Below are 195,406 nucleotides of genomic sequence, written 5' to 3'. Positions count from 1 at the left end.
CGCCCACCCCCACCCCACCCCCCCCCCCCCCCCCCCCGCCCGCGCCCCCCCCCCCCCGGGGGGCCCCCCCCCCGCCGGGGGGCGGGGGGGGGGGGGGGGGGGGGGGGGGCCCCCCCCCCCCCCCCCCCCCCCCCCCCCCCCCCCCCCCCCCCCCCCGACCGGTAGCGGCCGTACTCGGCGGCGTACGTGCCCGGGTCGGGGACGAAGTCCAGGTCCGGGTTCTCCGCCACGAACGTCATGTACTCGTGCTCCGCGTGGTCCTCGAACTCCGCGTTCAGCCGGTAACTCCAGTCGGGCCTGACCAGGAACAACACCCACGACACGTGGTAGTAGAAGAACGCGATCAGCCACGGCGCCGCCTTGTGCAGCACCCAGTTCTGCCTGAGGCCGTGCCGCTGGACGAGGTCCTGCATGATCAGCAGGTGCCACTGCTCGTTGTCCTGGTCGGCGCGGGCCTCCACGATGCGCTCGAAGACCCGCCTGGCCAGGCCCGAGCGGCCCGCGTGGCGGTGCACGGCCCAGTAGCCCATCCGCTCCCACGCCTGGTAAGGCACGCGGGCGATGATCTCCAGCATGGCGAACTTGGTGAACGAGCCCTGCTTGCCGTACATGAGGTCGACGGGCTTGAACATCATCCTGGCCAGCAGGCTGTACGTCATGCGCGGGGTGTCGAGGGTGTCCCGCTGGGCCTGGAGCAACTGGTCGCGGCCGAGCTTCGGCGGGCCCGGATGGACGTCGGGCCGGTGGTCGACGGTGATGGTCATGTCCGCTCTCCTTGAGTCGTTCCTGGTGATGACTCGATGGTGGGGGAGCGGGGGGTGGCCGGTCGTCGGCCGCCGGTGGGCAATCGCCGTGCTTCCCGTGGCGTACCGACCAAGGCGGCCGTACGCCCGCAGGCGCACGGGAGATCCCCTAGGGTATGTGACACCATGTAAGGGGATTTTGTGTCATGCCAACAGGTTGGAGGCGGGTGGCGCGATGACAAACCGGGATACTCGTAGCATGTCGGAGCTTCTCGCCCGCCACCGGGCAGTGATCCCCAACTGGGTGGCACTCAACTACAACGAGCCCATCGAGATCGTCAGCGGCAAGGGCAACCGCGTCGTCGACGCCGATGGCAAGAGCTATCTGGACTTCTTCGCGGGCATCCTCACCAACATGATCGGGTACGACGTGCCCGAGGTGCGCGAGGCCGTCGAACGCCAGCTCGCCACGGGAGTCGTCCACACCAGCACGGTCTACCTGCTGCGCGGCCAGATCGAGCTGGCCGAGAAGATCGCCAGGCTCTCCGGCATCCCCGATGCCAAGGTCTTCTTCACCAACTCCGGCACCGAGGCGAACGAGACCGCGCTGCTGCTGGCCACGTGCGCGCGCAAGAGCGACCAGGTGCTCGCCATGCGGCAGAGCTACCACGGCCGCAGCTTCGGCGCGATCAGCGTCACGTCCAACCGGTCGTGGAAGAACAACTCGCTCTCCCCGCTGAACGTGCACTTCCTGCACGGCGCCGACCGGCAGCTCACCCAGTTCAAGGGTCTTTCGGACGCCGACTACATCGCGGCCTGCGTCGACGACCTGCGCCATGTGCTGGCCACGGCCGTCTCCAACGACGTGGCGGCGCTGATCGCCGAGCCGATCCAGGGCGTGGGAGGGTTCACGATGGCCCCCGACGGGCTGTTCGCCGCCTACAAGGAGGTCCTCGACGAGCAGGGCATCCTGTTCATCTCCGACGAGGTGCAGACCGGCTGGGGCCGCACCGGCAGTGCGTTCTTCGGCATCCAGAACCATGGCGTGACGCCCGACATGATGACCTTCGCCAAGGGGCTGGGCAACGGGTTCGCGGTCGGCGGCGTCGTGGCCCGTGGCGACCTCATGGACAGTCTGCCCGCCGTGGGCCTGGCCACGTTCGGCGGCAACCCGATCTCCATGGCCGCCGCCAACGCCACGCTCGACTACGTGCTCGACCACGATCTCCAGGCCAACGCCGCCAGGACCGGCAAGATCATCATCGACGGCCTGCGGGCGGCGGCCGAGCGGCTGCCGATCATGCGGGACGTACGCGGCAAGGGCCTGATGTTCGCCATCGAGCTGGAGAGCCCCGCGCAGGCCGCGCGGTTCATGGAGGAGAGCAAGAAGGCGGGCCTGCTCGCGGGCAAGGGCGGCCTGTACGGCACCGCCATCCGCATGGCCCCGCCGCTCACCCTCACGGTGGACGAGGCCACCGAGGGCTTGGGCATCATCGTGCACGCACTGGAAGTCATCAACGCAGAGGCAACGCAGTGAAGTCTGTCAAGCACTGGATCAACGGAGCTCTCGCGGACGGCGACAGCCGGACACAGGAGATCTTCGACCCGGCGACCGGCGAGGTCAGTGGGCACGTCGCGCTGGCGTCGGCCGCCGACGTCGACGCGGCCGTGGCCGCCGCCGTGGCGGCCTTCCCCGCCTGGCGCGACGCGTCGCTGACCAAGCGGGCGCAGGTGCTGTTCCGCTTCCGCGAGCTGATGTACGCCCACCGCGACGAACTGGCCGCGCTCATCTCGGCCGAGCACGGGAAGGTGCACTCCGACGCGCTCGGCGAGGTCGCCCGGGGCCTGGAGGTCGTGGAGTTCGCCTGCGGGATCCCGCACCTGCTCAAGGGCGGCTTCTCCGAGGGCGTCTCGACCCGGGTCGACTCCTACTCGCTGCGCCAGCCGCTCGGTGTGGTGGTGGGCATCACGCCGTTCAACTTCCCGGCCATGGTGCCGATGTGGATGTACCCGATCGCGATCGCCTGCGGCAACACGTTCGTGCTCAAGCCGTCGGAGAAGGACCCGTCCGCGTCGCTGCTCATGGCGCGGCTCTGGCAGGAGGCGGGGCTGCCCGACGGCGTCTTCAACGTCGTACAGGGCGACAAGGTCGCCGTCGACCGGCTGCTGGAGCACCCCGACGTGCGCGGTGTCTCCTTCGTCGGCTCGACCCCCATCGCCAGGTACGTCTACGAGACCGGCACGAGCCACGGCAAGCGGGTGCAGGCGCTCGGCGGAGCCAAGAACCACATGCTCGTGCTGCCCGACGCCGACCTCGACCTGGTCGCCGACTCGGCCGTGTCGGCGGGCTTCGGCTCGGCCGGTGAGCGGTGCATGGCGATCTCCGTCGTGCTGGCCGTCGATCCGGTGGGCGACGAGCTCGTCCAGAAGATCGTCGAGCGCGTCGACAAGCTGGTGATCGGCCCGGGTGACGACCCCAAGTCCGAGATGGGGCCGCTCGTCACCGAGGCGCACCGCGACAAGGTCGCCTCCTACCTCGACCTCGGCGTCGAGGAGGGCGCCAAGCTCGTCGTGGACGGGCGCGAGACGACCCTGCTCGGCGGCGGCAAGGCGCTGGAGTCGCCCGGCTTCTGGCTCGGCCCGACCGTGCTCGACCACGTGCCCGCGGGCTCGCGGGTGCACACCGAGGAGATCTTCGGGCCGGTCCTGACGATCGTCCGCGTCGGCTCGTACGAGGAGGGGCTGGCGCTCATCAACGGCGGCGCGTACGGCAACGGCACCGCGATCTTCACCAACGACGGCGGCGCCGCCCGGCGCTTCCAGAACGAGGTCGAGGTCGGCATGATCGGCATCAACGTGCCGATCCCGGTGCCGATGGCGTTCTACAGCTTCGGCGGGTGGAAGTCGTCGCTGTTCGGCGACACGCACGTGCACGGCACCGAGGGCGTCCACTTCTACACCAGGGGCAAGGTCGTCACCTCGCGCTGGCTCGACCCGTCGCACGGCGGCGTGAACCTGGGCTTCCCCACGAACGGGTAACCGACGTCCACCAGGCGTCCCTCTCTCCGTGTGCCCGATAAACTCCAGCACACGGATGAGAGGGGCAACGTGGATCGCCGTATACCTGCCATGGCACTGGCCGTGACGGCTCTGGTCGCCAGCATGGGCGCGGCGGGCCCGACACCGAAGAAGACGCCCAGTTCGAGCCCCACCCCCACCCCTTCGGCGAGCCCGACGCAGGGCGACGGCACGCTGCAGATCCTCACCTACCGCGGCTACGCCGAATACGGCGGCACCAGCCCGAGGGTCAACTGGGTGGGCGACTTCGAGAAGACGACCGGCTGCCGCATCGCCCGCCTCGACACCGTGCAGACCGCCGACGACATGGCCCGCGCCGTCGCCGCGCGCCCCTACGACGTGATCTCGGCGGGACCGGTGCTGGCGGCCTCGATGATCAAGGCCAAGCAGGTGCAGCCCATCGACCCGGCCAAGGTCACCGGCTACGACGACCTCACCAAGCGCTTCCGCGACATGACCAAGGTGTCGAGCAAGATTTACGGCGTGCCCTACCTCTGGGGCTACCACGAGTTCCTCTACGACTCGACCAGGGTCAAGAGCGCCGACCTCAAGAAGGTCTTCCAGTCCGACCACGTGGCGCTCAAGGACAGCCCGCTGACCATCGCCGACGCGGCGCTCACCGACAGCGGTGTGGACGACCCCTTCGAGCTGACCGAGAGCCAGCTCGACCGGGCGGTGGCGCTGCTGGGTGAGCACAAGGACCGCACTTACTGGAAGAACCCGCTCGACCTGGTCAAGGGCTTCGCCACGGGCTCGCTCGACTACGCCCAGGCGACTCCGTACTATCGCCTGCTCCTGCAGAAGGCGGGAAAGCCGATCAAGGCGGTCACCACGCGCAAGATGACCGGGTGGCTCGACTCCTGGATGCTCGGCGCCAACCTCCCCAACACCGACTGCGCCTACCGCTGGCTGAGCTGGATGGCGGCGGCGCCGGCCCAGCGTGACGCGGCCGCCTGGGTCGGGCTGGCCCCGGCCAACCCCAAGGCGTGCAAGGGGCGGGCCAAGCAGATGTGCGACGCGTACGGGGCCGACAAGCCGAAGTGGCTCGACCGGGTCGCCTTCGCCGTCCGGCCGCCGGGGGATTGCGAGGGGTCTGATGGGGAATGCACTGATTACGACCTCGCTTGGACCAAACGGTGGGGTGCACTGGTGAGCTGAGCGGAGGATGTCAGCCCATACGTGACCTGAGCCGCGGGCGCGCCCCGTCCCCCCGCTGGGCCGCGCCTGCAGAGACGCCCCGGGCCTTCCCCCCGCTCCGGGGCGTCTCGCTGTTCCCGGTCGGCTGATCGTGATTTTGACTGAATGGCCAATCAGCGAAAATTCGACTGAATGACCAGTCAGTGAGTAAGGTCGCACCATGAGAATCCTTCTGGTCGGGGCCGGCGGCGTCGGCTCCGCTGTCGTGTCCATCGCCGCGCGCCGAGATTTCTTCGAACACATCGTGGTCGCCGACTCCCAACAGGGCCGGGCGGCGCGGGCCGTCGACGGCGTGGACGATCCACGGTTCACCGCCATCGGGCTCGACGCCGCCGATCGGGCGGGGGTCGAGGCGGCGCTCCGGGAGCACCGGTGCGACGTGCTGTTCAACGCCGTCGATCCGCGGTTCACGATGCCGCTGTTCGAGGCGGCGCTGGCGGCCGGGGCCGACTACCTGGACATGGCGATGTCGCTGTCCAGGCCGCACTCCAGCCGGCCGTACGAGCAGCCCGGGGTGAAGCTGGGCGACGAGCAGTTCGCCCGCGACGGCGAGTGGCAGGCGCGGGACCGGCTGGCGCTCGTCGGGATGGGCGTGGAGCCGGGACTGGCCGACGTGTTCGCCCGCTACGCCGCCGACCACCTGTTCGACGGCATCGACGAGATCGGCGTCAGGGACGGCTCGAACCTCGTCGTGGACGGCTACGACTTCGCGCCGACGTTCTCCATCTGGACGACGATCGAGGAGTGCCTGAACCCGCCCGTCGTCTGGGAGGACGGAGGGTGGCACACGACCGAGCCGTTCAGCGAGCCCGAGGTGTTCGACTTCCCCGAGGGCATCGGGCCCGTGGAGTGTGTGAACGTCGAGCACGAGGAGGTGCTGCTCGTGCCCCGCTGGATCCCGGCCAGGCGGGTGACGTTCAAGTACGGGCTCGGTGAGGAGTTCATCGGCGTGCTCAAGACCCTGCGCAAGCTTGGGCTGGACAGCGCCGACAAGATCAGGGTGGGCGGTGCCGACGTGGCGCCCCGCGACCTGGTGGCGGCGAGCCTGCCCGACCCGGCCACCCTCGGTGACCGGATGCACGGCAAGACCTGCGCGGGCACGTGGGTGAAGGGCACCGGCAAGGACGGCGCTCCTCGCGAGGTCTACCTTTATCACGTGGTCGACAACGCCTGGTCGATGCGCGAGTACGGCTCACAGGCCGTCGTCTGGCAGACCGCCGTGCACCCCGTCGTCGCGCTGGAGCTGCTGGCGAGCGGTGTCTGGAAGGGCACGGGGGTGCTCGGGCCCGAGGCGTTCGACGCGGTCCCGTTCCTCGACCTGCTGACCGAGTACGGCTCGCCCTGGCGGATCCGCGAGGCCGCCGCCTAGGACGAGCGGCCCCGCGAGCCCGCCGCCTAGGACGAGCGGCCCCGCGAGCCCGCCGCCTTCAGCCGCGGACCCGCCGTTTTCATCCGCGGGCGTTCAGCGCGAGGGGAAGGCGACCACCGTGGCCAGGGGCGCGGGAATGAGCGCTTCGGCGCAGTCGGCGCAGGCCATCACGGGCGCGTCGTCGGGGAAGCGCCCGACGCGCACCCGCGGCCTCGGCCACCTCTTGTGGCAGACGACGCACGCGTCTCCGTCGAGCTGCGCGCAGCTCAGGCCATCAGGGTCGAACGTCAACATGTCCTGTGCCGTTCCTGTCGGACCCCAGTTCATCACGCTCCCAGCTGCGGTGGGCCAGTCGTCTACCGGATCCGTTATAACCCCGGTCGCGCTCCTGATCGTCAAGTGGAGCGTCAAGCCCGGGTGAATTCTCTACCCGCTCCACGCCCCGTACACCTACAAAAACGGGCATCCAGCCGCAAGCTGGATGCCCGGTTCGTACGCTTTTCCTACAGGCTGGCGAACGCCTTCTCCAGGATGCCGAGACCCTCCTCAAGCAGGTGCTCGGGCATGACCAGCGGCGGCAGGAAACGCAGCACATTGCCGTACGTGCCCGCGGTCAGCACCAGCAGGCCCTCCGCGTGACAGCGCCGGACGACCTCGGCGAGCGCGGCCGGGTTCGGTTCCTTCGTGCCCGGCTCGACCAGTTCGACCGCGATCATCGCGCCACGGCCGCGCACGTCGCCGATCACGTCGAAGCGCTCACGCATCGCGTGGAGGCGGGGGAGCATGATCTCGCCGATGCGGCGGGCCTTGGCGACCAGGTCCTCCTCGGCGATGGTCTCCAGCACGCCCAGCGCGGCCGCGCAGGCGACCGGGTTGCCGCCGTACGTGCCGCCGAGACCGCCGGGGTGCACCTTGTCCATGATCTCCGCGTGGCCGGTGACGGCGGCGAGCGGAAGGCCGCCCGCGATGCCCTTGGCGGTGGTGATGAGGTCGGGCACGACGCCCTCGTCCTCGCAGGCGAACAGGTGGCCGGTGCGGGCGAAGCCGGTCTGCACCTCGTCGGCGACGAACACGATGCCGTTCGCCCGGCAGAACTCGGCGATCCTCGGCAGGAAGCCCTTGGCCGGCTCGATGAACCCGCCCTCGCCGGCGATCGGCTCGATCACCACGGCGGCGACGTTCTCCGCGCCGACCTGCTTGTTGATCATGTCGATGGCCTGCGCGGCGGCCTCCTCGGCGCAGTTCTCCGGGCCCGTCGGCCAGCGGTACGGGTAGGCCAGCGGGACCCGGTACACCTCCGGCGCGAACGGGCCGAAGCCCTGCTTGTAGGGCATGTTCTTGGCCGTCAGCGTCATGGTCAGCAGCGTGCGGCCGTGATAGCCGTGGTCGAACACGACGACCGCCGGGCGGCCCGTGGCGTGGCGCGCGATCTTGACGGCGTTCTCGACGGCCTCGGCACCGGTGTTCAGCAGGACCGTGCGCTTCTCGTGGTCGCCGGGGGTCAGTTCGTTGAGCTTCTCGCAGACCTGCACGTACGACTCGTACGGGGCGACCATGAAACAGGTGTGGGTGAACTCGGCGACCTGCTTCTGGACCCGCTCGACCACCTTGGGGGCGGCGTTGCCGACACTGGTCACGGCGATGCCGGAGCCGAAGTCGATCAGCGAGTTGCCGTCGGCGTCCTCGATGACGCCACCGCCGGCGCGGGTCACGAACACCGGCAGCACGGTGCCGATGCCCGGCGGCACGGCGGCCTGCTTACGGGCCAGCAACTCCTGCGATTTCGGGCCTGGGATCGCGGTGACGAGACGACGCTCCTGCGGAATGCTCATACTTCTGACGGTACGCCGGGCACCGACCTGGCCCGATGTGTCGATATGGCACACTGGGGAGGCCCGTCTTTGCCGGAATGGACAACTCGTATGGCGCCTTCGCTGCGGACCGTGGTGCGACGGACAGGGCTGCGGCCGCTGGTCGGGACCTTGGACTCGGTCGTGCGCTGGGTGGCCGTCAGCGAGCTGGAGGATCCCACGCCCTACCTGGAGGGCGACGAGCTGCTGCTGACCACCGGTATGCGCCTGGAAGGCGACTTTTCGCAATATGTCGCCCGCCTCGTGGCGCGTGGTGTGGCCGGGCTCGCCCTCGGTGTCGGGCTCTCCCACGAAGAGATGCCGCCCGCCCTGCTGGAGGCGGCCACCGCGGCCGGGCTGCCGCTGCTGGAGGTGCCGCGCGAGACGCCGTTCATCGCGGTCGGCAAGGCGGTCAGCGAGTTGCTCGCCGCCGAACAGTACGAGGAGATCACCCGCGCCTTCGCCGCCCAGGGCCGCCTCACGCGGGCCGCGCTGCGGCCCGAGGGCCCGCAGGCGGTCATCGACCGGCTGGCCAAGGAGGTCGGCGGCTGGGCCGCGCTGCTGGACGAGAACGCCGAGGTACGGCACGCCACCCACGGCTCCAGGGCCGAGGGGGTGGCCCGCGAACTGGCCCGCCTGCGCGGCGAGAACGGTGCCTGGCGGGAGGGCGCTTCGGGCGGGCGGCAGGGCGCTCCGAAGGGGCGGGAAGGTGCTCCGAGCGGGCGGGAGGGCGCTTCGGGCGGGCGGCAGGGCGCTACGAGTGGGCGGCTGCCTGCGAGTCTGGCGCTCTCCGGGCCGGACGAGCACGTCGTCGTGCAGCCCCTGGGTGGGGGGCCGCGGCCACGAGGGTTCTTCGCCGTCGGGGCGTCACGGGCGTTCTCGCCCGTCACGCAGACGGTCATCAACGCGGCCGGGTCGCTGCTCACGCTGGCCGTCGAGCAGGGTGGCGCCCAGCGGGAGGCCGAGCGCCGGGTGCGCTCGGCCGTTCTGGGACTGCTGCTGGCCGGTGCGAAGGAGCGGGCAGGCGAGGAGCGGGCGCGTGCGGTGCTGGCGCCGCTCGGCGAGCGGCTGCCGGAGGAGCCGGTGGTGGTGCTGGCGATGGCGGGCGACGCGCTCGAAGCGACGGAACCCCACGCCTTCACCGCCCGCCTCACCGCCCCCGCCCCAGACGCCGCCGACCCAGACGCCGCCACCACCGGCCTCGCCGAAGGCGGCCAGCACGCGTTGACCGCCCGCTTCGCCGAAGCCGACTCGCCCAGCCCCGCCGACCGGCGGGGTGTCGCTGAGCGGTCGAAAGGCCCTGGGGCGGCCGTGGCGGTGCTCGTGGGGGTGGAGGAGGCCGAGAAGGTGGCGGCGCTCGTTGGGGGGACCGTTGGGATGAGCGCGCCCGGTGTGTACGGCGAGTTGCCCGGTGCGCTCGACCAGGCCCGGCGGGCATTCGAGAGCGGCCGTGACGGCCTCGTCAGGTTCGCCGACCTCGCCGGGCAGGGGCTGCTGGGTCTGCTCGACCCGGCCACCGCCCAGGCGTTCGCGTCGGCGCTGCTCGCGCCCCTCACCAAGTACGGCTCGCGGCCCGACCTGATCGAGTCGCTGCGCGCCTATCTCGGCAGCAACGGGCACTGGGACGCGGCGGCCCAGCGGCTCGGCATCCACCGCCACACGCTCCGCTATCGCATGAAGCGGGTCACCGAGCTGCTGGGTCGTGATCTGGACGATCCCGGAGTGCGCGCCGAACTCTGGATCGCGCTGGCGGCTACGGCTTCGGCTTCGGCTTGTGCACCAGATAGCAGCAGATCGTCGCCATCGTGACCGCCTCGTAGGTGCGGCCGTCACGCAGGTGACCGGCGCGCTCCAGGCTGATCGCGCCCTGGGCGGCGGCCCACAGCGCGTCGGCGATCTTGCGGGGCTGGGTCGGGATGAGGTACCCGGCCGAGATGCAGTCGGCGATCACCCGGTCGAGGATGTTGAGCGCCGCGCGGGCCAAGGTCCTGGCCCGCTCGCTGGGTTCGAACCCGGGGATCGCCCGCTCGAACATCAGGCTGTAGTAGCCGGGCTCGGCCAGGCACGCCTGCCGGTAGGCGGGGCCGAGCGCGGTGAGGTTCTCGAGCGCGTCGCGCCGGTGCGGGACCGCGTCCAGAAACCGCCGGAAACGCTCGAATCCCTCCAGGTAGAGAGCCTCCGCCAGTCCTTCCCTGTTGCCGAACATGGTGTAGATGACGGTGGTCGTGCAGCCGGCCTCCGTGGCGATTCTGCGCATGGTGAGGCTCTCTGGACCATCGCTCATCAGGAGGTTCACCGCGACGTCGAGGAGCCGCGAACGCAGTTCGTCGTGGGTGGCCCGCTCACCGAGCAAGTAGGCCCCTTGGAGCCCGAGCGGCGCCGAGGAGGTCATGGGGCCACGCCTTTCTGCTGGGGGGCCCGCCGCGCTGAGGGACCCGCACACGATGACTTAGCCAGACGAGAGAACGTTCAAACCGCTCTGCATGGTAAACATCCCGAATTAGGTCTACTTCTGTTACATCGTGGGTAGGCAAGGGAGGTTGTACTTAACGGTGAGGTCTGTCGGGAGTCTTGTGCACGCTGGTGTACGTCCCCGATCTCCGAAGTGGCATAACGTCGTGAACATGGACGTGCGTACCTTCTGGCTCGCGGGCCGCCCCGCCACCGGCGACTCCGAGCTCACCGTGACCAATCCCCACGACGGTCGCGAGGTCGGCCGCTGTTCCGTGCCGACCGACGGCCAGATCGAGGAGGCCGTCGCGGCCGCTCACGCGGTCGCCGGGCAGGCCGCCGCGCTCCCCGTGAACGTGCGCGCCGAAGCGCTGGCCCACGTCTCGCGCCGCCTCTCGGAGCGGGCCGACGAGATCGCTCACCTGATCACCGCCGAGAACGGCAAGCCGATCTTCTGGGCGCGCGGTGAGGTCTCGCGGGCGATCGCCACGTTCCGCTTCGCCGCCGAGGAGACGCGCCGCTGGTCCGGCGACGTACAGCGGCTGGACACCGAGCCCGCCGCCGCCGGCCGTCTGGCGTACGTGTCCCGCGTGCCGTACGGCCCGGTGCTCGCGATCACGCCGTTCAACTTCCCGCTGAACCTGGTGGCCCACAAGGTGGCGCCCGCCATCGCGGTGGGCGCGCCCGTCATCGTCAAGCCCGCGCCGGCCACGCCGCTCACCTCGCTCCTTCTCGGCGAGATCCTGGCCGAGACCGACCTGCCCGCCGGGATGTTCTCCGTGCTGCCGGTCGAGAACGAGCGCGCCTCCGGCCTGGTGCTCGACCCGAGGCTGCCGGTGGTGTCGTTCACCGGCTCCGCGCCGGTCGGCTACGCGATCGCCGACCAGATCCCGCGCAAGCACGTGACGCTGGAGCTCGGTGGCAACGCCGCGGCGGTGGTGCTGGCCGACGCCGACCTCGACTGGGCGGCCCAGCGGGTGGCTCTGTTCTCCAACTACCAGGCCGGTCAGAGCTGCATCGCGGTGCAGCGGGTGATCGTCGAGCGGCCCGTCTATGACGCGTTCGTCGAGCGCCTGCTCCCGGCCGTCGACGGGCTCGTGACCGGTGACCCGGCCGACGAGAAGACGCAGGTCGGGCCGCTGGTCTCGGTGCACGCCGCCGAACGCGTCGAGCAGTGGGTGCAGGAGGCGGTGGACGCGGGCGCCCGCGTGCTGACGGGCGGCACCCGCGAGGGCGCCACGATCGCGCCGACCGTGCTGGCCGACGTGCCCCACGACGCGAAGGTCCTCCTTGAGGAGGTCTTCGGTCCTGTCCTGGTCCTGCAGCCCGCCGCGTCGATCGACGAGGCGTACGCGATGGTCAACGACTCCAAGTACGGGCTGCAGGCCGGCGTGTTCACGCGGTCGCTGGACGCGGCCTTCCGGGCCAACCGGGAACTGGAGGTGGGCGGCGTGATCATCGGCGACGTCCCGTCGTACCGGGCCGACCAGATGCCGTACGGCGGCGTGAAGGACTCCGGCATCGGACGTGAGGGCCTTCACTCGGCGATGACGGACTTCACGTACGAGAAGGTCATGGTGTTGACCGGACTGTCGCTTTAGCTCTATGCCCGCTGGGCGGTGTCGAAGAGGGCCTTGGCGGCGTCACCGAAGTACGGGCCGTACATGGTGCGCTGGTCGTCGCTGTACTTGAAGCTGCTCAACGACGTGATCTCGCCGACGCCCGTGGCCGGGTCGAAGCCGGACAGCCACGGGCCGCCGCTGGAGCCCGCCGTCATGTCGCAGCCGAGGCCCTGGTCGCGGGTCTGCTTGTAGGGGTCGCCGTGCAGGCGGCCCGCGCAGTAGACCAGGTGTTCGCCGTTGTAGGGCGGGTCGGCCGGGTAGCCGAAGCCGAACGTCTGGCCGCCACGCGGGACGTTGAAGGCGATCCGCTGGGCACCCACCACGTCGGTGACGTGCTGGCTGTCCGCGGTCGTCAGGGCCACCATGCCCATGTCGTAGCTGTCGTCGGCGGCGTTCGCCCACGGGCCGGTGACGAACATGCGGCGGGCCGCGTACTGGCCGTACGGGTGCCCGCCGCCCGTGCGGTAGCCGGGCACGAACTGCCAGTTGGCCGCCCACTCGCCGGTGCCGTCCTTGACGCAGTGACCGGCCGTGACCACGAGGTCCCTGCTGGCGCTCTGGACCGTGCTCGCGGAGCAGACGAAGTCGATCCCGCTGACGGTCAGGAAGACGCGGCCGGTGGTGCGGGTCACCGCCCCGCCGGTCAGCCAGCGGGAGCCGGACGTGGTGGTCTGGGGCCTGGCCGACTGGAGACGCGGGGTGGGGATCTTGGCCTTGCCGCCGGTCAGGCCGGGGGCCGCGGTGATCCCCGTCTTGTCGGTGAGCTTGTTCAGCAGGCCGTTGCCCTTGGTGACGATGCCGAGCATGTCGATCGGCAGGGCGTCGGCCATCCGGGCCGGTGTCCAGTAGTCGAGCACGCGCCGCTGCTCAGCGGGGGTGCGGGCGGCCACGTGCTCGACCACCTCCATCCGCTTGGCCGTGTGCACGACCGGCTTGGTGATGGCATGGGCGGAGTGATGGTGCTGGACGGGCATGGCGCCGATGAGCGCGGGGCCCATCAGTCCCGCGACGAGCGGCACACCTGTCAGCAAGGGGGTGCTCAGGGTCATGACCCCCGAGTGTGCACCACAAGATGTGTCCTTGTGGCTACTTTCGGTGAATACCCTCAGAGGGCGCTGGTGCTCTGGGCGGCTTGGTAGACGGCTTTGGCCTCTGACCCGAAATAGGGGCCGAACATCAAGTTCGGGGCGAAGCTGTATGTGAAACTGTTGATGGAGTTCAGATTGCCGAGGCTGGTCGTCGCGTTGAAATTCTGGAACCACGGACCGCCACTCGAACCGCCGGTCAAACCCTGATCTTCGGACATCAGGAAATCGTGGCCGCCGATCGGGGCGCCGGTGGGCGGGACCGTGCCGGGGCTGCTCGTGGCCGGGCCGGCTCCCTTCTTGGGCGTGGGGGCGGTGAGCGGCTGGGCGGTCTCCATCTTCTGCGGTGCATTACGTACCTCCCGAAATCTCGGATCTGAGCTCGGAAGGTAGCGGCCTCAATATCCCCATTTCTCGGGACCTGCGAATGTGGATATGGCGATATTTGGGCATTGATGGACTCGAAGATCTGGCGCCATATTCGTTGCTGGATTTTGGGACGGCGGAGCCGCGTGTCCGGTCGCCTCCGGCAGCGGGGACAATGGACGGGTGCATGCAGACACCCTCCGCTCCGTCGTCGTCCTCGGCTCCACCGGCTCGATCGGCACCCAGGCGCTCGACGTCATCGGCGCCGACCCGGGCAGGTTCAGGGTCGCCGGGCTCGCGGCCGGTGGCGGGAAGGTCGAGCTGCTGGCCGAGCAGGCGGCCTCGTACGGCGCCGAGGTGGTGGCCGTGGCCGACGCCGCCGCCGTGCCCGCGCTGAAAGAGGCACTCGCGGCGCGCGGCGCGAGCCCGGTGGTGCTCGCGGGCCCCGAAGGGGTCGCGGAGGTGGCGGCGTGGCCGTGCGACACCGTGCTCAACGGCATCACCGGCGCGCTCGGCCTGACCTCCACGCTGGTCGCGCTGGAGGCGGGCAGGACGCTCGCCCTGGCCAACAAGGAGTCGCTGATCATCGGCGGGCCGCTGGTCAAGCGGCTGGCCGCGCCGGGGCAGATCCTGCCCGTCGACTCCGAGCACTCGGCCGTGCAGCAGTGCCTGTGGGCCTCCGGGCCCGACGGTCACCGTCCCGAGGCGGTCAGGCGGCTGGTCATCACCGCGAGCGGCGGGCCATTCAGGGGTCGCGAGCGCGCCGAGATGCTGGACGTCACGCCCGAGATGGCCCTGGCGCACCCCACCTGGTCGATGGGGCCCATGATCACCATCAACTCGGCCACCCTGGTCAACAAGGGGCTGGAGGTGATCGAGGCGCACCTGCTGTTCGACATCGGTTTCGACAGGATCGAGGTCGTGGTGCATCCTCAGTCGATCATCCACTCCATGGTCGAGTACATCGACGGCTCCACCATCGCCCAGGCCAGCCCGCCCGACATGCGGCTGCCCATCGCGCTCGCGCTCGGCCACCCCGGGCGGATCGCGGGCGCCGCCCACGCCATCGACTGGACGCGGGCCCACACCTGGACCTTCGAGCCGCTCGACGACAAGGCGTTCCCCTCCGTCGCGCTGGCCAGGCACGTCGGCACCGAGGGCGGCACCGCGCCGGCCGTCTACAACGCGGCCAACGAGGCGTGCCTGGAGGCGTTCATCGGCGGCGGGCTGCCGTTCCTGGGGATCGTCGACACGGTCGCCAAGGTCGTCGAGGAGCACCGGGTGACCCCCGCGGACTCGGTCGAGGAGGTGCTGGCCGCCGACGCCTGGGCACGTGCCCGCGCGACGGAGCTCGTACGGAGCATGGCCGCCGGATGAGACCTGGGACGGAGCTCACAGCCCGGCAGTCCCACGGGCTACCTACACTGGATACCGTTACCGAAACTCAAGGGTTGAAATGTCTCCTGTAGCACTCGGCATCCCCGCGGTCCGCCCCAAGCCCCTCGCCGAACGCCGGCACTCCCGCCAGATCATGGTCGGCAGTGTCCCGGTCGGCGGCGACGCGCCGGTCTCCGTGCAGTCGATGACCACCACGGTGACCGCCGACATCAACTCCACCTTGCAGCAGATCGCCGAGCTTACCGCCGCCGGGTGCCAGATCGTCCGGGTGGCCGTGCCGTCTCAGGACGACGCCGACGCGCTGCCGGCCATCGCCCGCAAGTCGCAGATCCCGGTCATCGCCGACATCCACTTCCAGCCGAAGTATGTCTTCGCGGCCATCGAGGCAGGCTGCGCGGCCGTGCGCGTCAACCCCGGCAATATCAAGAAATTTGATGACAAGGTGGGCGAGATCGCGCGGGCTGCGGCCGATCACGGCGTGCCGATCCGCATCGGCGTCAACGCCGGCTCGCTCGACCCCCGGCTGCTGCAGAAGTACGGCAAGGCGACCCCCGAGGCGCTGGCCGAGTCGGCGCTGTGGGAGTGCTCGCTGTTCGAGGAGCACGGGTTCCGCGACATCAAGATCTCGGTCAAGCACAACGACCCGGTCGTCATGATCAACGCGTACCGGCTGCTGGCCGGGAAGTGCGACTACCCGCTGCACCTGGGCGTCACCGAGGCCGGGCCGGCCTTCCAGGGCACGATCAAGTCGGCGGTCGCGTTCGGGGCACTGCTGGCGGAGGGCATCGGCGACACCATCCGCGTCTCGCTGTCGGCGCCGCCGGTCGAGGAGGTCAAGGTCGGCGCGCAGATCCTGGAGTCGCTGGGGCTGCGGGAGCGCGGGCTGGAGATCGTCTCGTGCCCGTCGTGCGGCCGGGCGCAGGTGGACGTCTACACGCTGGCGGAGCAGGTGCAGGCGGGCCTCGAAGGGCTGAAGGTGCCGCTGCGGGTGGCCGTGATGGGGTGTGTGGTGAACGGCCCCGGCGAGGCTCGCGAGGCGGACCTGGGCGTCGCGTCGGGCAACGGCAAGGGGCAGATCTTCGTGAAGGGGGAGGTCGTGAAGACGGTCCCCGAGTCACAGATCGTCGAGACGCTCATCGACGAAGCTCTGCGCATCGCCGACGAAATGGGCATAGCGCTCGACGGCGAGCCGGAGGTCGTCGTCGGCTAATTACGGACATATTTTACGGCTCAGCCCGGTCGGCCCCAGACGCCGACCGGGCTGAGCCCTGTCCAGGGGCACGCTCCTCCGGTGGAGGTGGTGCGGCACCGTGACGTGCGCATTCTTGGCCGGTGGCGGGGAAAACCCCGAAGCCTTGGCGGCCATGCGTTACGGCATGCAATTGGGCGATTACAGAATGGTAAGCATTTAGCCATACCCTGCGTCACGACTCGGTTACTTGCGGGAGCATCGGTCCTCCTACGAAGGGGAGGCCGTGTGAAGCGGGTCATAAGGGTTGTCGTCGGGTTGGCGATGCTGGTGCCGGTGCTGGGAGCCGGTGGGGCCGGGCCTGCGGGGGCCACCGGGAGCGCGGTCGGGTCGCCGCTGGAGTGGGGAGCCTGCCCGGTGGCGGCGAAGACGGAGGCGGCCGGTTCCGGGGCGGTCACCAGCAGGTCCGCGCCCGCCGTGAGCGGCGTCGAGTGCGCCACCGTACGGGTGCCGCTCGACTACCACGAGCCGCTGGGGCAGTCCATCACGCTGGCGCTCAACCGGATCAAGGCCAAGGTGCCGCGCGACGGCAACCACCTGGGCAGCCTGCTGGTGAACCCGGGCGGGCCCGGTGCCTCGGGGCGGTCGCTGGCCGAGTACGTGTCGGCGGCGCTCTCGCAGAAGGTCGCCGACCGCTACGACATCATCGGCTTCGACCCGCGCGGCGTGGGCAACAGCGAGCCCTCGATGCACTGCGTCGACGCCGCCACCTACTACGCCCCGCCCAGGCCGGACGCGGTGCCGAAGACCCAGGAAGACGAGAAGGTGCTGCTCGGCCGGGCCACCGACTACGCCAACCGGTGCGGTGACCTGTGGGCGTGGCTGCTGCCCTACCTGACCACCGAGAACACCGCCAGGGACATGGACAGCATCCGCGCGGCACTCGGCGAGCCGCAGATCAGCTTCCTCGGCTACTCCTACGGCACCTACATCGGCGCCGTCTACGCCACGCTCTTCCCCGACCGGGTCAAGCACCTCGTCATGGACAGCACGGTCGACCCGGATGGCATCTGGTACAAAGCCAACCTGGCCCAGGACAAGGCCTTCGAGCGCAGGCACCACGAGTTCCTCGCCTGGACCGCCAAGAACAACGCCGTGTACAAGCTCGGCGGCTCGGCCACGCAGACCTCGTTCGCCTGGAACGCGATGCGCTCCCGGCTGCACGACCGCCCGGCCGGCGGAGTGGTCGGCCCGAGCGAACTCGACGACACCTTCACCGTGGGCGGCTACACCGATCGGATCTGGCCCGAGCTCGCCGCCGCCTGGTCCAAGTACGTGCGGCAGGGCGACCCGAAGGGGCTGGTCGACGTCTTCAACAAGTACGGCAAGCAGGACGCCGACGACGAGAACGGCTACGCCATCTACCTGAGCGTGCAGTGCCGCGACGTCCAATGGCCCAGGTCCTGGACCAAGTGGCGGACGGACATGGCCCGGATGCACAAGCAGGCGCCATTCCTGACCTGGCCCAACGCCTGGTACAACGCGCCGTGCGCGTTCTGGAGCGTGCCCGGAGGCACCCCGGTCACGATCCGTGCGTCCCGGAAGCTGCCGTCGATCCTGATGATCCAGTCGAAGGACGACGCCGCGACGCCGTACCAGGGCGCCCTGAACATGCGCAAGCTGTTCCCGAGCGCCCGCATGGTCGTCGACGCGGGTGGCAACCACGGCGCCTCGCTGGCCGGGAACCAGTGCGTGGACCGCCACCTGGTCGCCTACCTGCTCGACGGCACGGTGCCGCGGCGCGGAGCCGAGTGTCAGAAACTGGCGCCACCCAAGCCAACGGCGCATATGGCGGCCGCTGGTCTACTTGGTCACGAAAGGCTCACCGAGCTCCTGTCCAGATGAGCTATTCGGTGGTCGTTCGCGTAGTCTGACCATGTGATGCTGCGTACATCGGCGTCGCGTGTGCTCGATGACAGCGACCGGGACGAGGCCCTCGCCTTGCTCGACCTCGACCCGGTCGCCAACGTCTTCGTCTCCTCCCGGGTGCGGACCGTCGGACTCAATCCGGCGCGCCTGGGTGGGCAGATGTGGGGGTTCGGGGCGCGCGGCGGGCTCGTCTCGCTCTGCTACGCCGGGGCAAACATGGTGCCGGTCAACGCCGGTCCCGAAGCCGTGCACGCGTTCGCCGACCGCGCTCGCAAGCAGGGCCGTCGCTGCTCGTCCATCGTGGGTCCCGCCGACGCGGTCTCACTGCTGTGGGAGCGGCTGGAGCCGTACTGGGGCCGGGCGCGCACGATCCGCTGGGCGCAGCCGGTCATGGCCACCTCGCGCAGGTCGCCCGTCCCCGCCGATCCGCTGGTCCGGCGGGTACGCCCGGACCAGTTCGAAACCCTGCTGCCGGCCTGCGTCGCGATGTTCACCGAGGAGGTGGGGGTCTCGCCCAACCTCGGCGACGGCGGCGCCCTCTACCGGACCAGGGTGGCCGAGCTGATCCGCATCGGCAGGTCGTACGCGCGCATCGACGACGGGCGCGTGGTGTTCAAGGCGGAGGTCGGCGCGGTCACCCCGCACGTCTGCCAGATCCAGGGCGTGTGGGTCGACCCCGCGCTACGCGGCCAGGGGCACGCGGTGGCCGGCATGGCGGCGGTCGTGGACGCCGCCCTGGACTGCTTCGCCCCCGTGGTCTCGCTGTACGTCAACGACTTCAACCACTCGGCGCGGGCGGTCTACCGGAAGGTGGGCTTCCACGAGGTCGACACGTTCATGTCTGTGCTGTTCTAGCGGCTTCGGTCAGACTAGGACCAGTTTGTCGAAGAGCCGGGCCAGCTCGGTGTCGGGGTTGGCGGTGAGGCCGGCGTGGACCGGGCCGGTCTGCACGATCGTGCTGCGCGGTGCCGTCAGCCAGCGGAACCTCCCGCCGAGCGACTCCCCGGTCAGCGGTCCCGCCTCGTCGCCGCAGGCCAGCTCGTACGCGCCGAGCGCCTGCCGGACACCGTCGACGTCCGCGGCCGGGTCGAGCGCGCGCAACCGGTCGGCGTCGAGGGCGACCCGTGCGCAGAGGTAGCCGCGCGGCTGGCAGTAGAGCAGCACGCCCACGTTGATCAGCTCGCCGCGCTCGACCCGTGGCACCACGCGGATCACCGCGTACTCGTAGACATCCCGGCTCATCGGTCGCCTCCCCGCCAGAACTCGCCGACGGACCCCGGCCCCGCGGATCTGCCGGTCGGCGTGTCGGGCTGTCTCAGCCACTCATGCGGTCCCTGCGCGCGGCGGAGCAGGTGGTCGACATAGGCATCGCGTACGGCCTGCGCCGAGTCGAAGCCCGGCTCGTCGTCGAGCCATTCGTCGGGCACCAGGGCGGTCACGGTTTCGAGGAGCTCGGGAGTGATCTTCGCGGACAGCTCGGCCGCCGCGCTCTCAAGGTCGATGGCGAACGGCGCCAGCACATGATCCCCCACGTCGAACGGCCGTCGCGGGTCCGCCGTCGGCCAGTTGTGGTGGAACCAGAGCGCCGCGCCATGGTCGATCAGCCACATGTCCCGGTGCCAGATGAGCAGGTTGGGGTTGCGCCAGCTGCGGTCGACGTTGTGGATCAGGCCGTCGAACCAGACCACCCGCGAGGCGAACATCCAGTCAGGTGTCCACGCCAGCGGCTCGAACCCGAGGGCGCCGGGCAGGAAGTCGATCGCCAGATTGAGGCCGGTGCTGGCCTTGAGCAGGTCCTGCACCTCCTCGTCGGGCTCCCGGATGCCGATCTGCGGGTCGAGGTCGATCAGCTTGAGCTCGGGAGTGCGGAGTCCGAGCCGTCTGGCCAGCTCACCCGAGATGATCTCCGCCACGAGGACCCTGCGGCCCTGGCCCGCGCCCCGGAACTTCACCACGTATGTCCCGAGATCATCGGCCTCGACGACGCCCGGTAGTGATCCGCCTTCGCGCAGCGGCGTCACATAGCGGGTCGCCGCGATCTCATCAAGCACGACACGAGGTTATCGCCCGTTGAGACCACTTTCGCGCTAGCCCGCCGCCCCGACCGGCGCGAACAGCGTTGCGCCGATGGGTCAGGAGCGGGCCCGGACGGCGGCCAGGATGATGCGCCGGATCAGGCCGCTGCCCAGGCGGATGAAGATCCAGTAGCGACGGAAGGCGCGGCGGGCGTCGGGGCTGGTGGCGAGCACCCTGGTCTCGGTGACCAGGCGGATGCGCCCCGGCCCCGCGTCGTCCAGCAGGAAGCTGAACGTCCCCTTCGCGTAGCCGGGCCGGTCGAAGGCGCGGAAGTCGTCCGCGTCATCGATCGCCGGGGTGTGCTCGGCGCGGCCCAGGCGCCACCACTGCCCGATCGTGCCCAGGACGATCTCCCGCATCGGGTCCTCGGACAGCGGCGTGAAGGTGGGCCTGTCCTGTTTCTGCTGGCCGGAGGGGGAGCGGGAGAACAGACGGCGGACGGCGAACAGCGGCTTGGCCAGGCGGATGTCCTGCGGGCCGAGGTGGGTGAGCGCATGCCAGACACGGTCGCGGGAGGCGTTGATCACGATCGAGTGCCGCTCCGCCGCGTCCGGGTGGGAGATGAAGTCGTCGACCAGTGTCGGCATGGGGGGCTCCTCGGTCTCCATACGGTTGCGTATGGAAGCGACTATACGCCGCCGTATGGCAGGCTGTCAGTGCGGGGCGAAGGTTCCGCGCGGGGTTAGGTCCCGTGCGGGGCAAGGGTTCGCGAGAGGCAAGGGGCGTGCGGTCGCGGTGGACGGCCGGCCCTGGGTGGGGCGCGGTCGAGCGAGGGAGGGTGTGAGGTGGTGGAGCGGTTGGGACCTGATGACTGGGCGCGGGCCGCGTTGGCGGCGCTCGCGGAGGGCGGGCTGGGCGCCGTGGCGGTGGAGCCGGTCGCGGCACGGCTCGGCGTCTCCAAGGGCAGCTTCTACTGGCACTTCGCCAACCGCCGGTCGCTGGTCGAGGCGGCGCTGGCGTGCTGGGAGGACGAGACCGAGCAGGTCATCGCCCGGCTGGAGACGCTCGACGAGCCGGTGGCGCGGATGCGGGCCCTGCTGGACCTGGCCTTCGGCGGCGAGCAGGATGCGGCGATCTCGTTCCGGCTGATCAGCGAGGCGGACGATCCGCTGGTCGGCGAGGTGGTGCGGCGGGTGAGTGACCGCCGCTTGAGGTACATGCAGGACGTCCTGCGCGAGCTCGGCCAGCCGGAGGAGGAGGCGCGCAGGCGGGTGCTGGCGGCCTACGGCACCTACCTCGGCCTGGCCGCCCTGATGCGCATCGGAGCGGTGGACGAGGTGCCGGGCGCCCTGGTCGACCTGGCGATGGCCGAACTGGGCCTGCCCGCGACCGCCCCCTCGTGACGGCCGCCGCCTCCTGGCGACGGCTCGTCGCGGAGCCGGGGTCACATCTTCGCGATGACCTCCTGCGCGAACCGTTCCATGGTGGCGACCTTGAGTTCCAGGCTGCCTTCGCCGTACCGCGCCTTCTCCTCGGCGGTGGCGAGCCACCACGGGGCGGCCATCGTCCCGGTGACGCCCTTGGCGGCGAAGTGCCGGAACGTGTCGGCGTCCGGCAGCACGGCCAGCGGCGCGATGATCTCGAACGGCCCGGTCCTGCCGTACTCGTCCAGCAGCTGCCGTAACGAGTCGAGGACGGTGTCGAGCTGCTCCTCGGTGTAGATGCGATTGCCGATCCAGCCGTCACCCAGCCGGGCCGCCCGGCGCAGCGCCGCCTCGCTGTCGCCGCCCACCAGGACCGGGATCGGCTCGGCGGGCGTGGGCGAGATGGACAGCTCGGGCAGCCCGTCGATGGTGACGTTCCGGCCGCTCCAGAGGTCCCGTAGCGCCGGGATCATCTCGTTGAGCCGCCGCCCGCGGGTGTGGAAGTCCTGGCCGGTGGCGGCGAACTCCTCCGCGCACCACCCGACGCCCACCCCGAACGTGACGCGGTCCCGCGACAGCACCGCCGCCGTGGACACCTGCTTGGCCACGGTGAACAGATCGCGGGCCGGAGCGATGTAGACGTTCGGCGCGAAGCGCAGCGTGTTGGTCACCGCGGACATCGCGCCGATCGTCACCCACACGTCCGGCCAGTGCGTCTCGGCGGTCCAGCGTGGCTTGCCCGACTTCGAGTAGGGGTACGGCGTCGCGAAGTCGGCGTAGAAGAGGTGGTCCGACAACGTGAGCGTGTCGAACCCGCACTTCTCAGCCGCCCTGGCCAGATCGACGAACTGATCGGTGTCCGCGAACGAGGCGCCAAGCCAGAATTTCACCGAATACCTGCAGTGCGGAGGCCCGGCCCTTCGGGGCAGGGAGGAAGCGTGGGGTGGGCGGGCACGTCGGTCTCCTTGTTTTGTCGGTGGTGGTTGTTAGATTCCTGTGCGTGTCCCGTTACCGGCTGCAACCAACGCCTGCCCAAGAGGCGGCGCTGGCCGTGCATTGCGGACACGCTCGGTTTGTGTGGAACCTGGCTGTGGAACAGCACGCCCACTGGAAGCCGGGGCGGAAGAGCGCGCCAGGGCTTCTTGAGCAGTGCCGCCAGTTGACCGAGGCCCGAGCCGAATGCGCGTGGTTGCGGGCGGGGTCGATCATCGTGCAGCAACAGGCGCTGAGAGACTTCGCGCAGGCTATGGCCAACTTCTTCGGTAAGACGCATCGCCGGCCGACCTGGCGCAGGCGTGGCCGCAGCGAAGGGTTTCGGATCGTCGGGGTCAAGCCGGGTGATGTGCGGCGGTTGTCCCGTAAAGTCGGCGAGGTCAAGGTCCCCAAGGTGGGGTGGGTGCGGTTGCGCTGGTCGCGTGCCGTCCCGGTTGGAGTGAAGTCGTACCGGGTCACCTGTGATCGTGCGGGGCGCTGGCATGTGGCGTTCGCCGCGGTGCCGGAGCCGATCGGCGCGCCGGGCACGGATGCGGTGGTCGGCGTGGATCGCGGGGTGACCGTCTCGGCTGCCCTGTCCACCGGCGAGTTGCTGATCGCACCCACCCTCAAGGACAGCGAGAAAGCCCGTCTGCTGCGCCTGCAACGCAGGCTGGCGCGGGCGCGGCGCGGCTCGAAGCGGCGCAGCAGGGTGAAGTCCGCGATCGCCAAGTTGACGGCGCGGGGGATCGATCGGCGCAAGGACTGGGTGGAAAAGGTCTCGACCACATTGGCTCGCCGCTTCGACGTGATCGCTGTGGAGGATCTCAACATCCGGGGGATGACCCGCTCGGCCAAGGGCACCCCCCAAACCCCGGGCAGGAATGTGCGTCAGAAGGCGGCCCTCAATCGTGGCATCCTGGCGGCCGGGTGGGGTCGGCTGGTAGAGCGACTGGAGCATAAGGCGCCCGGTCGTGTCGTGAAGATCAACCCCGCGTATACGAGTCAGCGTTGCTCGGCGTGTGGGATCGCAGATCGGCGGGCGCGTGAGAGCCAAGCCGCCTACCGCTGCCGATCCTGCGGATATGCCGGTAACGCCGATGTGAACGCGGCCCGCAACATCGCACACGCGGCAGGGCATGCCGTGTCCGCACGGGGAGGCCCGCCGCTGGGCGAGCCGGCGAACCGTGAACCTCAACGAGACCTCCTCCCCGTGGGGTAGTCGCAGTTGGAATCCCCTGCCTTTCGGCGAGGGAGGATGTCAATGGAACTCCGGGATGACCTTGGTGGCGAACAGTTCCAGGTTCCGCTTGACCGTGTCCAGGGGGAGCACGCCCTGCTGTCCCTGCATGTAGAGGCCGAACCACTCCAGGTCGGGCATCCGGTCGAGCATCCGCTGGATGCCGCGCTTGACGTCGTCGGGGGTGCCGAACAGCGCCATCTCCACGTCGTTCATCCGCTTGGCGTCGCCCTTCTCGGGGGAGATGGGCTTGTGTTTCTCGTCTTCCTTCTTCCGCAGCACTTCCAGATAGCCGAACGGGCCGAAGAAGGCGGCGAAGTCCTTGGGGATGCTCCGGCCGAAGGTGTTGATCGCCTCCTCGGTCGTCTCCGCGATGCCGACGATCTTGAGGATGCCGGTGTGCTCGCCCAGTTTGTAGTCGCGGCCCTGCCTGGCGGACTCCTCCTGGTAGAGCTTGGCCTTGGCGGCGTGGTCGTCGGGGTTCGGGGTGAACATCCACGGCAGGATGTTCTCCTGCGCGGCCCTGATGACCGAGCGGTCGGAGATCGTGAACGGCTGCCACAGCTCCGGATGCGGGTTCTGGTACGGCCTCGGGCAGACCGAGACGGCCTGCACCTTGTCGTCGTCTGAGATCTCACCGGGGGCGCCGAACGTCTTCGTCCACTCCAGGGCCGGCCAGCCCTCGATGCCGTCGAACGGGTAGGGGATCTCGTAGTCCAGTACGTCGGACTTGTAGCGGATCGTCTCCTGGGTCCAGGCCATCTTCATGATCTTCAGGACCTCGCCGAAGACGTCGAAGTTCCGCGTGTCGGAGGCCGAGCCGTCGGAACGGGCGGCCGCCGCGTGCCAGCGCTGGCCCAGCACGTTCATCCACCGGTTCTGGTAGCCCCTGGCCACGCCCAGCCGGAGCCGCCCCTTGCAGAACTGGTCGAGGAGCGCCACGTCCTCCGCCGCCCGGATGGGGTCCCAGGCGGGCAGCACCATGCCGAGCGGCGCGAGCAGGATGCGTTCGGTCCTGGCCGCGAGGTCGGTGAGGAACATCAGCGGGTTGACCGAGAACTCCATGCCTTCCGAGTGGAAGTGGTGCTCGGTCATCATCAGCGCGTCGAAGCCGATCTGGTCGGCGTGGACGGCGATCTCCCGTACCTCGTGCAGCAGCTTCTGGTACGACTCCGTGTCACGCCCGATGGGCCGCTTGGCCTTGGCGTTCTCCTCGGCCGCGTATCCGGAGCCTGGAATCTGCGGATTCAGGAAGATGGAAAACTTCACCAGGAGACCTCTTTCCGCGGGGCGCTTCTCTGTCCGGCAAGCTACTCTAGAAATCTTAGCCGAGCAATCGCTTGGTTGACGTCAAGGAGAGTCGTATGCGGCTTGGTGTCACCATGTTCACCACGGATCTGGGCATGCCGGTCGTGGACCTGGCCAAGGCTGCCGAGGAGCGCGGATTCCACTCCCTCTACGTGCCGGAGCACACCCACATCCCGATCTCGCGGCGCACGCCGCACCCGATGGGGCTGGAGGAACTGCCCGAGGAGTACAAGCGGACGCTCGACCCGCTCGTCGCGCTCTCGTTCGCCGCCGCCGCCACCGAGCGGCTGGTCGTCGGCACCGGCATTCTGCTCGCCGCCCAGCGCGACCCCATCGTGACCGCCAAGGCGATCGCCACCCTCGACCACCTCTCCGGCGGGCGCGTGGTGGTCGGCGTCGGCTTCGGCTGGAACGTGGAGGAGATCGAGAACCACGGCGTGGAGTACGGCAGGCGGCGCGTGGTCGCGCGGGCCAACGTGCTGGCCATGCGGAAGCTGTGGCGGGACGAGGTGGCCGGTTTCGAGGGGTTCGAGCCGTCGTGGTCCTGGCCCAAGCCGATCTCCGCGCCGCCCGTCTACATCGGCGGCGCGGCGGGCCCGAAGCTGTTCGCGCATGTCGCCGAGTACGCCGACGGCTGGATCCCGATCGGCGGCAAGGGCGTCAAGGCCGCGCTGCCCGCCTTACGCGAGGCCTGCGAGAAGGCGGAGCGGCCGATGGCCAAGGTCATCCCGTTCGGGACGCTGCCGACGAGGGAGAAGCTCGACTACTACGCCGAGCTGGGCATCGAGGAGTCGGTGGCCAACCTGCCCAGCGGCTCGGCCGACGAGATCCTGCCGCTGCTCGACGAGTACGCCCGGCTGATCTGAGACTGCCGTAATCTCGGAGGCCTCCCAGGCAGGGTCGAGGCGATGCGGCGAGCGCGGGTGTGGCAGGTGGTCGTGGCCGGTGCCGGGCTGGTCATGGGGGTGGCCGGGTTCGTGCTCTGGCTGCGGGGGGCGCAGAGCCCCGGGCTGGCGGGAGAGTGGACGGGGTCGGCCGGCACGGCGTCGGTCCGCGCCGGGATGGCCGGGACGGGGCCGGTCTTCCCGGTGGCGATGGAGTTGGCCGACGATGGCTCGGCCCTGCGGTGGGGTGCGGGGCTGCGGTGTTCGGGGCGGCTCAGCCCGACCAGGAGCCGGCTCGTGTTCACCCTCGACCGGGTCAAGGGCGAGGGGTGCGTACCGGGGATGCTGCGGGTGTTCCCGACGCCGGAGCTCGACCAAGTGGCTATCAAGATGACACGTCAGGGTGACACGGACATCACCTATTCAGGCACGCTCTCGCGACATTCTTGACGGGATGTGTCACGGTCAGGCGGCATTGCGGCGGCCACCGTTGACTCTCCCGCGTCCGTTGCCTTCAGTGGACTTGGAAACGGTGGGTGGCGGCGAGGGGAGGCAGCCCCGTGCCAACGGCACAGCCACTCAGAACGGGGGATCCGCGGCGGCTCGGCGCCTACGAGCTGTCCGGGCGTCTGGGTGAGGGCGGCCAGGGCGTGGTGTACCTCGGGACGAGGGTCGAGGACGTCTACGCGGTCAAGCTGCTGCACGGACCCGTGGGGGACGAGAAACTGGCGTTCCTGCGGGAGGTGGAGCTGGCCAAGCATGTGGCGCGGTTCTGCACGGCCCAGGTGGTGGACGCCGGGTTCGACGAGGGCCGGCCGTACATCGTGAGCGAGTACGTCGACGGGCCGTCGCTGCAGCGCGAGGTGGCGATCACCGGGCCGCGCCGGGGCGCGGCGCTCGAACGGCTCGCCGTGAGCACGATCACCGCGCTGGCGGCGATCCACCGCGCGGGCATCGTGCACCGCGACTTCAAGCCACAGAACGTGCTGCTCGGCCCGGACGGGCCACGCGTGATCGACTTCGGGCTGGCCAGGGCGTTGGACGCGGCGGCAACGGTGAGCGGGCGAGGAGTCGGCACGCCCGCGTACATGGCGCCGGAGCAGATCACCGCGTCGGCTCTCACGGGGGCGGCGGACGTCTTCTCGTGGGGCGCCACGATGTGCTTCGCGGCCAACGCGTCGGCGCCGTTCGGGCAGGACTCGGTGGCGCCGGTGCTGCACCGCATCCTGACCGCGCCGCCGGAGCTGGGGCGGCTGGACGGGCGGTTGCGGGAGCTGGTGATCGCGTGCCTGGACAAGGACGCCAGGAACCGGCCCGCCAGCCGGGAACTGCTGCTCGCGTTGCTCGGCGACAACGACTTCGTGCCACCGGAGGTGCTGCGCTCGCCGCCGCCGCACATCCTGCGGGCGATGCCGGCTCCGTCGGTGGCGCACGGGGCGGCGAACCGCCCGGCGTACCCGATGGCCGAGCCCGAGGCGACGGGGGCGCCGGCCGGTTACCGCCTGCGCGGCGGCTCGCCGGACGATGGCACCTCCTGGCCGCCGATCGTCCCGCGGCAGGATTCCGGGGAGCCAGGCGTGCCTCGGCAGGATTCCGGAGAGCCGGGCGTGCCTCGGCAGGATTCCAAGGAGTCGGGAGTCCTGCGGCAGGGTTCTGGGGGGCCGGGCGTGCGGCGGCAGGGCTTTGGGGAGCCGGGCGTGTGGCGGGACGGTGCCGAGGACGTCGGCTCGCCCTACGATGGCGTCGGCTCCTCTGACGGCGGTGCTCCGGGACTCTGGGATGAGCCGGGCAGGCGCACCCGTCAGGCCGTGGGCCGGGCGGCGCTCGCGGTCACCGCCGCGCTCCTGGTGAGCGGCGCCGTGCTGGTCGCTGTACTGCTGCCGACGGTCAAAGACGAGAGTCAGGTGCGTCCGCAGGCAGTCGAGCGGCCGTCCGTCGTGACGACCGGGCCGCCCTCGACCGCGACCGCGCCCGAACTCGGCCAACCGGCGACCAGGCGGGGAGAGCGGGCACTGGGCGGCCATCTGCCGGCCACGCAGTCGCCACCCGCCGGGCTCGCCGGGGTGCGGGTGCCGGCCCTGGCCGGGATGGAGCGGTCGACGGCGATCAAGGCGATCAAGCGGGCGGGGTTCGCGGTGGGGGCGGTCACCCAGGTCGACTCGCGGGAGAAGATCGGCCAGGTGGTGAGCAGCAGTCCCGCCGGTGGGGTCACGGTGGCGCGGGGGAGCACGGTCTCGCTTCAGGTGTCGGCGGGGCTGGCGGTTCCGGCGGTCGTCGGGCTGGGGAGTAAGCAGGCCGAGGCGGCGCTGGTCGGTGCCGGGCTGGTGGTCGGCGAGACCACGAGCACCTGTTCCGATCGGCCGGACGGACAGGTGCTGTCCAGCCGGCCGGGGGCGGGCACCCGGGTCTCCGGTGGTATGAAAGTGGCGCTGGTCCTCGCCCGTCACGGTGCTGCGGTGCCGGCCGTCGTCGGGGAGTCCAAGGCGGCGGCTGGGGGCGCGCTCCAGGCGGCCGGGTTCACCGTGAGCTTCAAGACGCAGGTGGTCACGGACGAGGAGCAGGTGGACGTGGTGCTGGCGCAGAGCGTGGCGGCCGGGGGCTGCGCCAAGCCGGGCACCACCGTGGTCGTGACCGTCGGCGTCGCGGGCCAGAGCGACCCCGATCCCACCGAGCCCACCCCGACGGTCACCTCGGAAACCCCTCAGCCCCCGGAGTGACGGCTGCAACGGACGCGCCCGTCGTCCGGACAGCCGTGTGGCTAGCTCTCTCTCGCGGGGGTGACGACCACGCCCTCCAGGCGGGATCTCTCGGCCGCCCAGGCGATGAGGTGGCTGTGCAGGCTCTCGCTCGGCGAGGAGAGGATCGGAGCGCGGTCGCGGGTGCGTACCGCGGTCAGGAAGGCGTCGACCAGCGCCTCGTCGCCGCCCCCGTGCCCGCCGCCGGCCGTCCCGTCGCCGGTCGGCCGGGTGTCGACGCTCTCCTGCCCGCCGGTGCGGAAGTCGGTGACGTCGAGCCGCTCGCCGTCGCCCTCGATCGAGCCGTGGGTGCCGAAGATCCGGGTCTGCCGGCGCAGGGAGGGGGTGAATGCGGTCATGGTGAAGGAGACGGTGACACCGCCCTCGAACTCCAGGTTCACCACCTGGTGGTCGACCACGTCGTTGTCGCAGGCGTACACGCACCTGCCGTACGGGCCGGTCCGGAGCGCTTCGAGGATGCCGTGCTCAGAGAGGTCGTCGGTGACCACGTTCAGCGGCCACACATCCCTGCCCGCCAGCGGCAGGTAGACGCGCTGGGCCGAGTAGGGACAGGTGTCCTCGACGGCGCAGTCGAGGCAGCGGTCGGCCGCGCCCTCGGGCCGGTGCTCCGGCCTGAAGTGCTTGAGGCCGCCGAACGACGACACCTTGGCGACCTGTCTGCCGGTGAGGTGCACGAGCCAGTCGAGGTCGTGGCAGGACTTGGCGAGCAGCATGAACGTCGACTCGTCGGACCTGCGCCAGTTGCCGCGCACGTAGGAGTGCGCCTGGTGCCACCAGCCGACCGGCTCCAGGTGCTGGATGCTGACGATCTCGCCGATCCGGCCGGAGTCGAGCAGCGCCTTCAGCGTGCGGGTGTACGGGGTGTAGCGCAGCACGTGGCAGACGGCGAAGATCGCATCGGAGCGCTCGGCGGCGGCCACGATGGTCCGGCAGTCGTCCTCGGAGACGGCCATCGGCTTCTCCAGCAGGATGTCGTAGCCCAGCTCGGCGAACCGCACCGCGGGCTCGACATGATCGGCGTCCTGCGTCGCGATGATCACGGCGTCCGCCTGCCGGGGGAGTGCCGCCAGCTCGCGCCAGTCCGCGTACTGGGCCGCGCCCGGGTGCCTGGCCCGGCGGCTCTCGACCGGATCGGCCACCGCCACCACCCGCGCCCCGCCGGACTCGACGGCATGGCGAGCGTAGGAGGTCCCCCGGGAACCCGCGCCGACGACGGCGAGCGTGATCATTCCGCCTCCACTTATGTAACTAGCTGACATATGTCGGGCCGATGCTAGGATCCGTGCAGTTAGTCGTCAATAGGGAAGTTATGCGAAAGGGTCGCGAAAGTTGACCGACCTCCGGCCGGGCGACGCTTCACTGCTGCGCAAGGTGAACACCCAGGCCACGCTCAGGGCCCTGCGGCGCGAGGGTGTGTCCACGCTGACCCGGCTCGGCCGGATCACCGGGCTGTCCAGGCAGACCGTCGAGACGGTGCTCGACGAGCTGAAGGACCGGGGCTGGGTCAGGGAGATCCCGCCTGACGAGGGTGTCATGGGACGGCCCGCCCGCCGGTTCGGGTTCCGGGCGGACGCCGGATACGTGGTGGGCGCCGAGGTGGGCGGCGAGAAGATCGTCGTGTCGGTGGCCGACCTCAACGGTGCGGTCGTCGCCTGCGAGCGGGCCGCCGTCTCCGAGGACGCCGCCGCGCCCGAGCGGCTGGAGGCCGCCCGCCGCGCCGCGCTGGCCTGCGTCGACGGCGCGGGCGTCTCGCGGGCACGGGTGCTGGCCGTGGCGGCGGGTACCCCGGGCATCGTCGATCGCTCGGGACGGGTGTCGCTGTCGCTCACGCTGCCGGGGTGGACGGGCGTGGACCTGGCGGGGCTGGCCGGGCGGTGGTTCGGCGGCCCGGCGCTGGCCGCCAACGACGCGAACCTGGCGGCGCTCGCCGAGCACTGGCGGGGCAGCGCCCAGCACGCCTCCGACGTCGTCTACATCCTGGTCGGCCACCGGCCGGGCGCCGGCATCCTCATCGGCGGGCGGCTGCACGCCGGGCGGTCGGGAGCCGCGGGCGAGATCGGCACGCTGCGCCAGGTCGGCTGGGAGGACGCCGCGCGGGAGCTGGTCAAGGAGGGCGGCGCGGCCGAGGTGTTCGCGGCGGCGCGGGCGGGTGACGCGCGGGCGTCGCGCCGGGTGGACCACTATGCCGAGAACCTGGCGATCGGCGCCTCGGCGCTGGTGCTGAGCCTCGACCCCGAGCTGCTGGTGATCGGCGGCGGCTACTCGCGGGCGGGCGACGTGCTGCTCGGTCCGCTCCGCCGCCACCTGGCCGAGCTCTGCGTGAGCGCGCCGGAGGTGGTCGGGTCCACGTTCGGAGAGGAGTCCGTCGCCTTGGGCGGGGTACGGCTGGCGCTCGACCACGTCGAACGCGAGGTGCTCGGGCTCTAGATGGCCCCTCTAGATGGTCAGCGCGGTGCGGACCAGGAGTTCGCGTACCGTCTCCTCCGGCAGGTCCATCGTCTGCACGACGCCCCACTGCAGGGCGCCGAGCACGGCCCAGCCGCGGATCCGGGCCGCGGCGTCGGGGTCCGGTCCGGCGAGCCTGGCGAAGATCTCGTCCCTGAACGGCCTGATGGCCTCGCCCGGCGAGCCCGGCAGCGCGTCGTCGGCGCCGACGATCTCCTCCATCAGCAGGCGGATGACCATGCGGTGGCGTACCACGAAGGTGGCCAGCGCCTCGACGAAGGCCTGCCGGTCGCCCGCGAAGTCGGTGTCCAGCAGGGCGCACATGTCGTCGCCGGCGGGCGCGGTGAGTTCGGCGGCGAGCCGGTCCTTGGGGTGGAAGTGGTAGGCCACGGCCGTCTTGGTCAGGCCCACGGCGGCGGCGATGTCGGCCAGCGAGGTGGCCGCGTATCCGTGGACCGCGAACAGCTCCCTGGCGGCGGCCAGGATCCGGGAGCGGGTGTCGTCGGCTGTGTTCATCATCTCATTTCCCAGTGATCTACAGCCTTCGGATATTTCCTGTCTTAACGTATCTCTGTACGACCGTACAGGACGGCCGTCGAGTTGGGGGAGCTGGCGATGACGCGCTTTCTGGGACGACTGGGCGGCTGGTGCGCGCGGCATGGGCTGATCGTGCTGGTGTTATGGGTGATCGCGGCGGCCGGACTGATGGGCGGCAGCCTGGCGCTCGGCAGTCCGGTGAGCAACGACGCGACCATCCCCGGCACCGACGCGCAGCGGGCGCACGACCTGATGCTCACGGGCTTCGGCCCCGGGTTCGCCGCGGGCGGGTCCGTGCAGCTGGTCGTCTACTCGGACAAGGGCCTGCTCATCGACAAGGCCAAGAAGGCGGCCGTGGAGCAGGCCGTGGACCGCATCCGCACGGTGCCGCACGTGGTGGCGGTCGATTCGCCGTACCGGCGGGGCGGCATCGCCGCGAACCTGAGCATCGGGCTCATCGGCATCCGCCTGCAGGGGAACGACACCACCAAGATCGCCGAGACCACGCAGGCGCTGTCCAAGGCCGCGGACCCGGCACGGGCCGCGGGGCTGGAGGTCGTGGCCGCGGACGGCTCGACCCCGGCCGACAAGGAGATCAAGACCGGGCCCAGCGAGATCATCGGTGTGGTGTGCGCGCTGCTGGTGCTGGTGTTCGCGTTCGGGACGCTGACGGCGGCGCTGGTGCCGATCTTCACCGCGCTGGTCAGCGTCGTCACTGGACTGGGCGTGATCGGCCTGCTCGGGTACGTCGTGGATGTGCCGAAGCAGGCGGGCATCATGGCCACGATGATCGGGCTGGGCGTGGGCATCGACTACGCGCTGTTCCTGCTGTCGCGGCATCGCCGGCTGCTGGAGTCCGGCGTGCCCGTCGAGGAGTCGGTCCGGCGTACCGTGGCGAGCTCGGGCGGCGCGGTCGTGTTCGCCGGCGGCACGGTGATCATCGCGCTGAGCGCGCTGATGTTCGGCGGCTTCCCGCTGCTGAGCACGCTCGGGTGGATCACCGGCGTCTCCGTCGTCTCCGCCGTGCTCACCTCCGTCACCTTGGTGCCCGCCCTGCTGGGCCTGCTCGGGCATCGCATCAACGCGCTGCGCATCCCGTTCCTCGGCAGGAAGCGCGCCGAGGGGGCTGGATGGGGCGCTTTGGGGGTGTGGGTGGCGCGGCGGCCGTGGCGGGTGCTGCTGTCGAGCGTGCTCGTGCTCGGTGCCCTCGCCGCGCCCGCCCTCGCGCTGCGGCTCGGGCCCCTCGACGCGGGGTACGAGGCGCGGGAGTCGGACTCGCGGCGCGCGTACGAGCTCATGACCACCGGGTTCGGACCCGGCAGCAACGGCCCGCTGATCGTCATCGCCACGCTCCCCGGCAAGGTGGCGAAGGCCACCGACCCCATCGTGGACCGGCTCTCGCGGGAGATCGACGCGGTGGCCGGGACCGCGCACGTGGCCCCGGCGAAGCTGAACACCTCTGGCCGATCGGTGATGATCCAGGTCATCCCCGACTACGCGCCGAGTGACAGCCGAACCGTCGGGGTGGTGCGGGACGTCCGGGCCATCTCCGTGCCCGGCGTCGAGCTGAACGTGGGCGGCAAGGTGGCCGCCATGGTGGACGCGGGCGACCGTATGGCCGAGCGGACCCCGCTGGTCATCGGCGTGGTCGTGCTGCTCAGCGCGCTGTTGCTGCTGCTGGCCTTCCGCGCGCCGGTGCTCGCGATCAAGGCGGCGCTGATGAACCTCGTCTCCCTGGGCGCCGCCTTCGGCGCGCTGGCGCTGGTCTTCTCCATCGGCCTGGGCAGCGGGCTGGTCGGCATGGACGCTCCGTCGAGCGCCTCGTACCTCCAGACGATCTTCTTCAGCGTGCCGATCGAGAGCTTTGTGCCGCTGATGCTGTTCGCGGTGCTGTTCGGCCTGTCGATGGACTACGAGGTCTTCCTGCTGACCTCCGTACGGCAGGCCTACCTCAAGCACGGCGACAACGGCCGCGCGGTCGCCGAGGGGCTCGGCGCGACGGGCCGGGTGATCACCTCGGCGGCGCTCATCATGGTGGCGGTGTTCGTCGCCTTCATCGCCTATCCGGATCCGATGGTCAAGACGTTCGGTGTGGGGCTCGCCGTGGCCGTCGCCGTGGACGCCACGGTCATCCGCGGCTTCCTCGTCCCGGCCACCATGGTGCTGCTCGGCCGCCTGAACTGGTGGTGCCCCCGCTGGCTGGACCGCCTGCTGCCCAACCTGTCGGTCGAGGGGCACGAGGAGGAGCCCGCCGCGCCTCCGGCCAGGGACCTGGTCACCACCGCCTAGCGGATCCACAGGCAGAAGGGATGCCCGTCCGGGTCGAGGTAGACCCGGACGTCATCCTGCGGCTGGTGGTCGGCGAGTGTCGCGCCCGCCGCCACCGCGTGGGCGCCCGCGATGTCGAGGTCGTCCACCTCGAGGTCGAGGTGCATCATCATCCGCTGCTCGCCGGGGCCGGCCGGCCAGACGGGCGGGACGTGGTCCGGGTCGGTGTTGAACGACAGCCCGGCGCCCCCGCCGTGCGGGGGACGGAGCGTCACCCAGCCGGGCTCGTCGTCGTCGATCTGCCAGCCGAGGAGCCGCTGGTAGAAGATCGCCAGCGCCCTGGCGTCCGTGGATTCGAGCACGGTGGCGGAGAGCGCGAAATGTGGCGTCATGGGACCATGTACTGGTCGTGGCGCAGGTACAGGTCCGTCCACTCCTCGTCGGTGAGCTTGCGGCCGGTGCTCACGATCTCGGCGAGCTCCTCGAAGTACGCCTCGCGCGGCGCGCCCGGGGTGAACAGGATGAGCATCGAGACGGGCGCGCCGGACTCGTTGCGGAACCCGTGCACGCCGCCCTCCGGCACGTGCAGGAAGTCGCCGGGGTTGCCGTCCGCCCACTGCTTGCCGTTGTAGAGCTGGACGGTGCCGGACAGGACGTAGAAGGACTCGGTGATCGTCCGGTGGAAGTGCGCTCCGGCGCCGCCGGGGCGGGTGCCCATCTCCCAGCGGTACAGGCCGAACGCGCCGTTGGTCGTGGCGCCGGTGCTCAGGTAGTGGACGTCGGTGCCGCGGGGCTCGGCGCCGGGCGCGTACATCCGGAGGTCGGGAGAGGTGTCGGCCGCCCGCAGGATGCCGCTGGCCTCGCCGGCGTCGCCGAAGTAGCGGGCGTCGGGGTAGGACATTTCATGACTCCTCGCTGTTCCTTGTGGAATGCGAGATTAGAAGATGACCACCGTTCTTGCCACCGCGCCCTGCCGCACCTGCTCGACGGCCTCGTTGATCTGCTCCAACGCCACCCGTTCGGTGATCAGGCCGTTGAGGTCGAGCCGGCCGCGCAGGAACTGGCCGGCCAGCATCGGCAGGTCCCGGTGCGGGGCGGCGTCGCCGCCCTGGGTGCCCATGAGGCGGCGTGAGGAGAACAGCAGGGCCGGGTCGAGCTCGACGGGATGACCCGCGGGCGGGCTGCCGACCATGACCGTGGTGCCGCCCGGCGCGGTCGCCGCGAACGCGCTCGCCAGCACGCCGGGGACGCCCGTGGCGTCGAAGGCGTAGTCCACGCCGCCCCTGACCAGCTCGCCGACCTGGGCGGGGAGGTCGGCGGGGACCAGGGTGTGGGTGGCGCCGAACCGTTCGGCCAGCTTGAGCTTCTGGTCGGCCACGTCGGCGGCGACGATCGTGGTCGCGCCCGCCAGCACCGCGCCCTGGATGACGTTGAGGCCGACGCCGCCGCAGCCCACCACGAGGACGCTGGAGCCGGGCGTGACCTGGGCGACGTTCAGGACGGCGCCGACGCCGGTGATGACGCCGCAGGCCAGCAGGCACATCGCGGCGAAGGGCGCGTCCTCGGAGATCTTCACGCAGGTGGCCTCGCGGACCACGGCGTACTCGGCGAACGCGCCGATGCCGATGAAGCGCCGGGTCTCCTGGCCGTCGAGGGTGATCCGGGGCTCGCCGCCCATGATCGCGGTCATCCTGGCCGGGCCGGAGCACAGGTGGAAGCGGCCGGCCCCGCAGTTGCGGCACTTGCCGCAGGGTCCGCTCATGGAGACGATCACATGGTCGCCCGGCTTGACGGCGGTCACCCCGGCGCCGACGCTCTCGACGATGCCGGCGCTCTCGTGGCCGAGGATGAACGGCAGCTTGTGCACGACCGGGCTCTTGCCGTCGATGGCCTTGAGGTCGGAGCCGCAGACGCCGGACGCCTTGATCTGTACTCGCACCTCTCCGGGGCCGGGATCGGCGATCTCCACTTCGCGGATCTCCATGGGCTGGTGGAAGCCGGTCAGTACGGCCGCGCGCATGAGCATGCGCTTCACGCTAGCCGGACGGGTGAATGTGAGCAAGCGATTGCTCGGCCCCGTTGACACCCCTGGCGGGCAAATTTACGCTGACCAAAAACCAAGCGAGCGCTAGGCCAAAGAGCCGTGCGCCTTGCCGTACAAAGGTGAGAACGATGGTGCGACGACATCAGCGGCGGAGTGCGGCGATCCTGGCGGCGGCGGCAGTGCTGTTCGTGGGGCTGTCAGCAGGGTGCGCGGCCCAGCAGAAAAGCGCGGGCGGTGGTACGGCGGGTGTGACCGACACGACCGTGAAGGTCGGCGGGGTGCTGACGAAGACCAGCGCCAGCGGCTACTCCACCAAGGATGCCGAGATCGGGGCGAAGGCCAGGTTCGAGCGGGCCAACGCCGAAGGCGGCGTCAACGGGCGGAAGATCGAGTTCGTCGGCGCGGAGGACGACAATCAGGACGCGGCCAAGGGCGACGCCGCGGCCAAGAAGCTCGTGCAGAAGGACCAGGTGTTCGCGCTGGTGCCGGTGCACGCGCCCAACTTCGGCGGCGCCGCCTTCCTGGAGCAGCAGGGCGTGCCGTGGTTCGGCTGGGCGACCGGGCCGCAGTGGTGCGGCACGAAGACCGGGTTCGGCTACAGCGGCTGCCTGGCGCCCAAGAAGGGCGCGGGCTCGCAGACCTGGTGGGGCAGCCAGATGGCCGACCTGCTCGGCGGCGCGAGCGGCAAGACCGTGTACGTGCAGACCACCGACTCCAGCGGCAGCAAGTATGGAGGCACCACGATCTCGCAGTCGTTCCAGGCGGCGGGGTTCAAGCTGGTCGGGCTCAACTCCGGCCTGCCCGCCGCGGCGCCGCCGCCCGACTGGCTGCCGTACGTCAACAAGATCATGACGTCCAACGGCGGCAAGGCGCCCGACGTCCTGGTGTCGATCATCGCCGGCACCAAGTTCAACGTGGGTCTCTACTCGGCGCTGAAACGGGCCGGGTACAAGGGCGTGCTGACCGACGCCACCAGCTATGACCCGGCCATACTCAAGGACCCGGCGATCGCGCAGGCGCTGGAGGGCGTGGTGGCCGCGCCGATGTTCGAGCCGTTCGAGTCGGCCGCGCCGGAGATCGCCGCGTTCAAGGCCGACGTCGAGAAGGTGTCGCCCGGCGCCACGCTGACCCAGCACATGGCCATCGGCTACTGGGCGGCCGACATCTTCCTCGACATGCTGAAGAAGACCGGCAAGGACCTGACCAGGGAGAAGTTCCTGGCCACCGGCAACGGCTCGTACACCTACGAGAACGCCGGCTTCGGCAGGGTCCAGTACCCCAAGGACCACAGCGAGCCCAACGGCTGTGGCGCCCTGGTCAGGCTTGAGGGCGGTGCCTTCAAGGTGGCCAAGAGCATGAAGTGCTTCGACAACGTGCCGCTCAAATGATCCTTGGCTACCTGCTCAGCGGCCTGGTCACCGGGGCGATCTTCGCCGTCATGGGGTCGGGCCTGACCCTGTCGTACGCGGCGACCGGGGTGTTCAACTTCGCCCACGGAGCCATCGGGTTCCTGACCGCGCTGCTGTTCTACCAGCTCAACCTGGCCGCGGGGGTGCCCGCCTGGCTGGCGGCGCTGCTGGCCGCCGGGGTGTTCGCGCCCGCGCTGGGCTATCTGCTGCACCTGCTCATGTTCAGGGGGCTCGCCCAGGCGGGGGAGACCGCGCAGATCGTCGGCACGATCGGCCTGACGATCGCGCTGCCCGCGCTCGGTCTGCTCGTCGTGGACCTGCTCGGGCTGCCGAGGGCCGACGGCACCACCCTGCCGCGCGGTCTCGGGCCGCACCCCGTGCTCGGGTTCGAGGTGCTCGGCGCGCGGCTGGACTCCGACCAGCTCATCACGTTCTGCTTCTCGGCGGTGGTCGCCGCCGGGCTGTGGGCGTTCATGAGGCACACGCCGTACGGGCTGCGCATGCGGGCCTCCGTCGACCGGCGGCGGCTGGCCACCCTGCGCGGCATCGACGTGGACGCCACCTCGGCCCTGGCCTGGATGCTCGGGTCGGGGCTGGCGGGGCTCGCCGGGGTGCTGGCCGTACCGGTGCTGGGGCTCGACGCCACCGCCTACACCGTGCTGCTGTTCGCCTCGGCGACGGCCGCGGTGTTCGGGCGGCTGCGGTCGATCCCCTGGACGTTCGCCGCCGGTCTGGCACTCGGCGTGGTGCAGAACCTGGTCGCCGGCTACACCGACTTCCTCGAGGAGATCACCGGGCTGCGGACGGCGGTCCCGGTCATCCTGCTGTTCGCCGGGCTGGTGCTGCTGAACAGGTCGCGGGAGCGGGTGGCCGGAAGCGCGGCCGAGGACGCGCCGCCGCCCGACCACCTGGCCGGGGTGCCCGCTTGGCGACGGCGGCTGCCGTGGGTGCTCGGACTGGTGGCGCTGCTCGTCTTCACCGTCGCCGGTCCCGAGTACTACATCGACCGCGCCGCCCAGGGGCTCGTGCTGGCGCTGATCTTCTGCTCGTTCGTGGTGGTGACCGGGATCGGCGGCATGGTGAACCTGGCGCAGGCCGCCTTCGCCTCGATGGCGGCGCTGACCTGCGGGTGGGCGTTCTCGGCCGGGTGGCCGCTGATCGTGGCGATCGTGGTGGGGGTGCTGGCGGCCGGCGCGGTGGGCATGCTGGTGGCGCTGCCCGCCCTGCGGCTCGGCGGGCGGGTGCTCACGCTCGCCACGCTGGCGCTGGCCCTGCTGGCGGACCAGGTGCTGTTCCAGGTGGACGCGTTCAGCAACGGGACGATCGGCTGGCCGCTGCCCGCGCTCGGCTTCGGGTTCGCCGACACCTCGGATCCGCGGGTGCGGGTGGTGCTGCTGCTCGTGCTGATCGGGCTGGTCGGGCTGCTGGTGCGCAACCTCGAAAGGTCGGCGTCCGGGCGGGCGATCCTGGCGGTCCGGTCGGCTCCGGCCGCGGCCACCACCTCGGGGCTGTCCGGGCCGCGGTCCAAGATCGTGCTGTTCGCGCTGGCCTCGGCCATCGCGGGGCTGGGCGGGGTGCTGTTCGCCGTGTCCAAGGGGTCGATCACCGCGACCGATCTGCCGGCGTTCTCCGGGTTCGTCTGGCTGGCCGTGGTGGTGCTGCAGGGGGTGCGGCGGATCGGCGGGGCCGTGCTGGGTGGGCTCGTGGCTGTGGCGGTGCCGGAGCTGCTGGAGACGTGGGGGGTGTCGGCGCAGGTGGGGGCGATTCTGTTCGGGGCCGGGGGGATGATCCTGGCCAAGCATCCGGACGGGGTGCTGGCCCAGCTCGCCGAATCCCGCCACCGGCGACGCCAGGCCCGGGCCGCCGACGCGGCTCCGGTGGAGGTCGCGCCCGCTCCGGTCCCTCCCGCGCCCGCCTCCTCTGGCGTGCCCGCCTTGTCAGACGTGCCCGCTTCCCCAAGCGCGTTCGGCGCGCCACTCCTGGACCTGGGGCGCTCGCGTGTGGCTAGCCCGGTCGCGGAGCCGTTGTTCCGGCTGGACGGGGTCGTGGCGGGGTACGCCGACTGCACGGTCCTGCGGGGTGTGGATCTCGAGGTGCGGCCCGGCGAGGTGGTGGCGCTGCTGGGCGCCAACGGGGCGGGCAAGTCCACCACCTGCGCCGTCGCGGCCGGCGACGTGCCGTTGGCCGCCGGACGGGTGCTGCTCGACGGCGTCGACGTCACCGCCTGGCCCGCTCACCGCCGGGCCCGGGCGGGAGTGTTGCTGGCTCCCGAGGGGCGAGGCGTGTTCCCCGGTCTCACTGTGGAGGAGAACCTGCGTACCTGGCTGGCCGAGCCCGACACCGTCTACGAGCGGATGCCCCAGCTGGCCGCCCGCCGTACCGTGCTCGCCGGCGCGCTGTCCGGCGGCGAGCAGCAACTGCTCACGCTCGCCCCCGCCCTGGCCCGGCCGCCCAAGGTGCTGATCGCCGACGAGCCGTCGCTGGGCCTGGCACCGCTCGTCGTGCGGCAGGTGTTCGAGGTGTTCGCCGAGCTGCGCGAGCGCGGGGTGGCGCTGCTGCTCGTGGAGGAGAAGGCCACCGAGGCGCTGGCGATCGCGGACCGGGTGGCGTTCATGCGCCTCGGCCGCGTCGTGTGGGCCGGCCCGCGCGCCGAGGTGGACGGCGACCGCCTGACTGCCGCCTACCTGGGGGTGACGTGATGGCTGACGCTCACCTGGAGGTGACGTGATGTCTGACGCTTACCTGGAGATGACGTGATGGCCGACGTACAGGCTGTCGATCGTACGGACGTGGTGCTGGCCGTGCAGGGGGTGTCGGTGGCGTTCGGCGGGGTCACGGCGCTGGACGCGGTGTCGTTCGAGGTGCCCGAGGGCCAGGTCTGCGGGGTGATCGGGCCGAACGGGGCGGGCAAGACGACGCTGTTCGACGTGGTGTCCGGGCTGCGCAGGCCGAGCGGTGGCCGGGTGCGCGTGGCGGGCGAGGACGTGACCGGGGTGTCGCCGGTCAGGCGGGCCCGCGCGGGCCTTCGCCGTACGTTCCAGCGCACGCAGGTCTTCGGGCGGCTCACCGTGGCCGACAACGTACTGGCGGCGCTCGACTGGCACGGCGGCGGGGGCGGCCTGATGGCCGACCTGGCCGGCCTGCCCGCGCGGCGGCGGCTGGAGCGCGAGCGGCGGGCGCGCGTGGCCGAGGTGCTGGAGCTGTGCGGGCTGGCCGACCTGCGCGACGCCTACGCCGCCGCGCTGCCCGTCGGCCAGCGCAGGCTGGTCGAGCTGGCCCGCGCCATCGCCGACCGGCCGCGCCTGCTGCTGCTCGACGAGCCCACCTCGGGCCTGGACGCGGACCAGACGGTACGGCTGCGCGCGGTCGTCCACACCCTGGACACCACGGTGCTGCTGGTCGAGCACGACATGGGCTTCGTCATGGACACCTGCGACCGGCTCGTCGTCCTGGACCTCGGCCGGGTCATCGCCACCGGCACCCCGGCGGAGATCCGCGACGATCCGGTGGTGCGAGCCGCTTACCTGGGGCCACCTTGACCCGTGCCGGTGACGAGCGCGAACGCCTGGGAGGGGTTTCACGGAATCGATCATCGCGCTGCCGAGGCAGTCGCTGCCTCCGACAGCGGATGGCAGCGTCTACGCAGTTCGTCTGTGCGGTGATCAGCCGGTCCGGGGGCGCGGTGATGCGGTGGCGCGGCGGGAGCGGGCCAGAGTCAGCCCACCCAGAACTATGGCGATCAGCCCCACCACCAGGGCCACGAAGCCTCCGACTATCCCGTAGCCGGTGCCGGGACCACCCTCGGCGGCGGCCACGACCAGTCCGCCGATGACCATACCGGCCAGCCCCGCCACCAGGGCCACGACGGCTCCCCTTCTCCCAGAGCCGGTGCCGAGACGACCGGCGGCGCGGGCCAGAGCCAGCCCGCCGATGACCACGCCGGCCAGCCCGAGCAGCGCGGCCACCAGGGACCACAGACGCCCGGTGGTCAGGCTGTAGGCACTGACAGGATCCGGCTGGGTCAAGACGTGCGCGGCCGCCGGTGTGGCAAGCCCGGCGATCGCGAGCGGGACGCTTACCGCGGCGGTAAGCAGGTGACGCACGGACATGTGGTGCTCCTTCCTTCCTACGACTGGATGTCGTCTGAGCATGTCCGCTGGACCCACCGCGGGTCGTCCCGCGTACGAGGGCAATGTGTGATGCCGCCGATACGGCAGCCTGCTGCCGTATCGGCGGCAGGAGCGGCGGAGATACCGCGGGTGCGGTAGTCGGCCGATCGTCCCCTCGCAGGAGTCGCTCGCGCGGGCGTCCGGCTAGGGTGCGCGCATGGGTTCAGGACGATCCGGTGTTCGGGCTGCTGTCATCGACTGGGCGGTCGCCGGTTGTGTGGCTGCGGCGTTGCTGGTCACCGGGTTGTCCGGGCAGCATTCCGGCACGAGCCCCGCCCTGCTCGGCTATGCGCTGCTGGCGGTCGGCGGCCTGGCGCTGGCCGCGCGCCGCCGGGCTCCGGTCGTGGTCCTGGTCGTCACCGGGTTGTGCGCGGTGGGGTACCAGGCGGCCGGTTTCGACGTGCCTGCGGTCGCGTACCTGTTCGCGGTGTACGCCGCCGTACGGGCGGGACACCGCGCCATCACGGTGGCGGCGAGCGTGGCCATGCTGGCCGCTCTCCCGCTCGCGGCCCTGGCCTCGGGCCTGCACGACACGGGGGAGGCGTTCGCACAGGCCCGAGGTGCCCTTGAACTGGCCTGGCTGATCGCGGCCGGTGCCGCGGGTGAGGCGCTGCGGCAGGCCGAGCGGCGGGCGGACGAAGCCGAGCGCAGCCGGGAGGAGACCGCGCGGCGGCGCGCGGATGAGGAGCGCCTGCGCATCGCGCGGGAACTGCACGATTCGCTCACCCACCAGATCTCGATCATCAAAGTGCAGGCCGAAGTCGCCGTCCACGTGGCCCGCAGGCGCGGCGAACAGGTGCCGGAGGCACTGCTGGCGATCCAGGAGGCCGGACGGGAGGCGACCCGGGAACTGCGGGCGACCTTGGAGGCGCTGCGCGATGACGACACGAGCCCGCCGCGCGGGCTCGACCATGTCGCGGAGCTGGTGGAACGCGCTCGGACGAACGGCCTGAACGCGACGCTGACCATCGAAGGGCAACAGCATGACGTGCCGGCCGCGGTGAGCCGGACCGTCTACCGGATCGTCCAGGAGTCACTCACCAACATCACCCGGCATGCCGCCGCCGCGACCGCGTCGGTCCGGATCGACTGCCGACCGGACGCCCTCGCGATACGCATCGATGACGACGGCAAGGCCACACCGGACGCCGCGCCGGTGCCCGGTGTCGGGCTGCTCGGAATGCGCGAACGAGTCACCGCCCTCGGCGGGCGCCTACGCGCGCAGCCGCGCCGCGAGGGAGGCTTCACCGTCGAGGCCGAACTCCCCGTGGACCGGACGTCATGATCCGGGTCCTGCTGGTCGATGATCAGCCGCTCCTGCGCAGCGGATTTCGCGCGCTCCTCGACCTCGAGGACGACATCGAGGTGGTCGCCGAGGCCGGCGACGGGATGGAGGGCCTGACGCTGGTCAAGAAACATCGGCCCGACGTCGCTCTCATCGACATCCAGATGCCGGTCCTCGACGGCATCGAGGCAACCCGGCGCATCGCCGCGGACCCGGCCCTGGCCGGGGTGCACGTCGTCATCCTGACCAACTACGGCTTCGACGAATACGTCTTCAACGCGCTGCGCGCCGGCGCGGCCGGATTCCTCGTCAAGGACATCGTGCCCGAAGACTTCCTCCATGCCGTACGCGTCGCGGCACGTGGCGACGCGCTGCTCGCCCCGTCCATCACCCGCAAGCTCATCAACACCTACGTCACCCAGCGGCCCCGCACCGGCACCGGGCCGGGACTGAAAGAACTCACCACTCGTGAACGCGAAGCCGTTGTCCTGGTCGCGCGGGGCCTGTCCAACGACGAGATCGCCGACCATATGGTGATCAGCCCACTGACCGCGAAAACCCACATCAACCGGGCCATGGCCAAGCTCCGCGCTCGCGATCGCGCTCAGCTCGTCGTCCTCGCCTACGAATCCGGCCTGGTAGCGCCGCACGACTCCTGACCTGGTCGCGGCGATCCGCAGGTCATGCCCTTTGACGGCACCGTCGCCAAGATCAAGGCCAAGCTGGCGGCGTACTACCCCTGATGTCGTTCAGGCGACCGCCGCCACGAGACCGGAGCGGCGGTCGCCGGGGCGTGTGCATGCCGGCCGCCATTGGCGTAGCACCCTCCGGCGGCGCGGTAAGCCATGCGAACGCGGACGGCCGAACGTTCGTGGTGGCGTATGCCTGCGGCGTCAGCTCGTGCCTTCCTCGGCATCGAGCTGGTGGTCCGCCCAGACGTAGCTTTCGGGAAGCAGGTCGGTGATGGAGACGGTGCGGAGTCTGTCACCTGTGCCGACGATGACCTTGATGGCTGGGAAGTAGTCGAGAAGGACCTGGCGGCAGCGGCCGCATGGGGGCACGACGCCTCGGTCGCGGTCGCCCACGGCGACGATGGTGCCCAGGTCGTAGGCGCCCTGTGCGGCGGCCGTGCCGATGAGGACCAGCTCAGCGCAGGGGCCGCCGGTGAAGTGGTAGGCGTTCACCGCCGTGATGATCCGGCCGTCCTGGTTGCGGGCCGCGGCCGCCACGGTGTGGTTGTCGCCCCGGCAGCGTGTGGCCGCGACATGCGTCGCGGCCTGGATCAGTTCATGGTCGACGTGGTTGATCTGTGTGGTCATCTTCTCTGCCTTCGTGTGGTGTCCCACGCCAGTGCACCGTTGCCTCCATATCCCAATGATCTATGGCGATGAGTGCCGTTCGGTGAAGGACATGATGCGTCGCCAGGCGTCCTCGCACGCCGCCGCCCACTCGGTGGACGTCCGGTCGAAGAAGGAGTGCGGGGCGCCCTCATAGATGTGCGTCTCGTGCTCGGTGCCCGCCCTGTCGAGCGCGGCCGTGTACGCGGCGAACTGCTCCGGTGTCGAGGCCGTGTCGGCACCGGCGCGCAGCAACAGGAGCGGGGCGCCGGGGACGGCCGGCGGCTCGCCGGCCGCGCGGAGGGCGCCGTAGAAGCCGATTCCGCCCGCCAGGCCGTTGCCCTCGGCCGCCAGCCGCCAGGAGTGGGCGCCGCCGAGGCAGAAACCCACCGTGAACACCGGGCCCGTCTGGGCCAGGTTGGTGACGGCCTCGCCGACGTCGGTGCGTACCTGGTCGGCGGTCAACTGCGACACGTGCGGCATGTAGTCGAAGTCGTCGTCCCTGTCGTCCGTGCCCGCCGTACGGCCGAAGTAGTCGATGGCGACGGCCCGGAACCCCGCCTCGGCGAACCGGACCGCCAGCTCGCGGTAGAACGGGTGCAGCCCGCGCACGTCCGGCAGGATGACCACGCCGCGCCCGTTCGGCACCGCGGGCTCGGCACGGTAGGCGAGGAAGGTGTTGCCGTCGGCGGCGGTCAGGTTGAGCGGCTCCTGGGAGGCGGCACGGCCCTTGATCGGCGGGGCGGGCGGCCTGCTGTCAGTGGAGTGGCACATGATCAGAGCATATTGACGGGACGTGCCGCGGAACCGGACCACGGGCTGCGCGTTTCTCAGAAGCCGCGCTGGAGCCGCCGTGGCTGCTCGGCTCATGGACGGCGAGCTAGTCGGCAAGCTAGTACGGCGGCGCGGCCCTGAGCGCCGTCAGCAGGTGCGCGTGCACCCTGGCGACGGGGGCCCTGGCCAGCCCGCCCGAGCGGACCGCGAGGTAGCCGGTGTTGATCGGCGCCAGCTCCGGCTCCGCGAGCGTGACCAGCCGGCCCGCCGCCAGATCGGTCCCGCACAGGTACGCGGGCAGGACGGAGACGCCCATCCCGGCCCGCACCGCGCTCAGCACGCCGCGCAGGTCGGGGATCACCACCCGCGCGGCCATCGCCGGCCGCCGCCCGAAGACCGTCCGCCAGTAGCGGCGCACGATGGGCAGTTCCTCGGCATAGGAGATCAGCGGCATCTCCGCGAGATCCGCCCGCGCGGCCAGCTCGGGACTGGCCACCAGCAGGAACTCCTCGTCGTACGCGGGCTCCGCCTGGACGCCCCGTACGCGCGGCCGGATCGTGGAAACCACCAGGTCGAGCCGCCCGGCCGCCAGGTCGGCGAGCAGGCCGTCGGACAGCCCGAACGTCGTGCGCAGCCGCAGCCCGTCGCGCACCAGCGGCGCGAGCAGCGGGATCACCTGCTCGCAGACGAACTCGGCCGGGCCGCCCAGATGGACCGCCTGCTCCGACGGCAGCTCCGCGTCCACCACCGCGTCCAGGGCGTCGAGCGAGCCGGCCACCCGGCGGGCCAGCTCGTCCGCGGCGGCCGTGGGGGCGACGCCGCGCGGCAGCCGGTCGAACAGCGGCCGGTCCAGCGCCGCCTCCAGCGTCTTGACCTGCGCGGTCACCGCGGGCTGCGACAGGCCGAGCGTTTGCGCGGCGGCCGTGATGGAGCCCGTCCGGTAGACCTCGAGGAACGTCCTGAGCAGGTCCAGCGAGAGCGACATATCAGTATTCTGATGGCTGACTGCTGGATTCGCTATTTGTTGGCTGATGGGTCGGCGGGGCATGCTCAGGACATGACCAAGCGTATTCTGATCGCACTGACCAGCCATGACGACCTCGGCGGAGTCAGGAAGACCGGCTACTACGTGCCCGAGGCGGCCCATCCCTGGGACATCTTCCGGCGGGCCGGGTTCGAGGTCGAGGTGGCGAGTGTGGGCGGCGGCCGGACGCCCGAGGACGGGTACGACCCGGCCGACCCCGTCCAGACCGCCTTCCTGACCGACCTCGAAGGGCGGGCCGTCCCGCGGCTGGCCGACCTCGACGCCACGGCGTACGACGCGGTGTTCTACGCCGGAGGGCACGGCACCATGTGGGACTTCCCCGACGACCCGGACGTGGCCCGGCTCGGGCGGGAGGTGTACGAGCGCGGCGGTGTCGTCGCGGCCGTCTGCCACGGCCCGGCGGCGCTGGTGAACCTCACGCTCTCCGACGGCTCGCACCTCGTGTCGGGCAAGCGGGTGGCGGGGTTCACCAACAGCGAGGAGAACGCGGCGGGCGTGGCGGACGTGGTGCCGTTCCTGCTGGCCGACGCGCTGCGGGCGCGCGGCGCTCGGCACGAGGGCGTGGCTGACTTCGAGCCGCACGTCGTCGTGGACGGCCGCCTCGCCACCGGCCAGAACCCGGCCAGCGCCGCCCCGCTCGCGCAACGCGTCGTCGAGCTGCTGAGCTGACGGGTTGGCGGGTGAACGGGGGTCAAACGCCGCCGGATGGCGGTTGTCCGGCGGCGGCCGGGATCTGATCATCGAGGGGTAGGGTCAAGCATCCCGTGGAAGGGGAAGCGACATGGCAACACACCCCAATCTGGATCCCGAACTCCGTGCCGGGCTCGGCCAGATGATGACGATGCCGGATGCCCAGCTGTCTCGGGAGAGCCTCCCCGGACATCGGGCCCAGATCAACGCCATGTTGGCGGCCGCGCCCACGCCGGAGACCGACGTCACGATCGAGAATCGCCACGTACCGGGGCCCGAGGGCGCACCTGACGTCCGGCTACGGATCTACCGTCCGGCCGGGGCCGAGACGGACCGGCCGGGGCTGTACTGGATCCACGGCGGCGGCATGATCATCGGTATCCCGGAGATCGACGACGCCATGATGATCGAGTACGCCGAGCAGCTCGGCGTTGTGATCGTCTCCGTGGACTACCGGCTCGCCCCCGAACACCCGCATCCCGCGCCGGTCGAGGACTGCTACGCCGGACTGCTGTGGACCGCCAAGAACGCCGGCGAGCTCGGCCTCGACCCCGCCAGGCTGGCCGTGGGCGGCGCGAGCGCGGGCGGCGGGCTGGCCGCGGCGACCGTGCTGCTCGCCCGCGACCGGGGCGGGCCCGAGGTCTCCTTCCAGCTGCTCGTCTGCCCGATGCTCGACGACCGCAACATCACCCCGTCCAGCCACGAGTTCGCCGAGGCCGTGATCTGGGACCGGGCCGCGAACCTGTTCGGCTGGACCGCCCTGCTCGGCGACCGGATCGGCGCCGACGACGTCTCGCCCTACGCCGCGCCGGCCCGGGCCACCGACCTGGCGGGGCTGCCTCCGTCGTTCATCGACGTGGGGGAGCTGGAGGTGTTCAGGGATGAATGCATCGAGTACGCGCGGCGGCTCGTGCAGGCCGGGGTGTCGACCGAGTTCCACCTTTATCCCGGGGCCTTCCACGGGTTCGACGGGCTGGTTCCCGACACCGAGCTGAGCCGCAGGGCCAGGGCGAACCGGCTGGCGGGACTCAAGCGAGCGTTCCGCGTCTGACGCGCGGGCCCGGTGCTCCGCCGCTGAGAGCGTCGCGCGTGGTCAGGCGGGTGATCCGCCATTGGCGCGCAGGCGTACCAGGGCCAGGGCCAGGTGGGCGCGGAGCCGTCCGGCGGAGTCGGCGAGTGAGAAGCCCAGGACCGACTCCGCCCGCGCGATCCGCGCGGCCATCGAGCTGTGGTGCAGGTGCAGGACGGTGGCGGCCCGACGCACCGAACCCTCGGCGCAGAGCGCCCGCACGGCCGACCGGCCCTCGCCGCCGAGCCGCTCCATCGACCGTACGTCGGCCAGCTCGGCGATCGCCGCGTCGGGCACGTCGGCGTAGAGGGCCAGCGCGCCCAGCTCGGTCCAGCGCACCACGCGGTCGTGCGGTCCGGTGAAGCGCAGCGCGGTACGCGCGCCCGCCCACGACTCGGCCACCCGCGAACCGGGCAGCTCGGGGCCGATGCCGATCCGCGATGAAATGGGCAGCTCGGGGCCGATGCCGACCCGCACGGAGCCGGGCAACCGGGGCAGCGCGGTGGCCACCAGAACCGCCTCCGTGTCGCCGATCCGGGCCGCGCGGACGTGGTGCCCCATCGTCCGTACCCCGGGCACCAGGGCGAAGCCCTCGTCCGCGGGGATCGCGATGGCCAGCGCCTGTAGCGGCGTCGCGGGGTCGAACCCCAGCAGCCGCAGCGCCCGCGCCCGCTCCGCCTCGCCGGTCTCCGCCGACAGCGCCAGCTCCACCAGCGCCGGGTCCCGGCCTTCGCGGGCCAGTGCTACGGCGCGTTCCAGCGTGACCTCGGCCGCGGCCGCGAACCGTTCGAGGACGATCTCGTCCAGCCCGTGCGGGGTTCCGTCACGCTCCATCCAGACCGCGCCGAGCCCGGACGCCAACTCCCTGACCACCTTGAGCGCAGCGTCGCCCTCCGGATGGTGGTCGGTGTCCGGGTGGTCGACGGAGCCGTCGGGGAACGTGCGGGTGCGCCGGCCGGTGGCCGCGTCGAGCAGGCCCACCGGGCACTGGGTCAGCCGCGCGGTCGCCGAGAGCAGCACCGGGACGCTCACATGGTCGCGTACCAGCGAGTCGAAGTAGGCGATGACGCGCACCGCGCTCTCCGCGTCGGTGTCCAGCGTCGACAGTCGGAGCAGCAGTCCTCGCACCGCTCCAGCGTATGTCCGAGAACAGCCACCTGGCGAGGCGACCAAGCATACGCTAGGTTGGTCTTGTGGATCTCGACTTCTCCGCGGCCGAGCAGGACTTCCGTGCCGAGGTTCGGGACTGGCTCGCCCGTCACGTACCCGATGGGCTGCCGTCGATGGACACCCCCGAAGGCTTCGAGGCGCATCGCGCGTGGGAGGCGCTGCTCGCCTCCGCGCGGCTGTCCGCCGTCTCCTGGCCCGAGGAGTACGGCGGACGGAACGCCTCGCTGATCGAGTGGCTGATCTTCGAGGAGGAGTACTGGGCCGCGGGCGCCCCCGGCCGGGTCACCCAGAACGGCGTCTTCCTGCTGGCCCCGACCCTGATGGCGTACGGCACGGAGGAGCAGCGGCGGCGCTGGCTGCCCGGGATGGCCAGGGCCGACGAGGTATGGGCGCAGGCCTGGTCGGAGCCGGAGGCGGGCAGTGACCTGGCCGCGCTGAAGTCCCGGGCGACCCGGGTGGACGGCGGCTGGCGGCTTTCCGGGCAGAAGACGTGGAGCTCCCGCGCCGCCTACGCCTCGCACGGGTTCGGCCTCTTCCGTACCTCGGACGAGGGCAGGCACCGGGGGCTGACGTACTTCATGTTCCCGCTCGACGAGGTGACGGTCCGGCCGATCGCGCAGCTCGACGGGCTGCCCGGGTTCGCCGAGCTGTTCTTCGACGGCGTCTTCGTGCCCGACTCGATGGTGCTCGGCGCCCCCGGCGAGGGCTGGCGGATCGCGATGGCCACCACCTCCTCCGAACGCGGCCTCGCCCTGCGCAGCCCCGGCCGCTTCCTGGCCACCGCCGACCGGCTCGTCCACCTGGCCCGCGACGCGAGCCCCGAACTCGCCGACCGGGCGGCCCGCTGCTGGACCGACGCCGAGGCGTACCGCCTGCACACCTTCGCCACCGCCCACCGGCTCATGTCGGGCGCCGAGATCGGCTCCGCGGCCAGCATGGGCAAGGTCTTCTGGTCCGAGCTGGACCTGCGGATGCACACCCTGGCCATGGAGCTGCTCGGCGAACGGGCGGGGGAGACGCCGTGGCTCGACGGGTTCCTGTTCGCGCTGGCGGGGCCCATCTACGCGGGCACGAACGAGATCCAGCGCAACATCATCGCCGAGCGAGTTCTGGGGCTGCCCCGATGACCTTCGCCTTCACCGACGAGCAACTGGCCCTCGCGGAGACCGTACGGGATGTGCTGCGCGCCCACTGCCCGCCCGCCGCGCTGCGCTCCGAACGCCGCCCGGCCTGGGAACAACTGGCCGGGATCGGGTTCTTCGGGCTGCTCCTGCCGCCGGACGCCGACGGGCTCGGGCTCCGCCTGGTGGACGCGGTGGCCGCGCTGGAGGAGACCGGGCGGGCCTGCCTGCCCGGTCCGGTCGTGGAGACCGCCGTGGCGGCGCCGTACCTGCTGGACGACGTCGCCAAGCTCGCCTCCGGGTCGGTCTGCGTGAGCGTGCTGCTGCCCGGCCAGGCGTACGCTCCCGACGCCGACCTGGCCGACCTGCTCGTGGTCGCGCGCGCCGACGGCCTGCACCTGGTCTCCAGGGAGTCCGTACGGCTGGCGTCCCGGCCCGGTGCCGATCCGTGCCGGAGGCTGTTCGACGTCTCCTTCGACGACTCCGTACGGCTGGACCGCTCGTATGTCCCGGCCCTGCGACGGGCCACTGTGGCGACGGCGGCGCAGCTCATCGGGGTGGCCAGGCACCTGCTGGCGGTCACCGTGGCGCACGCCGGGGTCAGGACCCAGTTCGGGGCGGCCATCGGGTCTTTCCAGGCGGTCAAGCACCAGCTGGCCGACGTGGCCATCGCGCTGGACTTCGCCGCCCCACTCGTCTACCGCGCTGCCCTGTCGGTGGATCGGCCGGTGCCGACCGTGGACCGGGACGTCAGTGCCGCCAAGGCCGCCGCCGGTGAGACGGCCGCGCTGGCGGCCCGGGTGGCGTTGCAGGTGCACGGCGCCATCGGTTACACCGAGGAGCTGGATCTGCGGTTCTGGCTGGCGCGGGCCTGGTCGCTGTCGGCCGCGTACGGCGGCTCTGCCGTACATCGGGCCCGGGTGCGGACATCGGTGATCGGCGGCGATCTGAGGCGGTACCCGTGAGGTTCGGCGTCCCGCTCGGCCTGATTCACCCGGCCGCGTGGAAGGACGTGGCGGTGGCCGCCGACGAGCTGGGCTTCGAGTCCGTGTGGCTGCCCGAGCACCTCGTGTTCAGCACCGACCTGTCGACGGCCCTCTACCCGGGCACCTCCGAGCCGGGCATCAAGCCGTCCACGCCGCTGTTCGACGCGCCCGCGTACCTGTGCTGGCTGGCCGCGCTGACCTCCAGGATCAGACTCGGCACGGCCGTGCACCTCTTCGCACTGCGCCACCCGTTCGTGTCGGCCCGCGCCTTCGCCACACTCGACGTGGTGTCGTCGGGCCGGGCCATCTGCGGGGTGGGGGCGGGCTGGTATCGGGGGGAATGGGACGCGGCCGGCATCCCCTTCGCCTCGCGCGGCGCACGGCTGGACGAGGCCATCGAGGTGGCCAGGCGGCTGTGGAGCTCGCCGGTGGTCGCGCATTCCGGGCGGTTCTACTCATTTCCCGAGGTGGCGTTCGAGCCCAAGCCCGTACAGCACCGCCTGCCGATCCTCTGCGGCGGCGAATCACCCGCCGCGCTGCGCCGGGCCGCGTCGCTGTGTGACGGGTGGATCAGCATGCCGCACACGCTGGAGTCGATCAGACCGCAACTGGGCCGGCTGGCGGCGCTGCGGGGGGAGAGGCGCTGCTCGGTGACGGCCCACGCGTACTCGCTGGCGTCGCCGGACGAGGTGGCGGACTGGGCTGGGCTGGGAGTGGACCGGCTGATCGTCCGACCGTGGACACGCAGCCGCGACGCGGTCTCCTGCCTGGCCGCCTTCGCCGCGGACTACGGGGTCACGTCGCGCTAGCTTCGGTACGGGCCATGGCGTCGAGAGCACGGTGCCGCGTCGGCTTGGCCACCGGAGCCAGGACCGGCAGTACGCCGGCAACGGGCCGCGAGGTCGTGACGTGGTCGAATTGATCGCTGGGGTTGCGCCCGAATCCGCTGCGGCCGGCGCTGATCACGCCGGCGGCTCGGGCTCCTGGGCGATGAGGGTCTCGATGGCCGTGCAGATCAGGTGGATGCTTCGGTGGAACTTCTCGTCCTGGCCGTGCCTGGGGGCTTCCTCGAAGGTCAGGGGAAAGCGGGTGCGCAGGTCGGCGTAGCGCTCCGGGGTGATGGCGGGGGCCTGGGACTCGCTCTGTTCCTGGAGGGCGAATCCGGTGATGTGGCTCAGGAGGGTGTCGGCGGCTGTGACGAGGTGCGGGCGGGGGACGCCGGCGTCCAGGAGAGTCCGCAGAAGGCGCTCCATGAGGGACAGACCCCCGGTGCTGAGCATCTTGGGGCTGTCGGCCAGGAGGATGGCGCCGCCGGGGTGCTCGTGGAGGCTCTGGCGGAGGGTGGCGGCCTGGACCTCGACCTCCTCCCGCCAGGTGGACTCGGGCGGAAGGGTCGCCAGGGCGGCCGTGGCGGCGTCGTAGGCCTGCAGGCATACGCGGTCGGCCATCATCGCCAGCAGGTCGTTCTTGCTCTTGACGTGGTAGTAAAGGCTGCCGGCAGTGGAGTCGAGGCGCACGGCCACCTGGCGCATGGACAGGCCGTGGTAGCCGACCTCGGCGAACGTGGCCATCCCCGCGTCGACGATCCGCTCCTGGGTGAGCTTCATGGCCCTACCGTAGCGCATTTTGAACACCGTTAGAATCCTGTGCTAGCCTCGCCCTGGCGGTTTCGAACGGTGTTTGAAAGGGGCCTGCCATGAGTGAGTTGCTGTTCTTCGCCACCACGGCCGCGCTGATGGTGATGATGATCAACAGCGGGCTGGCACTGGGACCGGCGCGTGGCCGGCCCGTCCCCTGGGTCGCGGTGGGGCTGACGGCGCTGGCCGTGGGCGGGGTGGTGATCCAGCTGGTGTGGTCCGGGGCGATGGACGCGCTCGACAATGACCCCGCCAAGACCGGGTGGTGGCGGGTCGTGACCTCGGTCTTCATGCAGAACGGCGGCGTCGCCGGAGCCGTGTGGAACATCGCGACGCTCGCCATCGTGGCTGCCTTGGCGCAGTGGTTCTGGGGCGGGCCGCTGACGGTGGCGCTGTTCGCGGGCGGGATCTTCCTGCCGGAGTGGGCCGACGCGCTCCTCGGGATGGGCGGCCCCAGCACCGATCCGCGTAATTTCGCCGGCAGCTCGGGGGCCACCTACTTCCTGGGGGCGACCTTGGCGACGGCCCTGTTGCTGCGGACCCGGCTCTTGAAGGAGCGGCTGCTCGCGGTCGGTGTGCCGCTGCTGGGGTTAGTGATGTGGTTCGCGCAGAGCAACGGGCACGGGCTGGTGGCGGCGTACGGGTTCGTCACCGGCTTCCTGGCGTGGGTCGCGTGGCGAGCGATCGCGACTCGCCGGGAGTCGGCCTATCGCAGATAGTGAGCCACTATCTGCGATAGGCCGGAACGCTTCGCTCGGCCGCCCGGTGGTCACCCGGGACGCGCCAGAGGCGAGCGCCCGGGGTGCCTGCGTCCAGGCTGCCGCGATGCTCTCCGCTTCCGGCATCAAGGACGTGCGCGACGCGTGGTGCCCGCCGCCCGTGGCTACGCCTGGAGAAGGCCCTCGCTGCCATCTTTGTCACCAATCCCAGAATGATGCGCACGGTCGGGCACGTGTCACCCGGTCGCGTCGAGGGTGGGACGGAGCTCAGCCCAGGCCCATGCTCCGAGTGTCGTGTCGGTCGTGGTCACGGGGGTCCGCGGCTGCTCGGGGACGAATCCCTCGCGCAATCCGGTCGACATGCCCATGATGCCCTCGACCTGCGCCGGGGACATGCCGGCGTCGGCCAGCGTGGCGCGCATGTCGTCGTCGGCAACGCGGTGGGCGGTGACCGTGGGGCCCAGGACGTCGCCGACCACGGCCAGGGCGTCGTCCCAGGACAGGTCCTGTGGTCCGTGCACGGCCTGCACCCGGCGTCCCGACCAGTCGGCGCGCAGCAGCAGGGACGCGGCCACCGCGGCGATGTCAGCCGGAGCGACCCAGGAGAACGGCTTGCCGGTGGGCAGGACCACGGCCACGGTGCCCGAGCGGATGCCCTCGAGCTCGAACAGCAGATTACTGAAGAAGTAGCCGCATCGCAGGTGGGTGACGGCGAGGTCGGCGTGCTTGGCGACGACCCGGTCCAGCGTCTCCTCGACGCGGGCCAGTCCGTCGATCTCACCGGCACCCTCGCGGAGCTCCGCTCCGACGCTGCTCTGCAGGACGGTGCGGGGGATGCGGTTCTCGGTGATCGCGGCGGCGACGATCTCGCCGACCTCGGCGTACGCCGCGACGGGGTCGTCGGCCTCGCCGGGCGGCACGACCAGGAACAGCGCGTCGACGCCACGGGTCGCCTCGGTGACCGCCGCGGCGTCCCGAAGGTCGACCTCGCGGGCGTCGACGAGGTCGCCCCAGGTCGCGCGGGGCTGCTCGGGGTGGCGGCTCAGCAGCCGCGGACGGACACCGGCTCGGACCAGGTGACCGATCAGAAAGCGGCCGACGTTGCCGGACGGTGCTGTGATGGCGATCTCCATGACGTCCACCGTACGGGTAGATGTGGCCGGATCCTGTCCGCGATTGTGGCGACACTGGAGCTATGACCGACTTCGCACCTGTTGACGGCGGTCCCGCCGGACGGACCCTCCGGCTGCTGGAGTTGCTGGCCGCCCGGCCGGACTGGTCGGCTTCCGATCTCGCCGGGCGTCTCGAGGTCAGCACCCGCACCGTGCGTCGCGACGTGGCCCGCCTGCAGAGCCTCGGCTACGCCGTCGAGAGCCGGCCCGGGCCGGGTGGCCACTACGCGCTGCGCCCGGGGCACCGGATGCCGCCGCTGGTCTTCCAGGACGACGAAGTCGTGGCACTGGTCGCGGCCGTGCGTATGGTCGAGGGGATCCTCGCCGGAGACGCCGCGCACCGGGCGCTGGCCAAGTTGTCGCAGGTGCTCCCGCGGCGGCTGCGCACCGTCCTGGACACCGCCGCCGCGGGTAGCGAGAGCGTCGGCGGCGAGCGCGAGAGCGTGGCGCCTTCGACCCTGGCGGTGCTGCTCCGCGCGGCCGATCAGGACCTCGTGCTGCGGTTCGGCTACCGCGACCGGCACGGAGCCGTCAGCCGACGGCGAGTGGAGGCGGTGCGGTGCCTCTACGCCCGCGGACGCTGGTACGTTCTCGCCCACGACCTCGACGCCGACGACTGGCGGGTGTTCCGCCTCGATCGCGTGCGGGAGCCGGAGGCGGGGGAACCGGGGTCCGTCGACCGTGGTCGGCCGGCCGCGGACCTCGCGACCTGGCTCGCCACGGACTTCGGCCGTCGACCCGAGGGCTGAGGGCTCAGGCGGTGGCGGCGGCAGCGGTAATGAGCGCCCGGCCGCCGACACGGACGGTGATGGGCGTGCCAGCGGGGCCGATGAATGTCGTGGCTGTGCGATGATCAGTCACGCTATGTGACTTCGATCATCTCGGCCGAGCCTGGTGAGATCGTCGGACGTCCGGTCTGGCGGCTGATGCCCGCGAGGGCTAGGCGCAAGCCGGGTGCTGGGATCAGGCGCGGTGGCGGCCTCCGCGTGATCCCTTGTGGGTTGTGCGCGGCTGAGGGTGTGCCGGGGGGAGGGCTTGCGTTCGAGAGGTCACGAGCAGCTCGCCGTTCCCGGCCCGCAGTTCGTCGGACCAGGCTCGCAGTTCGTCCATGACAGTGCCTGAGGCGGCCGGCGCCTCATGGCTTTGCCGACGGCGAGTACGGGCAGCGGTGTCGAAGGCATCCGTGCGGGGCGGGACGGCCGACGGGAGACGGTGACGGCGGCCCCGTGACGGCGCGTCCTGGACGAACGCCTCCGCGCCGTGGGCAGCGCCCAGGGGACGATGACGGCGCCCGCGCAGGGGACTGTCCGCGGTGAACGGAGCCGACTCCTCGACAGGGTGCCCGCTGCGGCGGCGCCGCCCGTAGTAGCCGCCCGGCTGCGGGCTCTCCGCCTGCTCGGCGGTGGGCCAGGGCTCGGTCGCGCGCGTGTACGGCGTGCGCGCGTCAGGGTGCTGCGGCGTGGTGTACGAACCGGGCTGCTGGGACGCGGTGCGCGAGCCGGGGTGCTGTGACGCGGTGCGCGAGCCGAAATACTGCGGAGTGGTCTGCGAACCAGGGTGCTGGGACGCGGTGCGAGGCCTGGGACGATGCGGCGCACTGTCACGGCGCGTCGAAGGCGTGCTGTCACGGCGCGCGGACGGCGTGAAGGCGTCGAACCGTGTCGTCGCCGCCACGGGGACGGGCGAGAACGCGTCGAACTCCGTCGTCGCGTCGGGGATCGGCGCCGAGGCCCGCGCCAGCAGGTCGGCGATCGGCTCCAACGGCTTCAACCGCTCCAGGATCGACCGGCTCGCACCGGTCGCCAGACGCGGGTCGGCCACCAGGCGGGGGTCGGTCACGTCGAGGCGCGGCTCGCTCCCGAGCGCGGACGCGACGACCTCGGCAGGGACGGCGAAGTCGAAGTCGGTCGATGCGATGAGCTCGTTCGAGGGGGTGAGCTCGGCTGGGGCGCTGAAGGCGGGGGCGCTCGCGGTGATGAGCTCGGCCGGGGTGGCGACGGCGAGGTCGCTCGCGGTGGTGAGAGCCGGGGTGGTGAGGGCCGGGGTGGCCGTGCGGGCCAGGGCGGGGGCCGTTTCGGTGCGGGCCTTGCGGCGGCGGCGCCGGTGGCCGACGGCGGCCGGGGCAGGGGCGGCGAGGGCGGCCGCGCGGGCCGGCCGTACGCGCATGTTCCTGGTCTTGGCGACGGCGAGCACCGCGAGGGCGGCCACCAGCGCGGAGCCGATCAGCGCGGGAGACGAGAGCGTGGGCAGCGGAGCGGCGGACGACGCGTCGACGATGGTCGGAAGGGGAGCGGGGTTGCTGGTGACCGCGTTGGTGTCGGCGGTGGCCGGCTTGGCGTGCTTGCCCTTCTTGGGCGCCTGTTCGGCGGCCTTCGTGGTGGCCGCGGGCGACGACTTGCGGGTGGCCGTGGGGGCGGGGGAGACGGCCTGCTTGGGGCGGGTGGCGAGTGGGGCCTCGAGGTGTTCGCCCTGCCCGACTCCCTGCCCGATGCGGGGGATCAGGTCGACGAGCGGGGTGCCGTCGGGGAGTTGGAGCTTGCCCACCTCGGTCGTGGAGGTGGAGGTGGAGGCCTGCTCGTTCGCCCGCTGCTGCGCGTCCTGCTCGCCCTCGACCTGCTTCTTGGCGGCCTCGTTCTCCAGGCGGGTCTTGACCTTCTCCGGGTAGCCGTAGCCGACGACCTTGCTGGTGTCACGTTCCTTGCGCTTGGCGACGCCGCCGTCGATGTTGCCCTCGATCGTGAAGATCGTGTCGCCCTCGACCTTGGTCACCAGGCCGACGTGGTCGATGGCGTCGATGTCGTTCGAGCCGCCCCAGTCGTAGAAGACGAAGGCGCCGGGCTGGGGCTTGTGACCCCAGGCGCCGTGCTCCTTGAACCACTCGGCGTGCTGCACCGTCCAGGCGAACTGACCGATCCAGTCCTCGTAGCCGAGCTTGTGCGCGGCCCAGGACAGGTACATGTCACACCAAGGGGCGGAGCTGTAGTCGGCGTCGAACTCGACGTTCTTGCCGTACCAGTGGCCGAACTTGGTGTACGCATCGCCTTTCTCGGAGTAGCCGAGCTGACTCTCGAGCAGGTCGATGAACTTCTTCATCTCTGGCGTCATGGACGTGCGAAGGAACCTTCCGGGCAAGACCGGGTTTATCCACACAGCCCTGGGTACGTGGGACGTATGTAGCAAAACCGGAGGCCTGTCGTCTTCCGTGATGAAGGAGGCTACCGTGGCGAAAGGGCAGGTCAAGCCTGGGTCAAGGTAGCTCCAAAGGTAATGCGCACCAAAACAGCAGGTCAAAAGCTTGCCAGAAATGTCCCGACAAGGACGGTTTGATAGTAAAAGATCTACCTTTGGGTGTCTAGAACGTGTTTTGGTAGAACGTGTTCTAAGATGCTGCAATGACGATCGACGTCGCCGCCGGCGAATCCCGCATCGCCGCCCTGTGCGCCCTGGCCCAGCGGACCAGAGACCTGATGGACGCGGTGCTGGTCACTGACGTCGACGAGGACGAGCTGGTGGCCGTGACCGCCGAGCTGGCCGCCCTGACCGAACGTCTCGAAGCGACCGTCAGCGTGTCATCGCGGCCTTTCGACATCGCGCCGGACGGCACCGTACGCCACCTGGGCAACGCCGCCATCGGCGCCGCCAATCCGTTCGCGGTGCCGCTGGTCGTGGAGCGGGCCACGAGCGGCGGGGTGCGGTCGGAGGTGTCGTTCCGGCCGCTGCACGAGGGGCCGCCCGGCTCCGTGCACGGCGGGATCATCGCGATGGCCCTTGACCACCTGCTGGGACAGGCGGTCGCCGTCGCCGGGCTGGCGGCTATGACCGGCACGCTGACGCTGCGCTACCGGGCGCCCGTGCCGTACGGCCAGCCGGTGGTCGTGACGGCGGAGCACACGCGTACGGAGGGGCGCAAGGCGTGGGCGGACGGCCGGGTATCGCTGCCGGACGGCACGGTGCTGGCCGAGGCGACCGGCCTGTTCATCACCCCGACGGCGTGGCTGGATGGCCCCCCGTCAGCGGTCCGCGCCGGTCAGTAGCCCGCGCCGGTCAGTAGCCTGCGTCCGTCAGTAGCCCGCGCCCGTCAGTAGGCCGCCGTCCACCGTGAACTCGCTGCCCGTGCAGTAGCTGGACCGGTCCGAGGCCAGGAACGCCACCACGTGCGACACCTCCACCGGCTTGGCGAAGCGCTTGATGACCATGCTGCGGAGGAACGCGTCCGCGTCCACCTCGCTCATGATGTCGGGGTCCAGGGCCATCGAGGTGTTGATCGCCCCGGGATGCACCGAGTTGACGCGGATCTTGAAGCGGGCCAGCTCACGGGCGGCCGCCTTGGTGACCCCCCGGATGGCGAACTTGGAGGCCGAGTACGCCGACATCCCCTCGGCGCCGATGAAGCCCTCGATCGAGGAGATGTTCACGATCGAACCGCGCCCGGCGGCCCGCATCGGCTCGATCGCCGACTTGACGCCGAGCCAGGTGCCCTTGAGGTTCACCTCGATCACGCGGTCGAACTCCTCGACCGTCATGTCCATAATGCGACGAAATTTCAGGATCCCAGCGTTGTTGACCAGGACGTCTAACTTGCCGTACATGTCGACGGCGGTCGCGACCGCACGCGCCCACTCCTCCGGGGCGGTGACGTCGTGATGGACGAAGGGCGCGCCCGTCTCCTCGGACAGCGCCTTGCCCTCCTCGTCCAGCACGTCACCGAACACCACGCGCGCCCCTTCCTCCAGGAACAGCCGCACATGCGCCTCGCCCATGCCGCGCGCTCCGCCGGTGATCAGCGCCACCTTGCCGTCAAGCATTCCCATTGCGACCTCCCGCCGCGACGGCCACCGAGGCCGCCTCCATAGATCGGTAGACGGGGATCCCGGCCGCCGCCACGATCGCCCTGACCTCGTCCTCGACACCGGGGGGTGCGCACTCGCCGTTCCTGGTGACCAGCGTGACCCTGGTCCCCGGGAGCGCGTCCTGTGTGGCCGCCAGCGCCCGCGCGTACTCGAACAGCGGTTCGGCCCGCGTCCCGTAGGTGAAGAAGCTCTGTACGTTCACGTGCGCCACCACATCCGGGTACGGACGGTGCCGCACGATCGTCTCGACGGCCCGCCGGACCAGGTCCGGCCCGCTCCGGGGGCCGACGGGCACCTCCAGCGGGTTGGCCAGCGAGGAGCCGGCCCCCAGCCCGAGCCCACGAAGCTCGCCGAGCACTGAGTCGGGCAGCGGCCCAAGCGGCACCCCGGCCCGATCGAAGACATCGGCGGCCAGCACACTCGCCCCGCCACTCGGCCCGATCACCAGCGCCCCGCCACGCGCGCCCACACTCAGAGAACCCACCTCACCACCCGGGACCGCGCCGAGCGAGCCCGCCTGGCCGTCCGAGATCGCGGTCCCGTTGTACGGACCTGTTGTTCGGGTGCCGTGGGCCTGGAAGAAGGCGAGGACGCCGATCAGGTCGTCCTGGGAGGTCACCAGCGTGGCCCCGGTCTGGTCGGCGAGTGCCTGCCAGATCCGCCCGTCGCTCACCAGGCCGCCGGTGTGCGAGGCGGCGGCCCGCTGGCCCTGGGCGCTGCGCCCGCCGACCAGCAGCACCACCGGCATGGGAGCGGCCGCCAGCGCCTCGTACAGCGCCCGCCCGTCACGCGGGTCCTCCAGGTACAGGCCGACGGCCCGCGTCTCGGGGTCGGCCGACAGCCAGCGGAGCAGTTCGGCCGGGGTGACGTCGGCCGCGTTCCCGACGGTGACCACCCGGCTGAACGCCAGCCCCCGCCGCTCGCCGACCTTGATCACCTCTCCGGCCAGCCCGCCGCTCTGCGAGATCAGCGCGACCGTCCCCGCCGGGCCGAGCCCGCCGCCGACGAACGTCTGCCGCCCGCGCGGGCAGTACACGCCCATGCAGTTGGGGCCGAGCAGCCGCGTCCCCGCCGCCCGTGCCGCGGCGACGAGCTCCAGTTCCAGCTCCGGCCGTCCCGCCTCGCCGAACCCGCCGCTCATCACCTGTACGTACGGCACGCCGCTCGCCTGCCGTACGACCTCGGCGCACCGCTCGGCGGGCACCGCCACCAGCGCGTAGTCCACGTCGGCCGCGGCCAGGGAGGGCACGGCGGGCACGCCGCCCACCTCCCGCGCCTCCGGATGCACAGCCACCAGCGGGACACCGGCGGCCTTGTAGAACTCGAGGAACATGTTCCCGAAGTTCGGCCTGCTGGTGGAGGCCCCGACCACGGCCACCGCCCTGGGCTCGAAGAGCGGCCCGAAATCCACCGGCTCCCCGGCCTCTACGAGGAGCTCCCCGGCCTGAGCGCCAAGCTCGGCATCAAGCGCGGCGCTAGCAGCCGGGTCGATGGCCGGGCCGACAGCCGGATCGGCAGTCGGGAGATACCGCGCGTCCACCGCCACAACGCCCGACTCGGTGGCGATGACCGGATTGATCTCGAACTCGCCCAGCTTCAGCCGCTCCCACAACCCGCCGGCCCCGCCGACCGTCATGAGCAGCTTCACCACCGCGTCCACGTCCACCCCGGCACGCCCGCGCAGCCCGTACAGCACCGGAGACCCGCGCAGCGACCCCAGCATCCGCCGCGCGTCCTCCTCGGAGATCGGGCACAGACCCAGCGCCGTGTCCCGCAGCGTCTCGGCCCACACCCCGCCCAGCCCGGCCAGCAGCACGGGCCCGAAACCGGGATCGTGGACCAGCCCGACGATCAGCTCCACGCCGGCGGCGGCCTGCTCCTCGATCAGGAAGCCCTCGGCCCCGGCGACCTCGGCCAGCATCCGCGCGGCCGCGGCCGGGACGTCGGCCCGGCGCAGCCCGAGCACCACGGCGCCGGCCTCGGACTTGTGCACGATCCCGGGCCCGTACGCCTTCAGCACCAGCGGTTCGCGCAGGTCCATGACGGGACCGAAGTCCATCCCGCGCACCACCACCCCGCGCGGCACCGGCACCCCGGCCTCCCGCAGCAGTGCCTTGGCCTCGTGCTCCGCGACCACCGCTCAGCTCCCCAGCAGGTGGCCGTGCTGCTCTCTGATCTGTCTGCGTAAGAGCTTGCCGGGCCCGCCGGAGGCGTCCTCGAAGTGCGGCAGCGTGTCGGCCACCACGATGCGGTCCGGCCGCTGGTGCGGGGCCAGCAGGTCGTCCAGGGCGATCGCGAGCTTGGCCGCGTCGAGCGAGTGCCCGGCACGTGCCACCACGGCCAGGAGGATCCGCTGTTCGACCGCGTCCTGCCCTTCGACGTGCGCGGGCACCCCGACCGCCCCGGCCTCCGCCACGCCGTCGAGCGCGGCGGCGGCCTCCTCGACCGCGACCGGCTGGGTCCAGACGCCGCCCTTGAGAATCGCGTCCTCGCGCCGCCCGAGCACGCGCAGCACACCGTCGGGGGAGACCGAGCCGAGGTCGCCGCCGACGTACCACTCGCCGCGCAGCACCTCTGCGGTCTTGTCCGGCAGCCCGTCGTAGCCGGTCATCCGGTGCGGCCCGGCCAGGTTGATCTCGCCGACCTCGTCCACCACGCGGCGGCCCGAGGGGTCCGTGACCCGGACGGCGTTCCCGGTACGTGCCCGGCCCGACGAGCCGAGCGGCGTGGAGCCGTCGTCGACCCGGCCCATGCAGGTGTAGGGGGCCTCGGTCTGGCCGTAGTAGGAGTAGACGCCGGCGTCGGGCAGCCGCTCCTTGATCCGGCCGAGCATGGTCGCGGTCAGCGGCTCGCCGCCCAGCATGATCACCCGGATCGACGACAGGTCCACCGCCTCGTGCTCGGACGAGCCCAGCAGCGCCGCGTAGAACGACGGGATCTGCGACACGTGCGTGACCCGTTCGCGGGGTACGACGCGCAGGAAGTTCGCCGGGCCCCAGTCCTGCTCCAGCACCAGCCGCATCCCGGCGTACAGGGCGGGCCCGACGATGGCCGGGAAGCCGATGCCCCAGATGATCGCGCCCGTGCCGAACACCGCGTCCGGCCCGCGCGGCACGTCGAGCCAGATCTGCGCGGTGGCCAGCGACGAGGCGTGCGTGTGGACCACGGGCTTGGGCAGCCCGGTCGTCCCCGAGGTGTAGTAGAGCGCGAGCGGGTCGTCGTGGAAGCCCGCGAGCGGCGGCTCCTCTTCTGAAGCGTCCGAAATATCGGACGCCTTGATCCAGGTGGTGATGGCGGGCAGCGACGGCCTGATCTCCGCGACCACCCCCTCCACGGTCGAGTCGTACACGAACGCCGTGCACCCCGACCGCTCGACCACCGCGCGCAGCGTCTCCACCGGCCAGTACGGGTTCAGTGCCGCCGTCACCGCGCCGATCTTGGCCTGCGCCAGGTACACCTCCGCCACGTGCAGCGTCTCGTTCAGCAGCGCCGCCACCCGCGTGCCCGGCGTGACGCCCGCCGCGAGCAGCGCGTGCGCCCGCCGGTTGACGGTTCTGTTCAGCTCGTCGTAGGTGAAGCTCCGCTCGCCGCAGTAGGTGAGCGCCACCCGGTCGGGGGTGCTCATCGCCGCGGCGGTCAGGATCGCGTGGCCATAGTTGCCGTACGGTGATCGCGCCATCGGGGGTGCCTCCGTCGTCAGAGGGGTGAATAGAGCACGAAGACGTTTCCTGAGGGATCGCGCAGCACGGCCCGCGTTTCGTGCGGCCCGTCCTCCGGCTCGCGGACCACTTCGGCGCCGCGCGCCACCAGATCGGGTACGGACCGCCGTACGCTGTCCACCTTGAACGACGGCGCGGCCGAGGCGGTGACGTGCTCGGCGGGCCCGGCCAGCGCCACGGTGACGCCACCTCCGTTCAGCGCGGCGAACCTGTCGCCGTCGCGGAACTTCACCGGCAGCCCGTAGAAGGCGATCGCCTCGTCCAGATCGGCCACGGGTATGAGCACGTTGCCAACGATCACGCGGGCCTCCAATGCGGTAAGTCGTCCACGAACGTCACCCGCACCGGCATCCCGATGCGGACCTCCTCCGGCGCGCACCCCACGACCTGGCCGAACACACGCGCCCCCTCCGGCAGATCGACCCAGGCCAGCACGTACGGCTCACGACCCCGGTAGCCGGGCGCGAACGAGCGGTGCACCACGGTGTACGTGTGCACCACGCCCGCGCCGGAGACCGGCTCGAAGACGAGTTCGCCACCGCACCGAGGGCAGTCGGCCTCGGGGAGGTGGACCCGCCGATCGCAGGCCGTACAGCGCTGAACGACCAGCTCGCCGCGCCTGCAGGCGGCCCAGTAGGCGGAGGTGTCACAGGTCATCGCTTGCCAAGCTAGCGCACGCTTGGTTGCTCGACAAGCCTAGCCAGCGGGATCCTCGGCCGACTCACCTGAGGTCAGCTCGTCCGAGGTCAGCTCGTCCGGGGTCAGCTCGTCCGGGGTCAGCGAATCCTCGGTGAGCGAGGTCTGCGCGTCAGGGCTCGGCGAGACGAAGGCCGGGGTGCCAGCCCGCGGCGAGTCCGAGGGCAGCGCGACGGGCGGCTGGGACGGCGTCGGAGTGGTGGGCTCCGGGGTGGGCGGGCCGGCCGTCGGGCGCGAGGCGCTGGGAGTGGGGCACGGCGGCCCGTCCACGGTCACCTCGCTGACCTGGGGGCCGTTGGCCGCCGCCGGTTCGGTCAGCAGCAGGAGGCCGAAGTGCGCCTGCCGGCCGCAGCCGACCGAGCCCAGGTCGCGGGCCACGGAGTCGGTGTAGGCGGTCTGGCCGGTGAGCGTGCGGGTCTCCTTGTGTACCGTACGGGCCTGGCCGTCGCCGTCACGCCGCGTGTACGTGATGCGCAGCCGTACCGGCCCCCGGCCGTCGGCCGCCACGCGTACCGCGCCCGCCGAGCCGGTCCACCGCACGATGTCCGCCGACCGCACGGCTGGGCTGGGCAGCGTCTGGGCGGACTGCCGGGACGTCGGGGGCGCGCTGGAAACGGTGACGGGCGCGCTGGAGACAGTGGCGGGTGGTACGGGGGCGGTCGTCGCCGTCCTCACCGTGGGACGGCTGGTATCCGAGGTCCGGCGGACCGGGGTCTTGTCGTCGACCGGGCTGGGATCCACCGGTTCGGACGTCTTCGGCTGCGGCATCAGCACCGTGCCCGCGGGGCCGAGCCCGCCGGTGAGCACCACCGCGATCAGCACGGCGACCACCGCCGCGCCCGCGATCCACAGGTGCGGCGGCAGCCTGGGCACGGTGATCCGCCGGTCGCGGACGGCCCCCTGGGTGGCGGTCGGCGCGTCGGTCCTGGCCAGCGGGAAGCGGAGCGCGAGCAGCGTGGCCAGCTCGCCGAGGTGGCGGCGCCCGCGCTTCTCCCAGTCCGGGCCGTAGGCGGCGACCGCGTCCTCCTCCAGTTCCGCCGCGAACTGCCGGGCGGAGGCGTACCTGACCGCCGGGTCCTTGGCCAGCCCGCGCCTGAGCAGGTCGCGCAGCGAGTCGGGGGCGACCTCCAGCGGCACCGGCTCGACCAGGTGCTTGTCCCGCAGCGAGGGGACGTCCTCCGCTTTGTACGGCGGCCGTCCTTTGACGGTCTCGAACAGCAGGCACGCCGCCGCGTAGAGGTCCGCGGGCGGCCCCGCCTCCCCCCGCGTCCACAGCTCGGGCGACATGTACGGCGGGCTGCCCGCGGGCACCCCCGGCTCCTCGGCATGAACCACCACGCCGAAGTCGGTCAGCTTGCTCGTGCCGTCCGCCTGGACCAGCAGGTTCTCCGGTTTGACGTCCCGGTGCGGCACGCCCTTCCCGTGGGCCACGGCCAGCGCCGACAGCGTGCTCTTCAGCACCGCCAGCGCCGCCTCCGGGCTGGTCCTGCCGTGCTCGGCCAGGATGGTACGCAGCGACACCCCGTCGACCAGCTCCATCACCACCGCGGCCCTGGTCGGGGTCTCCACGTACTCGTAGAGCTGGACCACGTTCGGGTCGTCGAGCTCCACCAGAGAGGGGGCGTCCACCCGGAAGCGGTCCATGAACTCGGTGTCCCGGCGCAGGGTCGCGTTCAGGTATTTGATCGCGACATAAGCCCCGGTGGCCTGGTAGGTGGCGAGGAACACGCGGCCCGTGTGCCCCGCGCCGAGCTGGCGTACTTCTCGGTAACCAGGGACCAAAGCGAACCCCCATAACGCAGCCGTCTCCCGTTCGACGGTCTCATCCGGGGTCCCGGTTGTCACGGGTCAAGATATTTCGCGATGTGTCAGGTGATTATCACGGTCGGTTGCCGGGTGATATGTTCGTGGCCAAGCAAGCGCTCGGCTAACTGGAGGCGCCGGATGGAGCGTACGGCCGTGCTGGTCATGGAGATGCAGCGGGGCGTCGTCGGCGATCTAACGAAATTTCCGGACCTGGTGGCTGTGTGCCGGCGGCGTGACGTGGTGGGCAACGCCGCCTCCGTGCTCCAGGCGGCCAGGGCGGCCGGCCTCCCGGTGATCCACTGCACCGCCGCCTTCCGCCCCGACCGGGCCGGCTCCCACACCCGCAACAGCCCGTTCATCACCGCCCTGCTCAAGGACCCCGACCACATGCTGGAGGGCACGCCCGCAGTGGAGGTGCTGCCCGAGCTGCTGGACGACTCCGACCTGGAGAGCCGGCGCCACCACGGGTTCTCCCCGTTCACCGGCACCTCCCTCGACATGACGCTGCGCTCACTGTCCGTCTCGCACGTGGTGGCCGTCGGGCTCTCGCTCAACCTGGGCATCACCGGGCTGGCCCTGGAGGCGGTCAACCTCGGCTACCGGGTCACCGTGGTGACCGACGCCGTCGCGGGCGTACCGGACGGCTACGCGGTGGCCGTACTGAAGTACACGATCGGCCTGCTGGCCACCCGCGTCACCGCCGCCGCACTCGTCGAGGAGTGGAAGGCCGGGGACGCGCGGTGATGGAGGGGATGCGGCTCGACGGGCGCGCGGCCGTCGTGACCGGGGGAGCGGGCGCGATCGGCGCGGCCATCGCCGCGGACCTCGCCGCGCTGGGCGCCCGGGTGATGGTCGCCGACGTGGACCTGCCGGGAGCAGAGAAGGTGGCCGGTGGGCTGCCGGGAGCCGCCGCGCTGGCCGTCGACCTCGCCTCGCCGCCGTCCATCGAGCGGTTCTGCGGCGCGGCCGGGCAGGCCGACATCCTCGTGCACAACGCCGGGGTGTCGATCGTCGAGCCGTTCGTCGCGAGCGACCCGGCGAACTGGGATCTCATGTGGCAGGTCAACCTGCGCGGCCCGATGCTGCTGACCAAGCTGCTGCTGCCGGGCATGCTGGAGCGGGGGTGGGGGCGGCTGGTGTTCATCTCGTCGGACGGCGCCAGGGCCGGCTCCGGCGGCGAAGGCGCCTACGCGGCGACCAAGGCGGGGCTGTTCGGCCTGGCCAAGACGCTCGCCCGCGAGGCGGCCAGGGCGCACGTCACCGCCAACGTGGTCTGCCCGGGCCCCACGGACACGCCGATGCTCCGGCGCGTCTCCGCGGCCGAGCCAGGGCTGGTCGACAAGATCGTCAGGACCGTACCGCTGCGCCGCCTCGGCACGCCCGCCGACGTGGCGGGCCTTGTCGCCTACCTGTGCACGGAACGCGCCGCCTACATCACCGGCCAGACGCTGTCGGTCAGCGGCGGCGTGACCATGCAGTGACGCCCGTGCGGTCATATCGAACGGTAGACGGCCTCCATGAGCCGGATCGCCCGCAGGTTGCCGGAGAAGGCGTCGGCCATCCTGTTCATGACATAGCCCGCGGCCAATCCGTGCTCCGGATCGGCCAGCCCCATGGAGCCGCCCATGCCCGTGTGCCCGAACGCGGTCGCGGACGGCAGGAAGAACGTCATGCCCGGCCGCATGAAGCCGAGCCCGAACGAGCTGTCCAGCAGCAGGACCCGGTCGGGACCCGTCACGCGGGGACGGATGGCGTCCTCCAGCGTCTCCGGGCGCAGCAGTTCGCACGCCAGCAGCGCGCGGTAGAACGCCGCCAGCGACCTGGCCGTGGTGACCATGCCCGCGGCGGGCCAGCCGGCGCGCAGGATCACCGGGTGGTTGGCGCCGCCTTTCAGGTCCTGGATGCGCGGATTGCCCAGGGCGCGGTTCATCAGGCTGCCGGGATCCTGGGCCGCCATGGCGATCGCGGTGATCGGATCCTTCGGCGGCCCGATGGGCGTCGCGGCGGGGACAGGGGCGCTGGGCGCCACAGGGGCGCCGGGCGCGCGGCTGGGCGCGCCGTCGCCCTTGCCCGTCTCGCTGCCCGTCTCGCTGCCCGTCTCGCTGCCGGGCGGGGGTCCGGCCGTCAGGCGGGCCGCCTTGGCGATCACGTCGTCCGGCGCCCCGATCCACAGGTCCAGCCCGAGCGGCCCGGAGATCTCCGCCGCGACCAGCTCACCCACCGACTTTCCCGTCAGCCGGCGCACGACCTCGCCCACCAGGAAGCCGTAGGTCAGCGCGTGGTAGCCGTGCGCCGACCCCGGCTGCCAGATCGTCCGCTGCCCGGCCAGGCGCGCCGCGATCGCCGGCAGATCCTCGAACTCCTCCACCGGTACCGGCTCGTCCAGCGCGGGCAGCCCGGCCTGGTGGCTGAGCAGGTGCTCGACGGTGATGGTCTGCTTACCCTGTCCACCGAACTCCGGCCACACCTCGGCGACCGGCGCGGTCACGTCCACCAGGCCGCGCTCGGCGAGCTGCAGCAGCACGGTCGCGGTGACCGCCTTGGTGCACGAGTACGCGAACACGGGCGTGTCCCGCTCCCACGGCCGCCCCGTGCGGCGGTCGGCCACGCCGTCCCACAGATCCACGACCAGCTCGCCGTCGAGGTAGACCGCGAACGCGGCCCCCAGCTCGGCACCATCGGCGAAATTCCGCTCGAACACCTCGCGCACACGGGAGAACCGGGGATCACAGTGCATCCAGACCTCCGACAGGAAGCAGAAAGGGAGCGCTTACGTGCCAGCCGAGCCTAACAATTGGGGACGTTTCGGCCCAGAGGATCAACGAGGCACTCTGAACCTGCTCACCGGCGACGTCGTGCTGAGGGCCCTGGCCGCCGCGCGCACCGGCCAGGTGCTCAGCCTGTCCATGCCGATCAGGGGCGCCACGTCGTCGCCCGCCCCCACGACGGTGCCGCACCTGCGGGGCCGTCCCCTGCCGCAGCACTTCATGTCGGTCGACGGCGGCGACTACGCGGCCGGCGCCCGGCCGGTGGGCGCCGGGCTGCGGATGGCCGACGACGCGCTGATCGTCACCCACCACGGCACGACCACGCACATGGACGCGCTCTGCCACATGTGGTCGGGCGACGAGCTCTACAACGGCCACCCCGCCGCCCGCGTACGCTCCTACGGCGCCACCCGGTGCGGCATCGAGCAGGTCGGCGGAGTCGTCGCCCGGGGCGTCCTGTTCGACGTGCCCCGCCATCTCGGGCTCGACCACCTGCCCGCCGACTTCCGCATCCCGGCGCAGTTGCTGGCGGAGATCGCCGTGCCGCGCGCGGGCGACGTCGCGGTGATCCGTACCGGCTGGCCCGCCGTATGGGAGCGCTCGCACGAGGAGTACTGGTCGGGCCAGCCGGGGCTGTCGGCCGGCGCGGGGCGCTGGCTGGCGTCGATGGACGTCTCGGCCGTGGCCGCCGACAACGCGGCGATCGGCGGGCTGAACGACCGCCAGCTCGCCGACGAGCCGCTCGACGACGACCTGCACCTCATCCTGCTGCACCGGCACGGCATCCACCTGATCGAGATGCTCTGGCTGGAGGAGCTGAGTGCGGCGGGTCGTACGGAGTTCGTCTTCGTCGCGGCCCCGCTCAGGATCGAGGGCGGGACCGGGAGCCCGCTCAACCCGCTGGCGATCCTCTGAGCCCCGGCTACCAGGTGACCGGGAGGCTCTCCACGCCGTAGACCGCCGCGCGCTCCTTCAGCGGCACCTCGGAGGCGGGCACGGCCAGCCGCAGGCCGGGGAAGCGTTCGAAGAGCCTGCGGTAGCCGATGCGCATCTCGACCCTGGCCAGCTGCTGCCCCAGGCACTGGTGCACGCCGTGCCCGAAGGCCAGGTGCCGCCGCGCCTCGGCCCGGTCGAGCCGCAGCTCGTCCGGATCGGCGAACTGGCCCGGGTCCCGGTTGATCGCCGGCAGCGACAGCGCGACCGACTCGCCCTTCCTGACCAGCTCGCCCGCCACCTCCACGTCCTCCAGCGCGACCCGGCTCGGCGCGCCCACGTGCAGGATCGACAGCCAGCGCATCAGCTCCTCGATCGCGTTGCCACTGTCGAGCAAGGCCCGCTGCTCCGGGTGCTCCAGCAGCGCGAAGACGCCCAGGCCCAGCATGTTCGCGGTGGTTTCGTGGCCGGCGATGAGCATGATCAGCGCGAGGTTCGTCAGCTCCTCGTCACTGAGGTCGCCGGTCAGGCCGCTGATCAGGTCGTCGCCCGGTTCGGCGCGCTTGCGTCGTACGAGCTCGCCCAGGTAGCCGGCGAGCGCCGCCAGCTCCGACACGCCCTCCTCGTCGAGGGCGACGAACCGCGCGGTCATCTCCTGGAAGAACTCATGATCCTCGTACGGCACGCCGAGCAACTCGCAGATGACCAGCGACGGGATCGGCAGCGCGTACGCCCGCACCAGGTCCACGGGCGGCCCCGAGACGGCCATCGCGTCGAGATGCTCGGCGGCGATCTCCTCGATCCGGGGCTCCAGCAGCCGCATCCTGCGGACCGTGAACTGGCCGGTGAGCAGGCGCCGGTAGCGGGTGTGCTCGGGCGGGTCGGTCGTCACGAACATGCCAGGGGGAGCGGGCTGGTCCTGGCCGAACTGCGAGGTCGCGCGTACGGCGCTGTGCTTGAGCTCCTGGCGGTTGCTGAACCGGGGATCGCTCAGCACGATCCGCGCGGCCTCGAAGCCCGTCGCCAGCCAGCCCGCGTGCCCGTCCGGGTAGTCCAGGCGCGACAAAGGCGGCAGCTTGGCCAGCTCGGGAGGCGGGTCGAAGGGGCATCCGGGGGTTCTGTCCATGGGAAGTTGCATATTTTGAGAGTAGACTCCTATTTGAGAGTTGTATAGCAGATAGAGGTGATCTCTTGTGAGTAGACGACTCTGTGCCGAAACCCCGACAATCAGTGACATGAGCGATCGACCGGTGCAGGGTCTGCGGGAGCGGAAGAAGGCCAGGACGAGGGCGCTGATCCAGAAGGAGGCGCTACGGCTGTTCCGCGAGCAGGGCTACAGCGAGACCACGGTCGAGCAGATCGCCGAGGCGGCGGAGGTGGCGCCCAGCACGGTGTTCCGCTATTTCGCCACGAAGGAGGAGCTGGTGTTCATCGACCAGTTCCCGCCCTTCGCCGAGGCCCTGAACGCGGCTCCGGCCGAGCTGAACCCGATACGCGCGGTCCGCGTCGCCATGCGGGAGGTGACGGCGGGCCAGTCGGCCGAGGAGATCGCCGAGGGGGTGGAACGGGAGCGGCTCATGCTCACGGTGCCCGAGCTGTGGGCGGCGAGCCTGGAGAACATCACCGGGACGCTCAGGACGATGCAGGAGATCCTGGCCAGGCGGGCGGGGCGCGCCACGTCCGATCCGGAGATCCGGAACATCACGGGGGCGATCGCCGGGGTGATGATCGCGGTCTGGTTCGACTGGGTGAAGAACCCCGTGATGGACGGGCCCGCCGAGGTCGACAAGGCCCTGGCCCACCTGGAGGCGGGGTTGTGCCTGGAGCCCGGTCAGGCGCCCGGGTAGTTGCCGCCGCCGTGGGCGGCGTCCAGGGCGTCGTAGTCGGGGGTGAAGCCGCGCTTGGGTATCGCGTCGACGAACGCCACCTCACGCGGCTTCTTGTAGGAGGCGAGAGCGTCCTTGACGTGGTCGATGAGGTCGTCGGCCGTCGCCTCGGCACCCTCCTTGAGCGCCACCACCGCCTTGACCGCCTGGTGCCAGGTGGCGTCGGGGACACCGATCACGGCGGCGTCGGCGACGGCCGGGTGGGCCTTGAGCGCGCGTTCGACCTCGGCCGGGTAGACGTTCTCGGCGCCCGACTTGATCATGCGGAGCCGGGGGCCGATGAAGGTGATCGTGCCGTCGGGCTCGCGCCGGCCGAGGTCGCCGGTGTGATGCCAGCCGTACGCCGACTTAACCGCATTTAAGTCGGGCCGGGCGAAATATCCGGAAAAGAGGGTCTTGCCGCGGGCGCAGATCTCGCCCACCTCGCCCGCCGGCACCTCGCTGCCGTCGGGGGCCAGGATGCGGACCTGGGCCAGCGGGGACGGCCGGCCGGCGAACCCGGCGGCGCCCGGCGCCAGGCCGAGGAAGGTGAGCATGCCGCCGACCTCCGTCTGCCCGTAGCCGCCCATCTTGGACCGGCACCAGGGGGAGTCGTCCACGGTGATCATCGCGTCCCATTCCGCGGAGTGCGAGACGAACCGCAGCGACGACAGGTCGTACTTGCCGCCGGTGTTCGCCTTCGTCACGGCGTCGATCATCGGGCCGAACAGGAACGCCTGCGTGACCCGCTCGGCGTCGATCAGGCGGCAGACCTCCTCGGCGTCGAAGGCGGGGGTGAAGACGTTCGTACCGCCGATCTGGAGGGTGGCCAGGCAGAACATCATCGTGCCCACGTGGAAGAGCGGCCCGTTGTTGAGGAAGGTGAAGCCGGGCTCCATCTGGCGCACCACCAGCAGGGACACGCTGTGGGCCAGCAGGGCCGCGCTGCTGAGGAGGGCCGCGTTGGGGCGGCCGTCGAAGGCGGCGGTGTAGAGGGCCAGCACCGGCTCGGTGTCCTCGGCGGGCGGGAAGTCCCTGGGGGAGCCGCTCGCGACGAGCCGCTCGTACTCCTCTCCGGTCCGCACCCAGAGCGCGGTGCCGCTCTCCAGGGCGTCGGTGGCGTCGGACGGCTCCCGGACGACCACGCGCGGCGCCAGGTCCTCGACCACGAAGCGCAGCTCGTCCGCCGACTGCCGCCAGTTGGCCGGGCAGAAGATCGCCCCCAGCCGCGAGCACGCCAGCAGCAGTTCCAGCACCGCGTGGGAGTTCTGCCCCAGCCAGAGCACGCGTTCGCCGGGCGCCACGCCCGCGGCGGCGAGGGCGTCCGCGAGGCGGGAGACCCGGGCGTCCAGCTCGGGATAGGTGAGACGCGTTTCCCCGTCCACCACCGCCGTCACCTGGGGGCGGCTGCGCGCGTGCTCGGCGAGTACGTCGGACAGCGACAGGCTGTGGATCATCGCTTCTCCTGCGGCGTCGGTGGAAAAGTCAGTGGAATGCGGGCATGACCTCGGCGGCGAAGAACCGCATGACCTTCTTCATCTCCTCCAGCGGCATCGGCCGGGTGCTGCCGAAGTCGCAGAGCAGGTTGGCGAACCCGGCCTCCCGCAGCAGCGAGATCTGGTCGATGACCCGCGCCGGGTCGCCGATCACCTCAAGCTGCTCCCAGCGGAAGTCGGCCGAGACGGAGCCGCCCTTGAGATAGCGGTCCTGGTAGTACTCGAAGCCCTGCGCGGCCTTGCCCGTCTTCGGGTCGATCGGCGCGCTGCGCTCGTTGAAGATCCGCGACCGGTCGAACGACGCCTCGAACCTGGCCTGGTCCTCGCGGGCCTGCTCGACGGTCGGCGCCACGTAGACGCTCCGCGCCACCACCAGCTCGGCGCCGCCCGCGTGCCCCGCCTGGGCGGCGGTCTCCTGCCAGGTCTCGGCCGCCTTGACGACCTTGCGGAACGTCGCCGCCGGGTCGGCCAGGATGGGCAGCCCGCGCTCGCCGTACATGGTGACGGTCTCGGGGGAGACGGCGGCGACATGGATCGGCGGGTGCGGCGTCTGGAGGGGGCGCGGTGTCAGCGACACCTCGGCGCCGGTCTTGTAGAACTTGCCCTCGTGCTGGAAGGCCTCCTCGGTCCACAGGCCGAGGATCACCTCCAGCGCCTCGTTGAACCGGTCGCGCGCCTCGGCCAGGTCGATGCCGAAGCCCTCGAACTCGAAGCTCTGGTAGCCACGCCCGATCCCGAGATCCAGCCGTCCGCCCGAGAGCACGTCCACCAGCGCGGCCTCCTCGGCCACGTGGACCGGGTTGTGCAGGGGCAGCACCACGATGCCCGTGCCCAGGCGGATGCGCGAGGTGCGGGCGGCCGCGTGGGCGAGCAGCGTGAACAGGTTCGGCACGACGCCGTAGTCGCGGAAGTGGTGCTCGGCCAGCCGTACCCCGTCGAACCCCAGTTCCTCGGCCAGCTCGATGAGCTCCAGGTGGTAGTCGTAGACGTCCTTGAAGCTCTGGCCGTCGAACCGGTGGAAGAGGTGGAAGGTCGAGAACTTCATGCGGCGGCCCCTCAGTGGTAAACCAAGCGCTCGCTTGGGACATTACCACGGGCCGTGTTTCCTAGGCGAGGGCCGTGAGCAGCCCCATCGTCAGCGCGGTGCGCTCGGGAATGTGCTCGATCAGCACGTGCTCGTGCCGCGCGTGCGCGCCGTCGCCGACCGCGCCCATGCCGTCGAGCACCGGCCGCCCCAGCGCGGAGATGAAGTTGCCGTCGCTGGCCCCGCCGACCGCCGTCTGCTCCAGCACCCAGCCGAACCCGGCCGCGACCGCCCACGCCTGCTCGAACAGGTGCTGCGAGTGCGGATTGGGCGTCATGGGCGGCCGGTTCCAGCCGCCGGTGACCTTGACCGACACCCGCGGGTCCGAGGCGCGCAGGCCGGCGAACACCTCGTCGATGCGCGCCATCTCCGGCGCCCGCGCGACCCGGACGTCGATGCCGCAGGTGGCGCGGCCCGCCGCGACGTTGCGCCCGGTGCCGCCGCTGATCAGCCCGACGTTCAGCGTGGTGCCGAGCTCCCGCGCACCGGATCCGGCGAGCTGGGTGACGAGCTCGGCCAGCGCGTGAATGGCGCTCGCGCCCGAGTCGGGGTCGAGCCCGGCGTGCGCCTCGACGCCGGTGACCGTCACCTCGAACAGCCCGACGCCCTTGCGCGCCGTCTTGAGCACGCCGTCCAGCGACGCCTCGAAGACCAGACTCGCCAGCGCGTCCGCGCTGGCGGCCTCGATGTGCCGTCGGGAGAACAGGCTGCCGATCTCCTCGTCGCCGTTGAACAGGTACTTCACGCTCGGGTGCGGCAGGCCGAGCTCGCGCAGCCCGCGCAGCGCCCAGATCGCCTGCACGAGCCCGGTCTTCATGTCGAACACGCCCGGCCCGGTGATCTTGCCGTCCAGCACGGTGAACGGCCACTCCGCGAGCGTCCCGGTCGGCCAGACGGTGTCGTAATGGCTGAGCATGAGCACGGTGCCGGGCGCGGTGCCCTGGTAGCTCAGCTCCAGGACGTCGCCGTACTGGCCGCCGTCGTGCACGACCACCTGGTCCGGCACGCCGAGCCGCTCCTCCACCAGGGCCCGGACGGCGGCGAGCCCCTGGGTGAGCATGGCCTTGTCGTAGCTGTAGGTCTCCAGCTCGACGAGCGTCCTGAGATCGTCGAGCATCGCGGGCAGGGCTTTGCTGGTCCAGCGCGTGATGGGCACGTAAATCCTTTATCCAAGGGAGGAGACCCTGACACGCGAGGCGCGTGTGAGAGTTACCACCCCTGACCTTTACCCGGTCGGCTTTTACGCGGCCGGGGACGACGCGACCGCCGCGGACTCGCGCAGCGGCAGCCGTACCTCGAACCAGGTGTCGCCGGGCGCCGACCGCGCCTTGAGCTCGCCGCCGTGCCGTCCGGCCACGATCCGGTAGGAGATGTCGAGCCCGAGGCCGGTGCCCTGGCCGACGGTCTTCGTGGTGAAGAACGGCTCGAAGATCCGGTCCTTGATCGCGTCCGGCACACCGGGGCCGGTGTCGCCGATCTCGATGATCGCCTCGTCCTCGTCGTGCGCGGTGCGGATGGTCAGCGTGCCCTCTCCGTCCATCGCGTCGAGCGCGTTGTGGATGAGGTTCGTCCACACCTGGTTGAGCTCGCCGGCGTAGGCGGGGATCGGCGGCAGCGTCCGGTCGTAGTCGGTGACCACGGTGATGCCGGGCGGGATCTTGCCGCGGAAGATGGCGATCGTGCTGTCCAGCAGGTCGTGCACGTCACAGACCTGGAACGGCGCGCGGTCCATCTGCGAGTACTGCTTGGCCGAGGCGAGCAGCGAGGTGATCCGCTCGGTCGCCTCGGTCACCTCGCCGAGCATCTGCGAGATCTCGATGGCCTCGGCCAGCCAGTGCAGCGCGGCGCCCGTGTGCTCCTCGCCCACCTTCTTGTGCACCTTCTCCAGGTGCACGCGGCCGAATCCGGCGTTGACCAGCGCCGGTGCCAGCTCCCACGCGTCCTCCACGCCGAGCTCGTCCAGGGCCTCGCCCAGGTCGTCCTCCGCGTCGGAGATCTCCATCGGGGTGCGCGGGGGCAGCTTGCCGACGGCCGCGGTGCAGTTCTCCTGCATCTCGATCAGGGCCCGCAGCCGCTCCGGCGGTATGCCGTCCTCGGCGAGCTGGGCCAGCTGCATGCGGGAGGTCCTGATCAGCTTGCGCAGCTCGCTCACCGCCCGTACGGCCGCCGCCGACGGGTTGTTCAGCTCATGGGTGAGCCCGGCGGTGATCGTGCCGAGCGCGGTCAGCCGCTGGCGCCGGTCGATGACCTCCCGCTGCATGCGGCCGCCCGACATCATGCCGTCGAGCAGGTGCATCGCCATCGGGAACCACTCGGCCACGATGTGCGCGAACTTCCTGGCCGGCAGCAGGAACATCCGGGAGGGCGCGGTGGCCCGCAGGCTGTGCTGGTAGCGGTCCGGTGCCCGATCGCCGAGATAGGCGCTGGTGGCCCCGCCGTACACGCCCGGCTGGGAGCTCCGCGGCATGGCGACGGTCCCGGCCGTGACCGTCTCCTGGATCATCTGGATCTCGCCCTCGACCAGTACGGCGAAGCACTCCGCCGGGTCGCCCTGCTGGAGGATGATCTCGTCCTGCGCGTAGGACCGCATGGCACCGCTGAGGGCCAGCTTGGTGAGCTGCTCGTCCGTCAGGCGCTCGAACAGGAAGAGCTTGCGGAGTTCGTCGATGTCGATGGTCATTGCTTCTCCAGGTAACGATGCACGAGCGCGACTGCCATCGCGCCTTCACCGACGGCGGAGGCCACCCGCTTGATCGACTCGGCCCGTACGTCACCCGCCGCCAGCACTCCCGGCACGTTCGTCTCCAGGAAGTACGGCTCGCGCCTGAGCGTCCAGTTGCGCGGCCGCTTGCCGCCCTGCACCAGGTCCGGCCCGGTCAGCACGAACCCCTTGGCGTCGCGTTCGATCGTGTCGCCGAGCCAGGAGGTGAAGGGCTCGGCGCCGATGAACACGAACAGCCACTGCGTCTCGACCACCTGCTCCTCGCCCTTCGTGGAGAGCGTGAGGCGCTCCAGGTGCCCGTCGCCGGCGCCGCCGGTGACCTGCGTCTGGTAGTGCACCTCGATGTTCGGGATCGCGGCGATCTGCTCGATGAGGTAGTGCGACATGGACTTCTCCAAACCGTCACCTCTCACCAACAAATGAACCGTGCTCGCAAATCCCGACAGGTAGACCGCCGCCTGACCGGCCGAGTTGGCCGCGCCGACGATGTAGACCTCGCTGTCCTTGCAGGAGGGCGCCTCCGTCAGCGCCGCGCCGTAGAAGACGCCCCTGCCCACCATTTCGTCCAGGCCCGGCGCGTCCAGGCGGCGGTAGGTGACCCCGGTCGCCAGGATCACCGCGTGCGCGGCGATCTCGCCGCCCTCCCTGAACCCGACCACCCTGGCCTGCCCCCGGGGCTCCAGATGGCTGACCTTCTGCGCGCTCAGCAGCTCGGCCCCGAACTTCAGCGCCTGCCTGCGCGCCCGGTCGGTCAGTTGCTGGCCGGACACGCCGTCGGGGAAGCCCAGGTAGTTCTCGATCCTCGAGCTCTGGCCCGCCTGCCCGCCGGAGGCGTGCGCCTCGATCAGCACGGTGTTGAGCCCCTCAGAGGCGCCGTACACCGCCGCGCCCAGCCCGGCGGGGCCGCCGCCGATGACGATCAGGTCGTAGAAGTCGGTGGCCGGCGTGGTCGACAGGCCCACGGCCGCCGCGAGCGAGGCCTGGTCGGGCGACTGCATCGAGACGCCGTCGGCGGTGACCACGAGCGGCAGCCGGCAGTCCGCGCCGACCGCCGCCACGAGCTCGGCGCCCTCCGGGTCCTCGGCCAGCATCCACTGGTACGGCACGTGGCTGCGGGCCAGGAACTCACGCACCTTGTACGACGGCGCCGACCACCGATCGCCCACCACCCGCAGTTCGGCGACCTCGGCGCGATCGGTGCGGTGCCAGGCGTCGAGCTGGCCGTCGATCACCGGATAGAACTTCTCCTCCGGCGGATCCCACGGCTTGAGCAGATAGTGGTCAAGGTCCACCACGTTGATCGCCTGGATGGCGGCGTCGGTGTCCGCGTAGGCGGTCAGGAGCACCCGGCGCGCGTAGGGATACATGTCCATCGCGGCCTCAAGGAACTGCACCCCGTTCATCTGCGGCATCCGGTAGTCGGCCAGGATCGCGGCCACGTCGTCACCGCGCAGCCGCATTTCCTTCACGGCCTCCATGCCCTGGTCCGCGGCCTCCGCCCGGACGATTCTGTACTGCTGGCCGTAGCGGCGTCTCAGGTCACGGGCGACCGCCCGCGATACGCCTGGGTCGTCGTCCACCGTCACGATGACCGGCTTGTCCATGGCCCTGCCTTCCCCACGTTTGTCTCTAAAAGGAAGGATGTCATGTGCTGCCAAGTCAGTAAGCGCTCACTAATAAGATGCGCCCATGAACACGCGCGATCGCATCATCGACGCCGCCCAGCAGGCCATCGACGAGTACGGCCTGTCGGGGGCGACCACGAAACGCATCGCGTCACAGGCCGATTGTTCCGAGGCGCTGCTCTACAAGCACTTCCCCGGGAAGGAGGCGCTGCTGCTGGCGGTCCTGCTCGAACGGCTGCCCGCGCTCGCCCCGGCGCTGGCCGCGCTGCGGGAGCGCGTCGGGCAGGGCGACCTGGCGGGCAACCTCACCGAGTTCGCGCTGGCGGCCGTCGACTTCTACGGCCGCGCCGCCGGCATCGCCTCGGGGATGATCTCCGATCCGTCGCTGCTGAGCACGTTCAGGAGCATGCTGGCCAAGGGGGCCACCGGCCCGCACCTGCCGATAGAGGCACTGGCCGAGGTGCTGCGGGCCGAGCAGCGGCTCGGCCGGCTCGACGGCGCGATCGACGCCGGGGCCGCCGCCTCGCTGCTGATGGGCGCCTGCTTCCACCGCGCCCACCTGGCCTTCTTCACCGACCTCGGGCAGCCGGCCGACGCGTGGGCCGCCTCGGTCGTGGCGACCCTGATCAGGCGATGACGTGGCTCTCGCCGCCGTCGACCAGGATCGAGACCCCGTTCACGAACGAGGCCCGATCACTGGCCAGGAACGCCACCACGTCGCCCACCTCCTCGGGCCGCCCGACGCGGCCCACCGGCACCCCGCCGCCCCGCGCGGCCAGGCCCTCGTTGCCGCCCGCGAGCTCGCGTAGCCGCTCGGTGTCGATCGGGCCAGGCAGCACGTTGTTGACCAGCACGCCGTCGCCGCCGACCTCCCGGGCCAGCGACCGCACGATCCCGGCGACGGCCGAGCGGGTCGCGTTCGACAGGGCCAGGCCGTCGATCGCCTCGCGCACCGACCGGCTGGTGATCGTGACGATCCGGCCCCAGCCGCGGGCGCGCATCTCCGGCAGCACGGCGTGCAGCAGGCGTACGGTGCCGAGCAGGTTGCGCTGCACCGCGATGTCCCAGTCGTCCAGGCGGACGTCGACGAACCGGCCCACGGGCGGTCCGCCCGCGTTGGCCACCAGGATGTCCACGGGGCCCAGCACGTCACGCGTCTCGGCGACCACCCGGACGGCGGCGTCGTGCTCCTCCACGTCCGCGAGCACGGCATGCACCACGCCGCCGAACTCCTGCAGCTCGACCACCGCGTCGGCCAGCCGTTCCGGATTGCGCGCGCTGACGCAGACGTTACAGCCCTCCCGCGCCAGGCTTTTGGCCGCGGCGAGCCCGATGCCCGCGCTGCCTCCGGTGACGAGTGCGACCCTGCCCTTGATGCCCAGATCCATGAAGGTGACTATAGGTCGTCAGGCGGTCCGTACCCGTGAGAGCTTGTCCGGATTGAGCAGACCGTACAGGCCATGGATGCGACCGTCGCGGATCTCGATCGCGACGAGCTGCTCGCTGCCCGCGACGCTGGTCAGGATCGCGGGGTGGCCGTTGACCTCGACCAGCTCCGCCTCGCCGAAGGCGTAGCGCGACACCAGCCCGCTGACGAACGCCGCCACCTTCTCGCGGCCGATGATCGGGCGGAGCGCGGCGCGGACCTTGCCGCCGCCGTCGTTCCAGGCCACGACGTCCTCGTGCAGCAGGTCGGTGAGCGCGCCCAGGTCGCCGCCCGAGGCCGCCGCCACGAACTTGAGCAGCAGCTCGGCATGCTGCTCCGAGCTCGGCTGGAACCGGTCACGGCCCTGCTCCAGCCGCTGCGCGGCCCGGTGGTGCAGCTGGCGGGCGTTGGCGACCGAGGCGCCGACGATCTCGGCGATCTGGTCGTACGGCAGCTCGAACGCCTCCCGCAGCACGAACACCGCGCGCTCGGGCGGCGACAGGCGCTCCATCAGGTGCAGCGTGGCGTACGAGACCGTGTCGCGCAGCTCGGCCGTGTCGAGCGGCCCGGCCTCGGCCGTCGCGACCGGCTCGGGCAGCCAGGGGCCGACGTAGCTCTCGCGCTTGACCCTGGCCGAGCGGAGCTGGTCGAGCGCCAGCCTCGACACCACGGTCACCAGGAACGCGCGGGGCTCCCTGATCTCGGCGTGATCCGTGGCCTGCCAGCGCAGCCACGCCTCCTGCACCACGTCTTCCGCGTCCCACATGCTGCCCAGCAGGCGGTAGGCCAGCCCGAGCAGCATGGGGCGGTAGTCCTCGAAGTCCACCACGGCATCATGCCGCGACGTCGAAGAAGGACGGATGCCGGGGCCGCCAGTTGAGCGCGAGCCGGGCGCGGCTGTTGTCCGCGCCGCGCAGCCGGGTCATGTACGCGACGCCGAAGGGGCCGACGGCCAGCCGGGCCAGGAACGCGGGCACCCGCTTGGGCGCCGGAGCGCCCAGCGCGGCGGCGTAGGCGGGCAGCCAGTCGCCCATCCTGATCGGCGCGTCGTCCACCACGTTGAGCGCACCGGTCACGTCCCTGTCCAGCGCCGCGACGATCGCGGTGGCGGCGTCGTGCGCGCCGGTGAACGACAGCACCGAGCCGCCGTCGCCGACGATCGGCATCTTGCCCGCCCTGACCGCCTCGGTGGTGGCGCCGTCCTCGTCGTACGCCGAGCCCGGGCCGGTGAGATGCCCGAAACGGAGCACCAGCCCACCGGCGTCGGCGGTCTGCCGCTCCATCTCGCGCAGCGCATGGACGACGGGCGCGAACGGCTTGGGCGGGTCCTGCCACAGCGGCGCGTCCTCGTCGGCCAGTCCCGGAGCCGGGTCGTAGGCGTAGGCGAGGCCTTGCGCGATGAACCTGGCGTTCGGGGCCGCGTCGATGAGGTTGCGGGTGCCCTCCACGCGCAGCCGGTTCGTCAGCTCGAACTGCTTGTCGATCCGCTTCGGGTCGATCGTCCGGGGAATCGCGGTCAGCAGGTGGACGATCGCGTCGGGCGCGGTCTCCCGGACGAACCGCCGGGTCGCCTCGCGGTCGAGCGCGTCGGCGTTCTTCGACCGGGACAGTTCGATCGCCTCGTGGCCCACTGCGGCGAGCAGCGGGACGAGCTGACGACCGATGACGCCGGTGGCGCCGGCGACGAGAACTCTCATGATGACTCCGTTTCTCTCGTCATCAGGACGGGACAAGCCCCTGCGATGTGACAGTCCACGGGTAGAAATGCCGCGACAAGCATGATGAGGTTGGGACGTGGCGAGAAATCTGATTCTTTCGGGAGGCTTGTTCCATGACTTCGAGGCCACGTCGGCGGCACTCGCCGAAGTGCTCGCCGGGGTGGGAGTCGAATCCGAGATCACCGAGGACATCGCGGGCGCGCTGAGCGAGCCGTCGGAGGTCCAGCTCATCACCGTCAACGCGCTGCGCTGGCAGATGGACCTCGACCGCTTCGCCGACCTGCGTGACGAGTGGCGCTTCGAACTGCCCGCCCAGGCCCGCACCACCCTGCTCGACCACCTCGACCGGGGTGGCGGACTGCTCTGCATGCACTCGGCGTCGATCTGCTTCGACGACTGGCAGGGGTGGCCGCGCGTGCTGGGCGGCTGCTGGACCTGGCCCAAGTCCCACCACCCGCCGCTGGGCTGGACCGGGGTACGCGTGCACGGCGGCCACCCGATCGTGGACGGGCTGCGCGACTTCGACCTGGTGGACGAGGTCTACAGCGACCTCGACGTGCTGCCGGACGTGGAACCGCTCGCGTCGTCGGCCACCGGGCAGCCACTGGTGTGGGCGCGGCCGGTGCGGCGGGGGCGAGTCGTGTACGACGCGCTGGGGCACGACGTCAGGTCGTACGAGAACGAGATCCACCGCACGTTACTGCAGCGGTCCGCCCTGTGGCTGTTGAAACGCCCGGTGGCCGTGACCGACTGAGCCGCCCAGGAAACAGCGGATGGTTTGCCGAGGAAGAACCAGTGCCACCACAGGGCGGCGAACCGGGCGTCACAGCGGGCCAGAGCCTCCCCGATGGGCACGCTGTCGAGCACGACCAGCCGCGTGACCGCGTCGGGATGGTCGAGGGCCAGCCGCTGGGCCACGTACGCCCCCCGGTCGTGGCCGACGACGGCGAACCGGTCGTGGCCGAGCGAGCGCATCAGGGCGATCATGTCCCTGGCCATCACCCGCTTGGAGTACGGCTTGTGGTCGGCGGTCGTCGGCGGCTTGGACGAGCGCCCGTACCCCCTGGTGTCGGGGCACACCACGGTGTGGTCGGGGGCGAGCAAGGGGGCCACCCGGTGCCAGGTGGCGTGGGTGCGCGGATGGCCGTGCAGCAGCAGGACGGGTGGTCCGGAGCCGCCGTGCCGGACGAACAGCTCGGCCTCGCCCACATCGACCCGGTCGGCCGCGAAATCATCGAACATCCGCCCGCGCCTACCCGGCCTGATCACTTCCACTCAGCTCTTCGCGGGCGGAGCCGCCGACCCGCCGCGCCGACTCCGACTCGTGCGCCAGGCGGCGGAGGGCGTCGAACGCCCTGCCGTACAGGACCGTGCCCAGCACCAGCGCCTCGACGGCGGCCTCGCGCGGCCCGTCGAACGGCACCGTGTCCATCTCCACGTCGGCCACCAGCTTCTCGGCCGTCCGGGCATAGACCATCAGGTCGGTGGACATGCCGAGCTGTCCCATCCTGACGATGGTCTGGGTGAGCTCGTCCCGCGTGGGGGCCTCGGGGCTGACGTCCCAGCCCAGCTCCGCGATGAGCGTGTCGACCTGGCCGCGAGCCGCGTCCCACTCCTCGCCGGGCTCCGGCTCGATGGTGGGACCGAGGGCGTACTGGGCGGTGCCGAGCATGAGATGCACCGAGAGCGACTCGTCGTCCACCGCCTCGATGACCTTCTTGATGGAGGCGACGGGCAGCCGGCCCACCTCGAGCAGCGCCCGGATGAGGCGGAGCCTGCGCAGGTGGGAGTCGTCGTACTCGGCTCTGGTGGCCGCGATCTGCCGGCCCTGGTGGAGCAGGCCCTCGCGGAGGTAGTACTTGATTGTCGCGATCGCCACACCGGACTCGACACTCAGCTCCGAAACACGCATCGCTAGATAATAGCGCTATCCAGATCGTGCGAGATGCCGGGCCGCGTGCACCAGGTCGTCCACGTCGGCCTGACGGTTCCAGAGGAACACCACCTCAAGGGGCGGGACCTCTTCGGCTACGGGGATGAACGTGAGACGTTCCGGCACGGGCAGGCCGCCGCGCACGCAGAGCGTGTAGCCGGCGCCCGACTCGACCAGTGCGACGGCCGCCTCATGGGTGGCGGCCCCGGGCCCGAGGCGAGGATGCAGGCCGAGCCGGACGAACCCCTCAAGGAACCGGCGCGCGCCCGCCACCGCGTCGGACTCCGGCATGACGAGCGGCTCCGTCGCCAGTTCGGCGAGCCGCAGCCGCCCGGAGGAGGCGAGCCGGTGATCGCGGGGGAGCAGCGCGAGTACCGGGGCCCGCTGGACGAGCATGCGGGCCACGCCTCTGGGCAGCGAGCCGGGCGCGTACCCCAGCCCGGCCTGAAGGGTTCCGTCCATGATGGAGATGATCTGCTCGGCCGTGCACATGGGCGCCACCCGCAACCGCGCGCCCTGAACCTGCGACAGGAGCCGGGCCACCACGTCCCCCAGCCCGTCCGCGACCCCCAGGCGGGCCGTCTGCCCCTTGCCCCGGGCGGCGGTCACGGCCCGTTCGAAGGCGTCGACCGCCACCGTGGCCTGGGCCAGGAACACCTCACCCGCCTCGGTGAGCCGCATCCCGCTGGACGAGCGGGTGAACAGCTCCACGCCGATCTCCTTCTCCAGTGCCCTGAGCTGCTCGGACAGGGTGGGCTGGGCGATGTGGAGCACGGCGGAGGCGCGGCGCAGGCTGCCCGCGCGGGCGATGGTGATCGCGTTGCGTACGTGGCGTAGATCCATCGCTCACCTCGAGGTGATGGGGATGGGCTATCGGATGATCGCACCTCCGTATTACAAAACGGACTATCTGCTGTGAAGGGGTTCAGTTGCCGTGGGGTGACGATTTCCGTCGCGGCCTGTCGCCGGGAAGTTCGCGCTGCGGCACGCCGAGCAAGCGCTTGTGTATACCCCGCCGTAGCGTTAGCGTACGGGCGAGCACCACATGCGTCACCCGCCGGGGTGGATCGCGCCCTGCCCCGGCGAGTGACCCGGCATTCCGTGACCACAGACCCGTCCGTCCGTCCGTCCGTTCGTTCGTGAGGGCCTGGCAGGAGGTGGGCATGCAGCCCTTCGCGGGCAGGGCGGCCGTGGCCGGTGTCGGCATGACCGCGCTGACGAGGGAGTCCGGCCGCACCGAGCTGGACCTGGCGGTCGAGGCATGCCGTACGGCGTGCGCCGACGCGGGCATCGCACCCGCCGAGGTGGACGCGGTGCTGAGCTACCACATGAACGACTCGGCCCCCGTGACCCAGGTCGCCCGCGCGCTGCACATCGACCGCCTGGGCTGGCACAACGACATAGCCGGAGGCGGCACCCAGGCGGCCTCGATCCTGGGCGACGCGGCCCTGCTGATCCACGCCGGTTTAGCGCGAAATATCCTGATATACCGAGCCCTTAACGGCCGCTCAGGCAAGCGCATGAACACCGTCTCCACCGGCCCGCAGGAGCGGTTCACCTACGGCATGGCCGGCCCGATCCCGCTCTTCGCCCTGGCCGCGACCCGCTACCTGCACGACACCGGCCTGGGCCCCGAACACCTCCACGCCGTCGTCGCCCAGTCCAGGGACAACGCCAAAACCAACCCCCGGGCGCTGCGCCGCGAGCCGCTGTCGTTCGAGGACTACCTGGCCAGACCGTACGTCTGCACGCCACTGCGGACCGCCGACTGCTGCCAGGAGACCGACGGCGCGTGCGCGCTGCTGGTCAGCGGCGTGCTCGGCGGCCCGCGCATCCAGGCCGTGGTCCGCGGCGGCGGCCCCGGCTGCTCCTCGATGGACCGGGCCCCGGACGTGACCGCGATCTTCTCCGAGTACGTGGCCCCCATGCTGTGGGAGGCGTCCGGCATGCGCCCGTCGGACGTGACGGCGGCACTGCCGTACGACGCGTATTCATGGCTGGTCCCCCGGCAGTTGACGGACTTCGGCCTGGTCCGTCGCGAAGACCTGGGCCCCTACCTCCTGGAACGACGGCACGCCTGGCTCAACCCGCACGGCGGCCTGCTGTCGGAGGGCTACGTACACGGCCTGAACAACGTGGCCCAGGCCGTCCGGGAGGTCCGGGCGGGCCGAGAGGTGGCGTTGGTGACGGGCTTCGGCGGCAGCTATGGCAGCGCGGCACTGCTGGCGGCCTGAACCACCCGGCCCGGCGTCACGAAAGGATGTCCCGCGACACGAAGCGCGGATGGCGCTGCTCGGCCTCTTGCGGGCTGAGGTACGAACGAGCGGCCAGCCAGGCCGCCGCCCCCGCGCCGTCTCCGGCAATGCTCACCGTTTCCTCCCGTAGAAGCGCCAAGACGGCCTGCCGTACGGGGCCTTCCGCGGTGAGGACGCTACCCGCGAGCACGATGGGCAGGCCGGGCACATGCACCTCCATCACCGTCCTGACCAGCCGGATGGCGGCCTCGTTCACGATCTCCAGCGCCACCGGATCGCCGCCCGCCGCGGCCTCGCTCACAAGAGGCGCCAATTCGGCCAGCGCGAGCGGCGCCTGCCCCTGCACCACGGCCGCCAACCGCCCAACCGGATCGTCAAATGGCCCATCGGATAACAGCTGACAGATAACAAGCTCTGTCAGCCGCCCTCGTCGGGGCCGGACAGAAGTGGCAGCGGTCGGACTGCGTGTGTGCGGGACATGGCCGGTGGTGGCCGGGCTGTGAGTGTCGGGGGCGTGAGCGGCGTCGGTCGGGCTGGGGGAGGGGGCCGCTCCCTCAGAGGCATGGGTGGCGGGGCTGAGGGTGTGGACGGCGTCGGTCGGATCGGGGGTGGGCGGGGTCGGGGGGAGCGTGGTGATGGGCGGGTTGCGGGCGGAGGCGTTCAGGGCGCGGATGGTGGCGCGGGCGGCGGCTCGGCCGAGCCAGAATGCTGAACCCTCGTCTCCCAGCTGCCACCCGTAGCCGTCCGCTGTGGCCACCTGGACGTGGTCGGTAATTTTTGCCGCGATCGCCCCCGTGCCCGAGATCAGCACCGTGCCCGATGGCGATGCCGTGCCTGCGGCGAATGCCGTGACGACGTCTCCAAGCGTGCGGGTCATGTCCACATGCAGGTGGATCGCCGGCCCCTGTACGCCATTACCGGCCGGCCCGCCGAACACCCGCTCCACTACGGCCTGACGCATCGCCGCGTTACCCGCCATACCGACGACCACCGCCCTGACCAGCGCTCCACCGCTCGTCAGGACGCCGTCTGCCGACGTCAGCGCCCGCCGTACCGCTGTCGCCAAGTTGGCGCAAGCCGTCGGGAAGCCGAGTGCGACCGCGTTGGCGCCGCCCGCGACCCCATAGCCGACCCGCGTGCCCGCCAGCGTGAAGAGTGCGGCGCGGGACGCGGTGCCGCCCGCGTCGACGCCCAGAACCAGGTCCATGTCAAAAATTATTCCCTAACCTCCTTGACGAGGCCAGGATCTGAGCATAATTTTCACCACGTGGAACTACTAGCCCGGATCAGGACCGAGCAGCACGACATGCCCGAGGCGCTGCGCAAAGTGGCGGACGCGATTCTCGGCGGCCCCGCCGAGGCCGCGCGGCTGACGATCGTCGATCTGGCCGAGCGGAGCGGCACCTCCACCGCCACGATCACCAGATTCTGCCGGGCGCTGGGATTCACCGGGTACGCCGAGTTGCGGGTCGCCATCGCGACCGAGACCGGGCGGGTGGCGCAGCAGACCTGGCAGACCGACATCGGGCAGGAGATCCTGCCCGACGACAGCCTCGAACGGGTGCTGGGCGTCGTCTCCGGCAACGACATCCGGCTGATCCAGGAGACCGGTGACCAGCTCGACCTGGCCGTGGTGGGCAAGGTCGCGCAGGCCGTCGCGCGGGCCGGGAGGGTGCTGCTGTTCGGGGTGTCGAGCAGCGCGGCCGTCGCCAGCGAGATGGAATACCGGCTGCAGCGGATGCGCGTACCCACCTGGAGCAGGTCCGACGCGCACAGCGCGCTGACGGACGCGGCGCTGCTCGGGCAGGGTGACGTGGCCATCGGCATCTCCCACAGTGGCCGGACGCGTGAGGTCATCGAGGTGCTCGCCGAGGCGGGCAGCCACGGCGCGATCACCGTGGCCGTGACCTCGCATCCCAGGTCGCCGCTCGCCGAGGTGGCCGAGCTGGTGCTGACCACGGCCAGCCGCGAGACGACGTTCCGTTCGGATGGGTTCGCGGCGATCCATTCGCAGTTGCTCGTGCTGGACGTGGTGTACGTCTCGGTCGCGCAGAAGACCTACGAACGTACCAAGGAGGCCTTCGACGTGACAGTCAGAGCAGTAGCCGGACACCGACTCCCAGAAGGGGATATATGACGTTAAATCTTGAGGACTACGTCGCCCGCATCGCCACGCTCGTCCAGGACATTCCGAAAGATCCGGAGATCGCCAGGGCCGCCGCACTGTTCACGGCGGCGATCAGCAAGGGCGGCGTCATCCAGGCGTTCGGCTCGGGCCACTCCGAGGCGGTCGCGATGGAGATCGCCGGACGGGCGGGCGGTCTGGTGCCCACGAACCGACTCGCACTCAGGGACATCGTCCTGTACGGCGGAGCGCCCCGCGACCAGCTTGACCGCTACGACCTGGAACGCGACCCGGCCGTCGCCCACACCATCCTCGACCACGCCCCCGTCCACGACGACGACCTGTTCGTGATCATCTCCAACTCCGGCGTGAACGGCGTGGTCGTCGAGCTCGCCACCCTCGTCAAGCAGCGCGGTCACGACCTGGTCGCGATCACCTCGCGCGCCCACAGCGACGCGGTCACCTCCCGCCACCCCTCGGGCCGCAAGCTGAGCGACCTCGCCGACGTGGTGCTCGACAACCGGGCACCCTACGGCGACGCGGTGCTTCCGCTGCCCGACGGAGGCGCCACCGGGGCCGTCTCCACCATCACCTCGGCCCTGCTCGCCCAGCTCGTCGTAACCGCGACGGTGGGCAACCTGCTGGCGGCGGGCCAGGTCCCACCGGTCTACCTCTCGGCCAACGTCCCCGAGGGCGACGCCCACAACCTCAAGCTCGAAGCGCTGTACGCGGGCCGCATCCGCCGAGGCGCCTGAACACCTCTCTGAGCACGACAGCACTGTTCGGCATGCACGAAATTCGGGGGCCGTCGAAACAAGGAGAACCCCGCCATGACGCGGAATGCCGTGAGGATCCTCTTCAGCCTGACCCTCCCCCTCATCCTGGTAGCCCTGGCGCTGACCACCCCGGCCAACGCCCAGCAGGCCGTACGCCTCCAGTACAAGACCAGCTCCCCGGGCGCCACCACCGCCCAGGCCGAGCCCTGGTTCCAGCTCCACAACGACGGCACCACGTCGATCCCGCTCAACCAGGTCAAGATCCGCTACTACCTGACCGGCACGGAGACGTACCGCTTCGCCTGCTCATGGGCAGTGGTGAGCTGTTCGACGGTGACGGGGCAGTTCGTCCGCCAGTCGGGTGCCGACCAGTACCTGGAGGTCGCCTTCACCTCCGGCACGCTCGCACCCGGCGCGAACACCGGCGACCTGCAGCTCCGCTTCTACCGCGCCGACTGGCAGAACTTCACCCAGAGCGACGACTACTCCTTCGGCTCCCAGACCGCCTACGCCAACTGGGACAAGGTGACCGTCTACGTCAACGGCCAGCTCGCCTGGGGCCGGCCGACAGGCAGCGACCCGACGCCCACCCCGACGCCGACCGTCACCCCGCCCGGTTCGCAGGGCGTGCTGTTCGACGACTTCAGCTACACCAGTTCGGCCGACCCGCGCCTGTCCCAGCGCGGCTGGACGGTCCGCTCCAGCTCCGGCGGCCCCGGCGTGTCCGGTGCCACCTGGTCGCCGTCGGCGATCACGTTCCCCGGCGGCCTGCTCACGCTCGACTCCTCGACCAACGGCACCGCCTCGGGCACCGTCCAGACGGAGCTGTCCACCGCCGCCCGCAAGTTCCGCGAGGGTACGTACGCGGCCAGGGTGCGTTTCAGCGACGCCCCGACGAGCGGCCCGGACGGCGAGCACCTGGTGCAGACGTTCTTCACGATCACCCCGCTCACCTTCAACATGGACCCCGACTACGGCGAGCTGGACTTCGAGTACCTGCCCAACGGCGGCTGGGGCGAGCCGGGCAACATCCTCTACACCACGAGCTGGGAGACCTACCAGGCCGACCCCTGGCAGGCCGTGAACACCCACACCGAGGAGCGGACGAGCTTCAACGGCTGGCACGACCTGGTCATCCAGGTCAGTGGCGGGCGCATCAAGTACTACATCGACGGGCGGCTGTTCGCCGACCACGGCGACATCTACTACCCCGAGACGCCCATGTGGATCATGTTCAACCAGTGGTTCATCGATCTGCAGGGCGGCACCACCCCGCGTAGCTACCGGCAGCAGGTCGACTGGGTCTACCACAGCAAGAACGAGGTCGTCTCGCCCGCCGACGTGCTCAGCCGGGTCAGCACCTTCCGCACCGCCGGAACCGCCTTCCAGGACACGGTCCCCAGCTCCTGAGAGCACCGCCGATACACACCCCCCACCAGAAGGTGAACGACGATGAAGTACCGCATCCTGGCTCTGGCGGCCGTCTTCGCGCTGGGCGCGTGCGGCTCCGATGCCAAGCCGACCGGCGGAGCGCCCGCGAGCAGCGGCCCGGCCAAGCTGACCGTCTGGATCATGGACGGCAGCGTCACGAAGGACCTGCTGAAGACGTTCGAGACCGGCTACGAGGCCGCGCACCAGGGGACGGACCTCGACATCCAGATCCAGGCCTGGGACGGTATCGGCGAGCGCGTGACCGCCGCGCTGGCCAGCACCGACGCCCCCGACGTGATCGAGGTCGGCAACACCCAGGTCGCCCAGTACGCGGCCAGCGGCGGCGTACAGGACCTGACCGGCAAGGTGGCCGACCTCAAGGGCGAGGACTGGCTGCCGGGCCTGGCCCAGCCGGGCAACATCGACGGCAAGCAGTACGGCATCCCCTGGTACGCCGCCAACCGCGTCGTCGTCTACAACAAGGACATATTTCTCAAAGCCGGGATCAAAGCCCCAAAAACCAGGGACGAATGGCTAAATATCACGGCGAAGCTTAATAAGGGGCAGGACCAAGGCATCTACCTCACCGGCCAGACCTGGTACGCCCTGGCCGGGTTCGTCTGGGACGAGGGCGGCGACCTGGCGATCCAGGAGGGCGGCAAGTGGAAGGGCGCCCTCGACACCCCGCAGGCCCTGGCCGGCATGGACTTCTACCAGCGCCTCCAAGCCCTCGGCAAGGGCCCCAAGGACGCCGACGAGGCCAACCCGCCGCAGCACGAGGTGTTCGCCCAGGGCAAGGTCGCCCAGATCATCGCCGTCCCCGGCATCGCCTCACGGGTCCTGGAGGTCGAGCCGAAGATGAAGGGCAAGATGGGCTTCTTCCCCATCCCCGGCAAGACGGCCGACAAGCCGGGCACCGTGTTCACCGGCGGCTCCGACCTGATCATCCCGGTCGCCTCGCAGCGCCAGGAGCAGGCGTACGAAGTCGTCAAGGCGCTGGCCGGCGAGCAGTTCCAGACGGAGCTGGCCAAGACGATGAGCTTCGTGCCCAACCGCACCTCGCTCGCCGGCGTGCTGGCCGGTGACGAGGGCACCGCCGCCATGGCCACCGCCGCCGCCAACGGCCGGGCCACCCCCAACACCCCCAACTGGGCCGCCGTCGAGGCCACCTCGGTCATCAAGCAGTACATGACCGCCGTGCTCACCGGCGCCGACCCGGCGGCCGAGGCGAAGAAGGTCTCCGAGACCATCACGACGACCCTGAACAGCAAGTGAGGTCGCGTTCGCTCTGGCCCTACCTGCTTATCGCGCCCACGGTGGCCGGTGGGGCCTTCCTCCTGCTCTATCCCCTGCTCAAGGCGGCCCTGATCTCGTTCCAGCACTTCCGCATGGGCGAGCTCATCAGGGGCGGGGCCGCGTTCGCCGGCCTTGCGAACTACCGGGAGCTCCTGACGGGCGCGGAGTTCTGGCAGGTGCTGCTGCGCACCCTCGGGTGGACCGCGACCAACGTGGTGCTCATCGTGGTCCTGTCGACCGGCGTCGCCCTGATGCTGGTCCGGCTCCGCCGCGGCCTGCGCCTGGCCGTGATGAGCGGGCTCGCCCTGGCCTGGGCCACCCCGGTCATCGCGGCCACCACGATCTTCCAGTGGCTCTTCCAGTCGGAGCTCGGCGTGGTCAACTGGCTGCTGGTCACGCTGGGCCTCGACTCCTTCCGCGGCTACACCTGGTTCGCGAACGGCACCGCCACGTTCGCCGTGCTCGTCGTCCTGGTCGTCTGGCAGTCGGTGCCGTTCGCCGCGCTCACCCTCTACGCGGGGCTGACCACGATCCCGGCCGAGCTGTACGAATCCGCCAGGATCGACGGTGGCACCGGCCGGCAGGTCTTCTGGAAGATCACGGTGCCCATCCTGCGGCAGCTCTTCGCGCTGATCACCTCCCTGGAGGTGATCTGGGTGGCCAAGTGCTTCCCGCAGATCTGGGTCCTCAGCCAGGGCGGGCCCGACGGCGCCACCACCACCCTGCCCGTCTACGCGTTCAAGATTGCCAGAGTCCTGCACCGGTACGACCTGGGCTCCGCGGTCGCCATGCTCACCGTCGTCATCCTCGCCATCGCCCTGATCAGCAACCTGCGCAGAATGGTCCGCTCATGAAACGGCTCGCGCTCAACGCGGCGGCGCTGGCCGTGCTCGCGATGACGATCTTCCCCGTGTACTGGATGTTCCTCACCGCGTTCAAGCCGACCAGCGACATCCAGGCGGCCACCCCCACGTTCTGGCCGGCACACCCCACCCTCGAACACTTCGCCACGGCCGTCGCTGCGCCTGACTTCTGGACCTACTGGCGCAACAGCCTGGTCGTGACCGTGGTGGCCGTGCTGCTCGCGCTGGTCGTGGCGCTGCTGGCGGCGTTCGCGGTGACCAGGATGCGCTGGCGGGGCAAGGGGGCCTTCGTGCTCGCCGTCTTCGCCGCCCAGATGGCGCCGTGGGAGGCGCTGCTGGTGCCGGTGTTCATCATCGCCAGGGACACCGAGCTGCTCGACTCGCTGACCATGCTGACCGGCGTCTACTTCATGATCACGCTGCCGTTCACGATCGTGACGCTGCGCGGGTTCCTGCAGGCGATCCCGCTGGAGCTGGAGGAGGCGGCGCAGGTCGACGGGTGCGGCCGGCTCATGGCGTTCCGGCGGGTGGTGTTCCCGCTGCTCGCGCCGGGGCTGATGGCGACCTCGCTGTTCGGCTTCATCACGGCGTGGAACGAGTTCGCGTTCGTCAACGTCCTGATCATCAAGGATCAGGACCGGCGGACGCTGCCGGTGTGGCTGTCGTCCTTCCGCGACGTGTTCGGCACCGACTGGGGCGCGACGATGGCCGCGGCCAGCCTGTTCGCGCTTCCCGCGCTGCTGCTGTTCCTGTTCCTGCAGCGCCGCGTCGGCGCCGGTATGACAGCGGGCGCCGTAAAGGGCTGAACGCGGTCAAGGGTTGAGGGTGAACGCCGCGTGCAGCGCCCGCCGGTCGGCCTCCGGCAGCAGGTCGCGCGCCGCCAGCCAGGCCGCCGCCCCTGCCGCGTCCCGCGCCGTGGCCACGCTCTCCCCGCCCAGCAACTCCCGTACGGCCTGCCGTACCGGCCCCTCACTCGTCAGCACGCTCCCCGCCAGCACCACCGGCCCTGACCGGTGCACCCGCCGGACGGTGGCGACCAGCCGCTCGGCGGCCTCGTGGGTGATGCCGAGCGCGAGCGGGTCACCTGCTTCGGCTGCCTGACTGACCACCGCGGACAGGGCGGCGAGGCGCATGTGGTCGGCCTGCGCGAGCCGGACGATCCGATCGGCCACCTTACGCGGCGTGGGACCGCGCTCAGCCCCCAGGAAGTGCTCGACGACCAGCTCGACCAGCACCCCCTCCGAAGAGCCGCGATCCAGCGCGGCGATGACGGCCTTGGCGCCCGCGCGCCCGATCCAGAAGCCCGATCCCGCGTCGCCCAGCAGCCACCCGAGCCCGTCGGCGATCGCGTCCAGCTCGTGGCCGGCGATCCTGGCCGCCACCGCCCCCGTCCCCGAGAGCAGCAGCGAGCCGTCCGGCTCGGGCGACCCCGCGACGTACGCGATCACCACGTCCCCCATGAGCCGCGGCCCCGAGGCGATGCCGTGCCCCGCCCACACCTTGCCCAGCTCCGGCTCCATCGCGTCGACGACGCCCGAGACCCCGGCCAGGGAGGCGACGACCGCCGACGCGTCCTGCCCGGCCAGCGCCCGGCCGAGCGCGTCGTCGATCGCGGCCACCGCGTTGGTCAGCCCGTGGGCGGTCGGATTGCCCGCGCCCGCCCTGGCATAACCGACCCGGGTGCCGTCCAGTGCGTGGACCGCGACGCGGGTGGAGGTGGCGCCGGCGTCGACCCCGATGGTGAGCGAATTGGTCACGGTCCGATTGTGGGACTTGACTCAGCGGAGAAGCAAGAATAATTTTCGGCGGAAGACCGGGTATCCGGAAGGAATATTCGTGACTTCAGGTGCCCTCGGGCGTGTGGAAACAGAACTACCCGGTTTGCCGGAGGCGTTGCGCAGGGTCGGCGAGGTGATCCTCGGTGATCCGGCCGAGGCGGCCCGGTCGACCATCATCGCCCTGGCCGAGCGCGCGGGCAGCTCGCCCGCGACCGTGACCAGGTTCTGCCGGGCCTTCGGCTTCTCCGGTTACGCGGAGCTGCGGGTGGCGCTGGCCACCGAGACCGGCCGGGCCGCGCAGGCGGGCTGGGGCGCGGGCGTGGGGCACGAGATCGGGCCCGACGACCCGCTCGACGCGGCGATCGAGGTGATGGCCGCGGCCGACGCCCGGCTCATCCAGGACACCGCCGCCCAGCTCGACTCGGAGATCGTCGCCCAGGTGGCCGACGCCATCGTCGCCGCGCCGCGGGTCCTCCTCGTCGGCGTCTCCACCAGCGGGAACGTCGCCACCATGTACGAAGGCCGGTTCCGGCGCATCGGCGTCCCGTGCTGGAGCGCGGGCGACGCGCACGTCGCGCTGTCGGACGCCGCGCTGCTCGGCTCGAGCGACGTCGCGATCGGCATCAGCCACCGGGGCCGGACCCGCGAGGTCATGGAGGCCCTGGCCGAGGCCGGCAGCCACGACGCCACCACGGTCGCCGTCACCTCGTTCGCCCGCTCACCGCTGGCCGAGCTGGCCGACCTGGTGCTCACCACCGCCAGCAGGGAGACCACGTTCCGGCTCGGCGGGCTGGCGGCCGTCCACTCGCAGCTGTTCGTGCTCGACGCCGTCTACGTGGCGGTGGCCCAGCGCACCTACGAGCGCACCAACCAGGCGTTCGGGCTCACGATCAGCGCCGTGGAGAGCCATCGGGTGGAGAGAGGCTGAATGACGTTCGCAACGAAGGCCCTGGAGCTGGCACATCAGGTCGTGGAGTCGCAGGCGGAGCCGGTTGGCCGCGCCGCCGCCCTGCTCGTCACGTCGCTCAGGGCGGGCGGCGTGGTCAACGCGTTCGGATCCGGGCACTCAGAGGCCATCGCGATGGAGATCGCCGGCCGGGCCGGCGGCCTGGTGCCCAGCAACCGGCTCAGCCCGCGCGACCTCGTCCTGTACGGCGGGCAGCCACCGGGCGTGCTCACCTCCGAGCTCGAACGCGATCCGGCGATCGCCCACCGCATCTATGAGCTGGCGCCCGTCGCGCCGCAGGACGTGTTCGTGCTGATCTCCAGCTCGGGCATCAACGGCGCCGTGGTCGAGCTGGCCACGATCGTCAAGGACCGCGGCCATCCCCTGATCGCGCTGACCTCGGTCGAGCACAGCAGCCAGATGACCTCGCGCCACCCGTCGGGCCGCAAGCTGCTCGACCTGGCCGACGTCGTGCTGGACAACGGCGCGCCGTACGGGGACGCGATCCTCGAACTGCCGGGCGGCGGCGGTTACGGCGCGATCTCGACGGTCACCTCGGCGTTGCTCGCGCAGATGGTGGTCACCGAGGCGGTGGACGAGCTCGTGGCGCTCGGCGAGACCCCGCCCATCTACCTGTCGGTCAACGTGGCCGGCGGCGACGAGCACAACAAGGCCCTGGAGAGCCGCTACGCAGGGCGGATCCGACGCGGAGCATGACTAGTCAGGAGTAGAAATATGCCGAACACCCCCCGTTTCACCAGGCGCGAGCTCCTCCGGAGCGCCGCTCTGGTCCCCGTGGCGGGCGCGCTCGCCGCGTGCGCGACCCCGGCCGCGAAGCCGTCGGCCTCGTCGTCGGCCGCCCCGGTCGCGACCAGCGCGGCCAACCCCTTCGGCGTGTCGGACACCAAACCGCTGGAAGTGTGGATCTTCGACGGCGGTTTCGGTCAGGACTACGCCAAGAACATCCACCAGCCGCTGTTCAAGTCGAAGTACCCCAAGGTGGAGATCAAGCACAACGCCACCAAGGAGATCACCAAGGTCCTCCAGCCGAGGTTCGCCGGCGGCAACCCGCCCGACGTGATCGACAACTCGGGCGCCAACGCCATGGACTTCGGCGCCCTCGCCCAGGACGGCCAGCTCCAGGACCTCACCCCGCTGCTCGACGCGCCGAGCTGGGACGACCCGGGCACCAAGGTCAGGGACACCATCGACCAGGCCGTCATCGACATCGGCACCTACGACGGCACGTTCAGCGTGCTCGGCTACGTGAACTACATCTTCGGCATCTGGTACTCACAGAAGGCGTTCAAGGACAACGGCTGGGTGCCCCCGAAGACCTGGGACGAGTTCCTCAAGCTCAACGAAGCCATCAAAAAGTCCGGCAAGATGGCCCCCTTCACCTACGCCGGAAAATTCCCGCAATATCTGTACGAAGTGCTGCTCACCATGGCCGCGAAGATCGGCGGCGCCGAGGTCCTCGTCAACATCGACAACCTCGAGGACGGTGCTTGGACAACGGAGGCCATGAAGACCTCCGCCACGGCCTGGGCCGAGATCGGCGCCAAGTACCTCATGGAGGGCACCGCCGGCCTCGACCACGTACAGACCCAGACCGCCCAGAACAAGTACAAGGTCGCCATGCTGCCCTCCGGATCCTGGCTGGAGAACGAGCAGAAGACCACGACCCCGCCCGACTTCGAGTACGGCATGTTCCCCGTCCCCGACTTCACCAGCTCCGACAAGCTGCCCTACGGCACGCTCCACAGCCAGCCGAGCGAGAACTTCATCGTCCCCGCCAAGGGCGCCAACCCGCAGGGCGGCATGGAGTACCTGCGCGCCATGCTGTCGAAGAAGGCCTCGGGCGACTTCAGTGAGATGGTCAAGACCGTCTCGACGGTCAAGGGCGCGGGCGAGGGCCGGCAGCTGTCGCCGGGCGCCGCGAGCGCCACCAAGGCCTACACCGCCGCCGGCGCGAACATCGTCTACTACCGCTGGCAGACCTGGTACGCCCAGCTCAAGGACGAGGCCATCGCCGCCACCGGCCAGCTCATGACCGGCGGCCTCACGCCCGACAAGTACCTGGAGCGCCTGCAGAAGAAGGCCGACGAGATCAAGAACGACTCCTCGATCAAGAAGTACAAGCGCTGATGCTGTTCAACAGGTATCGCCGAGGGCTGTTCATCACCGCGTTCCTGGCAGCCCCGGTGACCCTCTATCTGGTTTACGTGATCTCGCCGTACATCCAGGCGTTCTACATCGCGATGACGGACTGGCGCGGCGTCACGGCCACGCCGGCCTTCATCGGGCTGGAGAACTTCGGCCGTCTTCTGGGAGATGAGATCTTCTGGAAGGCGGTCACGCACAACGCCGGGCTGCTCGTCCTGCTGCCCCTGGTCACGATCGTCATCGCGCTGTTCTTCGCCTTCCTCCTCAACGTGGGCGGCGGCGGGCGGGCCGTGGGCGGGATCAGGGGCTCCAAGTTCTACCGGGTGGTGTTCTTCTTCCCGCAGGTGCTGGCCGTCGCGGTGGTGGCGGTGCTGTTCCAGCAGGTGTTCCGGCCGGACGGCAGCGGCATGCTGAACGGGCCGCTGATGGCGCTGGGCGCCAAGCCGATCGGCTTCCTGTCGGATCCGGGCGTCGCGTTCTGGTCGGTGCTCGGGGTCATGGTCTGGCAGGCGGTCGGGTTCTACGTGGTGCTCTTCTCCGCCGGGCTCGCCTCCATCCCGAATGACATGTTCGAGGCGGCGCAGATCGACGGGGCCGGGCGGCTGAGCCTGTTCTTCCGCATCACGCTGCCGCTGCTGTGGGACACCGTCCAGGTGGCCTGGGTCTATCTCGGCATCCTGGCACTCGACGTGTTCGCGATCGTGTGGGTGATGACCGACCAGCACGGCGGCCCCGACTGGTCGACCACGGTCATGGCGGCCGAGATCTACCGCAACGCCTTCCAATACTTCCGCTTCGGATACGCCTCGGCCCTGGGCGTCGTGATGTTCTTCTTCACCGTCGGGTTCGCGATCCTTTCGCTGCGCTTCACGCGGCGTGAACGAATCGAGTACTGATGCCCTGGACCATAGCGACCTCGCGCAAGCTGGCCCGCCAGGAGAGCCGCAGGCGGCTCGGGCCGCTGGCGGTCCTGTCGCACGTCGCGCTGCTGCTGTGGACCCTGCTCACGGTGGTGCCGATCCTGTGGACGTTCCTGGCGTCGGTCAAGAGCGAGGACGAGATCTTCGGCGACGCCTGGTCGCTGCCGTCCACCCTGCACTGGGACAACTTCGCCAGGGCCTGGGAACAGGCGCACATCGGCCAGTACATGCTCAACAGCCTCATCGTGGTCACCTTCAGCGTGTTCGGCACCATGCTGCTCGGCTCGATGGCCGCGTACGTGCTGGCGCGCTATCCCTTTCGCGGCAACCGGGCCGTCTACCTGCTGTTCGTGTCGGGCCTGGCCTTCCCGGTCTACATGGCGCTGACGCCGCTGTTCTTCGTCGTGCAGAACATGGGCAACGTCCCGCTGATCGGCCCGCTCATCGGCCTGAACACCCACGCGGGCCTCGTGCTGGTCTACGTCGCCTACTCGATGCCGTTCACCGTGTTCTTCCTGGCGGCCTTCTTCCGTACGCTGCCCACGGCGGTGGGGGAGGCGGCCATGGTCGACGGCGCCTCGCACACCCGCGTCTTCTTCCAGATCATGCTGCCCATGGCCAGGCCGGGCCTGGTGAGCATCACGATCTTCAACATCCTCGGCCAGTGGAACCAGTACCAGCTCCCCCTGGTGCTGCTGCAGGAGCGCGACAAGTGGGTGCTCACCCAGGGCATCGCCGACATCTCGACGGCCGCGGGCTACGACCAGGACTGGTCGGCCCTGTTCGCCGCGCTGACGCTGGCGATCCTGCCCATGCTGGTCGTCTACACGGTCTTCCAGCGCCAGATCCAGTCGGGGCTGACCGCGGGAGCGCTGAAGTAAATATCGCTCGCGCGCCGGTCCCGGCGGTTCTAGGCTGCGGGTGTGATCGGCGACATCCGCGCGTTGCTGGCCCGCCACCTCCCCGACGTCGAGGTGCGCTCCGTCACCGAGTCCGGGCAGGGCCTGGACAACGAGGTGTACGAGGTCAACGAGGAGTTGATCGTCCGGGGCAGCCGGGCCGCCGATCCGGTGGCCACGCGTCGCGAGGTCGAGCTGCTGGCCACGGTCCGCGACCTGGCCACCGTGGCGGTGCCCGAGGTGGTCTTCGCCGACTACGAGCGGGGCGTGATCGCCTACCGCAAGCTGCCGGGCGAGCCGCTCAACCTGCACCCGGTCCCAGACCCCGCACTGCTGGCCGCCCCGCTGGGCCGCCTGCTCAGCGCCCTGCACAGCGCCGAGCCGGGGGAGTTGCGCGAGCTGGCGCCGCTCGACCGCTACCCGGCGCCCACCCTGCTGATGGACGCCGGGCTCGACTACCGCGACGTCGAGCGGCACGTGCCCTACGATCAGCGGCCGCTGGTGGAGGAGTTCTTACGCGGCACACCACCCGACGAGCCGCCTACCCTGCGCTTCTGCCACAACGACCTGGGCGGCGAGCATCTCCTGGTCGACGTCGCGACGAGCACGCTGACGGGCGTCATCGACTGGACCGACGCCGCCGTCACCGACCCGGCGCACGACTTCGCGCTCATCTACCGCGACCTGGGCCCCGCGGTCTTCGAACAGACCCTCTCGCACTACGACCGCGACTTCGACGAGACGGACCGGGCCAGGGTCCTGTTCTACGCCAGGTGCGCGCTCATCGAGGACCTCGCGTACGGCCTGAGCACCGGCCCACGCCACTACGCCGACGCCGCCCTGGCCCACCTCGCCTGGACCTTCAGCTGATCACGTAGCGCCGAGCTCGTCGCGCAGGCGCCTGGTCGCGCCGACCACGTTCGCCAGCGCCGCCTCCACCTGCTCGTAGGTACGGGTCTTCAGCCCGCAGTCCGGATTCACCCAGACCCGCCCGGCGGGCAGCACCTTCAGCGTCTCGCGCAACAGCCCCTCCACCTCGGCCTCGCTCGGCACCCGCGGCGAGTGGATGTCGTAGACGCCGGGCCCGAGCCCGCGCCCGAAGGAGCCCACCGCCCCCAGGATCCGGGCCCCGGACCGGGCCGACTCGATCGTGGTGACGTCGGCGTCCAGGCCGTCGATCGCCGCGAGAATCTGGTCGGCGTCCGAATAGCACAGGTGCGTGTGGATCTGGATGCGGTCACTCGCGCCCGAGGTGGCCCTCCGGTACGCGGCCACGGCCCACTCCAGGTAGTCGGCCTGCGAGGCCCGCCTGAGCGGCAGCAGCTCGCGCAGCGCCGGCTCGTCCACCTGGATGATCGACACGCCCGCCTCCTCCAGGTCGCGTACCTCGTCCCTGACCGCGTCGGCCACCTGGAACACGACGTCGCGCAGCGGCAGGTCGTCACGGACGAACGACCAGGCGACGATCGTGACCGGCCCGGTGAGCATGCCCTTGACCGGCTTGTCTGTCAGCGACTGCGCGTGACGGGCCCACCGCACGGTGATCGGCGCGGGCCGCCCGACGTCGCCGTGCAGGATCGGCGGCCTGGTGCAGCGCGAGCCGTACGACTGGACCCAGCCGTTGCTGGTGACCGCGAAGCCGTCGAGGTGCTCGGCGAAGTACTGGACCATGTCGTTGCGCTCGGGCTCGCCGTGCACGAGGACGTCGAGCCCGAGCCGCTCCTGCAGCCGGATGACCCGCTCGATCTCCGCCTCGACCCGCCGGTCGTAGCCGGCCTCCTCCAGCGTGCCCGCCACCACGGCCGCGCGGGCCGCGCGCAGCTCGCCGGTCTGCGGGAACGACCCGATCGTGGTGATCGGCAGCGCGGGCAGCCGCAGATGCGCGGCCTGCGCCGCGGCGCGCTCCGCGTACGGCCCGCGCCCTTCGAACACGACCGGGTCCGCCAGCGCCACCGACGCCGCCGGGGCCTCGGCGCCGCGGAAGTCGGCGCGCGCCAGCTCGACCACCTCGGCCACCTTCTGCTCGGCGAAGGCCAGCCGCGCCCGCAGCGCCGGGTCGAGCCCGTCTTCCCCCGCCACGTCGTACGGCACGTGCAGGAGCGAGCACGACGTGCTGACCACCACGTCCGCCGCGTGCTCCCGCACCGCCCGCAGCAGGCTCAGCGCCCGCCCCGGAGCGGTACGCCACACGTCCCGCCCGGACACCACGCCCGCCACCACGGTCTTGCCCGCCAGCGCCGAGAGCCGGTCCAGCCCGCCGCGCACCAGGTCCACCCCGATGGCCTCCACCGGCGTCGCGGCCAGGACGGGCAGCGCCTCGCCCAGATCACCGAAGTAGGAGGCGACGAACAGCCCGGGGCGCGAAGGAGCGGACCCGAGCCGCTCGTAGGCGGCCGTGACGGCGGCCAGCTCCTCGGGAGACCGGTCGGCCACCAGCGCCGGCTCGTCGAGCTGCACCCACTCCACGCCCTCGGCCGCGAGGAGCGCCAGCAGTTCCTCGTAGCAGCCGAGCACCTCCTCCAGCCGCTCCAGCGCGCCGGCCAGCAGCAGGAACGTCACCGGACCTATCACCACGGGCCGGGTCTCGAAGCCCAGCTCCCGAGCCTGCCGCAGCTCGGTCAGCGGCTTGGCGGCGTCGAGCTTGAACACGGTCTCGGCGTCGACCTCCGGCACGATGTAGTGGTAGTTCGTGTCGAACCACTTCGTCATCCGCAGCGGCGCCAGCCCGGCGGTGCCCCTGGCCATCGCGAAGTAGGGGTCCTCGGCGTCCAGGTAGCGCCGGGGCACCGCGCCGAGCAGCACGGCCGTGTCCAGCACCTGGTCGTAGAGCGAGAAGGTGTTGGACGGCAGCCCGGCCAGGCCCAGCTCGGCGAGCCGCCGCCAGGTCCGCTCCCGGAGCTCGGCGCCGGTCTCCTCCAGCTCCGCGCGGGTCGAGCGGCCGTCCCAGTACGACTCCAGCGCCCGCTTCAGCTCCCTTCGCGGGCCGATCCGCGGATATCCGAGCACGGTGGACCGGGGAAATGACGACATCAGGTTGCTCCCTGCGTGGACGGCTTGATCGAACGCGGAGAATTCACCACACCCGCTACCCCTGGTGCATCCTGTATTCGTGCTGCTTATGCTCAAGGAGGTCCAGTGCTTCGCCCGCGTGGCCGCCCGGCTCAGCTTCTCGGTGGCCGCCGCGGACCTGGGGATGTCCCAGCCCGCCATGAGCCAGGCCATCACCAGGTTGGAGCGCGCCACCGGGACCAGGCTGTTCGACCGGACGGCCCGCGCGGTGCGGCTCACCGCCGCGGGCAAGGCCCTGCTCCCGCACGCCGACGAGCTGCTGGCCGCCGCCACCGCGTTCGCGGCCGAGGCGGCCCGGCTGGCTCGGCCGACTATTCATCTCGCTTATCCACCGCTCGTCGGCGCGCTGGCGGCCAGGGTCGCCCGGCGGCTCGCGGGCCGTACCCCGGCCATCGGCGTGGAGCTCACGGTCGCCGGACGCGGGGTGGCGTCCGACGCGCTGGATCGGGGGGAGGTGTCGGCGGCGATCCTCACCACGCCCGCCCCGGCGCGGTTCGTCACCGCCGCCAGGTTCCACGTCTCCGTGGACCAGCTCGCGGTGCCGCTCGGGCACGCGCTGGAGCCACGGGCAAAGGTCGTGCCCGGCGACCTCGCCGGGCAGGTACTGCTCACGCCGGGCAGCCGGGCGTGGGCCGGGCTGCCGGGGCGCTCGCGCGTGGTGGCCGACGACGACTTCGCCGCCGCGCTCGACCTGGTCGCGGCGGGGGCCGGGGTGCTGCCGATCCCGCAGCTGCTGGCCAGGACGATCCGCCGCGACGATCTGCGGTTCGTCCCGCTGGACGCGGGTGACCTGCGCATCACGTACGCGCTGGCGTGGGCGAGGGAGCGCGTCACGCCCGAGCTGATGGCCCTGGTGCAGGCCGTACAGGATGCTCTGTGGACTAGGTAGCCGGCAGGTTGCGCAGGGCCTCGCGGCGGCTCAGCCCCGAGATGCCCTTGGTCCGCACATAGCGGATGACCTCGGCCGGATTGGTCTTGGCGTATTCGCGCAGCGCCCAGCCGATCGCCTTGCGGGCGAAGAAGTCGTTGTCCGACAGGCTCGGCTCGATGCAGGCGTAGAGCAGCCCCGTGTCGGTGCGGGCCTTGAACCTGTTCTGGCACAGGATCGCGGTGCGGCGCTTCCACAGGTCGCCGTCGCGCGCCCAGTCCAGCATGAGCGGGCGCATCGAGTCGGGGAACGCGGTGAGCAGGCCGCCGATCCGGTGCGTGGCCAGCTCGTCGACCAGGTCCCACCAGGCGCCGCTGACGATCATCTCCTCGTACATCGGCACCGTGTAGAGCGTCTGGAACTCCCGATAGAGGTGATAGCCGGTCAACTCGACAGCCGCATAGCGCTCCTCGCGGTATTCGGCCGGACGCCACAGGCCGAGCACCGCCCGGCGCCACTCCGGCGCCGTGCCGATGGGGTGAGCCGCGAACACCCGCCGCAGCGCGGCCCGTCTCCGCACCGCCTGCACGCCGAGGAACGGCATGTCGGACTTCATGTACGCACGCATCGTGGCGGCCTTCGCGGGCTCCGCCGCCTCACGCAGTGCCGTTCGCACCGCCGTACCAAGGCTCATGCCTGCTGAGTGGTCCGCTCACCCGTGGCCAGGCCGTCGAAGAGCACCGTGATGTAGTGCTCGGCCAGGCCGGTCGTGTTGAGCCGGCCGCCGGGGCGGAACCAGCGCACCGCCACCCAGATCGTGTCGCGGATCATCCGGTAGGTGAGCTTCGGGTCGACGTCGGCGCGGAACTGCCCGGCCGCCTGGCCCGCCTTGATCTGCGCGACCCAGATCTGCTCGACCTCGTCCTCGGCCTTGACCAGGTAGTTGAACCGCTCGAACTGCCGCAGGTAGTTCCAGTCGTTCTGCATCACGGTGATCGCGGCGCGGTGCGGCTCCAGCGTGCCGAAACCGATGCGCACCATCTCCGACAGGATCGAGCGCGGGTCGGCGCCCGAGCCGATCGCCGTGCGGTAGCGGGCGACCAGGTCGTCGAGGAAGGTGGAGAGCACCTCGTCGACGATCGTCTCCTTGGAGTCGAAATGATGATAGAGACTTCCCGAGAGGATGCCCGCCTCATCGGCGATCTCGCGTACGGTCGTGGCCTGGAATCCCTTGCGGGCGAAGAGTTCCGCGGCGAGCTTGACGAGGTGGTCACGGCGCTCCGACGCCGGTCCCGACGAGGTCGTGCGCTGACGCTTCGCCGGGGCGGTCGTGCTCTGCCCGGAGTTCTTTCGCGTTGTCACGTCTCCCATTATGAGCCCTCAGACAATCGCTTGTTCACCGAACCCGCCCAGCTCACCCGGCGTTCCGCGTGCGACCAAGCGCTTGCTACGATGCGGGGGTGAACGAGGCATACATCGTCGGCGCGGTCAGGACCCCGGTCGGGCGCAAGAACGGCGGCCTCGCCCGGGCCCACCCCGCCGACCTCGGCGCGCACGTACTCGAAGAGCTGATGACCCGCACGGGCGCCGATCCGGCGGCGGTGGCGGACGTCATTTTCGGCTGCGTCGACACCATCGGACCGCAAGCCGGAGACATCGCCCGCACCTGCTGGCTGGCCGCCGGGCTGCCGGAGGAGGTGCCCGGCGTCACGATCGACCGCCAGTGCGGCTCCTCGCAGCAGGCGCTGCACTTCGCCGCCCAGGCCGTGCTCTCGGGCACGAGCGACCTAGTGGTGGCCGGCGGCGTACAGAACATGAGCATGATCCCCATCTCCTCGGCGATGCTCGCCGGCCGCGCCCTCGGCCACGACACCCCCTTCAGCGGCTCCAAGGGCTGGCTCTCCCGGTACGGCACCCAGGAGGTCTCCCAGTTCACCGGAGCCGAACAGATCGCTGCCAAGTGGGACATCTCCCGGCAGGACATGGAGGCGTTCGCCTACGAATCGCACCGGCGGGCCATCGCCGCCATCGACGAAGGCCGCTTCGCGGACCAGCTCACCCCCTACGAGGGCGTCACCACCGACGAGGGGCCGCGCCGCGACACCACTCCGGCCAGGATGGCCGGGCTCAAGCCCCTGGTCGAGGACGGGTGCCTCACCGCGGCCCTGGCCTCGCAGATCTCCGACGGCGCCGCCGCCCTGCTCATCGCGTCGCCGCGCGCCGTACAAGATCATGGGCTGCGCCCGCGCGCCCGTGTGCACCACCTGTCGGTACGCGGCGGCGACCCGATCATGATGCTGTCGGCGCCGATCCCCGCCACGGAGCACGCGCTGCGCAAGGCCGGGATGGCGATCGGCGACATCGACGTCGTGGAGATCAACGAGGCGTTCGCCTCGGTCGTGCTCGCCTGGCTGAAGGAGAGCGGCGCCGACCCCGCCAGGGTCAACCCGAACGGCGGCGCGATCGCGCTCGGCCACCCGCTCGGCGCGACCGGCGCGGTCCTGGCCGTGAAGCTGCTGCACGAACTGGAGCGGACCGGCGGCAGGTACGGCCTGCAGACGATGTGCGAGGGAGGCGGCCAGGCGAACGTCACCATCATCGAACGCCTATGACGTCCGAAGATGCCTCTAGCAAATAGGAAACTTTCCTATTAGATTTCGGATCATGCTCAAGAGCGGTGACCTGTTGTGCCTTGCCGATGCCGTACTCCTGCCCGGGTTCGAGGGGCGGACCCCGCCCGACTGGGTCCGCCGCCGGCTGGGGGAGGGGCTGGCCGGGGTGGTGCTGTTCTCCCGCAACATCACGGGAGCGGCCCAGGTCGCCGAGCTGACCGCCGTCCTGCGCGCGGAGAACCCGGCCGTGCTGGTCGGCACCGACGAGGAGTCGGGCGAGGTGACCAGGCTGGAGGTCGCCACCGGCAGCAGCCGTCCCGGCGCCCACGCGCTCGGCGTCGTGGACGACGTGGCGCTGACCGAGGCGCTGGCCAGGGACCTCGGCGGGGAGCTGGCCGCCGCGGGCATCACGATCGACTTCGCCCCCTCGGCCGACGTGAACTCCAACCCCGACAACCCGGTCATCGGCCTGCGCTCCTTCGGCGCCGACGCCGCCCTGGTCGCCCGGCACACCCGGGCGTTCGTCCGCGGTCTGCAGTCCGCCGGGGTGGCCGCCTGCGCCAAGCACTTCCCCGGCCACGGCGACACCTCGATCGACTCCCACCACGGCATGCCCATGGTCGCCACCGACGGGATCGAAGACGCGCTGACTCCCTTCCGCGCCGCGATCAGGGAGGGCGTCAAGGCCGTCATGACGGGCCATCTGCTGGTGCCCGCGTACGACGCCGTGCTGCCCGCCACGCTGAGCCCCAAGGTGCTCACGGGGCTGCTCCGTGAGGAACTGGGCTTCGACGGCCTGATCATCACCGACGCCATCGAGATGGCCGCCGTCTCCGGGCCGTACGGTATCGGGGGCGCCGCCGCACGGGCGATCGCCGCCGGGGCCGACGCCATCTGCGTCGGCGGGGAGCGCGCCGACGAGGCGACCGCCGTCGAGGTGCGCGAGGCGATCGCCCAGGCCGTACGCGACGGGCTGCTGCCGGAGGAACGCCTGGCCGACGCCGCGCGCCGGGTCGGCGAGCTGGCCGCCTGGACCGCCTCCGCCGCCGCCCCGGTGCCCGAGGACGGCCACCTCGGCCTCACCGCGGCCCGCCGCGCGATCAGGGTCACCCGCCGCACGAACGCCCCCATCCTGCCGCTGACCGCCGCGCCCCACGTGGTGGAGCTGACCCCCGAGATGAACCTGGCCATCGACAAGAACACCCCGTGGGGGGTCGGCGAGCCGCTGGGCAGGCTGCTGCCCGGCACCGCCGTGACCCGGCTGGCGGCCGGCGAGGCGACCGGGGTCGCGATCGAGCGGCTCATCGCCGGCGCCGACGGACGCCCCCTCGTCGTCGTGGTCCGCGACGCGCACCGCCACCCCTGGCAGAGCGAGGCGCTACGGCACCTGCTCAGCGCCCGCCCCGACACCGTGGTGGTCGAGATGGGCCTGCCCGCCCGCTCCGACCTGGGCGCCGTGCACATCGCCACCTACGGCTCGGCCAGGGTCTGCGGCCAGGCCGCCGCCGAAGTGATCACCGGTACCCTTTGACACCGTGAACTTCGAAGACGAGGACCTCTCCCACACCACGCTGACCGACCGGCTCGCCCCGGACGAGACCCACGTCTTCCGCAACTGCGACCTGACCGAGGCCGACCTCCGGCGGGCGCCGCTGGCCGACGCCCGCTTCGAGTCGTGCGTGCTGGACCAGGCCGACTTCCGCCGGGCCGACCTCGACAGCGCGGTGTTCTCGGGCGGCGGCGGGATGCGGATCAGGTTCAACGACGCCGAGCTCATCGACGTGGCGTTCACCGACGTCGACCTGTCCTCCGCGCAGTTCGGCGGGGCGCTGGTGACCGACGTGACCTTCACCGGGTGCCGCATGATCGGCGCCTCGCTCACCGGGGCGCGGGGCACCGGCTTCAAGGTCGCCCGGTCCAACCTGACCATGGCCAACCTCGGCGGCTGCTCGCTGCGCGGAGAGTTCATCGAGGGGGTCCGCTTCGACGACGCCGACCTGTCGGGCTGCGACTTCACCGAGGCGACGTTCAGCGACTGCCGGTTGCGCGGCAGCAAGCTGCTCAAGACCGTGTTCGTCAAGGCCGACCTGCGCGGCGCCGACCTGGGCGAGCCCGACGACGCCAAGCTGCGCGCCTACGCGGGGGCGACGATCAACCAGGCCCAGGCGGCGGCCATCCTGGCCGCCCGCGGCATCACGGTGCTCTGAGCGCTTCCAGCACGACCGCTGCCTCTGACATGACGCGGTCGATCAGCTCCCGGCAGGACGGCAGGTCGTCGAGCACCCCGACCACCTGCCCGGAGGCCATCACCCCCAGGTCGGCCCGCCCGTCGACCATGGCGGCCCGCAGCAGCACCGGCGTGTTGGCCGCCTGCAGCACCTGCGCCCAGGTCAGGTCGCGGCCGTGCCGCATCCGGCGCCCCTCGCGGAGCAGCTGGGCCCACGTCAGCCCCGACAGCCGCTTGAACCTGGCGCCGTTGACCACGGCCCTGAGCAGCCGCGAACGCTCCAGCGACTCCACGAACGGCGTCCTGAGCACCCGGTGCGGCACCCCGTCGACCTTGGTGGTGACCAACGTGTCGGCCGTCGCCAGGTAGACCTTCTTCACCTCGTCCGGCACCGGCGAGTCGCTCGTCAGCAGGAACCGGGTGCCCATCGCGATGCCGCACGCCCCGTACGCCAGCGCGGCCACCAGCCCCCGCCCGTCGAAGAAGCCGCCCGCGGCGATCACCGGGATGTCCACCGCGTCCACCACCTGGGGGAGCAGCAGCGTCGTCGCGACCGGCCCGGTGTGCCCGCCGCCCTCGCCGCCCTGCACGATCACCGCGTCCACGCCCCAGGCGGCGACCTTCTCCGCGTGCCGGCGCGCGCCCACCGACGGGATCGTGACCACGCCCGCGTCCTTCAACCGGTCGATCAGCTCGCGCCGCGGCGCCAGCGCGAACGACGCCACGCGCACGCCCGCGCGGATCATCACCTCGACCCGTTCGGCCGCGTCGTCGGCGTCGGAGCGGATATTGACCCCGAAGGGGGCGTCCGTGCGTTCTCGCACGCTGTCGATCGCCTCGGCCATCTCGCCGACGGACATCGTCGCGGCCGCGATGATCCCGAGCCCGCCCGCCTCGGACGTGGCCGCCGCGAGCCGCGCGCCCGCGACGTACCCCATCCCGGTCTGCACGATCGGATACCGGCACCCCACCAGGTCCGTCAGCGCGGTCCTCATAGCGCGATCTCCGGGCCGCTCGGCGCGGTCCCGCCGCCGCTCAGCGCGGTCCTCACGCCGCCACCTCGCGCTCGCGGGACCCGCGCGGGTCGAGCACCTCCTTCAGCAGCCGGCTCTCCTCGGCGGTCGGCTCCCGTGTCTCGGGTACGTCCTCGGGGATCACCAGCTCGAACCCGGTCGCCGCGACCACCTCCGCGACGCTCACCCCCGGATGCACCGAGGCCAGCCGCATCGACCCGTCCGGCGTGCGGAAGTCGAGCACGGCCAGGTTCGTCACCACCCGCCGCAGGTCGTACGCGCCTCTGTCGGTGCCCAGGCCGCTGACCACGTCCACTCGCGGCACGAACACCTTGGGGGAGTGCCGGGGGATCCAGTAGCTCGTCGGATCGCAGCGCGTGTTGCCCGGCGCGCCGCGCACACCGAGGAGCTGAGCTTTGGGCCGCGCCCAGTCGCCGATGCAGGAGATGTTCGAGTTGCCGAAACGGTCGATCTGGCTCGCGCCGAGCATCACGTGCCGCCGGCCGTTCAGCACCAGCCACAGGTGATCGCGGAACGGCAGCCAGCCCTCCACCACCTCGGGCCGCTCGCCCAGCGCGGGCACGTCACCCGTCAGCAGGCAGACGCCGTCATGCGTGAGTAGTTCGGGCTCGAACGTCAGCCTGGCCAGCCGGGCCGCCAGCACGGTGACCGCCCCGCCGATCCCGGCCGCGAGGATCTCCCCGTCACCCCTGAACGCCTCCGCGCAGGCGACCACGCACACGTCAGCCCTGCTCATGGAACTCCTCCCACGGCGTGTCCACGTACCGCCGCTGCTCCCGCTCGTCGCGGCCGTAGTCGGGTTCGCACGCGGTGAAGCCCGCGCCGCCCGGCACCTCGACCACGCCGGTCACCATCGACCGGCTGATCAGCAGCGACTGCACCGGCCCCTCCTTCAGCAGGTCGGCGGTGTCCACCAGCCGCTCGCACGACACGTAACAGCGGGCCGCCGCCTTGGCGTAGAGGTCGTCGAAGTACGGGTCGGGGCCCAGGTACTGCGCGTTGCCGCGCCGATCCGCCCGGTTGAGGTGCACCAGCGCGACATCCATGGTCAGCGCGGGCACGGCGATCAGCTCCTCCCCGTCCTCGTACGGCGAGCGGACCGTGCGCAGGCCCGGGTTGACCCGCATGACGTCGGAGCCGAGCCCGGCCCGCGTGGGCAGGAACGGCAGCCGATGCGCCGCCGCCAGCAGCCCGAACATGAACATGCCCTCGTCGTACTCGGTGAACTCGACCGTGCCGCCCTGCCTGGCCCGCCTGAAGTGTGGTTCGAGCGGGATGGAGTCCAGCGTGACGAACGGGGCCACCACCCTGCGTACCTTCCCGGCGGCGCAGAGCATGCCGACGTCCGGGCCGCCGTACGAGATGAGGGTGAGGTCCCGGACATCGGATCGCAGCAGGCCGTCGACCAGAGCCATCGGCTTGCGCCGCGACCCCCAGCCGCCGATCCCGACCGTCATGCCGCTCTCGATCTCCGCCGCGACCTCCTCGACGGACATGACCTTGCTCACGAGCCCTCCACGAAGCGGTCCCGGTGCCTGTCGCCCGCGCCCATCAGGTTCAGCTCGAACGTGAAGCCCTGCTCGAAGCGGTAGGAGCGCTTCACGTCCACGGGGTCGATGCCGTTGAGCGACTCCTTGGCGCGCCGGATCACGTACGGGTCCTTGTCCGCGATCTGGCCGGCCACCTCCAGCGCCGCGTCCCGCAGCTTGTCGCGCGGCACCACCTCCAGCACCGAGCCGAACGCGTGCAGCTCGGCGGCCGTCACGTTCCGGCACGTGTAGACCATGGCGCGCATCAGATGCTGGGGTACCAGCCGGGCCAGGTGGGTGGCCGCGCCGAGCGCGCCCCGGTCCACCTCCGGCAGGCCAAAGTAGGCGTCCTCGCTGGCCAGCACGATGTCCGCGTTGCCCACCAGCCCGACCCCACCGCCGACACAGTGGCCGTGCACGGCGACGATCACCGGCACCGGGCAGTCGTAGACAGCCGCGAACGCCGCAAAGCACCCTTTATTTGCATTTATCAGGGCAGTGTGGCTCTCGGTGGCCTGCATCTCCTTGATGTCCACGCCGGCGTTGAAGCCCCGGCCTTCGGCCCGCAGCACGACGACCCTGGTCTCTTCGTCCCGCCCGGCGTCCGTCACAGCTCCGGCCAGCTCGTGCCAGGCCCGCGCCGGCAGCGCGTTCACCGGTGGAACGTCCACGACGACCTCGGCGATCGGGCCGTCCCGCAGCGTGATTCCCATCCCGCTCCCTGGTTGCACCTAACGCTTGCTTGGTACGGTAGCACCCGTGACGGTGACTTACGACTACACGGGCAAGGTCGTCCTGGTGACCGGTGGGACCAAGGGGATCGGCGCGGGCATCGCCACCGCCTTCGCCACCGCCGGAGCCGAAGTGATCGTCTGCGCCCGCCACGATCCCCCGCCCCCGGTGCCGCCACCGAGTCCCCCTCCCCGCTCGGCGGCCACCGGGGTGCGGTTCGTGCGGGCCGACGTGCGGGACGCCGACGACCTGGAGCGGCTGTTCTCCGGGCTCGACCGGCTCGACGTGGTCGTCAACAACGCGGGCGGGTCGCCGTACGCACCGCTGGAGGGCACGTCACCGCGCCTGCACGCGCGCATCGTCGAGCTCAACCTGATCGCCCCCCTGCTCGTCGCGCAGCGCGCGTATCCGCTGCTCGCCGCCTCGGGCGGCTCCGTCGTGATGATCGGGAGCTCCAGCGGCGTGCGCCCCTCGCCGGGCACCTCGGCGTACGGCGCGGCCAAGGCGGGGCTCCATCAGCTGGCGAACTGCCTGGCCGCCGAGTGGGCCCCCGGTGTACGGGTCAACACGGTCATCGTCGGCCTGGCCGCCACCGAGGACTCCCTCGATCACTACGGCGGAAAGGACGTGGGGACCGCCGTCCCGGCCGGGCGGATGGCGACGCCCGCCGACGTGGCCTCGGTCTGCCTGTGGCTGGCCGCGCCCGGCTACGTGACCGGGGCGCAGGTACACGTGCATGGAGGCGGGGAGATCCCCGCCTGGCAGAACCTGGCTTCCGACGACATTTCCTGATATCTCTGCTTGATCTTCTGGGAGGTCCGTGTGGGAATCTGTGACGGCCGCGTCGTGATCGTGACCGGAGCCGGGCGCGGCATCGGGAGGGAGCACGCGCTGGAGTTCGCCAGGCAGGGCGCCCGTGTGGTGGTCAACGACCTGGGCACCGGCCGCGACGGCGACGGCAGATCCGGCGGCCCCGCGCTGGCCGTGGCCGAGGAGATCCGTACACTCGGCGGCCAGGCGGTGGCCAGCAGCGACGACGTGGCCGACTGGGACGGCGCGGCCCGGCTGGTGAAGACCGCCGTCAGCGCGTACGGCGGCCTCGACGTGCTGGTGAACAACGCCGGGTTCGTCCGCGACCGCATGCTGGTCTCCATGGGCGAGGACGACTGGGACGAGGTGATCCGGGTCCATCTCAAGGGCCACTTCCTGCCGCTGCGGCACGCGGGCGCGTACTGGCGCGAACGAGCCAAGTCCGGCGACCCCGCGGCCGCCCGCGTGATCAACACCTCGTCGGGCGCGGGCCTGCTCGGCAGCGTCGGCCAGGCCAACTACTCGGCCGCCAAGGCGGGTATCGCCGCACTGACCCAGGTGGCCGCCGCCGAACTGGGCCGATACGGCGTGACGGTGAACGCCATCGCCCCCGCCGCCCGTACCCGCATGACCGAGGAGGTCTTCGCCGAGACCATGGCCGCACCCGAGTCCGGCTTCGACCCGATGCACCCGGCGAACGTGTCACCGCTGGTGGTCTGGCTCGGCTCGGTGGCGTCGGAGGCGGTGACGGGACGGGTGTTCGAGGTGGAGGGCGGAGTGATCTCGCTCGCCACCGGCTGGACCCACGGCCCACGCGCCGATCGCGGCGCCCGCTGGTCCCCTGCCGAGGTGGGCGACGCCGTCACGAAGCTCCTCGAAGAGGCCCCCGACCCACTCCCCGCCTACGGTGCCCGGCCGTCTGCGGTCTGAGGCCCGTCTATGGCGCTTGGCCGTCTACGGCGCTCGGCCGTCTTCGGCGTGAGGTCCGCTAGGCGTCCACTGGGGGTCGTCTACCGCTTGAGCAGGTAGGCGCCCTCGGACAGGCGCGCGCGGATCTCGGCGGCGGTCTGCTCGGCGGTCAGGCCGCCGGAGTCGAAGGCGTGCGGCTCCAGCTCACCCAGGTCGGCGAACTGCTGGTACATCTGCAGCACCGGCTCGGGATCCGTGAGCGCGTCGAGCCCCCGGCCCGTGGCCCTGAGCAGCGTCGTCTCCCGGTCGGGCCGGAGCACCACATAGTGCAGCGGCGCGCGCCGTACCTCGGCGAAGGCGCCGACGAACCACGGCCCCACGACACCATCCACCACCACGTGATAGCCGCCGTCCGCGTACCCGAAAGCCGCGCCCGCCAGCACGCCCATGACGGTCTCGTTCTGACGCTGAGCCTCCGCCAGGTGCGGCGCGATGCCGCCCCGCCGGATGAACGCCCAGAAATCATCCGTATGCAGGTGCACGCTAGGCGTGACGGCATCGGCCAGCAGCCGGGCCACGGTCGACTTCCCCGCTCCCGGAGGCCCGGACACGATCACTACCTCCATACCCGCCTGCCAGATCACCTCAAAAGCCTTTAACCGGAGCCGAAATCCAGACACGACCGCCGTTACGGACCGTGGCGGCCGGGCGGGGAAGCGGTCCTCCGACATCATTGATCCGATACGTCTCCCACGGCGCTCTCATGAATCGTGGTGCTGCATGAAACCTCTGGCCGCCGTCCTGGCCATCGTCGTTCTCGTCGCCGTGCTGGGTGTCATGGGGATCGGTGTGGGCGCCCTTTCGTTCTTCACCTCTCATGGCTGCGGCAGCGGCGAAGACCGGTTGGCCCAGTCCCTCGCGGCGCACGGCATCTTCGCCCAGCGCCCGTCCGGAGCCCGGCCACAAGGCGAGCGGACGGCGATCTGTGACGTGGATGACCGGATCGTGGATGTCGAGCAGGTCTATCGCGTTCCCCGGGCGGGGAACGACGTGTTCGATTTCTACCGCGAGGTCGCCGTGCGGGACGGGTGGAAGCCCTCGACCGAGGAGGAGGACGCGGGTGGGTTCTGTTTCACCAAAGCCATCGCCGACAAAGACGTCGATTTTTCGGTTTCGGTGGACAAGCCGGACATGGTCTATGTGCGCATGAGTTCATCCGTAGACGGTGGCGGCTGGTGCTGAACGCGAGGGCCTTCAGCGGAGCGCTGACCGGGCCGTAGGGGCCAGGCGGAGGCGTTGTGGGGGAGCGGTCAGCCGGGACTCCAGTCCGGGCAGCGCCACTTCACGCTCCTCAGAGGGCCGGTCGAACCGGGCGAACCACATGAAGACCTGCTCCCCTGTGCGTACGGGGAGCGCGGGGAAGGTGTTCTCGGCGCTCTCGGTCTCGAAGCACGCCACCGGCGGCACCCCGGCCTCCTTGAGCACGGGTACGGCCTCCCGGGCGAAGAACTCGGCGAACTCGTCTCCGACGTGGTAGATCATCGCGACGTACAGCGACTCGGGCAGGACGGTGGCGCCGACGGGCGGTCGCGCCATACCCGGAAAGGGATCGGCAGCGGGCCGGAGAGCATGGCTGGGCGCGGACTCGTGGGAAAAGCCAGGCGCCGGGCGTAGGAGCAGCACGTTGTCGGAGTCGAGCATCGTCGCGTTGGCCGCGTCCCGGTTGGCCTTCCAGATGGGGCCGCCGTAGAAGTCCGTAAGCGCCGCTCGCCGAGCCTCCATGTCTGGAAATTTCCGCATCCACGGATACATGTTCGGATCGTCCAGATCACGGAACTGGCCGACCACCCCCATCCCGGACGCCTCCTGTCCTTCGATGAACTCCCGCTCGAACAGCTCGATCAACGTGTCGCGCCGGCCGGGACGCAGCGTGTAGTTCCGGAACTCATAAATCATGCGGGGATGCTACGAGCGGACAACTGACACCGACTGTCAGCAGAATCGGGCTAGAAGAATATTCTGATTACCTACAGCTACATAACTACTACGCTTCGTATATGATCGCTTTGGCTTTGATCCCACAACGTCAAGGAAAGTCACTGAAGTGATCAAGAAGTTGCGTGTCACCGGTGCCGTCATGGCGGCGGCCGCCGGCGTCACCCTGCCGGCCGCACCCGCCCAGGCGGACGGCTGGAGCGACAACTGGAGCGGCAACACCTACTCGTCCCAGTCCGGAAACAACTTCGGCGACATCGCGGCGTTCAACGAGGGCGCCGGCAGCGCGACCAACGTCAACAACATCAACGGCATAGCCACCACGGCGTCCAACGGCGGCACCACGGTGACGTACATCTTCTACTGACCCCGATCCCCCTTCCTCGCACACCGGTCGCCATCGTCCGACGGAGTCCCCAGTCCACGAGAACGCTTCGGAAGGAAGTCGAAATGATCAAGAAGCTTTGCGTCACCGGATTCGTCGTCGCCGCGGGCACGGTCCTGATGGCCGCTGCCGCCCATGCCGACACCGACAACCGCAGCTCCAACTCCTCATCCACGCAGTCGGGCAACATCTTCGGCAACCTCCAGGTCAGAAATGCCGGTAGCGGTTCCAGCACCAATGTCACCAACGTCAACGGCAACGCCGCCACGGCCACCGGCCGCAGCGGCGTAGGCGTGAGCACCACCTCCGACTAGGGGCCGAGGCTGAGCACGGTCGGGCCCGGAATGGCTGGACTAACATCTCGGGGTGTCTATCTGTGCGTATGCGACGTTTTACAATCCCGACGACCATGACGATGAGCGCGACGGGGTTCTGGTCGCGTGGCGCGAGGCGGGCATCGAGGGCCGTGCCGAGCAGTGGGACGATCCGACGGTCGACTGGAGCGCCTACGACGCGGTGGTGGTCCGGTCGGTCTGGGACTACCTCGACCGCCGGGCCGACTTCCTCGCCTGGGCCCGCCGGGTAGAGCGCGCCACCAAACTGCTCAACCCGGCCGCCGTGCTCGAATCCAACACCGACAAGACCTATCTCCGAGATCTGGGTGTGCCCATCGTGCCGACCCACTGGTCTCCGGAGCACCTGCCGTACTGGGAGGAGTACGTCGTCAAGCCCGCCATCTCGGCGGGTGCCCGAGACACGATCAGGACCACCGACCGAGGCCAGGCCGAGGCGCACGCCGCCGCGCTGGCGGCAGCCGGACGCGTCCCCATGGTCCAGCCCTACCTCGACATGGTCGAGTCGGAGGGCGAGACCTCGCTGCTGTACTTCAACCGCCGGTTCAGCCATGCGGTCCGGCGCACCCCCATGCTCACCCCGGGAAAGACGGGCGCGGACCAGGTTCTGGCGGATCCGCGCACACCGGCCCCGGACCAGGTCGAACTCGCTGAGAAGGTGCTTGCCGCCATCCCCCAGGCCCTTCTTTACGCCAGGATCGACCTGGTCCGGCTCCCTGACGGCAGCCCGGTGGTCATGGAGGTCGAGCTCACGGAGCCGTACCTGTACCTGCGCTACGAGCCCCACGCCGCCGCGAACCTCGCCACCGCGCTGCGCGAACTGCTCTGAGATCTCCCAGGAGGACTAGCAGGAAATGCCGCCGTCAACCGGAATGACCGTCCCCGTGAGGTAGGCGCCGGCGCGCGAGGACAGGTAGATCGCCGCCCCGGCCATGTCATCGGGGCGGCCGATGCGGCCCATCGGCACACTGGACACGACGCTCTCCCGGATCGCCGGATCATCCAGCGCGAACGCCATCATCTTCGACTCGAACGGCCCCGGCGCGATCGCGTTCACCGTGATGTGCTCGCGCGCCAGTTGCCTGGCCAGGTGCCGGGTCAGCATGTGCACGCCGGACTTCGAGGCGGAGTAGGCGTAGTTCTCCACCGACGGCACCCTTATCCCGTCGATGGACCCGATGTTGATCACCCGCGCCGGATCCTCCGCGCCGGCCGCCGCCCGCAACTGTGGCAGGAACCGCTGGGTCAGGAAGAAGACCCCTTTGACGTTGATGTTCCAGAGCTTGTCGAAGGCGTGCTCCGGATACTCCTCCAGCGGCGCGCCCCAGGCCGCGCCCGCGTTGTTCACCAGCACGTTCAGCGGCCCGTCCACCGCCGCCACCAGCGTGTCCACCCCCTCGGGCGTGGACAGATCAGCCGGTACGGCGACACAGCCCAGCTCCTTGGCGGTCCGCTCCACCTCGGCGGTTTTGCGCGCGGAGATGTACACGGTCGCCCCGGCCTCGACGAATCCGGTCGCGATCATGCGCCCGATGCCACGGGAGCCACCGGTGACGACGACGGTCTTGCCTTCCACCGAGAACAGAGTCATGTTCCGGAAGCATGCCATACCAACCGGTCGGTAGCCAGCGCTGCCGCTCAGCCGGAGTCCTTCACCCACAACCCGAGCAGACCGCGGAAATGCTCCACGAAGCGGTCCCTCTCGTGCGCGGGATACGTGGCCGTCACCGTGTCGACCAGCAGCCGGTCGAAGTCCGGCCCGGCCACCCAGTCCAGCACGATCTCATCGAGGTGGCGTAGCCGGCTGTCGCAGAAGTCCTGGTAGCGGTCGGTCTCGAAGTAGTCGTCGGCCAGCCGCCGATAGGCCGCCAGCCGTTCCTCGTACGACCCGGTGACCGCGAAATACTCCCGCGTATCCAGATCGAGCCGCGGCCGCCGCCCGGTGCCCACGCAGAACACACTCCACCGGACCAGCGCCTTGATCGCCCAGGGGAAGTAGTAGTGCAGGCTCGTCAGCGCGACATCCGGGCAGGCGTTGGCGTAGTCGATCGGGTGCACGTCCGCGCCCTTGACCAGCGTCTCGCAGGAGTTGAACTCCCATCGGAAAAACGCGTTCACCAGCCGGCCGATCGTGACCACCTCGTCGCCCACACTCGGGGCGAGGAACTCGTGGTCCACGACATACCGTGCGTGCATCGGCTCCTCAGGCCGGAACCGCATCACCATGGTCTCCGCCCCGATCGACAGGGACCGGGCGAACGCGTCGTACCCCTCGACCGCCTTCTGCAGATGCATGAGCATCTCGCCGCTCTGGTCGTAGGCCCGATGGAGCTCGTCGGGGTTGCGCACCAGCGACACCCCGCGCCACGCCCCGCCGTCATAGGGCTTCATGAACATCGGATACCCGATGCCCTCCGCGACCGCGTCAAGATCGAACGGCTGGTTGTAGCGGGCCGCCGTGTAGGCGTACTTGGTGTTGTCGGGCGGATTCTTGTACGGCACCAGCACCGTCTTCGGGACCTTCAACCCGAGCCGCATCATGGCGCAGTAGGCGGCGTGCTTCTCCATCGATTGGAAGGTGAACGGGCTGTTCAGCAGATAGACGTCGTCCATCATGGCGATCTTCTTGAGCCACTCGCGCGGGTGGTAGTACCAGTACGCCAGCCGGTCGATCACCAGATCGTGCCGGGGCTGATCGCGCAGGTCGAACGGCTCGATCGTGATGCGTTCCACATCGAACTCGCCGACCCCTTTGACCGGCCCCAGCCGCCGCAGCACCGTCTCGAACGCCGACGGCCAGTCCTCTTCCGTCCCCAGCAGCAACCCCAGCAGATGCCTCACGATGCTCCTTTCGTAGAGCTCCTTCCGCAGAGCTCCTTCCGCAGAGCTCCTTTCGTAGAGCTCCTTCCGTCGGGGCCGCGTCGGAGCGTCGGCGGCCACCCGCACGCCACGGGGGCCAGGCGGTCACACTCCCGGAAGGCGGCCGTTGCGGAAGAGGTCGACGAACCGTTGGTGGTCTTCCCGGGCCTGTGCCCCATAACGGTGCGCAAAATCCACCAGCATCCCGATAAATCCGGGCCTGTCGCCATTTACCACGCGCATGATTGACTCCTCCGTCGAGAAGCTCACCAGGTCGTGGCTGGACTCGTCGTCCGCGACCGAGTGCATGCGCGCCACCGCCCGCCCCAGGTCGCGCATGATCGACCGCAGCTCCGCCGGCTCGTTGACGTCGTCCCAATCCAGGTCGGCGGAGTACGGAGAGACCTCCGCCACCATTTGCCCCACCCCGTCCAGCGTCGTGTACCCCAGCCATGGATCGGCGTACGCCTGCAACGCCCGCTGCGACTCCGCGGTCCGATGCCCCTGGTGGTGGAAGTAACGCGCGACCTTCTCGTCCGGAATGTAACGAGCCACCGCGGGCACCTGCGCCTGCTTCATGTAGAGGATGACGTCGTTCTCCAGCGCCTGCGAGCGTCCCTCCAGCAGCAGGTTGTACGACGGCAGCCCCGCGGACCCGATCCCCACCCCCTTGCGCAGCGCCACGTCCTTGATCACGTGCTCGACCGGGTTCGACTCCGTGGGCAGGGTCGTCAGGTAGTCCTCGAACGCGGCCAGCACGGCGTCCCGCGTCGCCGCGCCGACGGGCTCGCGCCCGTCCATGAACGCGAACCGCCGGTCGTAGTCGTCGATCACGGTCTCGACGTCCAGCATCGCCACTCGTGTGCTCAACCGGGCCGTCTGCAGCACCCGGTGCAGCACGCCGCTGGTGGTGTCGAGCGTGAGCGACCCGATCGCGTCGTCCCCACCGCGCGCGATGCCGCCCAGTTCGGCCAGGTACGCGCTGGCGAAGTCGCCCACGAGCCCGCTGATCGCCTCGTCCGACAGGGCCTTGGCGTACCCGATCAGCGCCACGCTGGCGGCGAACCGCTTGAGATCCCAGACGTACGGCCCCACGTACGCCTCGTCGAAGTCGTTGACGTTGAAGACCAGCACCCCTGAGGCGTTCATGTAGGTGCCGAAGTTCTCGGCGTGCAGATCGCCGTGGATCCAGACGCGGCTGGTCGGTTCGTCAAGGTAGGACTGGTCCGCGAATCCTTCGGTGAGGTCCGCGTAGAACAGGCAGGCGCTGCCCCGGTAGAACGCAAAAGGGGAGGCCGCCATCTTCCGAAATTTCCGCCTGAACGCCGCGGGGTCTTGCTTGATCGACTCGCCGAACTCCGTCATGAGGACATCTAGCAGGTGGGAAGCGCGTGTGCCCATGTCTCGGACACTAAGTCTTCCCCGCCTGCCCGCCTACCCTGGTCTTTCCCTGTCAGGGTGGAGGCCCGCCGATCTTCAGACGGTCACCTGTCCCGGTCGTACGGCCGGCAGACCGCGGAAGCCCGCGACCGCGAGCAGCACCACCATGACGACCAGCGCCACGCACTGGCCCACGCTGGACGCCCACAGCACGTCCGGTCCCGAGCTCAGGTAGCTGTTGACCACCACCGACAGCCGCGACGGCAGCATCAGCATCCCGAGGATCGCCAGCGCGAGCGGCACATACGGGGGCAGGTGGCGCGCGAGGCAGACGATTCCGGCCGCCACGAGCACCACAGTGGCCAGGCCCATCAGGTCCACCCACGGCCACAACAGCGGCACCTTCCCCAGCGCGGGCGCCAGCAGGGCGAGGACGACGGCCCTCAGCACCAGCCCGGCGGCCAGCGGCAGGAGGGTCGGCAGCCATGCTCGCCGCACCGGCGGGACGTCGCTGTGGAAGCCGGCGAACAGGGCCGTCAGCGGTACCACGACGTTCAGGACCGGTGACACCACGTCCAGAGGCACGAACAGGCCGCCCGCGAGCTGCCAGGCGGCGAGTTCGGCCAGGGCCGCCACTCCGGCCGCGAGCGCCACCGGCTTGGCCGTCCGGACGTGCCCGCGCATCAGCAGCACGAACGCCGCCGCCCAGAGAGCCGCCGCGAGCACACCGAGTGGCCGCGCCATCGAGCCGGGCGCCGCGAAGGCGAGGGAGGTGAGGGTGAAGGCGCCGGCCGCCGCGTGGAAGGCGAGCCCCAGTGTCGCCACCAGCCTGACGGCCGCGCCCCAGGCGACGAACCGGGGTATCGCGCCCGCTCCGCCGAGCCGTACGCGCGTCGAGAGGGCGAGCACGCTGGCGATCTCGCCCCAGCCTGGCCGGGGATTCTCCTCGTCGGGCACCTCGCCGCCCTCCATGAACGCGGCCACCATCTCCTCCTCCCGCTCGGCCCGGTACGCACGGGGGAGCAGCCGCAGGACGGTGCGGTAACGCTGTTCAAGCAGCTCGTCCAACGCGTTCACCCGGCACCTCCGGCATCGGCGACGGCGGCGGTTCCGCGGAGCAGGCGGGAGAGGGCGGTGGCGGTGGCGGTTCCGGGGTGCAGGCGGGCGGTGCGGTCCCGGAGCCGGGCGGTCGCCGCGCGGGCGTTGGCCGCCAGGCGGGCCGCCTCCTCCTCCAGCGCCCCGGCCCCGGAGTCCGTCAGCCGGTAGTAGCGGCGCAGCCGGCCCTGGGCCACCTCTTCCCGGTCGAGCGCCACCAGCCCTTCCCCGGCCAGCCGGTCCAGCACGCCGTACAGGGAGCCGATCTTGAGTTGCACCCGCCCGCCGGACAGCCGGTCGACCTCCTGGACGATCCCGTAGCCGTGCCGCGGCTCGTCCACCAGCGCGGTGAGCGCCAGGAACATGGGCTCCGTTATATTCACCCTCGCACTATATCTTGTCTCTCAGGACATAGTCACGGGTGCTGCGAGGAGACGGAGACGATCTCGCCGGTCATGTACGAGGAGTAGTCGCTGGCCAGGAAGACGATCACGTTCGCCACTTCCCAAGGCTCCGCCGAGCGCCCGAACGCCTCCGCCGCCGCCAGTTCCGCCAGCAACTCCTCGCTCGTCACCTTCGCCAGGAACGGGTGTACGGCCAGCGAAGGCGCCACCGCGTTGACGCGTACGCCGTGCTCGGCCGCCTCCAGTGCGACGCACCTGGTCAGCGCCATCACCCCGGCCTTGGCCGCCGCGTAGTGCGACTGTCCCCGCTGTGCCCGCCAGCCGATCACGGAGGCGTTGTTCACGATCACCCCGGAGCCCTGCGCGATCATCTGCTTCAGCGCGGCCCTGGTGCAGCGCATGGTGCCGTTCAGGGTCACGTCGATGACGGTGTGCCACTGGTCGTCGGTCATCTCGGCCAGCGACGCCGTACCGCCGAGCCCGGCGTTGTTGACCACCACGTCCAGCCGGCCGTGCGCCTGCACCACCGCGTCGAACAGCGCCAGCACCTGGGCCTCCGACGTCACGTCGCACGGCACCGCCAGCGGCTTGACGCCGGTGAGCTCGGTCAGCGAGTCGGCCGCGGCGGACAGGCGGCGCTCATGCCGGTCCGAGATGACGATCGTGGCGCCCTCCTCGGCGCAGCGCTTGGCCGTCGCGTACCCGATCCCGGCCCCCGCCGCGGCCGTGACCAGCGTGACCTTGCCGTCGAGCAGCCCATGCGCCTTCGGATAGGGGGGTGCCATCGTGCTCCAATCAGCGGGGGGTCAGCGGGGGGAGTTCAGCGAGGGGAGTTCAGCGAGGAAGTCCAAGGGTGCGCTCGGCGATGATGTTCCGCTGGATTTCGCTCGAACCCGCATAGATCGTGTCCGCCCGGCTGAACAGATACAGCCGCTGGAGATCGTTGAGCTCACCGTTGCGGGCGACAAGTCCGGACTTCTGCTGTACGGCCTGCGCCAGCTCGCCCAGCCTGCGATGCCACTCCGACCAGTACAGCTTGGCGATCGAGGCCACCGGCCCCGGATCGGCCCGCAGCGCGTTGAGCCGCATGATCTCCAGCTCCAGCCACGAGCGGACCAGCCGGTCGCGCAGCACCGGATCGTCGGCCGCGCCCGTACGCCGGGCGACCTCGATCACCCGGGCCAGCTCCCGCCGGAACCCGATCTGCTGCCCCAGCGTGGAGACGCCCCGCTCGTAGCCGAGCGTGGCCATCGCGACGCGCCACCCGTCGCCGGGCGCGCCGAGCACGTTCCCGGCCGCGGTCCTGGCCCCGTCGAAGAACACCTCGTTGAACTCGGACGTCCCCGTCATCTGCACGATCGGCCGCACCTCGACGCCGGGCTGGTCCATGGGCACGAGCAGGTACGACAGTCCCCGGTGCCGCTGGGAACCCGCTTCCGTACGGCAGAGCGCGAAGCACCAGTCGGACACGTGGGCCAGTGACGTCCACACCTTCTGCCCGGTGATGACCCATTCGTCGCCTGACAGGTACGCCTTCGTCTGGACGTTGGCCAGATCGGAGCCCGCCTCCGGCTCGGAGTAGCCCTGGCACCACAGCTCGTCGCCGCGCTGGATCGGCGGCAGGAACCGGGCCTTCTGCGCCTCGGTGCCGAACTCCAGGATCGTCGGCCCGATCAGCCCCTCGCCGATGAGGCCCACGCGGGCGGGGGCGTCCGCCAGGGCGTACTCCTCGTGGAAGGCGACCTGGTCGGCGAGCGAGGCGTCGCGGCCGCCGTACTCGACGGGCCAGCCCAGGCAGGTCCAGCCCGCCTTGCCGAGGTGGCGCTCCCAGGCCAGGCGGACCTCGTGGCCCTCGTGCTCGCGCCCGGGACCGCCGAGGCCACGGGCGTGCGCGAAGTCACCGGTGAGGTTCTCGGCCAGCCAGGCGCGCGCCTCCTCACGCAGGCTCAACGTGGCCTCCTGAGAGACGGGAGACGGGCTCGGCGAGATCAGGCGGGCTCAACGAAGCCGCCGTAGCCGCCGCGGAAGAACAGCAGCGGGCCGCCGTCCGCGTGCGTGTCGAGCTGGAGCACCCGGGCCACCACGATCATGTGATCGCCCGCCATGTGCTCGGCCTCGATCGCGCAGTCGATCCAGGCCAAGGCGCCTTCGATCACCGGGTTGCCGCCGGGCGAACCGGTCCACCGCAGACCGGCGAACTTGTCGCCGCCCCTGCTCGCGAGCTGGGCGCAGACGTGCTGCTGGTGCTCGGCGAGCACGTTCACGGTGATGACCTTGGCGCCGCGCACCTTGGGCCAGCTCGTGCTGGTGTGCGCCACGCAGAACGCCACCAGCGGCGGGTCGAGCGACACCGAGGTGAAGGAGTTGGCCGCCAGACCGCACGGCTCGCCGTTCATCGGGTCGAGCGCGGTGATCGCCACCACACCGGTGGCGAACCTGCCCAGCACCGACCGGAACCTCCGGCTGTCGAGCTGGCCGTTGCCGCTCTCGTGGGACTGGCCGTTCGGCATCGAGGCTCCGTTGAGAGTCCTGCGCTGGTACGGCGCCGGGGGGCCGCCACAGCCGTCCGGCGTGATCAGCCGGGCAGCGTGTGTGCTCATGGTCTCCTCCTCATCGCCGCTTGCATCGTATCTTACCAAGCGCTTGCTTGGACGGTAGGCGTGCGGCGGAAAAGGTGTCAAGCGAAATGCGGCGCAGGTTGGCATGCCAGGCGTACCTCCCCGTTGACATATGTGGACGGTGGGGCCTAGCGTTTCAGGATGGCCAAGCGCTTGCTTGAGTTCCGGGACCGTACGGCCGTGGTGGGGGTCGGTTACACGCCCTTCACCAAGGACTCGGGGGTCAGCACGCTCACCCTGGCCTGTCGCGCGATCCTGGCCGCCCTCGACGACGCCGGCCTCGGCCCCGGCGACGTCGAGGGCTTGGCCACGCACCGAGTCGGCGACTCGGCGGCCCCGTCCCTGGTGGGTCCGGCGCTCGGCATGGCCGATCCGACCTGGTACCTCGACCAGTTCGGCGGCGGCAGCGTCTCGCACGCGGTTGTGGCGCAGGCGGCGCTGGCCGTGGCGACCGGCATGGCCGAGACCGTCGTCTGTTACCGCGCGATCAATGCCCGGTCGGAGTTCCGCATGGGCGGCACCGGGCGGGGCCTTCCGGTAAGCCCCGAGGTGCAATATCAAGCGCCATATGGCTATTTCGCGCCACCGCAGCAATATGCGATGTATGCCCAAGCCCATATACAGAAATACGGCACTAAAGCGGAGCATTTCGGGCAACTGGCCGTCACTCAGCGGGCGAATGCCGTCAAGAATCCGCGCGCTCTCATGCGCACCCCCATCACCCTCGACGATTACCTGGCCAGTAGGTGGATCGCCGAGCCGTTCCGCCTGCTGGACTGCTGCCTGGAGACCGACGGCGCGTGCGCCCTGGTCATCACGACCGCCGACCGCGCCCGCTCGCTGCGCCGCCCGCCGGTGCTGATCTCCGGCGCGGCCTGGGGCGGCGGCGACTCGCACCTGTCCGGCGGCCGGGCCGACCCCACCACCACGGCCGCCGCCGCGCTGGCCCCGCGCCTGTACGCCCAGGCCGGACTCGGCCCGGCCGACATCGACGTGGCGGAGCTGTACGACTGCTTCACCTACTCGGTGATCGTCCAGTTGGAGGACTACGGCTTCTGCGCCAAGGGCGAGGGCGGCCCGTACGTCGCGTCCGGCGCGACGGCCCTCGACGGACCGCTCCCGGTCAACACGCACGGCGGCTTCCTGTCGGAGGGCTACGTCCACGGCATCAACCACATAGCCGAGGCCGTCTCCCAGCTACGCGGGGACGCGGGTGACCGGCAGGTCGCCGGCGCCGAGGTGGCGCTGTCGACCGCCCAGCCCGGCTACATCCTGCCCGCCACCTCGGCCCTCCTGCTCAGAAAGGGCTGACCGATGCCTGACCGGTACGGCAGGCCGCCCCGCGGCGTGCGGCCGACCCCTGATCGGGACTCCAAGGACTGGTGGGACCGGCTCGCCGGCCACGAGTTCACGGTCCAGCGCTGTGACACCTGTCACACCCCTCGCTTCCCGGCCAGGGCCTTCTGCCCGGCCTGCCGTACCGAGAGGTGGCATTGGGAGGTGGTCGCGCCGCAGGGCACGGTGGAGAGCTGGATCGTCAACCGCCGGCCGTTCATGCCCGGCTCGACCGAGCCGTACGTCGTGGTGCTGGTGCGGCTCTCCGCCGTGCCCGGCTGCCTGATTCACGGCGGGTGGGACGGCGATCGCGAGCCCGAGTACGGTCAGGCGGTCCAGGGGGTGTACGCGGACATGGGCGATGACCTGGCACTACTCAATTGGCGGCCAGCTGAGTAGCACGCATCCCCGGGAAATCCTTCGCGGCGCCACCAAGTCGGGAACGATAGGTAGTAATGGGCCTGAAAGCCAATCCCGGTCTGGCCGCCTCCGCACCGCGGCCGGCCACGCACGCCGGGCGCCCGCCTCCGGGGCAGGGCTGGACCGGGCTTGGTGTACGGCGCGGGCCTGGCTAGGCGCAAAGAATGGTGGTCAAAGGCGCGAAGTGCCACAAATGTTATGGAAAAGGAGGAACGCGCGCCCTGGCGGGCGTGGGGGACCCGCCAGGACGCGCTTCCTGCCCCGTGTGCGGCGACACCAGGACTCCGGCGAGGGATGGAGTCCTAGGCCGAGTGTTCGCACACGGAGTTCGTGGGGGAGCGACCCTCTTTCGAGGACTCCGGATGTTGGTAGTGGTCGACGATACGTTGGGCCGCGCCGACGGGGTCATCGATGGGATGTGAGACGGTGGCGCCCTCCTCATTCCAGATGAAGGAACCGTCCTTGCTCCACACGGTCAACTCGGACATACCGTTCCCATTGCTCTGGTAGGTGTGGCAGGGGCCCTGGCGGTGCAACGCGTAACGCAGTAAACGTGTTGCTTCACGAGGGTCTCGCCAGGGCAGGTACGGCGTGCCCGCGTGGACTGGTAACACCGGCCCTCACCCCCTCACCGGCCTTTCGATGGATTTGTACCAACGATTGGATGATGCGGCTGTCAATGGCCATTGGTCAAGGGGTTGTGGCCTGTTAGAACCAGATCGTCTAAATTGTTGGAACAAAAGGGGTGAAAGTGGCAAGGTCGGTCCTGTACCAGCTGGTGGCCTCAGAGCTGAGGAGAGCCATCTACTCCGGTGTACTCGGCCCCGGGGCGCAGCTGCCGACCGAGGCGCAGCTCATGGAAGACCATGGGGTGAGCCGCAACACTGTCCGACTCGCTCTTGGGGAGCTGGTCAACGAAGGGTTGGTCACGCGAACCCCGCGGCGTGGCACGGTCGTCCGTGACCGGAGACCGCTGCTGATCTATCCGCAGCGCGAGCTGGAGCCGCAGCCGTCCGGCGAACTACGCGAAGCTTTCGCCTTCGCCGTGACGCAGGAAGGTCGTGCGCCCAGCCAGTACATAGAGGTCTTGACCGTCTCTCCGGTCGAGGAGATCGCCAGCCGGCTCGAACTGGCCGAAGGGGAACTGGCCGTCGTCCGGCGGCGCCTGCGGTTCGTCGACGGCCAGCCGTACAACACCAACGATTCCTACTTTCCACGTGACCTGGTGGCCAGCACGGAGATCGCCCGGCCGGGCGATATTCCGCGGGGGGCCAACCGGGTGCTGGAGGAGCTCGGACACGAGCAGGTGCGGGTGGTGGACGACATCTGGGCGCGTATGCCCAACCAGGAAGAAGCCGAGCGTCTCCAACTTGAGCTCGGCACACCGGTCATGGTTTACGTCCGGGTTGGTTACGACAACGGCGACATGCCCGTGCGTGTCGCGGTGTCGGTGCTCCCCGCCGACAAGCACTTGATCAGATACGAGCTCGACAGCCGCTGAGCGAGCTCGGTTGGGGGTGATCCCACCGGCCGCCTAAGACGAGCCTCCCGCCTCGCTGGGCAAAGGGAGTCCTGCGCACTCCCTTGATGCGCGATTTCTCGATAGATGTCGCCTCAAACCCCCCGTGCGAGCCAGCGCGCGCTCCAATAGTCACGTTCTGTGTTCGCATGGACACCCGATGTCATGAAGGGCTGAACCGTGCTTTCGAACACCCTGCTCCACCCGCTCGCTCTCCGCCGCGCCGACGCCGCCGATCTCCCGGGCGTCCTGACCCTCCTCGCCGACACGTCCGAATGGCTGCACTCCAGGGGAGTGCGGCAGTGGCCGCGGGGAGGCTTCGGGCCCGAGCGGATCGAGCCACTCATCGCCGAGCGGGTGCTCTACCTCGTGGACGACGAGCTCCGGTACCTCGAGCTGGACGACGAGGCCCCGCCCGTCGCCACGATCGCCCTCGACGACCACGCCGACCCGGAGTTCTGGCGGCGGGCCGACGACCCGGGCTCCGCCCTGTACGTGCACAAGCTCGCCGTCGCCCGGCCCTGGTCGGGCTTCGGCCTCGGGGACGCCCTGCTGGACTGGGCGGGCTCCATGGCGCACGCCTCCGGGTCGCGGTGGCTCCGGCTCGACTGCGCCAAGAACAACCCGCAGTTGCAGGACTACTACCGCAAGCGCGGCTTCCGGCACCTGCGTACGGTCGATCTGCCGCACCGCTCCTCGGGCGCCCTCTTCGAGCGGCCCGCGGAGGAGGCCGCGACGACGGCGTTCCGCGACCTCACGGTCGCCGAGTTGATCGGCGTCTGAGCACACCTGACCGGCGTCCGCCGGTACGACCGTGCCCTGCTTCCCTCAGTGGGGCACGGCCGGCGGGGACTTTTATCCCCCTTCACCCACGGAAATGGGCAGAGCACCATATAACCTCTCCAGCATGACCGGATCCCTCCTAGAGGTGATCGCGCTGAACGTGCGCGACGCCGTGGCCGCTGAGCAGGGCGGAGCCGACCGTCTGGAGGTCGTCGCCGACATGGGTGCCGACGGGCTCACCCCTGCTCCGGAGACGGTCGCCGCGATCGCCGCGGAGTGCCCGCTGCCCCAGATGGTGATGCTGCGCTGCGACGCGACCTTCACCGCCGGTCCCGAGGTGCTCGACCGGCTCCGCCTCGACGTCAAGGCGCTGGCCCAGGCGGGTGCGGCGGGATTCGTGTTCGGCTTCCTCGACGATGCGGGCGCCGTCGACCTGGCCGCCACCGAGGCGCTGATCCACGCGGCGTCGCCGCTGCCGTGGACGTTCCACCGCGCCGTCGACCACGCGGCCGACGTCCAGGCGTCGTGGCGGGCGGTACGGCTGCTGCCCAACCTGGCCACGGTGCTCACGGCGGGCTCGCCCGCCGGGGTGCGGTCCGGGCTGCCGGTGCTCAAGAGCCGGGCCGACGCGGGCGACGGCTCCATCATCCTGGCGGGCGGCGGACTCAAGCCCGCCTACGTGCCGTCCCTGCTGGACTACGGCATCCGCGCGTTCCATGTGGGCTCGGCCGTACGGGAGAACTGGTCGATGCCGGTTGACCAGCGCCGCGTCCGCCAGTGGCGCACCCTGGTCGACCGCGACTGACCCCAGCGCGCCCGGGCCGGGCGCGACCGCTCTCAGCCGAGCTCAGCCGAGCTCAGCCGAGCTCAGCCGAGCTCAGCCGAGCTCAGTCTGGGAGCGTGAGCGCCGCGTCGGCGCGGCGGAGCGCGGCGGCGAGCGTCTTGATCGTGGCGGGCTCGTCCATGACGCCGCCCCCGGCCGCCCGCCGCTCCTCCCAGGCCCGCACCCGGTCCCGGTAGGAGTCGTAGCGCGCCAGATGGAAGGCGTAAACCGTGGCGAACCTGCTCACCAGGTGCGAGGGGTGCATGTCCCAGCCCTGGTAGAACCCATGCCCCAGCGAGTGCCTGACGAGCTCGGCGTGCCGCCGCCACAGCGCGTGCACGTCCTCGGCCGACCCGGAGGCGGGGGAGGCGGCCAGCGACCCGTCGGAGAGCTCGACCCCGGTGCCCGCGAACGCCGTCTGCATCACGTGCCGCGCGTGGTCGCAGGCCGGATGGTCGAGCCGCTGTTCGTGCGGCGGCAGCCCGAGCGCCGCCGTGTAGTCGAACACCCCGAAGTGCGCGCCCGCCAGCCGCCCCCCGAACGACTCGGCCAGCTCCCCGCGCAGGAACAGCACGGTCTGCGGCGCCTCGACCTGGATCTCGAACCGCAGCTCGACGTCCAGCTCCCGCTCCAGCCGCTCCAGGAAGCCGCAGAACTGCCCCAGGTACGCCTCCATGAGGACCTTCGGGAAGGTGACCACGAACCCGGCGGGCAACTCGCCCACCCGCTCGACCACCCCGGTGACGAACCCGTCGAGCGTCCGCACCGACCGCCCGGGATCCCCGTCGGCGAACGACTTGACCCGCAGCCCCCACCGGCGCGGCAGCGCTCCGGCGGCCCGCATCACGGCCACGGCCTCGACGGCTTGCTCGACGTGGCCGTCCTCGTCGCCGGGCCGCCCGCCGTAGCCGTCCTCGAAGTCGATCCGCAGGTCCTCGATCGGCTCGCGGGCGAGCTTGCGCAGCACTCTGTCGTGTACGTCCCGCGCGAGCGCGTCCGGCAGCCCGAACACGGCGGCCAGCTCATCGGGGCCGCTCAGATGCTCCTTGACCAGGTCAAGTGCCTGCGCGCGCCACCCCACGACCGTGCTCGGCGACAGCCGGTCGGCGGGCACGTAGACGGTGTGCACCGGCTGCCAGCCCGGCTCGGCGGCCGGATAGCGGGCCCGCTGGACCCGGTGGGCTTCCTCGAATCCGGGAAGGGACTGGTCTCTCACTGTGGCGCGTCCGTGGTCAGGGTCGGCAGGCCCGCAGCATGGCCTCCAGGCCGGCGAGTTTGACGCGCTCGCCCCGGCCCAGCGACTTGGCCAGCGCGCCCTCCGCCGCCTCGATGGCCAGCCATTCGTCGTACGTCACCGGCCGCACACCCCGTTCGAGCAGCAGCGCGTCGATGGGCGCCGACTGTGTCCGATCATGGCCCGCCAGGTCGGACAGCAGCGTGCGGACCGTCTCCGCCGCGTCCGACTTGTTGGTGCCGATCACGCCTGTAGGGCCGCGCTTGAGCCAGCCCGCCACGTACTCGCGGTCGCGCACCCGTCCGGCCTCGTTGGGCACCGTCATCGACCGTTCGTCGAACGGCACCCCCGGCAGCGGGATGCTCTGGTAGCCGACCGAGCGCAGCACCATGCCCACGGGGAGCGTCTCGAACTCGCCCGTGCCCACCACCCGGCCCTCCTCGGACAGCCGGGTGCGTTCGAGCCTGAGCCCCTCCACCCGGTCCGTGCCGAGGATCTCCACCGGGCGCAGCCAGAAGCGCACGTCGAGGCGGCGCGGGCGGCCGACCGGGGGGCGGGCCGCCCAGGACTGAAGGACGTCGATGTTGCCGCGGATCTGCCGAGGGAAGTCGCCGCCCAGTACGACGGCCTCGTCGTCGCGGACGCAGACGTCGGCGTTCGCCAGCTCGCCGAGCTCCCGCAGCTCCTTCAGCGTGAACTTGGCGTGCTCCGGGCCACGGCGGCCGATCATGTGGATCGCCTTGACCTGGCTGGCGCCCAGACGTTCGAGCACGTCGTGCGGCACGTCCGTGGAGCTGAGCTCGTCGGCGGTCTTGGCCAGCACGCGGACGACATCGACGGCCACGTTCCCGACGCCGATGACCGCGATCTCGGCGCTGTCGAGGGTGAACATGGAGGCGGAGACGTCGGGATGGCCGCAGTACCAGTTGACGAAGTCGGTGGCGGCCACGCTGCCCGGCAGGTCCTCGCCCGGGATGCCGAGCTTCCTGTCGACCATCGCGCCCGTGGCGTAGACGACCGCGTCGTAGTGGCTCAGCAGGTCCTCGACCGACAGGTGCTCGCCGAGCGTGACGCCGCCGAGGAAGCGGACCTCGGGGAGTTCGAGCACCCGGCGGAGGTAATTGGCGATCGACTTGATCGACGTGTGATCGGGCGCGACGCCGTATCGCACGAGCCCGTACGGCGTGGGCAGCCGCTCGACGACGTCGACCCGCACGTCCTCCTGCGCCTGTTTGACCAGGGCCTCGGCCGTGTAGATACCGGCAGGGCCCGACCCGATGACCGCCACGCGCAACGTCACGCTGCCTCCTCCATGTCGGCGATTCTGTTACACGGGGCAAGCGTCCCACCAGATGCGACCAGGCGCTGTGATCGATGTATCCCCGATCGCCGGGACGAATGAACCCATCTTCCGCAAAGGGGGTTCATTCGGCGGTCCTTCAGGAGGCGGACGCGCGGGCGCGGAGGACCATCTTGTCGATCTTGCCGTTGGCGTTGGCGGGCAGCGCCTCGACCACGATGATCCGCTTCGGCACCTTGTAGTTGGACATGTTGTCCTTCGCCCAGCCGAGCAGCGTGCCCGGATCGACCGTCATCCCCGGCCTGGGCACCACATACGCCCAGCCCGCCTCGCCAGAGACCGGGTCGGGCACGCCGATCACGGCCGCCTGCGCCAGCGAGCCTTCGCGCAGCAGCAGCGACTCCACCTCGGCGGGTGAGACGTTGAAGCCGTTGACGATGTAGAGCTCCTTCTTGCGGTCCACGATGGCGAGATTGCCCGCCGGGTCGAGCACGCCGATGTCACCCGTGTGCAGCCAGCCGTCCGGATCGACGACCTCGGCGGTCTTGCCGGGCTCGTCCCAATAGCCGCGCATGACCCCGTACCCGCGCTGCAGGATCTCGCCGCGCTCCCCGGTGGCGACCTCCTTGCCGTCGTCGTCGACGATCCGCACCTCGATCCCGGGCACCGCTCTGCCGGTGGTCGCGGCGATCACCTCGATCGGGTCGCCGGCCCTGGTCATGGAGACGACGGTGCCCTCCATCAGGCCGTACGCGTTGATCATCCGTTCCAGCCCGACCCGTTCGACCAGCCGGGTGATCAGCGCTGCGGGCACGGCGGCGGCGCCGCAGATGGCCACGCGCAGCGACGACACGTCCCAGTCGGCGCGGTCCAGCTCGTCGAGCAGCCGGTGGAACAGCGTCGGCGGGCCCGCCAGGATGCTCACCCGGCCGTCCGAGATCAGCGACATCAGGGCGTCGGGGGTGAAGATCCTGATCGGCATCATGGTCGCCCGCCGGAGCACGCAGGCGATCAGCCCGGCGTTGAGCCCGAAACCATGGCTGAACGGGGCGATCACCGGATATCGGTCGTGCTCGTCCAGGGTGACGATCTCGGACCAGTCCCAGTAGCCGCGCAGGACCTGGGCGTGGTCCAGCATCACGCCCTTGGGGGTGCCGGTGGTGCCGGAGGTGGACATGATCTCGCACAGATCGCCTGGTCGTACGGCCAGCGCCCGCTCCTCGACGCCCGCGGGCTCTGTGAGGAGCCGCGCTCCCCGCGCCGTGCCGGGGCCCAGCACGTGGCGCAGGCCGGTGCCCGGTGGCAGAAGGTCGGCGAGGACGACGCCGGGCGGGCCCTCGCCCGTGACCAGGACCTCGGCGCCGGTCTTCGCGATCATCGCCGCCGCCTCCAGGCCCTTGGCGCGCGAGGAGAGCGGCACGATCACCGCACCGGCGTCCCAGATGCCGAAGGCGTGCATCACCCAGTACGGGTCGTTGACGCCCCACATGGCCACCCGGTCACCCGGCCGGACACCGAGCTCGATGAGCTCGTGTGCCACGCGGGCGGCTCCGGCGCGGAGCTCCGCCATGGTCACGCGGGTGCCGCCGTCGACGATCACGATCGTGTCCGGGTGGCGGTCCGCCTGGTCGCGAAGCATGCGGGGGAGCGTCCCCCAGTCCGGCATCGGTCCCATCGGTGCGCGCCTCCGGTTGCACGATCAAACGGTTACACGATCAGCGCCCGGTCGCGGCCCAGGTGGTGGCCGCGCAGGTCGGTCAGCACGCCGGGGCCCGGCGCCTCGGCGATCTCCGGTGCGATCTCCACGCCGAGCGAGATCGGGGTCAGCCCCTGGATCGCCTGCTGGATCCGCCCCCGCCACATCGGATTGCGTACCAGGCTCTCCCTGCCGAACGTGACCGTGAGCACCGCGGTGTCCAGCGTGCCCGGCCGGCTGATCGTCAGCTCCCATCGGGACACGCCGTCGATCTTGGCCAGCGCCTTCTCGATCCGCGGCAGCGACAGCCACACGCCCCGGACCAGCACGTGCTCGCCGACCGTGTGCGCGGGAGCGGGCAATCCTGGGTCACCGGCTCGCGTGTCGTCGCCGGACGCGGGCGAGTCGGACGCGGGCGAGTCGGTACGCACCACCTGGCCGGTACGCAGGACGGCGTCGCCGAGCGCCGAGTGACCGTGAGGGGTGATCACCAACTCGGCCACCCCGGACGGCTCCGAGTGCCGCAGCACGTCCTTGGTCAGCGAGGCCAGGTGCAGCACGCCGTCCGCCAGGGGAGTGAGCGGGTCGTTCTCGGCCGCCCGCCAGGCCAGGGCGCCGCCGCTGAAGGGGTTGGCGTACACCTCGGTCACGTGGGCGTCGAACTCGCCCGCCAGGTGGCGGAGTGTCCGCTTCGAGGCGATCTCCCCGGTCAGGACGATGTGCCGCAGTCCCAGGTCAAGCGGGTCGAGAAGGAACTCCAGGTGCAGCCTGGCCAGCAGGTCCATCGCACCTGTCGGGGTGGCGACCAGCGTGGTGGCGCCCAGGGCGGACAGCGCGTGGATCAGCCGCATGCGGCCGCGCGGCCCCACGGAGGCCGCCGCCGACGCCACGTCCGCCGCCGCGGCGGCCCAGAGGGCGCCCGCCGGTTCGGCCAGCGCCACCACGACCCGGTCGCGTCCGCCCACGCCTGCCGCACGCAGTGCCGCCCCGGTCAGTCCCGCCGCCTCCGCGCGGTCGCCGGACCCGAGCGGGAAGGCGCTGGAGGCGTCGGGAGCGACCAGTAGCAGCCCCGTGGCGGACCGCGCGCCCGCCCGGAGATCGTCCCGCGTCAGCCACCGCGCGGCGGCGGCCTCGGCCGACGCGTCCCGGCCGCTCGCGGAGCCGGCCGTCGGGCCGGTCGTCGGCCCGGTCGTCGGGTCGGCCGTGGAGCCGGTCCCGCCGGTCTCCGGGGCGGTCACTTGGCCACCTCGGTCATGAACAGCGTCATCGCCTCGCACACCCGGTCGTGCGCCAGCCCGCCCACCTGCGCCTGGATGATCAGATCCGTCGCCCCGGCCTCCGCGATCCTGGCCAGGGCCTTGCGCGAGCCCGCCACGTCGTCCACCACGACCATCAGGTGCTCACGCAGCGTCGCCATCGCCTCCTCGGGCGGCATCCCGGCCGCGAGCTGGCCGAGGACCCGATGGGTGGCGTGCCGCGCGTCGTAGTAGTCCGGTGGGGTGACGAGGTTGACCTGGCGGCGGATGTACCACAGGACGGCGTCGGCGGCCGTCTCGTTGGCCTCGTCGCGGGTGGGCGCGACGAACCAGGGGATCATCAGCGCGACCCGGCGCGAGGCGGGATCGAACCCGGCCGCGGCCAGGCGCTCGCGGTACTGGGCGATGTCGGCGGCCACGTCGTCGATGCCCTTGACCATCGTCATGCCGAGCAGGTTGTAGCCGTGCTCGGCCGCCGCCAGGTAGCCCTCCAGTGATGTCGAGGCCACCCAGACCGGCGGGTGCGGCTGCTGCACCGGGCGCGGATAGACGGCCACGTCCGGGATCTCGAAGAACTCGTTCGAGCGGCTGACCGGCTCTCCGTCGGCCCGCCAGATGGCCAGTGTCGCCTCCAGCGAGTCCTCCCAGATCTGCCGCGACTTCTCGAACGGCCGCTGGAACGCCTGGTACTCCAGGGGTGAGGCTCCGCGCCCGGTGCCGAACTCCACCCGGCCGCCGCTCAGCACGTCAAGGGTGGCGACCCGCTCCGCCGTACGGATCGGCGACTGGAACGGCAGCAGCACCACGCCCAGCCCGAGATGGATCCGTTCGGTCCGCTGGGAGATCGCGGACAGCACCAGATCGGGCGCGGAGGAATGGGAGAACCCTCGGGTGAAGTGATGTTCGACGAACCAGGCGGTGTCGAAGCCGAGCCGGTCGCCGAGCACGACCTGGTCGATCACGTTCTGGAACGCCTGTTGTTCGACCTCGCGGGAGCGCCCGCGGACCTCCAGCTCGTACCCCAGGCTGATCCGTAGGGACGTCATCGCGCCTCCGGCGAAAGTAGTAAACCAAGCGCTCGCTTGGTAGAGACTATCAGCACCAAAGACTTGCGGGAAGGGCGCGTTCGCGATCAGAGTGATGCACGTGAGGCGAAAGCACGCGCTAAGGCGGCCGAAAGATGGCACGCTTCCCGATATGCGGGACGATGACTTCTCGCTCACGAGCGGGCGTGGTTTCGAGGCGTTCGGCCGGGTGATGGCCGCCCTCGCGACCGAGGCCGAGTTCATCGAGACGTGCCGGGATCTGACCTGGTGGCGCGGCGCCGACCACAGCTGGCACATCGAATGGCGCGACGGCCCGTACGCCTCCGAGGTGGCGGCGCTGCTGGCCGCGCAGGTGCGCAATCCCGCGTACGAGGACGAGCTCGGCAGGCCCGCCGGGCCGGGCGACAGCCGGTCGGCGGTGCTCGACGTGATGGGCGTCCGCTTCGAGCTGCGGGCCATCGATCCGCTGGGCCGCGAGCGCGTACGCGACAAGCCGGGATTCTGGCGGCTGGCCGAGGCGCTCGACACCACCCGCAGTACGAACGCCCCGCGCCCCTGGGAGACGCTACTGGGCGGTTGACCCGCCGGCGGGGCCCTGGAAGACGTACGCGGCCAGCCGTTCGCGGTGCGCCCGCGGCGGGCAGAAGAGCTGCGCGTCGGAGGTGGCCCGTTTGAGGTAGCGGTGGGCCGGATGCTCCCAGGTCACCCCGATCCCGCCGTGGACCTGGATGTTCTCGCCCGCCGCCGTGAGATACGCCTCGGTGCAGTACGACCCGGCGATCGCCGCGAAGGACTCGGACCCGGCCGCCGCCCGCGCCGCCGACCTGGCCGACTCGACGAGCAGCAGCAGGTCGGCCAGCTTGTGCTTGACGGCCTGGAAGGAGCCGATCGGCCGGCCGAACTGGTGGCGCAGCTTCGCGTGCTCGACGGCCATCTCCAGACAGCGTTCGGCCCCGCCCACCTGCTCGGCCGCCAGCGCCGCGATGCCGAGGTCGCGCACCCGGCTCCACGCCGCGCCGTCGCCGGCCGGCCGTACCTGGACGTGGTCGAAGGACAGCTCGGCCAGTGGCCGGCTCTCGTCCATGGTCTGGTGCGCCACACGCCGCGTGGGCACGGCCTCGACCAGGAGCCCGTCCGCGTAGGCCAGCACCACGTCGCCCTCCAGCGCGTACGGCACGACGCCCGTGAGCAGGCCGTCCCGGAGGGTCAGGTCGCCCTCACCCGGCAGGACGACGGTCGCTGTCACCGAGCCGTCGGCCAGCGCGGGCAGGAGCCGGGCCATCGCCGCCTCGTCGCCGCTCGCCTTGAGTGCCTCGACGGCCAGGACGGCGCTCTGCAGGAAGGGGTGGGGGGACAGGGTCCTGCCCAGCTCTCCGGCCACGACCGCGGTCTCGGCCGGGCCGCAGCCCGCTCCGCCGTACTCCTCGGGAACGGCGAGGCCGGCGGCGCCGAGGTCGCGCGCGAACGCCGGCCAGGGCGCGGCGGGACGGTCGGCGAGATAGGCGCGGACGACGGCGCGCAGCTCGTCTGTGACGGTCACCGGGCAAGCTTAACCAAGCGATTGCTTGATTACATACGGTTGTCCTAAATTTGCCTTTTCTGTACAGGCACATAATCTGATTACGGTCGTTCCCAGAAGTTCTCGGGGGAGGGATGACCAGGGACTGGAGATGAAAGAGACAGCACTCGACTATGCCGAGTTCGCCGCATACGAGCGGCGACTACGCCACATCGAGCGACACGTAGTAGCGGCTTTCCTGGGTGGACTGGCCGTCGGCCTGGTCGGCATATTCGCCTCCGACCGGATGCCCCAGTGGCTCGGCCAGCTCTATGAGCCTTATATGTACCTGGCCCTGGCACTGGTCGTCGGGGCGAGCGCGGCGGGCTTCGGGTGGGCGCTGCTCACCACGTTCCTGGCCGCTCTGTCCATGATCGTCGCGACGCTCGGCGGCAACATGCTGCGCGGCGGGACGGACATCGGCCCTGTCGCCGGTGAGCCCGCGGTCGGGTTGAACTGGGCGCTGGTCCTGCTGGTCGGGGTGGGGCTGCTCGCCTACGTGACGAGCCGGACTGACGTCTGGGGCGATGTCGCCGCCGGTGTCATCGGGGCCCTGCTGCTCGCCGACACGGTCGACCGCGCGACGCCCGGCTTCATCGACAGCGAGCCCGCGTTCTGGCCCGGTCCCGCGATCGTGATCGGTGTCCTGTCCGTCGCGCTGGTGCTGGCAATGCGCAGGAGCCTGGCGGGCCGGGTGCGCGCGCTGGCGCTGGCGGCGGTCCTGACCGCCCTGTTCGCGGTCGAGGTGACCGGCGCGCTGGCCGGCTGGATCCCCATCGCCGGATAAGGCCGCGCGGTAGGTTGCTCCGAGTCGATAGCCTGTAGTCCTCCATGTCCGGGCCCCACCAAGGAGTAGCCGTGTTGCTGCGCATGTCGTCGTTGTTTCTTCGCACCCTGCGGGACGACCCGGCAGACGCGGAAGTGCCGAGCCACAAGCTCCTGGTCCGCGCCGGTTACGTCCGGCGGGTGGCGCCCGGCATCTACTCGTGGCTGCCCCTCGGCAAGATGGTGATGGAAAACGTCGCCAAGGTCGTCCGCGAGGAGATGAACCGGATGGGCGGCCAGGAGGTGCTGTTCCCCGCCCTGCTGCCGCGCGAATACTACGAGGCCACCGGCCGCTGGACCGAATACGGTGACACGCTCTTCCGGCTCAAGGACCGCAAGGGCGCCGACTACCTGCTCGGCCCCACGCACGAGGAGCTCTTCGCCGACATGGTCAAGGGCGAATACTCCTCGTACAAGGACTATCCGGTCACGCTCTACCAGATCCAGACGAAGTACCGCGATGAGGCCAGGCCCCGCGCGGGCATCCTGCGTGGCCGCGAGTTCCTGATGAAGGACGCCTACTCCTTCGACCTCGACGACGACGGGCTCAAGCACTCCTACGAGCAGCACCGCGAGACCTACATCCGGACGTTCGACCGGCTCGGCATCAGCTACAAGATCGTGTTCGCCACGTCGGGCGCGATGGGCGGCTCGGCCTCCGAGGAGTTCCTGGCGCCCACGCCCACCGGCGAGGACACGTTCGTCGCCTGCCACTCCTGCGGCTACGCGGCCAACGCCGAGGCCGTCACCACGACCGCGCCCCCGGTCGTCGCCCTCGACGGGCTGGAGTCGCAGCGCGTCCTCGACACCCCCGACACCCCGACCATCGAGTCCCTGGTGTCGTACGTCAACGAGCACCACGGCCTGTCGATCACCGCCGCCGAAACGCTGAAGAACGTCGTCGTCAAGGTCACCACGCCCGGCTCCGACAAGGTCGAGACGCTGATCGTTGGCGTGCCCGGTGACCGCGAGGTCGACTTCAAGCGACTGGAGGCCGCGCTGGCCCCCGGCGAGCCCGCCATCTTCGAGGCCGAGGACTTCGCCAAGCACCCCGGCCTGGTGCGTGGTTACATCGGGCCGCAGGTCCTGCGCGACCTCGGCATCCGCTACCTCGTCGACCCCCGCGTGGTCACCGGCACCTCCTGGGTGACCGGCGCCAACGAGCGCGGCAAGCACGCCGCCGGCGTGGTCGCGGGCCGTGACTTCACCCCCGACGGCACGATCGAGGCCGCCGAGGTGCGCGCCGGAGACCCCTGCCCCCGCTGTGGCTCGCCGCTGTCCATCGACCGCGGCATCGAGATCGGGCACATCTTTCAGCTCGGCCGTAAATACGCCGACGCGGCCGGGCTCGACGCCCTGGGCCCGGACGGCAAGCCGATCCGCATCACGATGGGTTCCTACGGCATCGGCGTCTCGCGGGCCGTGGCGGTCATCGCCGAGCAGGCCCACGACGAGCTCGGGCTGGTGTGGCCGCGCGAGGTCGCGCCCGCCGACGTGCACATCGTGGGCACGGGCAAGGACAACCAGATCGAGGCGGCCCTCGAGCTGGCCGCCGACCTGGAGGCACGCGGGCTGCGCGTCCTCGTCGACGACCGGACCGGGGTCTCGCCGGGGGTCAAGTTCAAGGACGCCGAGCTCCTCGGCCTGCCCACGATCGTGGTCGTCGGCCGCGGGCTGGCCCAGGGCGTGGTCGAGCTCCGAGACCGCGTCTCGGGCACCAAGGAGGAGATCCCCCTCGACACGGCCGCCGACCGCGTGCTGGCCGCCTGCTCATAAGGCAAGAACACGGCTCCCCCGCCACTGGCGGGGGAGCCGTGTTTTTTGCGTCAGTCCATCGCCGCGGGCATCTTGATCTTGCCGCGGCGGCGGAGCACCACGGGCCCGATCAGGCAGGCGGCGGCGATCACGAGGATGGCCAGTGACACGGGCCGGGTGAAGAACACCGCCGGATCCCCTTCGCTGAAGGCCAGCGCCCGCCGGAACTGCACCTCCATCAGCGGCCCGAGCACCGCCCCGAGGATCAGCGGCGCCACCGGATAGCCGGCCCGCCGCAGCACGAACCCCACCAGCCCGAACCCGTACGCCACCAGGATCTCGAACACGCTCTGCGAGGTGGCGTAGACGCCCAGCGTCGCGAACGTCAGGATCGCCGCCGTCAGCAGCGCGGCGGGCACGCTCAGCAGCTTCACCCACAGCCGGATCAGCGGCAGGTTCAGCACCAGCAGCATCACGTTGCCGATGTAGAGGCTGGCGATCAGCGTCCACACGAGCACCGGCTGCTGGTCGAAGAGCTGTGGTCCGGGCTGCACGTTGTAGATCTGGAAAGCGATCAGCAGCATGCTGGCCGTGGCCGACGTCGGGATGCCGAGCGTGAGTAGGGGCACCAGCACGCCGGAGAACGCCGCGTTGTTGGCCGCCTCAGGCCCCGCCACACCCTCGATGGCGCCGTGGCCGAACTCCTCCGGGTTCTTCGCCAGCCGCTTCTCGACGTTGTAGCTGAGGAACGTCGGCAGCTCGGCGCCGCCCGCGGGCAGCGAGCCGATCGGCAGGCCGAACGCGGTGCCCCGCAGCCATGGCCGCCAGGACCGGCGCCAGTCGTCACGGGTCATGCCGATGCGTCCGGTCACCTTCACCGGCGCCTGCTCCTGCCGGTTGCGCTGGGCCGCGGTGGCGACCGCCTCGGCCACGGCGAACAGGCCCACGGCCAGCGCCACGACCGGCAGCCCCTCGTACAGCTCGGGGACGCCGAAGGCCAGGCGCGGCTGGCCGGTCATCTGGTCGATGCCCACCATGCCGATCGCCAGCCCGAGGAAGAGGCTGGACAGGCCGCGCACGATCGAGTCGCCCATGAGCGAGGTGACGGTGACGAAGGCGAGCACCATGATCGAGAAGTACTCGGCGGGCTGGATCGACTTGGCGATGGCCGACATGCCCGGCGCCAGGAACGTGATCACCACGGTGGAGATCGTGCCCGCGACGAACGAGCCGATGGCCGCCGTGGCCAGCGCGGCCCCGGCCCGGCCCTTCCGCGCCATCGGGTACCCCTCCAGCGTGGTGGGGATCGACGCCGTCTCGCCGGGGATGTTGAGCAGGATCGCGGTGGTGCTGCCGCCGTACATGCCGCCGTAGTAGATGCCGGCGAACATCACGAACGCGCCCACCGGGTCGAACACCATGGTCAGCGGCAGCAGCAGCGCGATCGTCGTGGCCGGGCCGAGGCCCGGCAGCACACCGACGAGCGTGCCGACGGTGACGCCCAGCAGGCCGAGCAGCAGGTTCTGCAGGGTGAGCGCGTGCGCGAAGCCGTCGAGCAGGTGGCCCAGTACGCTCATCTCAGATCGCCAATCTGATCAGGCCGGGCGGCAGAGTGATGCCCAGCACCCGGTCGAACAGCAGGTACGTCGCCAGCGCCAGCAGCAGGCCCACGACCAGGTCGCGGACCAGCTTGCGGCTGCCGAGCACCCGGGCGACCGCGACGAAGAACAGCGTGGTGGCCTGCCAGTAGCCCACGGGCACGAGCAGGGCCGCGTACAGGGCGAGCGTGCCGATGAGGAGCAGCACGGGAGGCCAGTGGATCCCCTCGTCCTCGCTCTCTCCCTCGCTGCTCACCGGAGCGCGGAACGCCTGCGCCACCCCGATCACCGCCACCACCGCCATGCCGATGCCGACCAGGAGCGGGAAGGCCCGGGGGCCGACGGCCTGGTAGCCGCCGCTGTCGGGGATCATGAACGCCTGCGCCAGCACGACCAGCGCGACCGCCAGGAACCCGGCCGACACGAGCCGGGTGGTCATTTGCCCAGTCCAAGCTCGCCGAGGATGGTGGTGATCTGACCGCGCTGCTCGGTGAGGACCTGCTTGAACGAGTCGCCCGGGGTCCAGGCGTCGACCCAGTTGTTCTGCTTGAGCACCTGCTGCCAGCACGACGTCTGCCGCATCTTGTCGACCATCTTGACGATGTCCTGCTGCTGCGCGGCCGACAGCCCCGCCGGGGCGAGCACGCCGGCCATCGTGGAGATGGCCTGGTCCGAGAGCCCGAGCTCCTTCAGCGTCGGCGCGTCGACGCCCTCGATCCGCTTGTCGCCGTCCACCGCGAGCGCCCTGAGCTCTCCGGCCTGGAGCTGCGCGCGGAGCTCGGCGACGGTGTCGATGCCCGCTGTGGCGGCGCCGCTGAGCAGCAGGTTCATCGACTCGCCGCCGCCCGACGTGGGCACGTAGTTGACCTGCTTGGCGTCGATGCCCTGGCCCTTGGCCAGCCCCGCCACCGTCATCTGCCCGGGGCCGCCGAGCGAGCCGCCGGTCCACTTGACGCCGTGCGGGTCCTTCTTCATCGCGGCGAGCAGCGACTTCAGGTCTTCGTACGGCGCCGACTTCGGCACCACGATCGCGCTCGGCCCCCTGCTCAGCCCCGCGATGGGGGTGAGCGTGGTCAGGTCGACGGGCGAGTGGTTGTTGACGATGCCGCCGAGCATGGTCGCGCTGTCCATGACCATGAGCTGGTAGGGGTCGCCCTTGCTCTTGGCGAACTGGGCGAGGCCGATCGTGCCGCCCGCGCCGGGGACGTTGACGACCGTGGCCTTCGCGGTGGTGATCTTGCACTGGCTGAGCGCGCCGGCGATGCCGCGGGCACGGGTGTCCCAGCCGCCGCCGGGGCTGCCCGGCGCCATGATCGTCAGGGGCTTGCTCGGGTATTCGGCGCCCGCCGCGGTGCTCTCGCCGACCGCGCAACCGGTGGCCAGGACCGTCAGGGCGGCGGCGGCAACAATGACCTTCATGAGTTCTCCCGGGGGGTGAGGATCGAGGTGAAGAAGTCCTTGACCGGCTCCAGCACGCTCATCGGCTGGTGCGCGACGCCTGGCACGACGTCGAACCGGACGTTGATGCCGTGCGCGGCGAAGTTGTCACGCAGCGCCGCCAGCCGTTCGACACGGGTGGTCCCGTAGGCGTCGGCGCCGTCCATCCAGTTGGCGTCGCCCTGGTTGTTGATCTCCCAGGTCTCGACGTCCTCGGCACCCACGACCATCTGTACCGGCACCGCCCCGAGCTCTTCGATCCTGGGCGGCTGGCCGAACTCCTCCTCGAACCCCTTGAGCCCGATCCACCATGGGCTGTCCCAGTCGATGTACGATATCCGCCCTGGTGCACCAATTGACACGCCGGACAACCGGTCCGGATGCAGGTAGGCGAACCGATGGGCGAACTGACCGCCGCCGGAGAAGCCGTGCAGGAGGAATCGCCGGGTGTCGACGTTGAAGCGTTCGCCGACCTCGTCGACCATCGCCAGCAGCACATGGTCGAAGCGGATGCCGCGGTAGTGGATGAACTTGAAGCCGTGCAGGTCCTCCGAGTCCTCGATGCCCGCGGGGAACAGCGGCGCCAGAACCAGGCAGCCCTGCTGCTCACCCCACTCGGCGAGGTTGTCGCGGTACTGCGGCCCGCGCCGTCCCGTCCCGTGCTGCATCACGGCGAGCGGTACCGGCGGGCCGTCGGGCGAGTGGGCCGTCGGCACGTAGAGGCAGTAGGAGAAGCGCTGGTCGTATCGGGAAGCGAAGATCGTGGTGGAGCCGCTGAAGTAGAACTCCTTGGGGTGCTTGACTCCGCCGGTTTCGTGTAGTGCCTTGGCCATGGCGCCACAGCCTGGACATATATCCAGTTTCGGACAAGGAGATTGTCGCCAACGCGGTAATGTACAGGGTGCCTGTCACGCTCCTCCTGTCCTCCACCGACTCGGCCTCGATCACCGTTCGTGTCTCGCCGCTGGCCGAGCTCTGCGCCTGCCTGCACGCGCTCGACGAGCCGGGACACCACCCCGCGGCGGCCCGCTGGGTGGGCAGGGTCCACACCGAGATCGACGAGGACCTACTGGCCAGGGCCACGGCGTGGGCCCCGCTGTGGAGCGCGTTCCGGGCCCGCTACCTGCTGCCGCTGTCGGCCGGCCGCGCAAGGACGCTCGAGGACGAGCTGGCCGAGATCGAGGCGCTGCCGATCGGCGACTTCACCGCGATGACCCTCCAGGCGCTCGTCGGCAAGAACGGCGCCGGTCTGGGCGGCAACGTGCTCCAGCGCCTCAGGCTGATCTCCTCCAGCAGGGTGGAGCTCGGCACCCGGGTGCACGACGACCCCGAGGGCTTCAGGCGCGAGCTGACCGGCTTCCTGGCGGACTTCGCCGCCGCGGCGTTCGAGGCGGACTGGCCGGGGCTGCGGACGGCGCTGGCCGCCGAGGCCGCCGGGCGCGAGCGGGCGATCGCCGTACGCGGCCCCCTGGCGATCGCCGACTTCCCCACCGCCACGGCCGTCGAGGGCGGCGGCAGGATCGTCCTGGACAAGCTCTACAACGCCACCGTCCCCATCGGCGCCGACCGCCCCTGCCTGCTCGTACCCAGCCTGTACGGCCGGCCGCACTTCGTGGTCAAGCACTACCCGGGCTATCCCGTGGCCATCCAGTACGGCGTGGGCACCTCCGCCGGGCTGTCACTGGAGACCGCCCGGCAGCGGCTGGCCGTGCTCCAGCACCCGACCCGGCTCAAGCTCTGCTACGCCATTCTGCGCAACCCGGTGGCCACGGCCGAGCTCGCCAACCAGCTGGGCATGACCGCGCCACAGGTGTCGAGGCACCTGCGCCACCTGAGGGAGGCCGACCTGGTGCACGTGCACCGGCGGGGCTCGGTGGTCTACTACCAGCTCGACGCCGAGGCGATCGAACGCCTCGGCTCCGACCTGCTGGCGGTCCTCTACCGCTGACCGGGGATCAAAGGGCCCGGAGAGCGGCTCGTCACCGCGTCCGATGAGCGGCCCGTCACGGCGCGCGGTGAGCGGCGCTCAACCGGTGGGCCGCGACATGCCGGGGAAGGCCGTGGTGACCACCGGGCGGAAGCCGTAGGAGCGGTTCACCGACTCCTGCATGGCCAGGGCGGCGTAGCGGCGCAGCGACGCGTCGTCCGACGCCACCAGCTCCAGATAGGCCGCCGTGATGCCGGTCTCCACGTAGACCGCGAGGCGGATCGCCTCCGCCGACGTGGACGGCACGATCGGCAGGGTGTAGCCCGCCTCCGGCTCGGACGGCGTGCCGCCCCGGGCGGTGATGGCGGCCCGCAACTGGTCGCGCCTGGCCCGATGGGCGTCGAACGCCGTCGTGACCCGCGAGCGCAGCGAGCCCGTGGTGCGCGCGCCGATCAGCCCGTACGCGAAGACGGCGGCATGCTCGGCCGCCAGCGCCTTACGCAGCTTCTCCACATCGGCCGGCGTCATCACGCCGACCTCGGCAGAGCCAGGGCGTGGGCGGCCTCGCAGGCGCCGATGCTGGCGATGAGCTGGGCCAGTGGCGGCGAGACGCCGGCGAGCTGACGCACGCGCAGCGCCGCCGACTTGCGCTCGGCGTCGCGCAGCCGCGACAGCGACGTCTTGGGCGCCGGAGTGGCCGTCTGAGAGCTCCGGGGCGCCGGAGTGGCCGTGTGGGAGCCGCCGGGCAGGCGTTTGCGCAGCTCGACGAGGTGCGCCTGGTGGCGGTCGCGGAACGGCGTCAGCTTGGTCTGACCGGCCGCGATCAACGTGGAGTAGAGGGCGATCGTGTGTTCCTTGTCGGCGATCAGCTGCCGCAGCAGCACCCGCTCAGGATCCTCCGCCGGGGTGGGCGACGGCTGGGGGACGTCGGACGCGCCGCATCCCGACAGAGCCGCGGCCGCCGCTCCGCCCGCCAGCACGGCTCGCCGTGATAGGAAACGCGGGCGCACGGGCAGGGACCTCCTGTAAACGGAACGCAGATAGCATCGTACGGTCTTGCGCCCGCTCCCAGTGTCAGGCGACGCTCGCCATTCGCCCGTGCCGAGTGGCGCTCTCTTCGTGCCCTCGTACAGATAGGGTGTCAACTGTCGTAGCTGGCTGAGCAGCCAGGCGGCAAGTGAGCCAGAGGCGAGGTCCGCCCGGCTGAGACATGACAATAGGGAGGTCGATATGGGCAGCGCATCACCCCGCGACCACCTGAGGAAGCTCCTTGAGCCCGTCGTCAGCGCGGAGGGCCTCGACCTGGAGGACGTCACGGTCACCCAGGCCGGCAAGCGCCGGCTGCTCCGTGTGATCGTCGACCGCGACGGCGGCGTGAGCCTCGACGACGTGGCCGACGTCAGCCAGGCCGTCTCCGCGGCGCTCGACGACACCGACGCGATGGGCCAGTCGGCCTACACGCTGGAGGTCTCCTCGCCGGGCGTCGACCGTCCGCTGACCGAGCCGCGTCACTGGCGGCGCGCGGCCAAGCGGCTGGTGAAGGCGGAGATGAGAGATGGTTCCGTGGTGGAGGGCCGAGTGCGCTCCGCTGACGAGAGCGGCGTCGAGCTCGACGTCGACGGCGCGGATCGCCGATTCGACTATCAGGACCTGACCCGTGGACGGGTGCAGGTGGAGTTCCGCCGGTTCGACGACGAAGACGTCGACGGCGACGAAGGCTAAGGGGAAAGCCTCGTGGACATCGACATGAGCGTCCTGCGCAGCCTGGAGCGGGAGAAGGACATCTCCTTCGACCTGGTCGTCAAGGCGATCGAAGACGCGCTGCTGATCGCTTACTTCCGCACCGAAGGTGCCGCGCCCAAGGCGCGGGCGGAGCTCGACAGGACGAGCGGGCACGTGACCATCTACGCCGCCGAGCTCGACGACGAGGGCGAGATCGTCAGGGAGTTCGACGATACGCCGGGCAACTTCAGCCGGATCGCGGCGACCACCGCCAAGCAGGTCATCCTGCAGCAGCTGCGCGACGCCGAAGACGAGATCAACTTCGGCGAGTTCGCCAGCCGCGAGGGCGAGCTGGTCTCCGGCGTGATCCAGCAGGGCAAGGACCCGCGCGTGGTGCTGGTCGACCTCGGCAAGATCGAGGCCGTGCTGCCGCACAACGAGCAGGTGCCCGGCGAGGACTACGTGCACGGCGAGCGCATCCGCGCCTACGTCGTGCAGGTGAAGAAGGGCCACAAGGGCCCCTCGGTCACGCTGTCGCGCACCCATCCTGGCCTGGTCAAGAAGCTGTTCGCGCTGGAGGTGCCGGAGATCGCCGACGGCACGGTGGAGATCGCCGCCGTCGCCCGCGAGGCCGGTCACCGCACCAAGATCGCGGTCAGGTCGCGCAGGCAGGGCGTCAACGCCAAGGGCGCGTGCATCGGCCCGATGGGCTCGCGCGTGCGCAACGTGATGACCGAGCTGCACGGCGAGAAGATCGACATCATCGACTGGTCAGAGGACCCCGGCGAGTTCGTGGGGAATGCCCTGTCGCCCGCCCGCGTTTCCCACGTTGAGGTCCTCGATCTCGAAGGCCGGGTCGCGCGGGTCACCGTGCCCGACTACCAGCTTTCCCTGGCCATCGGCAAAGAGGGGCAGAACGCCCGGCTTGCCGCCCGGCTCACGGGATGGCGGATCGACATCCGGCCTGACACCCAGGCCGAGGATGCTGCCGGTTCCGTAGATGCGTCAACACGGTAAGCTGGAATATGGTGGCCACGCGGCTCCACAGCGCACCTGTGTGGGCTGCAGGGTCCGTACGGCTAAGTCCGACCTGCTCCGCTTGGTGCGGGTCGAGGATCACGTGATCCCTGACCTGCGAGGACGTCTTCCTGGTCGAGGTGCGTCACTGCATCCGACCAAGAAGTGTCTGGAGCTTGCCGAGCGTCGCCGAGCGTTCCTGCGCGCGTTCCGCGTGCCGGGGCCGCTTGACATCTCGCGAGTGCGGGCGCACCTGGAGAAGGAGAACCACGAAATGTCATGTAGGACGCCGAGTTGATGGGCGGAGTCAGATTGCTATGAGCGCCTGATGAGCACGCGGCGATGAAGACGTCAAGGTAGCGACGGTCCGGACGGCACAGCCAGCCTCCCGGGCCGAGTAAGGGAGTGCAGTGGCGAAGGTCCGGGTATACGAGCTCGCTAAGGAGTTCGGCGTAGAGAGCAAGGTCGTCATGGCCAAGCTCCAGGAGATGGGGGAGTTCGTCCGTTCGGCGTCCTCCACCATCGAGGCGCCGGTGGTCCGCAGGCTCACCGAAGCATTGGGCGCATCCAAGGGTGGGTCCTCTAGGGGCGGCGGTTCGTCGTCCAAGCCGCAGCCGCCAAGGGCTGCTCCCCGGCCGGCGGACAGCCAGGCCGGTAACGGCGTCGCGGAGGCGCCGACCCCAACATCAACTCCGCGTCCTGGTCCGGGTCCCCGGCCCGGTCCCCGTCCGGGTCCCGCGGCTCCTGCCCCGGCCCCGACTCCGGCGCCCGCGCCGGCTCCCGCGGTCAGCAGTCAGCCGCGCCCGCCGGTGCCGATGCCACACCAGCCGCAGCCTGAGGCCGAGCGTGGCGACACCTCCGGCGCCCCGCAGGCGCGTTTCGACAGCGGCACCCGTCCCGCGCCCGCTCCGGGCGCCCCCGCTCCGGGCCCGCGTCCCGGTCCCGCCGCCCGTCCGGGTCCCAAGCCCGGCCCCGCGGCGCGTTCCGGCGCGCCCTCCGGCGGCGGCGGTCCGGCGGCTCCGCGTACCGGTGGCGCCCCGTCCGGCGGCGGTCCCCGTCCGGGTCCCGGCGGTCCCAAGCCGGGTCCGCGCGGCCCGCGTCCGGGCAACAACCCGTTCTCCTCCAACGCCAGCGGCATGGGCCAGTCCCGGCCGCCGCGTCCCGGTGGCAACCGTGACGGTGCCCCCAGTGGCGGTCCCGGGCAGCGCGAGCGTCGTGACGGTCCGCCGCGCGACGGCGCGAGCCCGCGTCCCCCGCAGGGTCGTGGTGGCGGCGAGGGCGGTCCCCGTCCCGGTGGCCCGCGTCCTGGTCCGCCCGGTGCGGCCGGTCCGCGTCCCGGTCCCGGTGCGGGCGGTCCCCGTCCCGGCGGTCCGCGTCCCAACCCGATGATGATGCCGCAGGGTCGTCCCGCCGGTCCCGGTGGTGGCGGCGGCGGTGGCCGTCCCGGTGGCGGTGGCGGCGGCGGTCGTCCCGGTGGCGGTGGCGGCGGTGGCCGTCCTGGCGGCGGTGGCGGCGGCGGTCGTCCCGGTGGCGGTGGCGGCGGTTTCGCCGGCCGTCCCGGTGGCGGCGGTGGCGCCGGTCGTCCGGGCACGAGCACCGGTGGTCCCGGTGGCGGCGGCGGTTTCGCCGGTCGTCCCGGTGGTGGCGGTCGTGGTCGCGGTGGCGGCACGGCGGGCGCGTTCGGTCGCCCCGGTGGCCGTCCCACGCGTGGCCGCAAGTCCAAGCGCCAGAGGCGCCAGGAGTTCGACAACATGTCGGCCCCGGCGATCGGTGGCGTGCAGGTCGCTCGTGGCAACGGCGCGACGATCCGCCTTCCGCGCGGTGCGTCGCTGTCCGACTTCGCCGACCGGATCGGTGCCAACCCCGCCGCGCTGGTGCAGATCATGCTGCACCTCGGCGAGATGGTGACGGCCACCCAGTCGGTCAACGAGGAGACGCTGCAGCTGCTCGGCTCCGAGCTCGACTACAACATCCAGGTCGTCAGCCCGGAGGAGGAGGACCGCGAGCTTCTCGAGGCCTTCGACATCGAGTTCGGCGAGGACGAGGGCGACGAGGCCGACCTGGCCGCGCGTCCGCCGGTCGTGACCGTCATGGGTCACGTCGACCACGGTAAGACCAAGCTGCTCGACGCCATCCGCAAGACCAACGTGGTGGCGCGCGAGGCGGGTGGCATCACCCAGCACATCGGCGCTTACCAGGTCTCCACCGAGCACGAGGGCGAAGAGCGCAAGGTCACCTTCATCGACACCCCGGGTCACGAGGCGTTCACCGCCATGCGTGCCCGTGGTGCCAAGGCGACCGACATCGCGGTGCTGGTGGTCGCGGCCGACGACGGTGTGAAGCCGCAGACGATCGAGGCTCTCAACCACGCCCAGGCGGCCGACGTGCCGATCGTGGTCGCGGTCAACAAGGTCGACAAGGAGGGCGCCGACCCCAACAAGGTCCGTGCCCAGCTCACCGAGTACGGCCTGGTGGCGGAGGAGTTCGGCGGCTCGACACTGTTCGTCGACATCTCCGCCAAGAACGGGACCGGCATCGAGCAGCTGCTCGAGGCCATCCTGCTCACCGCGGACGCCGAGCTCGACCTGCGCGCCAACCCGGCGATGGACGCTCAGGGCATCGCGATCGAGGCTCACCTCGACAAGGGCCGCGGCCCGACCGCGACCGTCCTGGTCCAGCGCGGCACGCTGCGCGTCGGCGACTCGATCGTCTGTGGCGAGGCCTACGGCCGCGTCCGGGCGATGCTCGACGACAACGGCGACCTGGTCGAAGAGGCCACGCCGTCCCGTCCGGTCCTGGTGATGGGTCTGACGGCCGTGCCGGGAGCGGGTGACAACTTCATCGTCGTCACCGACGACCGGATGGCCCGCCAGATCGCCCAGCAGCGCGCGGCGCGCAAGCGCAGCGCCGACATGGCGAAGTCGAGCCGTCGCCTGACCCTTGAGGAGCTGTTCAGCAACCTCGAGAAGGGTCGCGTCGACGAGCTCAAGCTCATCATCAAGGGTGACGTGTCCGGCTCGGTGGAGGCCCTGGAAGACGCCCTGCTCAAGATCGATGTCGGCGACGAGGTCAGGCTCCGTGTCCTGCACCGCGCCGTCGGTGCGATCACCGAGTACGACGTCAACCTGGCCGTCGCCGACGACAACGCGGTCATCATCGGCTTCAACGTCCGGCCTGAGCCCCGGGCGCGCGACCTGGCCGAGCGCGAGGGCGTCGACATCCGCTACTACTCGGTCATCTACCAGGCGATCGAGGAGATCGAAGCGGCGCTCAAGGGCATGCTCAAGCCCGAGTTCGAAGAGGTCCAGATGGGCACCGCCGAAGTCCGCGAGGTCTTCAAGGTGCCGAAGATCGGCAACGTCGCCGGTTCGCTGGTCCGCTCCGGGACGATCGTGCGCAACAGCAAGGCCCGGATCATCCGCGATGGCGTTGTCATCGCCGACAACCTGACCGTCTCGTCGCTGCGTCGCTTCAAGGACGACGCGACCGAGGTCCGCGAGGGCTTCGAGTGCGGTATCGGGGTCGGCTACAACGACATCCGGATCGACGACGTCATCGAGACGTTCGAGATGCGGGAGAAGCCGCGCGCGTAACACGCGGCCGGGCGCCCGGCGGACCATCCGCCGGGCGCCTCTCGCACGCCTGGACCTGCTTTCCACCGCAGCGGGGCCGGGGTGCGCTTCACACACCAGGACAAGCGGTGGTTACCAACGATGTATGTGGGTGCTCTGACCCTGGACATCCTGCTCGGTGACGTACATTCGCTGAAGCAGAAGCGTTCCGTCGTGCGACCCCTGGTCGCCGAGTTGCACAGACGCTTTCCCGGCGTCGCGGTGGCCGAGACCGGCCATCTCGACCTGCACCGCAGGGCGGAGGTCGGCATCGCCGTAGTCTCGGCGTCGGCGGGCAACTGCAAAGAGGTATTGGATGCTTGCGAGCGTCTGGTGGCCTTCCGCCCCGAGATCGAGTTGCTGTCGGCCAGACATCGGCTTTACAACGACGAAGATTGAACGACTGCACGACCTCCGGGTCGTGCGTGAGGGGGAGCGAACATGGTGGATGCAGCACGAGCGCGCAAGCTCGCCGACCGCATCCAGCAGATCGTCGCTGAGATGCTGGAGCGCCGGATCAAGGACCCGCGCCTGGGCTTCGTCACCGTGACCGACACGCGCATCACCGCGGACCTGCGTGAGGCCACGGTTTTCTACACGGTGTTCGGCTCCGACGCCGAGCGGGCCGACACCGCGGCCGCCCTCGAGAGCGCTAGAGGCATCATCCGCTCCGAGGTGGGCCGGCAGACCGGTGTCCGCTTCACGCCGTTGCTGGAGTTCAAGCACGACCCGCTGCCCGACAGCGCGCGCCAGCTCGACGATCTGATCAACGCGGCCAAGGCGAGGGACGCCGAGGTGGCCCGCAAGGCTGAGGGCGCGGCCTACGCCGGCGACCCGGACCCCTACCGCAAGCCGGAGGAGGACGACGAGCCGGACCTCAGCGGCAAGCCTGACGAGGACGGGCAGCCGGCGACGTGACGCCCGACGTGCGTGACAGAACCGGTCGCCCGTCCCGCGTGGATCCGGGCACGTTGGGGCAGGGCCTCAGTCCGGCCCTGCCGCCCACCGGCCCGGAGGGCGCGCTGCCGCCCTCCGGCTCGGTGATCCCCGAGCCCGCCTGGCGGCGCGCGCTGGACCTGATCGGCAAGGCCGACGAGATCGCGCTGGCCTGCCACGTGTCGCCGGACGGCGACGCGCTCGGCTCGATGTTGGCCACCGGCTCGGTGCTGCGCGCCCTGGGCAAGCGGGTCGTCGCCTCCTTCGGCGACCGGCAGTTCGCCGTGCCGCGCCTGCTGCGCTTCCTGCCCGGCCAGGACCTGCTGGTGCCGCCGGCCGACGTCCCGGCGGAGCCGGAGCTGATGATCACGTTCGACTCCTCGACGCCCGACCGGCTGGGCCTGCTGGGCGCCAACACGGCCAAGGCCCACGAGGTCATCGTGATCGACCACCACCTGTCCAACACCGGCTTCGGCACACTCAGCCTCATCGACCCGCACGTCGCCGCCACGGCCGTGCTGGCCGAGCAGCTGATCTACCGCCTTGGCGGCAGCCTGGACCGTGACATCGCCACCTGCCTGTACGCCGGGCTGGTGACCGACACCGGCTCGTTCCGCTACTCCTCGACCACGCCCGAAGTGCACCAGATGGCCGCCCGGCTGGTCGCCACTGGGCTGCGTACCGACGAGATCGCCCGCGAGCTGTGGGACCGTTCCCCGTTCGGCTACCTCAAGGTGCTCGCCGCCGCGCTCGACCGGGTGTCGCTGGAGGACCACCTGGTGTGGACGTATGTCCCCCGGGTAGACCGGGCCGCGTACGGGCTGCCGTACGCGGAACTGGAGGGTCTCATCGACATCGTGCGGCGCACTGACGAGGCCGAGGTGGCGGCGGTGCTCAAGGAGGACGACCACGGAGCCTGGCAGGTGTCGACCCGCTCCAAGGGCGCGGTCGACGTCGGCTCGATCTGCGCCGAGTTGGGCGGTGGCGGCCACCACAACGCGGCCGGATTCACCTCGCACGTCAGTGTCGAGGACACCATGGCGGCGTTCCGCGCGCTGCTCGCGAACGCGGACGGAGTAGCTTGATGGCCGAGAGCGGCTTGATCATCGTGGACAAGCCCGCCGAGTGGACGTCCCACGACGTGGTGGCCAAGCTGCGGCGGCTGGCCGGCACCCGGCGGGTGGGCCACGCGGGCACGCTCGACCCGATGGCGACGGGGGTGCTCGTGGTCGGCGTGGAGAAGGCGACCCGGCTGCTCGGCCACCTGGCGCTGACCGAGAAGGTCTACGAGGCCACGATCCGGCTCGGTGTGACCACCAACACCGATGACGCCGAAGGCCAGGTCACCTCGACGGCCCCGGCGGCCGAGGTTGACCCCGCCGCGGTTCAGAAGGGCGTCGACGCGCTCACCGGCGAGATCATGCAGGTCCCGCCACAGGTCAGCGCGATCAAGGTCGATGGGCAGCGGGCGTACAAGCTGGCCCGTGCGGGTGAGGACGTCGAGCTGGCCGCGCGGCCCGTCACCGTGCGGGAGTTCTCGGTGCTGGACATCAGGGCGCACGACGACGTCATGGACATCGACGCCGTGGTGACCTGCTCCAGCGGCACCTACATCCGCGCGCTGGCCCGCGACCTGGGCGCCGGGCTCGGCGTCGGCGGGCATCTGACGGCGCTGCGCCGCACCCGGGTCGGCCCGTACGACCTGTCGCGGGCCAGGACCATCGAGCGGCTGACCGAGGAGTGCGTGATCCTGCCCATCGGGGAGGCCGTGTCCGCGGCGTTCCCGCGCTGGGACCTCACCGCCGAGGAGGCCAGGGTCGTCAGCCACGGCGGGCGGTTGCCCGCGGCGGGGCTCGGCAAGGGCCCGATCGGCGTGTTCGGGCCGGAGGGCGAACTGCTCGCGCTGGTGGAGGAGCAGGGCCGCATCGCCAAGCCCCTGGCCGTATTCATTTCCTAAAGTTCATTTCTTAGCCCTTGGTCGTCTGATGGACGATGTTCGATGGCGGCTCGTAGCGGAAGGCGCGCACCCGGTAGGACGCGCGGCTCTCCTCGGGCAGCGTGATCAGGCCGAAGGCGTTGACGTCCGGATCTAGGGCGGCGACCACGCGGAAGTCCGGCCGGCCCGACGGCCGGTCCTCCAGCAGGAAGCCCTCCTCGTCGGCGGTCCGGTCGGTCCACCGGAACGCGACCCCGTCGGCCTGCGTGACGGTGGCCGTCAGGTCCGACGGCGCCGCTCCCTCGCTCCTGACCGGCCGCGCCCCTTTCGGGCCGCCGGGGATCGTCCGCGGCTGCGACCAGCCGGATTCCGGCTTGGCGTACGGCCCGCCGCCCAGCGCCACGTCGACCGGGGTGGAGGCCTGCCCGTAGTAGGGCCGCACCCGGTAGTAGAACGGCGTGCGCGGGATCAGATCAGGATGGGTGTACGTGGTCTGCTCCGGCGGCAGGAACCCCAGGATCGTGTACGGACCCCCTGGCTCGGTGGCGAACTCGATGACCTGCCCGGAGGCGTCCGGATCGCGACCCGCCCAGCGCAGCGTGATGTCGGTCGGCGACACGAGCGTGGCCGTCAGCTGGACCGGCGCCTGCCGTGGAGTCGCGCAGGCGGCCGCGAGCAGGAGCAACGCCACCAGGGCTGCTCTCATCGCCGCTACTTGCGCCAGAACTGGATGCCGCTCCACTCGACCGTGGCGGGACCCTTGCCGCTACCGGTCCGGTAGGCGCCGAACTTGTCGTAGAAGCTGCCGCTCTCACTCGACACGGTGTGCTTCAGCGACCCGTTGATGTAGGTCCGATGGGTGCTGCCGACCACATGAACGGTGTTGACGCGGACCGTCGTGCCGATCGTGGCGCCGGTGGCGATCGTGTCGCCGCCGTGCACGGAGTAGAGCCGGCCGCCGCGTTCGACGGCGAGCATGAAGAACGGGCCCGTCGTCTTGAACGTCTGCTTCAGGCTGATGCGGGTTCCTTCGAGACTGGTGATCTTGAAGTAGCCCTCGAACTGGCGGGTGCCGCTGGAGTAGGTGGCGTAGCGCCGCTCGGCTCGCTGGTCGCCGCTGCCGGTGGAGCAGTTCAGCTTGAAGGTCAGGTCGCTGACATCACCGCAACCCCGCTCCTGGACGGTGAACGTCGGCTCGTATGAGGTCCAAGGTCCGGACTCCACGGGGTCGGCCGAGGCGGGCAGGGCCGGGACGAGTAATCCGATGGCTAGCGCGCCCGTGGTGAGTAATCGCATGGATTCCTCCTGATTAGGAAACTTTCCTATCAGGATTCATGGGATCACTTACCACACTCACTCGTCAAGAGCGGTGACGTGAGCTGTCGGAAGCGAGAAGGGATCCGATCTCTTATGGCTTGCGGGCCACCATGATGTCGCGGACGATCGCCTGGTCGACCCAGTGCTCGAAGTCGGGCAGATCGACCACGTCGAGCCCCGTCTTCGTGAGGATCCCGGCCAGCTCGTCGCGGGTGCCGCCATAGGTGTTCCACGAGATGCCGATGGCGCCGCCGGGCCGCAGCAGCTCCGCCCAGACGGGCGCGGCCTTCCTGATCAGCTCCAGCGGGCTGCGGGACAGCCCGCCGCCGCCCCTGCTGCCGTGCTGCACGCCGTAGGGGGTGTCGGTCACCACGACGTCGAAGGAGTGCGGCTTGAAGAACTCGCGGCTGCGCAGGGTGTCGGCGTTGACCACGGCGACGCGCTGCGTGTCGCCGGACTTGAACGCCTCCTTCGACGGGCTGAAGGCGATGTTCAGCCGCCGGCCGACCAGTGCCCGCTCACGTCGTACGGGGACGGTCTCGGCCGTGTGCTTGAACCGCTTGTTCTTCAGCCAGGTCTTGAGGAAGCCGGAGTACGCCTCGAAGTCCTTACCGTCGACATCAACCCCATAGGCGTCATATCCGTACATGAGGGCCTGGTTGAGCGTGGTGCCGCGCCCGCACAGCGGGTCGAACACCGACAGCCGCTCGTCCAGCCGCCGGTCGCCGGCCAGCACCGTGACGTTCAGCAGCAGCTTGGTGAAGTGCTCGTTCGTCTTGCCGGCGTACTTCTGGATCGTGATCAAATCGCTGCTGAGCCGGTCGAGCGGCGCCATGGTGAGCGGCCGCAGCAGCTCGCCCTCGATCCCGTAGAGCGCGTAGACCGACGAGAGGTTGGACAGCAGCGCGATGTCGCCGTCGGCGAGCGGCGCGGCCGTCTCGAAGGTCACGTACGGCAGGCCGCCGATCACCCGCTCCTCGGCGGCCGACACCTCGGTCCGCAGGGCTCGCCGGCCGAAGACGGCCAGCTCGGCGAGGGTCAGGCGGACCGAGCTCTCGCCGTAGACCCGGTTGTAGGCAGGCAGGATCAGAAGTGCGTATCGAGGCATGGTGCGGCCGATCGTACCCCCTCGATTGGAGCTCACGCGGCGCCGCATGGCAGGCTGGTGGGGGATTGATCCGCCACAAGCGAATGGGGCCGGGCGTGCAGGGTTCGGGAAGGTCCGTCGTCACGATCGGCGTGTTCGACGGCGTGCACCGCGGGCACCAGCGGGTGGTCGAGCGTGCCGTGGCCGCCGCCCGGGAACGCGGTCTCCGCAGCGTCGCGGTCGTCTTCGAGCCGCATCCCAGCGAGGTCGTCCGGCCGGGCTCCCACCCGGCCCGGCTCACCACCCCGAGGCGCAGGTCGGAGCTGCTGACCGGGCTGGGCGTCGACGAGGTGTGCGTCGAGGAGTTCACGCTGGAGCTGTCCAGGATGAGCCCCGGCGAGTTCGCCCAGTCGATGCTCGCCGACCGGCTGCGGGCCGCCGTGGTCGTGGTGGGGGCGAACTTCACGTTCGGCCACCGCGCGGCCGGCGACACCGAGACCCTGGCCGCGCTCGGCGAGAAGTATGACTTCACCGTCGAGGTGGTCCCGCTGCGCGACGGGGTCTCCTCCACCGAGATCCGCGAGCGGCTGGTGGCCGGCGACGTCGAGGGCGCCACGGCGGACCTGGGCCGCCCGCACCGGGTGGAGGGCGTGGTCGTACGCGGCTACCAGCGTGGACGCCAGCTCGGCTTCCCCACCGCCAACGTCGAGACGCAGCCCCACACGGCCATCCCCGCCGACGGTGTCTACGCGGGCTGGCTGGAGTGCGTGCCCGTCGCCAACCTGCCCACCGCCTACGAGGGCGAGCGCTGGCCCGCCGCCATCTCCGTCGGCACCAACCCCACCTTCGAGGGCGTCCCGCGCACGGTCGAGGCGTACGCGCTGGACCGCGACGACCTGGAGCTGTACGGCGTGCACGTGGCGGTAGACTTCGGCGCGAGACTGCGGGGAAACACCCGATTCGACTCGATCGAGGAGCTCATCGCGCAGATCCACGCAGACGTCGACCAGGCCCGGCGGCTGACCTCGGGCTGAGGATTGATGACGCGGAGCTTGACCGCGGTGGTAACCTTGCATGTCGGTCCAGTGACGGCGGCGCTGCGCGCTGCTCTGACGGCCTTCGCCGCGGCGACTGTAGGCACGCACGGTCGTTCGCATCAATTATCCATCCGCGCGTGCCCGTAGCTCAAAGGAGAGCCGTGTCCCTCGACACCGCTGCCAAGAAGACCATCATCGCCGAGTACGCGACGGCCGACGGTGACACCGGGTCGCCCGAGGTGCAGATCGCGCTGCTCAGCAAGCGCATCAGCGAGCTGACCGAGCACCTGAAGACGCACAAGCACGACCACCACAGCCGTCGTGGCCTGCTCCTGCTCGTCGGGCGCCGGCGCCGCCTGCTGAAGTACCTGCAGAAGGTCGACATCGCGCGTTACCGTGCGCTCATCGAGCGGCTCGGCCTGCGCCGATAGAGTGAGAGGGAGCGGCGTTCGCGTCGCTCCCTTCTCCGTTGTGAGACCGGCGCGTCGAGCGCCGGACAACTGAATATCCAAGACACACTTAGAGCCCCCCGCGTCCGCACAAGCACCAAGCGACCCGCGACGCATGCGGGCCGGTCCTCGGTAGTGGCTTCCGGTAACAGTCGTATCTGACCGGGCGCTTCGATCGAAGACCGGCGCTGCACCTAACGAGGGTGCCGGTGAGAAAGAGGGCGCGGGAGACTGACTGACCAAGGAGGTCCCCCGTGGAGGGTGTCCACACCGCTGAAGCCGTCATAGACAACGGTTCTTTCGGTACGCGCACGATCCGGTTCGAGACCGGTCGTCTCGCGCGTCAGGCGGCCGGCTCCGCCGTCGCCTATCTCGACAACGAGACCATGGTCCTTTCCGCGACCACCGCCTCGAAGTCGCCCAAGGAAAACCTCGACTTCTTCCCGCTGACGGTGGACGTCGAGGAGCGCATGTACGCCGCGGGACGCATCCCCGGCTCGTTCTTCCGCCGTGAGGGCCGTCCCTCCGAGGACGCCATCCTCACCTGCCGCCTGATCGACCGGCCGCTGCGCCCGTCGTTCGTCAAGGGCCTGCGCAACGAGATCCAGGTCGTCGCCACGGTCATGGCGCTCAACCCCGACCACCTCTACGACGTGGTCGCCATCAACGCCGCCTCGCTGTCCACCCAGCTCGCCGGGCTGCCGTTCTCCGGCCCGATCGGCGGCGTCCGCGTCGCGCTGATCGACGGCCAGTGGGTCGCCTTCCCGACGCACCACGAGCTGGAGCGCGCGACGTTCGACATGGTCGTGGCCGGACGGGTGCTCGCCGACGGCGACGTCGCGATCATGATGGTCGAGGCGGAGTCCACCAAGGACACGCTCAAGCTGGTCGCCGAGGGCGCCGTGGCGCCCAACGAGGAGACGGTCGCGCAGGGCCTGGAGTCCGCCAAGCCGTTCATCAAGGTGCTGTGCGAGGCGCAGTCGCAGGTCGCGCGGGTCGCGGCCAAGGAGACCGCCGAATACCCCGTCTTCCTCGACTACCAGGAGGACGTCTACGCGGCCGTGGAGAGCGCGGTCAAGACCGAGCTGGCCGCCGCGCTGACCATCCCCGGCAAGCAGGAGCGCGAGACCCAGCTCGACAAGGTCAAGTCGCTGGCCGCCGAGAAGCTGCTCCCCGAGTTCGAGGGCCGGGAGAAGGAGATCTCCGCCTCCTTCCGCTCGGTGATGAAGAAGCTCATGCGCGAGCGGGTCATCAAGGAGGGCCTGCGCATCGACGGCCGCGGCACCAAGGACATCCGCGCGCTGTCCGCCGAGGTCCACGTGGTCCCGCGGGTGCACGGCTCGGCGCTGTTCGAGCGTGGCGAGACCCAGATCCTGGGCATCACCACCCTCAACATGCTGCGCATGGAGCAGGTCATCGACACGCTCAACCCCGAGCGGACCAAGCGCTACATGCACAACTACAACTTCCCGCCCTACTCCACCGGTGAGACCGGCCGGGTGGGCTCGCCCAAGCGCCGCGAGATCGGTCACGGGGCGCTGGCCGAGCGGGCGCTGATCCCGGTCCTACCGGCGCGTGAGGACTTCCCCTACGCGATCCGCCAGGTCTCCGAGGCTCTCAGCTCCAACGGCTCCACCTCGATGGGCTCGGTCTGCGCCTCCACGATGGCGCTGCTCGACGCCGGTGTGCCGCTGCGCGAGATGGTCGCGGGCATCGCGATGGGCCTGATCGGCGAGGGTGACCAGTACGTCACGCTGACCGACATCCTCGGCGCCGAGGACGCCATGGGCGACATGGACTTCAAGGTCGCCGGCACCAAGGACGTCATCACCGCGCTCCAGCTCGACACCAAGCTCGACGGAATCCCCGCCTCCGTGCTGGCCGCCGCGCTGAAGCAGGCCAAGGGCGCCCGCCTGGCGATCCTCGACGTGATGCAGGAGGCGATCGACTCCCCGGCGGAGATGAACCCGACCGCGCCGCGCATCATCACCATCAAGGTCCCCGTGGACAAGATCGGCGAGGTCATCGGCCCGAAGGGCAAGATGATCAACCAGATCCAGGACGACACGGGCGCCGAGATCACCATCGAGGACGACGGCACGATCTACATCGGCGCCACCGACGGCCCGTCCGCCGAGGCCGCCCGCACGGTGATCAACGGCATCGCCAACCCGCACATGCCCGAGGTCGGCGAGCGTTACCTGGGCACGGTCGTGAAGATCGCCGCCTTCGGCGCGTTCATCTCGCTGATGCCCGGCAAGGATGGCCTGCTCCACGTCTCCCAGATCCGCAAGCTGCACGGCGGCAAGCGCATCGAGAACGTGGAAGACGTCATGAGCGTCGGCGAGAAGGTCCAGGTCGAGATCGCCGAGATCGACGGCCGGGGCAAGCTATCCCTGGTCCCGGTCGAGGTCATCGAGAAGGAGGCCGCCGAGAAGGAGGCCAAGGGCGACGCGGACTCCTCCGCCGACTCCGCTTCCGGTTCCGGTTCCGGCGAGGCTCCGGCCGCTTCGGACGACAAGCCGCGTGACGACCGGCCGCGCCGTACCCGCACCCGTGTGCGCGCACCGCGCGCCGACGGATCCGATGGAGACGACCGCAACTCGTGACAACCACCACGCTGCACCCCGGCCGTGACGGGGCCGGGGTCGTGACGCGCACCGTCCTTCCCGGTGGGCTGCGCGTGGTGACCGAGACCATGCCGACCGTGCGTAGTGTCGCGGTCGGCATGTGGGTCGGCATCGGCTCGCGTGACGAGGACCCCCAGCACATGGGGGCCACCCACTTCCTCGAACACCTGCTCTTCAAGGGCACCCCCACCCGCGACACCATGGAGATCTCGGCCTCCATCGAGGGCATCGGCGGTGAGATCAACGCTTTCACCGCCAAGGAATACACCTGCTACTACGCCCGGGTGCTCGACGAGGACCTGCCGGTCGCGGTGGACGTGCTCGCCGACGTGGTGACCAGCTCGCTGATCACCCCCGACGACGTCGAGTCCGAGCGCGGGGTGATCCTCGAAGAGATCGCCATGCACGACGACGACCCGTCCGATGTCGTGCACGAGCAGTTCGCGGCGGCGCTCTACGGCGACTCGCCGATCGGGCGGCCCATCCTCGGCACGGTCGAGTCGATCAACGAGCTCCCCCGCGACCGGATCGCCGAGTACTACCAGCGGCACTACCAGCCGCGTCGCACGGTCGTCTCCGTCGCCGGCAATATCCGGCACGAGGAGGTCGTCGAGCTGGTCGCCCGCGCCTACGAGCGGGCGGGTGCGCTGGGTGGCCCGCTGGAGGCCGATCCGCCCCGCACGAGCGGGCCGGGCGCGCGGACGCGGTCGATGGTCAAGGTGCTCGACCGGCCCACCGAACAGGCCAACCTGGTGCTCGGTACGACCGGCATGTCCCGTACGGACGAGCGGCGCTTCGCCCTCGGCGTGCTCAACGCGGCGCTCGGCGGCGGCATGTCGTCGCGGCTCTTCCAGGAGATCAGGGAGAAGCGCGGGCTGGCCTACTCCGCCTACAGCTACACCTCGGCCTACGCGGACACCGGCCAGTTCGGCATCTACGTGGGCTGCCTGCCGTCGAAGATCGACGACGTGCTCAAGATCTGCCGCGACGAGGTCGTCCGGGTCGTGGACGACGGCCTGGACGCCGACGAGATCATGCGCGGCAAGGGGCAGATGCGCGGCGGGCTGGTTCTCGGCCTGGAGGACACCGGTTCGCGCATGTCGCGGATCGGGAAGAACGAGCTGGTCTACGACGAGCTGCTGTCCGTGGACGAGGTGCTCGCCAGGATCGAGGCCGTCACCCCGGACCAGATCGCCGAGGTCGCGACCGATGTCCTCAACCGGCCGCTCACGCTCGCCGTGATCGGCCCCTACGGCGACAAGGACTTCTCCGGCGCCATCGCCTGACGACGCTCGCGGGACCTCCCCGGAGGTCCCGCGCACGTCATCCGGTATAGGGTTGACCTGTGATCAAGGTAGGTGTGCTGGGCGCGCGCGGTCGCGTGGGCCTCGAGGTGTGCAAGGCGGTAGAGGCGGCTTCCGACCTGGAGCTGGTGGCCGCGCTCGACAAGGACGACGCCATCGAGGGGCTCCAGGGCGCCGAGGTGGTCGTCGACTTCACCCATCCCGACGTCGTCATGGGCAACCTTGAGTGGGCGATCGCGCACGGTGTCCACCCGGTGGTCGGCACCACCGGCTTCGACGCCGGGCGGCTTGAGACCGTACGCGGGTGGCTGGCCAGGTTCCCCGGGACCAACTGTTTGATCGCCCCCAACTTCGGCATCGCCGCCGTGCTCATGATGCACTTCGCCCAGCAGGCGGCCAAGCACTTCGAGTCCATCGAGATCGTCGAGCTGCACCACCCCAACAAGGCCGACGCGCCCTCCGGCACCGCCCGCCGCACCGCTGAGCTGGTCGCGGAGGCGCGCGCCAAGGCCGGGCTGGGCGCGATGCCCGACGCGACTACCACGGAGCTCGGCGGAGCGCGCGGCGCCGACGTCGGCGGCGTCCACGTCCACGCCGTACGGCTGAGCGGGCTCATCGCGCACCAGGAAGTGCTGCTGGGCGGCGACGGCGAGATCCTCACGATCAGGCACGACACGATGAGCCGCGCGGCGTTCACCCCGGGCGTGCTGCTCGGTGTGCGCCGGGTCCGCGAGCTGCCCGGCCTGACCGTCGGCCTGGAGCCACTGCTCGACCTCTGAACGCACATCATGCCCACAACCTGACGCGGGTCATGGGCACGACGTGAGGAGGAGGATTCCGGCTCCGCACAGCCGGCCTGCTCACCACATTAATATCCAGAGGCGCGAACCAGGCCAAACGTGAGACCGTGTCGGCATGACGCGATGGGCCGAGCCGGGTGAGCTGCCCGGGCTGGTCGCTGTGGAGCTGGCGGCGGACGGGCTGTTCGAGCAGGTGGGGATCGTTTTCCCGCCGGGCACGACCATGATCGAAGAGGTCACGGACCCGGCCGTGGTGCTGGTCGAGGGGGATCCGCCGGCCGGGTTCGCACTGATCGGCTGGGTCGACGGCAACCTGCATCTGGATCAGCTGGCCGTACACCCGTCGCGAATGCGGCAGGGGATCGGCGGGCGGCTCGTCGCGGCGGTACGCGACCACGCGGCGGCCTGTGGCGCGCCTGCGGTGACGCTGACGACCTACAGGGACGTGCCGTGGAACGCGCCCTGGTACGTGCGGCACGGCTTCTCCGTGCTGCCCGAGGCGGAGTGGGGGCTCGAGCTGCGGGCGCTGGTCGAGCATGAGCGTGAGCTGGGCATCGAGGTGGCGCCGCGCGTGGTCATGACCTGTCTGTCCTGAGGGGTCTGTTCGCGCGGAGGGTTAAATGCCGAGTTCGTCCGCCAGCCGCTTCAGGTAGGAGGCGAACTGCCGGCGGTCGTGGTCGTCCCACCCCACGGTGAGCTCGTCGAAGGCGTGGCGCTGCCACTGGCGCGAGCCCGCCAGGAGGTTCTCGCCGTGTGCGGTGAGCTGCAGCGACGCGCGCCGGCGATCGTACTCGGACGAGGCGCGGGCCAGGTAGCCCGCCTTGGTGGCGTCCTTGACGATGCGGCTGGCCCCAGAGTGGTCGAGGCCGAGCTGGTGGGCCACGGTGCCCACGGTGGCCTCCTCGGTGGCGTCCTTGCCCGTGTCGACTGCCTCCACGGCCAGGATGTGCTGCACGTGGCGGGTCTCCCCGGTCTGCTCTTCCGAGGCGCTGTTGATCCACCGGCGTGACCAGAAACGCACCAGTCGGAACAGTGCGGGACCGCCGTCGCTGTCAGCGGAGGAAAGGCCGTGCGCGTTCATGCGCACACTCTACCCCGAGATGGATGCGATATGCATATATAGTGTGTGCATATCGCATGTATTCGGCTGAGTTTTCAGGAGAGTCGACGTGTCCATCGTTCTCAACCATCTGATCGTCCCGGCGGCCGACAAGACCGCTGCCGCCACGTTCCTCGCCGACCTGCTCGGGCTGCCGGTCTCCGCGCCGTCCGGCCCGTTCGTGCCCGTCAGGGTCAATGACGACCTCGCACTCGACTTCGACGACCGGCACCAGGTCCAGCCGGGCCACTACGCGTTCCTGGTCGACGACGACACGTTCGACGCGGTGCTGGGCCGGCTCCGGGAGTCCGAGTCGATCGCGTACGGTTCCGGCCCGGGTCATGGTTGGGACCGGCGGATCAACCACCTCGGTGGCGGCCGTGGCGTCTACGTGCGCGATCCCAACGGCCACAGCTACGAGCTGTTCACCGCCGTTCCCTAGCGAGTAGGGTGGCGACCGTGACTGCCGGGTCGGCCAAGTGCCATGACGAGACGGGGCGCCCGGTCACGCCTTGATCACCGAGCGGGCCCGCGGCCCGCCGCCTCTCGCGTTCCCCAAGCGGAGATCGCAGAGGAAAGGAGGTGATCACATGTCCCATGCTTGGGAAGGCTTCACCTCGCGGCACGCCGTCGGTGACGTGCTCGACGGGCACGTGGCCAAGGTCGTCCCGTTCGGCGCCTTCATCGAAGTCGCCGACGGCGTCCACGGGCTGCTCGTCGGATCGGAGCGGCCAGAGGCCGGGTCGAGCGTCTCGGTACGGATCGCCGAGATCGACCACGACAACCAGCGGTTGAGACTCACCGCGAGCTGAGGTTGATGGTGCGTGCGGGGGCCCTCCGGTCCCCGCACGTCCTTCACAGAGTGATCGCCAGGCCGAGCGTGAACAGCAGGCCGTACGCCAGCTGCAGTTTGCCGGTCTGCTGCAGTACGCCGATCAGCGCCGGGCCGACGGCGCCGTGCAGGACCGTCTTGACCGGCGTGATCGCCAGCGGCGCGGCGAGCACCGCGGCGGCCGCCAGCGGCGCGATCGGGAGCATGGCCAGGGCGATGACGAACGGCACGATCAGGCAGGTGGCATAGAGCGTGCGGGTGCGCGCCGCGCCCAGGACGACCGCCAGCGTCCGCTTGCCCGCCTGGCCGTCGGTGCCCACGTCGCGCAGGTTGTTCACGACGAGCATGGAGCACGACAGGAGCCCGACGGGGATCGACGCCAGCAGCGCCGCCCAGGACAGGTGCTCGGTCTGGACGTACGCGGTGCCGACCACGGGGACGACGCCGAAGAAGGTGAACACCGACACCTCGCCGAGCGCGCGGTAGCCGTACGGAGCCTTGCCGCCGGTGTAGAACCAGGCGGCGGCGATCGCGGCGGCGCCCACGAGCAGGATCCACCACGCGCGGGTGGCGAGCACCAGGGTCAGCCCGAGCACCGCGGCGAGGGCGAAGGAGCCGAGCGCGGCGGCCAGCACCTGCGGCGGCGTGGCCGCCCGCGAGCCGACCAGGCGCATCGGACCGACCCGCTGGTCATCGGTGCCGCGGATGCCGTCGCTGTAGTCGTTGGCGTAGTTGACGCCGATCTGCAGGGACAGGGCCACGAGCAGCGCGACGATCGCGCGCCACCAGATGAAGCCGCTCTCGCCGATCGCCACGCCGGTGCCGACCATGACGGGCACGATGGCGTTGGGCAGGGTGCGCGGACGTGCGCCGGCGATCCACTGGCCGGGGGTTGCCATAAAGACGAATCCTCTAGCTGATGTCGGTGGTGAGCCTGACCATGCGGATGGGACGCCCCATGTCGAGCACGCGCTCGGCCATGTCCTCGCCCCAGCCGGCCGACTCCAGGAAGCCCAGCACCGCGTAGTTGTCGGCGAACACCCACGTGACGATCTGCCGGAAACCGTCGTCCCGCAGGTAGTCGACGGTGGCATTGAGCAGGCGGCTGCCGTGACCGCGGCGGACGAAGTCGGGGTCGACCAAGAGGGTCAGCATCTCAGCGGCGACGGTCGGGTCGAGGTCGGGATCTTCGGCGGGCGCGTGCGAGGCCAGGCCGACCACCCGCTCACCACCGCGCGGCGTGGCCAGGGCGGCGCTGCCGCCCGCGCCGAGAGCCGGGAAGCCCTCGGTGTCGAGAATCGTCTCCACCGCCACCAGCACCCGATGCATGGGGGTGGGCGGGGCGACGATCGCCTCGTCCCACTGGCGCAGCCACATCTTCTCCGCCGCGGCCCCCGTCATCTGCTCGAGCGGCCCCTCGGGAAGGAATTCCCGATAGCCGTAGCGCCAGGCGCGAATCTGAGTATTCGCCACCTGGAGCACATCCTCGCGCCGGGCCGCCCGGACGCCTACGTCTGCCATCTCGGCCCGCTCCTTCGCCTGCCGTCCATGCCACAAGGCACGAGTTACACCGTATCGGTGTTTGAGCCTTGGGGATGACGCGAACCCTGCTTCCTCGCCCGGTAAGCGCGTGTTTTGGTGCGGTTGCCGCAGACCCGCATAGAACACCACGAGCGTGATCGGTTCTTCGAGGAGTCGATGAACGCCCACTGGCACAGGCCCTCGGCACAGACCTTCAGCCGGTGCCACGACTGGTCGGTCACGGCCGCGGTGATCCTGGCCAGGCCGCCTCTGACGCCGTCTTCGAGGGGGACCAGCTCCGGTGTGGCGCCGCCGACGCGTACGAGTAGCGGCAAGGCCGGCAGGTCGGGCATCTCCGGAGTTTCGCGTGTTAGCGCGGGCGTCTTCGGATTTTCGCGGCTTAGCGCGGGCATCCTCCGGGGTTCGCAGCTTGGTGCGGCTCGCAGTTCGGGCGTCTCCGGAGTCTCGTGTCTTAGAGCGGCCCGTAGCTCGGCCGGCTCCGGAGTCTCGCGTCTCAGCGCGGCCCGAAGGGCTTCGCGCAGGGTGAGCGCGGTGGCGAGGTCGTCGTCGGTCGCGCGGTCACGCGGGCCGATCAGGCCCCGCTCCCGGAGCCAGACGGCCAGTTCGGCGGGTGAGGCCAGCTCGTCGGCGTCGGAATCGAGGTTGTAGGTGTTCACGAAGTCGCGCACGAGCTCCGCGGGCGCCAGCATGTCACCACTGTATGGCAGGGGCCGGTTGCGCCATGATGAGTCGCGTGATCGTTCGTACCTGGCGAGGCTGGACGCGTAGGTCCGATGCCGCGGCCTATGAGGAATACCTCCTGCGCACCGGATTCCCCGGCTACACCCAGACGCCCGGGAACCGCGGCGCCTACTTCACCAGGCGTGACACCGGCGACAGGACCGAGTTCTTCCTGATCTCGCTGTGGGAGTCGTGGGAGGCGATCAGGGCGTTCGCCGGGGACGATCCGGGCGTGGCGGTCTTCTATCCCGAGGACGACGCGTTCCTGGTCGACAGGGAGCGGACCGTGGAGCACTACGAGGTGTTCGCCAGCGCCTGAGCCAGCCGCCGCACCCCCTCCGCCAGCTCGGCCAGGTTCGCGGCAGCGATGTGCGTGACGCGGAGGCGGGGTCCCGGCGGTTCCGACGGGTAGTGGATCCGGCCGGGGCTCACCAGTACGCCGTTGCGTTTCGCCGCCTCGACCAGGGCGTTCTCGTCGGTTTCCGGCGGCAGCCGTACCCACAGATGCATGCCGCCCTTCGGCAGCAGGTGCAGCTCGGCGGCGGGCAGCCGCGCGGCCAGCTCGGTGGCGAGCGTGTCGCGGCGGACCAGGATCTCGGTACGCACGTTCGCCAGGTGCCGGCGCCAGCCGGGGGAGCCGACGAACTCCAGCACCGTCTCCTGCAGCGGGCGCGCCACGAAGAACGACTCCACGAGCTGGCTGGCCCGCAGCCGGTGCGCGGCCGGACCGCGCGCGACGATGGCCGCGACCCGCGCGCTCGGCGACAGGATCTTGGTGAGTGAGCAGATGTAGACGACCGTGCCGTGCGCGTCCATCGACACCATCGGCGGCGGCGTCCGGTCGCTGAGGTAGCGGGCGTAGTCGTCCTCGATCACGAACGCGCCTGCCGCCCTGGCGACCTGGAGCACCTGTTCCCTGCGTTCGCGGGTGAGCGTCGCGCCGGTCGGGTTCTGCAGGGTGGGCTGGCAGAGGAACACCCGCGCGCCCGTGACGGCGAACGCCTCGGCCAGCAGGTCGGGCCGTACACCGTCCCGGTCCATCGGCACGGCCGTCGCCCGCAAGCCCGCCGCCTTGGCCGAGGCCAGCGCGCCCGGATATGTCGGTGTCTCGACCAGAACCGGGGTACCCGGGGCGGCCAGCGCCCTGAAGGCGTGCGTGAGCGCGGCCTGGCCGCCACTGACGATCAGCGCGTCGGTCTCGGTCACGTCGCCCCCGGCCTGCGTCGCGAACCACCTGCGCAGCTCCGCCAGCCCGGTCAGCGGTGGCATCGCCCACGCGCTCGGCCTGCGCACCGCCCGCGACGCCGCGGCGGCCAACTGCTTGTCCGGCCGGAGCCCCGGGTTCAGATAGCCGCCGGTGAGTGGGATGACGCCCTCGGGTGGCGGGGTCAGCAACGCGGTCACCGGGCTCTCGTCCACCACCCGATCGCCCAGCGCGACGGTCTGCCAGGAGAAGTCGGGCAGGTCGCTGGGCCCTGCGGGCGGCTGGGCGATGAATGCCCCGATGCCGGGCTTGGTGATCACCCGGCCCTCGGCCGCCAGTTGCCCGATGGCGCGCGAGACCGTCACAGGGCTGACGTTGTGGCGGCGCATGAGCTCTCTGGAGGAGGGGAGGCGGTCACCTGGTCGCAGGCGGGTGAGCTCCTGGCGCAGAATCGCGGCGATATGGGCGATACTGCTATCCTGTTCCATGACGGATAAGAATAGCGCTATCGTCGCCGACAGAGTAGCGGTCGCCTCTCGGGAAGGCTCGGCGCGATTCCGCCAGGGAACCTTCCTCGCGTTTCTCGGCGTTCTCGCCTTTTCCGGCTCCTTCCCCGCCACTGTCTACGCGATGCGCGGTTTCGATCCGTGGCTGGTCGCCATCGGCCGGGCCGTGATCGCCGGTGTCATAGCCCTCATTTGCCTCAAAGCAGCCCGCCACCCGCTGATCCCGCCCCGCCACCAGTGGCGCTCCTACGCCGCGATCTCCCTCGGCGTGGTCTTCGGGTTCCCCGTCTTCAGCGGCCTGGCTCTGGACCTCGGCGCCACCACCGCCCACTCCGCGGTGGTCATCGGCCTGCTCCCGGCCGCCACCGCCGTCTGCGCGGTCCTGCGCGCCGGCGAACGCCCGCGCCCCCTGTTCTGGCTGGCCTGTACGGCAGGCGCGATCGCCATCACCGCCTTCACCCTCACCCGTGGCCAGAGCACGGCCGCCTGGCCCGACGTCCTCCTGGTCGGCGCCCTGGTCTCGGCGGCCATCGGCTATACCGAAGGCGCCCGGCTCTCCCGTGAAACGCCGGGCTGGCAGGTCATCTCCCACACCCTCGTCCTCTCCCTCCCGCTCACCGTCCCCGTGACGGCCGTACTCGCCCTCACCACTTCTGTCCACCCGTCGCCCCAAGCTCTCGCCGGCTTCGCGTACGTCGGCCTGATCTCGATGTTCCTCGGCTTCGTCCCCTGGTACGCCGGCCTCGCCAGGGGCGGCATCGCCAGAGCGGGTCAGACCCAGCTCACCCAGCCGCTGCTCACGCTCGCCTGGGCATGGTTCCTGATGGGGGAGAGGTACGGTCCGGCCACTGTGGCCGCCGCGCTGGCCGTACTCGTGTGCGTGGCCCTCACCCAGCGAGCCCGCACTTGAAAGCCGTGACGCCGCCCCGCAGGATGGGAAGCGGAGGTGTCACAGATGGCAGACCTCACGATTCCGGAGGGCGGCTTCTGGCCGGCCCCCGCGGTCCCGCAGCCGAACATCTACCCGATGGAGTGGCGGGTCGAGACGGCCAAACTGGCGGCGATCTACGAGAAATCCAAACGGACGCTCTGGAACCCCGCCGACCTGCCCTGGGACGGGCTGAACCCGGACGACTTCACGCGTGAGCAGCGCCTCGGGATCATGTACTGGTTCGCCGTGCTGGCCAATTTCGACGCCTCGGGGCCGGCCGTGTTCGCGCGGGCGACCATCCAGGCGTTCGAGAAGCACGAGGAGGATCCGGTCAGGAAGTGCTTCTTCTCGATCACCCGCGACGAGATGAACCACGAAGAGTGCTGCCAGCGGACCATCGCCAAGCTCTGGCCCGGCGGCCCCCTCGACTGGACCCCGTCCGACGACCTGGAGAGGGCCGCGCACAACAACATCGGCTGGCTCTATCACAACGGCGGTCGCTACTGGACCGGCTACACCGCGGCCGTGGGCAAGTACTCGCTGCCCGTGCTCTTCACCAGCTTCATGATGGGCGAGATGGCCGCCTCGACGCTGTTCAGGGGCATGGCCTCGGGCACCGAACATCCCGTCTTCGGGGAGATGTTCCAGCGCATCGGCCGCGATGAGTCCCGACATCTCCAGATTTGCATGACCATTCTGGAGAACGAGTGGCCCGGCCTCACGGACGAGACCCGGTCTCTCATCACCCGCCAACTCCGCGCCGGCTTCGTCTTCCTGTCCATGATCCTCTGGGAGCCACCGGAGGGCTTCTGGGAGCTCCCGCCGTACTTCCTGGCCAACCATCGCGTCCTGATGGACCACGCCAGGCAGGCCGGGCTGGGCGTGCTGTCCTACGAGGAGCAGGCGGAGAACTGGCGGCTCGCCATGGCCCGCATCCGCGCCATCGTCGAACGCTGGGGCATCGCCTTCCCCGCCATCCCCGAACTCGACCTGGAGGGCGTCCAGGTGGACTTCATCGACCCCGAGGAGATCATCCCGGTCTTCTGATCCCGGTCTGTACGATCTTTACATGTGGGGACGCATCGACGGGCTCCGCGTGCTCGAACTCGGCATGCCCGGCGAGCAGCGCATCTGGCTGACCGACCTGGTCCTGTCCGGCGCCAAGACGGCCACGGCGGGACTGCTGGAGCTCGACTACGTCGCCGAAGGGGAGCCGCTGGAACACGTCGGCGAGCGGCTCGTGCTCGTGAACGATGGGGGCTCGCGGGCGGCGCTGGTTGAGGTGGTCGGGGTGGAGCAGGTGCCGTTCGGGGCGGTGAGCTGGGAGTTCGCGCAGGCGGAGGGGGAGGGGTTCCGGTCGGTCGGGCACTGGCGTGAGGTCCATGGCCGGTACTGGGCCGGCCTGGGGCACGAGGTGACCGACTCGTCGACGGTCGTCTGCCTGACCTTCCGCCTCGTTACTCCTGGGTGAGCGCTTTTCGGGGGCTGGTCATTCTCGCCTAGCGGTGCCATCGAATCGCCTGGGGCGCCTGCGGGCCGGGCGGAGATCGCCTTTGGCTATTCGGGCCAGTCTTCCTTGGCGGCCACGTAAGTACCTCGGTAGGGGACGGTGAATACCCAGCCTTGCCTCCGAAGGGACTCGACCGCCCTTCGGGCCGTGACCTTGGCGACCCCGTGGCGCCGCATCAACGCCTTTTCGCTGAATATCGCCCGGTTGGGCGGGAACTCACCGCGGCGGATCCGCTTGACGATGTCGTCCGCGATTTCTTCGGAGGGCAACGGCTTTCGTCTCTGTCGTGGGACACCAACCACACCCACGAATGTGCCCTCGCCCGACACCGTGTGGGCCACCTGACGGTCGCGCAACTCTCTGGCGACTCTGCGGGCCGTCGTCCTGGCGATGTAGAACTCTGCCTCCATCTCCGCCTCGCTCGGCAGAGGCTCTCCGGCCAGCAGCTCACCCTTGAGGATTCGATCGTGGAAGATGTCGGCGATCTGGACGTAGATCGGGGTGGGTCCTTCACGATCGAGCATGTATAGATTCTAGATGTCTCTATACAAGCAGTCGACCAGGTTCAGTCCTGGGGCCACGACTCCTTTGGAGACACGTAACTGCCGCGCTGGGCGACCGTGTAGATCCAGCCACGCTCGCGGAGCAGCGCCATGGCCCGCCGCACTGTCTCGCGGGCGCAGTCGTACTGCTGAAGTAGCGCTGTTTCGCCAGGGATCGGACGCCGTGGCGGATACGTCCCTGCCTTGATCTGCTCCGCCACATCTGCCGCTATCTGCTGATAGAGCGGGATTTTGCGCTGCTGGCGCGGTGCCTCGTTCGGTGCGCCGACGAAGGTGCCCTCGCCCTGGACCGTGTAGATGAGACCCTCTTCGCGGAGCACATGGATCGCTCGCCTGGCGGTCGTCCTGGCGACCCCGAACTCCGCCTGGATGTCGGCCTCGCTGGGCATGGGATGCCCCGAGGCGAGATCGGAGACCCGTTGGCGGAGGATCTCAGCGATCTGAAGATATGGATGGGTGTCTCCATCATAGTCGAGCACATACGCAAGATAGGTGAAGAGGTACGACCTTGCCCATATCGTCCCGTCCAAGTAGACGGAGCGATCCTGTTATCTAGGCAGCGCGATACAACTAGATATATGATGGTGGAATGGCTGGCTCCAAAAGAGGGCCGTACGCGGACGACTGCATTGGTCGTCACGTCGAGGCGGCGCACAGGGACTGCGTACGCATCGACTGGAATCCGGTGAGGCCCGACGTGGAGCGAATGCGCGTGCGGGACCACACCTGCGACTGCCAGCCGGTGTTTTACGAGCTGTGCCAAGCAGGCGGCCAGCGTTGCATCCGCAGAACGACGAGAAAGGGTGGGCGAGTGGTGGTGGAGGAGAGTGTCCGAACGAACGCGCCTCAAACGGACATTCTGTGGTTCCTGCTGCTGTGCGGAGACGCTAGGTGATCACCGCACGTCGTGGGGGCATTTTGCGGCGTCTTCTCTCCAGACTGCGCGGCATGTGGCAGACGTCATCCCAAGAACTCCGTGCTCTGCCAGGGCCTAACTCGTTCTTGCAGGTCCCATTCCCGCGTCTGGGACCTGCGACCACCTTCTGGTGGGGCATTTCGTTGGAGCCGGCGTCGCCGGGGCGGGCGTGGCCGTGTGGGGCATCAGGTCGCTTTGCCGAATGAAATGCCGCAGATTCGGCGATCACGGCCGAAGACCGGGTCGCGCTGGCCCCGCATCCCGCGTCTGATGCGGGGCCAGCGACGAGGCAACCACCCTCTACAGTCGAGTGGCTGCGATTTCAGAGAGTCTTCTGGTCCTAGCGGGTTCACTGATCGCCGGCGAGCGCAGTCCGCCGACGCTCCTGAGAACCCGCTTGGGTGGTGCTGAGCCTTCCTCTTCGCCTGCTCCCGAGTGGACCTTGCCAGGAGTCCGACCGTCCACGGTGTTGCTGCGCCGTGGCGCGTAGTGGACGGACCCAGTTGCGGGCCGTACGTGGTCCCATGCCCTCCGGGAGGCACGGGACCACGCGTTTGCCAGCAATTGGCCGACTCACGTCTTAGTCGACCTGCTCGCAGAGGTAGCGTCTCACGCTCCGCTGAGGGAAGCCTTGCCTTCAGAGCTATCAACGGAAACATGCCTTTCGGTGGTCTTGCGGTGGATCAGCACTCTTAGTGGTGACCAAAAGGCCCCATACCGGTTCGGCGAAGCGCTGGAATGCCCTGAGGAACGCACTGGAGCGGGTAGGCCGAGAGTCGTGATGCCAGTGAGGGACCTGTCGAAGTGGGCGGCTCGATGGGTCGCGATGACGGGGAGGAACACGCTGAGGGTTCAGCGGTGCTGGGCGCCGCCCGGCTCAAGCGGGGCATGTGGCGGCCCGTTTTGCGCCGGGGGTTGGCGGTTGGTTGTGCTTGGGGTGCGGTGGCTGGTTTGTGCTTGAGATTCGGTCTTTCGGGGTTTCGCCTGGGGCTGGCGGGTTGCTTTGCGCCGAGATATGGCGGTTGGTTCGTGTCTGGGGGTTCGGTCGTCCGGGTCGCGCCTGAAGTCCGGCGGGCAGGTAAGTGTCTGGGGGCTCGGCCGTTCAGATTGCGCCTGAACGGCGGCGGGTTGGCGTAGCGCCGGGAGCCTGGTGGTCGGTTCGGGCTCTGCGTGCGCCCGTCAGGGTGGGCGGAGACCGACCCGGTTCCCGGACCACCCCCTTGGCGTTCAGAAGGGCACCCGACGCCATGCCGTGTCCGTGACGATCAGATGGTCGAGGAATCGCAGCCCGACCGTCTCGGCGGCCTCGGCGAGACGTGCCGTGGCGACCATGTCCGCGTCGCTCGGATCGAGGGAGCCGCTCGGATGGTTGTGCGCGACCCCGAACGCCGCCCCGCCGGCCGTCAGCACCGCCGTGATGATGTCCCGAACCGGCACTGTCGTGTGGTCAGAGCCCCCCTCGGTCAGCACCACACGCCGCAACACCGCACCCCGGACATCGCACGCCATCACGACCAGCCGCTCCCGGGAATGGCCCCGGAGCAGAGGAGCGACGACCGTGGCCAGATCGGACGTGCTGGTGATCCTGGTCGGCTCGGGCTCTGCCTGCGCCCGCCGTACGAGATGGAAAGCCGCAATCACCCGCGCCGCCTTGGCGGGCCCGACGCCGTGTACGGCGAGTAGCCGGTGTGGCTCGGACCGGGCGAGCCCATCGAGATCGCCGCAGTGCTCGATCACCTGGGCCGCAAGATCCATCGCGCTCGCCCCCCGAAAGCCTGAACCGAGGAGCACGGCCAGCAGCTCCCGGTCAGCCAGCGCCGTCGCGCCGCTCGCCATCAGCCGCTCGCGTGGCCGCTCACGTCTTGGCAGGTCTTTGACTCGCATCCGCAACCTCCAGAACGGTTGTATCAACGAGCACCGACAACCTCGGCCTGACCAGGGAGAACCGCCTGGAATGTCGGCAGGAGAAGCATTTGAGAGCTGCGGTCTAGTTGACGAAGCTTGATGTTGCTTCCGTCACATCGAGGCCCGGGTGGCGGCGCTCGGCTTCGGCGCGCCCGCCAGTGGTCCGGACGGTTGTGGTGGCCGGGACAACGGTGGTCCGCACGATCGCAGTCTGTGCGTATGTGGTCTGGATAGCCCCTGTCTGTACGGTCGAGCTCCGGACGGTCACAGCTGGAGGGGCGCAGATCCGGCCGCGGTTCTGAACGCTTGCAGTCTGGACACCCGCAGGCCGAGACGGAAACCTCTAAAGCGCAACCCTGAGGCCGCAGGTTGGGCCGGAGATCCCGTGACGTGCGGATACTTGGGTCTCAGGTCGGTTTGAGGGGCGTGACGTGCGGACTCTTGGCTCTCAGGTCGGTTTGGGGGGCGCGTAACGCGCAGGCTCCTGAGCCTCAGGTCGATTCGGGGGTGGCGTAACGCGCAGGTTCCGGAGCCGCGGGCTGGCTGCGAGCCCGTCTGAAGCCGCAGGTTGGTTTGGGGGCGCGTGACATACGGACTCTGAAGCAGCCGGGGACGCGGAGATCCCGCAACGCGAGGGCCACGACGCCCCGGACCAGAATGAAACCTCGCACCTCAAGGCCCTGAAGCCGCGGAAATCGGCTCAGCGACAAGTCGTGATGCTGCGGGCGATCGGCCGAACGTGCGGCGAAGTGTCAGCCCAATGGCCGTCTGGCTGAGCTCCAGGCCGAAGAGGCGGGTATCGGCCCGGAGCTCTCACATTCGCTCAAACAGGCATGCTGTACATGATCCGGAAGCGGTCGCCCGGGATCACGATGTCGCTGGTCTCCACCGGGCGGTCGCCTGCCCAATGGGTGCGTTCCACGTGCAGGACGTGGATGCCCGCAGGTAGGTCGAGAGCGTCGCTCTCAGCGGGGCGGGGAACGCGGGTGTGCACGCTTTCGACGATCTCCGTGATCTTTATCCCGTGCGCGTACATTCTGGCGACCAGGCTGCGCCGCTCCTCCTCCGTGTGGGCGGCGAACTCCAGGGGCTCGTACGAGGTGGCGAGCTGGAGCGGCCTGCCGTCGCCGCGGAAGACATAGTGCGTCCTCGTCAGGGTGGTCGATTCGTCGAGCCGTAGCCGTCTGGCGATGTCGGGTCCGGCCTCGGCGGGTTCGCTGTGCCAGTCCCACGTCACGCGCCGGCCCTGGGACTGCAGGTCGGCGGCGAATGGGGCGGGATGATCGAGGAAGCGCCATCGGTGCAATGGGGAAAGGTCGGGGCGTTCTCTGACGTAATGACCCGATCCCACGCGGCCGATGATGAGGCCTTCGCCTGCCAGCACGCGCAGGGCGTGGCGGGCTGCGGTCTCGCCGACCTGATACTTGCGGGTCAGCTGCGCCCGTGAGGGAATGGGCGCGCCGGGGGGAAGGGTGCCGTCGGTGATCTGTCGCCGAATGTCTTCGACGACACGCAGGTAGACCGGATCTGAGGTGGCCACTAGTCCATCCCTGAGGGTTCGTGTGAGGCGTTGCCCCATGTTGCCGTATTCGGCAGGTAACCGACCGTCATCGAGGACACTTGGAGCCCCAACTTTGCGGCAGTGGAAAATTATCGGAGAAACCCTGTAACGCCGATGTAAGGGCAGCCGATTCTTCGGTAGAGGTCGTCGATGTGTGTACCCCCGAGCACATATCGGCGGCCTCTTCCCATGCGTGGCTCAGAGGTCGCTTGCGCGGGCGTTGCCCGGTGCCGCACCCGGTTCGGCGGATTTGGGATATGTACGGGACGTCTGTGGACGTCATGACGTCTGTGCGTGGCATGTCGAGCTGCGGCCGTACGGCATGCGCCTGGCGTGCCATGAAGTCTGCTCTGTGGTCCTGGTGATCACTGCGACCGAATATCCGATGATCGAGTTCTGGGCTCGCAGTCAGCTCCACGCGGACGCTCGGACGCTTGGAACAGCGCGTCGAGGGCGGTTGGACATGCCCTGAGAGACCAGGGAACGGCATGACAACAGGCGACTCCAGGCAGGCAAAGCGGGGTGGCGGCGTCCACCGCTTTTGCGAATCCAGGTAGCGTTCGCACTATGGCTTCGCCAACTGGAACCACCGACGCGCCCTTCGGCCGTATGTTGACCGCCATGGTCACGCCGTTCACTCCTGACGGTGCGGTCGATTACGACGCCGTGCGGCGCCTGGCCACCTATCTGGTGGACGAGCAGCGCAACGACGGCTTGATCGTCAGTGGGACGACCGGAGAGTCGCCCACCACCTCTGATGACGAGAAGGAGCGCATTCTGCGCACCGTACTCGAAACGGTGGGTGATCGAGCGACGGTGGTGGCCGGGGCAGGCACCAATGACACGCATCACAGCATCTCGCTCGCCAAGGCCGCGGCCCGCGCGGGTGCTCACGGGCTGCTCGTGGTGACGCCGTATTACAACAAGCCTCCGCAAGAGGGCCTGTATCAGCACTTCGCTGCCGTGGCCGATGCAACCGGCCTTCCGGTGATGCTCTATGACATCCCCGGACGCAGCGGTGTGCCGATCAAGATCGAAACCTTGATCCGGCTCGCACAGCACGAGCGCATCGTGGCCGTTAAGGACGCGAAGGGCGATCTGTTCCTTGGCAGCCAGGTGATGGCGATGACCGATCTCGCCTTCTATTCGGGCGACGATTTGCTCAACCTGCCCTGGCTCTCGGTTGGAGCGGCAGGGTTCGTCAGCGTTGTCGGCCATGTGGTCGGCGCTGACCTGGCTCGCATGATCGACCTGTACAGGAACGGCGACGTCGTTCAGGCGCTCGCAGTGCACCGCCAAGTGGCGCCCGTGGTCGAAGGGATCATGTTGAGCGCGGGCGGCGCGATCATGGCCAAGGCGGCACTGGGCATGGTAGGAGTGCCGGTCGGACCGGTGCGGCTGCCGTTGGTGGCCGCGACAGAGAAGCAGATCGCCGAGCTGCGTGCTTGCCTGGTGGCCGGCGGGGTGAAGTTGACAGACGCATAGGAACGGGGAGGAACCGGGAGTTTTGAGAACACGATTTGACCATGGGGGCCGGCTATGAGCCATCCACATCCTGAGCTGGGCCCCCCGCCGACGCTGCCGGAGGGCGGCCTGCGCATTGTCGCGCTGGGCGGGCTGGGTGAGATCGGCAGGAACATGGCCGTCTTCGAATACGAGGGCCGGTTGCTGATCGTCGACTGCGGGGTGCTTTTCCCCGAGCCGGACCAGCCAGGCGTCGACCTGATTCTGCCCGACTTCGAATACATCAGGGATCGGCTCGACGATGTCGAGGCGGTCGTCCTGACGCACGCGCACGAAGACCACATCGGCGCCGTGCCATACCTGCTTCGCGAGCGGCGTAACATCCCGCTCATCGGATCCAAGCTGACGCTGGCCTTCATCGAAGCCAAGCTCACCGAACACCGGATCCAGCCGACCAAGATCGAGGTGATCGAGGGCGAACGGCACAGGTTCGGGCCGTTCGACTGCGAGTTCCTGGCGGTCAACCACTCGATCCCGGACGCGCTGGCGGTGGCCATCAGGACGCCTGCCGGCATCGTGCTGCACACCGGCGACTTCCGCATGGACCAGTTGCCCAGCGACGGCCGCCTCACCGACCTGGGCGGGTTCGCCCGTCTTGGTACCGAGGGCGTCGACCTGCTGATGTCCGACTCGACCAACGCAGAAGTGCCCGGGTTCGTCACCAGCGAACGGGAGATCGCGCCGGTCATCGACGAGGTGATCCGTACCTCGGAGCAGCGGGTCATCGTGGCCAGCTTCGCGTCGCACGTACACCGTATCCAGCAGGTCCTGGATGCGGCGGCCAAGCATGGCCGCAAGGTCGCCCTGGTCGGGCGGTCGATGCTGCGCAACATGGGCGTGGCCCGCGATCTCGGCTATCTCAAGGTGCCGCCGGACCTGATCGTCGACTCGCGCGACATCGAGGAATGGCCGCCGGAGGACGTGGTGCTCGTCTGCACGGGTTCGCAGGGCGAGCCAATGGCGGCGCTGTCGAGGATGGCCAACCGGGATCACCCGATCCGCATCGCCGAGGGTGACACCGTCCTGCTGGCTTCGTCGCTGGTGCCGGGCAATGAGACCGCCGTCAACAAGGTGATCAACGGGCTCACCCGTTGGGGGGCCCGGGTCGTACACAAGGGCAACGCCAAGGTGCATGTCTCCGGGCATGCGGCCGCCGGCGAGCTCCTCTACGTGTTGAACCTGACCCGTCCGTCGAACTTCATGCCCGTGCACGGCGAATGGCGGCACCTGCGCGCGCACGCCAAGCTCGCCGCGCTCACCGGCGTGCCCGACGATCACATCGTGATCGCGGAGGACGGCGTGGTGGTCGACCTGGTCGACGGCAGGGCGAAGATCGTCGGTGCGGTTCACGCCGGGTATGTCTACGTCGACGGCTCGTCCGTCGGTGAGATCACCGACACCTCGCTGAAGGACCGCAGGATCCTCGGCGACGAGGGCTTCATCTCCGTCGTCGTGGTGGTCGACTCCAGCACCGGCAAGCTCACCGGCGGGCCAGAGATCCACGCCCGTGGCTCCGGCATCGACCCGGCGCAGTTCGAGCAGTTCATTCCACAGATCGAGAAGGCGCTCGAGGAGAAGGCCGCCGACGGAGTCGTCGACATGCAGGAGATCCGCCGGGTGGTTCGCCGCACGGTCGGGCGCTGGGTGAGCGACACCTACCGCCGCCGTCCGATGATCATCCCCGTGGTGCTCGAGGTCTGACCTCCGCATGGGTACGGCAGGCACGCGCGCCTGCCGTACCTCTGGGAGCCGTTCCGGATACAGGTTCGATGTCGTCTGGTGGTCTGCCGGACAGCAACGGCGTACCGACCGGCCGGTCGACCAGCCAGCGGTCAGCGTCCTGGCCGACAGGTCGGCTGATCGACGAACGTTTCGATCCACCGTGGACGGTCGGTTGAACACTGCCTGGACGGTTGGTGGGCACGGTCGGTTGAGCATGGTTGGTTGATAACTGCCTAAACGATTGGTGGGCACGGTCGGTTGAAGACCGCCCGGACGGTCTGCTGAGCATGGTCGGTTGAACACTGCCTCGACAGTCGGCAGGTCGGTTGACGACCGCCCGGACGGTCGGTTCAGCGAGCGTCTCCACTGGCCTGATCGAGTCACCGTTGTGTCCGCTCGTTTCGCTGGCTCCGCGTCCCCGTCAACGCGGTGTGTCAGCAGGTCACGCGTCCCTCCGGCGCATCAGCCATGCGCCGGCGAGCAACGGCAGCACGGCATAGGCGATCAGCACCATGACCGCCGCTACAGGCGGGAGCAGCGAGCCGTATACCGAATGGGTGAGATCGTCGCCGGTTATCTCGCGCGGGAGGGCTCCGATCTGCACCGAGCCGATCCGTTCGCTCCATGGCTCAGGCAGGTTGCCCACGATGATCGGGATCACGTACACGAGACCCACGAGGAGCGTGATGGCTCCCGCCGTGGAGCGTAAGGTCGCGCCCAATCCCAGCCCGAGCAGCGCGAACACCACCACGGAGAGGCTCGAGGTGACAAGCGTCGGCAGTTTGTCGAGGAAGGGCGTCGTGTAGGAGCCGCGAAAGCGGTCGCCGATCATCCAGCGGGCGGCGAAGTAGGTCCCGAACACGACGAGCGGACCGGTCACCAGGCCGAGCAGACCCACGATCGCGGACTTTCCTGCCAGGACCGGCCAGCGTCTTGGCACGATGGCGAGGCTCGTCCTGATCAGGCCTGTTGCATATTCCGACGTAATGGTAAGTACGCCGAAGACGCCCATGCAGAGCTGTGGCACGATCAGCACCACCTCCTCCAGGTCCGCGATGCTGGCATGGGCCTGTCGTTCGGGGGTGGTGCTGTCGTACATCCCGACCGCCGCCCAGGCGACCGCGATGCCCAGCAGGATGCCGCCCAGACTGAGCCCCAGAGCCAGATAACTGGAGCGAACGGTGCGAACCTTCAGCCATTCCGACGCGAGCACGCTCACGCGTCTCTCCTTCTGAACAGATAGAAACCCGCCGCGAGTGCGACGATCGCATATGTGGCGAGGACCAGGAGCGCGGCCCAGGGCGGCAGGAAACCGTCGCCCAGCCGTCTGGAGAGCCGCTGGTCGGCGATCTGAGGCACGAGGTTGGGCAGCATGAGCGCGGCCACGCGAGTGTTCCACGGCGCAGGCAGGTAGTTGGCTATGCCGGGCATGACGAACAGGAGCGACACCACCGAAACGATCGCCGCCGCTGTGGATCGGGTGGCTACCCCTAGGCCTAGGCCCACCAGTGCTAGCACAGTCACCGACAGTCCGGAGGCGATCAGCATGGGTAGGTCGTTGGCCACGGAGGACTCGTTGAACTGCAAGTGGCGGTCGCCCGCCATGAGGCGGCTCGTGACGTACGTGAGAATGATGATCGAGTTGGCGGCGACGAATGTAACGGCGGCGACTACGCCGGCCTTGGCCAGTAATAAGGTTCCTCGCTTGGGAACGGCGGTGAGGGTCGTGCGGATCATGCCGCTGGTCTGCTCCGCGGTGATGGCCAGCACGCCGAGGACCGCCAGGCTGATCTGGACGAGTGGCAGGAAACCCTGCTCGGGCGCCGCCGCTCGCAGTGATCCGCGTTCGTCCGCCAGACCGCTGACGTAGAAAGTCCAGATCATGCCGAGAACCACCGTGAGCGCAGCCACTCCGAGCGCGTGATAGGTCGAGGTGACCGAGCGCAGCTTCAGCCATTCGGAAGACAGGATTGCTCTCATCGTGCGGCTCCGTACTCCACGCTGCTCGCCGTCAGCGCGAGATAGGCGTCTTCGAGCGACGGGTAGCGCTCGGTGAGCTCCGCCACAGTGGCTTCCGTGATCAGCTTGCCTTGGCCGACGATGATGATGCGCTCGGCGGTCAGTGCCATTTCGCTCATCAGATGGCTGGAGAGCAGGACAGTCCTGCCTTGCTTGGCCAATGAGCGCATTAAGTCGCGAATCCAGCGCACCCCGTCGGGATCGAGTCCGTTGACCGGTTCGTCGAACATCAGCGTGCCCGGGTCGCCGATCAGGGCGGCCGCGATGCCGAGGCGCTGTTTCATGCCGAGTGAGAAGCCGCCCACCCTTTTGCGCGCCACACCGGCTAGACCGACCTGTTGGAGGACCTCGGATACCCGCGTCGCACTGATGTCGTTGGTGCGGGCCAAGCACAACAGGTGGTTGTAGGCGCTGCGGCCGCCGTGCACAGCGCTCGCGTCGAGCAGCGCGCCCACCTCGCGCATGGGCCTGCTCAGCGAGGTGTATCGTCGCCCGTTGACGAGTGCCTCGCCCGAGGTCGGGGAGTCGAGGCCGAGGATCAGCCGCATCGTGGTGGACTTGCCGGCACCGTTGGGACCCAGGAACCCGGTCACGTGGCCGGGCTCTACATTGAAGGACAGATCGTCGACGGCGAGTGTGTCGCCGTAGCGTTTGGTGAGGCGGTTGAGTTCGATCACGCGGTAAAGAATGAGGTACGGCGGTCGTTCGTCACATCGGACCACGGTCCGAACCTCAAGGTCAGACCCTGGTCTGACGTGCGAGCCCACCGTCAACCACTACGGTCAACGCGTGAACGACTCCCACTCCTTCTTCACCGCTCGCTTGAGTCATCGTCAGCTGATCGCGCTGGACCTGCTGGCAGGGTTGGGCTTCTCTCTCATGTTCCTCACGGCGTCGACGGGTGGGTCGCACCTGCCGCCGTGGGCGAGGCTGGCTCTTATCCTGGGGCTGGGTATGCCGCTGGTGCTGCGCAGAATCTGGCCGTTGCCTGTTTTCTGCCTCATGCTGACGCTCTCCATCGTGGTCGCTGTGGTGTTAGGGGTGTCGTTCGCCTATATTTCGCCTGCCTATGCGCTCTATATCGTCGCGCTGGGCGATGCCCGGGGCGCGTGGGTCCCAACCTCGGCGATCGGCGTGCTCACTCTGGTCACGCTGGTCGGAATGGTGGTCGCCGGCGCTGCGCCGCAGCAGGCGGGTCCCGCGTGGTTTCCGAATATCGACGGGCCGCTCATCGGCGTGGCAGCGCTGGGCGGCGCGTGGACGGTCGGGCGAGCCGTACGAGAACGAAGACACTATGCGGCGCGTGACGCCGAGCGCCTGGCTGAACAGGCCGTGACAGAGGAGCGGCTGCGCATCGCCCGCGAACTGCACGATGTCGTCGCGCACAGCGTGGGGTTGATCGCGGTCAAGGCAGGCGTGGCAAATCATGTGATGGGCACCAGACCAGAAGAGGCGCACGATGCGTTGCGGGTGATCGAGACCGCTAGCCGGAGCGCGCTCGTCGAGATGCGCCACTTGCTCGGCGTCCTCCGCTCAGACGAGACGCCCGACCGTGGCCCCGCTCCCGACCTCGGTGGCCTTCCGGGGTTGGCCGAGCAGGCCAGGTTGGCGGGAGTAGAGGTGGAACTGGATCTCCGGTTGGCGACAGGAGAAGGCCGTGGCAGCGGAGACGATGCCGGACTTCCTTCGCGGATTGATCGTGCGGCCGCCAGTGGCGCGCCCGCTGCTGCGACGGACGGCAGGGTCGCTCACGCTGCTGCGGCGACCAGTAGCGAGTGCGCAGACCGGGGCAGCGCAACCCTAGATGGTGCTGACGCCCCGATCAGAGGCGGTAGGCCAGCCGGGGGGCGGGCTGACGGTCGGACTGATGCCCAGGTGAGGGCTGGCCGACGAGCCCAGGGCAGCGAGGAGGGTGGAGCAGGCAGTCGCGGGGGAGAAGATATCTCGCGGCTCGGGGTGGAGTTGCCGGAGGGCGTGGAGTTGTCGGTCTATCGGATCGTCCAGGAGGCGCTTACCAATGTGGTGAAGCATGCGGCACCGGCGCGGTGCCGGGTGTCGGTGGTCGCCGATATGCGGGAGGTGCGGATCGAGGTGATCGATGACGGTCCTGGTCGCCGCACGCTGCCGGTAGAGGGGACGGGGCACGGGCTGATCGGAATGCGAGAGCGGGTCATGATGTACGACGGGGTGTTCGAGGCAGGGCGTCTGCCTGGGCGAGGGTTTCGGGTGTCGGCCCAGTTGCCTTATGGAGGCACTTCATGATTCGTGTCCTTGTCGCCGATGATCAGGCGTTGCTCCGGGGGAGCTTCAGGGTGTTAGTCGACTCGGAGCCCGATCTGATGGTCGTCGGCGAGGCTGCGACGGGAGTCGAAGCGGTGGCCGTTGCTCTGGATGAGAGACCCGATGTGGTCCTTATGGATGTACGGATGCCGGAAATGGATGGCATCGAGGCCACGAGGCGCATCGGTGATGTGGCTCGGGTCCTGATCGTGACCATGTTCGACCTCGACGCCTACGTTTACGACGCGCTCCGTGCCGGGGCCAGCGGGTTCCTGCTCAAGGACACCCCGCCGGCCGATCTGGTCGCCGCCATTCGGGTGGTCGCGAGCGGTGAGGCGCTGCTGGCGCCGACGGTGACGCGTAGGTTGATCGAGGAGTTCACCCGCACGCCGGCATCGCTAGAGGTCAAGGGGCTTCAAGGAGTTACGGAGCGGGAGCGGGAGGTTCTCACATTGATCGCTCGGGGTCTTTCCAATAGCGAGATCACCGCCCATCTTCACCTCAGCCTGGCGACGGTCAAGACTCACATTGGTCGCTTGCTGGCCAAGCTCGATGCGCGGGACCGGGCACAGCTCGTCATCGTGGCATACGAGAGCGGGCTCGTTTCTGCGCTTCGTTCAGGAGAGAGGCGGGAGCGCAGGTGAGGTTGGGGCTGTTGATCGAAGGCTTGGGCAGCGCAGGTGAGGTCGAGGTTGTTGATCCGAGGCTTGGGGGCGCAGGATCTTAGTGATGGTCCGGTAGCGTCCCGGGAGTGACCGATGTGAGGGTTGTCTTCCGGAAGTACGGCGGGGCGTTGCACTGGAATCATCCCGCGAAGGTGCTGGGCGAGGATGAGCACGGGGTGTGGGCCGCGGCGCCGAAAGGGACTGTTGCCCGTAAGGGGGAGGGGCCGCCGGTGGTGTGGAAGACCACGGCCATCATGCTGTTCCCGCGTGACGGGTGGTGGACGGCGTCTTTCAACTCGCCGCCTAATCGGGCTGAGGTGTATGTGGACGTCACTACCGTTCCCGAGTGGCGTGACGATGAGGTGACCATGCTGGATCTCGACCTTGACGTGATCAGGATGCGGGATGGGCGGCTGATTTTGGACGATGAGGACGAATTCGCTGAGCACCAGGTGTTACTGGGATATCCGGAACAGATGATCGCGCGGGCGGAGGAGACAGCCAGGTGGTTGATGGGCGCGGTGGGAGAGCGGCAGGGGCCGTTCGCGGGTGCCCATTTGAGGTGGCTCGATCGGATGGGTGGAGCAACGCGAGCTGAGTAAGTGCGGTGCTGTCTCCGGGGATTACCGGCGTGGGAGGCCTCTGCGGGCGCGTGGAGAATGCGGCGGGCCTTGAGAACCCGTGGACCTGCTGGAAGGCGCCCGGGGATAGGTAGAGACCGTGGACTTTGGAAGAGGTCCGGGATAGGTAGAGACCATGGACCTGTTGGAAGAGGTCCGGGATAGGTAGAGACCGTGGACCTGTTGGAAGAGGTCCGGGAAAGGTAGAGACGGTCGGTCGGGCGGCGAAGTCCTGGGGCGGCGGGCGTGGTCGGTCGGGCCGTGGAGTCGTGTTCGGTGATGTGTGTCGGGCGACCACGTGGACGCCGGGGTGTGCGTTGTCGACGACACGTGAATACTGACCCCCTAGAACCCGCGCGTCGATCGGGGGTCAGGATTCGAGCGTCGTTGACATGCGTCTCAGGCGCTGATGCGGCAGCTGGGAGGGGTTGCCCGTAACGCGTTCGGTCAGACCAGATTGGACCGGCTCGGACCAGCCCCGCTGCGTCGGCTCGGGCACCAGCAGCTTCCACTACAACGGACAAACGCATGAAAGCCGTGGACGCCGAGAGAAGCCACAGGCCTGTGGGCCGGGATGAAGTCGTACACGCGAGGGGTAGAGGGCCCCGCCAAAGAGCGAGACCCGGGGTTCGTGCGTTCGTCAGCGGATGAGGCGTAGGGCTTCGGCCATGGAGGCGAGACGGCCGGGGGAGGCGAGGCCGGCGTGGTAGAGGTGGAAGTCCGTGGCGCCTGCCTTGGCGTACGTTCTGAGCTGTTCGGCGAGTGCCTGGCCGTCGGCGGGGCGTGGGGGAAGGGCCAGGACGTACGCGCCCACTCGCTGGCCGGGATTGCAGAGTTCGCCGAGCCTGGCCAGACGGGCGGCGTCCGAAGCCGGGTCGCCCCAGCAGTTGCCCACCAGGACCTCCGCTCCGGGTTCGCCGGTGGGGAGGGCGGCGAATGAGCTGGCTGCCCACGGGTCGGGGTTGGCGTGCAGGGTGATGGGGACGTTCGGCGCGGTCTCGCGGGCCACGGCGACGAGGCGGGTGCGTAGTGAGGCCGACAACTCGACGCGTACGGCTCGGATGTCGTCGGCGAGGGGGCCGAGAGCGGCCTCCACGGTCGCAGGAGACAGCGGCGACGCAGTAGATGCCGGTGATGCGGATGTCGGGGATGCGGAGGCCGTGGAGGCCGCGGATGCGGAGGCGGGGGCGACAGAGGTCGGGGCGGGAGAGGTTGCGGTTCCAGGGGGAGGAGCGTCGATGGCCGCGCGGACGCGTTCTCTGGTGCCCTCCGGGTAGCGGGGTGCGCAGGCCGTGCAGAAGCAGAGCGTCAGCAGGTCACTGTGTACGGACGTCCAGTCGGCGCCCGCCGTCTTCTCGTGCACGCTCTGGTGCCCGAACCCCATGGGGCCGCACGCCTCAAGGATGAGCCCATCGGGCTCTCCGACGGTCAGGATCTCGCTGACCAGATGTTCGCAGTACTCGACCACGTCCTCGAAAGCGGGGCACAACGCATATGGATAGCGATCGCCGAATGCGTTACGCACCACCAGGTCAGGGTGTACGCCGCCCAGGAATGAGTTGTGCGTCAACACCGTCCACGCGTGTACCTGCAGTCCGACGGCCTTCAGGGCGTCTCGGGCCCGCAGGTAGGCGTCCGTGGGCGTCCAGGTCGGGGAGGCCGGTGTCAGGCGTCCCCAGGAGGAGGGGCGCACTGGCAGGTAGAAGGCCGAATAGGGGACATCCAGCACTCGGTGCGCGGGGTGATACGGCGTTGCCGCGCGGGTGGAGTGATAGCTGGCCGCCACCGCCACGGCCTCGACGCCCAGCTCCGCGAGGCGCGAAGGGGCCGACGGGTCGCCGACGATATCCCAGGGGTAGGCGTAGGCCACGTTCACCAGCGCGGTCTCCTCGCAGAGAAAGCAGGCTCGAAGCGCTGCATGTAGGTGGTGTCGTCGCGTTCGGTGATTCCGCACGCGAGATATTGCTCGTGCATCACGGCCAAGGCGTCGCGGTCCAGTTCGAGGCCGAGGCCGGGCCCGTCGGGGACGGGTACGGCGCCGTCGACGAACCGCAACGCGCCTGGCGCGACTACATCCTGCCCGTTCTGCCACGGTGTGTGGGTGTCGCAGGCGTGGGTGAGATTGGGGGTGGCGGCGGCCAGGTGGGTCATGGCGGCCAGGCTGATCCCGAGGTGGGAGTTGGAGTGCATGGACAGCTCCAGCCCGAACGTGTCACACAGCGCGGCGATATGCGAGGAACGTACGAGCCCGCCCCAGTAGTGGTGGTCGAGCAGCAGCACGCCGATCGCTCTGGCGGCGATGGCGGGCGGCAGGTGCTCGGGTGTCACCACGCACATGTTGGTGGCCAGCGGCATCGGCACCTCGGCGGCGACCTTCGACATGCCGGGAATGCCCGGCGTGGGGTCCTCCAGATACTGCAGGCTGCCTTCCAGCGCCTGTCCTACCTGGATGGAGGTCTCGACGGTCCAGGCGGCGTTCGGGTCGAGGCGGAGCGGCACGCCCGGGAACGCCTCCCGCAGGGCTATGATCGCCTCGACCTCTTCCTGAGGTGCGAACACGCCGCCTTTGAGCTTGATCGACGCGAATCCATACTCTTTGATCAGCATCGACGCCTGGTCGACCAGCCCCGCCGGGTCGAGCGCCGCGCCGAACCTGTCGGGCTCGCCGCCCGGATGCCCCGCCCACTTGTAGAAGAGATAGGCGCTGTACGGTACGGCGTCGCGCACTCGGCCGCCCAGCAGGTCGACCACGGGCACGCCGGCTGCCTTGCCGCGAATGTCCAGGCAGGCCACCTCGAAAGCGGCGAACACCCGATCGATGCTCTTCTCCTGGGTCGCGGCCCCGGTCAAGCCATGCATGTCCGTCACCACGTCGCCGACGATCGCGCTGATCCTGGCGTACATCTCGTTCGTCGCATGCACGTCCACGCCGATCAGTGCCTCGGCGCATTCGCGTACCTTGGTGAGATGTCCCAGGTCACCGTACGTCTCGCCGAGGCCGCTCAACCCCTCGTCGGTGACCACCTCGACGATCGTCCGCAGCGCCCAGGGTTCGTGCACCCCGGCGGCGTTCAGCAGTGGCGGATCCCTGAAGGCTACGGGGGTGACGTGGATCTGCCGGATGATCATATGACCGCCGTCCATATATGTGAACACGTGCCAGGTTTGTGGACAGGTTGCGGCAACTGTAAGAATCAACATGAAGAAGTGTCAAGACTCCGAAGGGCCATTCGATGATCTACGGACACGACCCCAGGACCGGCGAGGCCGTGGGCACCGCCCTGCCTGAGACCGACCGAGCCGGGGTCGACCTGGTGGTTTCCGCTGCCGCGGCCGCGGGCGCGGCCTGGCGGGCGACGCCGGCCGCCGAACGGGCCGAAGCGCTGGAGGCCGTCGCCGACGCGCTCGCCGCGAAGGTGGACGAGCTGTGGCAGACCGCCGACAGCGAGACCGCGCTGGGAGAGGCCCGGCTACGCGGTGAGGTCGCTCGTACGGCCGGGCAGTTCCGGCTGTTCGCCCAGGTGCTCAGGGACGGCGGCTACGTCGACGCCATCATCGACCACGCCGATCCCTCGGCCACCCCGCCCAGGCCCGACGTACGCCGGATGAAGCAGCCACTGGCCGGTGTGGTCGCGGTGTTCGCGGCGAGCAACTTCCCGTTCGCGTTCTCCGTGGCGGGTGGCGACACCGCCTCGGCGCTGGCCGCCGGTTGCTCGGTCGTCGTGAAGGCGCATCCTGGCCACCCGAACACTTCCGAGCAGGTCGCCCGCATCGTCCGCAAGGCTCTGCCGTACCCCGATCTGCTGGGGCTGGTGCAGGGCATGCAGGCGGGCGCCGACCTGGTGCAGCATCCGAGCGTGGTCGCGGCCGGATTCACCGGGTCCGTCGCGGGTGGCAAGGCGATCCAGGGGCTGATCGACGAGCGGGAGGTGCCGATCCCGTTCTTCGGCGAGTTGGGCAGCGTCAACCCGGTCGTGGTGCTGCCGTCCGCGCCCGTGGCGGAGGTGGCCACCGGGTTCGCCGCGTCGCTGACGATGGGGGTCGGGCAGTTCTGTACGAATCCCGGGCTGATGTTCGTGCCGGAGAACGACGAGCTGCGCAAGGCGCTGGCCGCGGCCGTCGAGGGCACCACCGGCGGGCCGATGCTGGCCGAGCGGATCAGGGACGGTTACGTGGGCGGGCTGCAGCGGCTCGGCGAGCTGCCGCTCCTGGCCGAGGGCAAGGCGGGGGAGGGGACCTGGGCGGTCACGCCCAAGGTGTTCACCACGGATCTCGACTCGTTCGCGGAGAAGCTGCCGGGCATCGGCGAGGAGTGCTTCGGGCCGGCGTCGATCGTCGTAACTTATCGCGAAATTTCGGATCTGCGGCCGGTGCTGGAGCGGCTGGATGGGTCGCTGACGGCCACCGTGCACGCCACCGACCCCAGCGAAGCCGGTGAGGTCGTCGAGGTGCTCGGGCGCAGGGCCGGGCGGTTGATCTGGAACGGATGGCCCACCGGGGTGGCGGTGTGCTGGGCGATGCATCACGGCGGTCCGTGGCCGGCTTCGACGGCGGCCGCGCACACGTCGGTCGGCGCGACGGCCATCGACCGGTGGCTGGTGCCGACGGCGTACCAGGACTGGCCGGAGGAGCTGCTCCCGGAGGAGCTCAGGGACGGCAACCCGCTGAGTGTTCCGCGCCGGGTGGATGGTGCGCCGGGGCGTTAGGGGCGGGAGTGACGCAGGGACGCGCCCCGGGCGTCTGGAGGTGGAGGGGCGCGTCTTCCTGCCTGGGTTGGTGTTCAGAGGGGTGGAGGGGAGCTGTCTCGTCCGAGGGCGAGGGTGACGCCGAGGGCGAGGGAGAAGGCGAGGGAGAGGTCAGGGGAGAAGGCGAGGTCGGGGGAGAAGGCGAGGTCGGGGTTGAGGGCGAGGCAGGGTCGGTTGAGGGCGGGGTCGAGGGCGAAGGCAGGGTCGAGATTGAGGGCGAGATTGAGGGCGAGGGCGAGACGCCAGAAGGCCGGTTAGGCCCCGGCGATCTCCAAGCCGATCGCGAGGATCCGTTCCAGCTCCGCCAGATCCGCAGCGGACGGATCGACCAACGGCGCCCGTACCCCGCCGACCGCCAGCCCCCGCAACCGCACCCCCGCCTTGACCAGCGACACCGCGTACCCCGGCACCCGATCGCGCAGCTCCACCAGCGGCAGGTAGAAGTCGGTCAGCAGCCGCTGCACCAGCACCTCGTCATCCCCGGTCACCGCCTTGTGAAAGGCCAGCGCGATCTCCGGCGCGAAGGCGAAGACCGCGCTGGAGTACAGCGTGACGCCCAGCCCCCGGTAGGCGGGGACGGTCAGCTCGGCGGTGGGCAGTCCGTTGAAGAACGTGAACTCCCGGTCCGTGGACCGGCGCACGGTCAGGATGATGCGCTGGAGCAGGTCGAAGTCGCCGAGCCCGTCCTTGAAGCCGATGATCTCGGGCACCTGGGCCAGGGTGGCCACGGCCGAGGGGGAGAAGCGGGCGGTGCCGCGCTGGTAGATGATGACGGGCAGCCCACCGGCGGAGGCCACCTCGCGTACGTAGTGGACCAGACCGTCCGGGGGAGCGGTGACCAGGTAGGGGGGCATCAGCAGCAGGCCGTCGGCTCCGTTGTCCGCCGCCGCGCGGGCGAGCGCCTTGGCGGTGGGCAGTGGGCCGCCCGCGCCGGAGAAGACGGGCACCCGGCCGCCGGTGGCGGTCACTGACGCGGCCACGACCTTGGTGTAGTCGGCGAGGTCGAGCGCGTTGAACTCGCCTGTGCCGCACGCGGTGAACACTCCTCCGGCCCCGGCGGCGACTCCCTGGGCGACGTGCTCGGCCACTAACTGTTCGGCTATGTCGCCATCGGTGCTGTAGGGGGTCACGGGAAAGAAGAGAACACCATCTAGCCGCATCAACGATCCTTCCTAGCGGATGCCCTCCCGGCGAAGAGTGGCAGCCAGCTTGCGAGTGTGTTTGATCACCGCATCGGTGATCTTCTCGACCTCGGCGGGTGCCAGGCCCGCCGGCATCGAGCAGCTGATCGCGTCCGTGGCGGGGATCCGGTAGTCGACGGCCACCGCCACGCACGCCACGCCGGGGGTGCCCTGCTCGCGTTCATAGGCCCAGCCGCGGGTGCGTACCTGGTCGAGCTCGCCGATCAGCTTGGCCGGATCGGTGAAGGTGTGCTCGGTGATCGGCTCCAGCGGGTCGGGCAGCAGGGCCGCGACCTCGTCGTCGGTGAGCTGGGCGAGCAGCACCTGGCCGAGGGCCGTGACGTGGGCGGGCAGCCGCCGGCCCACCCTCGGGATCACGTGGTGCGCCTCCCGTGACTCCCTGGTCGCCAGGTAGAGGACGTGCGCTTCGTCGCGCCGGGCGAAATGTGCGGTCTGGCCGGTCTCCGCGCGCAGGTCCTCCAGCGTCTCCTGGGCCAGCGGTAGCGCGGGGTCCTTGTCGAGGTAGGCGGTGCCGGTCAGCAGCGCGTGCGGGCCGATGCCGAAGGAGGACCTGGCGGAGTCGGTCTCGACCCAGTTCAGCTCGACGAGCGTGCGCATCAGGGCGTGCAGCGAGCTGCGTGGGAATCCCGTGTGCTGCTGGAGCTCCGACAGTGTCAGGGTCTCGTGAGAGGCGGCCAGGGTCTCCAGGATGCGGACCGTCCGCTCGGCGGACTTGACTAGCTGGGGCTCCATACTCATCCCATCTCGACAGTGGCTTCAGATTGTCAGCATATGGGATCCCATCCAGATACATGGACATCTAACCCTTGATGGCGCCGCTGGTGAGGCCACGCATGAACTGCCGCTGGAAGGCCAGGAAGGCGATGATCGACGGCAGCAGCGCGAGCAGTGTCGCCGCGAGCAGTACGCCGATGCCGACCTCCTCGTCGGAGCGCAGCGAGCGCAGTGCGATGGGCAGGGTCCACATGCTGGACTCGGGTGCCACGATCAGCGGGAGCAGGTACTGGTCCCAGATCATGGTGAAGCCGAAGACGCCGATGACGCCGAGCGCGGGCCGGCACAGCGGCAGGATGATGCCGAAGAAGATGCGTAGCTCGCCCGCGCCGTCGATGCGCGCGGCCTCCTCCAGCTCGACCGGCACCTCCTTCATGAACTCGGTCATGACCAGGATGGAGAAGCCCCAGGCGCCGACGGGCAGGATCATGCCCGCGTACGTTCCGATGAGGTCCGCGTGGATGATCGGCATGTCGGCGAGTACCAGCGAGAGGGGGATCGCGATGATCTCCTCGGGCAGCATCATCGTCGCCAGCATGATCAGCATCACGAACGCCATGCCCCGGAACTTCTTGCGCGCGAGCGCGTAGGCGGCGAAAACGCTGACCAGCATCTGGAGCAGCAGCCCGAACCCGACCACCACGAACGAGTTGAACAGGTAGTGGTAGACGTTCTTCTTGCCGGCCTGGACGAAGTTCTCCAGGGTGAAGTCGTCGGGCCAGAGCGAGAAAGCGGTCGGGTCGAGTGTCTTGTTGAAGGCGCTGACCAGCAGCCCGACCAACGGCCCGGTGAAGACGATCACCATGAAGGCGTAGGCCAGAACCTTGCCGACCGTGGCCAGAGGGCCCCGCCTGGCCTCCAGGCCGAGCGCGCTGTCGAATCTCATCATGCGTTCTGCCTCCTGCGCATGACCTGGACCAGCACGGTGAGCACCAGGGTCGCCACGAACAACACGATCCCGCCGGCCGCTGCGATGCCCAGCTCGCTCTTCTGGAACCCGAGCTTGTAGATCAGGGTCATCAGCACTTCGGACGACCCGTTCGGCCCGCCGTTCGTCAGCACGTACACCTCGACGAAGACGCGCAGGCCGCGGATGGCGGCCAGGGTGAACAGGATCCAGAACACCGGGCGCAGCGCGGGCAGCGTGATGTGACGCAGCCGGTGCCACGTCGTGGCTCCGTCCACGGCGGCGGCCTCGTACAGCGTGCGGTCCACGCCGACCAACCCGGCCAGGAAGATCATCATGTCGTACGGTGTGCCGCGCCAGATGTTCATGCCCATGATCGACAGCAGCGAGGAGTGCTCGCTGGCCAGGAAGGGCTGCGGTTCCAGGGCGATCCAGCCGAGGATGCTGTTGACCATGCCGCTGTCGGCGGGGTGGTACATGATCCGCCAGACCTCGGCGACCGCCGCCATCGTGGTCACCACCGGCAGGAACGCCGCGGTCCTGATGAACCAGAGATAGCGGGCCGGTCCCTCGACGAGCAGGGCGAACACCAGCCCCAGGACCAGTGAGCCCGCCGTCGTGCCCAGAGCCAGCAGGACGCTGTGCCAGATCGCCGCCGTGAAGGCTTCGTCGGTCATGATCGTGGCGTAGTTGTCGAGGCCCACCCACCGGTCACCCAGGTACGGACGGACCTCGAAGAAGCTCATCCGCAGGCCCTCGAACATGGGGATGAACTTGAAGAACAGGAACAGCAGCAAGGCCGGCGACAGGAACGCCCACGCGATGAGGGTCCCCCGCCGCCGCATCCGCTTGGGACGGCGGCGGGGGGTCACCGTGCGGCTCCGCGCCTGGGTGAGCGTCGGAGTCATGATGCTTTCTGGGTCTGCAGTTCCTGGGTGAGCTTGGTGTTCAGCGTGTCCATCGCGGTCTTGACGTTGGCTGAGCAGTCGGCCCACACGGTGTTGATGGAGTCGGCGGAGTCCTGGCGGATCGGCGCCCAGTTCGGCACCGGCGGCGCGTAGACGGCGTTGGCGTAGGCCTCCTGGAACACCTTCCAGCGCGGATCCTGGCGTTCGGCGCCCAGGTCGACCTGGGAGTTGACCGGCAGGCGGACGATGGCGCCGTTGGCGTCCTTGTTCATGCCGATGCGCTGGCCGTCGGGGGAGACCGCGTACTCGGCGAACTTCTTCTGGCCCTCGACATTGTCGGAACCGGCCATCATGTAGACGTTCTCGCCCTCACCGAGGGTGCCGGGGCCGCCCGACGGGCCCTTGGGCACCGGTACGACCTCGATCTTGTCGGTCCCGATGCTCTTGACGAACCTGGCGAGCACGTACGGGCCGACCAGGTAGATGCCGCCCTGGCCCTTCTCGAACACCTCGTGGGTGACGGTCGTGTCGTTGCTGACCGCGCCCGGGTTGACGGTCTTGGCCTTGCAGAACTGGTCCTGCAGGTACTGGACCGCCTCCACGGTCTTGGGGTCGTTCACGATGGGCGAGAACTTGCCGCCGCCGTTGGCCTTCACGAAGTCGCCGCCGTTGGCGTAGATCAGCGAGGAGGCGTACCAGGAGGCGTAGCCGCGCTTGGTGCCCGCGGGGATGACGAAGCCGGCCGTGTCCTTCTGGCCGTTGCCGTCCGGGTCCTTGTCGGTGAAGGCCGCGGCCAGCTTGGCCAGGTCGTCCCAGGACTTGGGCGGCTCCATGCCGACCTTCTCCCGCCAGTCCTTGCGGATGATCAGGGCGAAGGCCTGGGCGGAGAACGGCGTGCCGTAGTACTTGCCGTCGGAGCCCTGAGCGGCCTTCCATGCCTGCTCCGACACCTTGTCGCCGCCGGCGAGCTTGGCCTTGTCGACCTCCTGCAGCCAGCCCTGCGTGTGCATGTTGCCGAGTTGTGCCGTGTCATTGATGACGATGTCAGGTAGCTTCTTCTGAGCTGCCTGCTGTTGAAGCTTGGTCTCGAAGTCATCGAAGAGCGCGACGACCTTCGTCTTGATTCCGCTGGCTTTCGTGAACGCGTCGGCCAATTTCACGGCCGTTTTGGCGGAGTCGGAATCGGGCGCCTGCCTGATCCAGATCTCTAACGCGTCGTCGGAACTCGATCCCCCGGAGCCGCAGCCTGTCAGCGTTACGGCCAGGGCCGTCGCAATCGCGGCCCCGAGCAGCTGGCGTGACATCAGACCGCCTCCCGTTCACATACGTGGACAACTGTCGCAGACGTGGAGCATGTCCATGTGAACGTAACGAGTGACGTAGGTCACGGTCAACATTCAAGGATGTGAAGTTCGACCAGAGTTGTGTACAACAATGACCCTCATGCGCATTCTCATGACCGGTGCCGCCGGCAAGGTCGGCACGCTGCTCCGTCCCCGCCTGGCCCGTGACGGCCGTACGCTGCGCCTTTCCGACCTCCAGCCGGTGGAGACCGGGCCCGGCGAGGAGATGGTGGTGGCCGACCTCGCCGACGAGGCGGCCATGGCCGAGGCGATGAAGGGCGTCGACGCGGTGATCCACCTGGGCGGACAGAGCCGCGAGCATCCGTGGGCCGACATCGTACGGGCCAATATGGACGGAGTGCACGTCCTGCTAGAGGCCGCCCGTAAAGAGGGTGTCGAGCACCTGGTGCTGATGGGCAGCCACCACGCGGCCGGCTTCCACACCCGGCCCGCCGCGGGCGCGGACCTGCCCGACTACGCCTTCCCGCGGCCCGACACCTTCTATGGCGTGAGCAAGGTCGTCATGGAGGCCCTCGGCAGCCTCTACCACGACAGGTTCGGCCTGAACGTGACCGTGATCCGGCTGGGCACCTGCAACGAGGCCTCGGGCGACACCCGCGGCCTGGCCACCTGGATCTCCCCTGACGACCTCGCCCGCCTGGTGGAGGCCGCGCTGACCGCGCCCGGCTATCACGTCGTCTGGGGCGTCTCCAACAACGCGCGCCGCTGGTGGTCGCTGGAGGAGGCCCGGGCGATCGGGTACGTGTCGCGGGACGACTCGGAGGGCCAGGCCGCCGCGCTGATCGCCGAGCAGGGTGAGCCCGATCTGAGCGAGCCGCTGCACGATCGGGCGGGCGGCGTCTTCACGCTGAAGGATCTCGGAGGCAAGTGGTAGGTGCCGTTTCGCCAGCATGATGCGGTTGCAAGTGGTAGTGCAACCGGTTGTATTCACCGGCAAAACATTCATCCGACCCTTTTCTCTCGACTGCCCCGTGACCTGGGGTTTCTAGATAGAGATATATCGGTAACGTCTTTGTAACGCCTGCAAAGGGTTGACGAAACTTTTGGCGCACCTATAGGAAGGCGCTATCCGATCCCGCCGTGCCCGGGCAGGTCCTGAAATGAGGGGTGCATGAATGTCTGTAACCCCGGACAGCGCGGTTGCGACCGTGCCACCACGCGCGCAACCGCCCAGAGGGCGTCGTCGCGTCCCCCAAGTTAACGCTCACAGACGGCGTGAGGCACGTACGGCCTACGTCTTCCTCGCGCCCTGGTTCGTCGGTCTGTTCGTGATCACGGTTGGTCCGATCCTGGCGTCGCT

General features: G+C 70.1%; 188 protein-coding genes and 3 pseudogenes. 95 read left to right on the top strand and 96 right to left on the bottom strand.

All coding sequences use genetic code 11. The annotated features are described in order from the left end of the window. Window positions 1–764 (bottom strand): alternative oxidase (locus tag ACGFNP_RS58935; protein WP_393333609.1); only part of this gene is annotated, 764 nt, incomplete at its 3' end. 238 nt (window positions 765–1,002) lie between these two features. Here ACGFNP_RS58935 and ACGFNP_RS58930 point away from each other — a divergent pair. From ACGFNP_RS58930 to ACGFNP_RS58915, 4 genes are all read left to right on the top strand, one after another. Continuing rightward, entirely contained in the window at window positions 1,003–2,280 is a 1,278-nt protein-coding gene (locus ACGFNP_RS58930) for an aspartate aminotransferase family protein (RefSeq protein WP_358338871.1), read from the top strand. Further along, window positions 2,277–3,782, top strand: coding sequence for a CoA-acylating methylmalonate-semialdehyde dehydrogenase (locus tag ACGFNP_RS58925; RefSeq protein WP_358338868.1), 1,506 nt, complete (start codon window positions 2,277–2,279; stop codon window positions 3,780–3,782). The genes ACGFNP_RS58930 and ACGFNP_RS58925 overlap by 4 nt, the downstream gene beginning before the upstream one ends. Before the next feature lie 90 nt (window positions 3,783–3,872). Continuing rightward, a complete protein-coding gene (locus ACGFNP_RS58920; protein WP_393333606.1) occupies window positions 3,873–4,979 on the top strand; it encodes an extracellular solute-binding protein in 1,107 nt (368 codons plus the stop codon). Window positions 4,980–5,178: 199 nt separating this feature from the next. Then, window positions 5,179–6,387 (top strand): saccharopine dehydrogenase family protein, encoded by a 1,209-nt coding sequence (locus ACGFNP_RS58915; RefSeq protein ID WP_393333604.1) that lies wholly within the window; start codon window positions 5,179–5,181, stop codon window positions 6,385–6,387. 93 nt (window positions 6,388–6,480) lie between these two features. Here ACGFNP_RS58915 and ACGFNP_RS58910 read toward each other — a convergent pair whose 3' ends face one another. Then, entirely contained in the window at window positions 6,481–6,681 is a 201-nt protein-coding gene (locus tag ACGFNP_RS58910; protein WP_358338859.1) for a hypothetical protein, read from the bottom strand. Between the two features lie 209 nt (window positions 6,682–6,890). Then, window positions 6,891–8,219 (bottom strand): 4-aminobutyrate--2-oxoglutarate transaminase, encoded by a 1,329-nt coding sequence (gabT, locus tag ACGFNP_RS58905; protein ID WP_393333602.1) that lies wholly within the window; start codon window positions 8,217–8,219, stop codon window positions 6,891–6,893. Between the two features lie 90 nt (window positions 8,220–8,309). Here gabT and ACGFNP_RS58900 point away from each other — a divergent pair, with 90 nt between their 5' ends. Then, window positions 8,310–10,046: a PucR family transcriptional regulator gene (locus tag ACGFNP_RS58900; RefSeq protein WP_393333599.1), complete on the top strand. Its 1,737-nt coding sequence runs from the start codon at window positions 8,310–8,312 to the stop codon at window positions 10,044–10,046. On the opposite strand, the gene ACGFNP_RS58895 is transcribed toward ACGFNP_RS58900, so the two are convergent. After that, window positions 9,991–10,629: a TetR/AcrR family transcriptional regulator gene (locus ACGFNP_RS58895; RefSeq protein WP_358338849.1), complete on the bottom strand. Its 639-nt coding sequence runs from the start codon at window positions 10,627–10,629 to the stop codon at window positions 9,991–9,993. The two genes, ACGFNP_RS58900 and ACGFNP_RS58895, sit on opposite strands and share 56 nt — an antisense overlap. Window positions 10,630–10,861: 232 nt before the next feature. Here ACGFNP_RS58895 and ACGFNP_RS58890 point away from each other — a divergent pair, with 232 nt between their 5' ends. Continuing rightward, window positions 10,862–12,289, top strand: a complete 1,428-nt coding sequence (locus ACGFNP_RS58890; RefSeq protein WP_393333596.1) for an aldehyde dehydrogenase family protein — start codon at window positions 10,862–10,864, stop codon at window positions 12,287–12,289. 2 nt (window positions 12,290–12,291) lie between these two features. On the opposite strand, the gene ACGFNP_RS58885 is transcribed toward ACGFNP_RS58890, so the two are convergent. Both ACGFNP_RS58885 and ACGFNP_RS58880 read right to left on the bottom strand, forming a co-directional pair. After that, complete coding sequence (locus tag ACGFNP_RS58885; RefSeq protein ID WP_358338843.1) at window positions 12,292–13,359, bottom strand: trypsin-like serine protease; 1,068 nt, start codon at window positions 13,357–13,359, stop codon at window positions 12,292–12,294. Between the two features lie 56 nt (window positions 13,360–13,415). Then, a complete protein-coding gene (locus ACGFNP_RS58880; protein ID WP_393333592.1) occupies window positions 13,416–13,733 on the bottom strand; it encodes a hypothetical protein in 318 nt (105 codons plus the stop codon). A gap of 211 nt (window positions 13,734–13,944) precedes the next feature. Here ACGFNP_RS58880 and dxr point away from each other — a divergent pair, with 211 nt between their 5' ends. From dxr to ACGFNP_RS58860, 4 genes are all read left to right on the top strand, one after another. Then, the gene (gene dxr / locus ACGFNP_RS58875) at window positions 13,945–15,138 is read left to right on the top strand and encodes a 1-deoxy-D-xylulose-5-phosphate reductoisomerase (protein ID WP_358338837.1); all 1,194 of its coding nucleotides are present in this window, start codon (window positions 13,945–13,947) and stop codon (window positions 15,136–15,138) included. A gap of 79 nt (window positions 15,139–15,217) precedes the next feature. After that, window positions 15,218–16,369 (top strand): flavodoxin-dependent (E)-4-hydroxy-3-methylbut-2-enyl-diphosphate synthase, encoded by a 1,152-nt coding sequence (ispG, locus tag ACGFNP_RS58870; RefSeq protein ID WP_358338834.1) that lies wholly within the window; start codon window positions 15,218–15,220, stop codon window positions 16,367–16,369. Window positions 16,370–16,636: 267 nt separating this feature from the next. Next, entirely contained in the window at window positions 16,637–18,253 is a 1,617-nt protein-coding gene (locus tag ACGFNP_RS58865) for an alpha/beta hydrolase (RefSeq protein ID WP_393333589.1), read from the top strand. A 36-nt stretch (window positions 18,254–18,289) separates the two neighbouring features. Next, the gene (locus ACGFNP_RS58860) at window positions 18,290–19,132 is read left to right on the top strand and encodes a GNAT family N-acetyltransferase (protein ID WP_358338923.1); all 843 of its coding nucleotides are present in this window, start codon (window positions 18,290–18,292) and stop codon (window positions 19,130–19,132) included. Window positions 19,133–19,141: 9 nt separating this feature from the next. On the opposite strand, the gene ACGFNP_RS58855 is transcribed toward ACGFNP_RS58860, so the two are convergent. The 3 genes from ACGFNP_RS58855 to ACGFNP_RS58845 form a co-directional block, all read right to left on the bottom strand. Then, complete coding sequence (locus tag ACGFNP_RS58855) at window positions 19,142–19,519, bottom strand: DUF3037 domain-containing protein (protein ID WP_358338828.1); 378 nt, start codon at window positions 19,517–19,519, stop codon at window positions 19,142–19,144. Then, a complete protein-coding gene (locus tag ACGFNP_RS58850) occupies window positions 19,516–20,328 on the bottom strand; it encodes a HipA family kinase (protein ID WP_358338826.1) in 813 nt (270 codons plus the stop codon). The genes ACGFNP_RS58855 and ACGFNP_RS58850 overlap by 4 nt, the downstream gene beginning before the upstream one ends. An 81-nt stretch (window positions 20,329–20,409) precedes the next feature. Further along, window positions 20,410–20,940 carry a hypothetical protein gene (locus ACGFNP_RS58845; protein ID WP_393333586.1) on the bottom strand — a complete coding sequence of 177 codons (531 nt, stop codon included), beginning with the start codon at window positions 20,938–20,940 and terminating at the stop codon, window positions 20,410–20,412. Window positions 20,941–21,138: 198 nt separating this feature from the next. On the opposite strand from ACGFNP_RS58845, the gene ACGFNP_RS58840 reads away from it, so the two are divergent. Beyond that, window positions 21,139–21,696, top strand: coding sequence for a TetR/AcrR family transcriptional regulator (locus ACGFNP_RS58840; RefSeq protein WP_393333583.1), 558 nt, complete (start codon window positions 21,139–21,141; stop codon window positions 21,694–21,696). A gap of 41 nt (window positions 21,697–21,737) precedes the next feature. On the opposite strand, the gene ACGFNP_RS58835 is transcribed toward ACGFNP_RS58840, so the two are convergent. Beyond that, window positions 21,738–22,607: a TIGR03619 family F420-dependent LLM class oxidoreductase gene (locus ACGFNP_RS58835; protein ID WP_358338817.1), complete on the bottom strand. Its 870-nt coding sequence runs from the start codon at window positions 22,605–22,607 to the stop codon at window positions 21,738–21,740. A 110-nt stretch (window positions 22,608–22,717) separates the two neighbouring features. Here ACGFNP_RS58835 and ACGFNP_RS58830 point away from each other — a divergent pair, with 110 nt between their 5' ends. Next, complete coding sequence (locus tag ACGFNP_RS58830) at window positions 22,718–23,911, top strand: RNA-guided endonuclease InsQ/TnpB family protein (RefSeq protein ID WP_393333580.1); 1,194 nt, start codon at window positions 22,718–22,720, stop codon at window positions 23,909–23,911. A gap of 39 nt (window positions 23,912–23,950) precedes the next feature. Here ACGFNP_RS58830 and ACGFNP_RS58825 read toward each other — a convergent pair whose 3' ends face one another. Continuing rightward, window positions 23,951–25,198, bottom strand: coding sequence for an LLM class flavin-dependent oxidoreductase (locus tag ACGFNP_RS58825; protein WP_358338811.1), 1,248 nt, complete (start codon window positions 25,196–25,198; stop codon window positions 23,951–23,953). Between the two features lie 95 nt (window positions 25,199–25,293). Between ACGFNP_RS58825 and ACGFNP_RS58820 the strand changes: the two genes are divergently transcribed. From ACGFNP_RS58820 to ACGFNP_RS58810, 3 genes are all read left to right on the top strand, one after another. Next, window positions 25,294–26,103 (top strand): TIGR03619 family F420-dependent LLM class oxidoreductase, encoded by an 810-nt coding sequence (locus ACGFNP_RS58820; RefSeq protein ID WP_393333576.1) that lies wholly within the window; start codon window positions 25,294–25,296, stop codon window positions 26,101–26,103. Window positions 26,104–26,145: 42 nt separating this feature from the next. Next, window positions 26,146–26,571, top strand: coding sequence for a hypothetical protein (locus ACGFNP_RS58815; RefSeq protein WP_393333574.1), 426 nt, complete (start codon window positions 26,146–26,148; stop codon window positions 26,569–26,571). Between the two features lie 110 nt (window positions 26,572–26,681). After that, window positions 26,682–28,838, top strand: a complete 2,157-nt coding sequence (locus ACGFNP_RS58810; RefSeq protein WP_393333572.1) for a PASTA domain-containing protein — start codon at window positions 26,682–26,684, stop codon at window positions 28,836–28,838. Window positions 28,839–28,879: 41 nt separating this feature from the next. On the opposite strand, the gene ACGFNP_RS58805 is transcribed toward ACGFNP_RS58810, so the two are convergent. Then, a complete protein-coding gene (locus ACGFNP_RS58805) occupies window positions 28,880–30,106 on the bottom strand; it encodes a Gfo/Idh/MocA family oxidoreductase (RefSeq protein WP_358338798.1) in 1,227 nt (408 codons plus the stop codon). Between the two features lie 100 nt (window positions 30,107–30,206). Between ACGFNP_RS58805 and ACGFNP_RS58800 the strand changes: the two genes are divergently transcribed. Then, window positions 30,207–31,304: an ROK family transcriptional regulator gene (locus ACGFNP_RS58800; RefSeq protein ID WP_393333569.1), complete on the top strand. Its 1,098-nt coding sequence runs from the start codon at window positions 30,207–30,209 to the stop codon at window positions 31,302–31,304. A gap of 9 nt (window positions 31,305–31,313) precedes the next feature. Here the strand turns inward: ACGFNP_RS58800 and ACGFNP_RS58795 are convergent, their stop codons facing one another. After that, a complete protein-coding gene (locus ACGFNP_RS58795; RefSeq protein ID WP_358338792.1) occupies window positions 31,314–31,841 on the bottom strand; it encodes a TetR family transcriptional regulator in 528 nt (175 codons plus the stop codon). Window positions 31,842–31,937: 96 nt separating this feature from the next. On the opposite strand from ACGFNP_RS58795, the gene ACGFNP_RS58790 reads away from it, so the two are divergent. Beyond that, window positions 31,938–34,148 carry an MMPL family transporter gene (locus ACGFNP_RS58790; RefSeq protein WP_358338789.1) on the top strand — a complete coding sequence of 737 codons (2,211 nt, stop codon included), beginning with the start codon at window positions 31,938–31,940 and terminating at the stop codon, window positions 34,146–34,148. Here the strand turns inward: ACGFNP_RS58790 and ACGFNP_RS58785 are convergent. From ACGFNP_RS58785 to ACGFNP_RS58775, 3 genes are read right to left on the bottom strand one after another with little or no spacing between them, the layout of a single operon-like run. Continuing rightward, on the bottom strand, window positions 34,145–34,519 hold the full coding sequence (locus tag ACGFNP_RS58785) for a VOC family protein (protein WP_358338786.1): 375 nt from the start codon (window positions 34,517–34,519) through the stop codon (window positions 34,145–34,147). The two genes, ACGFNP_RS58790 and ACGFNP_RS58785, sit on opposite strands and share 4 nt — an antisense overlap. Then, on the bottom strand, window positions 34,516–35,028 hold the full coding sequence (locus ACGFNP_RS58780) for a cupin domain-containing protein (protein WP_358338784.1): 513 nt from the start codon (window positions 35,026–35,028) through the stop codon (window positions 34,516–34,518). Before ACGFNP_RS58780 ends, ACGFNP_RS58785 begins: the two co-directional genes overlap by 4 nt. A gap of 36 nt (window positions 35,029–35,064) precedes the next feature. Continuing rightward, window positions 35,065–36,153: an alcohol dehydrogenase catalytic domain-containing protein gene (locus ACGFNP_RS58775; protein WP_358338781.1), complete on the bottom strand. Its 1,089-nt coding sequence runs from the start codon at window positions 36,151–36,153 to the stop codon at window positions 35,065–35,067. A gap of 146 nt (window positions 36,154–36,299) precedes the next feature. On the opposite strand from ACGFNP_RS58775, the gene ACGFNP_RS58770 reads away from it, so the two are divergent. From ACGFNP_RS58770 to ACGFNP_RS58760, 3 genes are read left to right on the top strand one after another with little or no spacing between them, the layout of a single operon-like run. Continuing rightward, the gene (locus ACGFNP_RS58770; protein WP_393333563.1) at window positions 36,300–37,559 is read left to right on the top strand and encodes an ABC transporter substrate-binding protein; all 1,260 of its coding nucleotides are present in this window, start codon (window positions 36,300–36,302) and stop codon (window positions 37,557–37,559) included. Further along, the gene (locus ACGFNP_RS58765; protein WP_393333560.1) at window positions 37,556–40,279 is read left to right on the top strand and encodes an ATP-binding cassette domain-containing protein; all 2,724 of its coding nucleotides are present in this window, start codon (window positions 37,556–37,558) and stop codon (window positions 40,277–40,279) included. The genes ACGFNP_RS58770 and ACGFNP_RS58765 overlap by 4 nt, the downstream gene beginning before the upstream one ends. A 57-nt stretch (window positions 40,280–40,336) precedes the next feature. Continuing rightward, window positions 40,337–41,119 (top strand): ABC transporter ATP-binding protein, encoded by a 783-nt coding sequence (locus ACGFNP_RS58760; protein WP_393333557.1) that lies wholly within the window; start codon window positions 40,337–40,339, stop codon window positions 41,117–41,119. A 123-nt stretch (window positions 41,120–41,242) separates the two neighbouring features. Here the strand turns inward: ACGFNP_RS58760 and ACGFNP_RS58755 are convergent, their stop codons facing one another. After that, on the bottom strand, window positions 41,243–41,689 hold the full coding sequence (locus ACGFNP_RS58755; RefSeq protein ID WP_393333554.1) for a DUF6223 family protein: 447 nt from the start codon (window positions 41,687–41,689) through the stop codon (window positions 41,243–41,245). 217 nt (window positions 41,690–41,906) lie between these two features. Here ACGFNP_RS58755 and ACGFNP_RS58750 point away from each other — a divergent pair, with 217 nt between their 5' ends. Both ACGFNP_RS58750 and ACGFNP_RS58745 read left to right on the top strand, forming a co-directional pair. After that, window positions 41,907–43,034 (top strand): sensor histidine kinase, encoded by a 1,128-nt coding sequence (locus ACGFNP_RS58750; RefSeq protein WP_393333551.1) that lies wholly within the window; start codon window positions 41,907–41,909, stop codon window positions 43,032–43,034. Beyond that, window positions 43,031–43,693 carry a response regulator gene (locus ACGFNP_RS58745; protein ID WP_393333548.1) on the top strand — a complete coding sequence of 221 codons (663 nt, stop codon included), beginning with the start codon at window positions 43,031–43,033 and terminating at the stop codon, window positions 43,691–43,693. Before ACGFNP_RS58750 ends, ACGFNP_RS58745 begins: the two co-directional genes overlap by 4 nt. A gap of 234 nt (window positions 43,694–43,927) precedes the next feature. Here the strand turns inward: ACGFNP_RS58745 and ACGFNP_RS58740 are convergent, their stop codons facing one another. The 3 genes from ACGFNP_RS58740 to ACGFNP_RS58730 form a co-directional block, all read right to left on the bottom strand. Further along, entirely contained in the window at window positions 43,928–44,353 is a 426-nt protein-coding gene (locus ACGFNP_RS58740) for a cytidine deaminase (protein ID WP_358338761.1), read from the bottom strand. Window positions 44,354–44,413: 60 nt separating this feature from the next. Beyond that, window positions 44,414–45,145, bottom strand: coding sequence for an alpha/beta fold hydrolase (locus tag ACGFNP_RS58735; protein WP_358338758.1), 732 nt, complete (start codon window positions 45,143–45,145; stop codon window positions 44,414–44,416). A 118-nt stretch (window positions 45,146–45,263) separates the two neighbouring features. After that, complete coding sequence (locus ACGFNP_RS58730) at window positions 45,264–46,130, bottom strand: LysR family transcriptional regulator (protein ID WP_393333544.1); 867 nt, start codon at window positions 46,128–46,130, stop codon at window positions 45,264–45,266. Between the two features lie 72 nt (window positions 46,131–46,202). On the opposite strand from ACGFNP_RS58730, the gene ACGFNP_RS58725 reads away from it, so the two are divergent. Together ACGFNP_RS58725 and ACGFNP_RS58720 are read left to right on the top strand one after the other, a co-directional pair. Next, window positions 46,203–46,859 carry a type 1 glutamine amidotransferase domain-containing protein gene (locus ACGFNP_RS58725; protein ID WP_393333541.1) on the top strand — a complete coding sequence of 219 codons (657 nt, stop codon included), beginning with the start codon at window positions 46,203–46,205 and terminating at the stop codon, window positions 46,857–46,859. A gap of 112 nt (window positions 46,860–46,971) precedes the next feature. Further along, on the top strand, window positions 46,972–47,931 hold the full coding sequence (locus tag ACGFNP_RS58720; RefSeq protein ID WP_358338749.1) for an alpha/beta hydrolase: 960 nt from the start codon (window positions 46,972–46,974) through the stop codon (window positions 47,929–47,931). A 42-nt stretch (window positions 47,932–47,973) separates the two neighbouring features. On the opposite strand, the gene ACGFNP_RS58715 is transcribed toward ACGFNP_RS58720, so the two are convergent. Next, window positions 47,974–49,077 (bottom strand): helix-turn-helix domain-containing protein, encoded by a 1,104-nt coding sequence (locus ACGFNP_RS58715; RefSeq protein ID WP_358338746.1) that lies wholly within the window; start codon window positions 49,075–49,077, stop codon window positions 47,974–47,976. 65 nt (window positions 49,078–49,142) lie between these two features. Here ACGFNP_RS58715 and ACGFNP_RS58710 point away from each other — a divergent pair, with 65 nt between their 5' ends. From ACGFNP_RS58710 to ACGFNP_RS58700, 3 genes are read left to right on the top strand one after another with little or no spacing between them, the layout of a single operon-like run. Beyond that, complete coding sequence (locus ACGFNP_RS58710; protein ID WP_393333536.1) at window positions 49,143–50,246, top strand: acyl-CoA dehydrogenase family protein; 1,104 nt, start codon at window positions 49,143–49,145, stop codon at window positions 50,244–50,246. Further along, the gene (locus ACGFNP_RS58705; RefSeq protein WP_393333533.1) at window positions 50,243–51,205 is read left to right on the top strand and encodes an acyl-CoA dehydrogenase family protein; all 963 of its coding nucleotides are present in this window, start codon (window positions 50,243–50,245) and stop codon (window positions 51,203–51,205) included. The genes ACGFNP_RS58710 and ACGFNP_RS58705 overlap by 4 nt, the downstream gene beginning before the upstream one ends. Beyond that, window positions 51,202–52,035, top strand: a complete 834-nt coding sequence (locus ACGFNP_RS58700) for a TIGR03619 family F420-dependent LLM class oxidoreductase (RefSeq protein WP_358338738.1) — start codon at window positions 51,202–51,204, stop codon at window positions 52,033–52,035. The genes ACGFNP_RS58705 and ACGFNP_RS58700 overlap by 4 nt, the downstream gene beginning before the upstream one ends. A gap of 153 nt (window positions 52,036–52,188) precedes the next feature. On the opposite strand, the gene ACGFNP_RS58695 is transcribed toward ACGFNP_RS58700, so the two are convergent. Beyond that, a complete protein-coding gene (locus ACGFNP_RS58695; protein ID WP_393333529.1) occupies window positions 52,189–52,833 on the bottom strand; it encodes a TetR/AcrR family transcriptional regulator in 645 nt (214 codons plus the stop codon). Between the two features lie 89 nt (window positions 52,834–52,922). On the opposite strand from ACGFNP_RS58695, the gene ACGFNP_RS58690 reads away from it, so the two are divergent. Next, entirely contained in the window at window positions 52,923–53,582 is a 660-nt protein-coding gene (locus ACGFNP_RS58690; protein WP_393333526.1) for a hypothetical protein, read from the top strand. A gap of 236 nt (window positions 53,583–53,818) precedes the next feature. On the opposite strand, the gene ACGFNP_RS58685 is transcribed toward ACGFNP_RS58690, so the two are convergent. Next, window positions 53,819–54,715 (bottom strand): NAD(P)H-binding protein, encoded by an 897-nt coding sequence (locus ACGFNP_RS58685; protein ID WP_393333523.1) that lies wholly within the window; start codon window positions 54,713–54,715, stop codon window positions 53,819–53,821. Window positions 54,716–54,777: 62 nt separating this feature from the next. Here ACGFNP_RS58685 and ACGFNP_RS58680 point away from each other — a divergent pair, with 62 nt between their 5' ends. Continuing rightward, a complete protein-coding gene (locus ACGFNP_RS58680) occupies window positions 54,778–55,503 on the top strand; it encodes a helix-turn-helix transcriptional regulator (RefSeq protein ID WP_393333521.1) in 726 nt (241 codons plus the stop codon). Between the two features lie 214 nt (window positions 55,504–55,717). Here ACGFNP_RS58680 and ACGFNP_RS58675 read toward each other — a convergent pair whose 3' ends face one another. Continuing rightward, a complete protein-coding gene (locus tag ACGFNP_RS58675; RefSeq protein WP_393333519.1) occupies window positions 55,718–57,847 on the bottom strand; it encodes a CHAP domain-containing protein in 2,130 nt (709 codons plus the stop codon). Window positions 57,848–58,146: 299 nt separating this feature from the next. On the opposite strand from ACGFNP_RS58675, the gene ACGFNP_RS58670 reads away from it, so the two are divergent. Beyond that, the gene (locus tag ACGFNP_RS58670; RefSeq protein WP_393333516.1) at window positions 58,147–58,788 is read left to right on the top strand and encodes a PaaI family thioesterase; all 642 of its coding nucleotides are present in this window, start codon (window positions 58,147–58,149) and stop codon (window positions 58,786–58,788) included. A gap of 27 nt (window positions 58,789–58,815) precedes the next feature. Here ACGFNP_RS58670 and ACGFNP_RS58665 read toward each other — a convergent pair whose 3' ends face one another. From ACGFNP_RS58665 to ACGFNP_RS58640, 6 genes are read right to left on the bottom strand one after another with little or no spacing between them, the layout of a single operon-like run. Next, window positions 58,816–59,565 (bottom strand): glucose 1-dehydrogenase, encoded by a 750-nt coding sequence (locus tag ACGFNP_RS58665; RefSeq protein WP_358338716.1) that lies wholly within the window; start codon window positions 59,563–59,565, stop codon window positions 58,816–58,818. Then, window positions 59,552–61,741 (bottom strand): acetate--CoA ligase family protein, encoded by a 2,190-nt coding sequence (locus ACGFNP_RS58660; protein WP_393333512.1) that lies wholly within the window; start codon window positions 61,739–61,741, stop codon window positions 59,552–59,554. The genes ACGFNP_RS58665 and ACGFNP_RS58660 overlap by 14 nt, the downstream gene beginning before the upstream one ends. 3 nt (window positions 61,742–61,744) lie before the next feature. Beyond that, window positions 61,745–63,283: a class I adenylate-forming enzyme family protein gene (locus ACGFNP_RS58655; RefSeq protein ID WP_393333509.1), complete on the bottom strand. Its 1,539-nt coding sequence runs from the start codon at window positions 63,281–63,283 to the stop codon at window positions 61,745–61,747. 17 nt (window positions 63,284–63,300) lie between these two features. Next, entirely contained in the window at window positions 63,301–63,624 is a 324-nt protein-coding gene (locus ACGFNP_RS58650; RefSeq protein ID WP_308127544.1) for a VOC family protein, read from the bottom strand. Then, window positions 63,621–63,980, bottom strand: a complete 360-nt coding sequence (locus ACGFNP_RS58645; RefSeq protein ID WP_214643058.1) for a Zn-ribbon domain-containing OB-fold protein — start codon at window positions 63,978–63,980, stop codon at window positions 63,621–63,623. The genes ACGFNP_RS58650 and ACGFNP_RS58645 overlap by 4 nt, the downstream gene beginning before the upstream one ends. A gap of 39 nt (window positions 63,981–64,019) precedes the next feature. Then, complete coding sequence (locus ACGFNP_RS58640; protein ID WP_393333505.1) at window positions 64,020–65,864, bottom strand: protein kinase; 1,845 nt, start codon at window positions 65,862–65,864, stop codon at window positions 64,020–64,022. 99 nt (window positions 65,865–65,963) lie between these two features. Here ACGFNP_RS58640 and ACGFNP_RS58635 point away from each other — a divergent pair, with 99 nt between their 5' ends. After that, the gene (locus ACGFNP_RS58635; protein WP_358338704.1) at window positions 65,964–66,569 is read left to right on the top strand and encodes an isochorismatase family cysteine hydrolase; all 606 of its coding nucleotides are present in this window, start codon (window positions 65,964–65,966) and stop codon (window positions 66,567–66,569) included. After that, window positions 66,569–67,306, top strand: coding sequence for an SDR family NAD(P)-dependent oxidoreductase (locus ACGFNP_RS58630; protein ID WP_358338920.1), 738 nt, complete (start codon window positions 66,569–66,571; stop codon window positions 67,304–67,306). The genes ACGFNP_RS58635 and ACGFNP_RS58630 overlap by 1 nt, the downstream gene beginning before the upstream one ends. An 11-nt stretch (window positions 67,307–67,317) precedes the next feature. Here ACGFNP_RS58630 and ACGFNP_RS58625 read toward each other — a convergent pair whose 3' ends face one another. After that, window positions 67,318–68,562, bottom strand: coding sequence for a serine hydrolase domain-containing protein (locus tag ACGFNP_RS58625; protein ID WP_393333501.1), 1,245 nt, complete (start codon window positions 68,560–68,562; stop codon window positions 67,318–67,320). 37 nt (window positions 68,563–68,599) lie between these two features. On the opposite strand from ACGFNP_RS58625, the gene ACGFNP_RS58620 reads away from it, so the two are divergent. Next, the gene (locus ACGFNP_RS58620) at window positions 68,600–69,508 is read left to right on the top strand and encodes a cyclase family protein (protein ID WP_358338698.1); all 909 of its coding nucleotides are present in this window, start codon (window positions 68,600–68,602) and stop codon (window positions 69,506–69,508) included. Between the two features lie 7 nt (window positions 69,509–69,515). On the opposite strand, the gene ACGFNP_RS58615 is transcribed toward ACGFNP_RS58620, so the two are convergent. Next, the gene (locus ACGFNP_RS58615; protein ID WP_393333497.1) at window positions 69,516–70,652 is read right to left on the bottom strand and encodes a cytochrome P450; all 1,137 of its coding nucleotides are present in this window, start codon (window positions 70,650–70,652) and stop codon (window positions 69,516–69,518) included. Window positions 70,653–70,761: 109 nt separating this feature from the next. Between ACGFNP_RS58615 and ACGFNP_RS58610 the strand changes: the two genes are divergently transcribed. Next, entirely contained in the window at window positions 70,762–71,373 is a 612-nt protein-coding gene (locus ACGFNP_RS58610) for a TetR family transcriptional regulator (RefSeq protein ID WP_358338692.1), read from the top strand. Here the strand turns inward: ACGFNP_RS58610 and ACGFNP_RS58605 are convergent. The 5 genes from ACGFNP_RS58605 to ACGFNP_RS58585 all read right to left on the bottom strand — a co-directional run bounded on the left by ACGFNP_RS58605 (window position 71,358) and on the right by ACGFNP_RS58585 (window position 78,297). Continuing rightward, the gene (locus ACGFNP_RS58605; protein ID WP_393333493.1) at window positions 71,358–72,848 is read right to left on the bottom strand and encodes an AMP-binding protein; all 1,491 of its coding nucleotides are present in this window, start codon (window positions 72,846–72,848) and stop codon (window positions 71,358–71,360) included. The genes ACGFNP_RS58610 and ACGFNP_RS58605 overlap by 16 nt on opposite strands. Window positions 72,849–72,876: 28 nt before the next feature. Further along, entirely contained in the window at window positions 72,877–73,932 is a 1,056-nt protein-coding gene (locus tag ACGFNP_RS58600; RefSeq protein WP_358338686.1) for an LLM class flavin-dependent oxidoreductase, read from the bottom strand. Between the two features lie 61 nt (window positions 73,933–73,993). Beyond that, the gene (locus ACGFNP_RS58595; RefSeq protein WP_393333490.1) at window positions 73,994–75,127 is read right to left on the bottom strand and encodes a M20 family metallopeptidase; all 1,134 of its coding nucleotides are present in this window, start codon (window positions 75,125–75,127) and stop codon (window positions 73,994–73,996) included. A gap of 84 nt (window positions 75,128–75,211) precedes the next feature. Beyond that, window positions 75,212–76,651, bottom strand: coding sequence for an ATP-binding protein (locus ACGFNP_RS58590; protein ID WP_358338680.1), 1,440 nt, complete (start codon window positions 76,649–76,651; stop codon window positions 75,212–75,214). Then, window positions 76,648–78,297: an FAD-dependent oxidoreductase gene (locus tag ACGFNP_RS58585; RefSeq protein WP_358338678.1), complete on the bottom strand. Its 1,650-nt coding sequence runs from the start codon at window positions 78,295–78,297 to the stop codon at window positions 76,648–76,650. Before ACGFNP_RS58585 ends, ACGFNP_RS58590 begins: the two co-directional genes overlap by 4 nt. A gap of 85 nt (window positions 78,298–78,382) precedes the next feature. Between ACGFNP_RS58585 and ACGFNP_RS58580 the strand changes: the two genes are divergently transcribed. Then, window positions 78,383–78,955, top strand: a complete 573-nt coding sequence (locus tag ACGFNP_RS58580) for a TetR/AcrR family transcriptional regulator (RefSeq protein ID WP_393333485.1) — start codon at window positions 78,383–78,385, stop codon at window positions 78,953–78,955. On the opposite strand, the gene ACGFNP_RS58575 is transcribed toward ACGFNP_RS58580, so the two are convergent. The 3 genes from ACGFNP_RS58575 to ACGFNP_RS58565 are packed head-to-tail and all read right to left on the bottom strand — an operon-like array spanning window position 78,945 to window position 81,441. Further along, window positions 78,945–79,706, bottom strand: coding sequence for an SDR family NAD(P)-dependent oxidoreductase (locus ACGFNP_RS58575; protein ID WP_393333482.1), 762 nt, complete (start codon window positions 79,704–79,706; stop codon window positions 78,945–78,947). The genes ACGFNP_RS58580 and ACGFNP_RS58575 overlap by 11 nt on opposite strands. Before the next feature lie 18 nt (window positions 79,707–79,724). Beyond that, window positions 79,725–80,570: an RNA polymerase sigma-70 factor gene (locus ACGFNP_RS58570; protein ID WP_358338669.1), complete on the bottom strand. Its 846-nt coding sequence runs from the start codon at window positions 80,568–80,570 to the stop codon at window positions 79,725–79,727. Window positions 80,571–80,577: 7 nt separating this feature from the next. Then, the gene (locus tag ACGFNP_RS58565; RefSeq protein WP_393333479.1) at window positions 80,578–81,441 is read right to left on the bottom strand and encodes an NAD-dependent epimerase/dehydratase family protein; all 864 of its coding nucleotides are present in this window, start codon (window positions 81,439–81,441) and stop codon (window positions 80,578–80,580) included. 97 nt (window positions 81,442–81,538) lie between these two features. On the opposite strand from ACGFNP_RS58565, the gene ACGFNP_RS58560 reads away from it, so the two are divergent. After that, complete coding sequence (locus ACGFNP_RS58560) at window positions 81,539–82,216, top strand: ThuA domain-containing protein (protein WP_358338663.1); 678 nt, start codon at window positions 81,539–81,541, stop codon at window positions 82,214–82,216. 14 nt (window positions 82,217–82,230) lie between these two features. On the opposite strand, the pseudogene ACGFNP_RS58555 reads toward ACGFNP_RS58560, so the two are convergent. The 3 genes and pseudogenes from ACGFNP_RS58555 to ACGFNP_RS58545 form a co-directional block, all read right to left on the bottom strand. Continuing rightward, window positions 82,231–82,704, bottom strand: a pseudogene (locus tag ACGFNP_RS58555) (alpha/beta fold hydrolase); the annotation flags it as partial. 10 nt (window positions 82,705–82,714) lie between these two features. Then, complete coding sequence (locus ACGFNP_RS58550) at window positions 82,715–83,374, bottom strand: MerR family transcriptional regulator (protein ID WP_358338660.1); 660 nt, start codon at window positions 83,372–83,374, stop codon at window positions 82,715–82,717. A 15-nt stretch (window positions 83,375–83,389) separates the two neighbouring features. Beyond that, complete coding sequence (locus ACGFNP_RS58545; protein ID WP_393333474.1) at window positions 83,390–84,238, bottom strand: LysR family transcriptional regulator; 849 nt, start codon at window positions 84,236–84,238, stop codon at window positions 83,390–83,392. Between the two features lie 314 nt (window positions 84,239–84,552). Between ACGFNP_RS58545 and ACGFNP_RS58540 the strand changes: the two genes are divergently transcribed. Further along, window positions 84,553–85,629, top strand: a complete 1,077-nt coding sequence (locus ACGFNP_RS58540; protein WP_393333620.1) for an acetyl-CoA acetyltransferase — start codon at window positions 84,553–84,555, stop codon at window positions 85,627–85,629. A 16-nt stretch (window positions 85,630–85,645) separates the two neighbouring features. Here the strand turns inward: ACGFNP_RS58540 and ACGFNP_RS58535 are convergent, their stop codons facing one another. Next, window positions 85,646–86,857 (bottom strand): N-acetylglucosamine kinase, encoded by a 1,212-nt coding sequence (locus ACGFNP_RS58535; RefSeq protein WP_393333471.1) that lies wholly within the window; start codon window positions 86,855–86,857, stop codon window positions 85,646–85,648. A gap of 60 nt (window positions 86,858–86,917) precedes the next feature. Here ACGFNP_RS58535 and ACGFNP_RS58530 point away from each other — a divergent pair, with 60 nt between their 5' ends. The 6 genes from ACGFNP_RS58530 (at window position 86,918) to ACGFNP_RS58505 (ending at window position 92,947) form a co-directional block, all read left to right on the top strand. Next, window positions 86,918–87,787, top strand: coding sequence for a MurR/RpiR family transcriptional regulator (locus tag ACGFNP_RS58530; RefSeq protein ID WP_393333468.1), 870 nt, complete (start codon window positions 86,918–86,920; stop codon window positions 87,785–87,787). Then, entirely contained in the window at window positions 87,784–88,530 is a 747-nt protein-coding gene (locus ACGFNP_RS58525) for a sugar isomerase domain-containing protein (RefSeq protein WP_393333465.1), read from the top strand. The genes ACGFNP_RS58530 and ACGFNP_RS58525 overlap by 4 nt, the downstream gene beginning before the upstream one ends. Window positions 88,531–88,605: 75 nt before the next feature. After that, window positions 88,606–89,961, top strand: coding sequence for a cellulose binding domain-containing protein (locus ACGFNP_RS58520; RefSeq protein ID WP_393333462.1), 1,356 nt, complete (start codon window positions 88,606–88,608; stop codon window positions 89,959–89,961). 42 nt (window positions 89,962–90,003) lie between these two features. Then, a complete protein-coding gene (locus ACGFNP_RS58515) occupies window positions 90,004–91,257 on the top strand; it encodes an extracellular solute-binding protein (RefSeq protein ID WP_358338639.1) in 1,254 nt (417 codons plus the stop codon). Next, window positions 91,254–92,132: a carbohydrate ABC transporter permease gene (locus tag ACGFNP_RS58510; RefSeq protein ID WP_393333458.1), complete on the top strand. Its 879-nt coding sequence runs from the start codon at window positions 91,254–91,256 to the stop codon at window positions 92,130–92,132. Before ACGFNP_RS58515 ends, ACGFNP_RS58510 begins: the two co-directional genes overlap by 4 nt. Further along, window positions 92,129–92,947, top strand: coding sequence for a carbohydrate ABC transporter permease (locus ACGFNP_RS58505; RefSeq protein WP_393333455.1), 819 nt, complete (start codon window positions 92,129–92,131; stop codon window positions 92,945–92,947). Before ACGFNP_RS58510 ends, ACGFNP_RS58505 begins: the two co-directional genes overlap by 4 nt. A gap of 6 nt (window positions 92,948–92,953) precedes the next feature. Here the strand turns inward: ACGFNP_RS58505 and ACGFNP_RS58500 are convergent, their stop codons facing one another. Further along, window positions 92,954–93,898: a BadF/BadG/BcrA/BcrD ATPase family protein gene (locus ACGFNP_RS58500; protein ID WP_358338630.1), complete on the bottom strand. Its 945-nt coding sequence runs from the start codon at window positions 93,896–93,898 to the stop codon at window positions 92,954–92,956. 103 nt (window positions 93,899–94,001) lie between these two features. Here ACGFNP_RS58500 and ACGFNP_RS58495 point away from each other — a divergent pair, with 103 nt between their 5' ends. Genes ACGFNP_RS58495 through ACGFNP_RS58470 form a run of 6 tightly spaced genes read left to right on the top strand, consistent with a single transcriptional unit; the run spans window position 94,002 to window position 99,720 of the window. Continuing rightward, window positions 94,002–94,847: a MurR/RpiR family transcriptional regulator gene (locus ACGFNP_RS58495; RefSeq protein ID WP_358338627.1), complete on the top strand. Its 846-nt coding sequence runs from the start codon at window positions 94,002–94,004 to the stop codon at window positions 94,845–94,847. Further along, complete coding sequence (locus ACGFNP_RS58490; protein WP_393333451.1) at window positions 94,848–95,582, top strand: sugar isomerase domain-containing protein; 735 nt, start codon at window positions 94,848–94,850, stop codon at window positions 95,580–95,582. 18 nt (window positions 95,583–95,600) lie between these two features. Beyond that, window positions 95,601–97,013 (top strand): N-acetylglucosamine/diacetylchitobiose ABC transporter substrate-binding protein, encoded by a 1,413-nt coding sequence (gene ngcE, locus ACGFNP_RS58485; protein ID WP_393333448.1) that lies wholly within the window; start codon window positions 95,601–95,603, stop codon window positions 97,011–97,013. Beyond that, on the top strand, window positions 97,013–97,927 hold the full coding sequence (locus ACGFNP_RS58480) for a sugar ABC transporter permease (protein WP_358338618.1): 915 nt from the start codon (window positions 97,013–97,015) through the stop codon (window positions 97,925–97,927). The genes ngcE and ACGFNP_RS58480 overlap by 1 nt, the downstream gene beginning before the upstream one ends. Continuing rightward, the gene (locus ACGFNP_RS58475; protein WP_358338615.1) at window positions 97,927–98,832 is read left to right on the top strand and encodes a carbohydrate ABC transporter permease; all 906 of its coding nucleotides are present in this window, start codon (window positions 97,927–97,929) and stop codon (window positions 98,830–98,832) included. The genes ACGFNP_RS58480 and ACGFNP_RS58475 overlap by 1 nt, the downstream gene beginning before the upstream one ends. A 42-nt stretch (window positions 98,833–98,874) precedes the next feature. Then, window positions 98,875–99,720, top strand: coding sequence for a phosphotransferase family protein (locus tag ACGFNP_RS58470; RefSeq protein WP_393333444.1), 846 nt, complete (start codon window positions 98,875–98,877; stop codon window positions 99,718–99,720). Here ACGFNP_RS58470 and metE read toward each other — a convergent pair whose 3' ends face one another. Then, window positions 99,721–101,880, bottom strand: a complete 2,160-nt coding sequence (gene metE / locus ACGFNP_RS58465) for a 5-methyltetrahydropteroyltriglutamate--homocysteine S-methyltransferase (RefSeq protein WP_393333441.1) — start codon at window positions 101,878–101,880, stop codon at window positions 99,721–99,723. An 88-nt stretch (window positions 101,881–101,968) separates the two neighbouring features. Between metE and ACGFNP_RS58460 the strand changes: the two genes are divergently transcribed. Beyond that, window positions 101,969–102,808 (top strand): LysR family transcriptional regulator, encoded by an 840-nt coding sequence (locus tag ACGFNP_RS58460; protein WP_393333618.1) that lies wholly within the window; start codon window positions 101,969–101,971, stop codon window positions 102,806–102,808. On the opposite strand, the gene ACGFNP_RS58455 is transcribed toward ACGFNP_RS58460, so the two are convergent. Beyond that, window positions 102,801–103,481 (bottom strand): DNA alkylation repair protein, encoded by a 681-nt coding sequence (locus tag ACGFNP_RS58455; RefSeq protein WP_358338606.1) that lies wholly within the window; start codon window positions 103,479–103,481, stop codon window positions 102,801–102,803. The genes ACGFNP_RS58460 and ACGFNP_RS58455 overlap by 8 nt on opposite strands. After that, complete coding sequence (locus ACGFNP_RS58450; protein ID WP_393333437.1) at window positions 103,478–104,158, bottom strand: TetR/AcrR family transcriptional regulator; 681 nt, start codon at window positions 104,156–104,158, stop codon at window positions 103,478–103,480. The genes ACGFNP_RS58455 and ACGFNP_RS58450 overlap by 4 nt, the downstream gene beginning before the upstream one ends. 89 nt (window positions 104,159–104,247) lie before the next feature. Here ACGFNP_RS58450 and ACGFNP_RS58445 point away from each other — a divergent pair, with 89 nt between their 5' ends. Genes ACGFNP_RS58445 through ACGFNP_RS58435 form a run of 3 tightly spaced genes read left to right on the top strand, consistent with a single transcriptional unit; the run spans window position 104,248 to window position 107,606 of the window. Next, complete coding sequence (locus ACGFNP_RS58445; RefSeq protein ID WP_393333434.1) at window positions 104,248–105,399, top strand: acetyl-CoA C-acetyltransferase; 1,152 nt, start codon at window positions 104,248–104,250, stop codon at window positions 105,397–105,399. A 52-nt stretch (window positions 105,400–105,451) separates the two neighbouring features. After that, window positions 105,452–106,930 carry a glycoside hydrolase family 3 protein gene (locus tag ACGFNP_RS58440; RefSeq protein WP_393333430.1) on the top strand — a complete coding sequence of 493 codons (1,479 nt, stop codon included), beginning with the start codon at window positions 105,452–105,454 and terminating at the stop codon, window positions 106,928–106,930. Between the two features lie 4 nt (window positions 106,931–106,934). Next, window positions 106,935–107,606, top strand: coding sequence for a pentapeptide repeat-containing protein (locus ACGFNP_RS58435; protein WP_358338594.1), 672 nt, complete (start codon window positions 106,935–106,937; stop codon window positions 107,604–107,606). On the opposite strand, the pseudogene ACGFNP_RS58430 reads toward ACGFNP_RS58435, so the two are convergent. From ACGFNP_RS58430 to ACGFNP_RS58415, 4 genes and pseudogenes are all read right to left on the bottom strand, one after another. After that, a pseudogene (locus tag ACGFNP_RS58430) lies at window positions 107,593–108,624 on the bottom strand (NAD(P)H-dependent flavin oxidoreductase); the annotation flags it as partial. The gene ACGFNP_RS58435 and the pseudogene ACGFNP_RS58430 overlap by 14 nt on opposite strands. A 49-nt stretch (window positions 108,625–108,673) precedes the next feature. Next, window positions 108,674–109,396 carry a CoA-transferase gene (locus ACGFNP_RS58425; RefSeq protein WP_358338591.1) on the bottom strand — a complete coding sequence of 241 codons (723 nt, stop codon included), beginning with the start codon at window positions 109,394–109,396 and terminating at the stop codon, window positions 108,674–108,676. Beyond that, window positions 109,383–110,156 carry a CoA transferase subunit A gene (locus ACGFNP_RS58420; protein WP_393333615.1) on the bottom strand — a complete coding sequence of 258 codons (774 nt, stop codon included), beginning with the start codon at window positions 110,154–110,156 and terminating at the stop codon, window positions 109,383–109,385. The genes ACGFNP_RS58425 and ACGFNP_RS58420 overlap by 14 nt, the downstream gene beginning before the upstream one ends. Before the next feature lie 8 nt (window positions 110,157–110,164). Then, window positions 110,165–110,902 carry an enoyl-CoA hydratase family protein gene (locus ACGFNP_RS58415; protein WP_393333426.1) on the bottom strand — a complete coding sequence of 246 codons (738 nt, stop codon included), beginning with the start codon at window positions 110,900–110,902 and terminating at the stop codon, window positions 110,165–110,167. A 46-nt stretch (window positions 110,903–110,948) separates the two neighbouring features. Between ACGFNP_RS58415 and ACGFNP_RS58410 the strand changes: the two genes are divergently transcribed. Beyond that, window positions 110,949–111,713 (top strand): SDR family oxidoreductase, encoded by a 765-nt coding sequence (locus ACGFNP_RS58410; protein WP_393333423.1) that lies wholly within the window; start codon window positions 110,949–110,951, stop codon window positions 111,711–111,713. A 30-nt stretch (window positions 111,714–111,743) separates the two neighbouring features. Next, window positions 111,744–112,661 (top strand): SDR family oxidoreductase, encoded by a 918-nt coding sequence (locus ACGFNP_RS58405; protein WP_358338582.1) that lies wholly within the window; start codon window positions 111,744–111,746, stop codon window positions 112,659–112,661. Between the two features lie 80 nt (window positions 112,662–112,741). On the opposite strand, the gene ACGFNP_RS58400 is transcribed toward ACGFNP_RS58405, so the two are convergent. Further along, complete coding sequence (locus ACGFNP_RS58400; protein ID WP_393333421.1) at window positions 112,742–113,266, bottom strand: AAA family ATPase; 525 nt, start codon at window positions 113,264–113,266, stop codon at window positions 112,742–112,744. Between the two features lie 154 nt (window positions 113,267–113,420). Here ACGFNP_RS58400 and ACGFNP_RS58395 point away from each other — a divergent pair, with 154 nt between their 5' ends. Then, window positions 113,421–113,882, top strand: a complete 462-nt coding sequence (locus ACGFNP_RS58395; protein WP_393333418.1) for a hypothetical protein — start codon at window positions 113,421–113,423, stop codon at window positions 113,880–113,882. 12 nt (window positions 113,883–113,894) lie between these two features. On the opposite strand, the gene ACGFNP_RS58390 is transcribed toward ACGFNP_RS58395, so the two are convergent. After that, the gene (locus tag ACGFNP_RS58390) at window positions 113,895–114,596 is read right to left on the bottom strand and encodes an NIPSNAP family protein (protein ID WP_358338572.1); all 702 of its coding nucleotides are present in this window, start codon (window positions 114,594–114,596) and stop codon (window positions 113,895–113,897) included. A gap of 148 nt (window positions 114,597–114,744) precedes the next feature. Between ACGFNP_RS58390 and ACGFNP_RS58385 the strand changes: the two genes are divergently transcribed. The 3 genes from ACGFNP_RS58385 to ACGFNP_RS58375 all read left to right on the top strand — a co-directional run bounded on the left by ACGFNP_RS58385 (window position 114,745) and on the right by ACGFNP_RS58375 (window position 116,202). Continuing rightward, complete coding sequence (locus ACGFNP_RS58385) at window positions 114,745–115,002, top strand: hypothetical protein (protein WP_358338569.1); 258 nt, start codon at window positions 114,745–114,747, stop codon at window positions 115,000–115,002. An 83-nt stretch (window positions 115,003–115,085) separates the two neighbouring features. After that, entirely contained in the window at window positions 115,086–115,334 is a 249-nt protein-coding gene (locus ACGFNP_RS58380) for a hypothetical protein (RefSeq protein ID WP_393333413.1), read from the top strand. Between the two features lie 52 nt (window positions 115,335–115,386). After that, window positions 115,387–116,202 carry a hypothetical protein gene (locus ACGFNP_RS58375; protein WP_358338563.1) on the top strand — a complete coding sequence of 272 codons (816 nt, stop codon included), beginning with the start codon at window positions 115,387–115,389 and terminating at the stop codon, window positions 116,200–116,202. A gap of 15 nt (window positions 116,203–116,217) precedes the next feature. Here ACGFNP_RS58375 and ACGFNP_RS58370 read toward each other — a convergent pair whose 3' ends face one another. The 8 genes from ACGFNP_RS58370 to ACGFNP_RS58335 all read right to left on the bottom strand — a co-directional run bounded on the left by ACGFNP_RS58370 (window position 116,218) and on the right by ACGFNP_RS58335 (window position 123,621). Beyond that, window positions 116,218–116,964 (bottom strand): SDR family oxidoreductase, encoded by a 747-nt coding sequence (locus ACGFNP_RS58370; protein ID WP_393333409.1) that lies wholly within the window; start codon window positions 116,962–116,964, stop codon window positions 116,218–116,220. Between the two features lie 47 nt (window positions 116,965–117,011). Beyond that, window positions 117,012–118,214: a hypothetical protein gene (locus tag ACGFNP_RS58365; protein ID WP_393333406.1), complete on the bottom strand. Its 1,203-nt coding sequence runs from the start codon at window positions 118,212–118,214 to the stop codon at window positions 117,012–117,014. Window positions 118,215–118,337: 123 nt separating this feature from the next. Beyond that, window positions 118,338–119,633, bottom strand: a complete 1,296-nt coding sequence (locus tag ACGFNP_RS58360; RefSeq protein WP_358338554.1) for a DUF2252 domain-containing protein — start codon at window positions 119,631–119,633, stop codon at window positions 118,338–118,340. A 75-nt stretch (window positions 119,634–119,708) separates the two neighbouring features. Further along, window positions 119,709–120,689, bottom strand: a complete 981-nt coding sequence (locus ACGFNP_RS58355; RefSeq protein ID WP_393333402.1) for a hypothetical protein — start codon at window positions 120,687–120,689, stop codon at window positions 119,709–119,711. Further along, a complete protein-coding gene (locus ACGFNP_RS58350; RefSeq protein ID WP_358338548.1) occupies window positions 120,686–121,090 on the bottom strand; it encodes a PadR family transcriptional regulator in 405 nt (134 codons plus the stop codon). Before ACGFNP_RS58350 ends, ACGFNP_RS58355 begins: the two co-directional genes overlap by 4 nt. Window positions 121,091–121,122: 32 nt before the next feature. Continuing rightward, window positions 121,123–121,896: an SDR family oxidoreductase gene (locus ACGFNP_RS58345; RefSeq protein WP_393333398.1), complete on the bottom strand. Its 774-nt coding sequence runs from the start codon at window positions 121,894–121,896 to the stop codon at window positions 121,123–121,125. A gap of 49 nt (window positions 121,897–121,945) precedes the next feature. Continuing rightward, window positions 121,946–123,061, bottom strand: coding sequence for an acyl-CoA dehydrogenase family protein (locus ACGFNP_RS58340; protein ID WP_358338542.1), 1,116 nt, complete (start codon window positions 123,059–123,061; stop codon window positions 121,946–121,948). A 38-nt stretch (window positions 123,062–123,099) separates the two neighbouring features. After that, on the bottom strand, window positions 123,100–123,621 hold the full coding sequence (locus ACGFNP_RS58335; RefSeq protein ID WP_358338910.1) for a flavin reductase family protein: 522 nt from the start codon (window positions 123,619–123,621) through the stop codon (window positions 123,100–123,102). 249 nt (window positions 123,622–123,870) lie between these two features. Here ACGFNP_RS58335 and ACGFNP_RS58330 point away from each other — a divergent pair, with 249 nt between their 5' ends. From ACGFNP_RS58330 to ACGFNP_RS58310, 5 genes are all read left to right on the top strand, one after another. Next, window positions 123,871–125,040 carry an acetyl-CoA acetyltransferase gene (locus tag ACGFNP_RS58330; RefSeq protein ID WP_358338539.1) on the top strand — a complete coding sequence of 390 codons (1,170 nt, stop codon included), beginning with the start codon at window positions 123,871–123,873 and terminating at the stop codon, window positions 125,038–125,040. Between the two features lie 3 nt (window positions 125,041–125,043). Then, on the top strand, window positions 125,044–125,463 hold the full coding sequence (locus ACGFNP_RS58325; protein ID WP_358338536.1) for an OB-fold domain-containing protein: 420 nt from the start codon (window positions 125,044–125,046) through the stop codon (window positions 125,461–125,463). 772 nt (window positions 125,464–126,235) lie between these two features. Further along, window positions 126,236–126,985 carry a GntR family transcriptional regulator gene (locus ACGFNP_RS58320; protein ID WP_214642998.1) on the top strand — a complete coding sequence of 250 codons (750 nt, stop codon included), beginning with the start codon at window positions 126,236–126,238 and terminating at the stop codon, window positions 126,983–126,985. Between the two features lie 198 nt (window positions 126,986–127,183). After that, on the top strand, window positions 127,184–127,786 hold the full coding sequence (locus tag ACGFNP_RS58315) for a GNAT family N-acetyltransferase (RefSeq protein ID WP_393333392.1): 603 nt from the start codon (window positions 127,184–127,186) through the stop codon (window positions 127,784–127,786). Between the two features lie 124 nt (window positions 127,787–127,910). Next, window positions 127,911–128,591 (top strand): copper homeostasis protein CutC, encoded by a 681-nt coding sequence (locus ACGFNP_RS58310; RefSeq protein WP_358028902.1) that lies wholly within the window; start codon window positions 127,911–127,913, stop codon window positions 128,589–128,591. A gap of 82 nt (window positions 128,592–128,673) precedes the next feature. Here ACGFNP_RS58310 and ACGFNP_RS58305 read toward each other — a convergent pair whose 3' ends face one another. The 5 genes from ACGFNP_RS58305 to ACGFNP_RS58285 all read right to left on the bottom strand — a co-directional run bounded on the left by ACGFNP_RS58305 (window position 128,674) and on the right by ACGFNP_RS58285 (window position 135,141). Next, entirely contained in the window at window positions 128,674–129,825 is a 1,152-nt protein-coding gene (locus ACGFNP_RS58305) for a DUF6986 family protein (RefSeq protein WP_358338528.1), read from the bottom strand. 16 nt (window positions 129,826–129,841) lie between these two features. Continuing rightward, complete coding sequence (locus ACGFNP_RS58300; RefSeq protein ID WP_393333387.1) at window positions 129,842–131,143, bottom strand: FAD-dependent oxidoreductase; 1,302 nt, start codon at window positions 131,141–131,143, stop codon at window positions 129,842–129,844. Between the two features lie 139 nt (window positions 131,144–131,282). After that, window positions 131,283–132,782 carry an AMP-binding protein gene (locus ACGFNP_RS58295; RefSeq protein ID WP_393333384.1) on the bottom strand — a complete coding sequence of 500 codons (1,500 nt, stop codon included), beginning with the start codon at window positions 132,780–132,782 and terminating at the stop codon, window positions 131,283–131,285. 68 nt (window positions 132,783–132,850) lie between these two features. After that, window positions 132,851–134,077: a hypothetical protein gene (locus ACGFNP_RS58290; RefSeq protein WP_393333381.1), complete on the bottom strand. Its 1,227-nt coding sequence runs from the start codon at window positions 134,075–134,077 to the stop codon at window positions 132,851–132,853. Further along, window positions 134,074–135,141, bottom strand: a complete 1,068-nt coding sequence (locus ACGFNP_RS58285) for an LLM class flavin-dependent oxidoreductase (RefSeq protein ID WP_358338517.1) — start codon at window positions 135,139–135,141, stop codon at window positions 134,074–134,076. Before ACGFNP_RS58285 ends, ACGFNP_RS58290 begins: the two co-directional genes overlap by 4 nt. 151 nt (window positions 135,142–135,292) lie before the next feature. Here ACGFNP_RS58285 and ACGFNP_RS58280 point away from each other — a divergent pair, with 151 nt between their 5' ends. Next, on the top strand, window positions 135,293–135,721 hold the full coding sequence (locus ACGFNP_RS58280; RefSeq protein WP_358338514.1) for a hypothetical protein: 429 nt from the start codon (window positions 135,293–135,295) through the stop codon (window positions 135,719–135,721). Here ACGFNP_RS58280 and ACGFNP_RS58275 read toward each other — a convergent pair. Then, the gene (locus ACGFNP_RS58275) at window positions 135,707–136,681 is read right to left on the bottom strand and encodes an acyl-CoA dehydrogenase family protein (RefSeq protein ID WP_393333377.1); all 975 of its coding nucleotides are present in this window, start codon (window positions 136,679–136,681) and stop codon (window positions 135,707–135,709) included. The two genes, ACGFNP_RS58280 and ACGFNP_RS58275, sit on opposite strands and share 15 nt — an antisense overlap. Before the next feature lie 130 nt (window positions 136,682–136,811). On the opposite strand from ACGFNP_RS58275, the gene ACGFNP_RS58270 reads away from it, so the two are divergent. Then, the gene (locus ACGFNP_RS58270) at window positions 136,812–137,486 is read left to right on the top strand and encodes a hypothetical protein (protein ID WP_393333375.1); all 675 of its coding nucleotides are present in this window, start codon (window positions 136,812–136,814) and stop codon (window positions 137,484–137,486) included. Window positions 137,487–137,557: 71 nt separating this feature from the next. After that, window positions 137,558–139,300, top strand: coding sequence for a proline--tRNA ligase (locus tag ACGFNP_RS58265; RefSeq protein WP_358338505.1), 1,743 nt, complete (start codon window positions 137,558–137,560; stop codon window positions 139,298–139,300). A gap of 50 nt (window positions 139,301–139,350) precedes the next feature. Here ACGFNP_RS58265 and ACGFNP_RS58260 read toward each other — a convergent pair whose 3' ends face one another. The 4 genes from ACGFNP_RS58260 to ACGFNP_RS58245 are packed head-to-tail and all read right to left on the bottom strand — an operon-like array spanning window position 139,351 to window position 143,147. Continuing rightward, on the bottom strand, window positions 139,351–140,856 hold the full coding sequence (locus tag ACGFNP_RS58260) for a tripartite tricarboxylate transporter permease (RefSeq protein ID WP_358338502.1): 1,506 nt from the start codon (window positions 140,854–140,856) through the stop codon (window positions 139,351–139,353). Window position 140,857: 1 nt separating this feature from the next. After that, window positions 140,858–141,316 (bottom strand): tripartite tricarboxylate transporter TctB family protein, encoded by a 459-nt coding sequence (locus ACGFNP_RS58255; protein ID WP_393333370.1) that lies wholly within the window; start codon window positions 141,314–141,316, stop codon window positions 140,858–140,860. Next, window positions 141,313–142,296 carry a Bug family tripartite tricarboxylate transporter substrate binding protein gene (locus ACGFNP_RS58250; protein ID WP_393333367.1) on the bottom strand — a complete coding sequence of 328 codons (984 nt, stop codon included), beginning with the start codon at window positions 142,294–142,296 and terminating at the stop codon, window positions 141,313–141,315. The genes ACGFNP_RS58255 and ACGFNP_RS58250 overlap by 4 nt, the downstream gene beginning before the upstream one ends. After that, window positions 142,293–143,147 (bottom strand): PHB depolymerase family esterase, encoded by an 855-nt coding sequence (locus tag ACGFNP_RS58245; RefSeq protein ID WP_358338493.1) that lies wholly within the window; start codon window positions 143,145–143,147, stop codon window positions 142,293–142,295. Before ACGFNP_RS58245 ends, ACGFNP_RS58250 begins: the two co-directional genes overlap by 4 nt. A 68-nt stretch (window positions 143,148–143,215) precedes the next feature. Between ACGFNP_RS58245 and ACGFNP_RS58240 the strand changes: the two genes are divergently transcribed. Next, window positions 143,216–144,262 carry a DUF5937 family protein gene (locus tag ACGFNP_RS58240; protein WP_393333364.1) on the top strand — a complete coding sequence of 349 codons (1,047 nt, stop codon included), beginning with the start codon at window positions 143,216–143,218 and terminating at the stop codon, window positions 144,260–144,262. A 78-nt stretch (window positions 144,263–144,340) separates the two neighbouring features. Here ACGFNP_RS58240 and ACGFNP_RS58235 read toward each other — a convergent pair whose 3' ends face one another. Then, on the bottom strand, window positions 144,341–144,769 hold the full coding sequence (locus ACGFNP_RS58235) for a ferritin-like domain-containing protein (protein ID WP_358338488.1): 429 nt from the start codon (window positions 144,767–144,769) through the stop codon (window positions 144,341–144,343). Next, window positions 144,769–145,251, bottom strand: a complete 483-nt coding sequence (locus tag ACGFNP_RS58230) for a hypothetical protein (RefSeq protein ID WP_393333361.1) — start codon at window positions 145,249–145,251, stop codon at window positions 144,769–144,771. Before ACGFNP_RS58230 ends, ACGFNP_RS58235 begins: the two co-directional genes overlap by 1 nt. Before the next feature lie 220 nt (window positions 145,252–145,471). Between ACGFNP_RS58230 and rimP the strand changes: the two genes are divergently transcribed. The 8 genes from rimP to truB all read left to right on the top strand — a co-directional run bounded on the left by rimP (window position 145,472) and on the right by truB (window position 153,484). Further along, complete coding sequence (rimP, locus tag ACGFNP_RS58225) at window positions 145,472–145,963, top strand: ribosome maturation factor RimP (RefSeq protein WP_219538728.1); 492 nt, start codon at window positions 145,472–145,474, stop codon at window positions 145,961–145,963. 12 nt (window positions 145,964–145,975) lie between these two features. Beyond that, window positions 145,976–146,980, top strand: coding sequence for a transcription termination factor NusA (nusA, locus tag ACGFNP_RS58220; protein ID WP_308127551.1), 1,005 nt, complete (start codon window positions 145,976–145,978; stop codon window positions 146,978–146,980). Next, entirely contained in the window at window positions 146,964–147,278 is a 315-nt protein-coding gene (locus ACGFNP_RS58215) for a YlxR family protein (RefSeq protein WP_393333357.1), read from the top strand. Before nusA ends, ACGFNP_RS58215 begins: the two co-directional genes overlap by 17 nt. A gap of 112 nt (window positions 147,279–147,390) precedes the next feature. Continuing rightward, window positions 147,391–150,573 carry a translation initiation factor IF-2 gene (infB, locus tag ACGFNP_RS58210; RefSeq protein ID WP_358338473.1) on the top strand — a complete coding sequence of 1,061 codons (3,183 nt, stop codon included), beginning with the start codon at window positions 147,391–147,393 and terminating at the stop codon, window positions 150,571–150,573. Window positions 150,574–150,693: 120 nt separating this feature from the next. After that, on the top strand, window positions 150,694–150,990 hold the full coding sequence (locus tag ACGFNP_RS58205; protein WP_219538722.1) for a DUF503 domain-containing protein: 297 nt from the start codon (window positions 150,694–150,696) through the stop codon (window positions 150,988–150,990). A 42-nt stretch (window positions 150,991–151,032) separates the two neighbouring features. After that, window positions 151,033–151,509 (top strand): 30S ribosome-binding factor RbfA, encoded by a 477-nt coding sequence (gene rbfA / locus ACGFNP_RS58200; protein ID WP_219538720.1) that lies wholly within the window; start codon window positions 151,033–151,035, stop codon window positions 151,507–151,509. A gap of 8 nt (window positions 151,510–151,517) precedes the next feature. After that, a complete protein-coding gene (locus ACGFNP_RS58195) occupies window positions 151,518–152,612 on the top strand; it encodes a bifunctional oligoribonuclease/PAP phosphatase NrnA (protein ID WP_358338470.1) in 1,095 nt (364 codons plus the stop codon). Continuing rightward, window positions 152,612–153,484 (top strand): tRNA pseudouridine(55) synthase TruB, encoded by an 873-nt coding sequence (gene truB, locus ACGFNP_RS58190; RefSeq protein ID WP_358338467.1) that lies wholly within the window; start codon window positions 152,612–152,614, stop codon window positions 153,482–153,484. Before ACGFNP_RS58195 ends, truB begins: the two co-directional genes overlap by 1 nt. 10 nt (window positions 153,485–153,494) lie before the next feature. On the opposite strand, the gene ACGFNP_RS58185 is transcribed toward truB, so the two are convergent. The 3 genes from ACGFNP_RS58185 to ACGFNP_RS58175 all read right to left on the bottom strand — a co-directional run bounded on the left by ACGFNP_RS58185 (window position 153,495) and on the right by ACGFNP_RS58175 (window position 155,888). Then, the gene (locus tag ACGFNP_RS58185; protein WP_393333352.1) at window positions 153,495–154,169 is read right to left on the bottom strand and encodes a fibronectin type III domain-containing protein; all 675 of its coding nucleotides are present in this window, start codon (window positions 154,167–154,169) and stop codon (window positions 153,495–153,497) included. 5 nt (window positions 154,170–154,174) lie between these two features. Beyond that, a complete protein-coding gene (locus ACGFNP_RS58180) occupies window positions 154,175–154,759 on the bottom strand; it encodes a hypothetical protein (RefSeq protein ID WP_358338461.1) in 585 nt (194 codons plus the stop codon). 112 nt (window positions 154,760–154,871) lie between these two features. Further along, window positions 154,872–155,888 (bottom strand): TRM11 family SAM-dependent methyltransferase, encoded by a 1,017-nt coding sequence (locus ACGFNP_RS58175; protein ID WP_393333349.1) that lies wholly within the window; start codon window positions 155,886–155,888, stop codon window positions 154,872–154,874. Between the two features lie 83 nt (window positions 155,889–155,971). Between ACGFNP_RS58175 and ACGFNP_RS58170 the strand changes: the two genes are divergently transcribed. The 6 genes from ACGFNP_RS58170 to ACGFNP_RS58145 all read left to right on the top strand — a co-directional run bounded on the left by ACGFNP_RS58170 (window position 155,972) and on the right by ACGFNP_RS58145 (window position 162,682). Further along, a complete protein-coding gene (locus ACGFNP_RS58170; RefSeq protein ID WP_393333611.1) occupies window positions 155,972–156,901 on the top strand; it encodes a bifunctional riboflavin kinase/FAD synthetase in 930 nt (309 codons plus the stop codon). 164 nt (window positions 156,902–157,065) lie between these two features. After that, window positions 157,066–157,335, top strand: a complete 270-nt coding sequence (rpsO, locus tag ACGFNP_RS58165) for a 30S ribosomal protein S15 (protein WP_214642971.1) — start codon at window positions 157,066–157,068, stop codon at window positions 157,333–157,335. Window positions 157,336–157,607: 272 nt separating this feature from the next. After that, window positions 157,608–159,962, top strand: coding sequence for a polyribonucleotide nucleotidyltransferase (locus tag ACGFNP_RS58160; RefSeq protein WP_393333347.1), 2,355 nt, complete (start codon window positions 157,608–157,610; stop codon window positions 159,960–159,962). Beyond that, window positions 159,959–161,269 (top strand): pitrilysin family protein, encoded by a 1,311-nt coding sequence (locus ACGFNP_RS58155; protein WP_358338453.1) that lies wholly within the window; start codon window positions 159,959–159,961, stop codon window positions 161,267–161,269. Before ACGFNP_RS58160 ends, ACGFNP_RS58155 begins: the two co-directional genes overlap by 4 nt. A 59-nt stretch (window positions 161,270–161,328) precedes the next feature. Beyond that, on the top strand, window positions 161,329–162,066 hold the full coding sequence (gene dapB, locus ACGFNP_RS58150) for a 4-hydroxy-tetrahydrodipicolinate reductase (protein WP_358338450.1): 738 nt from the start codon (window positions 161,329–161,331) through the stop codon (window positions 162,064–162,066). A gap of 136 nt (window positions 162,067–162,202) precedes the next feature. Beyond that, window positions 162,203–162,682: a GNAT family N-acetyltransferase gene (locus ACGFNP_RS58145; protein WP_358338447.1), complete on the top strand. Its 480-nt coding sequence runs from the start codon at window positions 162,203–162,205 to the stop codon at window positions 162,680–162,682. 21 nt (window positions 162,683–162,703) lie between these two features. On the opposite strand, the gene ACGFNP_RS58140 is transcribed toward ACGFNP_RS58145, so the two are convergent. Then, complete coding sequence (locus tag ACGFNP_RS58140) at window positions 162,704–163,168, bottom strand: MarR family winged helix-turn-helix transcriptional regulator (RefSeq protein WP_393333343.1); 465 nt, start codon at window positions 163,166–163,168, stop codon at window positions 162,704–162,706. An 88-nt stretch (window positions 163,169–163,256) separates the two neighbouring features. Between ACGFNP_RS58140 and ACGFNP_RS58135 the strand changes: the two genes are divergently transcribed. Together ACGFNP_RS58135 and ACGFNP_RS58130 are read left to right on the top strand one after the other, a co-directional pair. Then, the gene (locus tag ACGFNP_RS58135) at window positions 163,257–163,628 is read left to right on the top strand and encodes a VOC family protein (RefSeq protein WP_393333340.1); all 372 of its coding nucleotides are present in this window, start codon (window positions 163,257–163,259) and stop codon (window positions 163,626–163,628) included. A gap of 148 nt (window positions 163,629–163,776) precedes the next feature. Continuing rightward, window positions 163,777–163,998 (top strand): S1 RNA-binding domain-containing protein, encoded by a 222-nt coding sequence (locus tag ACGFNP_RS58130; protein WP_393333337.1) that lies wholly within the window; start codon window positions 163,777–163,779, stop codon window positions 163,996–163,998. Window positions 163,999–164,041: 43 nt separating this feature from the next. Here ACGFNP_RS58130 and ACGFNP_RS58125 read toward each other — a convergent pair whose 3' ends face one another. From ACGFNP_RS58125 to ACGFNP_RS58115, 3 genes are read right to left on the bottom strand one after another with little or no spacing between them, the layout of a single operon-like run. Next, entirely contained in the window at window positions 164,042–164,917 is an 876-nt protein-coding gene (locus tag ACGFNP_RS58125; protein WP_358338436.1) for a 1,4-dihydroxy-2-naphthoate polyprenyltransferase, read from the bottom strand. Between the two features lie 13 nt (window positions 164,918–164,930). Further along, complete coding sequence (locus ACGFNP_RS58120; RefSeq protein WP_358338433.1) at window positions 164,931–165,539, bottom strand: GNAT family N-acetyltransferase; 609 nt, start codon at window positions 165,537–165,539, stop codon at window positions 164,931–164,933. 44 nt (window positions 165,540–165,583) lie between these two features. Further along, window positions 165,584–166,249 carry a CGNR zinc finger domain-containing protein gene (locus ACGFNP_RS58115; protein WP_393333334.1) on the bottom strand — a complete coding sequence of 222 codons (666 nt, stop codon included), beginning with the start codon at window positions 166,247–166,249 and terminating at the stop codon, window positions 165,584–165,586. Between the two features lie 44 nt (window positions 166,250–166,293). On the opposite strand from ACGFNP_RS58115, the gene ACGFNP_RS58110 reads away from it, so the two are divergent. Further along, window positions 166,294–166,599 (top strand): antibiotic biosynthesis monooxygenase, encoded by a 306-nt coding sequence (locus tag ACGFNP_RS58110; RefSeq protein ID WP_393333331.1) that lies wholly within the window; start codon window positions 166,294–166,296, stop codon window positions 166,597–166,599. Here ACGFNP_RS58110 and ACGFNP_RS58105 read toward each other — a convergent pair. Next, the gene (locus ACGFNP_RS58105; RefSeq protein WP_393333329.1) at window positions 166,575–167,972 is read right to left on the bottom strand and encodes a PLP-dependent aminotransferase family protein; all 1,398 of its coding nucleotides are present in this window, start codon (window positions 167,970–167,972) and stop codon (window positions 166,575–166,577) included. The two genes, ACGFNP_RS58110 and ACGFNP_RS58105, sit on opposite strands and share 25 nt — an antisense overlap. Between ACGFNP_RS58105 and ACGFNP_RS58100 the strand changes: the two genes are divergently transcribed. From ACGFNP_RS58100 to ACGFNP_RS58090, 3 genes are read left to right on the top strand one after another with little or no spacing between them, the layout of a single operon-like run. Next, entirely contained in the window at window positions 167,971–168,900 is a 930-nt protein-coding gene (locus tag ACGFNP_RS58100) for a DMT family transporter (protein ID WP_393333327.1), read from the top strand. The two genes, ACGFNP_RS58105 and ACGFNP_RS58100, sit on opposite strands and share 2 nt — an antisense overlap. Window positions 168,901–168,945: 45 nt before the next feature. After that, a complete protein-coding gene (locus tag ACGFNP_RS58095; protein ID WP_358338420.1) occupies window positions 168,946–169,968 on the top strand; it encodes a hypothetical protein in 1,023 nt (340 codons plus the stop codon). Between the two features lie 22 nt (window positions 169,969–169,990). Next, window positions 169,991–170,392 carry an ASCH domain-containing protein gene (locus tag ACGFNP_RS58090; protein ID WP_358338417.1) on the top strand — a complete coding sequence of 134 codons (402 nt, stop codon included), beginning with the start codon at window positions 169,991–169,993 and terminating at the stop codon, window positions 170,390–170,392. Between the two features lie 86 nt (window positions 170,393–170,478). On the opposite strand, the gene ACGFNP_RS58085 is transcribed toward ACGFNP_RS58090, so the two are convergent. From ACGFNP_RS58085 to ACGFNP_RS58070, 4 genes are all read right to left on the bottom strand, one after another. Next, entirely contained in the window at window positions 170,479–170,955 is a 477-nt protein-coding gene (locus tag ACGFNP_RS58085) for a GntR family transcriptional regulator (protein WP_358338414.1), read from the bottom strand. 41 nt (window positions 170,956–170,996) lie between these two features. Continuing rightward, window positions 170,997–171,473, bottom strand: coding sequence for a GntR family transcriptional regulator (locus ACGFNP_RS58080; protein WP_358338411.1), 477 nt, complete (start codon window positions 171,471–171,473; stop codon window positions 170,997–170,999). Between the two features lie 1,664 nt (window positions 171,474–173,137). Continuing rightward, on the bottom strand, window positions 173,138–173,794 hold the full coding sequence (locus tag ACGFNP_RS58075; RefSeq protein ID WP_358338408.1) for a DNA repair protein RadC: 657 nt from the start codon (window positions 173,792–173,794) through the stop codon (window positions 173,138–173,140). An 844-nt stretch (window positions 173,795–174,638) separates the two neighbouring features. After that, the gene (locus ACGFNP_RS58070) at window positions 174,639–175,355 is read right to left on the bottom strand and encodes a GntR family transcriptional regulator (protein WP_214642951.1); all 717 of its coding nucleotides are present in this window, start codon (window positions 175,353–175,355) and stop codon (window positions 174,639–174,641) included. Between the two features lie 588 nt (window positions 175,356–175,943). Between ACGFNP_RS58070 and dapA the strand changes: the two genes are divergently transcribed. Both dapA and ACGFNP_RS58060 read left to right on the top strand, forming a co-directional pair. Then, window positions 175,944–176,861, top strand: a complete 918-nt coding sequence (gene dapA, locus ACGFNP_RS58065) for a 4-hydroxy-tetrahydrodipicolinate synthase (protein ID WP_358338405.1) — start codon at window positions 175,944–175,946, stop codon at window positions 176,859–176,861. A 54-nt stretch (window positions 176,862–176,915) separates the two neighbouring features. Next, on the top strand, window positions 176,916–178,601 hold the full coding sequence (locus ACGFNP_RS58060) for a ribonuclease J (RefSeq protein WP_358338402.1): 1,686 nt from the start codon (window positions 176,916–176,918) through the stop codon (window positions 178,599–178,601). Window positions 178,602–179,064: 463 nt separating this feature from the next. Here the strand turns inward: ACGFNP_RS58060 and ACGFNP_RS58055 are convergent, their stop codons facing one another. The 3 genes and pseudogenes from ACGFNP_RS58055 to ACGFNP_RS58045 form a co-directional block, all read right to left on the bottom strand. Next, on the bottom strand, window positions 179,065–179,841 hold the full coding sequence (locus ACGFNP_RS58055; RefSeq protein ID WP_358338398.1) for an ABC transporter permease subunit: 777 nt from the start codon (window positions 179,839–179,841) through the stop codon (window positions 179,065–179,067). Beyond that, window positions 179,838–180,602 (bottom strand): ABC transporter permease subunit, encoded by a 765-nt coding sequence (locus tag ACGFNP_RS58050; protein ID WP_393333317.1) that lies wholly within the window; start codon window positions 180,600–180,602, stop codon window positions 179,838–179,840. Before ACGFNP_RS58050 ends, ACGFNP_RS58055 begins: the two co-directional genes overlap by 4 nt. Before the next feature lie 62 nt (window positions 180,603–180,664). After that, a pseudogene (locus ACGFNP_RS58045) lies at window positions 180,665–181,318 on the bottom strand (ABC transporter ATP-binding protein); the annotation flags it as partial. Between the two features lie 112 nt (window positions 181,319–181,430). Between ACGFNP_RS58045 and ACGFNP_RS58040 the strand changes: the two are divergent. The 3 genes from ACGFNP_RS58040 to ACGFNP_RS58030 all read left to right on the top strand — a co-directional run bounded on the left by ACGFNP_RS58040 (window position 181,431) and on the right by ACGFNP_RS58030 (window position 184,188). Then, complete coding sequence (locus ACGFNP_RS58040; protein ID WP_393333313.1) at window positions 181,431–182,903, top strand: sensor histidine kinase; 1,473 nt, start codon at window positions 181,431–181,433, stop codon at window positions 182,901–182,903. Further along, entirely contained in the window at window positions 182,900–183,565 is a 666-nt protein-coding gene (locus ACGFNP_RS58035) for a response regulator transcription factor (RefSeq protein ID WP_358338389.1), read from the top strand. Before ACGFNP_RS58040 ends, ACGFNP_RS58035 begins: the two co-directional genes overlap by 4 nt. Window positions 183,566–183,672: 107 nt before the next feature. Next, complete coding sequence (locus tag ACGFNP_RS58030; protein WP_393333308.1) at window positions 183,673–184,188, top strand: DUF402 domain-containing protein; 516 nt, start codon at window positions 183,673–183,675, stop codon at window positions 184,186–184,188. 658 nt (window positions 184,189–184,846) lie between these two features. On the opposite strand, the gene ACGFNP_RS58025 is transcribed toward ACGFNP_RS58030, so the two are convergent. Both ACGFNP_RS58025 and ACGFNP_RS58020 read right to left on the bottom strand, forming a co-directional pair. Then, on the bottom strand, window positions 184,847–186,082 hold the full coding sequence (locus ACGFNP_RS58025; protein ID WP_393333305.1) for a hypothetical protein: 1,236 nt from the start codon (window positions 186,080–186,082) through the stop codon (window positions 184,847–184,849). Continuing rightward, entirely contained in the window at window positions 186,079–187,335 is a 1,257-nt protein-coding gene (locus ACGFNP_RS58020) for a glucarate dehydratase family protein (RefSeq protein WP_358338380.1), read from the bottom strand. The genes ACGFNP_RS58025 and ACGFNP_RS58020 overlap by 4 nt, the downstream gene beginning before the upstream one ends. A gap of 104 nt (window positions 187,336–187,439) precedes the next feature. Here ACGFNP_RS58020 and ACGFNP_RS58015 point away from each other — a divergent pair, with 104 nt between their 5' ends. After that, the gene (locus ACGFNP_RS58015; protein WP_393333301.1) at window positions 187,440–188,912 is read left to right on the top strand and encodes an aldehyde dehydrogenase (NADP(+)); all 1,473 of its coding nucleotides are present in this window, start codon (window positions 187,440–187,442) and stop codon (window positions 188,910–188,912) included. 293 nt (window positions 188,913–189,205) lie between these two features. On the opposite strand, the gene ACGFNP_RS58010 is transcribed toward ACGFNP_RS58015, so the two are convergent. The 5 genes from ACGFNP_RS58010 to ACGFNP_RS57990 form a co-directional block, all read right to left on the bottom strand. Further along, entirely contained in the window at window positions 189,206–190,111 is a 906-nt protein-coding gene (locus tag ACGFNP_RS58010; RefSeq protein ID WP_393333298.1) for a 5-dehydro-4-deoxyglucarate dehydratase, read from the bottom strand. Between the two features lie 12 nt (window positions 190,112–190,123). Next, window positions 190,124–190,885, bottom strand: a complete 762-nt coding sequence (locus ACGFNP_RS58005; protein ID WP_358338371.1) for an IclR family transcriptional regulator — start codon at window positions 190,883–190,885, stop codon at window positions 190,124–190,126. Between the two features lie 67 nt (window positions 190,886–190,952). Next, window positions 190,953–191,816 carry a carbohydrate ABC transporter permease gene (locus ACGFNP_RS58000; RefSeq protein WP_250907731.1) on the bottom strand — a complete coding sequence of 288 codons (864 nt, stop codon included), beginning with the start codon at window positions 191,814–191,816 and terminating at the stop codon, window positions 190,953–190,955. Continuing rightward, window positions 191,813–192,742: a sugar ABC transporter permease gene (locus ACGFNP_RS57995; RefSeq protein WP_358338368.1), complete on the bottom strand. Its 930-nt coding sequence runs from the start codon at window positions 192,740–192,742 to the stop codon at window positions 191,813–191,815. Before ACGFNP_RS57995 ends, ACGFNP_RS58000 begins: the two co-directional genes overlap by 4 nt. Beyond that, window positions 192,739–194,046 (bottom strand): sugar ABC transporter substrate-binding protein, encoded by a 1,308-nt coding sequence (locus ACGFNP_RS57990; protein WP_358338365.1) that lies wholly within the window; start codon window positions 194,044–194,046, stop codon window positions 192,739–192,741. Before ACGFNP_RS57990 ends, ACGFNP_RS57995 begins: the two co-directional genes overlap by 4 nt. Window positions 194,047–194,185: 139 nt before the next feature. Here ACGFNP_RS57990 and ACGFNP_RS57985 point away from each other — a divergent pair, with 139 nt between their 5' ends. Then, window positions 194,186–194,980, top strand: coding sequence for an NAD-dependent epimerase/dehydratase family protein (locus ACGFNP_RS57985; RefSeq protein ID WP_393333292.1), 795 nt, complete (start codon window positions 194,186–194,188; stop codon window positions 194,978–194,980). Window positions 194,981–195,406: the final 426 nt, after the last annotated feature.

Origin of the sequence: Nonomuraea sp. NPDC049269 (genome assembly GCF_043197155.1) — a bacterium.
Classification (GTDB): Bacteria; Actinomycetota; Actinomycetes; order Streptosporangiales; family Streptosporangiaceae; genus Nonomuraea.
Note: the sequence above shows the minus strand (reverse complement) of the source record. Positions and strands in the feature narration are given on the sequence as shown.

Coding starts and splice junctions, on each gene's coding strand:
- ACGFNP_RS58890 (WP_393333596.1), top strand. CDS start 10,862: ATGGACGTGCGTACCTTCTGGCTCGCGGGCCGCCCCGCCACCGGCGAC.
- ACGFNP_RS58185 (WP_393333352.1), bottom strand. CDS start 154,169: ATGAGAGCAGCCCTGGTGGCGTTGCTCCTGCTCGCGGCCGCCTGCGCG.
- ACGFNP_RS58625 (WP_393333501.1), bottom strand. CDS start 68,562: ATGCACTGTGATCCCCGGTTCTCCCGTGTGCGCGAGGTGTTCGAGCGG.
- ACGFNP_RS58095 (WP_358338420.1), top strand. CDS start 168,946: ATGGCAGACCTCACGATTCCGGAGGGCGGCTTCTGGCCGGCCCCCGCG.
- rimP (WP_219538728.1), top strand. CDS start 145,472: ATGGGCAGCGCATCACCCCGCGACCACCTGAGGAAGCTCCTTGAGCCC.
- ACGFNP_RS58855 (WP_358338828.1), bottom strand. CDS start 19,519: ATGAGCCGGGATGTCTACGAGTACGCGGTGATCCGCGTGGTGCCACGG.
- ACGFNP_RS58480 (WP_358338618.1), top strand. CDS start 97,013: ATGCTGTTCAACAGGTATCGCCGAGGGCTGTTCATCACCGCGTTCCTG.
- ACGFNP_RS58610 (WP_358338692.1), top strand. CDS start 70,762: ATGAGCGATCGACCGGTGCAGGGTCTGCGGGAGCGGAAGAAGGCCAGG.
- ACGFNP_RS58655 (WP_393333509.1), bottom strand. CDS start 63,283: ATGGCGCGATCACCGTACGGCAACTATGGCCACGCGATCCTGACCGCC.
- ngcE (WP_393333448.1), top strand. CDS start 95,601: ATGCCGAACACCCCCCGTTTCACCAGGCGCGAGCTCCTCCGGAGCGCC.
- ACGFNP_RS58705 (WP_393333533.1), top strand. CDS start 50,243: ATGACCTTCGCCTTCACCGACGAGCAACTGGCCCTCGCGGAGACCGTA.
- ACGFNP_RS58535 (WP_393333471.1), bottom strand. CDS start 86,857: ATGGACCTGGTTCTGGGCGTCGACGCGGGCGGCACCGCGTCCCGCGCC.
- ACGFNP_RS58615 (WP_393333497.1), bottom strand. CDS start 70,652: ATGGACAGAACCCCCGGATGCCCCTTCGACCCGCCTCCCGAGCTGGCC.
- ACGFNP_RS58645 (WP_214643058.1), bottom strand. CDS start 63,980: ATGACCTGTGACACCTCCGCCTACTGGGCCGCCTGCAGGCGCGGCGAG.
- ACGFNP_RS58460 (WP_393333618.1), top strand. CDS start 101,969: ATGCTCAAGGAGGTCCAGTGCTTCGCCCGCGTGGCCGCCCGGCTCAGC.
- ACGFNP_RS58255 (WP_393333370.1), bottom strand. CDS start 141,316: ATGACCACCCGGCTCGTGTCGGCCGGGTTCCTGGCGGTCGCGCTGGTC.
- ACGFNP_RS57995 (WP_358338368.1), bottom strand. CDS start 192,742: ATGACTCCGACGCTCACCCAGGCGCGGAGCCGCACGGTGACCCCCCGC.
- ACGFNP_RS58880 (WP_393333592.1), bottom strand. CDS start 13,733: ATGGAGACCGCCCAGCCGCTCACCGCCCCCACGCCCAAGAAGGGAGCC.
- ACGFNP_RS58515 (WP_358338639.1), top strand. CDS start 90,004: ATGAAGTACCGCATCCTGGCTCTGGCGGCCGTCTTCGCGCTGGGCGCG.
- ACGFNP_RS58755 (WP_393333554.1), bottom strand. CDS start 41,689: ATGTCCGTGCGTCACCTGCTTACCGCCGCGGTAAGCGTCCCGCTCGCG.
- ACGFNP_RS58675 (WP_393333519.1), bottom strand. CDS start 57,847: ATGAAGAAGTTCATCGACCTGCTCGAGAGTCAGCTCGGCTACTCCGAG.
- ACGFNP_RS58765 (WP_393333560.1), top strand. CDS start 37,556: ATGATCCTTGGCTACCTGCTCAGCGGCCTGGTCACCGGGGCGATCTTC.
- ACGFNP_RS58580 (WP_393333485.1), top strand. CDS start 78,383: ATGAACACGCGCGATCGCATCATCGACGCCGCCCAGCAGGCCATCGAC.
- metE (WP_393333441.1), bottom strand. CDS start 101,880: ATGTCGTCATTTCCCCGGTCCACCGTGCTCGGATATCCGCGGATCGGC.
- ACGFNP_RS58400 (WP_393333421.1), bottom strand. CDS start 113,266: ATGGAGGTAGTGATCGTGTCCGGGCCTCCGGGAGCGGGGAAGTCGACC.
- ACGFNP_RS58280 (WP_358338514.1), top strand. CDS start 135,293: ATGCGGGACGATGACTTCTCGCTCACGAGCGGGCGTGGTTTCGAGGCG.
- ACGFNP_RS58085 (WP_358338414.1), bottom strand. CDS start 170,955: ATGCTCGATCGTGAAGGACCCACCCCGATCTACGTCCAGATCGCCGAC.
- ACGFNP_RS58000 (WP_250907731.1), bottom strand. CDS start 191,816: ATGATGAGATTCGACAGCGCGCTCGGCCTGGAGGCCAGGCGGGGCCCT.
- ACGFNP_RS58035 (WP_358338389.1), top strand. CDS start 182,900: ATGATTCGTGTCCTTGTCGCCGATGATCAGGCGTTGCTCCGGGGGAGC.
- ACGFNP_RS58915 (WP_393333604.1), top strand. CDS start 5,179: ATGAGAATCCTTCTGGTCGGGGCCGGCGGCGTCGGCTCCGCTGTCGTG.
- ACGFNP_RS58490 (WP_393333451.1), top strand. CDS start 94,848: ATGACGTTCGCAACGAAGGCCCTGGAGCTGGCACATCAGGTCGTGGAG.
- ACGFNP_RS58590 (WP_358338680.1), bottom strand. CDS start 76,651: ATGACCATCGACATCGACGAACTCCGCAAGCTCTTCCTGTTCGAGCGC.
- ACGFNP_RS58090 (WP_358338417.1), top strand. CDS start 169,991: ATGTGGGGACGCATCGACGGGCTCCGCGTGCTCGAACTCGGCATGCCC.
- ACGFNP_RS58020 (WP_358338380.1), bottom strand. CDS start 187,335: ATGATCATCCGGCAGATCCACGTCACCCCCGTAGCCTTCAGGGATCCG.
- ACGFNP_RS58795 (WP_358338792.1), bottom strand. CDS start 31,841: ATGATGAACACAGCCGACGACACCCGCTCCCGGATCCTGGCCGCCGCC.
- ACGFNP_RS58770 (WP_393333563.1), top strand. CDS start 36,300: ATGGTGCGACGACATCAGCGGCGGAGTGCGGCGATCCTGGCGGCGGCG.
- ACGFNP_RS58695 (WP_393333529.1), bottom strand. CDS start 52,833: ATGAAGCTCACCCAGGAGCGGATCGTCGACGCGGGGATGGCCACGTTC.
- ACGFNP_RS58050 (WP_393333317.1), bottom strand. CDS start 180,602: ATGAGAGCAATCCTGTCTTCCGAATGGCTGAAGCTGCGCTCGGTCACC.
- ACGFNP_RS58335 (WP_358338910.1), bottom strand. CDS start 123,621: ATGCCGAACGGCCAGTCCCACGAGAGCGGCAACGGCCAGCTCGACAGC.
- ACGFNP_RS58725 (WP_393333541.1), top strand. CDS start 46,203: ATGACCAAGCGTATTCTGATCGCACTGACCAGCCATGACGACCTCGGC.
- rbfA (WP_219538720.1), top strand. CDS start 151,033: ATGGTGGATGCAGCACGAGCGCGCAAGCTCGCCGACCGCATCCAGCAG.
- dapA (WP_358338405.1), top strand. CDS start 175,944: ATGGCTTCGCCAACTGGAACCACCGACGCGCCCTTCGGCCGTATGTTG.
- ACGFNP_RS58380 (WP_393333413.1), top strand. CDS start 115,086: ATGATCAAGAAGCTTTGCGTCACCGGATTCGTCGTCGCCGCGGGCACG.
- ACGFNP_RS58685 (WP_393333523.1), bottom strand. CDS start 54,715: ATGGAGATCGCCATCACAGCACCGTCCGGCAACGTCGGCCGCTTTCTG.
- ACGFNP_RS58010 (WP_393333298.1), bottom strand. CDS start 190,111: ATGCGGCTAGATGGTGTTCTCTTCTTTCCCGTGACCCCCTACAGCACC.
- ACGFNP_RS58670 (WP_393333516.1), top strand. CDS start 58,147: ATGACGATCGACGTCGCCGCCGGCGAATCCCGCATCGCCGCCCTGTGC.
- ACGFNP_RS58420 (WP_393333615.1), bottom strand. CDS start 110,156: ATGTCCGTCGAGGAGGTCGCGGCGGAGATCGAGAGCGGCATGACGGTC.
- ACGFNP_RS58285 (WP_358338517.1), bottom strand. CDS start 135,141: ATGACGTCCCTACGGATCAGCCTGGGGTACGAGCTGGAGGTCCGCGGG.
- ACGFNP_RS58600 (WP_358338686.1), bottom strand. CDS start 73,932: ATGAAGTTCTCGACCTTCCACCTCTTCCACCGGTTCGACGGCCAGAGC.
- ACGFNP_RS58060 (WP_358338402.1), top strand. CDS start 176,916: ATGAGCCATCCACATCCTGAGCTGGGCCCCCCGCCGACGCTGCCGGAG.
- ACGFNP_RS58815 (WP_393333574.1), top strand. CDS start 26,146: ATGCGGCGAGCGCGGGTGTGGCAGGTGGTCGTGGCCGGTGCCGGGCTG.
- ACGFNP_RS58105 (WP_393333329.1), bottom strand. CDS start 167,972: ATGGAACAGGATAGCAGTATCGCCCATATCGCCGCGATTCTGCGCCAG.
- ACGFNP_RS58125 (WP_358338436.1), bottom strand. CDS start 164,917: ATGGCAACCCCCGGCCAGTGGATCGCCGGCGCACGTCCGCGCACCCTG.
- ACGFNP_RS58930 (WP_358338871.1), top strand. CDS start 1,003: ATGTCGGAGCTTCTCGCCCGCCACCGGGCAGTGATCCCCAACTGGGTG.
- ACGFNP_RS58100 (WP_393333327.1), top strand. CDS start 167,971: ATGACGGATAAGAATAGCGCTATCGTCGCCGACAGAGTAGCGGTCGCC.
- ACGFNP_RS58180 (WP_358338461.1), bottom strand. CDS start 154,759: ATGCGATTACTCACCACGGGCGCGCTAGCCATCGGATTACTCGTCCCG.
- ACGFNP_RS58780 (WP_358338784.1), bottom strand. CDS start 35,028: ATGTCCTACCCCGACGCCCGCTACTTCGGCGACGCCGGCGAGGCCAGC.
- ACGFNP_RS58910 (WP_358338859.1), bottom strand. CDS start 6,681: ATGTTGACGTTCGACCCTGATGGCCTGAGCTGCGCGCAGCTCGACGGA.
- ACGFNP_RS58565 (WP_393333479.1), bottom strand. CDS start 81,441: ATGAGAGTTCTCGTCGCCGGCGCCACCGGCGTCATCGGTCGTCAGCTC.
- ACGFNP_RS58015 (WP_393333301.1), top strand. CDS start 187,440: ATGATCTACGGACACGACCCCAGGACCGGCGAGGCCGTGGGCACCGCC.
- ACGFNP_RS58120 (WP_358338433.1), bottom strand. CDS start 165,539: ATGGCAGACGTAGGCGTCCGGGCGGCCCGGCGCGAGGATGTGCTCCAG.
- ACGFNP_RS58130 (WP_393333337.1), top strand. CDS start 163,777: ATGTCCCATGCTTGGGAAGGCTTCACCTCGCGGCACGCCGTCGGTGAC.
- ACGFNP_RS58140 (WP_393333343.1), bottom strand. CDS start 163,168: ATGAACGCGCACGGCCTTTCCTCCGCTGACAGCGACGGCGGTCCCGCA.
- ACGFNP_RS58505 (WP_393333455.1), top strand. CDS start 92,129: ATGAAACGGCTCGCGCTCAACGCGGCGGCGCTGGCCGTGCTCGCGATG.
- ACGFNP_RS58790 (WP_358338789.1), top strand. CDS start 31,938: ATGACGCGCTTTCTGGGACGACTGGGCGGCTGGTGCGCGCGGCATGGG.
- ACGFNP_RS58680 (WP_393333521.1), top strand. CDS start 54,778: ATGACCGACTTCGCACCTGTTGACGGCGGTCCCGCCGGACGGACCCTC.
- ACGFNP_RS58325 (WP_358338536.1), top strand. CDS start 125,044: ATGCCTGACCGGTACGGCAGGCCGCCCCGCGGCGTGCGGCCGACCCCT.
- ACGFNP_RS58475 (WP_358338615.1), top strand. CDS start 97,927: ATGCCCTGGACCATAGCGACCTCGCGCAAGCTGGCCCGCCAGGAGAGC.
- ACGFNP_RS58370 (WP_393333409.1), bottom strand. CDS start 116,964: ATGACTCTGTTCTCGGTGGAAGGCAAGACCGTCGTCGTCACCGGTGGC.
- ACGFNP_RS58585 (WP_358338678.1), bottom strand. CDS start 78,297: ATGGACAAGCCGGTCATCGTGACGGTGGACGACGACCCAGGCGTATCG.
- ACGFNP_RS58665 (WP_358338716.1), bottom strand. CDS start 59,565: ATGGGAATGCTTGACGGCAAGGTGGCGCTGATCACCGGCGGAGCGCGC.
- ACGFNP_RS58260 (WP_358338502.1), bottom strand. CDS start 140,856: ATGAGCGTACTGGGCCACCTGCTCGACGGCTTCGCGCACGCGCTCACC.
- ACGFNP_RS58740 (WP_358338761.1), bottom strand. CDS start 44,353: ATGACCACACAGATCAACCACGTCGACCATGAACTGATCCAGGCCGCG.
- ACGFNP_RS58215 (WP_393333357.1), top strand. CDS start 146,964: ATGCGTCAACACGGTAAGCTGGAATATGGTGGCCACGCGGCTCCACAG.
- ACGFNP_RS58895 (WP_358338849.1), bottom strand. CDS start 10,629: ATGACCTCCTCGGCGCCGCTCGGGCTCCAAGGGGCCTACTTGCTCGGT.
- ispG (WP_358338834.1), top strand. CDS start 15,218: ATGTCTCCTGTAGCACTCGGCATCCCCGCGGTCCGCCCCAAGCCCCTC.
- ACGFNP_RS58360 (WP_358338554.1), bottom strand. CDS start 119,633: ATGGGCACACGCGCTTCCCACCTGCTAGATGTCCTCATGACGGAGTTC.
- ACGFNP_RS58075 (WP_358338408.1), bottom strand. CDS start 173,794: ATGCGAGTCAAAGACCTGCCAAGACGTGAGCGGCCACGCGAGCGGCTG.
- ACGFNP_RS58760 (WP_393333557.1), top strand. CDS start 40,337: ATGGCCGACGTACAGGCTGTCGATCGTACGGACGTGGTGCTGGCCGTG.
- ACGFNP_RS58920 (WP_393333606.1), top strand. CDS start 3,873: ATGGCACTGGCCGTGACGGCTCTGGTCGCCAGCATGGGCGCGGCGGGC.
- ACGFNP_RS58845 (WP_393333586.1), bottom strand. CDS start 20,940: ATGCCGACACTGGTCGACGACTTCATCTCCCACCCGGACGCGGCGGAG.
- ACGFNP_RS58415 (WP_393333426.1), bottom strand. CDS start 110,902: ATGGGAATCACGCTGCGGGACGGCCCGATCGCCGAGGTCGTCGTGGAC.
- ACGFNP_RS58785 (WP_358338786.1), bottom strand. CDS start 34,519: ATGACGCCACATTTCGCGCTCTCCGCCACCGTGCTCGAATCCACGGAC.
- ACGFNP_RS58175 (WP_393333349.1), bottom strand. CDS start 155,888: ATGCCTCGATACGCACTTCTGATCCTGCCTGCCTACAACCGGGTCTAC.
- ACGFNP_RS58720 (WP_358338749.1), top strand. CDS start 46,972: ATGGCAACACACCCCAATCTGGATCCCGAACTCCGTGCCGGGCTCGGC.
- ACGFNP_RS58235 (WP_358338488.1), bottom strand. CDS start 144,769: ATGACGCCGGCCGATGTGGAGAAGCTGCGTAAGGCGCTGGCGGCCGAG.
- ACGFNP_RS58145 (WP_358338447.1), top strand. CDS start 162,203: ATGACGCGATGGGCCGAGCCGGGTGAGCTGCCCGGGCTGGTCGCTGTG.
- ACGFNP_RS58745 (WP_393333548.1), top strand. CDS start 43,031: ATGATCCGGGTCCTGCTGGTCGATGATCAGCCGCTCCTGCGCAGCGGA.
- ACGFNP_RS58245 (WP_358338493.1), bottom strand. CDS start 143,147: ATGGCCAAGGCACTACACGAAACCGGCGGAGTCAAGCACCCCAAGGAG.
- ACGFNP_RS58885 (WP_358338843.1), bottom strand. CDS start 13,359: ATGACCCTGAGCACCCCCTTGCTGACAGGTGTGCCGCTCGTCGCGGGA.
- ACGFNP_RS58330 (WP_358338539.1), top strand. CDS start 123,871: ATGGCCAAGCGCTTGCTTGAGTTCCGGGACCGTACGGCCGTGGTGGGG.
- ACGFNP_RS58520 (WP_393333462.1), top strand. CDS start 88,606: ATGACGCGGAATGCCGTGAGGATCCTCTTCAGCCTGACCCTCCCCCTC.
- ACGFNP_RS58525 (WP_393333465.1), top strand. CDS start 87,784: ATGACGTTAAATCTTGAGGACTACGTCGCCCGCATCGCCACGCTCGTC.
- ACGFNP_RS58390 (WP_358338572.1), bottom strand. CDS start 114,596: ATGATTTATGAGTTCCGGAACTACACGCTGCGTCCCGGCCGGCGCGAC.
- ACGFNP_RS58295 (WP_393333384.1), bottom strand. CDS start 132,782: ATGCTTCGCGACCAGGCGGACCGCCACCCGGACACGATCGTGATCGTC.
- ACGFNP_RS58860 (WP_358338923.1), top strand. CDS start 18,290: ATGCTGCGTACATCGGCGTCGCGTGTGCTCGATGACAGCGACCGGGAC.
- ACGFNP_RS58310 (WP_358028902.1), top strand. CDS start 127,911: ATGACCGGATCCCTCCTAGAGGTGATCGCGCTGAACGTGCGCGACGCC.
- ACGFNP_RS58345 (WP_393333398.1), bottom strand. CDS start 121,896: ATGGCACCCCCCTATCCGAAGGCGCATGGGCTGCTCGACGGCAAGGTC.
- ACGFNP_RS57990 (WP_358338365.1), bottom strand. CDS start 194,046: ATGTCACGCCAGCTGCTCGGGGCCGCGATTGCGACGGCCCTGGCCGTA.
- ACGFNP_RS58170 (WP_393333611.1), top strand. CDS start 155,972: ATGGGGCCGGGCGTGCAGGGTTCGGGAAGGTCCGTCGTCACGATCGGC.
- ACGFNP_RS58900 (WP_393333599.1), top strand. CDS start 8,310: ATGGCGCCTTCGCTGCGGACCGTGGTGCGACGGACAGGGCTGCGGCCG.
- ACGFNP_RS58425 (WP_358338591.1), bottom strand. CDS start 109,396: ATGAGCAGGGCTGACGTGTGCGTGGTCGCCTGCGCGGAGGCGTTCAGG.
- ACGFNP_RS58005 (WP_358338371.1), bottom strand. CDS start 190,885: ATGGAGCCCCAGCTAGTCAAGTCCGCCGAGCGGACGGTCCGCATCCTG.
- ACGFNP_RS58820 (WP_393333576.1), top strand. CDS start 25,294: ATGCGGCTTGGTGTCACCATGTTCACCACGGATCTGGGCATGCCGGTC.
- ACGFNP_RS57985 (WP_393333292.1), top strand. CDS start 194,186: ATGCGCATTCTCATGACCGGTGCCGCCGGCAAGGTCGGCACGCTGCTC.
- truB (WP_358338467.1), top strand. CDS start 152,612: ATGGCCGAGAGCGGCTTGATCATCGTGGACAAGCCCGCCGAGTGGACG.
- ACGFNP_RS58750 (WP_393333551.1), top strand. CDS start 41,907: ATGGGTTCAGGACGATCCGGTGTTCGGGCTGCTGTCATCGACTGGGCG.
- ACGFNP_RS58805 (WP_358338798.1), bottom strand. CDS start 30,106: ATGATCACGCTCGCCGTCGTCGGCGCGGGTTCCCGGGGGACCTCCTAC.
- gabT (WP_393333602.1), bottom strand. CDS start 8,219: ATGAGCATTCCGCAGGAGCGTCGTCTCGTCACCGCGATCCCAGGCCCG.
- ACGFNP_RS58115 (WP_393333334.1), bottom strand. CDS start 166,249: ATGCTGGCGCCCGCGGAGCTCGTGCGCGACTTCGTGAACACCTACAAC.
- ACGFNP_RS58450 (WP_393333437.1), bottom strand. CDS start 104,158: ATGGGAGACGTGACAACGCGAAAGAACTCCGGGCAGAGCACGACCGCC.
- ACGFNP_RS58775 (WP_358338781.1), bottom strand. CDS start 36,153: ATGCTCATGCGCGCGGCCGTACTGACCGGCTTCCACCAGCCCATGGAG.
- ACGFNP_RS58550 (WP_358338660.1), bottom strand. CDS start 83,374: ATGCGTGTTTCGGAGCTGAGTGTCGAGTCCGGTGTGGCGATCGCGACA.
- ACGFNP_RS58270 (WP_393333375.1), top strand. CDS start 136,812: ATGAAAGAGACAGCACTCGACTATGCCGAGTTCGCCGCATACGAGCGG.
- ACGFNP_RS58575 (WP_393333482.1), bottom strand. CDS start 79,706: ATGGATCTGGGCATCAAGGGCAGGGTCGCACTCGTCACCGGAGGCAGC.
- ACGFNP_RS58630 (WP_358338920.1), top strand. CDS start 66,569: ATGGAGGGGATGCGGCTCGACGGGCGCGCGGCCGTCGTGACCGGGGGA.
- ACGFNP_RS58250 (WP_393333367.1), bottom strand. CDS start 142,296: ATGAAGGTCATTGTTGCCGCCGCCGCCCTGACGGTCCTGGCCACCGGT.
- ACGFNP_RS58635 (WP_358338704.1), top strand. CDS start 65,964: ATGGAGCGTACGGCCGTGCTGGTCATGGAGATGCAGCGGGGCGTCGTC.
- ACGFNP_RS58690 (WP_393333526.1), top strand. CDS start 52,923: ATGAGTGAGTTGCTGTTCTTCGCCACCACGGCCGCGCTGATGGTGATG.
- ACGFNP_RS58395 (WP_393333418.1), top strand. CDS start 113,421: ATGAAACCTCTGGCCGCCGTCCTGGCCATCGTCGTTCTCGTCGCCGTG.
- ACGFNP_RS58735 (WP_358338758.1), bottom strand. CDS start 45,145: ATGTGCCACTCCACTGACAGCAGGCCGCCCGCCCCGCCGATCAAGGGC.
- ACGFNP_RS58545 (WP_393333474.1), bottom strand. CDS start 84,238: ATGGATCTACGCCACGTACGCAACGCGATCACCATCGCCCGCGCGGGC.
- ACGFNP_RS58605 (WP_393333493.1), bottom strand. CDS start 72,848: ATGATCCACAGCCTGTCGCTGTCCGACGTACTCGCCGAGCACGCGCGC.
- ACGFNP_RS58440 (WP_393333430.1), top strand. CDS start 105,452: ATGCTCAAGAGCGGTGACCTGTTGTGCCTTGCCGATGCCGTACTCCTG.
- ACGFNP_RS58730 (WP_393333544.1), bottom strand. CDS start 46,130: ATGTCGCTCTCGCTGGACCTGCTCAGGACGTTCCTCGAGGTCTACCGG.
- ACGFNP_RS58205 (WP_219538722.1), top strand. CDS start 150,694: ATGTATGTGGGTGCTCTGACCCTGGACATCCTGCTCGGTGACGTACAT.
- ACGFNP_RS58455 (WP_358338606.1), bottom strand. CDS start 103,481: ATGAGCCTTGGTACGGCGGTGCGAACGGCACTGCGTGAGGCGGCGGAG.